Origin of the sequence: Microbacterium arborescens (assembly GCF_030369635.1) — a bacterium.
Taxonomy (GTDB): domain Bacteria; phylum Actinomycetota; class Actinomycetes; order Actinomycetales; family Microbacteriaceae; genus Microbacterium.
Genome location: NZ_CP128474.1, coordinates 113326 through 344011, shown reverse-complemented (window position 1 = coordinate 344011; position 230686 = coordinate 113326). Strand labels below are relative to the sequence as shown.

Sequence of the window (230686 nt, the reverse complement as noted above, 5' to 3'; positions counted from 1 at the left end):
TCGTCGTGCCCAGGTCGATACCCACTGCACGTGCCATGAGTTGTCTCCTTACTTGCGGTTCTGATGGATCTGAAGTCTGCGGCGGCCCAACCTGAGCCGCGATGACTCAACTGTACTCGCGCACCGAAACCATGTCAAGAGAAGTTGAGTCAGGTCGTATCAAGTTCATTGCCGGATGGCGAGGTGCATGACGTCCACCTGAGCCAATTCTGAGCAACCCTGAGGCACGATCATCGGATCCTCTCAGCGGCGCGCTATATGTTGAGTCCACTCATGACAAGAAGCGTGAACCCGAACTCGCCTCTCGTCGACTCCGAGCCCGTGATGGGCGGTCGTCGAGCGTTCCCGCGTGCCCGGAGGCACCCGTGACGCGCAGCGCCGTCGTCATCGAGGATGACGACGACCTCCGCAGCCTGCTCAGCCAGACCCTCGAGCAGCACGGCTTCGCCGTCCACGCCTTCCCCGACGGCCCCGCCGGAGTCGACGCCGTCCGCCACCTGCGTCCGGACCTGACGACCGTCGACGTCAAGCTCGACGGCATCGACGGTTTCGAGGCGGTTCGCCGCATCCGGGCCTTCCACGACGGATACGTGCTCATCATCAGCGCCGTCGACGACGAGACCGCGACGGTCGAGGGCTTCCGCAGCGGAGCCGACGACTACGTCATCAAGCCCTGGCGCCCCTACGAGCTGCGCGCCCGCATCGACGCCCTGATGCGGCGCCCCCGCACCCTCCAGTCACCCGAGAACGTGTCGGGTGGCTGGCTCGAAGCAGGTGGTTTGCGGCTGAGCCCCGGATCGCGCCGCGTCGAACTCGACGGCCGCGCCCTCGATCTGACCCGTTCCGAGTTCGACGTCCTGCAGGCGCTGATGCAGCGCCCCGGTGACGTCGTCGAGAAGGCGTGGATCGCGCTCATGCTGCGCCGTCAGAGCGGTGTCCATGGCGAACACGTCAGCCCCCACGACCTCCACGCGGTCGAGGTGCACCTGATGAACCTGCGCCGCAAGCTCGGCGACGACGGACGCACCGGCCGCTGGATCGAGACAGTGCGCGGCATCGGCTACCGGTTCGCGCGTCGCGACTGAAAAGCGCCCCACCCCGTTCGGCTGCGGATACGCTGACCCCGTCGCGAAGATGCGACGCGCCGCCGACGGGCGGCACCGAGTGTTCACGGAGAGGTCGTAGCGTGCCCGGCATGTCACCCGAGACCGATCCGCCCGGCGGAGGCCGCAGCCCGAAGGCATCCGCGCCGGGGGTTCCCACGCCCCCCACCGCCGCCGACACGCAGGCCCTCGGGCGCATCGCCGCCATGCAGACCCGCGATGTCGACGAGCAGCCCGTCCCCCGGAAGACCGTTGTGTCGTGGGCACTGTGGGACTGGGCGACGCAGCCGTTCAACTCCGTCATCCTCACCTTCGTCTTCGCGTCGCTGTTCCTCGTCTCCGATTCGTTCCTGCCCGCCGACATCGCCGCGCTGCCCGACTCCGACCCGATCAAGGAAGCAGCCCTCGCCGAGCTGGCGAGCGGGTACGGCGTCGCCTCGACAGCTGCCGGCATCCTGATCCTGCTCCTCGCGCCGGTGCTGGGGCAGACCGCCGACCGATCGGGCCGGAAGAAGCGGTGGCTCGGCGTGTTCACCGTCGTCCTCGCGCTGCTGCAGTTCGCGCTGTTCTTCACCTTCGCCGACCCGGCGTACTTCTGGTACGGCGCGATCGTCCTCTCGCTCGGCGCCGTCGTCTCCGAAATCGCGGGCGTCAACTACAACGCCATGCTCGTCGAGGTGTCGACGCCTCGCACGATCGGCCGGGTCAGCGGCCTGGGCTGGGGCCTCGGGTACATCGGCGGCATCGTCGCGCTCACCCTCGTGGTCGTGCTCACCTTGGCCGACTGGTTCGGGATGGACACGAGCAACGGTCTGGCCTACCGGCTCATCGCCGTGGGATGCGGGGTCTGGACGATCGTCTTCGCCATCCCGCTGATGCTGAACGTCCCCGAGCGCTCCGCACCGCACAGCACGGAGAAGGTCGGCTTCTTCGCGGCGTACGCCCACCTGGTCGCCGACATCGCTCGCCTGTATCGCACCGAGCGCCCCACGTTCTGGTTCCTTCTGGCGAGCGCGGTCTATCGCGACGGCCTCGCGGGCGTCTTCGCCTTCGGCGGGGTGCTGGCTGCCCGCGCGTTCGGATTCTCGCCGACGGAGGTCATGGTCTTCGGCATCGCCGCGAACCTCGTCGCCGGCGCGTCCACCATCATCGCGGGACGCTTCGACGACCGTTTCGGAGCGCGAGCCGTGATCATCGCGACCCTCTCGGGGCTCATCGCGGTCGCCGTGCTGCTGTTCGTGCTGCAGGACGCCGGATCGATCGTGTTCTGGATCGCCGGGCTCATCCTCTCGGGATGCGTGGGACCCGCACAGGCGGCGAGCCGCTCACTGCTCGCGCGCGTCACGCCTCCGGGCATGCAGGGTGAGATCTTCGGCCTCTACGCCACGACGGGGCGCGTCGCGAGCTTCCTCTCCCCCGCCATGTGGGCGCTGTTCATCGCCTGGTTCGGCAGCATCATCTGGGGCGTGCTGGGCATCGCCGTGGTGCTGCTTCTCGGGCTCGTGCTGCTGCTCTTCGTGCGCCTGCCGAAGCAGGCCGGCATCCGCTGACCGGCTTCAGGCGGAACGCCGCATGGGGACGTGCGGGATGTCGTCCTCCGAGAACTCCGGCCCGCTGATCGCGAATCCGAACCGCCCGTACCAGTCGGCGAGGTGCTTCTGCGCGTCGAGGTCGATCGCCGCGCCGGGCCACCGCTCGCCGGCGCGCTCGACCGCCGCGCGCATGAGCTGGGCCGACAGGCCACGGCCGCGGGCCTCCGCGGCGGTGGCGACGCGTCCGATGCGGGCGTTGCCCGAGGCATCGCGCAGCAGCCGGAGCGTCGCCAGAACCCGTCCGTCGTCTTCGATCCAGAAGAGCTCGGTGGCGGGCTCGAGGTCTCGGCCGTCGAGCTCGGGGTAGGCCGCGGCCTGCTCGACGACGAAGACGCTGACGCGCAGCCAGAGCAGACGGTAGAGGGTCTCGGCGGGAACATCGGTCAGACGGGCGGAGGACACCGGAGGCATCCGCCCAGCGTACGACGAAGGCGCCGGGCGGTCGGGCCCGGCGCCTTCGCGGCGATCGACGATGTCCGCGTCAGCCGCGCCTGCCGACGATCCACGGGAAGCGCACTCCCCGCTCGTTCGGCTCCTCGACCTCGAGGCCGTAGTGGTCGCCGATGCGTTCGATGAACTGGGCCCGCTCCGCACGGGCGTACGCGCGGCGCTCGCGTTGGAAGGCCAGCACCGTCGACCAGCACATCAGGAGCATGACGATCGAGAAGGGCAGCGCGATGAGAATCGCCGCGGTCTGCAGCGCCTGCAGGCCTCCGGCGAGCAGGAGTGCGCTCGCGAGGGCGGCGGTGATGACGACGAAGAACACACGCACCCAGCGCGGCGGCTCGGGGTTGCCGCCCGTGGCGATCATGCCCATGACGAGGGCGCCCGAGTCAGCCGAGGTGATGAAGAACACGGCGATCAGGACGATGGCGCCGATCGTCAGCACGCCACCGGCCGGCAGCCCCTCGAGAAGCTGGAACAGCGCCCCCTGCAGGTTCACCGAACCATCGGCGGCGAGCATCGACCCGGGCTGTTCGAGCTCTCGGTACAGCGCCGAGCCGCCGAGGACGGCGAACCACAGGATGCCGATCAGGGTCGGCACCAGCAGCACGCCCGCGACGAACTGGCGAACCGTGCGCCCCTTGCTGACGCGCGCGATGAAGATGCCGACGAAGGGCGCCCACGAGATCCACCAGCCCCAGTAGAACGACGTCCACTGCGCCTGCCAGGCCTCGCCCGCCGCCCCCTGGAGAGCGCTGACGGTGAAGGAGAGGCCGATGAAGTCCTGGATGTACGCACCGATCGACTGCACCCACTCTCGCAGGAGGAACTGCGTCGGCCCGGCGAAGAGGAGGAAAAGAAGCAGCAGGCCGGCGACGATGAGGTTGAAGTTGGAGAGCCACTTCATCCCCTTCGTCACTCCCGACAGCACCGAGAACAGGACGAAGACGGAGACGATCGCGATGAGCCCGATGAGCATCGCGTCGTTCATGGGAGGGAGGCCGATGAACTCGAGGCCCGAGCCCATCTGCATGACTCCGAGTCCGAGCGAGGTTGCGACACCGAACAGGGTGCCGACGAGAGCGACCGCGTCGATCACGTTGCCCGCGGCCCCACGCACACGATTGCCCAGCAGCGGCTCGAGCGCCCAGCGGATCGAGATCGGCCGGCGACGGCGGTGGATCGCGTACGCGAGCGCGAGCCCGACGACCACGTACATCGCCCAGGCGTGCACACCCCAGTGCAGGTACGTCTGCGTCAGCGCTCCCTGAGCCAGCTGCTGCTCGGTGCCGGTCACCCCGGGTCGCGGGTCGACGAAGTGGCTGAGCGGCTCGCTCACGCCGTAGAAGACGAGTCCGATACCCATGCCCGCCGCGAAGAGGAGCGAGAACCACGAGCCGGTCGAGAACTCGGGCTCGTCGTCGTCGCGTCCGAGCTTGATGTCACCGAAACGACTGAAGCCGACGAAGATCGCGAAGCCGACGAAGAAGGCCGCGATGAGGACGTAGTACCAGTTGAACGAGTCGACGATCGACGTCTGGATGGCGCCGAAGAACGACTCGGCCGTGGTGGGGAAGATGATCGCGAAGGCGCTGAAGCCGACGATCACGACCGCGGCGGGCCAGAACACCCAACGGGCGATCGTGCCCGGGGTGGACACCGCGGCTATGCGTTCTGCGGGAGAGGGCTGATTCTCGGTGCTCACCGAACCAGGGTGGCAGGATACCGGCGCGACGCAAAGTGGAGAAGCCCAGTTGCCTGCATCCGCGACAGCGGGTATGGCTCAGCCGCGCGGCCAGGCGTCGGCGAGTTTGGTGAGCAGTCGGGCCAGTTCGGCGCGCTCGTCGTCGGTGAATCCGTCCAGCGCGCTGCCCAGGGCCGCGCGACGTTCACCCCGCACGCTGCGCGCGAATCCACGCCCCTCGTCGGTCAGTGCGATGCGGGTGCGGCGGGCGTCGTCGGGGTCGGCCTCGCGACGCACCAGGTCGAGCTCGACGGCCTGCTGCACCAGCCGGGAGGCCCGCGGCTGGTCGACACCGATCGCCTCACCGATCTCGCTGACGCTGAGCGGGTGGGATGCCGCGGCGAGCGCCTCGAGCATGCGCAGGCGCGCGAGGCCCGCCATCCTCCCGCGTCCGTCGGCGAACGGACCCCCGCGATGTCCGTGCGGGCCGTGCCCGGCGTGGCTGCCGAACGGCCCCTGCGCGTGCGCTGCGTGCTGCGGACCGGGCCCTGGACGCCGCAGCCCGCGCAGACGCCCCAACGCGTCGGCGATGGCATCGATCTGCGGGTCGTCGGCAGCCGTCATGGTTCGAGAATACATGCGACTTGACATGGACCGGACTGCATGTCATAGTGCATATACATGACACATGACATACATAACGGGTCGGATGCGCCGGCCCGCGAAGGGAACATCATGAACAACCACGACAACACCCCCGAGGCACCCGAGACCCGATCGCGGTCGCTGGCCTTCTGGATGCGCGCCGCCGGAGCGGCACTCGCCACCGAGATGAATCGGACGCTGGCCGCCGAGGGGCTCGACCGCCGAGACTGGGCCGTACTCGATGTCCTCGCGGGCGAGCGCGACATCCCCGGCCTCGCCGAGCGCGTTCAGCGCGGCGGGAAGCGCGTCCGGTCGCTTGCGGCTCGCGGCTGGGCCGCCGAGCGCGACGGCGCCTGGACCATCACCGAGGAGGGCCGTCGCGAGCGCGACCGCATCCATGGGCTCGTCACGGGCGTCCGCAATCGCGTGCGGGGCGCCGTGTCGGATGACGACTACGCCACGACGGTCGCTTCGCTCGAGGCGATCGCTCGCGAGCTGGGTTGGGACGAGAGCGGACCACGCCGATTCGGCCCCCGGGGCCACCGCGGCTTCGGTCACCGCTTCGGCCACGACCACCGCGTCGGCCACGGCCGGGGCCCTCGCTGCGGCGAGCAGCCCCACCACGGCGAGCACGCGTTCGAGCGCGGCTTCACCGCCGGCTTCGCGGCCGGGCGCGACGCCGCCTGACCCGCGGCAGCTCGGATGAGGCCCCCGAGGTTCGACGCCTCGGGGCCCCCATCCGTCCCGGAACCGCGTCAGGCGCCGCGCGATCCGGCGTCGATCGTGCCCACGTCGGTCCGGTGGAAGTTCTGGAACGAGCGCGACGCGGTCGGGCCGCGCTGCCCCTGATAGCGGTTGCCGTACGGGCCGGATCCGTAGGAGTTCTCACTCGGCGAGCTGAGCTGGAAGAAGCAGAGCTGCCCGATCTTCATCCCCGGCCAGAGCTTGATCGGCAGAGTGGCGACATTGGCGAGTTCGAGCGTCACGTGACCCGAGAACCCGGGGTCGATGAAGCCGGCCGTCGAGTGGGTGATCAGGCCCAGCCGCCCGAGAGACGACTTGCCCTCCAGGCGCGCGGCGACGTCGTCGCCGAGGCGCACCTGCTCGTACGTCGATCCGAGCGCGAACTCGCCGGGATGCAGGATGAACGGCTGGTCCGGCTCGACCTCGATCAGACGGGTCAGCTCGGGCTGATCCTGCGCCGGGTCGATGAAGGGGTACTTGTGGTTGTCGAACAGGCGGAAGTACCGGTCGAGGCGCACGTCGACGCTCGAGGGCTGCACCATCGAGGCATCCCAGGGGTCGAGACCGATACGGCCCTGATCGATTCCGGCACGGATGTCGCGATCACTCAGCAGCACGGACACAGCCTAGAGCGCGAGGCCGGGCGAGGACGTCATCCGGCCCGATACCGAGCGGGCGGCGCGGTGGTCTGCCGGGCCACCAGCTTCGTCGGAAGCCGCAGATGCGTGGCCGGCAGCGTCTCGCCGCGCATGAGGGCCAGCAGCATCTGCACCGCGGCCGCCCCCAGGCGCCCCATCGGCTGTCGCACCGTCGTCAGGGGGACGGGAAGCCTCGTCGCCTCGGGGATGTCGTCGAATCCGACGATCGACAGGTCGCGGGGAACCTCGAGCCCGAGCTCGGCGGCCACCTGCAGGATGGCGATCGCCGACACGTCGTTCGCCGCGAAGACAGCGGTGGGCCGATTGGCCGCCGAGAGCATGTCGATCGCGACCTCGCGCACCGTCGCCTCGCGATAGCGCCCCGCCCCGACGTACGTCGCGTCGAACGGGATGCCGGCGTCGGCGAGCGCGCGACGATATCCGGCGTCGCGTGCGATCGACGACCGCAGGTCGGCGCGTCCCGCGATGTAGCCGATGCGCGTGTGCCCCATGCCGATGAGGTAGGCCGTCGCCTCACGGGCGCCGCCGTAGCTGTCGCTCTCGACGATGGGCACGTCGGCGGGGCCGGTGTGCGGGTCGATCGCGACGAGCGGGACGTCGGCACTCGCTTTGACCACCGTGGGTGTGACCATGATCGCGCCGTCGATCAGCGTTCCGCTCAGGCGCGACAGCGACCGCCGCTCCCACCCCTCCTCGTCGCCCCGCGACCCTGAGTAGGCGAGCAGGTCGTAACTGGTGTCACGAAGCGCCTCGCCCACACCCTTGAGGATCTCAGCGCTGAACGGCTCGAAATCGGCGACGAGGACGCCGATCACACCCGTCGAGCGCGAGCGCATGCTGCTGGCGATGAGGCTCGACTCGTAACCGAGCTCCGCAACGGCCGCCATCACGGCATCCACGGTGGCTGTCGCCACGCCGTAGCGCCCATTGACGGCCTTCGACACCGTCGACACCGAGACGCCGGCGCGCTCGGCGACGTCGTGGATGGTGGGGCGGCGACGGTCCATGCACGCATGCTAGCCCGAAGTGGAAACCGTTTTCGAAAACGTTTGACACCTCTTTGTTGCCCGCGCAAACTTTCGGTGTCCGACAGCACCAGCGAATGTCCGACGACACCCGAGCATCGCCGCTCGGCGGTTCGAGCAGCCCAGCCCGGGCCCGGCCGCGGCGCGCTCACCGGCAGATGTCCACTCAACGAAGAGAGAAGGAATCACATGGCACGCTCCATCACGGCTCGCCGCAAGGCAGCCGTCACGGCAGCCGTCTTGGCGGTGGGGGCACTGGCCCTCACCTCCTGCAGCGCCAACGGCGACGGCGGCAGCGCCGACGGCACCGTCGAGATGACGCTCTGGCAGAACTCGACGACCGGCCCCGGACAGGAGTTCTGGAAGGACGCGATCGCCGCGTTCGAGGCGGAGAACGAGAACGTGAAGATCTCGATGCAGTCCGTTCAGAACGAGGACATGGACGGCAAGCTCCAGACCGCACTCAACGCGGGAGACCCGCCCGACATCTTCCTGCAGCGCGGCGGCGGCAAGATGGCCGCCATGGTCCAGGCCGGACAGCTGATGGACCTCACCGACCTCATCGGCGACACCGCCAAGGAAGAGATCTCGGAGGGCTCGTTCAAGGCCGAGACCTACCAGGACAAGGTGTGGGCGATGCCGCTCGCCGTGCTGCCCAGCGGCTTCTGGTACAGCTCCGACCTGTTCACCGACGCCGGAATCACCGAGACCCCCACGACGGTCGACGACCTCAAGACCGTCGTCGGGCAGCTCAAGGATTCCGGTATCGCCCCGATCGCCCTCGGCGCGAAGGACGCCTGGCCCGCCGCGCACTGGTTCTACAACTTCGCGCTGCGCGAGTGCAGCCCGGAGACGATCGAGAAGACCGGCGACTCGAAGGACTTCAGCGACGAATGCTGGCTCAAGTCCGCCGAGGACCTCGCCGACTTCGCCGAGCTCCAGCCGTTCAACGAGGGCTACCTCACCACCTCGGCGCAGCAGGGCGCGGGCAGCAGCGCGGGCCTCATCGCGAACCACCAGGCGGGCATGGAGCTCATGGGCGCCTGGAACCCCGGCGTCATCGCCTCGCTCACGCCCGACGAGCAGCCTCTGCCCGACCTGGCGTGGTTCCCCTTCCCCGAGCTGTCGGGCGGAGCGGGTGAGCCCGGCTCGATCATGGGCGGTGTCGACGGGTACTCGTGCTCGGCCAAGGCCCCCAAGGAGTGCGCCGACTTCCTGAACTTCCTCGCCAGCGCCGAGCAGCAGGAGGCCTACTACAAGGCGTTCAACGCTCCGCCGGTCAACTCGGTCGCGCAGGGCGCCGTCGAGGAGGAGTACCTCCAGGAGGTCCTCGCCGCATACAACAAGGCACCCTTCGTGTCGCAGTGGCTCGACACCGTCCTCGGCCAGAACGTCGGCAACGCGCTCAACGTCGCCGTCGTCGACCTGCTCGCGGGCAAGAGCACGCCCGAGCAGATGATCCAGTCGGTCTCCGACGCGGCGAAGAAGGGCTGATCCGCATCATGTCGCTCAGCGAGACAGCCGTGGCGGGCAACGCCGACGGCGTGGATCTCGCGGCCCGGGGCGAGGGCGTCACCACGACGCCCTCGCCCTCCCGGCGCCGCCGAGGCCTCGGCTGGTCGGGTCGCCTCGAGATCGCGGTGCTCGTCGGACCCGCCCTGGTGATGTTCGTCGGGTTCGTCATCTTCCCCGTCGTGATGGCCGCGTACTACGGCTTCTTCCGCTGGCAGGGCTACGGACCGCCTACCGAGTTCGTCGGCCTGCAGAACTACATCACGATCCTCACCGACCCGACCTTCGTCGAGGCCCTCAGCCACAACGCGATCATCGTCGTGGCATCCCTCGTGCTCCAGGGACCGGTCGCGGTCCTCCTCGCCCTGCTGCTCAACCGCCGCATGCGCGGGCAGTCGCTCATCCGCGTGCTGATCTTCGTGCCGTACGTCATCGCCGAGGTCGTCGTCGGCACCGGCTTCGGGCTCATGCTGCAGACCCAGGGCGCCCTCAACGGCGCACTCGAGCAGCTCGGCCTCGGGGCGTTCACGCGCGACTGGATCGCCGATCCCTCGATCGCCATCTGGACACTCATGGGCATCCTCACGTGGAAGTACGTCGGCTTCGCCGTCATCCTCTTCCTCGCCGGCCTCCAGGGCATCCCCGAGGAACTGTACGAAGCCGCCGCCCTCGACGGCGCCGGCTACTGGCAGATGCACTGGCGGATCACGCTGCCGCTGCTCGCCCCCACCCTGCGCATCTGGGCGTTCCTCTCGATCATCGGTGCGCTGCAGCTGTTCGACCTCGTGTACATCATCTGGGGTCAGTACGTCGCCTCGACGGCCGGCACCTCGACGATGGCCACCTACATGGTCGTCAACGGCCGCAACGCGGGCAGCTACGGCTTCGGAAACGCCGTCGCCGTCGTGATCTTCCTCATCTCCCTCGTCGTCGCGATCGTGTACCAGCGCTATGTGCTGCGACGCGACACCGCCGGGGCCATCACCGAAGGGAAGCAGGAGCGATGACCGCCCTCACCTCTTCCGCCACTCGCGCGGTCGTCACCCCCGCCCCCACCGGTCGTCGCGGGCGCCGCAGAGAGCGCCTGCCCTGGGGCAGCCCCGTGGTGTATTTCGTCGCCCTCGTCGTGATCGCGCTCATGCTGACGCCGGTGCTCTACATCATCATCGGCGGCTTCCGCAGCAACGCCCAGATCACGGTGGACCCCGCCGGATGGCCGTCGCCCTGGAACATCGAGAACTACCTCACGGTGCTCACCGGGTCGCAGTTCTGGCAGCAGGTGCTCAACTCCACGATCGCCGCCGGCGCCACGACGATCGGCGCCGTGCTGCTGGGGCTCATGGCGAGCTACATCATCGCCCGCTACCAGTTCCGCGGTCGCGGAGTGCTGTACGCCGTCTTCGCCTCGGGCCTGATGTTCCCCATCACCGTCGCGATCACCCCGCTGTACATCGTCATCCGCGACCTCGGCCTGATGAACTCGCTCGCGGGCATCATCCTGCCGCAGATCGCCTTCGCACTGCCGATGACGATCATCATCCTGGTGCCGTTCCTGCGGGCGATCCCCGACGAGATCCAGGAGGCCGCGTTCATCGACGGATGCGGGCGCCTGTCGTTCTTCTGGCGGATGGTGCTGCCCCTGTCGGTGCCCGGCGTCATCACGGTCGGCATCCTCGCCTTCATCGGCAGCTGGAACAGCTATCTGCTGCCGCTGTTCATCCTCAACAACGAGGCGACCTTCACCCTGCCGCTCGGCGTGCAGGCGTTCTCGTCGCAGTACTCGGTCGACACGGCGAAGGTGCTCGCCTTCACCTCCCTGTCGATGCTTCCCGCCCTGGCGTTCTTCAGCCTGTTCGAGCGCCGCATCGTCGGCGGTCTGACCGGCGCCGTCAAGGGCTGATCCCCCGTAGAGAAAGCACGAACTGTGACCCTCACCGATATCTCCGTCTCGACGCGCGTCGCCGACCTGATCGCGCGCATGACCCTCGACGAGAAGCTGGCCCAGCTGGTCGGCTTCTGGGTGGACCAGGGCGATGAGGTCGTCGCCCCGATGGCCGGCGAGATGGCGTCGTCGACCGCGTACGCCGACGCCACCGTCCACGGCCTCGGCCAGCTCACCCGCGTCTACGGCACACGGCCGGTCGACCCGATCGAGCGGGCGGCGTGGTTGTGGGACGAGCAGCGCCGGCTCGTCCGCGAGACGCGGCTGGGCATCCCCGCACTCGTTCACGAGGAATGCCTGACGGGCCTGGCGGCATGGCAGGCGGCGACCTTCCCCACACCCCTCGCGTGGGGAGCGGCGTTCGACCCGGAGCTCGTCGAGGAGATGGGGGCGCTCATCGGCGAGTCGATGCGCGAGCTCGGCATCCACCAGGGGCTGGCCCCGGTGCTCGACGTCATCCGCGACCCCCGCTGGGGCCGCGTCGACGAGTGCATCGCCGAAGACCCGTACGTCGTCGGCGTCATCGGCACCGCGTACGTGCGAGGCCTGCAGAGCACGGGGGTGCACGCGACGCTGAAGCACTTCGTGGGCTACTCGGGCTCGCAGGCGGGCCGCAACCACGCACCGGTCCACGCCGGACCGCGCGAGATCGCCGACGTCTTCCTTCCGCCGTTCGAGATGGCCGTGCGCGACGGCGGCGTGCGGTCGGTCATGAACTCGTACGCCGAGATCGACGGGGTGCCGGTCGCCGCGACCCCCGCCTACCTCACCGACCTCCTGCGCGACACATGGGGCTTCGACGGCACCGTCGTGTCGGACTACTTCTCCGTCGCCTTCCTCCAGACGATGCACGCCGTCGCGCGAGACCGCGGCGAGGCCGCGCAGCTCGCCCTCGAGGCCGGCATCGATGTCGAGCTGCCTACCGGCGACGCCTACGTCGGGCCGCTCGCCGAGCGCGTGCGCGCGGGACTGGTCGACGAGGCGCTCATCGACCGCGCCGTCCGCCGCGTGCTGATCCAGAAGGAGGAGCTGGGGCTGCTCGACGAGACGTTCGAGACGCCGCCGACCAGCGTCGACCTCGACTCGCCCGCCCACCGCGCCCTCGCTCGCCGCCTGGCTGAGGAATCGGTCGTGCTGCTGAGCAACGACGGCACCCTTCCCCTGGCGTCGCCTCGCCGCGTCGCCGTGATCGGACCGAACGGCGACAGCTCGGAAGCCCTCATGGGCTGCTACTCGTTCGCCAATCACGTGCTCGCGCACCACCCGGGCGTACCCCTGGGATTCGAGATCCCCACCCTTGCGGCATCCGTCGCCGAAGCCCTTGCCGACGCTGAGGTCACCGTCGTGCGCGGCTGCGACGCCGAGGGCGACGACCGGTCGGGCTTCGCCGAGGCGGAGGATGACGCACGCGCGGCGGATGTCGCGATCGTCGCCGTCGGCGACCGGGCGGGTCTGTTCGGGCGCGGCACCGTCGGCGAAGGAAACGACGCCGACTCGCTCGAGCTTCCGGGCGTGCAGCGCGAGCTCGTCGAGCGTCTCGTCGCGACGGGGACGCCGGTCGTGCTCGTCATCCTGTCGGGGCGGCCGTACGCGATCGACTGGGCGCTCTCGGGCGAGGGGGCCGTCGCGGCGGCGCTGCAGACGTTCTTCCCGGGCGAAGAGGGCGGACCGGCGATCGCTGCGGTCCTGAGCGGGGAGGTCTCGCCCTCGGGTCACCTGCCCGTCTCGCTCCCCCGCTCGTCGGGCTCGCAGCCCTACAGCTACCTGCACCCGATCCTCGGCGGGCCGAACGAGATCACGAGCGCCGACAGCACCCCCGCGCTCCCCTTCGGGCACGGCTTGAGCTACACGACGTTCGAACGCACCGATCTGTCGGTGACGGCGTCGGTGCCCGCGGGCGACGCCTTCACGGCGACCGTGCGGGTGCGGAACACGGGTGGGCGCGCCGGCACCGATCTCGTGCAGCTCTATGCCCGCGACCTCCACGGGAGCATCACCCGCCCCGTCGCGCAGCTGCTCGGCTTCGCCCGGGTGCAGCTGGATGCCGGCGCCGAGGCGACCGTCTCGTTCGATGTGCCGACAGCGCGGCTGGCGTTCACCGGACGCGAGGGCGTGCGCATCGTCGAACCCGGCGACATCGAGCTGTGGGTCGGCCCGTCGTGCGCGGAGCGCGAGACCGAGGCGGCGACCGAGATCGTCGGCGACGTGCACCGCGTGACGGCATCCGACCGGCGCATCGTAGAGGTCTCGATCGAGCGCTGATCAGGGGTCGTGTACGACGGGCTCGAGCGATAGTGTGCGGGCCATGTACAACGACTACGCAGGACCCGCAGCGGCCTTCGGCATCGGCTTCATCGTGCTCGGCATCGCGATCTACCTCGGGACGATCGCGCTCATCCTCTGGGTGAGCTACCTGCTGATGCGGACGGCGGTGAAGAACGGGATGCTGCTCGCCATGCGCGAGAGCGGCGGACAGTTCCCAGGCGGTGGGGGTGCGGTTGGTGGCGGTGGTTATGCTGCCGGTCCGCGTCCGGCAGCACCGCCGTACCCGCAGGCTCCGCCCGCGCCGGGCGGTCACGGCCCGGCTGGCCCCGCGGCGCCGGGCGGCCCGGCTGGGTCGGGAGGTCCTGCTGGGCCGGGCGGCCTGGGTGGCCCTGCTGGGTCCGGAGGACCGGCTGGGCCTGCAGCTCCGGGTGGGCCTGCGGCTCCGAATGGGCCGTCTGCTCCTGGCGGCCCTGGCGGCCCTGCTTCGGGCGGTCCGAGCCCCGTGGGGTAAGCTGACCGAGCACCTTCGGGTGCGTGGGGCTGTAGTTCAATGGCAGAACATCTGCTTCCCAAGCAGATAGCGCGGGTTCGATTCCCGTCAGCCCCTCCACAGGATTATCCCCAGGTCAGAATAGATTTCGTCGCCAGTGCGTTCGCCTCCATTGACCCCATGTAGGCGCGCTCGTGCCCTCCTCGTGCCCTTAGCCTTCACACGGTGCGCTCGCTGACGCGTCAGATACGTCTCACCGCTTCGTAGAATCTGAGGCATGCACATCCTGTTCGTGGACGAGAGCGGAACCGCGCCGCCGCCCGATAAGGCGTCCGCCACCCCACTCTTCGTTCTAGGCGGGCTGGTAGTCCCAGAGGAGGTTTGGCCGAAACTGAAGGCAGACCTCGAAGCCGCCAAGCGCCGCCACAAGGTAACGGGCGAAATCAAGTGGCGGTACTTCGCACCCCCGAAGGGCGGAAAGACACACTCCCTCTCCCACCTCGAACGTGACGAGCGCGACGCGCTACGCGAGGAGTTGCTGGACGCGGTGGCACGGTACAAAGCCATCCGGATCATCGCAGCAGTCGTGGACACAGTAGCGACATACCAGCGCCGGGGAATCGAGGATGCGGACGACCTCTACCAGTTCGCGTTCAAGCAGTTGAGCGAACGCTTCCAGTACTTTCTTCAGGACTTGGAGCGTGAATCGGGCTCCCCGATGCGCGGAATGATCGTGTGCGACAACCGCAACAACGACCAGGACAACCGGCTGAAGGAGTTCCATCAGACTCTGCTCCAGGGCGGAGCATTCACGAGCAACTACGGGAATCTCATCGAGGGCCTGTTCATTGCCGCGTCACACCACAGCCCCGGCACGCAGTTCGCGGACCTCGTGGCGGGATGCGTGTATCGCAAGGAGAGTGCGGGCGACACGCGGTTCTTCGACCGGATTGCGGATCGGGTTCGACGCAGTAGGACCGGCGCAATGGCGGGCTACGGGCTCATCTACATCCCGAAAAAGTAAGACGCCGTGTCTGGGTTTCCCCAAAACCTGCGATAGCGGCGCAGTCACGGCGTGCACCCACTGTAACACCCCCGTGGTCTGAGTCGCCGCAATTCACAGGCCTGGCATCTCGACGCGGATCACCGCCTGCAAGCCCGTGGACTGCATAGTCGCGCGCGGTTCCAGGGCCGCGCCAGCAAGGGCGTCAAGGGTCGCCGCGATTGCGACGTTCCGCTCCTCCGCCGCGTGCTGGTAGATGAGCGCCGCGCGCGCTGTGGAGTGCCCGGCGCGCGCCATAAGTTCCCGCGTCGTGGCTCCGCCCTGCGCCGCCATCGTCAGCCCCGCATGCCGCACGTCATGCACGTGGAACTGCCCGAGCCCGATGCTTCGCGCGGCCTTGCGCCACGCCTGACCGAGCGCGTTCCCCGTAATCGCCTCTCCATCGGCGCGAGGGAACAGCGGCGACTTGCCGAACCCGGTGGTCCCGGCCAGGTGCGCCTCGACCTCAGCGGCGATCCGAGGCGGGAGCGCGACCGACCGCGAGTTGCCGGTCTTCGTGGCCGTGGTGATGAACTCGCCTCGCACACGGATCGTCTGACGCTCCACCCTCAGCACCCCATCGGCGTAGTCGCCGCGCTGGAGGGCGACGAGTTCACCGACGCGCAGGTGCGCGCCGAACATCACACGGATCGGGAGCGTCCACTGCTCCGGCATGGCGTTGACGATGGCGGCGAGCGCCTCCGGCGTCATGTACGGTCGCTCGGGGTGGGCGACGGACCCGGCACCGACGATCTGGCACGGGTTCGAGCCGATCAGCCCGTCACGGACGGCGGTCTGGAGGATGGAGCGCAGGAGGGTGTACGCCTGCCGGAGCCGCGACTCGCCGGTGGGGATGGGTGGAGCCTCCGGGGGCTCGATGCCGCGCCGCTTCGCCGTCTCCAGCACCTTGCGCCGCGCCTCCTCCGCACGCAGTTTCAGCGTGGCGGCGAGGTCCTTGCGCGCCCGGCTGTACCAGGACCGGACGATGGCGGGGGTGATCGTGTTCAGCGGGTAGTCGTGAAGCGGGGCGAGCAGACCGGCGAGGAGGTCTTCGTTGTTCGCGCGCGTCTTGGGCGCGAGTCTGCCCCGTGAACCGCCGTTCTCGATCCAGTCGGCGGCATAGGGGCCGAACGCCTCGGACCCGGCCCGGTGGTCGCGGAACTGACCGCGCATCTTGTCGGCGCGCACCCCGGCGAGCCAGTCGAGCGCCTCACGCTTCGTCACGAACGTGGTCGGGGCTGTGACGCGCTGGCCGTTCGCCTCCGGGTAGCGGGCCTGGTAGCGACCCGAGGGCAGTTTGCGGACGGTCCCGAAGGATGCCCGGTTCGTCTTGCGCGCGCTCATCGCGTGCTCCTCTCTGCGCGGCGCGTCCATCGCCGCCATTGGCTCTCGCTGACCTTGTGTGTGCCGAGGGCGTCGAACGCCACGAGCATCGCCGGGGTTGGGTTCGACCGTGCGGCGCTCTCGGCGTCGAAATCGGCGGTCGGTCGGAAGCCGAACGCCTCCTCCATCTCGGCCACGGCGCGCCGGAGGGCCTTCGCACCGAACGTCTCGATGCGCCGCCGCAGGGCCGGGGTGTCGGCCACGCGCCGCCGCACCACGTCGATCAAGTGCGCGTAGCGCTCCCATGCGTGGCGCACGTCCGCGAGGGCGTCGGCGGCCTCCTCGAACCGGGCCCACGCCTCGACCTCGGGCATAGCCTCCTCCCCGGCCACGATGGCGTCGGTGCGGAGGGTCTGCTCGCCGCCGAGGCTGACCGGCTCGGTGGTGCTCATGAGGTCGGCCACGGTGCATTCGAGCACCCACGCCACGGCCACGAGGTCGGCGGCGGCTACGGCCTTCTCGCCGCGCTCCACCTGCCATGCGACCTGGCGTGACCACCCGACGCCAACGAGGGCGCGGACCTCTCGTGCGAAGTGGGCCTGGCTCATGCCCCGCTTCGCGCGGACCTCCGCGATGCGTGCGCCGATGTACTGATCGAGATGTGTAGCGGTTTTCATAACACCTGTCCTCCACAGGCAACGCTACCTCACATGATGGACATGCAGCCAGACACAACGAGAACGGGGCAAAGAGATGACCACCACCCAGCAGAACGACCAGCCGACGCTCACCCTCGCGGACCTTCGCGACGGGACGCGCGCCACGGTCACTGTCCCTGAGGCATCCAGCGTTCTCGGGCTCAGCCCGTGGGTTGGATACCAGGCCGCACAGCGTGGCGAGATTCCGACGCTTCGCATCGGTCGCCGCCTCGTCGTCCCGGTCCCGGCGCTCCTCCGCATGCTCGACGGCGCGCAGGTAGACGAACCCACCGCGCTCGCGCGCCCGAAGCGCTGAGCCGTCCGGAGGGTGACCCTGATGGACACGACACAGCAGACCTCGGAGCCGTTCGTCTCGATGCTCGCCGCGCTCGACCGCTTCGACGCGCACCTGGCCGAGTTCGCGCTCGCCGAAGTTGCGGAGGGTGAGCGATGACGGTGGGCTGGGTGCGGGCTCCTCACTGGGTGACGCGCGAGGCCGTACCCGCGTTCGGGCTCACCCCGCCGCAGATCGCCGTGTACGCCGTTCTGCGCGACCGCGCCGATGAGCACGGCGTGACGTTCCCAGGTCAGGACCTCATCGCGCGAGAGTCGGGCCAGTCGCCGCGAGCGGTGCGTGCCGCGCTGAAGCGCCTCATCGAGGTCGGGCTCGTGGAGGTGGTGAGCCGTGGCACGAAGCAGGGCAACCGATACCGCGTGGGGATGCGCCCGCCGCTGTCGATTCCGGCATCTCCTGCCGCATTCACGTCAGCACCCACGGACACGATTCCGGCACCTCCTGCCTCCGATTCCGGCACCTCGTGCCTGTCGATTGAGGCACCAGATGCCTACGAAGTAGACCCAGGGAAGAAGACCCAAGAAGTAGACCCACTTCTAAAGCCGCCCTCGCGAGGTCGGCGGCTCGATGACCTCCCGGCATCTCCTCGGCAACTGGCATTCATCGGTGACCTCACCCGAGCCCTCGACTACGAGTTCCCCAGCGTCGAATCACGCGAGCACGCGAACGACCTCATCACCGAGTACTGGCACGAGATGGAGCGCCGCCGCGCCGAAGGTGAACCGCTCGACGGCTCGATAACAGACCTATCCCCAGCCGGTCAGCGCTATGCGCGCCGTCACGGCCTCACGTTCACGGACAGAGAGGAGGGCGCTCGATGAGCACCCCACAGCACGACCCGACCACTGCCGACCTCGCCGCGGAATACCTCCTCGGCGACCGGCCCGCCCCGAAGGGCGTTCCCGCCCGCGTCGCCCGCGCGACCCGCAAGGCGAAGGCGCTCCAGATGCGCCGTGCGGGCATCTCCGTCGAGGCCATCGCCGCACACCTGAAGGTGCACCCCCGCACCGTCTACACGTGGCTGAGGGATGCCCTCGCGGCGATCCCGCGTGAGGAGGCGAACGAACTGCGCCTGCTCGAACTCGACCGGCTCGATGCGATCTTCCGCGGACTGTTCCCTGACGCAGTTGCGGGCGACGTGCGAGCCGCGGAGGGATGCCTGAAGGTGATGGAGCGCCGCGCGCGTCTCCTCAACCTCGACGCGGCGCACACGGCGGGCCTGGAGCAGGTGGGGAGCCTGCTCGACCGGCTCGTCAACGGGGAGGGCTGACCCGTGGTGCACAGCACCCCCCGACCGAGCGACGTAGACCTCGCCCGCGCTCGCGCCAAGGCCGCGTTCCTGCCGTACCGGAGCATCCTCGTCACCCTCCCCGAGCCAGTGCGCTCGACCATTACCGCGTACACGGGTGCGCTCAGCGCGGAGGCCGCGGCTCAGCGTCACCGAGCACAGCGAGCAGAGGCGCGCCTGGAGGCACGCCGAGCGGAGAGGGGACTCCAATGACCGCCCGCACCTACGAGGGCGTGCACCACGAACTGCGTCGCCGCCGCGGGTCCGCCGTGGGCCTCCCCTGCGCCCACCCGGATTGCGACACCCCCGCCATCGGCTGGGGCCTCCTCGGTCACCCGACGAACATCGGCTACAGCGAACGCGGCACGGTCGTGAAGTGGTCCACGAACTACGAGGACTACGTGCCGATGTGCCGCTCTCACAACGGCCAGCGCGACGGGGGCGGCAACTGGACGCTCTGCCCGCGGGGTCACGCCCGCATAGCGTTCGGCACCACCCCCAGCGGTGCTTGCCGTGGATGCCGACGCGAGTGGGACCGCGAGGCCCGCGCCCGCCGCAAGACCTCCCGTCAGACGGCGGGGACCATCGCCCAGCAGGGCACCGACACCAACACAGAACGGAGGCCGTCGTGACCATCGACAGCGCCACCCTCATCACCCTCATCACTACCGCGCGCCGCGACCTCCTCGCAACGGCACGCACCACCGATCCGCACCTGACACCGGAGGGCCTCCGGGCTCGCCAGCGTGCCGAGGTCGAAGCGATCCGGGCTCGACTCCTCGACGCGATGCCCGCCGAGCCCGCGGCGACCCCTGACCGTCAGCCGGTCCTCGACGCGCTCGCCCCGGCCACCGCCGACGACATCGCCCGTGTCCAGCACGAGCAGGCGAAGGTGAGCGCCCTGCTCACCGCGGGCCGTCTCCTCCCGGAGGTCATCGCGACCGCCAGCCGTGACCGGCTCGCCGCGATCCTCGACAGCGCCGAGACAAGCCCCGAGGTCCTGGAGGCACGCGACCCGGCATCCGTGCTCGGCGCGCTCCACGAGATGATCTGGGATCGGCTCGTGCAGGTGGATGAGACGGCGCAGGCCGTCGTCGCCGCCGAGGAGGCCACGATCCCGGCGCGTGCGTGGCGCTCGATCCTGGAGGGCGTCGCGACGGCGGGCTCGATCCCGTTCGAGGGCCGCGTGCTCCTCAACCGTGCCGACCCTGCCGTGCTGGGCCTCCTGGACGACGGCGACGCCGAAGCGGTGCCCGGCCCGTCCGGGAACCTCATCGAGTCGATGATGGACGGGCTCGACCGCGTGCCGGTGGACGCCTGACCACCGATCAGCGCCGAGGAGCGGGCTGGCCTACCCGGCTGGTCCGCCCCTCGCGCCGTGTGCGCCCGCCTGAGCGACTTTCACACCGTCCAGGCCCTCTCACCCCACCCTGCGCTCGTTCGTCACTCTGTGCGGCTCTCACGGCTCCTGGTGGCGCTCCAGCCTCGAATCTCTCTCCACAGCCCGGAGTGGTCCATGATGCAACAGCCTGGCATCGCCAATGCCTCGCGTGGGGGCCTCCGGCCGTGCCCTATTCGTGCCCTTAGGGGCCATCACGTGCCCTAACTCGACCTCACCAGACCACACGACCGGGGCCCAGAAACCTAGGATCACGCGGAACTCCGGGGGCCTGCTCACTGCTTCCCAAGCAGATAGCGCGGGTTCGATTCCCGTCAGCCCCTCAGATGCGAAAGGGACGCGGCCATCGGTCGCGTCCCTTTCGCATTCGTGCGGTTGCCGTCGTAATCGACCCGCCCCAGTCGCGCCGATTCGCGATGCAAGGGACCACACCCGACACGCCGCGATGCGGCATCCTCCACCCGGGTGTCGGTCGGGAACACTTGTATCCCCGCACGTGAACCAAGCCCCGCCCCGGCCCCGCCCCTGCACCGCTCAGCCCGCCGCGATGCAAGTGATTGCCGACGACACCCCGGCGCCGGGGCATCCCACCCGGGTGTCGGGCACGATCCCTTGCATCCCGGCACCCACGAACGGATGCCGACCACCCCGGCTCAGCCCCCGATGACGACCTCGTCGCCGACCCGAACCACACCGCCGCCGGCGGCGGGGAGGAGGAGGATGCCGAGGGTCGGCTCGGCCTGATCGAATTCGGTCGTCAGCACCCGCAGCAGCCGCGCGTCGCGTTCGCCCGTGTCGGGGTTGGCCATGATCGCGGCGCAGCGGCCGATGGGGCGCTGCACGTCGAAGGCGACGTCGCCGATGCGGATGCGGCCGCTCCAGCCGAGCTCGTCCCACGCCCCGGCACCCGAAACGACGATGTTCGAGCGGAACCGCCGGCTGTCGACGGGCGCGGCCACCGCGGCATCCACCTCCGCGACCGAGGCGGCGCCGTGCAGCGAGACGTAGCCGCGCGCCCGATCCTGGAATCGCGAGATGACGCCGTCGCCGATGAGACGCAGAGGCAGCACGCCCTCGCGCTCGAGGCGTCGCGCGTCGCCCGGCGCGAGCACGAAGGCGGTCACAGCCTCCTCGAGCTCGCGCCGACCGGCGTCGTCGAGCCTCACCTCGGCAAGCACGACACCGCCGGCGCTCAGCCGCAGCCGCTGCGCCTCGGCCTCGAACGCGAGCGTCACCTGCGCGAGCGCCGGGAAGTCCATGAGCGCGAGGCCGCGGCTCTTCGGCCACGACTCCAGGCCGTCGGCGTCCTCGGGCTCCACCGCGTCGGCGAAGCGGAACGCGAGCACCCGGTCACCGGCGATCCGGCCGTCGGGCTGGACGACGAGCTCGTCGCGCGCTTCGGGCGTGAACCCCTTGAGGGGATAGCGGTACAGGGCGGAGACGACGGGCACACCGCTACTCTGCACCACCCCGCCGAATCGCCACCAGAGCCGGCGATCTCACAACCGCCGACGGCCCGAAGAGAGAAAGAGGTAACGGAACGGACGATCAGCGAGACCGCCGAGGAAACACCCCGCCCCTAGCGTCGAGCACCATACCCACCGGCTCTCGACCGAAGGAGGACGCGATGTCCTACGTCAAGCCCACCGAGCTCGTTCAGACCGTCATCGACGCGGGTGCGTCGAAGGTCATGCTCTCGACCCGCGACACGCTCATCCGCTCCATCATGGGCGGCGCCGTCCTCACGATCGCCGCCGCCTTCGCCGTGACGATCACCGTGACGACGGGGATGCCGCTGCTCGGCGCCGTCCTCTTTCCGATCGGCTTCATCATGCTGTACCTGCTCGGCTACGACCTGCTGACCGGCGTCTTCGTGCTCGCGCCGCTCGCCTGGCTCGACCGGCGTCCGGGGGTGACGCTCGGCGGCATCCTGCGCAACTGGGGCCTGGTGTTCCTCGGCAACTTCATCGGCGCCTTCACCGTCGCCGTCCTCATGGCGATCGTCGTCACCTACGGGTTCTCGACCCCGCCGAACGAGGTGGGCCAGGCGATCGGCCACATCGGCGAGGGCCGCACCGTCGGCTACGCCGAGCACGGCGCAGCGGGCATGCTCACGCTCTTCGTCCGCGGCGTCCTGTGCAACTGGATGGTCGCGACGGGCGTCGTGCTGGCGATGATCTCGAAGGATGTCATCGGAAAGATCTTCGCGATGTGGATGCCGATCATGCTCTTCTTCTTCATGGGCTTCGAGCACTCGATCGTGAACATGTTCCTGTTCCCCTCGGGGCTCCTCCTCGGCGGTGACTTCACGATCATGGACTACCTGATCTGGAACGAGATCCCCACCGTGCTCGGAAACCTCGTCGGTGGCCTCGTCTTCGTCGCGATCCCGCTCTACTTCACCTACGGCCGGCCGACCTCGCCGCGTCGCGCGCGCACGCCCAAGCGCACCCGTGCGACCGGGGCCGTCGCGCCGGCCACCGTCGAACCCGCCGTCGAGCCCGCCGCCGAGCCCGCAGCCGCCGAGCCCGAGACCGCCCGGGTCTGACTCATGGCGCGCACCGTAAGCAGCCGGAAACACGCCGCTGACGACCCGGCAACCTCGCCCGCGTACGGTCGCGGCATGAGCTCCACCGGCCCCACCCGACACATCGTCGTGGTGGGCGCCGGAATGGTCGCCCACCGTTTCGTCGAGAGCCTGCTGAGCCGCGCCGACGACACCTGGCGCGTGACGGTCGTCGGCGACGAGCCGCGACACCCCTACGACCGGGTCGGCCTGACATCGTTCTTCGCCGGCGCCTCCACCGAAGACCTCGAGCTCGACCGCTCGCCGTTCGACGACGAGCGCGTGCGGTTCCTCCGCGGGCGCACCGTCACCCGCATCGACCGCGACGCCGCCGAGGTGCTCGTCGACACCGGCGAGCGCATCGGCTACGACCGGCTCGTGCTCGCGACCGGCTCGTACGCGGCCCGGCTGGCGGTGGACGGATACGACCACGAGGGCTGCTTCGTCTACCGCACCCTCGACGACGTCGAAGCGCTCGAGGCGTTCGTGCAGCGACGCTCGGCTGAGCTCGGCCGACGGCTGACCGGAACCGTCATCGGCGGCGGCCTGCTCGGCCTCGAAGCGGCGGGCGCGCTGCAGGGGCTCGACGTCGACTGCACCGTGGTGCAGTCCTCCGACAGGCTGATGTCGGCTCAGCTCGACCTTCCGGCCGGAGATGCCCTGCGCCGCCTGATCACGGCACGGGGAATCGGGGTGCGCACCTCGGCGCTGACCACCCGGCTCGACGCCGATCGCACCGGCCAGGTGGTCGGGCTCGAGTTCCGCGACGGCACGTGGGAGCGCACCGACGTCGTGGTCTTCACCGTCGGTGTCCGCCCCCGCGACGAGCTCGCGCGCGATACCGGCCTCGCCGTCGACCCGCGCGGCGGCGTCGTGATCGACGAGGGATGCGACACCTCGGATGCCCGCATCCTGGCGATCGGCGAGGTCGCCAGCTTCGGCGGTCAGTGCGTCGGGCTCGTTGCTCCCGGCTACGCGATGGCCGAGGTCGCCGCGACGCGCCTGCTCGGGCTCGACGCCACCTTCGGCGGCTTCGACGTGTCGACGAAGCTGAAGCTGTCGGGCGTGGATGTCGCGAGCTTCGGCGACGCGTTCGCCGAGACGCCCGGCGCCCTCGACGTCGTCTACGCCGACCCCGTGGCGGGTGTCTACAAGAAGCTCGTGCTCTCGGATGACGCCAAGACCCTGCTCGGCGGCATCCTCGTCGGCGATGCCTCGGCGTACGGTTCGCTGCGCCCGCTCGTGGGCGGCGCGCTCGGCGGCGACCCGGTCGCCTACCTGATGCCGGACGGCGGCGTCGCGGCCCCGACCGGCGAGCTGCCCGATGCGGCCCTCGTCTGCTCGTGCAACAGCGTGACGGCGGGCGGCATCCGTTCGGCCGTCCACGACGAGGGATGCACGGATGTCGCCGCCGTCAAGGCCTGCACGAAGGCGGGAGCCGCGTGCGGCTCGTGCGTCCCGATGATCAAGAAGCTGGTCGGCGCCGAGCTCGCGAAGTCGGGGGCGACCGTCAGCAACGCCCTCTGCGAGCACTTCGACCTGTCGCGCCGGCAGCTCTTCGACGCAGTGCGGGTGTCGGGTCTGACGACGTTCAGCGCCGTGATCGAGCGCTTCGGCGCGGGGCGCGGATGCGACATCTGCAAGCCCGCGCTCGCCAGCATCCTGTCGACCCTCACCGGCCGTCACGTGCTCGACGGCGAGAACGCAACGCTGCAGGACACGAACGATCACGTCATGGCGAACATGCAGAAGGACGGCAGCTACTCCGTCGTCCCCCGCATCCCGGGCGGCGAGATCACCCCGGCGAAGCTGCTCGTGATCGCGCAGGTCGCCCAGGACTTCAACTTGTACACGAAGATCACCGGCGGCCAGCGGATCGACCTCTTCGGGGCCCGGCTGGAACAGCTGCCGGCGATCTGGGGGCGACTCGTCGAGGCCGGCTTCGAGTCGGGTCACGCGTACGGCAAGTCGCTGCGCACCGTGAAGTCGTGCGTGGGGTCGACCTGGTGCCGGTACGGGGTGCAGGACTCCGTCGGCATGGCGGTGCGCCTCGAACTGCGGTATCGCGGACTGCGCGCTCCCCACAAGTTCAAGCTCGGGGTCTCGGGATGCGCCCGCGAATGCGCCGAGGCCCGCGGGAAGGACGTGGGGGTGATCGCGACCGAGACCGGGTGGAACGTCTATGTCGGCGGAAACGGCGGGTTCACTCCGCGTCACGCGGTGCTGCTGGCCGAGAACCTCGACGACGACGCCCTCCTGACGACGATTGACCGCTTCCTGATGTACTACATCTCGACGGCCGACCGGCTGCAGCGCACCGCTCCGTGGTTCGAAGACCTCGAGGGCGGGATCGACGGTCTGCGCGCCGTCATCTTCGACGACGCGCTCGGGATCTGCGCCGATCTGGATGCCGCGATGGCGCGCCACATCGACGCCTACGAGGACGAGTGGGCGGCGACCCTCGCCGACCCCGACAAGCTGCGGCGTTTCGCGTCGTTCGTCAACGCGCCGACGACGCCGGACCCCTCGCTGGCGTACACCGTCGAGCGAGGTCAGCCGCGGCCCGCGACCGCCGACGAACGCACGGAAGACCGCGTGCTCATCGCCGGCACGACCCTGGAGGTGCGGCGATGACCCTGGTGGACGACACGGTGAGCGAGATCGACAGCGCGCTGCGCGCGCAGAGCCGCAGCTCGGCGTGGACGGCGGTGTGCCGGCTCGACGACCTCGAGGTCGAGCGTGGCCGTGCGGCGCTGCTCGGAGACCGGCAGATCGCCCTGTTCCTCCTGCACGACGGTCGTGTTCACGCGACGGCCAACCTCGACCCGTACAGCGGCGCGAACGTCATGTCGCGCGGGATCGTCGGCACCCGCGGCGACGCGCCCACGGTCGCGTCGCCGATGTACAAGCAGGTCTTCGACCTGCGGACGGGCGCATGCCTCGACACCCAGGGCAAGGAGCAGCGGATGCTGCCGGTCTGGCCGGTGGCCGTAAATGGCGAAGGCACCATCTTCATCCGCGACGGAGGTGCGGCATGACCACGATGCTCGGGCTCTCGCTCACCGGCCGTCGCGTCGTCTTCGTCGGCGGCGGGGCTGTCGCCGCCCGGCGGATCGGCCGGTTCCTCGACGAAGGAGCGGACGTCCGGGTCGTCTCCCCCGCCCTCGGCGACGCCATGCGGGATGTCGTGACCGCGCACGGCCTCACCTGGCTGCCGCGCGACGTGCGGCGGGACGATATCGCCGACGCGTGGCTCGTGCACACGGCTACCGGCATCCCCCAGGTGGATGCCGCGGTCGCGGCGTGGTGCGAATCGGACCGCGTCTTCTGCGTGAACACCTCCGACGGGGCGCACGGCTCGGCGCGGCTGGCGGCCGAGACCCGCAGTGGCGACGTCATAGTGGGGGTCGCCTCGGACGCGGGCGTCGACCCGCGACGCGCGGTGCGCCTGCGCGACGCGATCGCCGCCGCGCTGCGTGCCGGGATGCTGCCGCTGCGCCGACGCCGCCGCGGCGGTGGCCGGGTCGATCTCGTCGGCGGCGGCCCGGGTCCGGCCGACCTCATGACCGTGCGGGGCCGGCGCCTCCTCGCCGAAGCGGATGTCGTCGTGGCCGACCGGCTCGGCCCCGTCGACGTCCTTCACGAGCTCGAGCCCGGTGTCGAGGTCATCGACGTCGGCAAGCAGCCCGGCCACCACCCGGTGACGCAGGACGAGATCAACGTCCTGCTGGTCGCTCATGCCCGCGCCGGCAAACGCGTCGTGCGCCTCAAGGGCGGCGATCCGTTCGTCTTCGGCCGCGGTGGCGAGGAGGTCGCGGCCTGCCACGCGGCCGGCATCCCGGTCGAGGTCGTCCCCGGCCTCACGAGCATCGTCTCGGTGCCGCAAGCCGCCGGCATCCCGGTCACCCACCGCGGCGTCTCGGGCGGGCTCCACGTCGCCAACGGCCAGGGGCCGATCACGCCGTCGACACGGGCGGCGCTCGGCGACGACGCGATCACGACCGTCTTCCTGATGGGCGTCGCCGCGCTGCCGCGCATCGTCGAGGCCGCGCGGGCCGCGGGCGCTCCTGCCGAGCGTCCGGTCGCCATCGTCGAGCGGGGGCACACGCCGCAGCAGCGCACGACCCGATCGACGCTCGCGACGGTGCTCGCGGATGCCGCAGCCGCCGGTGTCGCGAATCCCGCGGTCATCGTGATCGGCGAGGTCGCCCGACCGGGCCTGCTGCTCGCGCACGCTGGAGAACGGGAGCGCGTCACCCGGTGAATCAGTCCGTCCGTCCCGCACTCTCGGCCGCTCTCGGTGGTTGCACGATCGTCATCGCCGTCGATCGGCGCTCGAACGAGCTCGCGACGGCGCTCGAGCGGCACGGGGCGAGCGTGCGACACGCGCCGGCGCTGAGCATCGTGCCGCACATCGACGACGAGGCGCTCATCTCGGCGACGCACTCGCTGATCGCAGATCCGCCGGATGTCGTCGTCGTGACGACAGGCGTGGGATTCCGGGGGTGGATGGAGGCCGCCGACGAAGCAGGGCTCCTCGACGATCTGCACGACGCCTTCGCCGGCGCCCAGATCGTCGCCCGCGGGCCCAAAGCGCGCGGTGCGATCCAGCAAGCGGGCCTCCTGGCCGACTGGGTCGCCGAGTCGGAGACCTCGGGCGAGCTCGGCGAGTTCCTGCTCGCCGAAGGCGTGCGCGGTCGCCGCGTCGCGGTGCAGCATCACGGCTCGGGAGCCGACGGCCTCGACGAGCTGTTCACCGGTGCGGGCGCAGACGTCGTCAGCCTCACGGTGTACCGGTGGGGGCCGCCGCCCGACCCGGCGGCCGTCGCGCGCTCGGTCGTCGCGACCGCACAGGGCGAGGTCGACGCCGTGCTCTTCACCTCCGCGCCGGGCGCGGCGGAATGGATCGCAACCGCCCGCCGGGAAGGCGTCCTCGACGACATCGTCCAGCGGGCGCACGGCCGGAGGCTGCTTCTCGCGGCCGTCGGGCCGATCACCGCAGCCCCCCTCCGCGGCGCCGGAGCGGAACCTCTGATCGCCGAACGCGGGCGGTTGGGCTCGCTCGTCCGCGCCGTCGTCACCCATTTCGGCGGCGGCCACGCGCCCTCGCTTCTCACCCCGGCCGGACGACTGGAGCTGCGCAGCTCGGCCGCCGTCCTCGACGGGCGCGTGATCCCGCTCTCACCGACCTCAGCCCTCATCCTCGAAGCACTCTTCGCCGCGGCGGGTGGCGTCGTGAGCCGCACCGATCTGCAGCGGTCGCTGCCGCGTTCGAGCGCCGGCGACCACGCCCTCGACGTCGCGATCGCCCGCACGCGCGAAGCGCTCGGGTGCCCCGGCCTCATCCGGACGGTCGTCAAACGCGGGTATCGACTCGACCTCACGACGACGGGAACGACGCCATGACCCCGGTCCTCATCGCCTGCTCCCACGGCACGAGCTCCCTCGAGGGCCGGGCCGCGATCGCCGGGGTCGTCTCGCGGGTGCGCGAGATGCTCCCCGGGGTGCAGGTCGAGGAGGCGTTCGTCGACGTGCAGGAGCCCGAGATCGACACCGTCGTCGCGGGCGTGCCCCCGGGGGCGGCATCCGTCGTCGTGCCACTGCTGCTCTCCACCGGCTTCCACACGCGGGTCGACATCGCACGCGCGGTCGCGGCGGCCCCCGGCCCGTGCGTCGCGACCCCCGCCCTGGGACCGCACGACCTGCTGGCTGGTCTGCTCGCCGAGCGGCTGCGCGCCGCCGGCCTGGCCGCGGGCGACGCCGCCCCCGGCGACGAAGCAGTCGTGCTCGCGGCGGCGGGATCGTCCGACCCGGCGGCCGAGGTCGACGTCATGGCGATGGCGGAGCTGCTGACCGCCCATCTGGGTATGCCGGTGTCGGTGGGCTTCGCCGCGGGCGCCGGCATCCGCATCGGCGTGGCGGTCGAGGCCGCGCGCGCGACAGGTGCGACGCGCGTCTTCGCCGCGAGCTACGTCCTCGCCCCCGGACACTTCGCGGGCGTGATCGCGAACGCCGGAGCAGACATCGTGACCGAGCCGCTCGCCCCCGACGACGCGGTCGCGGCGGTCGTCGTCGAGAGGTATCGCGCCGCGCTTCGCTGACGCGTCCGATCCACGGGTTCCCGGATCAGCTGCTCGCGACCGCCCAGGCCGCCAGAGCGGCGACGAGCGTGCGGTGCCCCGAGGCCTCGAAGGCGCGAGCGTCGTGACCAAGCACGTCGACCGCGATGCGGCCGCCACCGTACTCCCGGACCCACGCCGCGGCCTCCTTCGCGCCATCGCCCTCGTGCCACGCCACGACGGTCCGGTGCCCGAGCCGCTGCAGCGCGCAGTAGCGCTCGTCGTGGGTGTGGAAGGTGGTGGGAACCTCGACGGGCACGGCATCCGGCTCGACCTGGACCGTCATCTCACCCGCCTCGGGGTGGAACGAGAGCTCGGGCAGCCAGATGGCGCCCAGCGCGGGTGCCCACTCCGGATAGTCGCGCAGCGACGACACCGCCGAATGCACCGCCAGCACGCCGATGCCGCGCTCGAGCGCCGCGGCGAAGCCCGCGACCGAGGACGGCGGGGCGCCCCGCGTCAGGCTGCTTCCGCCGCGCCACGGATCGCCCGCGCAGACCGCGACGAGGTCGTAGCCGTCGAGGTTCGCCATGCCCTGATCGACGTCGTCCGACACGGCGACTTCCCAATCACGGTGACGGAGGATGTCGGCGACCTGCGCACCGACCTCGGCGAACGGATGCCACGGGTCGGCGTACCGCCCCGATCCGGTCAGGACGAGTGCTCGATGTGCCATGGCTGTGCTCCCTCGCTCGCGTGATCCCACCGTAGGGGCCATGCGCTTCCCGCGCCGACGGGTTGAGAATCGCCGCCCCCTGTGAAAGCGGTCCCGGTCACCGCGCCACGAGGTCTCCCGCGCGCAGCCCGAGCAGCGCCTCGACCGCCGTCGACATCAGGCGGATGCGCGAGTCGGCGTCGCGCCACGACACGAGAGCGTGGGCGTTGAGCCCGTCGATCATCCCGAGCACTTGGGCCGCGACGGCCGCGGGGTCGTCGACCCGGAACGTGCCGGTGCGCACGCCGTCGCGGATGATGCCTTCGAGGAAGGCCGTCCAGGCGTCCATCTGCGTGCGCACCCGCTCGGCGAGCGCTTCGTTGCGACGGCCGAGCGCCCACGACTGCACCCACACGAGCGTGACGTCGGAGCGGCTGCCGTCGAGGAGCGTGCGCAGCAGCTCGCGTACCAGCACCACGGAATCGGGGTTGCCCGCGCGGAGGTGTTCGAGGTCGCGCAACTCGGCGGCGACGATCGTCTCGAAGGCTGCGGCGACGACGTCGTCCATGCTCGGCGCATGGTGGGCGACCAGCGCCGACCCGACTCCCACCGACGCCGCGACCGCGCGCAGGGTCACCGCGCTGAGCCCCTGCTCGCGCGCGATGCTCTCGGCGGCGGCGGCGATCTGCGCGCGGCGCTGCTCTCCGCTCAGTCGCGCTCGCCCCGCGGAATCCTTTGACGCCATGCCCGCCAGTCTGTACGCTTCCGAGAAATTGATCAACTGATCAACTAGACCTCGGAGGACCGCGATGCCCTGGAGGATGCCGGCCGAGTCCGCGCCGCACGAGCGCACCTGGATGGCGTTCCCGCGCGTCGGGCTCACCCTGGGAGAGACTGACGCCGACCGCGCGGAGGGGTACGCCGCCTGGACCGCCGTCGCCCGCGCCGTCGCCGAGTTCGAGCCGGTCTCGATGCTCGTCGATCCGACCGAGACCGCACGGGCGCGCGATCTGCTCGGCAGCGGGATCGAGCAGCACGAGACGCCGGTCGACGAGTTCTGGATGCGCGACCACGGCCCCACCTTCGTGCTCGATGACGAGCGGCCGGGCGTCCTCGGCGCGGTCGACTGGATCTTCAACGGCTGGGGCGCCCCCGACTGGGCGGATTGGCGACTCTCCGCCGAGCACGCCCGCATCATCGCGGCTCACGTCGGAGCGGAGCTCGTCAGCTCGATGCTCGTCAACGAGGGCGGCGGCATCCACGTCGACGGCGCCGGCACGGTGCTGCTGACCGATACCGTCCAGCTCGACCCGCGCCGCAACCCCTTCGCCGATCGCGCCCGCGTGGAGGCAGAGATGCTCCGCACGATCGGCGCCGACACGGCCATCTGGCTGCCACGTGGGCTGACGCGCGACTACGACGAGTTCGGCACCAACGGCCACGTCGACATCGTCGCGACGTTCGCGGCCCCCGGCCGGGTGCTGCTGCACGCGCAGTCCGACCCTGCGCACCCCGACCACGCCGTCATGCCCGAGATCCGCGCCGCCCTCGAGGCCGCGACGGATGCCGCGGGCCGGGGCCTCGAGATCGTCGACCTGCCCGGACCCGCCCAGCTGCGCGACGACGAGGGCTTCGTCGACTTCAGCTACGTCAACCACCTCGTCGTCAACGGCGGGGTCGTCGCGTGCGGGTTCGGCGACCCGGCGGCGGACGACCGGGCCCGCGGCATCCTCGCCGATGCCTACCCCGGCCGCCGCGTCGTGACGGTCGACGTCCGCCCGCTTTTCGCCCGCGGCGGCGGCATCCACTGCATCACGCAGCAGCAGCCCGCTCTCCCCGCACCCTCCCCCGTCGACTCGCATACAGGGACCGACCGGTGATCGAGGTCAGCGAGGCCACGATCGCCGGGCTCGGGGCGGCGCTCGCGAGCGGCGAGACCACCGCGGTCGAGCTCGTCGAGGCCTACCTCGCCCGCATCGACGCCTACGACGGCCCCGACACCGCCACGGCGCTCAACGCAGTCGTCGTCAGCAACCCCGACGCCCTCACCGAAGCCCGCGCATCCGATGACCGTCGTGCCCGCGGTCAGAGCCGCGGCCCGCTCGACGGCATCCCCTACACCGCGAAGGACAGCTACCTGGTCCGCGGCCTGACTGCCGCCGCCGGAAGCCCCGCCTTCGCCGACCTCGTCGCGCAGCGCGACGCGTTCACGATCGAGCGGCTGCGGGATGCCGGGGCCATCTGCCTCGGCCTGACCAACATGCCCCCGATGGCCAACGGCGGCATGCAGCGCGGTCTTTACGGGCGGGCCGAGAGCCCGTACAACGCCGACTATCTGACCGCCCCGTTCGCGTCGGGGTCGTCGAACGGATCGGGCACGGCCACCGCCGCGAGCTTCGCCGCCTTCGGACTCGGCGAGGAGACGTGGTCGAGCGGGCGCGGGCCGGCCTCGTACAACGCCCTGTGCGCCTACACGCCCTCGCGCGGGGTGATCTCGGTGCGCGGCAACTGGCCCCTCGTCCCGACGATGGATGTCGTCGTGCCGCACACCCGCACGATGGCCGATCTGCTCGCCGTGCTCGACGTGATCGTCGCCGACGATTCCGACCGCCGCGGCGACTTCTGGCGGATGCAGCCCTGGGTCGCGATCCCCGCTGCCTCGGCCGTCCGCCCGCCCAGCTACCGCGACCTCGCCGTCGCGAACCCCGCCGCTGCCCGCGAAACCCTGGCCGGGCGGCGCATCGGCGTCCCGCGGATGTACATCGGCGCCGATCCGGATGCCGGCACCGCGGCCGAACCCGGCATCGGCGGGCCCACGGGGCGGCGCATCGAGACGCGGCCGGGGGTGATCGCACTGTGGCACGCACTGCGCGACGACCTCGAAGCTGCCGGAGCCGAGGTCGTCGAGACAGACTTCCCCGTCGTGTCGCGCTACGAGAACGACCGGCCGGGCGCGGGCTCCATCGCGACGAACGGCCGCGTGAGTGCCGAGTATCTGCGCCGCGAGATCGTCGATCTGTCGGCGTGGGCGTGGGACGACTTCCTCCGCGCCAATGGCGACCCCGCTCTCCCGGGGCTCGCAGGTGTCGACGGCACGCGGATCTTCCCGCAGCCCGACGGCGCGCTGCCCGACCGGTACGACGGGTTCGACGACGACATCGCCGAGTACCCCGACTGGATCCGGTCCCACCCCGACACGGCGCTCAACGACATCCCGCAGCTCGAGGCCGGTCTCCGCGGCCTCGAGGAGACCCGGCGCGTCGACCTCGAGGAATGGATGGATGCCGCCGGCCTCGACGCCGTCGCCTTTCCCGCCGTCGCCGACGTCGCTCGCGCGGACATGGACGTGAACCCCGCCTCCGCCGACCTCGGCTGGCGCAACGGCACCTGGATCGCCAACGGCAACCTCGCCGTCCGCCACCTCGGCATCCCGACCGTGACGGTTCCGATGGGGATCCTCCCCGACATCGGGATGCCGGTCGGTTTGACGATCGCCGGGCGCGCGTACGACGACAACGCGCTGCTCCGCCTCGGCGCGGCCGTCGAAGCGCTCGCTCCCCGCCGGGTCGCGCCGCCGCGCACGCCGCCGCTTCGCTGACCCCGTCGGGGCACCAGCCTGTCCCGAACCGCCCCGACAGAACTACCCTCGACGCAAGGAGGACCCATGACCGAGCGCTTCCCCGCCCGTATGCACGACGTCACCGACGAGACCCGCGCGATCGTCGATCTCGTGCTGGAGTACTCGCGCGGCCGGCTCCTCGCCGAGGACACGCCGCTCGACAAGCCCCTGCCGCCGTCCGAGCTGCGCCGACTGGCCGGCCGCACGATCGACGCCGAGGGCATCGGCGCCCGCAAGGCCATCGGGGTCTTCGAGCACATCCTCGCCCCGTCGTGCATCTCGACCGACGACCCGCGCTACCTCTCGTTCATCCCCAGCGCGCCCTCGAAGGCCGCCGCCGCGTTCGACCTCGTCGTCTCGGCGAGCGCACTCTACGGCGGATCCTGGCTCGAGGGCGCCGGCGCGGTTCACGCCGAGAACGAGGTGCTGCGCTGGCTCGCCGATGAATTCGGGCTGCCCGCGAGCGCGGGGGGCGTCTTCGTGCAGGGCGGCACGCTCGGCAACCTCTCGGCGCTCGTCGCGGCACGCGAGACCGCACGCGCCCGCGGCATCCGTCCCGACCGCTGGCGCGTGGTGTGCAGCGCAGAGGCGCATTCGTCGATCGCGTCGGCCGCGCGGGTCATGGATGTCGAGGTCGTGGCGGTCCCCGTCGCCGAAGACGGAGTGCTGCGGGGCGAGGCGGTGCGCGCCGCGCTCGCGGAGCACGGCGAGAGCGTCTTCGCCGTCGTCGCGACCGCCGGGTCGACCAATTTCGGCATCGTCGACGACATCGCATCGGTCTCGGCGGTCACGCGCGAACACGGCGTCTGGCTGCACGTCGACGGCGCGTACGGTCTCGCGGCGATGCTCTCACCGGTCGCGCGCCATCGATTCGCCGGTGTCGAGAACGCCGACTCCGTGATCGTCGACCCCCATAAGTGGCTCTTCGCCCCGTTCGACGCGTGCGCGCTCATCTACCGCGACCCCGAACTCGGGCGGCGCGCCCACACGCAGCACGCCGAGTATCTCGACACGCTCACCGAGACCTCCGACTGGAGCCCGTCCGACTACGCCGTGCACCTCACGCGCCGGCCGCGCGGTCTTCCCCTGTGGTTCTCGCTCGCGACCTACGGCACCGATGTGTACCGCGACGCGATCACCCGGTCGATCGAGCTCGCGGAGCGCATCGCCGCTGAGATCGAACGCCGCCCCGAACTGACGCTCGTCCGCCGGCCGCAGCTCGGCGTCGTCGTCTTCGAGCGGGTCGGGTGGGAGCGGTCCGATTACGCCCGCTGGTCGTCGGACCTGCTCGAGCGCCAGCACGCCTTCGTCACCCCGAGCAGCCACGCGGGACGGACGAACGCACGCTTCGCGATCCTCAACCCGCGTACGACGTACGACGACCTCACCGGCATCCTCGACACGATGGCCTGATCACGCCGCGCAGGACGACGTGAGACCGACCGCGACGGAGAGGAAGCCGATCGTCGCGGTGTTCGTGGCGGCACGCTCCCAGCCGCCGGGGCCGACCGCGTAGAGGGTGAACACCGAGGAACCGACCTCGACGAGGCTGGGCGAGAGCGACACCGAGGTCGCCGTGGCCGGCAGGGTTCCCGAGCGGTTCGCCGCTCCCACGAGCGTCCACCGGTATCCGGCGATGTTCCCTCCCGTCGGTGCGGCGTTCCACCCGACGACCGCGGGCACGAGCAGCCCGGATTGCACGCACCGGACCGCCCCGGGCGAGGTCACCGTGATCGCCGAGAGCGTCGCCGAGGAGGCCACCTCGGCGTCGACCCAAGCCGCATCGGTCGTGATCGGGGCGAGCAACCCCGCGGCCGCACACCCCGCGAGCATGAGTCCGGCGGCGACGAACCGGCCACGGCCACGGGTGCGGCGCGGTCTCACGTTCGACCCCTCCGCGCGGATGCGGGCCGCCGCCGAGGTCTTCCGCGGCCCCGCCTGGGCCAGAAGACCGCCACGACGAGCACCGTCGCCGCCACGGTCACCCCGACCATGACGGGCGGCGTCGCACCGGCGGCGATCAGAGGTGCGGCCCCCGGGATGGAGAACATCACGATGCGAACGCGTTCCACGTCGTAGGGGAACGGGTCCTCGACCGCGTTCGCATCACCGCGCATCGTGATCCGGCGCGCCTCGGGATCACCCTCCGGCACCCCGGCGACGCTCGTGACGCGGTGCGTGATCGGCAGCTTGCCCGCGCGTTCGACGGTCACGACATCACCTACGCGAACCTCCGAAGCCGGGATGCCGCGGGCGACGGCGGCCGCGCCGGCGGGGATCGTCGGCGACATCGAGCCGGTGCTGAACAGCGTCACACGCACGTCGAAGACGGCCGCCGCGATGGCCAGCACGATGCAGAGCGCTCCCGCCGCCGCCGCCACGACGAGGGCGATGTCACCGACCCGCGAGAGGCGGCCACGCCGCGGGGCGGCGACTCGTGCCGTCCGCGCCTCGGCACGGGTCGCCGCCCGCGTGGACGGTGGGAGGGTCGAGGAACTCATCTCACGCCCGCTCTCAGCTCGCCGACGTCCCCGTGAAGGTCCACGTCACCGTGCCGGATGTGCCCTGGAAGGTGTTGGCGGCGCCGGGCTGGATGCGCACCTCGACGCAGAAGCCGAGCTGAGCTCCCGCTGCGTCGATCGGGTTCGCGACGACGCTGCTCGGAACGGTGGTGACCGGGATGTAGGTCGACGCCCCGCCGGCGATGAAGACCGGCGTTCCCGAGGTGAAGGCGGCCGCGTTGCACGTGGCCGTCGGAACGGCGGCGCTCAGGCGCACTGCGCGGTACTCGAGCGCCGACGCCAGCCCGCCGGTCGCGGTCGCGGCCGTCAACGAGACCGTGCCTCCGACAGTCGAGGTGGGAGACGTGCGCACGTTGATCCAGGCCTGCGCCAGTGCGCCCGGCGAGAGCGCGCCGCCCGAGAAGGTCAGGGTCGCCGCGTTCGCGGTGGTCGCGTGGCTGGCGTAGGTCGGCGATCCGGCCGTCTGCGACTGCGTGTCGAACACGCTCGCGACGAACGCCCCGGTGGCCACCTCGCTGTCGGTCCAGGCCGCGATCGTCGAGGCCGCGCCGACCCCGAGCACGGTCCCCGCCGCGAGAACCGCCAGCACGCGCCGGCGCCGCCACCGACGCCGCGCGTCGCGTCTCGTCTGCATCCGCGGAATCAGGGCAGCGGGTCGCCCGACGTGCCCGCGAACTCCCATGTGATCGTTCCGGCCTCGCCTTGCCCGATTGCACCGGCCGTCACGACGAAGCAGAGGTTCACCGGGGCCCCTGCGGCAGTGAGGTCGAAGACGTCGACGGTTCCGGTCACGTCGGCGGCGCGATCGGCGACGACCTCCGCACCGGTGGGCGGGGCGGCTGCCGAACACGTCGTGCCGAAGTCGTCCTCGACGAACAGCGAGTAGGTGAGGTCGTCGCCGATGGCTCCGCCGATGACGTTCTCGACGGTGACGGCCGCCTCGTTCGTCGACGTGTCTGAGAGCTGCACGGCGAACGGCGCGTAGACGACATCGTCGGGGGCGAGAGTGTCGGCGTCGATCGTGAAGGTCAGGGTCTTCCCGGGCGCTGCGGCATCGCTCGTGAACGTCGTCCCGTCGGTGCTGCCCTGCAGGTCGAACGAGCCTGCGCCGAAGGTGCCCGTGGCGAACTCCGAGTCGTTCCAGACGGCGAGGGTGACGATCGCACCGACGCCGAGCACCAGGCCGCCCGCCGCGAGCGCCAGGGCCATCCGCCGACGGCGGTGCGGCTCGGCGGGTCCGTCCATCCGGGATCGTTCTGCTGATGGGGGTGCGGATGTCATGGGGGGCTCCTCGGGCGCGACGCGGACGGTTCAGGTCCTGAGGACTGTAGCCGCGGGATGCACGCGTGCGAGAGGCTCGTGAGCAGAACCCGTATGCGGGGATTCGCGCTCAGCGTTCCCTCAGTAGTCGGGTCCGCCGACTACTGGGGAGACGCCCGAGGAGCGCCGGAATCAGCCGATGACGGCGACGCGCTGCTCGTCGCCCGCGGGCGAGACGAGCACGATCTCGCCGGGGCGCGCATCGTCTGATACACCCTCGACCGTGAGCACGCTCAGCCGGGGCGCGTAGTCCATCGTGCACACCTGGTCGGCGGCTGCAGCCGCCTCGGTGGCGCGCACCGCGTCGCCGTCGAGGGCCACGGACTCGAACACGGGCGGGCAGCTCGACGAACCCCAGGTCAGTAGCACGAGACCCGCGTCGTCGAACCAGCCGGCGCTCGGCATCATCTCGTCGTTCACGTCACCCGTCGGTGCTTCGAGGCCCGCGACCCCGTCGAGGTCGGCGTCGCCGGTGTACCCACCGGTCACGACGATCTCGAGGTCCTGCGCGGGGTCGATGCCCGCCGGCAGCCCGACGTACGACGCCCGCGGCACGTAGTCACGCGTGCACGCCGCACCCTCGGGGTCGCTCAGCTCGACCGTGACCGTCTGCCCGGAGGCCGAGACCTCGCCGACGACCGGCTGGCACGACGAGCTGCCGTAGGTCACGAGGCCGACGGCACGCCCGCCGTCGAGCCACGCAGCCTCGACGTCGGCCTCCTGCGAGGGCGCGGGCGAGCCGGCATCCGACCCGCTGGATGGCGCGCCGCCGGGGGCGGCCCCACCGGGAGTCGTGGCGCAGCCTGCGAGAGCGAGTGCTGCGAGGAGCAGCAGAGCGGATGCCGCGGTCGTGCGTGTCGTCGTCATGATCTCATCCTTCCGTCATCCCGAGAGTGTCGCGTCACCGCGCATCGTCTCAGAACGGATCACTGCAGGGCGGAGGTCAGACGCGCGAGGTTGTCGAGCACCGTCGATCGGAGCGGCTGCTTCATCCATTCCTCGAGGGTGAGCTCGCGCGAGAGCGATCGGTACTGGTCCTCGACCTGACGCAGCTGAGCGATGAACTCCTCGCCGCGCACGAGCATGGAAATCTCGAGGTTCAGACCGAACGACCTCATATCCATGTTGCTCGAGCCGATGATGGCGACGTCGTCGTCGATCGTCAGGCTCTTCGTGTGCAGGATGTACGGCCTGCGGTACATCCAGATCTTCACGCCGGCTCGCAGCAGCGCCTCGTAGTAGCTGCGCTGCGCGTGGTAGACCATCGCCTGATCGCCCTCTTCCGAGACGAACAGCTCGACCTGCAGGCCGCGCTGGCACGCCGTCTGCACCGCGAGCAGCAGTCCTTCGTCGGGCACGAAGTACGGGCTGACGATGATCACGCGCTTCTGCGCGGCGAACAGGAGCGCGGTGAAGAGCTTGAGGTTGTTCTGGAACTCGAATCCCGGCCCGGACGGGACGATCTGGCAGTCCAGGTCTCCCGGCCCGCTCTCGAGCTCGAACAGGCCGACGTCCTCCGAGGGGGCCGAGCCGGTCTCGCTGTACCAGTCCGAGAGGAACACCGCGTCGATGCTGGCCACCACGGGACCCTGCACCCTCACCATCAGGTCGACCCAGTGCAGGCCTCGCTTGATGTTCTTCTTCAGGTTGTACGTCGAGTCGGTCATGTTCTGCGACCCGGTGAACGCCACCTGCCCGTCGATGACGATCAGCTTGCGGTGGTTGCGCAGGTCGGGTCGCTGATACTTGCCCCGCAGCGGCTGCACCGGGAGCATGTGATGCCAGTCGGCTCCCATGGCCGTGAGCCGCTTGACGGTGGCGCGATAGTTCGGCTTGCCTCGGTTGGCCCAGTAGTCCAAGAGCACTCGAACGGTCACCCCGCGGGCGGCGACCTCCTCGAGCGCCGCGAAGAAGACGTCGGTCGTCTTGTCGGACTGGAGGATGTAGAACTCCACGTGCACGTACCGCTCGGCCTTGCGCACCTCTTCCGCCATCCGGCGGATGCTCTCCTCGTAGTCGGAGATGATCTCCGCGCCGTTGTCGCCCGCGAGTGGCATCGCGCCGAGGTTGCGGTTGAGCGTGACGACGGAGGTGAACCAGGCCGGAGCATCGGGGCGCAGGGTCCCGAAGTCGAGCCCCTCGCTGGTCTCGCGGATGTACTGGTTGATCTCGCGCTGCATCCGGCGCCGTTTGCGCGGGAGGCGCGGATTGCCGATCAGCAGGAAGAGGAAGACGCCGACGAACGGGATGAAGTAGATCGCCAGAAGCCACGCCATGGCGGCGGTGGGCCGCCGGTTTCGCGGGACGACGATGATCGCGGTGATGCGGATGATCAGGTCGGCGATGAAGACCAGGACGAGCCACCAACCGGGGAACTCGAACGCGGTGAACTCGATCGTCACGCCGCCCCTCCGATCTGCTCGGAATCAGCGTATCGGGCGCGACCGCTCATCCCACGGGGTCAGGGGGTCGAGCTATCGGGCGTCGGCGCGGCGAGCCCGCGGGCCGCACGCTCCTGCGCCTCGATCTTCGCGTACGCCCGGCGCTCGGTGCGATCCATGCGCAGGATGCCGCGGAGGACGAAGACGAAGAGCACCGAGACCACCAGGGTCGGCAGCAGCGACCAGATGACCGCGCTCACGTATTCGTCCATGCCCCCTATCGTACGTGTCCCCGCTGATGAAAGGCCCAGTCGGGGAGGTGACCGATCTGCGCGAACGACAGCAGGATCTCTGCGAGCCCGTGATCGGGGTCGATCTCCAGGGCGCGCTCGGCGTACGACGCGGCGTGCGTGGAGCGCCCGAGCGCCCAGGCGAGCCACGCGCACAGCGCGAGCGGCCCGGGCCGCAATCGGCGCGGAGCCAGCGCGGCGACCTCGCGCATCACCGCGAGCGCGGCCAGCAGCCGGTCGGGATCGGGCCGGTCGCCGTCACCCCACATGATCCGGCCGAGCCGCTCGGGATACTCCTCGCCTTCCTCCCACCGGCGCTGCGCATCGAGGGCGTCGTCGCCGCGGCCGGCATCCGTCGCCCACTGCACGAGGGCCACGTCACGCAGTGAGGGACGCGAGAGGCACCACACCAGCAGCGCCACGACGAGGGGGTCGAGGTCGGCAGGATCGCCCTCGAGCACCCGCTCGAACAGTCGCGGCGGATCGTCGAGCTCGCACGCGGCCTCGAGCGCCGCCTGGTCGACGCTGCCCGCGCCGTCCGTCTCACCGCGCGGCCGCCGACGACCACCGCCCACCCGCGGTATGCCGCACAGCACCGCGAGCGCCGCTTCGAGCGAGCGCAGTGCGCCGCCCACCACGCGGCGTTCCGCGGCGCTGCGTCGCGGCAGGTCCGCGCCGGCAGCGTGGTCGCGATCGATCGCCGTGCCGGGGCCCGGATCACCGTGGCGTGCAGCGGCCCGTTCGATCTCGCTCAGCGGCCTCCCACCCGCCGGGCACGACGCGTCGAGGTGCGACCCCCAGCCGTCCGTCGCGACGGTCAGCAGATCGACGACCCGCACGCCGCAGACGTCGGCCGCCCGGCTGACCGCCGCCAATACGGGGACCCCCGGCAGCCCGTCACCCGCGGACTCGGGAGCGTACGCGATCGCCGTCAGGGCATCGGCATCCGGGATGCGGCACACCATTCCGACGATCGTCGCGGCTGCGCTGTCGAGGTCGCCGAGCGCGCCGGTCGGCAAGTCGACCCGCATCGCACCGAGGCTCCGGGAACCGGCGAACGGCACCACCACGAGGCTGCGGCTCGGGGCGAAGCCGAGCAGATGAGGAACGAGGGAGAGGAAGTGCGCGGCATCCGCGGCGCGAACAGTCGTGGTCATGCAGACCAGGCTGGCGCCGGGCGCGAGGGTGCGGAGACCGTCCGGAGCAGGATGTGGAAACCCCGCCCGGTGCTTTCCCCTCGCAGGAACCGCGGCTACTTGACCAGCGGGAAGAGGATCGTCTCGCGGATGCCGAGGCCCGTGATCGCCATCAGCAGGCGGTCGATGCCCATGCCCATGCCGCCAGTGGGCGGCATCCCGTGCTCGAGCGCGCGCAGGAACTCCTCGTCGACGTGCATCGCCTCGTCGTCGCCGCGGGCGCCGAGCTTGGCCTGCTCGACGAAACGCTCCCGCTGGATGACCGGATCGACGAGCTCGGAGTACCCGGTCGCCAGCTCGAACCCGCGCACGTACAGGTCCCACTTCTCCACGACTCCCGCGATCGTGCGGTGCTCGCGGACGAGCGGTGACGTGTCGACGGGGAAGTCCATGACGAAGGTGGGCCGCTCGAGCCCGCCCTTGACGAAGTGCTCCCAGAGCTCTTCGACGAGCTTGCCGTGCGTCGCCACCTTCTCGGGCACGACGACGCCCACCTCCGCCGCGAGCGCCTGCAGCTCGTCGAGCGAGGTGGCAGGGGTGATGTCGCGCCCCGCGGCGGCCGAGAGCGAGTCGTACATCGAGATGCGGTCCCAGTCGCCGCCGAGATCGAACTCGGTGCCGTCGGCCCACGTGACGGTCGTCGACCCCGCGACGGCCACGGCCGCGTTCTGGATGAGCTCCTGCGTCAGATCGGCGATGCCGTTGTAGTCGCTGTACGCCTGGTAGGCCTCGAGCATCGCGAACTCGGGGCTGTGGGTCGAGTCGGCACCCTCGTTGCGGAAGTTGCGGTTGATCTCGAACACGCGGTCGATGCCGCCCACGACGGCGCGCTTGAGGAACAACTCGGGCGCGATGCGCAGGAACAGCTCGGTGTCGAAGGCGTTCGAGTGGGTGATGAACGGGCGCGCGGCCGCGCCACCGTGCTGCACCTGCAGCATCGGGGTCTCGACCTCGAGGAAGCCATGCGCCTCGAAGGTGCGGCGCAGTGAAGCGTTGACCTTCGCCCGGGCCACGACGGTCTCGCGCGCGGTGTCGCGCACGATGAGGTCGAGGAAGCGCGAACGCACGCGGCTCTCCTCGCTGAGCTCGGAGTGGAGGTTCGGCAGCGGCAAGAGGGCCTTCGACGCGATCTGCCAGCTGCTCACCATGATCGACAGCTCGCCGCGGCGGCTGGAGATGACCTGGCCGGTGACCGAGACGTGGTCGCCCAGGTCGACGAGCTCCTTCCACGCCTGCAGCGACTCCTCGCCGACCTCGGCGAGCGAGACCATGGCCTGGATGCGGCTGCCGTCGCCGGCCTGCAGCGACGCGAAGCACAGCTTGCCGGTGTTGCGACTGAACACGACGCGCCCCGCGACCGATGCGACCACGCCGGTCTCGGCGCCCGCCTCGAGGTCGGCGTAGCGCTCGCGCAGCGAGGGGATCGTGTCGGTGACGGCCACGGCGACGGGATAGGCGCCGCCCGCGGCATCCGCTCGCTCGCTCAGCAGCCGCTCGCGCTTGGCGAGGCGCACGGCCTTCTGCTCGATGACGTCGTCGGCGTCGTCGACGGGGGGCACGGGCGCGTCGCTCATGGCAGAAAAACTCCTCGGGATTCGACGTGCCAGTCTACCGAGCGCGTCACGCGTGCTTGGCGATACACCCGTCGGACCGGCCCCCTACGCGATCGCCCCGCGGGCAACTCGCAGTCCGATGTCGTCGTGAGCGCTGTCGGGACGAGCCCCGCGGCGCGTGCCGGCCCGGACGGTCGTCGCGGCGTCGGCGAACCCGCCCCCGCGGAACACGCGGTCGCGCGACCCCGTGTCGGGGGCGAAAAGGTCCCAGCACCACTCCGAGACGTTGCCGAGCATGTCGAACAGGCCGAAGAGGTTCGGATGCCGCCCGCCCACGTTCTGCGGCGACGAGAGGTTGTCGGCAGCGGTCCAGGCGATCTCGGCGAGCGGTCCGTACTGCGCGGCCCGCGAGCCCGCGCGGCAGGCGTACTCCCATTCGCGCTCGGTCGGCAGCCGGTACCCGTCGGAGTCGTCGTACCAGCGCACCTCGTCGCCGTCGACCGCGTAGGCGGGATCCAGTCCCTCCCACTCCGACAGCGCGTTGCAGAACCGCACCGCGCGCAGCCACGACAGCTGCACCGCCGGACGCCGTGGGTACCCGGCCGTCACCCCGAGCACCTCGCCGAGCTGTTCCTCGGTCACGGGGTACACGCCGATCTCGAAGGACTCGACCCACGGCGCGCGGCCGGCGCCGGCGACCGGCAGCTGACCGGCGGGGATGCGGGTGAGCTCGAGGTCGCTCACAGGAGCTCGTCGTCGGGGCTCGCGCCCCGCCCCGCGGCGGTCAGCGCACGTTCGACGGTCGAGTGCACGAGGGTCGAGAGGAAGCGGCCCGGGTTGGGCACGCCGGCATCCTCGAGCAGGGAGGCCGACTGCTGCACGATCGAGGCGGCGAACTGGGTCGCGGTCGCGATCGCCTCGCCGTAGGCGGGCCGGTCGGCATCGGCGACGACGACGGGCTCGCAGCCCAGCTCGACGGCGAGAGCCTGTCCGATCGGCAGGACGGCGGCCGGCGCTGTCACCGCGGCGTACGCACCCGCGAGCTGGCGCAGGTCGAGGGTCGATCCGGTGAAGGCGATGGCGGGATGCACGGCGAGTGGGATGGCTCCTCGCGCGGCGGCCGGCGCGAGCACGTCGAGACCGTGCCCGGGGTCGGTGTGCAGCACGAGCTGCCCCACCTGCCAGGCTCCGAGCTCGGCGAGACCGCTCACGAGCGGGCCCAGCTCGTCGTGGGGCACCGCGATGACGACGAGCTCGCTGCGGCGCACGACCTCGTCGGCGTCGAGAACCGGGACCCCGGGGATCACCGCGTCCACGCGCTCGCGGTCGGATCCCGCGGTGACACCGGTCAGCGCGTGGCCGGCGCCCGCGAGCGCGGCACCGATCACGGGTCCGACCCGGCCGGCTCCGATGATGCCGACGCCGAGGCGCGAGCTCGCGCTCATCGGCCCTCCCCCGCGGTGTCGTCCGCGCGCGGCGGCACGTACGGCGGCGGGGGCACGGCGCCCGGCGGAAGCTCGGTCGCGCCGACCGGCGGGGGCAACGGCACCGACGTTCCGGGCACGGCGAATCTCGCCTGCTCCGGGCTCGGCGAGGAGAGCACCGGCTCAGCGGCATCCGTCGTCTCGGCCCAGCGGTGCGAGCGGTCCGATGCGGCGGCCGAGACCGCCAGCTCGGCGACCCGCTCGAATGCCGCGATCACGTCGTCGCGGTCGATGCCCGCGACCGCGGTGAGCACCGGGCCCGACACCGTGTGAGCGCGCAGAGACGCGACCCGCAGCGCGCGTGAGACCGGCCCCTGGTGCAGCGCGACCGACTGCAGCCGCGCGAGCGGCAGCACCGCGAGCATGCGCCAGATCAGCCCGCGCCGCAGCATCAGCAGGTCGCCCGTGATCGCGAGGCCGTTGCGCCGCCACGACAGCGGACGCACGATGCGTGCTCGTCGCGGCGTCGTCACGTATCCCCCGGCGGACGAGCCGCCGAGCACACCGTCGCGGACGATCGCCGCGCGCTCCTCCTCGGCGACCGACGGCAGGATGAGGCCGAGCACCCGCTCGACGTCGGCGAGCGTGCCGACGGGGAGGACGGTGGTGAACTGATCGGTCGTCGTGTCGGACGCGCTGCGGCCGGTCATGCGGTTGATCCGCACCGTCCACCATCCGAACCCGCGCCAGAGGATGGACTGCGTGATCTCGACCGCGTGGATGCGCCCGGGAGGCAGGATCTCCGACACGGTCGTGAGCAGACCGAACGTCACGCGGACACCGTCGCGCGTCGGCGCGATGGAGTACCGCAGCGACCGCACGATCGTCCGCACCCAGTAGGCGCCGAATCCGAGCAGCGCCGGGAAGTAGGCGAACAGCACCCAGAACACACCCTGCGACAGCGCGATCGCGAGCGCGGTCGCGCCCGCGAGGATCACGACGGTGCCCCAGCTGGCGAATTGCGACCCGATCAGGCGGCCAGCCGGGATGCGCACGACGGACTCGGGCTCGGCGGCATCCGCGTCGTCACCCTCGATCAGACCGGTGAGGCCGCGAGCGACGGTGTCGGCGACCGCGATGCGCGCTCCACCGGCGGCTGCCGCGGCTGCTCGCTGTTCGGCGAGGCGCTGCCCCGAGGCCAGCCGCAGGATGTCGGCGCGAATCGTCTCGGCGTTGCCGGTCGAGAGGTATTCGAGCTTGACGTTCGCGTCGGCACCCGCGCCGACGATCTCGAGCTTCGCGGCTCCGAGAAGTCGCGCGACCGCGGGCCGGGTGAGGTTGACGCCCTGCACGCGGTCGAGCGGCGCGCGGCGCTGGGTGCGCGAGAGGATGCCGCTGCGCACCTCGACGTCGTCCTCGGTGATGCGGAACGTGTGGAACCGCCACGACAGGTAGAACGCCCCGATGATGACGGCGAGCACGCCGACGGTGACGAGCAGGGCGATGAGGACGAGGTTGTTGGCCAGCACCCACCCGATCGGATCGCCGGCCGCCTCGTACTCCTCCCACTCGTCGATCGGAACGTCGGGGGCGAAGGCCGGCACGAAGATGCTGATGAGCCGGTCGCGCATGTTCGCGACGACGATGCCGAGCACGACGAGCAGCGCGAGGCCGCCGCGCAGCAGCGGTGTGAGCGGATGCAGCCGGTGCCACTCGCCGTCGCTGAGAGGCGACCGGACGAGCGCGGCGGGCGGGGCGGATACCCCGGCGTCGGCCGTAGGCGGGTTCGGGACGGGGTCGGTCACAGCCCGGTCCGCCGCGATTCCGCCACCGACATCAGGTGGTCGCGCAGCGCCTCGGCGGCCTGCTGCGTGAGGCCCGGGATCACGACCCCCGTCGCTGCGGCGGCCGTCACGAACTTCAGCTGCGCGATCCCGAAGCCGCGGTCGAGCGGCCCGTGCGTGATGTCGACGAGCTGCATGCGGCCGTACGGCACGGCGACCATGCGCTGCCACAGGATGCCGCGGCGGAAGACGAGGTCGTCCTCGCGCAGCTGATAGCCGATCGAGCGCACCTGGCGTGGCAGGATCGCCATGCCCGCGAGGGTCAGCACGATCAGGATGATGCCGGGGATGAGCGCCCACCGCTGGTCGGCGACCAGGAGCAGCACGAGCATCACGGCGACGATGATCGCCAGGACGAAACCGTTGCTGATCAGCTGAACGGCGAGGTACTTGCGTGAGATCTGGTGCCACACGCCCTGCTCGAGAGCGAGACGTCCGGCCCCGCGGGGCTCGCGGATGCGGTCATAGGTGCCGGCATCGAGGGTCGCGTCGATCGTGCCGGACTCCGCAGCGTCAGTGGTGGGAGGGAGTGGCGTCGGGCTCGGGTGGTCCGGGCTGGTCGTCATCGTCGTCCTTCCGAATGGTGCAGAGCTGTTCTGCGATCACGCCGGCCGCCACGAGCACCACGGCTCCGACGATCGCGGCGACGACCGCTCCCGTTGAGCCTACTGACGGCGGGACGGGCCGTGTGAGAAGGAAGAGCAGGAGACCGACGCCGATGCCGCCGACGAGCGCTCCGACGATGCTCGACGCCTTCGCCAGCATCGCGACGCGAACCGCCCGGAACGGGTCGACCCGCGGAGCCTGGCCCCGGGTCGCCCGGCGGATCGGGAGGGCGAGGGCGATGACCGAGACGCCCAGCAGCACGAAGAGCACGGGGAGCATGACCGACGGAGTGAACGTCGCGCGGCCCGCGCCGGTGAGCAGCTGGTCGATGACGAACCCCGCGGCGATGCCCAGCACTGCCGCGACGACGAGGGTCGCGGGAGATGTGCGTCTCACGATGCACTCCCGGTCAGACCCGCCAGCAGCGCGTCGACCCGGCCGCGGCCGGGAAGCACGGCCTCGGGGTCGACGGCCAGCCACGGCCGGAGCACGAAATCGCGCTCGTGCGCGCGCGGGTGCGGCAGCACGAGCGTCGGGGTGTCGCAGACGACGTCGCCGTGTGCGATGAGGTCGAGGTCGAGCGTGCGATCCTGCCACCGGGCCTGATCGGCCGTCCGCGGGGCGCGACCATGGCGCTCCTCGATCGCATGCAGATAGCCCAGCAGCACGCTGGGGGCCAGTCTCGTGTCGATGAGGGCGACCGTGTTGAGATATGCAGGGGCCGCGGCATCCGGACCGTCGAGGGTCAGCGCGACCGTCTCGATCGGATCGGCGGCTCGCGCGACCCGGGTCAGGGGCAGCCGGTCGAGGTCGGCGATCGCGTGCTCGACCGTGGCCGCCCGGTCGCCGAGGTTCGCGCCGATCGCGACGACGGCTCGCCGCGTCAGCGCGCTCTCGGTGGGGCGGGGCTCGGGCGATTCCTGGGCGAGACGGCGGCTCATCGGTTCTCCCGTCGGCGGGTGAGGGTCACACTGACATCACCGAAAGGCACCGCGATGGGCGCCTGCGGCTTGTGCACGGTAACGGCGACGGCATCCACGCGGTCGAACGCGAAGGCCGCGCGCGCAATGCGGTCGGCGACGGTCTCGATGAGGTCGGCCGGCTCGCCCGACAGGATCGCGGCGACTCTCTCGGCCAGCTCTCCGTAGTGCACCGTATCGGCCACGTCGTCGCTCGCCGCGGCGTCGGCCAGCGACAGTTCGAGCTCGACGTCGGCGACGAACTCCTGCCCCTCGCGCCGTTCGTGCTCGTAGACCCCGTGATACCCGACGGCCCGGATGCCGCGCAGCGTGATGCGGTCGCTCATGGGGCCTCCCGCCACCGAGAGCGCACCGCCAGCGCGTCGCGTGTCGACTCGACGTCGTGCACGCGCACTCCCCACGCTCCCACGTCGGCCGCGAGCACGCTCGTGACGGCGGTCGCGAGGTCGCGCCGCGCCATGTCGGACGCATCCGCTGCGTCGGCCCCGGCATCCCCGCTGTCCAGGACGTCTCCGATGGCCTCGCGCAGGAATCCCTTGCGGCTCGTGCCGACGAGCACGCGCTTGCCGAGCCCGACGACACGGTCGAGGTGGTGCAGCACCGCCCAGTTCTGGTCGCCCCGCTTGCCGAAACCGATGCCGGGGTCGAGCACGATGCGTGAGGGGGCGATACCTGCCGCGATCGCAGCGCCCACGCGCTCCTGGAGCTCGGCGATCACTTCTCCGACGACGTCCTCGTACCGGGCGGCGGCGTACATGTCGGTCGAGTGTCCGCGCCAGTGCCCGATGACGACATCCGCGTCGGATGTCGCGACCGCGGCGAACATCTCGGGGTCGGCGAGCCCACCCGAGACGTCGTTGATGATCCGGGCCCCCGCCGCGACCGCGGCCGACGCGGTGCCGGCGTTCATCGTGTCCACGCTCACCACGATGCCCCGCGCCGCGAGCGCCTCGATCACCGGGACGACGCGCCCGCGCTCGACGTCGGGCTCGACGCGCTCGGCGCCCGGCCGGGTCGACTCGCCGCCGACGTCGACGATGTGCGCGCCGGCGCGTCGCAGAGCCTCGGCGTGACCGATCGCGACGTCGAGGTCGAGGTACCGACCGCCGTCGCTGAACGAGTCGGGCGTGATGTTGAGGATGCCCATGATCAGCGTCATGCTGCGCCGCCCGAGATCAGCGCGATCAGCTCGGCCCGCTCGGCCGGCTCGGTGTAGACGCCGCGGGCGGCGACCGTCACGGTCGAGGCATCCGTCTGTCGTCCGCCGCGCATCGTGACGCATTCGTGGGCGGCATCCAGCACGACCAGCACGCCGCGCGCATCGAGCGCACCCGCGATCGTGTCGGCGATCTGCTCGCCCAGGCGCTCCTGAACCTGCGGTCGCGCCGCGAGCGTGTCGACCACCCGCGGCAGCGCGCCGAGCCCGACCACCTGCTCACCCGGCAGGTACGCGATGTGGGCGTGTCCGGCGAAGGGCAGCAGGTGGTGCTCGCAGAACGAACGGAACCGGATGCCGCGCACCATGACAGCGCCCGACGGCAGCGTGTCGGGAGCGGGGCCCCGCGCGACCGAGATCGTGTGCGCGAGCGGTTCGGCAGCGTCGGCGCCCACTCCCGAGAAGAACTCGGCATACGCGTCGGCGACCCGCTGCGGGGTCTGCTTCAGCCCGGGACGGTCGGGGTCCTCCCCGATCGCCTCGAGCAGGTCGCGCACGAGGGCGGCGACGCGTTCGCGATCGACGGCCACGCCCCGAGCCTACGCGGTCGCGGGTCGCGCCTGCCCCGAGGGGCGACGGTGCGGGGCACGCTCGGCGGCGGTCTCGGTCTCCGTCTCGGCGACGGCGGATGCCGCCAGCCCGGCCTCTTCGCGACGCTTGGGAACGTCGATCGGGGGCAGGGTCGACACCGGACGATCCTGGCTCGAGAGCCACTGCGGGCGCGGCGGGAGCTTCTTGATGTCCTTGAAGATCTCGGCGAGCTGCAGGTGGTCGAGGGTCTCCTCTTCGAGGAGGGCGAGAGCGAGCTTGTCGAGGACGTCGCGATTGGCGTTGATGACCTCGTACGCCTCGTTGTGCGCCTGCTCGATCAACAGCCGCACCTCGGCGTCGACCCGCTCGGCGATGCGCTCGGAGAAGTCGCGGCCATGACCCATGTCGCGGCCCATGAACACCTCACCCGACGACGACCCGAGCTTGACGGGGCCGACCTCGGTCGTCATCCCGTACTCGGTGACCATCTTGCGGGCGATGCCCGTCGCCTTCTCGATGTCGTTCGAGGCCCCCGTCGTGGGGTCGTGGAACACGACCTCCTCGGCGACGCGCCCGCCCATCGCGTAGGTGAGCTGATCCTGGAGCTCGTTGCGGGTCACGGAGTACTTGTCTTCGAGCGGCAGCACCATCGTGTAGCCGAGCGCCTTGCCGCGCGGGAGGATCGTGACCTTCGTGACCGGGTCGGAGTGGTTCATCGCCGCCGCAGCGAGGGCGTGACCGCCCTCGTGATAGGCCGTGATGAGCTTCTCCTTGTCCTTCATGACGCGCGTGCGACGCTGCGGACCGGCGATGACGCGGTCGATCGCCTCGTCGAGGGCGCGCATGTCGATCAGCTGCGCGTTCGAGCGCGCGGTCAGGAGCGCCGCCTCGTTCAGCACGTTCGCGAGGTCGGCACCGGTGAAGCCCGGGGTCTTGCGAGCGATGACGGCCAGGTCGACCGAGGGAGACAGCGGCTTGCCGCGGCCGTGCACCTCGAGGATCTTCTGACGGCCCTTGAGGTCGGGGGCGTCGACGCCGATCTGACGGTCGAAGCGACCCGGACGCAGCAGCGCGGGGTCGAGGATGTCGGGACGGTTGGTCGCCGCGATGACGAGCACCGAGACCTTCGGGTCGAAGCCGTCCATCTCGACGAGCATCTGGTTGAGCGTCTGCTCGCGCTCGTCGTGACCGCCGCCCATGCCGGCGCCGCGGTGGCGACCGACGGCGTCGATCTCGTCGATGAAGATGATGGCGGGTGAGTTCTCCTTCGCCTCCTTGAAGAGGTCGCGAACGCGGCTCGCGCCGACACCGACGAACATCTCCACGAAGTCCGAACCCGAGATCGAGTAGAACGGCACACCGGCCTCGCCCGCGACGGCGCGTGCGAGGAGCGTCTTACCGGTTCCGGGAGGGCCGTACAGCAGCACACCCTTCGGGATGCGGGCGCCGACGGCCTGGAACTTCGTCGGGTCCTTCAGGAAGTCCTTGATCTCCTGCATCTCCTCGATGGCCTCGTCGGAGCCGGCCACATCGCCGAAGGTGACCGTCGGGGTCTCCTTCGTGACGAGCTTCGCCTTCGACTTGCCGAACTGCATGACGCGGCTGCCGCCGCCTTGCGCGCTCGACATCAGGAACCAGAAGAGCAGGCCCAGCAGCACCAGCGGCAGCATGAGCGAGAGGAATCCGTCGAACCACGTGGCCCGCGGCACGACGTCGTTGTACCCGTCGGCGGGGTTCGCCGCGTCGACGGCCGAGACGACCTCGTCGGCGCGCGCGGAGGTGTAGTAGAACTGCACCTGCTTCGAGCCCTCGAAGTCGTCGGAGAGCGTCAGATCGACGCGCTGATCGCCGTCCGTGGTCTGCACCTTCGTGACGGTGTCGCCCTTGAGCAGCTCGAAGCCCTGCTGGGTCGTGATCTGCTTCGCGCCGGTGAGGCTGGAGATCAGCATGAAGCCGATCAGCAGCAGCGCGCCGATGAGCAACACGTACATCAGCGGGTTGCGCGTGACTTTCTTGACGTCCATGGTGCGATCAGGCTACCCCGCGCCGACTATGCGGGCTCTGTGCGTTCGTTTTGGGCGTACCGGGAGCCGCCACGCGAAGCCCGCTCAGCTGTATACGTGCGGCGCGAGGACCGCGACATCCCGCAGGTTTCGGTACTTCTCGGCGTAGTCGAGGCCGTAGCCCACGACGAAGTCGTTCGGGATGTCGAAGCCGACATAGCGGCAGTCGATCTCGACCTTCGCGGCTTCGGGCTTGCGCAGGAGCGCCAGCACCTCGAGCGACTCGGCGCCGCGCGACTGAAAGTTCTCGAGCAGCCAGCTGAGGGTGAGGCCCGAGTCGATGATGTCCTCGACGATCAGCACGTGCTTGCCGTGCAGGTCGGCGTCGAGGTCCTTGCGGATCTGCACGACACCGCTCGACTTCGTGCTCGCGCCGTACGACGACACCGCCATCCAGTCCATCGTGATGTCGCGCTTGAGCGCGCGGGCGAAGTCGGCCATGACCATCACGGCGCCCTTGAGGACCCCGACGAGGATGAGCTCCTTACCCTCGTAGTCGGCCTCGACCCGGGCGGCGAGCTCGGCGAGCTTGGCCTGGATCTCCTCCTCCGTGACGAGGACGTCGGTGAGCTGGTCGGCGATCTCGGCAGCACGCATGCGACGAGTTTAGGCGCCGCTCCCGCCCGCCGAGAACTCGATGAGCCGGCCGACGCGGCGGGCGCGGCATCCGGGAACGTCGATCGGTCCCTGACCGGAGTAGTCGGTGACGAGCCGGGCGACCTCGAGGGTCTGGCTGCGCGTGAGGCTCTCGTGGAACTCGCTCTGCACGACGAGCCGGATGATGCGGTGGCGCAGCGCCGGAGGATTGGCGGCGAGCGCGGCGACCGAGATCGCGATGCCCGCCTCGGCCGGCTCGACGATGTCTTCGATCGTCTCGGCGATCATGTCGTCGAACGCCTGCGCGTCCTCACGCAGCTGCTCGGCCGTGCGGGCCAGCGCCTCGGCCACGCCCGGGCCGAGCTCTGCTTCGAGAAGCGGCAGCACCCGCTCGCGGACCCGCACCCGCCGGAAGCGGTCGTCGTAGTTGTGAGGGTCGAGCCACGGGTCGAGCCCGGCCGCCGCGCATGCGGCGAGCGTGGTCTCGCGGCGCACCCCCAGCAGCGGCCGAAGCCAGCGCACGCCGGAATCGTCGTCGGCGCGGTCGGGCGCCATGCCCGCGAGACTCGTCGCCCCGGCGCCGCGCGCCAGCCCGAGCAGCACCGTCTCGGCCTGATCATCGAGGGTGTGACCGAGCAGCACGGCGGCGGCGTTCGCGTCGCGCGCGGCATCCCGCAGCACGCCGTAGCGCGCCTCGCGGGCCGCGGCCTCCGGGCCTCCCGCGGTGCCGACCTCGACGCGCACGACCAGCGGATCGAGTCCGAGGCCCGCGGCGGCGCGCGCGGCCGTGAGAGCCACCTCGTCGGAGCCGGGCTGCAACCCGTGGTCGACCGTGAGCGAGGCGGCGCGCAAACTGAGCTTCGGGGCCTCGAAGGCTGTTGCTGCGGCGAGGGCCAGCGAGTCGGGCCCGCCCGACAGCGCGACGATGACGGTGCTCCCGGAAGGCAATGCCGACAGTGACGCCCGCACGGCACGACGGACCTCGGCGATGGCGGGGCTCAGCGACGGCACGCCCCTACGGTAGCCGGGCTCGTGCCGATGGCGGGCTCGGGCGGGGGTCGGGGTCGTGCCGGGGTCGTGCCGGGGTCGGGGTCGTGCCGTCAACAGGCTGAGCACGTTGCGCGGCCCGCCCGGCAGCCTCAACCCGTCGCTGAGCCTGCGGACGGCGCGGCCGGCGGCACGGGCCCGGCCTCGGGGCGGTGGCGGGCTCGTGCGAGGGCCGAGGTCGTGCGAGGCCGGGGTCGGGGTCGTGCCGTCAACAGGCTGAGCACGTTGCGCGGCCCGCCCGGCAGCCTCAACCCGTCGCTAAGCCTGCGGACAGCGCAGCGAGCGTGGGGTGCGGGCACCGGCCGGACACTGACCGTCATCCGCTGGGCTCGTGCCGTCGACAGGCTGAGAGCCTGCGGCAACGCCGCCGCAGGCGCAAAATCCGGGCTGAGCCTGTATACGGCACGGCGGGCGCCGCGAAGTAGGCTGGACGGCGGCATCCCACCGTCATATCGAAGGAGCACACGTATGGGCGCGTACGACGCCGTCATCGAGATCCCCCGCGGCAGCCGCGTGAAGTACGAAGTCGACCACGGCACCGGCCGGGTCTTCCTCGACCGCGTGCTGTTCACGCCGATGGGATACCCCAGCAACTACGGCTTCTTCGAGAACACCCTCGGCGAAGACGGCGACCCGCTCGACGTGCTCGTGCTGCTCGACCGCGACATCTACCCCGGCGTGCTGGCGAAGGTCCGCCCCGTCGCCGTGCTGAAGATGAGCGACGAGGCCGGCGGCGACGACAAGGTCGTGGCCGTGCTGGCGAAAGACCCGCGGTGGGCCCACATCCAGGATGTCGGCGACATCGACGACTGGACCAAGAACGAGATCGGCCACTTCTTCGAGCACTACAAGGACCTCGAGCCCAACAAGTGGGTCAAGGTCGACGAGTGGGCCGGCGCCGCCGAGGCCGAGCGTCTCGTCTCCGAGGCGTTCGAGCGCTTCGAGGAGCACGAGGGCCAGACCAAGACGCAGGGTGAGGGCGAAGCGCCCAACTCGCTCTGAGTCTCAGACGAACGGAAGGAGGGGCGGATGCTGCAGCATCCGCCCCTCCTTCGTTGTTCCGGGCTCGTGAGCGCTGAAGCTCAGACCGAGATGCCGCGATCGCGAAGGAACGGCGCGGGATCGATGCGCTCACCGTTGCGGTAGATCTCGAAGTGCAGGTGGCAGCCCTGCGAGATGCCGGTGTTGCCGGCGTAGGCGATGACCTGTCCGGCCGAGACGCGCTGTCCGTATCCGACGTTGAAGCCGCCGTTCTGGATGTGCGCGTAACCGGAGATGATGCCGCCGCCGTGGTCGACCTTGATGTAGTTGCCCCAGCTGTTCGTGTAGGCCGCGAAGACGACGGTTCCGGATGCCGCGGCATAGATCGGGGCGCTGCATCCGCCGGCGAAGTCGATGCCGCGGTGCCCGCTGGTGCACACACCGCCGGAGCAGATGGTGCCGCGGTTGCCGTACCAGGAGCTGATGTAGCCGGGACCGGGGCGTACCCAGCCGGAGGGCTGAACCTGCCCGGCGCCGCCCCCACCGCCGCCGCCGCCGCCCCCACCGCCGCCACCGCCACTGTTGCCAGCGGCGGCTGCCGCGGCTGCGGCTTCCTGACGACGACGCTCTTCCTCGGCGGCACGACGGGCCGCCTCTTCGCGCTCACGGCGACGACGCTCCTCGTCGCGACGGCGCTGCTCTTCGACTCCGGCCTGGTAACCCGCGACAGTCGTGGCCGTCTCGTCCTTGAGGGCGGCGAGCTGCGCCTCGAGGGTCGCCATGTTCGCGGTCTGCTCTTCGAGGGCCGCCTGAGCGGCCGTCGCGGCTTCCTGCGCCGCGATCATCTTCTGCTCGGCTTCGACCTTCAGACGGTCGCGCTCGTCGCGGGCCACACCAGCCTGATCGCTCAGGCTCTGGGCGGTCTCGCGGGCGGTGACGGCATCCGTGTAGACGCCGCGGTTAGCCTGCAGCAGCTTGTCCATCGTGCCGAGACGAGCCAGCAGGTCGTCGGCGCTCGCAGCGGAATCGGAGAAGAAGAGCTTCAGGCTCGTGTCATCGCCGCCGTTGCGGTACAGCTGAGCGGCGAGCTTGCCGGCGCGGCGTGCGGCCTCGAGAGCCGCGGCGGACTGCGCGTCGGCCTGATCCTGCAGCGAGGTGGCGCGGGCGCTAGCGTCTTCGAACGCTGCCTGGGCCTGCGCGTACTCTTCGCCCAGACGAGCCGCCTCGGCCTGCTTGTACGCGACATCCGCGGCCAGGTCGGCGATCAGCTTCTCGATGCGCGAGATCTCCGCGGCCTTCGCGGCCTCGTTGCCCTTCGCGCGCTGCACGTCGTCCCACGACGGGTAGCCCTCGATACCGAAAGCGGACGGGATGCCGGGAGCGAGGAACGCCGTCGCTGCGACGAAGCCGACGGCGCCGAGGCCGAGGGCGCCGCGGCGCGAGATCAGCTGGGAGAGCTTCTTGCTCTCTGCGGGCGTCGGGGCGCAGCCGCAGTCTTCAGGGGAGTCGAGGCTCTCGTATCGCACGCGGGTGATCCTCCATATCGCGTGAGCAACTTCGTTCACAGTAGCAACACACGTCACATCACCGGAAGCATCGTCGACGACGTCCGGGGCGTGCGAACCCCGCCATTGTGACCCGGAGACACGCCCGGGCGGCGGACGCCACGCCTCCGATTCGCACATCGGCGTCGGATCGCATATGCTTGTCCCTCGGTAAGCGTGAACGTTTGACTCCCGGGTCTGGGTTCGCTCGGCCCCATCGTTTAGCGGCCTAGGACGCCGCCCTTTCACGGCGGTAGCACGGGTTCGAATCCCGTTGGGGTCACTCCCACAACTTAATAAGCATGGCCCTGTAGCGCAGTTGGTTAGCGTGCCGCCCTGTCACGGCGGAGGTCGCGGGTTCAAGTCCCGTCAGGGTCGCTCTAAAGCGACGGGCCCTTTGGTTTCCAGAGGGCCTTTCGTCTAGGACATGGCATCTCTGACGCCATGCGGCTCTGTAGCTCAGTTGGTAGAGCGCACGACTGAAAATCGTGAGGTCACGGGATCGACGCCCGTCGGAGCCACACGGACCGTCGTTACAACGGTCCCAGAAACCCTCGCCTAGCTTCTACATGGCGGGGGTTTTGCTTTGCCCCGACACCGACGCGCTCCGCTGATCGGCCGTGCGGGGCCCTATGGTCTAGGCATGAACGCGTCTCCGCGACCGCAGAGCCCCCGCACGAAGCGGCTGCGCCGGTGGGCGGTGGCATTGGCGGCATTCAGCGCAGCAGCGTTCATCGCGTCGATCGTCTTCGCGGGTCTGCTACCGGATGCCCCGGCACTGGTCTACCCGGCATTGCACTTCGTCGGGCTCGCGACCGCACTCGCCGGATACCTCCTGTGGCAGCGGTCGGACCCCGCGTACGACTTCAGTCACGAGCCGACACCCGACGAGTGACGCCGCCGGACCCGCGCCGACGAGGTCCCGCTCCCCTCAACTCGCCCCAACGGGGCGAACGACAGCCGTCGAGTCGGCGTTGACGGCACGCCCATCCGAGTCCACCGGCCTCATTTCTGCGAGCACATGCCCGTCCGCATCGACGAGGACTGAGCGCGGCTCGCCATCCTCGAACACGTGACGCTCGCCCCACTGCCGGAGCGCGACGATCACCGTGAAGAAGTCGCGCCCCGCTTCGGTGAGGACGTAGTGCTGGCGGCGACCGGATGCCGCAGCCTCACGCCTCAACAGCCCGCGATCGACGAGGCGCCGCAGCCTCTCCGTGAGGATGTTGCGCGCAACGCCGGTGCGCTGCTGGAAGTCGGTGAACGACCGGGCGCCGTCCATCGCGTCGCGGATGATCAGCAGGCTCCACCGGTCGCCGACAAGGTCGATCGTCCGAGCGACCGGGCACGTCGAGTCGGTCCAGGTCACGTCCTCGATATCTCCGACCATTCGCTCGACCCCTCCCATTGAGTTGCGAACTGCAACCATTCTGCCATACTGCGATGAGTTGCAAATGACTACCATTGGAGAGGGCTCGTGAGCGGGATTCGTACGGCGAGGATGCTGCTCGCGACGGTGTGCGCGGTCGCTGTGTCGACGATCTACGCCGCCCAGCCGATGCTCGCGCACATCGGCCGAGACGTCGGCATCGCGACATCCGAGTGGGGATGGGTGATCGCTGCCGGGCAGGTCGGCTACCTCATCGGGCTGATCGGCCTCGTGCCCCTCGGTGACGTGATCGATCGGCGGCGGCTCATCGCGCTCCACCTCGTTCTCTGCGCCGCCGGCACCCTGGTCACGGCGTCGGCCACCGGAGCCGCGCTCCTGGTCGCCGGCCTCGCCGCGACAGGACTCTTCGCCGTCGTCGTGCAGACAGCCGTCGCCTTCGCCGCGGATCTCTCCGCTCCCGCCGAACGCGGCCGGTCGCTCGGTGTCGTCACCTCCGGGGTGGTGGTGGGAATTCTCGGCGCCCGCGTCGTGGCCGGGGTCCTGACCGATCTCTGGGGCTGGCGGGCCGTCTACCTCGCGCTCGCAGCGATGCTCGTCGCGCTCGCGGTCGCCGTCCTCACCCGGTTACCGGCGGAAGCGCGAATGAGTCGCAGAACCTACGGTGCCGTGATCGGCTCGCTCGTCCGCATGTTCGCTGTACCGTTCTTCGTCTCACGTGGTGTGATCGCGTTCTTCCTCTTCGCGTCGTTCGGCACGCTCTGGAGCGGACTCGCCCTGCCCCTGGAGGCCGGACCCTGGCATCTGGACGCCACGCAGGTCGGGCTGTTCGGCATCGCCGGGCTGGCCGGCGCGCTCGGGGCAGCCCGGGCCGGCTGGTGGGCGGACAACGGCCGAGCGAGCCGCGTTACCGGGGCGGCGCTTGTCGTCCTGGCACTGTCGTGGATCGCGGCCGGTCAGGCCACATGGTCGATCTGGCTCGTGATCATCGGCGTCATCTTTCTGGACTTCGCCGTCCAGGCGGTTCACGTCAGCAACCAGTCGCTACTCACCGAGGCCTTCCCCGAACGGACCAGCAGCGCGATCGGTGGCTACATGGTTTTCTACTCGCTCGGATCCGTCCTGGGCGCGACCGCTACGACCGCCGTCTATGCGGCGGCGGGCTGGGCGGGATGTGCGGTACTCGGCGCAAGCTTCGCGCTCTGCGGGCTGCTCACCTGGGCGCTCAGCCGGCCCATGGCGGAGCGGCCGGCGAAGCTCGATGCGCTACCCGCAACCTGACGACGAGCGCTCGATGCCCTCACGAAGGACCGGCTAGGCCACCGGGTCGAGCAGCGTCGGGTCGGCGGGATCGACCGTGCGGGAGTTGCTGACCTTGCGGTCGACGACGTGCTCGCGGATCGTCGAGGCGACCTGAGCGGACGTGTGCTCGAGCATCGCCAGCGTCTCCGCCTTGCGGTCACCGGTGAGCTTCTCGGGCGTCAGCCAGGCATCCCAGGTGTCGGGCGTCAGGAAAGCCGGCATCCGGTCGTGCACCTGTCCGCTCGAATCCCGCGCCTCGCGGGTGATGACGACGAAGCACCGCGTTCTCTCGCCGGTCGGCAGTTCCATCGACCACGTGAGCCCGGCCGCCGAGAGCAAGCCCTCACCGTGGAGGAAGTGCGGGGTCTTCGGCGTCTTGTCGCCGGTCCACTCGAAGTAGCCCCGCATCGGAACGATGCAGCGAGCTGCGCTGAACGCCGGCGCCCAGAATCCTTGAGCCAGCTTCTCCATCCGCGCGTTGATGATCGGACCGCCCCGCGGGCGATTCGCCGGCTTCTGCCAGTCCCAGCGGACGAGTTCCAGCACCCGCCCCTCGCCCCGGTCGCGGACGATCGGCGCGTCCTCGGTCGGCGCGATCGAGTAGGCGCCGGCCCAGGACTTCGCCCAGTCCTCGGGGTCGCCGCCCTCGGCGACGTACTCCCGGATCAGCTCGTCCGTCTTGGCGTCGTTCGCGAATCGCCCGCACATGTGAGTGACCCTACGGCGCGGGGTGACCGGCGTCGAGCAGATGCCTCCTCACCCGGGACGCTGAGGCGCCCGGGCTCAGGCCGGCTCGGTGACCCGAACGAGTCCGCAGTTCAGGCACGACCACGCCACGAGGAACGCTTCGTCGTCGAGGATCTCGAAGCGCAGCGGATCGCCGCAGGTCGGGCAGACCCACGGAGCCGGCTGCACGCTCACGCAGCATCCCGATCGGTCACCCGCCGAGCCTAAACGCCGCATCGCACCCGCGGGCGAAAGGGTCAGGTTCGGCCGAGCGTCTTCTCGAGCTTGCGCCTACGCCGGTGAAGCCGACCGAAGGCGAGCCCATGCTTCAGCTGCATCCTCCCCAGGTCTTGCAGCGACGGGAGGCCGCGGCTTGCGAGGGCGTCGTCGATGACCGACGGATCTTGACCGTCAAGCTGCTCGATCAGGGAATTCGCCTGCCGCACTTCCTCTGAGGACAGCGGGTGGTCGGCAATACCGCGAAGGACCTGGTCGAGCTCTCGCTCACGCTCGGCACGGGTCTTGCGGAACATCCGGTCACTCTAATTCACCGAAATGAGCGCGGTGATCTCGTACGTCAGCCACGCATGAACGCGGCATCGACCCGCTGCGCGAGCGCGACGGCGTCGTGCGGCGCCCTCCCCCGCGCGTCGTTGTCGAAGTACACCCACACGTCGCGCGGACGGCCGTCGGATGCCGCCGAGCCGTCTACCCATCCGCAGATGCGGTCCGCCCACTCGTCGAGCTCCGCGTCGGAGTACCCGCTCGCGTAGAGGTCGGTCGCGCCGTGCAGCCGGACGTACACGTGCCCGGCAGTCGTGACCTCCTCGAACCGGGGAAAGCGTCCAGCGGTGTCGGCCACGACGAGGGCGGTGTCGTGCGCACGCAGCAGCGCGAGCGCGGCATCCGAACCGAAACCGGCCGACCGGGGCTCGAGGGCGTGACGGATCGGACGGTCCTCCTCGATCTCGAGCCACGCCCGCCCGTCGAGGCGTTCGTCGTGCCGCTCGGCGAGCGCGAGCGCCTCGCCCGTCGTCCGCGGCAGAAGGGCGAGGAACTCCTCGAGCACGGCGGCGTCGAACTCCTCCCGCTCGGGCAGCTGCCAGAGCACCGGGCCGAGTTGCCGCCCGAGCGCGAGCACACCCGACGCGAAGAAGTTCGCCAGCGCCGTCTCGACTCCGCGCAGGCGCAGCATGTGCGTGACATAGCGCGAGCCCTTCACGGCGAAGACGAACGATTCGGGCACCTCGCTCCGCCACCGGTGATAGCTCGACGGGCGCTGCAGCGAATAGAAGGATCCGTTCAGCTCGGCCGTCGACATCCGCTCCCCCACGTACGCGAGCTCGCGCCGCTGGGCGAGTCCCGTGGGGTAGAAGTCGCCGCGCCATCCGGCGTACCGCCACCCGGAGATGCCGACGCGAACGCGGCCCGGATCCGCAGGGGCTGCAGCGCGTTCATGGTTCGGCAGTCTCCGCGCGTCAACGCAAGCGTGAAAGGGGGTTGCCCTCGCCGCGGCATCCGGAACATCGGCGCGTATCCGCACAGCCGCGCACCCTAGGATTCGACGGACGCACCGGGCACCACAGGGGGAGTAACGATGGCCGCAACGCGACGTTCGAACGCGCGGCGACAGCGCAAACGCCGGGTGATCGGTATCAGCGCGGCTCTCACCGGAGTCCTGCTCGTCGCCGCGGCCGGCGGCTGGTTCGCGGTCGACGCGATGCAGCGCGCGAGCATGCTCCCCGAGCCGGCGGTATCCGCGGGCACCCCCACCCCCGAAGCCGACACCCCGACGCCCGAACCGCTGACGCCGGCGGAACAGCTCATCGCCGATGCGAACGACCCGAACGCATGCGCCGTCTCGTTCACCGGCGACGCGATCGATATCGCCCCGGAGCTCGAGACGCAGGGGAAGCCCTACGCCTCGCTGCCGATCCCCGCGCGCGAGGGCATGGTGTTCGCCGGCTGGTACGACACAGCCGAGGATGCCGCGGCGCTGGCGATCCCGGGTCGGCTCAACGGCGCGGATGCCGTCACCTGCGACGGCCAGCAGCGCACGGTGCACGCCGCGTGGATGAGCGCGGCCGACAACGCCGCCGCGAAGACGCGCATCCCGATCCTGATGTACCACCAGTTCACGACGAAGCCGGAGGGCGAGTCGGGCTGGCTCCGCGGCAACTACGCCTATGTCGGCGACTGGGAATCACACCTGAAGTACATCTCCGAGCAGCAGTTCTACCTGCCCACCTGGCCGGAGCTGAGCGCGTTCATCGACGGCGAGCTCTTCCTCCCCGATCACTCGGTCATCATCACCGACGACGACGCCGACCCGTCGTGGCTCGAGCTCGCCGTGCCACTGGTGGAGAAGTACCGCGTGATGACGACATCCTTCGTCATCACGATCAACGGCGCCGGACCCGACCTGCCGCCGTACGTGCTCAAGCGCTCGCACACGCACGACATGCACTCCGCGGGAGCCGACGGGCGCGGACGCATCGTGAACTGGACGCACGACGAGATCGTCACCGATCTGGAGACCTCCGCGAGCGTGCTCGGCGGCACGAAAGAGGTGATCGCGTACCCGTTCGGCCACTACAACGACGCCGCGAAGCAGGCGGTCGCCGACGCGGGCTTCGAGATGGCACGCACGATCGAGCCCGGCTACGTCTCGATCGGAAGCGACAAGCTGGCCCTGCCCGTCGTCCGCGTCAACTACGGCATGACCGTGGGTGACATCAAGAAGTCCATCGGGTGAATCTCAGGAGATATCCAAAGGGTCAACCACTTGTACGCATATGAATCCTCAGTACTGTGTGAATTCCCCCGTCCGTTTTCACTTGCGAGCGTTCCATGGATCTGACGATCGTCGTCCCGACCTTCAACGAAGGCCCGAACGTGGTGGAGCTGCTCCGACGGATCGGTGACGCGGTCGACGACCGGATGATCGAGGTCGTCTTCGTCGACGACTCCACGGACGACACCCCCGCCATCATCGAGCGGGCGGCGAGAGCGGCCGACTTCCCGGTGCGACTGATCCACCGCGACGAGCCGGTCGCGGGACTCGGCGGGGCCGTGGTCGAAGGCATACGCGCCGCGAACTCGTCGTGGTGTCTCGTGATGGACGGCGATCTGCAGCATCCACCCGAGGACATCCCCCGGCTGCTCGCACGCGCCGACCGCGGAGACGTGGATGTCGTCGTCGCCTCGCGCTACATCGCCGGCGGCGACTCGAAGGGGCTGGCCGATGCGACGCGCACGACCGTCTCACGCGCGTCGACGCTGCTCACCAAGGCGATGTTCCCCCGCAAGCTCGGCGAATGCAGCGACCCGATGACCGGATTCTTCCTGGTCAACCGCGACACGATCGACGTCGACGCTCTGCGGCCGCGCGGTTTCAAGATCCTGCTCGAGATCCTGGCGCGCCGTCACATGCGGGTCGCCGAGGTGCCGTTCGCCTTCGCACCGCGTTACGCCGGTTCGTCGAAGGCGACCTTCACACAGGGCATCCGGTTCCTCACCCAGCTGCTGATGCTCCGCTTCGGACGGATGTCGGCGTTCGCCCTGGTCGGCGGCGTCGGCGCCATCGCGAACCTGGTGATCATGTGGGGTCTGATCCGGCTCGGAATGGACTACCTGCCGGCATCCATCATCGCGAGCGAGATCACGATCATCGGCAACTTCCTGTTGCTCGAATACCTCGTCTTCTCCGACATGCGGTCGGAATCCGGAAGCATGACGCAACGGTTCGTGAAATCGTTCGCGTTCAACAACGCCGAGGCCATCATCCGGATCCCGGTGCTCTGGATGCTCGTCGAGAACGCACACATCCCGAGCGTCATCGCTGCCGGCCTGACGCTCATCGCGGCGTTCGTGGTGCGCTTCGTCTTCCACGCGCTCGTCGTCTACGCACCCAAGAAGCAGCGCGTCGCAGCGGTGCTCGACGCGGCTCCCGAGCGCGCCCGAGCCGCCGAGTACTGAGGCGCGGGCTTCCGCGCCGAGAGCGCACCGCCTCGTCGAGAGTGCTCGGGAGGCGGTGCGTTTTCGCGTGATCGGTACGCACTGGGCGGGATCGGGGTCGGGCCCGGTCCTCCGTCGCGGACGTACGCTGGAGGTATGACCGCTTCCACCGACACGATCACGATGTTCGGCGCCGACTGGTGCCGCGACTGCCGCCGCACGAAGGCGCAGCTCGACGAGCTCGGCGTCGACTACACCTACATCGACCTCGAGGCGGAGCCGGCTGCAGCCGACGTCGCGCGCGAGATCTCGGGTCGCACCCAGATCCCCGTCGTGGTCTACCCCGACGCGACACACCACGTCGAGCCGAGCAACGACGACGTGGCAACGAAGCTGCGCGAGCTCTCGCTCATCTGACCTGGGCGCGTGCCGCGCGCGTGCTGCGTGGGCGGATGCAAGGGATCCGGGCCGACACCCCGTGACGGATGCCGCACCGGCGGCGTGTCGCAGCCGACCCCTTGCATCGCCGTGCGAACGACCGGGCACTGACCCCTGCGGAACGGGAACCTGTTTGGTGAGGTTCTGCTGGCACGAGACATCCGCCCCACCCCGCCCGCCCCGCGGGCACCCACGTACGCGGATGCAAGGGATCCGGGCCGACACCCCGTCACTGATGCCGTACCGGCGGGGTGTCGCAGCCGAACCCTTGCATCGCGGCTCCGGGCCAACGGCATCCGAGGGCTCGGAGACGTCGGGGAGGTTCCGAGCCTCCGACGCCGGGCAGCCTCGGGGCCGTGCGCGGATGCAAGGGATCCGGGCCGACACCCCGTCACTGATGCCGTACCGGCGGGGTGTCGAGGCTGAACCCTTGCATCGCGGCTCCAGCGGGCACGCGGTCGCCGCGAGGGGGCCGAACCGACCGCCGGGCCTGCACTGGTAGACTGGTAGAACTTGTGGCGCGCTCGCGCCGCACGCGTCGTAGAACGCCTTCCGCCCACCGGGTCACGACCGGCATCCCGCGGACTCTTTCGTACGGCGACCCCGCATGCGCACCCGCATCCGGGCCACCGATCAGGGCGCCGACGTGCGCCCGGAGACACACTCCCTCATGACTGACACCACTTTCCGCACGCTCGGCGTGCCCGCTCCCCTCGTCGAAGCCCTCGCGAAGGACGGCAAGACCACCGCCTTCCCGATCCAGGTCGACACCCTGCCCGACACCCTCGCCGGGCGCGACGTGCTCGGCCGCGGCAAGACCGGCTCGGGCAAGACCCTCGCCTTCTCGATCCCGATGGCCGCGCGCCTCGGCGGCGAGCTGGCCGGCGGCAGCCGCCGCGCCGCCCGCATCCTGGGCCTCGTCCTCGCCCCGACCCGGGAACTGGCGACGCAGATCAACGCGACCCTGGAGCCCCTCGCGGCTGCCTACGGCATGAAGACGACCACCATCTTCGGAGGCGTCAACCAGAACCGTCAGGTTCAGGCCCTCAACGCTGGCGTCGACATCGTCGTCGCCTGCCCCGGTCGCCTCGAAGACCTGCTGCAGCAGCGCCACCTGACCCTCGACTCCGTCGAGATCACCGTCATCGACGAGGCCGACCATATGGCCGACCTCGGCTTCCTCCCCGCTGTCACGCGCATCCTCGACAAGACGCCGCGCGACGGGCAGCGGATGCTGTTCAGCGCGACCCTCGACAACGGCGTGGACAAGCTCGTCAAGCGCTTCCTGCAGAACGAGGTGCTGCACTCGGTCGACGAGGCGCACTCCCCGGTCGCGGCGATGACGCACCACGTGTTCCACCTCGCCGGCGCCGAGGAGAAGAAGGATGTCGTCAAGGCGCTCGCCTCGGGCATGGGCCGCCGCATCCTCTTCACCCGCACCAAGCACGCGGCGAAGAAGCTCGCCAAGCAGCTGACCTCGCAGGGCATCCCCTCGGTGGACCTGCACGGCAACCTCTCGCAGCCGCAGCGCGACCGCAACCTGGCCGCGTTCTCGTCGGGCACCGCGAAGGTTCTCGTCGCGACGGATGTCGCCGCCCGCGGCGTACACGTCGACGACGTCGAGCTCGTCGTGCACGTCGACCCGCCCATGGAGCACAAGGCGTACCTGCACCGCTCAGGCCGCACCGCGCGCGCGGGCGCCGAGGGCGCCGTCGTCACTCTCGTGATGCCGGGCCAGGAGCGCGACGTCAAGGATCTGCTCCGCAAGGCCGCCATCGCCGTCACCCCGACCTCGGTCACCGCAGAGTCGCCCGAGGTCACCGCTCTCGTCGGCAAGGTCGCGCCCTACGTGACCCCCGCGCCGGTCGAGGTCGCGCCCCGTGGCACGAGCCAGGGCGCCAACGCCCAGCGCAAGCGCGCTGCACGCGATGCCCGCGAAGGCGGGTCGTCGAACGGCGGCGGTCGCTCCGGCGGTGGCAACGGCCGTGGCCGCGGCGGGCGCGGCCAGGGTCAGGGCCAGGGCGCTGCCGGTGGCCGCGACGGCCAGGGCGCACGCTCGGGCGGTCAGCGCGACGCGCAGCAGAGCCGCGGCGGGCAGCAGTCCGCGCGCGGCGGTCAGACCGCCGACCGCGCACCCCGCGAGACGCGCGACGCCGCCCCCGCGGGCAACCCGCGCCGCACCGGCCGTCGCGCGTCGTCGAACGGCGGTGCCGCGGGCGGCAAGCTCATGGTCGGCTCGGTCGTGCGCCAGAACAGCGCCGGCCGCCGCAGCGGTCGCTGACCCGCAGCATCCGCCTCGCCCCGGCATCCGCGAACGACTGAGCCGCCGCTGCTCGCTGGGGCCCACCGCCGAGAACGCACGCTCGCCGCGAAAACGCACCCTCACCCGTGCGTTCTCGCGGCGACGGCGCGTGCTCGGCGCGCGCAGGGTGCGAACTCGGCGTCGAGCGCGTCAATCTCGCGGTGACCTCGGCAAGGCGACAGGCCGCACCGCCCGGCGCGGGCCATCCCACCGAGAACGCACGCTCGCCGCGAGAACGCACCTTCAAACGTGCGTTCTCGCGGCGACGGTGCGTTCTCGGCGGGCGCGGCGGGCGCGGCGGGCGCGGCGCCCCAGCGGGCGTCAGACCGAGAGCGCGAACTCGGCGTCGAGAGCGTCGATCTCGCGGGTGACCTCGGCGACGCGACGGGCCCGATCCTCGGCGGGCAGCCACGACGCCTCGAACGATGAGATCGCCATCCGGCGGACCTGCTCGCGCGACGCACCGATCTGCTCCGTGACGATGCCGTACTCGGCGGCGAGGGTCGTGGGGAACATCCCGGGGTCGTCGGAGCACGGGATGACGTTGAGCCCGGCCTCGAGCATCGCGCCGATCGATGCGCGACGCCAGGGCCGCCACGAGCGGCGTGACGTGGTCGAGGCGACGGTGAACGCGACCTGCTCCTCGCGCATCCGCTCGACGACCGCGTCGTCCTCGAGCACGTAGTACCCGTGGTCGATGCGGTCGCAGCCGAGCAGATCGAGGCAGGTGATCGTGTTGACGGCGGTCGGGGCGTGCTCCGACGAATGCGCGGTGCGTCCGAGACCCGCCTCACCGGCCAGGCGGTACGCGTCGACGAAGCGCTCGGGCGGACCGGCGGTCTCGAGGTTGTCGAGGCCGATGCCCGCGACGTACGGGTGCGGGTTGTCGACGACCCGGCGGACGACCGCGAGGGCCTCCTCGCCACTGCGGCTGCGATCGATCCCCTGGATCATCAGCCCCGTCATGCCGAAATCCCTCTCAGCCATCCGGATGCCGTCGGCGTACGCCTCGACGGCGCCGAGATACCCGAGCGACTCGAGGTGCGGCGGCAGCGCATCGAAGAAGAGCTCGAGGTGGCGCGTACCGCTGCGGCGGTGGGCGTCCTCGAAGGCCTCGTAGACGATGCGGGTGAGGTCGTCGGCATCCCGGAGCACCTCGACCACCCAGTTCGACACCTGGAAGAGCGAGTACGACACCTCCGGCTCATCTGCACCGCGCTGCTGCGGAACGGGGATGCGCGTGTTCCGGTAGAGGGCCGGGTCGGGCGGCAGCGAGTTGATGTCGGCGAAGATGCGCTCGGGGTCGGCGGGCAGTTCGAGCGACTCGCGGTGCGCCAGCTCGGCGAACGTCGACGCGCGGACCGTGCCGATGAGGTGGCAGTGCAGGTCGGCCTTCGGCAGACGCTGCAGGTAGTCGACGGGGAGGGATGCTGCGGAAGTCATGGTGCCGTTCGTACTCGTGGAGCGGTGCGGTCGTGAAACCGCGAGAAGAGGCCCGGCCGCCGAGGATGGGGGGATGCTCGGCGGCCGGGCGGTCTGGATCAGCGCGAGGCGACCTCGCGCGCGAACCGCTCGACCCACTGCGCGCGGTTCGGGACGATCTCGGCGGGGTCGAGCGTCGCGTAGCCCGCGGCGATCGGGTCGGCGGCGATGTCACCGACCACCGCGGTGATCTCGGCGGGGATCGTCGCGTCGAGGGCGACGGGGAGGTCGCCGACGATCTCGGCCGATGCCGTCTGCGCCTCGACGGAGAGCAGGTAGTCGATGAACGCGTACGCGCCCTCGAGGTTCTTCGCTCCGCTGGGGATCATGGCACGGTTGGTCGCCATGTAGCGACCCTCGGCGGGCGCGGTCCACGCGACGGGCTCACCGGAGGCGATGAGCGTGGTCGCGAAGCCGCTCAGCGCATCGGCGGCGACGATCTCGCCCTGCGTGAGCAGGTTGGTGACCTCGGTCGACGACGAGTAGAACTGCAGGATGTTCGGGGCCCATCCGCCGATCGTCATGTAGGCGGTGTCGATGTCGTAGGGGCCGTCACCGAACGTCGACGCGACCCCCGAGACGGCGAGCTGCCCGGCCGTCACCGCGATGTCGGGGAAGGCGAGGCGTCCGCTGTAGGCGGAGTCGGCGTAGAGCGACCAGTCGGCGGCCTGCGCGGCATCCAGTTCGTCGGTGTTGTAGAGCGTGCCGTTGAGCTGGTAGCTGTAGGCGGGTCCGTCATAACCGTCCTCGACCGCGAAGTCGGCGATCTTCGCCAGGTTCGGGACGTCGGACTCGTCGAAGTCCTGGAACAGCCCCTGCTCCTGGCCGGATGCCGCGAAGGTGTCGGAGATCAGCATCACGTCGATCCCGGCGTCGCCACCGGCGAGCTGGAGCTGCGAGAGCCGGTCGGCGTTCGACCCGGTCTCGATCTCGACCGTGATGCCGGTCTTCTCGGTGAAGGGGTCGACGATCGCCTCCTGGAACTGCTCGACGCCGAACGGGAAGGCGCTGACGACGATCGAGTCGCTCGATCCCCCGTCGCCGGACTCTGCCGAACCGCCGGAGCAGCCGGTGACGACGAGAGCCGTGGCGGCGACGGCGGCGGATGCCGCGAGGACGCGGCTGGTGCGGGTGCGGATCATGCGGGTTCCTCTCGGAGGTCTGCGGGCGGGGCGCAGAGGTGCGGGGCTGGTGCTGGGGTGGGTGCGGGTGCTGGTGCGGGGTGGAGGCGTCGGGCCGCTCAGGAGGCGAGGCGGATGAGGCGGGCGGTCGGGGCCGTGACGGTGACCCGATCGCCGGGGCGGGCGGTCACGGCCTCGTCGCGGACATCGGCGATGAGGCGCACGGCCGCGCCCGTGGCGTCGGCGGTCTCGACGGTCACGAGACGGTCGACTCCGCGGTAGGCGACGTCGAGCACGACTCCGTCGAGCGCGAGCCCGGTCCCGTCCGCGGGGCGCCCGAGAGCGAGGTGCTCGGGACGCACGGTCGTCAGCGTCCCGTCCGCCGCGGCGAGGAAGTTCTCGTAGCCGAGGAACTCCGCGACGAAACGGTTGGCCGGAGCGGTGAAGACGTCGGACGGGGCGCCTTCCTGCATGATGCGGCCGTCGCGCATGAGCACCATGCGGTCGGACATCTCCAGCGCCTCGTCCTGATCGTGCGTGACGAGCACGACCGTCAGACCGGTCTCGGACTGGATGCGGCGGATCTCGGCGCGCATCTGCACGCGCAGGCGCGCGTCGAGGTTCGACAGCGGCTCGTCGAGGAGGAGCAGCGTCGGCCGGATCGCAATGGCGCGGGCGAGGGCCACGCGCTGCTGCTGTCCGCCCGAGAGCTTCTTCGGCCGGCTCGCCGCGAGGTGTCCGAGGCCGACGAGGTCGAGCGACTCCTCGACGCGACGCCGACGCTCGGCCGCCGCGACCTTGCGCAGCTTCAGGCCGTAACCGACGTTCTCGGCCACGGTCATGTGCGGGAACAGGGCGTACGACTGGAACACCATCCCGAGTCCACGTCGCTCGGGTGGCGTGCGGGTGGCGTCCGTGCCCGCGATCATGATGCGGCCCGACGTCGGCTGGGTGTAGCCCGCGAGCATGCGCAGCGAGGTGGTCTTGCCGCATCCGCTCGGTCCGAGCAACGTCGTGAGCTGCCCCGACGGGATGGCGAGGTCGATGTCGTCGACGGCGGTGAAGTCGCCGAAGCGCTGGGTCACCCCGACGAACTCTGCTGCGGTGGTCATCGGTTGATCCCTCCGAAGATGCGGGCGAAGCCGACGGTGCGCTCGGCGATGACGGCGATGACGATGGTGCCCGCGAGGATGATGGTGCTCGTGGCCGCGACCATCGGGTCGTAGCTCTGCTGGACGTAGTCGAGCATGGTGACGGGGAGCGTGCGGAAGTCGCGGCTCTGCAGCAGCAGCGACAGCGGCACGTTGTTGAACGAGGTGACGAAGCTCAGCAGCCCCGCCGAGAAGATGCCGGGGCGCAGCAGGGGCAGCGTGACGGAGAAGAACGCGCGTAGCGGCGACGCGCCGAGCCCGCGGGCGGCCTCTTCGATGCCGGGATCGGCGAGCGCCAGCGACGCGCCCGTGACCCGCACCGCGTAGGGCAGCATCAGCACGGTGTGGCCGACGAGCAGCACCGGGAAGTTGTCGAGGCGCAGGCCGATCATCAGCTGCTGGTAGAGCGCGAGGCCGACGACGAGCTCGGGGACGATGAGGGGCGAGAGGAAGAGCCCCTCGACGAGTCCCTTGCCCGGCAGCTTGCCGCGGTGGATCGCCAGCGTCACGGGAACACCGATCAGAAGTGCGAGCACCGTGGCGATGAGGGCGAGCTGGAGGCTCGACAGCAGGGCGCTGATGAACGGGTCGTAGTTCAGCGCCGCCTCGAACCACTGCAGCGAGAAGCCCTCCGGCGGGAAGCGCAGGGTGCGTCCGCCCGTGAACGCCGTGGCGACCACGAAGAGGATCGGCACGATCATGATGATGTAGCCGGCGACGGCGAGGGATGCCGCGACGGGACGACTGGTCTTCACGCGGTGGCCCCCCGTCGTCCGACGACGGCGGACAGGCCCGACACGGCGAAGACGAGGACCGTCATGATGATGGCCGTCGCGCTCGCCGCCGCCCAGTCGATCGTGACGCTCGAGTACGAGTAGAGCTGGGTCGACAGCATCCGCTGGCTCGATCCGCCCAGCAGGTACGGAGTCGTGTAGGCGGTGACGCTGCCGGCGAAGACGAGCGTCGAGGCGACGACCATGCCCGGTGCCGAGAGCGGCACGACGATGCCCCAGAACGTCCGGGTGCGGCTCGCGCCGAGACCGCGGGCGGCGTCGTCGAGCCCAGGATCGACCTGGGCGACGGCGGAGTAGCACGAGATGATGGCGAGCGGCAGGAAGAGCTGGGTCAGGCCCAGCACGATCGCCAGCTCGGTGTAGAGCAGCTGCGGAGCCCGGTCGACGAGGCCGAGCCCGGTGAGCAGCTGCCCGATCGCGCCGTTCGAGCCCAGCAGCACGAGCCAGCCGAACGTGCGCACGACGTTGCTCAGCAGAAGCGGGAAGATCGCGAGGGCGAGCAGCACGCCCGACCAGCGCGAGGTCGAGCGGGCGAGCAGATAGGCGATCGGGAACCCCAGCACGATGCAGATCACGGTGACGATGAGGCCGAGCCCGACCGTGCGCCCGATGATCGCGAGATCGAACGGGTCGGTCAGCATCCGACCGAGACGCTCGAGGATGTCGACCAGGCTGACGCCGGGAGGGGCGAACAGCATCGCGATCGACGGGATGAGGAACCCCGCCAGCAGGAGCGCGAGCCCGGGGAGGGCCAGCAGTCCGGTGCGGCGTGAAACCACGAGCGAACTCCGTTCGTGCGAGGGGAGGATGCGGGTGCAACCGGTTGCGCAACCGGTTGCTCCTACCGTAGAGCCCGCGCGAGGGGCGATGCGACCATTCGTGTTAACACCGTGTAAAACTGCCGTCAGACGCCGGCGCAACCGGTTGCTTCGGCTCAGTAGGATGAGCGGACCGTCGCGGCATGCGGCGGCGGGATGAAGGGGGCACGGTGACGACACTCGCCGATGTCGCCGCGCATGCGGGTGTATCGAAGTCGACGGCATCCCGTGCTCTCAGCCGCCCCGATCTCGTCGCCCCCGAGACGGTCGTGCGCGTGCGCGCCGCTGCCGCGGCGCTCGGCTTCATCCCCAACCGCGCCGCGAGCCACCTCGCCCGGGGACGTAGCGGCATCGTCGCGCTCGTCGTGCCCACCCTCGACAACGCGTTCTTCACCCCGATCATCGCGGGCGCCCAGGAGCGCGCCCGCGAGTCCGACCTGCAGCTCACCGTCGCGGTGCACCGGCTCGACGACGCCGACGGCCTCGACGAGCTCGAGCGCCTCGCCCGGCAGGTCGACGGCTGCATCCTCGTCGCCCCGCGCGGTCCCGACGACATCGTCCGCGCCGCCGGCGCCTTCGGGCCCACGGTCCTCGTCGACCGGGAGATCGAGGGCATGACCTCGATCGTGGCCGACACCGCGAGCGCCTTCGCGGAGCTCGCGACGCGCCTGGCCGAGGCCGGTCATCGGGGGATCGTGTACCTCGGCGGCCCGGAGGGGTCATGGCAGGACCGGCAGCGCTCCGCCGCGATCGACGCCGCCGTCGGCGATCGCGTCGAGCTGACCGCGCTCGGCCCGTTCCCGGCGACCTTCGCGGCGGGCGTCGCGACCGCCGACGCGGTCATCGACTCGGGCGCGACGGCGGTCGTGCCCTATGCGACATCCATCGGCCTCGGTCTCGTCTTCGCCCTCCGCGCTCGCGGCGTCGCCTCGCCCGGCGAGATCGTCGTCAGCGCGGAACGCCTGGTGGCCGAGGCGATCGGGGCCGACGACGTGCCCGCGATCGACGTCGACGGTGACGAGCTGGGCCGCGAGGCCATGGCCGCGCTCCTCCCGATGCTCGTCGCCCCGCCATCCGCTCCCACCCGCCGCCGCCTCGACGTGTCGGTGCACTGGCCCGCGGCGCAAGCCGCCGAGAACGCACTCTCTTCGCGATAACGCACCATCCGCGGTGCGTTATCGCGGCGACGGTGCGTTCTCGGCGCCGCCGCGCCGGCGCGGGCGCGGGTCAGCGGGCGAAACGGTCGGTCGCGGCGACGAGGGCGGCGGCGATGCCGGGCTCACCGGCCGAGTGGCCGGCGTCATCGACCATGACGAACTCGGCCTCGGGCCAGGCCCGGTGGAGGTCCCACGCCGTCATGGGCGGCGTGCAGGCGTCGTAGCGGCCCTGAACGATGACACCCGGGATGCCGCGGAGCCGGCCCGACGCGGCGTCCTCGATCAGCTGCCCCTCACGCAGCCATCCGCCGTTGAGGAAGTAGTGGTTCTCGATGCGCGCGAACGCCGTCGCCGCCTCGGCCGCGGTCATGGCCGTCACCAGTTCGGGATCGGGCCGCAACGTCACGGTCGACGCCTCCCAGCGGGTCCAGGCCTGCGCCGCGGGAACGTGCACCGCCGGATCGGGGTCGGTGAGCAGACGGTGGTACGCCTCGATCAGCCGGCTCCGCTCGATGACCGGCACCGGCGCGAGGTAGTCCTCCCACAGGTCGGGGAACAGCGCGGCCGCGCCGCCCTCGTAGAACCACTCGAGCTCGTGGCGCCGCAACGTGAAGATTCCGCGCAGCACCAGCTCCGAGACGGCATCCGGGTGCGACTGGGCGTAGGCGAGTGCGAGCGTCGACCCCCACGAGCCGCCGAACACCTGCCACCGATCGATGCCGAGGTTGCGTCGCAGCAGTTCGATGTCGGCGACGAGGTGCCATGTGGTGTTGTAGCGGAGATCGGCCGCCGGATCGCTCGCATGGGGCGTCGACTTCCCACAGCCGCGCTGGTCGAACAGGATGATGCGGTACGCCTTGGGGTCGAAGAACCGACGGTGCCAGGCCGAGGTGCCGCCGCCGGGGCCGCCGTGCAGGAACACGACCGGCTTGCCCTCGGGATTGCCCGACTGCTCCCAATAGATGCGCTGGCCGTCGCCGGCGAGCAGGAAGCCCGTCTCGTAGGGCTCGATCTCGGGATACAGGATGCCGGCCAGGGCGGCCGACACGCTCATCGTGCGGCTCCGCGGTCGCGTTCGTTCATGCGCTTTACCGTACCTGCGAGGCGTCTCTCGCCGTGTCGCCGCACGGCGACGAGCCGGGATCCGCCGCGAGTCCGGTCGCCTGCGCCGCGATGCAAGGGATTGGCCGCGACACCCCGGCCCTGCGGCATCCGTCACGGGGTGTCGTCCCGGATCCCTTGCATCCGCGCATGCGTCGCACGCCGCCCAGCGAGCCGAGCGGCGGCAGGAATAGGCTCGGCTCATGGACGCCACCACCGTCACCGTCACCGGCGCGGCCGGTCAGATCGGATACGCCCTGCTGTTCCGCATCGCCTCCGGCGAGATGCTCGGCCCCGACCGGCCCGTGAATCTCCGCCTGCTCGAGATCCCCGACGGCATCCGCGGCGCGGAGGGGACCGCGCTCGAACTGCAGGACTGCGCGTTCCCCTTGCTGCGATCGATCGAGGTCACCGATGACGCGCGCACCGGATTCGCGGGCGCCAACATCGCGATGCTCGTGGGGGCCCGGCCCCGATCGGCCGGCATGGAGCGCGGAGACCTTCTCGCCGCCAACGCGGGCATCTTCGGCCCGCAGGGCGCGGCGATCGCGGCATCCGCGGCATCCGATGTCCGTGTGCTCGTCGTGGGCAACCCCGCGAACACGAACGCGCTGATCGCGGCGTCGGCGGCCGAGGGCGTGCCGGCTGAGCGCTTCAGCGCGATGACCCGACTCGATCACGAGCGCGCGGTCGCGCAGCTCGCCGCCCGCCTGGACGTCGCGGTCACCGACATCGACGGGGTCACCATCTGGGGCAACCACTCCGCGACGCAGTTCCCCGACGTCGCCTTCGCGACCATCGCCGGCCGGCCCGCGACCGACGTGCTCGCCGACCGGCTGGGTGGGACGGATGCCGCCCGGGCCTGGCTCGACGACGAGTTCGTGCCCCGCGTGGCGAAGCGCGGCGCCGAGATCATCGCCGTGCGCGGTGCGTCGTCGGCGGCGTCGGCAGCCAACGCCGCCCTGCGACACGTGCGCGACGACGTGCTCGGCACCGACGGTCGTCGTACCTCCGCCGCGGTCGTCTCGCGGGGCGAGTACGGCGTGCCCGAAGGCCTGGTCTGCTCCTTCCCCGTGACGAGCGACGGCTCGGGCTATCGCGTCGTCTCGGGTCTCGACCTCGATGAGCGCGGCCGGTCGCGGCTCGACGCGTCGGTCGCGGAGCTCGTCGACGAACGCGACGCCGTCCGGGCTCTCGGCATCCTCTGACGGGCGCCCGGACGCGTGGAACTGCTGCCCGGACTCATCCTCGGAGTCGTCGCGATCGCGCTCTCGACCTCGCTGTCGAAACGCCTGGGGGTCGCCGGCCCGCTGATCCTCGTCGCGGTGGGCCTGGCCGCGTCCTGGCTGCCGATCCTCGACGACTTCGAGGTCGACCCCGAGCTGATCCTCGTCGGAGTGCTCCCGCCCCTGCTCTACGCGGCAGCCGTCCGACTGCCGGCGGTGGAGTTCCGACGCGATCTGCCGTCGATCTCGGGGCTCGCCGTCGCCCTCGTCGTCGTCAGTGCGCTCGCCGTCGGAGGATTTCTCACCCTCGTGCTCCCGCAGCTCGGGTTCCCGCTGGCCGTCGCGCTCGGGGCGGTGCTGAGCCCGAGCGATGCCGTCGCGACCTCCATCGTCAAACGACTCGGTATATCGCCGCGCGTCGTGACGATCCTCGAGGGCGAGAGCCTCATCAACGACGCCACCGCACTCGTGCTGCTGCGCAGCGCGATCGCCGCGGTGGCCGGCGGGTTCGCCTTCGCCGACACGGTCGGCACGTTCGTCTGGGGCATCGTCGCCGCCGTGATCGTCGGCGTCGTCGTCGGCGGCGTGAATCTGCGCGTCCGCGCCCGCATGAACACCGTCGCCGCCACGGCCCTCGGGTTCATCGTGCCCTTCGTGGCCTACCTGCCCACCGAGCACCTCGGCGGCTCGGGCCTCGTCGCTGCGGTGGCGGCGGGCATCACCACGGGCCAGGGCGCCGCGCGCCGGTTCACCGCCGAGCAGCGGGTCTCGGACGAGATCAACTGGCGCACGGTCGAGCTGGTGCTCGAGGGCGGCGTCTTCCTGGTCATGGGGCTCGAACTGCGCGGCATCCTCGACGACAACTTCCAGCAGCAGAGCGGACCCGGGAAGGCGATCCTCCTCGCCCTGGGCTCGCTCGCGATCCTTCTTTTCATCCGCGCCGTCTACGTCGCCGGGCTCATCTTCGTCCAGGGCAGACGCGCGCGACTGCGCCAGCGCGACCGTCTCGAGCAGATCTCGGAGCACCTCGACAACCTGTCGCCCGACGTGGCGAGACGCGGACGGAACCCGGGGGCGGCGCGTCGGCGTTTGGAGAGCATGCGCAGCCGGGTGACCCGAGCGTTCAACGACCTCGACTACTACGAGGCCTCGCCGCTCGGCTGGAAGCACGGCACGATCATCGTGTGGGCCGGGATGCGCGGCGTCGTGACGCTCGCGGCGGCGCAGACGCTTCCCCGCGACACCCCGGAGCGCGAACTCCTCATCCTCACCGCGTTCCTGGTCGCGGTCATCAGCCTGCTCCTCCAGGGCCTCACGCTGCCGGGCCTGGTGCGGGCGCTGCGCATCCCGAGCACCGTCGCCGACAGCTCGCTGCTGCGTGAGGAGGAGCAGGCGCTCGACGCCGAGCTGCGCACCGCGGCGATCGACCGGCTGGCCGACCCGACGCTCGCCGTCGAGGAAGGTGGCCGATGGGATGCCCGCACCCTGACGATCGCGCGCCGCCGACTGGAGCATGCGGCCGACGAGGATGCCGGTGCCCTCGCGCGCGAGCTGCAGCTGCTGCTGATCGGCGCGATGCGCTCGCGCCTTCTCGAGCTGTCGCGCGAGGGCGCGTTCTCGTCCGAGGTGCTGCGCGAGTCCCAACGCCGCCTCGATTCGCAGCAGGTGAGCCTGGAGATGCGCCAGAACGATCTCTGACGCGAACTCGCGGTGAAAACCGTTCTCGCGTCGGCGACAATGAGAGGGTGAGCACCCCGACGGACGACGACCGGACCACGCGCCCCGCGGCGGACTACGCCGAGACGCGTACGATCGCGCTGCCCGACTCCCCCGTCGACGAACTGCCCGACAGCTTCGCCGCCCTGCAGCCGAGCCCGGAATGGTGGGCCGCCCGCCCCGCCGGTGCCCGCCTTGTCGGCCTCGTCGTCTCGCGCGACGACATGCCGAGCATCGTGGCTCAGCGCGACGCGCTGGCACAGTTCGGCGTTCCGATCGAGGGCTTCCGCCACCCCGCTCCCGAGACCGGCGAGAGCTGGCAGGAACGCCTGTCGCGCCTGTTCGGTCATCTGACGGCGGGAGACGTCGTCGTGGTCTCCGACGTGCACGCGCTCGGCCGCGACGCCGACGAGGAGACCAGGACGATCGCCGAACTGCGCCGACGGTCCGTCATCGTGAAGGTGCTCGGCTCGCGCCAGGCGTGAGGCTCGTCGGGGCCGTCTCCCGCTGAGCAGCGGCATCCGCCCCGTTCTCGCTCTCGGTGTCAAGACCCTGGCCCGCGGGCGGCTGGGCTCTACGGTGGAGCCTGGCCGCTCCGACCCGGGGACGCGGCCGCAGGGAGACGACATGGCGACGAACGAACCTCCGCCCACGGAGGCGATGCTCGACGGCCGGTACCGACTGGGCGAATGCGTGGGCCAGGGCGGGATGGCCCGGGTCTATCGCGCCGAAGACGAGTTGCTCGGGCGCACCGTGGCGATCAAACTCCTGCGCCCCGAGATGGAAGGCGCGACGACATCCGCACGCGCGCGCAGCGAGATGACCGTGCTCGCGTCGCTGAACCATCCTGCCCTCGTCACGCTCTACGACGCTCAGCTGGCGCCGGGCCGCGCGGAGTATCTGGTCATGGAGTTCGTCGACGGCCCGACCCTCGCGGCACGCATCGCCGAGGGGCCGCTGCCCGCCGAGCAGGCGGCCGTCCTCGTCTCCGATCTCGCCGAGGCTCTCCACATCGTTCACGACGCCGGCATCGTGCACCGCGACATCAAGCCCTCCAACGTCCTCCTGGCGCCGGTGCCTCCGCTCGGCAACCGGTCGGGAGCGAAGCTCGCCGATTTCGGGATCTCGGTGCTGGTGGATGCCGCCCGGGTCACGCAGCCGGGAACGGTCATCGGAACAGCCGCGTACCTCTCACCCGAACAGCTCACCGGGGCGCCGCCTGCTCCACCGGCCGACATCTACGCGCTCGGCCTGGTCGCTCTCGAGGTCCTCACCGGCCAGCGCGGCTTCCCTCGCGCCGAGGGGGTCGGCGAGGCGCTCGCACGGCTCACCCTCGCACCCGACATCCCCGACTCGCTCGACCCCGCGTGGGCGTCTCTGCTGGGCCGCATGACGGCCAGGCGCCCCGAAGACCGGCCGAGCGCCGCCGAGGTGTTCGCCGCGGCATCCGATCTCGCACGCCGACCGGCGACACCCGCGCTTCCCGCTGTGCCTGCAGCGGTCGCGGCGGCCGTACCCTCCGTGACCACACTCACCACCGAAGCGATCCCCCCGACGGCGACCAGCATCCTTCCTGCGGCGGCCGCGGGGGTCTCGCGGGAGACGACCGGGCGCCGTCAGCGCTCGCGTGCGCGCATCGGACTCGTCGGCGGCCTGACAGCCGCGGCGCTCGCAGCCACCGCGCTCGGCGGGATGTGGCTCGGCGCCGCGACCGGAGAGAACGCACCGGCCACACCCGCCGACACCGAGCAGTCGGCGGCTCCCGAGCCGGCCCCCACCGAGGCGTCCGAGCCCGCGACCATCGTGAACGACCAATCCGACCAGCCCGAGCAGACGGAACAGCCCGTTCAGCAACCTGCCGAGCCCGCCGAGAACACGACCGAGCAGAAGGGGCCGGGGGAAGACCGCAAGGCGGCCGACGACGCGGCGAAGAAGGCCGAGCAAGAGGCGAAGAAGCGAGCCGACGAACAGCGGAAGGCCGAGGAGCGAGACAGCCGACGAGACGAGGACAAGCCCGGGGGCTGACGTCCAGGCGTCAGGGCGTGCAGCCGCGAACCGCGTCCCCCGCGCCGCCGTTCGAACGCACGAGCTGGACCTCGATGCACGTCCGACCCGAGGGGTCGGCGGGCACGGTGACGGTCTCGTCCTCGACACGCTGCGGTGCACTGGTTCCCTCGAGGGTGACGGGATACCAGAGGTACGAATCGCCCTCGACCGGATTCGGATTCGTCCACGTGAACGTCACCTCGGTGCCCGCCGGCGCACCCGCGAGGTCACCGACGCGCGGGACGAAACCAGCGAGCGGGTCCTGCGGGGCGCTGGAGGGGGATCCGCTCGCCTGGGGTTCGGCGGGCGTGGTCGGCTGGAGCATGCTCGCCACCACCACGACGGCCACGACGAGCGCTGCGGCGACCCCGCCCAGGGTGATCCACAGCCACGGACGCGAGCGGCCGGACGCAGCGGGCGCGGGCGTACCGGCATCGGAGTGCTCGACGTCGTGAATGGCGTCCGAGTGGGACACGGCTGCGGCGGCATCCGCCGCGGCCGCGCCTCGCTGCACCGTCTGATCCGCGATCGGCTCGACCGTGCGGGGGCGGCGGACCGTGGCCTCCTGCCCGGCGCGGGCCGACGGACGCAGCACGGTCTCGTCGGGGGCCGCCGGTGCGAACGGCGTGCCCGGGGCACCCGGCGCGAAGGGCGACGACGCCTCCGGCCCGCCCTTGCGGCGCGTCGATCCCGCGGGCGGCGCGGTCGTCGGTTCGATGCTCACGATGCCGCGGACGCGGGTCAACTCGCCGTCGGCGTCGTCTTCCTGCTCGGCGTCGGGCGAATCGTCGAGGATGTCGATCGGAGTGACCGAATGGGCGAGCTCGATCTGAACGCGCTGCAGGGCGCGGGCGAATGCCACGGCGCTGTCGAAGCGTGCTCCGGGGCTCTTCGCCATGGCACGCGCGAGAGCCTGCTGCAGCGACGGCGGGACATCGGCGCGGTCGAGAGGCTGGAGAGGTGCGGTCTCGATGCGCTGGATGAGGTCGGCGGCGCTGTTGCGGCCACCCGGCTGCTCGAAAGGCGAACGGCCCGCGAGCAACGTGTAGATCGTGGCGCCGAGGGCGTAGACGTCCGAGCGCACACCCGAATCGGGTCCCTCACCGAACGCCTCGGGCGGCGACCAGGGAATCGACATACCGGCGGTCTCGTCAGCGCCATCAGTCGTCGTGGCGATGCCGAAATCGGTCAGCGCGGGCCGGTTGTACTCGGTCACGAGGATGTTGGCCGGCTTGATGTCGCGATGCAGGATGCCGGCACGGTGAGCGGTCTCGACGGCCGCCGCGACCTGGATGCCGACGCGCAGCGCCTCCGCGACCGAGAACGCCGCGGCGCGATAGCGCACCTGGAGGTTCGGCCGCGGGCAGTTCTCCATCACCAGGTAGGGCCGCTGGTCGTCGGCGAGACCGGCCTGGTAGATCGTCACGATCGCGGGGTGGGTCGAGAGCATCGCCATGACGTTCGCCTCGGCCGTGAACTGCTCGACCGACCCGCCCGCCATCCGCTCGGGCAGCAGCACCTTGACCGCGACCTTGCGTCGAGGCAGATGCTGCTCGTACAGGTAGACGTCGGCGAAGCCGCCGGACCCCAGCAGCTCGAGGTAGGTGAAGCCGGGCAGCTCGGGCGGCGGCGCCGGGGGCCGCTTCGCGCTCACGGCAGATCCTCGAACGCCAGCGTGACACCGTCGCCGATGTCGAGCACGTCGCCCGAGACGACCATCGTCGGCTCGTTCGGGTGCAACCGCACCGGGTCGTTGCCGCCGCGCAGCAGCACCGAGCCGTTCGTCGTATCGAGGTCGACGACGAGGACGTGCTCGCCCTCGGCGCGGATCTCGACGTGGTTGCGCGAGATGTCCTGCTCGGGGCTCTCGACCGCGACGAGCGTGGGCAGCGTGTCACCGCTCGATCGCGATGATCGGGGGCGCCGTCCGACGATGACGGTGTTGTCGAGCTCGACGATCTGCCCGTCCGAGACGCGAATCCGTCCGCGTGCGAGGCGCCGAGCGGGCACGATCTCCGTCGACTCGTAGACGGCCGGCTCGCCGCGACGTGCACTGCGGATGTCGGCGACCGCGATCGTCTCGCCGTCGTGATCGCCCGCCGGTGCCGGCGGGGCCGAGACGACGGTGGCGTCGTCGTCGGGGGTGGCGGTCGCGGCTGGGTCGAGCTGCTCGGCGGGAAGGGTCGGCCGCACGACCGTCTCGCCCCAGATCATCGCGTGCTCATCGGCAGCCGCGGTGTCGCCGAGCGGAACGAACGTCTGCGCGCCGGGCGACTCGTCGAACGAGATGTCGTTCTCGCCCAGCACCGGTGCGGCGGCGGGCTCGGGTGCGGCGGCGGGCTCGGGCGTCGCAGCGGGTTCGGGTACGGCGGGCGGCTCGGGTGCGGGCGCGGGGTCGGGCGTGGCACTCTCCGCCGGCGCGGGCTTCGCGGACGCGGGAGCCGCAGGCGCGGGCTTCGCGGGCGCGGGAGCCGCTGGCGCGGGAGCCGCAGCGACGAAGGGGCTCGCGGGACGGGCGCCCGGTCGGGCACCCGTCAGGTCGACGGTGACGGAGTCTGCCGCGACGACCCCCTCGACGAAGGGCAGCGACGAGGTCTCGTCCGCCGCATCGACGAAGAGCGCCGACGCGCGATGCACGCCCGGGATATGACGCTCGACCCAGGTCGAGACGCCCTGGCCCGAGACCGAGAGCGGACCGGAATCGGTCTCGACGACCAACTCGACCGGTCCACGCACCGCGACGCGCAGCCCGTCGCCTTCGACGATCGCCAGGATGAAGTCGGGGATGGCCGCGAGCGACGTGCCGAACGCGCCCGTGAGCGCCTCGATGACCGCACCGATGCCCCGCTCCTCCAAGCGCCGCCAGACGGCCTCGACCGTCGGGATCGACACGTTCGCCGGCAGCGCGACGGCCGCGGCGGGCGCCAGGGCGACGCGCCAGTGCTCCGCGCCTACCGCCGGCACATAGCGGACCTCGACCATCAGGTGCTCCCCCCTGCGGCCGCTGCGCGCGGCCGGGTGTCTATGTCTGCGTCATCCGATTGCACGGACGGCACGGTGTCGTACACGTCGTCACCGCCGTCCCCGAGCGCATCAACGACGATGACCGTGACGTTGTCACGTCCACCGTGCAGCAGTGCTTCATGCACGAGCCGCTGCGCGGCATCCTGCGGCTCGGTCTCCTCGTCGAGGATACGGGCGATCCGCTCGTCGTCGAGCTCGGTCGACAGTCCGTCCGAACAGACCAGGATGCGGTCGCCGCTCTCGGCGGGCAGCATCCAGAAGTCCGCCTGGCCGACGCTGCCGGCTCCGAGGGCACGGGTGATCTCGTTGCGCCGCGAGTGGCGGGCGGCGGTCTCGGCGTCCATCTGTCCGGAGTCGACGAGCTCTTGCACGACGGAGTGGTCGACGCTGATCTGCTCGAGACGGCCACGGGCCCAGCGGTACGTGCGCGAATCGCCGATGTTCAGGGCCAGCCAATAGCCGGCGTCTCCCACGCGGGTCAGCACGACTCCGGTGAGCGTCGTGCCCGCGGCGCGCTGGCCCGTGGCAAGGGCGTCGATGTTCGAGCGCGCTCGCTCGATCGCGGCCCGCACATCCTGGTTCGTCACCCGGGCGATGCCGACCAGCGGCTGGAACTCGGCGACCGCGGCGGCGCTCGCGCGGGCCCCTGCCTCGTGTCCGCCCATCCCGTCCGCCACGACGAACACAGGCGCGTCCGCGAGGTAGGAGTCTTCGTTCGCCCGGCCGCGCAAGCCGGCGTGCGTCGCCGCCCCATGCCCGACCCGCACCGACATCGGTGTCACCGCACGACCTCGATGACGAGCCACCGATCGCCGAGGTCGAGCCGGTCGCCACTGCGGAGCACGGTCTGCATGCCCGGCACGACGGGAACACCGTCGCTCCCACGCGTCACGACGACGCCGTTCGTCGATGCACGATCGACGACCGCGAGGCCGACGGGATCGAGCGGAACGAGCTCGAAGTGCGTTCGCGACAGCGTCAGCGTCTCGTCGCGCAGCACGATCGCATCGGCACCGCTGGTGCGATGCGGGTCGCGCCCGAAGACGGTACGACCGTAGACGGCCGTGCGGGTGCCGTCATCCCACATCAGCAGCGCACGGGCGCCGCTACGGATGTCGGGAACGCCCGTGAGCGGTTCCGTGTCGAAGATCATCGCGCTCATGCGTCGCCTCCCCGAGTACGTCGGGTGCGGCCGCGCAGGAGCGAGCGCAGACTCAGACGTGCGCGCAGACGACGCCAGACCGACACCCGCCCGCTCATTCCGACGACGATCGCGTCGACCTCACGCCAGAAGGCGTCGACGTCCTCCGGCGTCGGCTCACCCGGACCGAAGACACGGGCATCGGCCGACGTGGCGAGTGAGGTCACGTCGGGCTGCTCCATCGTGGCAGCGACCACCTGAGCGCTCTCGGTACGCGTCGCACCCGAGGCGACGGGGGCGTTGAGGTCGACCGCGCGGTCGATCAACTCGTCCCATCCCCCGCTGATGCGGTCGGCGGGTTTGTCGGCGTTGCGCCGTTTCGTGCGCCGCGCGGTCTTGACCGCACCCATGATCACGAACGGGGCGAAGATGATCGCGAGGACGCCGATGCCGATGCCGACCGGCGCGAGGATGGCGCCGATCCAATCGAAACCGGGGTCGTCTTCCTCCTCCTGATCGCGGTCGTTCGCGATCGCGGGCGGCAGCTCGGCCGGCTCTTGAGCGGGCGGCGGCGGCTGCAGCACCTGCGGCTTGGGATTGGCCCGCGGGGTCGTGGTCTGCTCGTTCGGCTCGTTGTCCTCGTCGGGTGTCGGATCGAACGGAATCCACCCGTACCCCTCGAACGCCACTTCGACCCACGCGTGGACGTTGTCGCCCGTCGCGGTGAACTCCCCCGCGGTGTCGCCCTCGTCGGGGTGCCATCCCATGACGACGCGCGCCGGGATGCCCAGCTGCGCCGACAGCAGCGCCATCGCGACGGCGTACTGCTCGTCGTCGCCGATGATCTCGTCGCCGCCGAAGAAGCTCGTGATGCGGGCCGCGCCGTGACCGGACGGCGAGTACGGGTCGTCCTCGAGACCGTGGCTGAAGTAGCCGTCCGTCGACAGCCAGTTCGCCAACGCCTGGACCTGCTTGATGGGGGTCTCGGCGTCGCCGACGGCATCCGTGGCGATCTGCGACAGACCGTCGGGGATCCCCTCCTGCTTCGGCATCTTCACCGGCGCGAAGGGGACGTCGGCGAGCGCCTGGTCGCTGGGCAGCACGGGGAACACCGTATCGACCGTGTACGTCGTCCCGGGGGCGAGTCCCGCGGTGACGGCAGCGGTCCCCGTGGCGTCGTTGTAGTGGGCGGTGCGGCGCAGTTCGTCGGCGCGTTCGCCCTCGAACTCGATCGACCGGACGGCCCCGGCGTCGGGAAGCCACACGCCCCGCAGCTCGTCGATCTCGAACTGCAGCTGACCGGGAACGCCTTCGGCGTCGGGCGACATGTTGGACCGGAGGGGCGTGAACGAGCTCGACGAGCCGGCTCCCTCGTCCGACACGTTGAAGACGATGCCGTTGTACGCGTCCATCGTCGCCAGGCGGATGCGTCCACCGTCCGGAAGGCCCTGCACGGTGAACAGCGGCGTCTCCGCGTCATCCCGCACGAGGCCCCGGAATCCCTGCAGTGGGCTGGGGTACTGCTTCACGTCGAAAGGCGGGATCACGATGTCGCGCAGCACGTACCGCGTCGACGGGGGGCTCGCCACCGCGGCGGTCGCGACACCGGCGCCCACGGCCACGGCCACGACCGCCGTCCCCGAGATCAGCCGACGCAGGCGCGTGTGCCGGAGGGTCGCGGCATCCGAGGTCGCCGACGGCTCGATGCGCACGGCGGCGTTGTCGGGGTCCCAGGCCTGTCGCAGCGCGAGCCACACCGACGCGACGACGGCGAAGACGACGCCCTGCAGGACGGGGATCGCGGGCTCGGTCATCCCGAGCAGGATCTGCGTGACCAGGAACGCCGTCACGGGGATCAGGGCCCATGCGGCCTGACGCAGGCGCAGGGCGAGCGAGGCCGTGAGCACGGAGGCGACGAGGGTCAGCAGGAACGGCACGATCAGGTGGCCGTCGTAGGGCGCGACCGGGGCGACCGTCGTGAGCAGGCGCTTCCACGACTGCACCGAGCCGAGAGCGAGCTGGGTCCAGGTCTCGAGCGTCGGGATGACGCCGAAAAGCGCGGTCTGGGGAAGCGCGAGCGCGCCGCCGAAGATGAAGTACGCGGCCACGGTCAGGCCGGCTGCGGGCAGCACACCCCAGCGGCGGCGGGCGCACAGCCAAGCGATGCCGACGCCGATGACGAGCGCGCCGAACCCCGCGATGAGGTAGGCGCCGCCATCGAACGTCGGTCCGAAGCCGACGATCGCGACGGCGAGCAGCAGCGCGATGGCGACAAGGTCGAGCACGAGCCGGCGGCGCTGCGGCGACATCATGAGAGCACCTTCCGCATCGCGGGAGCGAGCTGGTCGAGCGCGCTGATGGAGATGACGTCGGCATCGCCGACACGGCGCAGCAGCGGCACCTCGGCCGAGCGGTCGGCGACCACGGCGAGCACACGCACCCCCAGGGGCAGTCGCGAACAGGCGAGCTTGAGCTCGGCCGAGTCGGCACCCGAACCGCAGAACAGCACGACGATCGCGATGCCGTGCGAGTTGATCGCGATCGTCCCCGCGAGGGCCACGACCCCTCCGTCGCGCTGGCGCGAGTGCTCGAGAACAGACAGGTTGTCGAGCAGGCGACGCGGCCCCTGCGTGCGCAACGGGCCGCGCTGCGTGCGCGCCTCGAGCATCCGCGAGTCGCGCAGAGCGCGCAGACCGATCGAACCGGCGGCCGAGATCGCGAGCTCGAACTCGTCGGGGTCGGCGTAGTCCCCGGCGTACGTCGAGAGCCCGAGCACGAAGTGCGATCGGCGGGTCTCCTCGTACTGACGCATCATGAGGTTGCCGACGCGGGCCGTGGACTTCCAGTGCACGTGACGCAGGTCGTCTCCGGGCTGGTACTCCCGCAACGCGTGGAACGACACGTCGTCGCTGGCCAGCTGCGTCGAGGGCAGCCCCTCGAGGTCGCGCAGACGCCCGAGCGAGAGCCCCTCGAGGGGGACGGTCCGCGGGTGGACGTAGAGGTCGACGGCCTGACGGCGGTCGCTGCTGCGCTCGAAGAGTCCGAGCGGATCGCCGCGCAGCACGCTGACCGGTCCGACCGCCAGCACCCCGCGCGCCGTGGTGGGAATGGCGAACAGCTCCTCGTGGGCGGCCTGCGGCGCGAGTCGCGGCACATCGAACTCGCCGCGACCGGAACCGACCGGCAGCACGACCCGCGACGGCAGGATCGGCCGCGACGTCCCGTTCACGAGGGTCAGCCCGCCGATCGCACGCTCGCCGACGACGACGTGGGTGCGCGTGAGGTCGAGGTCGACGTCGTAGGCCGTGCCGCCGAAGAGGAAGGGCACGCTCAAGACGACGATGGCGGTGAGGATGACGGCTGCGATGACCATCTCCTGCCATCCGAAGCTGAGCGCGACGAACCAGAGCAGCAGGGTCGCGAACAGCAGCACCCAGCCGAGCGGACGGATCGTCCGGGTGACCAGTCGGATGCCGCGGCGTGCCACCGCCCACCACGACTCGAGCCGCTCCCGCCAGACGACGAGCCGCGACGGCGCCTCGGCATTGACCGGTGCGGCGTCGGCCGACAGTGTCGTCGCCCCGACCTGGACGGTCGCGTCGGCGTCGCGCGTCGTGTCGCCGACGGTGCGTGCGTCGGCGGTGCTCCCCGCCGCAGCGGCAGCGTCACCGCCGGCAGCACCGCGGCCCCGGCGCGGACGACGCGTCGGGGTCGGGGCGGCAGGGGGTGTGTCCATCAAGCGTCCGCCCGCGCGAGCGGCGCCTCGACGTCGGCGAGGGCGTTGTTCATGACCGTCTCGGGGGTCGTGCCGGTGAACTCGGCCTCGGGGTCGAGCACGAGGCGGTGAGCCCACACCGGAAGGGCGAGCAGCTTGATGTCGTCGGGCACGACGTAGTGGCGTCCCTGCGCCGCGGCGTAGACCTTCGCGATGCGGATCATCGCGATCGCCCCGCGCACCGAGACGCCGAGACGCGTCGCCGATGCCTCACGCGTGGCCTCGACGATCTGCGCGGCGTATCGGGCGACGACCGGATCGATGTGGACGGTCGCGGCCAGGTCGGCCATCTCACCGACGGCACGCGTGGTGATCACGGGCTTGAGGCTCGCAGAGGGGTTGCGGTCGACGGCGCCGACGAGGATGCGCTCCGAGACGGCGAGGGTCGGATAGCCGATCGAGGTCTTGATCATGAAGCGGTCGAGCTGGGCCTCGGGCAGCTTGTACGTACCGGCCTGCTCGATCGGGTTCTGGGTCGCGATGACGAGGAACGGGCGGCCCACCTCGTGCGCGACGCCGTCGACCGTGACACGCGACTCCTCCATGACCTCCAGCAGCGCCGACTGCGTCTTGGGCGACGCGCGGTTGATCTCGTCGGCGAGAACGATCGAGGCGAACACAGGCCCCCGGTGGAACTCGAAGCGCTTGTTCGCCTGGTCGTAGATCGTGACGCCGGTGACGTCGGAGGGCAGCAGGTCGGGCGTGAACTGGATGCGGGTCGACGTGCCCTGCACGCTCGCCGCGATCGCCTTCGCGAGGCTCGTCTTGCCCGTGCCCGGCGCATCCTCCAGCAGCACGTGCCCCTCGGCGATCATCGCCGACAGGACGAGGGCCACGACCTCGCGCTTGCCGAGCAGGGCGGCGTCGACGTTGTCGATCAGGCGCGTGAAGGTGTCGCGGAACCACGCTGCCTGCTCGGGTGTCATGCTCATTCGTTCGTTCTCGTTCCTCGTGGTGAATGGATGCCGGGGGCGGATGCGGGGGCTACCAGCGCGTCGTACCGGTTCGGCCCCAGCCGATGATCTCGGCGGAGATGTCGCGCCCGTCGGCGCCGATCCAGCAGTCGAGCTGGATCGAGCCGTCGGCCGGGACGTCGTACGACGACGGGTAGGTGTTGAACTTCCGGTTACCGTCGTAGCAGTCGATGCGGTAGTTGCCCGCGGGGAAGTCCTGCGTGTTCACCTTCAGATGGAAGCAGCCGTTCACGCAGCCGCCGACCGGGGACCCCTTCTCGACCGTGGCGCGAGGCTGCGGCGGCGGGGGCGGGTTCGGCGTCGTCACGCTCGCGGAGGCCTCGCGTGCCTCGCTACCAGCGGCGCTCACGCGCACCCGAATCGACTGCGTGCTGCTGTAGCCCACATCGCCGCGCGGGCTGGATCCGCTCGCGTCGACGCGCTGCCACCCGCCGCCGTTGATACTGATCTCGGTGGTGATGTCGCGACCGTTCCGGGACGGCGACGACCACGACAGCGTGACGCGGTTTCCGTCGCGCGTGGCGCTGGCGGACGGGTTGCCGATCTGGCCGTAGGGCGCGACCTGGTTCGACGCCGCCGACGACTCGCCCTCGTAGCGCGATCCGTCGGCCGTGGCGACGGCACGCACGCGCACCGTGTAGGTGCCGTTGTTGTTCACCTGGCCGTTGCCGATCGTGCCCGACCCGCCGTTGCCGCCGCCGATCCAGTCGCTGCGCCAGCCGCCGTTGTTCACGGAGTACTGGTAGCTGACCTCGCCGGGGTTCGCGCCGTTGAGCGGCCCGGCCGTCCACGAGACGGTGACGCGGTTGTCGCCTTCGCTCGCGCTGATTCCGGTCGGGGCGCCGGGAGGCGTGAAGGCGCGTCGAGGTGCGGATGCCGCACTCCACTCGCCCCAGCCCGCCTTGTTCTGGGCACGGACGACGAACGTGTAGTCGGTCGTCGAGGTGTCGACGGTGACGGCCTGGCTCGTCTGGCCGGCGGGCACGCTGATGGTGTCGACGGTCGCGCCGCCGCGGCGGACCTGCAGCTGGTACCCCGCGATCGCATCGCCGTTGTTCGCCGGCTGGTTCCAGCTCACCTGCATCTGCGAGCGGTTGCCCACCGGGTTGAGGCGCTGCGTCGACGGTGCGCCGGGAGCGTCCGGCTTGCCGGCGGGCACCATCGCCTGAGACCAGACGCTCCAGCTCGACGGCTCGGGAGCGCGGTTGTGGGCACGCACGCGCACCTGGTACTGCACACCGTTCTGCAGGCCGTCCCACGTGATGGGGCTGCCGGTCACGCCGGTCTTCTCGGCCACACCGGAGGGCGGTGCCGGCGAGATCTGCAGGCTGTAGCTCTCGACGGGCGAGCCCTCCGTGCGCGGAGCCGTCCAGGTGACGTCGACGCTGCGGTCGCCGAACGCGAGCGTCGGCGGGTTGGGGGTGTCGGGCCGCTGGTCGGGACGCGCGGTCTCGGACGGCAGCGAGGGGTCGGACTCGCCGACGCGGTTGGTCGCGGTGACCACGAAGTTGTACTCGACGTTGTTCGTCAGCCCGTCGAGCGTGCAGGTCGTCGAGCGGCACTCGCGGCTGTAAGAACCCGACGTCGAGCGCACCGTGTAGCCGGTGATCGACGCGCCGTTGTCGACGGGCGGCGACCACGACATCACGACGGTGCGGCTCTCGACGCTGGTGACCGTCGGCTTGCCGGGCGCGTCGGGACGCCCCTGCACCGTGATGCGGATCTGACCCTCGACCTCGCGATCGGGGTCGCCCGTCGCATCCTGGATCCGGTAGCGGACGACGAGCGTTCCCACGAAGTCCGCACGGCTGGTGACCTCCACGCGATCGCCGGCGACGGTGGCGGAGGCGCCCGATGTCTCGGTGAACGCTCCGACGACCTTCAGCGGCGTCTCCGGGAACGGATTCACATCGTTGTCGAGCACGGAGACCGGAATCGTCGCACCCTGGTCGGCCTGCTCGATGACGTCGGCGTTCGCCGTCGCGAGGGGCCGCGTCGAAGCGGTGACCGTGACCGTGATCGTCGCCGTCACCGGGTCGGACTCGCCGTCGGTGACGCTCACCTGGACCGGCAGCGACGTCCCCTTGGCGACGTCGGTGCTCGCCTGCACCGACAGCACCGAGCCGTCGACGCGCGCCGTGAGCCCGTCGGGCGCTCCGCCGACGATGGCGAACCGGAGGTTTCCGGCGTCGTCGGGGTCGGGGTCGGTCGCGAGGGCGGCGAGGTCGAGGGTTCGCGCGTCCTCGCCCTGCGCGACATCCATCTGCGCACCGATCATGCTCGGCGGCCGGTTGTCGGGTGGCGTGACGGTGATGGGGATCATCAGGGTCGCCTTGCGCCCCTCGGGGTCGTCGGGACCGGAGCCGTCGGTGACCTCGAAGGTGAGTGCGTCCTGACCGAAGTAGTCGGCGGCGGAGGTGTAGACGAGCGTCCGCTCGTCCTTGACGAGGGATGCCCCGTCGGAGTGCGCCGCAGTGACCTTCTCGGCCTCGGTGACGACGACGTCGCGTCCGCCCGAGGCACGCACATACTCCGACAGCGGCAGTTCGACGGTCTCGCCGCTCTGCACGACCAGCGCCTCGGTCGAGATCAGGCTCGGCGGCAGCTCTGCGAGAGAGGGCACGTGGATGAAGGCGGCCGCGGTGAGCTCGTCCTCGTCGGTGATGAAGTAGGTGATGAGCTGTCGCTCGTCGGTCAGCTGCACCGAGACCGTGCCGTTGGGCCGCACGGTCGCGTTCTCGCCGCCGGCACCGAGCGTGACGCGCAGCGCGCTGCGTGTGCCGTCGGGGTCGTCGTCGTTGTCGAGCACCGCGACCTCGGCCACGCCGTTCTCGTCGACGTCCTCGGCGCGCACGCGATCGTCACGGGCGATGGGGCGCTGCAGCGGCACGTCGGGGTCGACGGTGATCTGCACGGGAGCCGTGGCCTTCAGCCCGCGCGCGTCCTCGATCGTGTACTGGATGCTGGTGTTCATCGGCACGTCGGGGGCGGTGATGATGACCTGCTCGCCCGACACCTCGGCCGCGAGCCCGTCGACGTCCGGCACCTCGAGTGCGTCGGCGGCGAAGCCGAACAGATCGCCGTCGGGGTCGGAGTCGTTCAGGAGCACCGAGACCGCCACCTGGCGTCCCGGCCGCATGATGACCGCGTCCTTCACCGCGTATGGCGCCTGGTTGGTCGTCTCCGGCGGCGCGACGCCGACCTGGATACGCGCGGTGCCCTCCTTGCCGAGGCGGTCGCGCACCCGGTAGGTGAACGAGTCCGAGCCGACGCTGGTGTCGAAGGCCTCGTAGACGAAGGTGTTCGACCCGGTCTCGACGATACGGCCCTTGCTCGGCGAGCTCGCGATGCCGATCAGCTCGACGGAGTCGCCGTCCTCGTCGATGCCGTCGAGGGGCACGGGGATCGTCACCTTCGAACCGCTCAGGGTGCGCGCGGTGAGGTCGCGCGGGCGCGGCGCCGCGTTGGCGTCGTCCTGCCGGGGCAGGATCTGGATCGTCACATAGGCGCCGGCGCGCTGACCCGAGCTGTCGACCGCCTCGTAGGTGGCGTTGACGGTCTTGGGCTCGTCGCCGGCGCGGAACCGGAGCTTGTCCTCCGAGACGAACACCTGGCCGTCGACCTCGTCGATGAGCGGCGGCACGAGCTCGGGTGAGACGTGCAGCGTGTCGCCGTTGGGGTGCGTGTCGTTCGCGAGCACGTCGATCGTCACGACGTCGCCCACGCGCACGACCGCCGTGTCGTTGTTCGCGACCGGGGGCCGCAGCTTGTCGGGCGCGGGGATCGGGATCACGACGATCTCGCCGGTGGCCGATTGATCGCCGTTGGAGATGGTGTACGACACCCGGGTCTGTTCGCTGAGCGAGCCCTGGTCGGTGATGCGGACGGTCTCGTGGCCGAGCACGGCCGCGGTGACGCCGCCGTCCGGGTCGGCCGTCACCGACTGGACGACGAGGATGCCGCCGGCGGGGTCGGTGTCGTTGCCCAGGACGTTCACCAGCACATCGCCGCCGGTCGGCAGCAACGCGACATCGCGCACCGCGACGGGCGGGAGGTTGGTGTCGGCGGCCGGCAGGACGTCGACACGAACGAGGCCGGGCACGCTGTTCGGGCCCGCCGACACGAGGTAGTCGACGTAGTAGGTGTTCACGACGTCGGAGGTGAACGTGAAGGTCTGCTCGGCGAAGTCGGGCTGGATCGTCGCGCCCTCCACCTCGTCGACGCGCGTCAGACGCAACGGCTCGCGCCCCGCGCTCGTGTCGTTGGTGAGAGGAGAGACGGTGACGGACTGCCCCACCCGGGTCACGACGTGGTCGGCGTTGGTCACGGGCACCGTCGTGCCGGGAGGGCGGACGTCGATGCGGAGGACACCGGCGCCGTCGTCGGTTCCGTCCGACACGATGATGGGGACGTCCTTGCGGCCCTGCACGGCGCCGATCGCGCGATACGTGATCTGGCCGTCGGAGGTGAAGTCGGCCTCGTCGCCGCCGTCGGGCTGGACCGACTTCAGGAAGATGTCGTCGCCGTCCGGGTCGATCCACTCGCTGAGGACGTTGTACGACGTCGTGCCGCCGGCCTCGACGGTCACCGGGGTGACGCGCTGCTGGACCGGCGGGGAGTTCTCGTCGTCTCCTCGCACCGACAGCCGGACGGTGGCCGACGCTTCGCCGCCCCGGCCGTCGTCGGCCTTGTAGGTGAACGACGTCGACCCCGACGCGTCGTCGGGCACCGCGATCTGGAGGGCGCCGCCGTTCTGGATCGGCGAGATCTGGCCGAACGCAGGATCGCTCGTCGCTTCGGCGACGAGCACGTCACCGTCGGCGTCGGTGTCGTTGAAGAGGACGGGGAGCACGGTCGTACGACCCGGACGAACACCGAACGAGTCGTCCACGGCGATCGGCGGCGTGTTCTCCTCCGTGCGCTCGGGCAGGGCGGTCTCGACCGTCTCTTCGGTCGTCTCCTGCTCCTCGTCACCCGTGCCCTCGGGCGGGGTGATGTCGGTCCAGTTGTCGACGCGCTGCATGTTCTCGCTCGCGAGCCACGCCGCACCGCCGAACACGTCGTTGAGCACGACGACGTCGCGGTTCACGCGGAACTCGAGCTTGGCCGCCGGATCGATGCCCTCGATCTTCTGCACGATGTCGTCGGCGTCGTCGGCGCAGTCGCGGACGAAGACACCCGAACCCGACCACGCCCCATAGGCGCAGCCGCCCACGTAAACGGGCTCGGCAGGTGTGCCCTCGGCGCCGGCCTCGATCGTGGTCGTCTGACCCCCCGGCTGCACCCGCAGCAAGGCGCTGCCGGTACTCACCGTGAGCGTCTCGGCCGAGTTCGACGGGCGCTGCAGGAGCGCGTCCGCGGGAAGGTTCGTCTGCGAGCCGTCTCCTCCGTACAGAAGATTGGTGTCACGGTCGAGCACGAACGGCGTCTGCCCGAGCGATGTGATCGCGAGCTCGTGGTCCTCGGCAATGCCCTCAAGGCGTCGTTCCGCCGTCTGGGCGACGGTGCCGTCGCCGATCGGTGCGTAGGCGTAGAGCGACGCACCCGCCGCGGACGCGGCGTAGATCGTGCCGTCGGTGCCGACCGTCGCGGTCGCGTTCTCGCCGAGTTCGGCGATCGGCTCGTTGCCCTCGAAGCTGAAGCCGTTCACGCCGGCGAATTGGACGGTGCGCAGGTCGCCGGCAGCGTCGAGCACGGAGACGGTGTCGGAACCGAGGGCGATCTGCGCGCCGGGCTGCACCTCGGCCGTGCCCGACAGCACCACCTTCGCCGGATCGACCGCCGACATCGCCGAGCCGTCGGAGTCGACCACGACCACGCGAGGACCCGACTGGAGGACGTCGTACTCAGCGGACGTCGTACGCAGGCTTCCGTCGAGCACACGCGACTCGTTGTTGTAGTGCCCCACGAGCAGGCTCGACTGCTTCGTCACCCAGACGCCGCCGTCGTGGAGGTCGACCTCGGTCGTGGGTTCGCCCTCGTACGCGACGGCGAGCGTGCCGATGGTGAGCGCTGCGACGGTCACGATGCCGGCGGAGATGAGCGTTCGCGGGCGTGCCCGCAGCCACGAGGTCGACTTCATTGGGCTCGGCTCCCCCCGGGGCGACGATCATCGGCCCGGCTTCCGGGCTCGCGCTGGTTGAACTGCGGAACCACCCTATGTCAAGAGGGGTGCCGGATTCGGCGGTTGACATGGGGAGTTCTCCCCATGTCAACCCTGGCGGACGTGTGCATCACCGCTCCGGCGCCGCGCTCGTCGCGACGTAGCGCCGCAGATGCTGCGCGGTGAGTGTGTCGGCGGCCGCCACGAGGTCGGCCGGCGACCCCTCGAACACGACCTGCCCGCCGTCACGCCCGGCACCGGGACCGATGTCGATGATGTGATCGGCGTGCGCCATGACCGCCTGATGGTGCTCGATGACGATGACGGAGTTGCCGGCGCCGACGAGCCGGTCGAGCAGGGCGAGGAGGTTGTCGACGTCGGCGAGATGCAGGCCCGTCGTCGGCTCGTCGAGGATGTACACCGAACCCGACGTGGCCATCGAGATCGCGAGCTTCAGCCGCTGTCGTTCCCCGCCGGAGAGTGTGCTGAGCGCCTGGCCGAGCGTGATGTAACCGAGGCCGACATCGATCAGACGCGAGAGGATGCCGCCCGCCACACGTGCGGGCAGCGCCTCGGCCGCCTCGGCTGCGCTCAGCGCGAGCACGTCTGCGATGGTTCGCCCGTCGAGGGTGTACTGGAGGACCTCGGGACTGAACCCCGACCCCTGGCACACGTCGCACTCGGTCTCGACGGATGCGGTGATGCCGAGCTTCGTGACGATGACCCCCAGCCCCTTGCACGCCGGGCACGCCCCCTGCGAGTTGGCACTGAAGAGAGCCGGCTTGACCCCGTTGGCCTTCGCGAACGCCGACCGGATCGGATCGAGCAGGCCCGTGTACGTCGCCGGGCTGCTGCGACGATTGCCTCGGATGGGCGACTGGTCGACGACGACGACTCCCTCCCGCCCCGCGAGGCTGCCGTGGATGAGCGACGACTTCCCCGAGCCGGCGACCCCGGTGACGACCGTGAGGGTGCCGAGCGGGACGTCGACGTCGACCGACTTGAGGTTGTTGGCGGTCGCTCCACGGATCTCGATGACGCCGGTCGACGCCCGCACCGTCGGCTTGAGCTGAGCCCGGTGGTCGAGGTGCCGCCCCGTCAGGGTGCCGGATGCCCGCAACTCGGCGACGGATCCGGTGAACTGGATCCGCCCGCCATGGCGTCCCGCCCCGGGACCGAGGTCGATGACGTGATCGGCGACTTCGATGACTTCGGGCTTGTGCTCGACGACGAGCACGGTGTTGCCCTTGTCTCGGAGCCCCCGCAGCAGCTCGTTCATGCGCTGGACGTCGTGCGGATGAAGACCCGCGGTCGGTTCGTCGAAGACGTAGGTGACATCCGTCAGGCTCGACCCGAGATGCCGGATCATCTTCGTCCGCTGAGCTTCGCCGCCCGACAGCGTTCCCGATGAGCGGTCGAGCGAGAGATAGCCGAGGCCGATGTCGATGAAGGACTGCACGGTGGCTCGCAGGCCGGCCAGCAACGGCTCGACGGCGGGGGCGTCGATCGCCCCGAGCCAGTCGGCCAGATCGGTGATCTGCATCGCCGCGGCGTCCGCGATGCTCGCGCCGGCGATCTTCGCCGAGCGCGCGCCCGCGTTGAGTCTCGTTCCGCCGCATGCCGAGCACGGCATGAACTTCACCGCACGCTCGACGAAAGCCCGGACGTGGGGCTGCAACGCGTCGCGATCCTTCTGCAGCATCGATTTCGTGATCCGGGGCACGAGCCCCTCGTAGGTCATGTTGATGCTCTGGATCTTGACCTTCGTGGGCTCTTTGTAGAGGAAGTCCGCGAGCTCGGCATCCGAGTACTCGGCGATCGGCTTGTCGGGATCGAGCAGACCCGACTCGCTGTACCCGCGCACCATCCAGCCGTCGGCGTTGTAGCCCGGAACCTGGATGGCCCCCTCGTTGAGAGACTTCGACCGATCGACGAGTTCATCGATGTCCACGTCGCTCACTTCGCCGAGACCTTCGCAGTCGGGGCACATGCCACCCGTCACCTGGAACGACCGTCGCTGCTCGCGGCCCGCATCGCCGCCCACGGCGATGGTGATCTCGCCGGCGCCGGACACCGAGGGCACGTTGAACGAGAACGCCTGCGGCGACCCTACGAACGGTTCGCCGATGCGGCTGAACAGCACGCGCAGCATCGCGTGGACATCGGTCGCCGTGCCCACGGTCGAGCGCGCGTTCGCGCCCATCCGCTCCTGGTCGACGATGATCGCGGGGCTGATGTTCTCGAGCGAGTCGACGTCGGGCCGCCCGATCTGCGCCATGAACTGCTGCACGAAGGTGGGATAGGTCTCGTTGATGAGACGCCGCGACTCGGCGGCGATCGTGCCGAACACGAGCGAGGACTTGCCCGAGCCGCTCACCCCGGTGAACACCGTGAGACGTCGCTTCGGGACGTCGACGTCGACATCGTCGAGGTTGTTCTCGCGCGCGCCTCGGACGCGGATGACCTCGTGCGAATCGGCGACGATCTCAGCGGATGCGGCGGCCATCGGACATCCTCTCGGTGCGGACCTCCCCATTGTGGGGCTTCGCGACGTCGAGGGCGAGGGTTCGGTGGCATCCCTCGACGTGGTCGTCGACCATGCCGGTCGATTGCATGAGCGCGTACATCGTCGTCGGACCGACGAATCGGAAGCCACGGCGGCGCAGTGCCTTGCTCATCGCCTCGGACTCCGTCGTCACCGGCGGCACGTCGGCCAGTGTCGCGGGGCGAGGCCGGCCCGCCTCAGGAGCGAACGACCACATGAGCTCGTCGAACTCGCCGTCGGCGACGTCGAGCAGCAGCCGCGCGTTCGAGATGGTGGCCTCGATCTTCGCCCGGTTGCGGATGATGCCGGCGTCCGCCATGAGAGCCGCGATCTCCGTCGCACCGAATGCCGCCACACGCACCGGCTCGAAGCCGGCGAAGACCTCGCGGAAGCGCGGGCGCTTGCGCAGGATCGTGATCCAGCTGAGCCCCGCTTGGAACCCTTCGAGGCTCAGCTTCTCGAACAGCGCACGGTCGCCGTGAAGCGGGCGACCCCACTCTTCGTCGTGGTAGCGGCGGTACTCGGCGTCGTCACCCACCCAGCCGCAGCGGTCCAGGCCGTCGGGTCCGGTGATGAGGTCGAGCGCCATTCCGCCAGGCTAGCGAGGGCGTCCGACACGGAAGGACCCGATGGCCGGGCCGCGCCTCAGGAGCCCCGCTTTCCCGACTTCGCGAGCGTCTTCTCCGAGACGGGCGCGTTGCCCGACGCGGCGAGGTCGGCGAAGTACTCGTGCGCCTCGCGCTGCCGCTCCGCCTCCGCGCCGGACGCGATGGGAGCGCGGACGTGCTCGGGTGCGAAACCGAAGGCATCGACAAGATCTTGGGCGTGCGGGCGCAGGCGCGCGCAGAGCCGGTCGATGTAGCTCGTGACGGCGGCTGCCCGCTGAGTCGAGAGGCGACCGTTGATCAGGTACCAGGCGAGGTGCCGCTCGATGAGGGTCAGACCGAAGAGGTCGCGCAGCCACACGAGCACCTGGCGGGTGCCCTCGTCGCCGACGCGCTCGACACCCTGCGCGAACGCCTCCCACTGCAGCAGCTCACCGTGGGCGCGTGCGGCCTCGATCAGTTCCGACTGGTGCTGGTTGAAGACGGCGGCGGCATCCTGCTGCGACATCTTCGACGCGGGACGGAGAGCGGCGGCGATGTCGGCGATCATCTGCTCGACGCGGCCCGTCAGCAGTTCGTGCTGCTGCTCGGCCCGGAGCCCGAGCTCGACCGACCGCGCCATCTGCCCGAAGTCGGCTACCGACTGACCGAGGCGGCGAAGACCGGCACCGTGGAACACGCGCTCGGCCGTCGAGACGGCGGCGAACTTCGCGAGGGACCTGGCGTCGGCGCCCTTGAACTGCTTGGCGTAGTCGCTGAGGAGCCTCTTGCCGACCAGCTGCAGGAGCACGTTGTTGTCGCCCTCGAAAGTGGCGAAGACATCGAGGTCGTGGTGCAGGTCGACCATGCGGTTCTCGGCGAGGAAGCCCTGACCCCCGCATGCCTCGCGGCACTCCTGGATCGTGTCGAGCGCGTTCCACGTCGACAGCGGCTTGAGGGCGGCGGCGAGAGTCTCGAGGTTCTCGCGCCCCTCCGGGGTGTCGGTGCGGCCCGAGAACACGCCGTCGAACGCCTGCAGCAGCTCGTCGTGCGAGAAGAACTGCGCGTAGGTCTGCGCGATCCGCGGCAGCAGACGGCGCTGGTGCCGACCGTAGTCGAGCAGGGTGACCTCTTCGGTGCCGGCGCCGGAGTCGAACTGGCGGCGCTGGTTGGCGTAGGTCACGGCGATGTACTCCGCGAGCGCTGAAGCCGTCGTGGCGGAGCCGTCGAGCGACACGCGCCCCTGCACGAGTGCGCCGAGCATCGTGAAGAACCGGCGGCCCGGGCTGGCGATGTCGGAGCTGTAGGTGCCGTCGGGCGCGACGTCGCCGTAGCGGTTGAGCAGATTCGTGCGCGGGATGCGGACGTGATCGAAGTGGAGACGACCGTTGTCGATGCCGTTGAGCCCGCCCTTGACCCCGTCGTCCTCTCCGCCGACGCCGGGCAGGAAGTTGCCCTCGTCATCGCGGAGCGGCACGAAGAAGCAGTGGACGCCGTAGTTCACGCCGCCCGTGATGAGCTGAGCGAAGAGGGTGGCCGCCTTGCCGTGCACCGCCGCGTTGCCCAGGTAGTCCTTCCACGCACCGCGGAACGGCGTATGGATGACGAACTCCTCGGTCTCGGGGTCGTACGTGGCGGTCGTGCCGATGGCAGCGACATCCGATCCGTGCCCGGTCTCGGTCATCGCGAACGCACCCGGCAGGCGCATCTCCATCGCGTCGCGCAGCCACGCGTCGTGGTGGGGCTTCGTGCCGAGCTGGTGGATGGCCGAGCCGAAGAGGCCCCACTGCACGCCGGACTTGATCTGCAGGCTGGGGTCGGCGAGCACGAGCTCCTGGAAGCCGGCCAGGTTCGCGCCGTTGTCGCCGTCGCCGCCGTACTCCTTCGGATAGCCGCGCCCCGAGGCGCCGCGCTCGACGAGCAGGTGGAGCTGCTTGAGTACGCGTTCGCGGTGCTCAGCCATCGGCTCGCCCGGGATCTGCCAGAACACGGGGTCCTTGATCATCTCGCGCGCCTCGCGACGCGTCGCCGCCCAGGTTCCGAGCAGCATGTCGGTGACCGCGTCGATGTCGATGCGCGCCTCGTGCGCCTCCTCCGCGGTATGGGGCGCGGTCGGAGCTCCCCCGGCGGGGGTGCGGTTCTCGGTTGCGGGCTTGTGGGGACGAACAGCGGCGTCGGTCATCGCGTGCCTTTCGACGTCGGAAGGATCGGAGTCGATAATCACGGTAGAACTTCCACAACACCTCGCCAAGCGGGTTGGACGATGGGTACAACGGGATGCCGGTACGTCGGCGACCCGCATTGTGCGACCGCGACATCCGGTCGGTCAGTGCGACGCGACGACGGCCAGCACGGCGTCGCCGTAGGCCTCGCGTTTCTTGGCGCCGATGCCCGTGATTCCCTCGAGGTCGGCCGAGGTGCGGGGCCGACGATCGGCGAGGGCGCGCAAGGTCGCGTCGCCGAAGACGATGTAGGCGGGCACCCCCTGCTCGCGCGCCTGCTCGGCACGCCACGCGCGCAGCGCCTCGAAGAGGTCGCGGTCGCCCTCGGCCACCTGCTCGGCCGCAGCAGCCTTGCGCACCCGCGAGCCGCCGCTGTTCTGCCCTCGTCCGAGCACGTCGCGTCGCAGCGGAACGCCGGTCTCGCCCTTGAGCACGGGGGCTCCGGCATCGCCGACCGCGAGCACACCGTACTCGCCGCGGGCGACGAGGATGCCGCGAGCGAGGAGCTGCCGGATGACGCTGCGCCAGTCCTGGTCGGACAGATCGGAGCCGAGGCCGTACGTCGCCAGCTCGTCGTGGCGCTGCTGACGGATGCGCTCCGTCGACGCGCCGCGCAGGATGTCGACGAGATGGCCGGCGCCGAACGACTGATTGCGTTCGCGCTGAAGCCGGATGATCGTCGACAGCAGCTTCTGGGCGGGGATCAGACCATCCCAGGTGTCGGGCGGCGTGAGGCACGTGTCGCAGTTGCCGCAGGGCTCGGAGTCCTGACCGAAGTAGCCGAGCAGATTCTGTCGGCGGCACGCGACTGTTTCACACAGGGCGAGCATCGCGTCGAGGTGTTGCCCCATGCGCATCTTGAAGGTGCGGTCGCCGGGGCTCTGGTCGATGAGGCGCCGCTGCTGCACGACGTCCCCCAGGCCATAGGCCATCCAGGCGATCGACGCTTCGCCGTCGCGCCCGGCTCGGCCCGTCTCCTGGTAGTACCCCTCGACGGACTTCGGGAGGTCGATGTGGGCCACGAACCGGACGTCGGGCTTGTCGATGCCCATCCCGAACGCGATCGTCGCGACCATGACGACGCCGTCTTCGCGGAGGAACCGCGACTGGTGGGCAGCACGCATCTCGGCCGGCAGCCCCGCGTGGTACGGCAACGCGTCGAGCCCCTGTGCGGCGAGATAGTCGGCCGTCTGCTCGACCGACTTGCGGCTGAGCGCGTAGACGATGCCGGCCGAGCCCTCGGGCATCGAGCGGATGAACGTGACGAGCTGTCGCCGCGGATCGACCTTGGGTTCGATGCGGTACTGGATGTTGGGCCGGTCGAAGCTCGCGACGAAGTGACGCGCCTGCGGCAGCCGAAGCCGCTCGGTCAGCTCCTGGTGCGTTGCGCGGGTGGCAGTCGCGGTGAGGGCCATACGCGGCACCCCGGGGAACCGCTCGTCGAGGTCGCCGAGGGAAAGGTAGTCGGGCCGGAAGTCGTGGCCCCACTGCGAGACGCAGTGCGCCTCGTCGATCGCGATGACGCTCAGGGCTCCGCGCTGCAGCAGCTGCGTCGTCTGCGGCACGCTCAAGCGCTCGGGCGCCACGTAGAGCAGGTCGAGCTCGCCCGCGAGGTAGGCCTGCTCGACGCCCGCGCGTTCGCCCGGAGACTGCGTGGAGTTCAGATAGGCGGCGCGCACGCCGTTGGCGATCAGAGCGTCGACCTGATCGTGCATGAGCGCGATGAGCGGACTGACGACGAGGCCGGTGCCCGGGCGCACGAGCGCGGGCACCTGGTAGGTGATCGACTTGCCTCCGCCGGTGGGCATGAGGACGACGGCATCCCCGCCACCGATGACATGCGAGACGATGTCGCCCTGGTCGCCGCGGAAGTCGTCGTAGCCGAAGACCTCTTTGAGCACCGCGCGCGGGTCGGTCCCGACGAAGTCGCGACGGGCGAGGGAGAGGACGGCGGCGGGAGCTGCGGTCGCGCCCGGGTGTGCGGTGCGGGCCGGGGCTGCGGCCCGGCGGGCTGGGGCGCTCGACTCAGGGGCTGCAGCGCGGTCGCGAGTGGCGCGGGCGACAGCGGCGCCGTACCCGTCGAACTCGGGCGGCGGCGGTGCGTCGAAGTCTTCGGGTGGCGCGAACTCGTCGGGGTTCCAGTCGAGGTCGGCGTAGGGATCGACATCCCGGGGCTGCTGCTCTCGACTCACTCGATTCACGATAGCCGCGGCATCCGACATCCTGCTGGGCGCGTCCCCAGACGCAGGGGCGTCGCACGCCCCCGTCAGCACCACCGTTCGGCGAGGGTCGTGACGACGCCGAGGTTGCGGTTGGTCGCGACACCGAGGAGCTTCGCCGCGCCCAACGGGTCGACGGTGCCGTCGCGGTACCCGGGTTCGAGGAGCGCATGGACCGCGCGACCCCGCACGAGCATGCGCCCGGAGGGAGCGGCGAGGGCTTCGACCCGGTCGACGGTGTCGGCATCGAGCTCGTCCTTGAGCAGGTAGACGTAGTGACGGGCCAGGCCCGGGTTCGCGTCGCTCACCGCGAGCGCCTCAGCGGCGAGCGCGGCGAACTCATCGGCCCGGAACGTGATCGTCGGAACGTCGAACCCCCGGTCGACCGCGTACGCCCGCTCGAGGGTCCGCTCGATCTTCGCCCGGGAGCGCATCCGCGTCTCGAATCGGATGTTGCCGGTGTTGATGTGCGTGGCGACGTCATCGAAGCCGACGCCCTCGGTCACGCGGCGGATGTCGCCCTTCGGGAACACGCGCGTCGCGCCGAGGTTGATCGCCCGCAGGAACCCGAGATGTGTGGCCACAGCCTCATCATGCCCCGGGCCCGCGACATCCGCGGCTGCGCAGCCCGCACCGGGGCAGTCAGCCTGTCGGCGGTCGCGCGACCCAGCGGCCCCGCCCCGACGCGTCCCGTGAACAGGTTGGCTCACCCGAAGTCGCGCCCGCGACACCGCAAACCGGCGCGCAGCCTGTCGCCGGCACCGTTGCCCGGTGTACTCCTCCCCGCCGTCCGGCCTGGCCACCCGCCCCGGGCCGGTCGCCGCACCCGACCGGCTCCACCCTCGGCCGGCACCGCCCTCCCGGCTCGCCGGCTCGGCGCCCGGCCGGCCCCGCCCTACCGACCCGCCGGCTCCACGCACTACCGGCCCGCCCTACCGACCCGCCGGCTGGGCGCGTCCCGCCAACAGGCTCAGCCGCGGTATCCGGGCCCCAACCGGGCCAAGCTCCACGCTCAGCCTGTCGACGGCACGGCGCGCCCGCCGAACCGGAGGCGAGACCGAGCGGGGGCAGACGGCCGCGGACCACTCCCGCCCGTCTTCGCGGACCGCCGACCACGTCCCGCCAACAGGCTCAGCAGCTGTACTCGAGCCTCAACCGGGCCCAGCTCCGCGCTCAGCCTGACGACGGCACACGCCCGCGCGGCAAGACACAGCAGAGCGCGGCAAGACACAGCAGAGCGCGGCAAGACACAGCCGGCAACCGGCAGCCCCGGCAGGGCACCGCCGTCCCCGCCGGAGTCAGAGGCGGACGACCTCGGTGACCCGGACCACCGCCGTGCCGGCCTCGACGGACTGCTCGAGGTCGACCTCGGCACGGATGCGCCAGTCGTGGTCTCCGGCGGGGTCGTCGATGATCTGCTCGACGCGCCAGAGGCCGTCACGGGCCGCGGACTCGTCGATGACGCAGAGCGACGGCGAGCGCGCCGCCCCGCCGGTGAGGACCTCGTCGTGGTCGTCGTAATAGCGGTCGAGCACCTCGGGCCAGTCGACGTCGGGGTCGAGGGCTTCGAGGGCTTCGTCGTCCTGCAGGGCCGCCAGCTGAACGCGGCGGAACAGTTCGTTGCGCACGAGCACCGTGAACGCGCGCCGGTTCGTCAGCACGGAGGGCGGCGCGGGCGGTACCACCGGGGCGTCGGGGTCGCCGGTCGGGTTCGCGAGCGACTCCCACTCGTCGACGAGGCTCGAGTCGACCTGGCGCACGAGCTCGCCGAGCCATTCGATGAGGTCCATCAGGTCGTCGGTGCGCGCCTCGGCCGGCACGGTCTGGCGGATCGCGCGGTAGGCGTCGCTGAGGTACCGCAGCACCAACCCCTCACTGCGCCCGAGTTGATAGAACGAGACGAACTCGCCGAACGACATGGCCCTCTCGAACATGTCACGCACGACCGACTTCGGCGACAGCTCGAAGTCGCGGACCCACGGCTGGCTCGATGCGAAGGTCTCGAACGCCTGAGAGAGCAGGTCGGCGAGGGGCTTGGGCCAGGTGATCTCCTCGAGCAGCGCCATCCGCTCGTCGTACTCGATGCCGTCCCGCTTCATCGCGCCGACCGCCTCGCCGCGAGCCTTGTACTCCTGCTGCGACAGGATGGCGCGCGGGTCGTCGAGCGTCGCCTCGATGACGCTCACCACATCGAGCGCGTAGTGCCCGGTACCTGTCTCGGCATCATCGGGCGACAGCAGCTCGATCGCGGCGAGCGCGAACGGCGACAGCGGCTGGTTGAGGGCGAAGTTCGGCTGCAGATCGACGGTGAGCCTGATCGTCGAGTCGCCAGAGAATGCGGATGCCGCACCCGCCACATCCGCACTCTTTGGCGAGTCGACGGCAGGCGCCGGCGCGGGCGCGGGGCGCGTCACCTCGACGATGCCGGCGGCGACCAGGGTGCGGAAGATCGCGAGGGCGCGGCGGGCGAGGGCATACTGGCGGGCGCGGGGCTCGTGGTTGTCGAAGACGAGCGAGCGGACGTTGCCGAACACGTCGCCGCCGCGACCGATGACGTTGAGCAGCATCGCGGCGGTCAACTGCATCTGCGGCGTCAGGGGCTCGGGCTGCGCATCGACGAGACGCTCGAACGACCCTTCGCCCCAGTTGACGACCCCGGTCGGCGCCTTCTTGCGCACGATCTTCTTCCGCTTGGCGGGGTCGTCGCCGGCCTTGGCGAGGGCGACGGCGTTCTCGATCTCCCACTCCGGCGCCATGACCACGACGTTGCCGTGCGGGTCGAATCCGGCGCGGCCCGCACGGCCCGCGACCTGGTGGAACTCACGGGCGGTGAGCTGCCGCATCCGGGTCCCGTCGTACTTCGACAGCGCGGTGATGACGACCGTGCGGATCGGGACGTTGATGCCCACCCCGAGCGTGTCGGTGCCGCAGATGACCTTGAGCAGCCCGCGCTGGGCGAGCGTCTCGACGAGGCGCCGGTAGCGCGGCAGCATGCCGGCGTGGTGCACCCCGATGCCGGCGCGCACGAGTCGCGAGAGGGTCTTGCCGAAGCCGGTCGTGAAGCGGAATCCGCCGATCGCCTCGGCGATGGCATCCCGCTGCTCGCGGGTCGTGATCTTCACGCTCGACAGGGCCTGCGCCCGCTCGAGCGCGGCGGCCTGCGAGAAATGCACGATGTAGACCGGGGTTTCGCGCTCCTCGAGCAACCGCTCGAGGACGTCGTGGACCGGACGCCGCTCGTACGAGAAGTGCAGCGGCACGGGACGCTCGACCCCGGTGACCAGAGCCGTCCGCCGGCCCGTGCGGCGCGAGAGGTCGTCGGCGAGGTCGGTGACGTCGCCGAGCGTGGCCGACATCAGCAGGAACTGCGCGCGCGGCAGCGTCAGCAGCGGCACCTGCCAGGCCCAGCCGCGGTCGGGGTCGCCGTAGAAGTGGAACTCGTCCATGACGACCTGGTCGACGTCGGCGTCGGGTCCCTCGCGCAGCGCCAGGTTCGCGAGGATCTCGGCCGTGCAGCAGATGATCGGCGCCTCGGGGTTGACCGACGAGTCGCCCGTCACCATGCCGACTCTCTCGGCGCCGAAGATCTCGACGAGCGCGAAGAACTTCTCGCTCACGAGCGCCTTGATCGGGGCGGTGTAGTACGTGCGCCCACCGCGGGCGACGGATGTCGCGTGCGCCGCGACCGCGACGAGCGACTTGCCCGTGCCGGTCGGCGTGGCCAGCACCACGTTCGCACCCGAGACGAGTTCGATGACCGCTTCGTCCTGCGCCGGGTAGAGGGTGAGGCCCCGCCCTTCCGCCCAGGTCGTGAAGGCGTCGTAGATCGCGTCGTCGGAGGGATCCGGGCCGATGAGGTCGAGCAGCGGCACGGAGATCATCCCTCGAGTCTGCCCTACGCCTGCGGAACGGCGGCCTCGTCGAGCTGCCGCACCGACGCGCGGACACGCAGCGGCATGGGCAGCAGCGCCGGGGCCACCGGCGCCTCGCCCCCACCCGTGCCACCCTTCGATGCCTCGACCCGGTCGATGAGCAGCTCGACGGCCTTTTTGCCCATCGCCCGGTGCGGCAGGGCGAAGGTCGTGAGTCCTGGCCGCAGCCACTGGGCGAACGAGACGTCATCGAACGACACGACCGACACGTCGTCGGGCACCGCGAGTCCCCGCTCACCGAGCGCCTGGTACGCACCCATCGCCAGACGGTCGTTGAAGCAGATCAGTGCCTGCGGCACGACTCCCCCGTCGAGCAGCTGCGACGTCAGGCGGAACCCCTCGGGCGGCAGCCACTGGACCACAGGGCTTCCCGAGGCCGGCTCGAGTCCGGCATCCCGCAGGGCATCGAGGATGCCGTGCAGCCGCTGCTGCGCACCGAGCGAGAACGGCGGCACGTCGTCTTCCGTGGGGCCGGCGCCGATGAGGTGGATGTCGCGGTGGCCGCGCTCGAGCAGGTGCCCGACGGCCTGGCGCCCGGCGGCGTACTCGTCGGGAAGCACCCGGGGAACATCCGTCGCCCCGTCGACCTCGAGGTTCAGCAGCACGGCGGGGCTGCGGGTCGCCTCGGGTGGCAGCGCCCGGCGGTGCGTGATCATCGAGGCCAGGACGAGGCCGTCGACCTGCCGGTCGAACATGGCGTTGAGCAGCTGCCGTTCGAGCTGGACGTCGCCGCCGGTCTCGCCGACGAAGACGAGGAAGCCCCGGGCCCGGGCGGCGTCGATGGCGCCCTTGATCATCTCGCCGGCCAGTCGCGACGAGGCGACCGAGTCGGAGATGAACGCGAGGGTGCGCGTGCTGCCCGTGCGCAGTCCGACCGAGACGGCGTTGGGACGATAGCCGAGCCGCTCGGCGGCGGCGCGCACCCGGTCCTGCAGGGCCTGCGACAGGCGCACCTCGCTGCCGCGACCGGCGAGGACGAGGGATGCGGTCGAGGCCGCTACCCCGGCCTCCGCGGCGACCTGTGCCAGCGTCACGCGTTTGCGGTTCATCTCTCCCCCTTTCGCTCCGGTGCAGCTTCAGTATGCCGCGATTGCGGAGAAGCGCCATCGGCTAGTACGTTTTAGCCCAGGTGCTATTTCGTGTTAGCAGCACCTGCCCCTCCACCACCCACAGAAGGTAGACGATGATGTCGACACGAATGCGACGACGTGTTCTCACCACCGCGGCGACCGGCTTCGCCGTCGCGGTCACCCTTTCGGCCTGCGCTCCGCCCAGCGCCGCGCCCGCCGGCGAAGGCGCAGCATCCGGCGGTCCGATCCAGACGACGTGCGGAACGGATGACGTCACCCTCGACGCCTACGTCGAGACGGGCTTCCCGGTCTTCAGCGACCTGGCCACCGAGTTCGAGAAGCAGTTCCCGAACGTCACGGTGAACCTGCGCGAAGACCAGTTCGCCGTCATCACCCAGAACGCACCCCGCGTGCTGGTCGACTCGCCGCCCGACATCATGCGCCTCCCCACGATCGTCGATCTGGTCGACAGCGACCTCCTCTACGACCTCGATCCCTACGCCGAGGCCTACGGCTGGGACCAGTGGCCGTCGTCGCAGCTCGAGCAGCTGCGGGTCGACGAGAACGGACAGCGCGGCGACGGCCCGCTCTACGGCATGGGCATCAACTACTCCGTCACCGGGGTGTTCTACAACAAGACCCTGGCCGCGCAGGCGGGCATGACCGAGCCGCCCGCGACTCTCGCCGAGCTCGACGGCTACCTGCAGGCCGCGAAGGATGCCGGGCTCACGCCCGTCGCGCAGTTCAATGGCGGCGCAACCGGAGGCCTCGCCTTCCCACTGCAGGCCCTCATGGCCTCGTACGGCGAGCCCAGCAAGATCAACGACTGGATCTTCCTCAAGGACGACGCCACGATCGACACCCCTGAGAACCTCGAGGCGGCGGAGCACCTGAAGGGCTGGATCGATGCCGGCTTCTTCGCCCCCGACATCAACTCGATGGACTACTCGCAGATGATGAGCCGCTTCATCGGCGGCGAGAGCGTCTTCATCTTCAACGGCGACTGGGAGTCGGGCAACCTCGACGCGCAGATGCCCGACAACGTCGGCTTCTTCCTCATGCCCCCGGTCGAGACCGGCGGCCAGGTCGGCGCGATGTCGGCGCCGACGACGTACGGCGTCTCGGCCTACGCGGACGAGCCCGACTGCGCGGCGTTCTTCTTCAACTGGGTCGCCACCGACGAGACGGCGCGCACCATCGCCGTCGAATCCGGCGGTTCGCACCCCATGGGCCCGGCCGACGCCTTCATGCCCGAGATCGCGGAGGGCAGCGTGACGGCCGAGACCCTCGCGGCGGGCGCCGAGCTCTCGGCCAACAACGGCTCGATGGACTTCATCGCCAACGCGACCGGGTCGATCTACGCCAAGACGCTGACCCCGAACCTCCAGGAGCTGTTCGCCGGCAAGCAGACCGCCGACGGCCTGCTGACCAAGGTGCAGTCCGACTACCTCAGCCAGAAGAAGGAGTAGGCCGCTCCGATGACCGTCACCGGACAGCTCGGCGACCGCCGGGCATCCCGGGACTCATCGGCCTCTCGGCCGCGCAGGCGCCGCGTCTCCCCGCGGCGCCTGCGCGAGAGGTCGATCGGTCTCGCCCTGATCGCCCCCGCGCTCATCGCGTATGCGATGTTCGTGCTCATCCCGCTCAGCTCGACCGTCCAGTACTCGTTCTACGACTGGGACGGCATCACCACCGCCACGTGGGCGGGCTTCGACAACTACATCCGGATCTTCACCGACTCGACGCTGCTGGTCCCGATCCTCAACGCTCTGAAGCTCATCCTGTACTTCTCGATCGTGCCGGTGATCCTCGGGCTGGTCTCGGCGGCCCTGATCCGCAAGCTCGGCGGCAGCCGTCTGGCCGGTGTCTCGCGCACCGTGCTGTTCCTCCCGCAGGTGATTCCCCTGGTCGCGGCGGGCATCATGTGGACGTGGCTGCTCGCCGCCGACGGTCTGGTCAACCAGGCGCTGCGCCTGGTGGGCCTCGGCGGCGTCACCCGCGCCTGGCTCGGCGACTTCGACACCGCCCTTCCCGCCGTGGGCGTCATCGGGGCCTGGGTCTCCCTCGGCCTGTGCATGCTGCTCATGCTCTCGGGCATGACCAAGATCGATCCGGCCCTGTACGAGGCCGTCCGCATCGACGGCGCGGGACCGATCCGCGAGTTCTTCACGGTGACACTGCCCGCGGTGCGCCAGGAGCTCGGCGTCGCGATCCTCATCACCGTGATCAACGCGCTCCGCAGCTTCGACATCATCTACATCTCCACGCAGGGCGGGCCCGGCGGCTCGACCACGGTGCCCGGTCTCGAGATCTACTACCTCGCGTTCTTCCAGCGCGAGGTCGGCCAGGCCTCCGCGCTCGCCGTCGTGCTGACGGTGCTCGTCCTGGTGATCGTCCTGCCCCTGAACCGCATCACGCGCGGAAACGAGAAAGACGCATGAGAACCTCCGCCGTCGAGGCCTGGACGGGCCGCATCGTCCTGATCGTGGTGATGGCGTTCACGATCATCCCGTTCATCACGCTCTTCGTCACCGCGCTCCACGAGCCCGGCACGTACCCGAAGGGCCTGTCATGGCCCGAGACCCCGCACTGGGACAACTTCGCCCTCGCGTTCCAGTCGGCCGACATGCTCAAGATGCTCGGCTCGAGCGCTCTCATCGAGCTCGGCGTCGTGCCGATCTCGCTCGTCATCGCGACGCTCGCCGGCTTCGCGCTGGGCCACCTGCGCGTGCCGTTCGCCCGTGCGATCTTCGTGCTGTTCGTCCTCGGCCTGACGCTGCCCTTCGAGGGCATCATCGTGCCGATCTACTACCAGATGAAGGGCTACGGCCTCCTCAACACCCAGCTGGCGATCGTCCTGCCGCTGATCGGTCTGTTCATGCCGTTCGCGGTGATGTGGATGCGGGCGCACTTCGTCAACATGCCGCACGAGCTGACCGAGGCCGCGCGCATCGACGGCGCGACGACGTGGCAGTTGTTCTGGCGCATCCACGTGCCGCTGTCGGGCCCCGCGATCTCATCGCTCGCGATCCTGCTGTTCCTGTGGACCTGGAACCAGTTCCTGCTGGCGATCGTCCTCGTCGACGACCCCACCAAACGGACGATGGCCGGCGCGCTCGGCGCGTTCCAGGGGCAGTGGGGCACCGACATCCCGTTGCTGTGCGCCGGATCGATCCTGATCCTGCTGCCGACGCTCCTGGTGTTCCTGATCTTCCAGCGTCAGTTCGTGGCGGCACTGCTGCAGGGGGCGGTGAAGGGATGACGGATGTCGCACGACCTCCCTTCGACGACGCCGTCGCCCGCGCTCTCGTCGAGTTCGACGACCTCGTGGTCGTATCGATGAGCAGCGACGAGATCCCGCGCGTGCGCCAGTCCGGGGTCGCGGCACCGTTGGTCGAGCTCACCGCCCACGGCGCGTTCGAGCGCGAGGAGCTGCTCGTGCCCGGATGGAATGACGACGACCCGGCGGTCGGCGTCGTGGTCTACACGCCCGTCGTCGTCCGGCGACCGGTCCCCGTCATCCTGCACCTGCACGGAGGCGGGCTGATCGCGGGCACCGCCGACTCGGACATGCCGGCCACGGCGGCGCTCGCCGAGCGCACCGGGTGCGCCGTCGTCTCGGTGGAGTACCGGCTCGCGCCCGAGCACCCGTATCCCGCGGCTCTCGAAGACGCCGCGGCGGCCCTGCGCTGGTTGGCCGGGCCCGAGGCGCCCGACGCGCTGGACGGCGACCGCATCATCGTCGCGGGGGTCAGCGCCGGGGGCGGTCTCGCCGCGGCCACGGCCCTGTTCGCTCGCGATCGCGGAGGCCCGCGCATAGCGGGGCTCGTGCTGCTCTGCCCGATGCTCGACCATCGCTCCGACTCGGAGTCGGCGCGGCAGATGGCCGGCCACGGCTCGTGGGATCGCGACGCGAACGCGACCGCCTGGGCCGCGTACCTCTCCGGCGTCGAGGGCGAGGTGCCGCCGTACGCGTCGCCCGCCGTGGCCGGCTCGCTCGCGGGGCTGCCCCCGACCTTCATCGACGTCGGCTCCGCCGAGACGTTCCGCGACGAATGCGTCGCCTTCGCCCGCCGGATGTGGGCCGACGGCGGCGACGCCGAACTGCACGTCTGGCCCGGCGGGGCGCATGCCTTCGACTTCCTCGCGCCGTGGACCGTACTCGCCCGCGATGCGCGACGCGCCCGCGAAGAGTGGCTGCGCCGCCTCCTCCACCGCATCTGACCCCGCTCGGAAGAACCCCACGAACCATGAACCCCGATTCCCCCCAGCTCATCACCTACGTCGACCGCCTCGGCGGCACCGTCACCGCCATCCGCGAGCTGCTCGCCACACGCCTGTCGGGCGTCTTCGGCGGCGTCCATCTGCTGCCCTACTTCACCCCGTTCGACGGCGCGGATGCCGGCTTCGACCCGGTCGACCACGCCTCGATCGACCCGCGGCTGGGAACGTGGGACGACGTCCGCCTGCTGAGCGAGACCCACACGGTCATGAGCGACCTCATCGTCAACCATGTCTCCGCCGACTCCGCTGCCTTCGCCGACGTCCGCCGCCGCGGCGACGCCTCGCCCTTCGCACCGATGTTCCTCACGCTCGACTCCGTGTTCCCCGACGGCGTCACCGAGGCCGACCTCACCCGCATCTACCGCCCGCGCCCGGGCCTCCCCTTCACCGCCATGGTCCTCGGCGACCGGCTGCGGCTGGTGTGGACCACGTTCACGTCCGAGCAGATCGACATCGACCTGCGCACCGACGCCGCATGGGAGTACCTGACCGCGGTCATCGACGCTCTCGTCGCGGGCGGCACGACGATGCTCCGGCTCGACGCCGTCGGGTACACGGGCAAGGAAGCCGGCACCAGCTGCTTCATGACGGAGGCGACCGAGCGCTACACGCAGCGCATCCTCGAGCTCGCGCATGATCGGGGCGCCCAGGTGCTGCTCGAGATCCACGGGCATCACACTCAGCAGATCGCGATCGCTCAGACCGTCGACTACGTCTACGACTTCGCGCTCCCGCCCCTCGTGCTGCACGCACTGCACGCGCTCGACACGCGGCCCCTCGCGCGCTGGCTCGAGATCCGCCCCGCCAACTCCATCACGGTCCTCGACACCCACGACGGCATCGGGATCATCGACGTCGGCGTGAGCGACCTCGCGCCCGGCGAACCGGGACTGCTCGAACCCGAGCAGATCGACGCCCTCGTCGAGGCGATCCACGACGCCAGCGGCGGCACCAGCCGCCAGGCGACCGGGGCCGCGGCATCCAACCTCGACCTCTACCAGGTCAACTGCACGTTCTACGACGCGCTCGGCCGCGACGACCGGCGATACGCGCTGGCCCGGCTGCTGCAGATCATGACGCCGGGCATCCCGCAGGTCTACTACGTCGGACTGCTCGCCGGCGAGAACGACATGGAGCTGCTGCGGTCCACCGGCGTCGGCCGCGACGTCAACCGGCACCACTACACGCCCGACGAGATCGACGCCGCGCTGGCGCGACCGGTCGTCGGACTGCAGCTCGACGCGCTCCGGCTGCGCGCCACCCACCCCGCCTTCACCGGCACGTTCTCGCACGATCTGCGGGGCGCTCGCGGTGAGCTGCGGTGGGATGCCGCCGGCGCGTCGGTCACGCTCGGCTTCGACCTCGACGACGCCTCGTTCCAGCTGACGGCGACCGACGGCTCGGCGACGAGCACCTGGTCGCACGCGCGTCTCACCGGGGACTGAGCCGAGGCGGGTGGGGCAGTGCGCGCTGCCCCACCCGCAGCATCAGCCGGCCGTGCCGGCATCCTTCGCGGCGAGCACCCGGCCGCACGACTCGTCGACGCGCTCGGCGAACCCCGGGTCGGACTGCGCCCGCGCGAGGACCGCGTCGTACATCGCGGGAAGCACCGTCGGGTCGGCGGACGCCAGCACGATGTCCACCCCCGCCGACAGCGCCTCGACGGCCCGGTCGCCCGGGGCGACGATCTCCGCGGCGGCCGCGGCCGAGAGGTCGTCGGTGATGACGACGCCGTCGAAGCCGACGCGATCGCGCAGCAGGTCGAGCACCGCCGAAGAGAACGCAGCCGGGGTGTCGGGATCGATGTTCTGATACCGCGCGGTGCCGACCATGACGAGCGACGGACCGGATTCCGTCAGCTCGCGGTAGACGTCGACGTCGGGCGAGTCCGCCGAGACCACGGTGTCGAGCACCTCGGCGGTGTAGTCGGTGTTCGCGTCGACCCGGCCGAGCCCCGGGAAGTGCTTGAACGTCGGCAGCACACCGGCGCCGCGCATCCCGTCGGCGAACGCCCCGGCACCCGCGGCGACGGTCTGCTCGTCGTACCCGTACTGCCGGCCGAGGGCGCCGATGGGCGGGTTGTCGAGGCGGGTCTCGGAGCTCGTGACGATGTCTGCCACCGGGGCGAGGTTGACGTCGATGCCCGCCGCAGCCAGCTGCCCACCCCACGTGGCCGCAGCGGTGCGGAGCGCGTCGGGACCGAGGTCGGCCTGCCGGATGGCGTAGGGCATCTCGTCGAACCCGGGCCCGCTCAGCACCTGCACCTCGCCACCCTCCTGGTCGGTGGCGCCCCAGAGCCTCGGGTCGCCCTCGGGGGCGAGGTCGCGGAACTGCGCGACGAGCGCCGCCGTGGCATCGACCCCCGAGCTCGAACGGCCGTGGAGGAACAACCCACCCACGCCGCGGTCGCGGATCGCCGCAGCGGCATCGGGCGAGACCGTGTCGACCGGGGTGCCGACCATGAGCACCTGGCCGACGCAACCCGCGAGCCCGAGCGCCGCGGCGGGGTCGGACGGGGTGGCGGGGGGCTCGGTCGCGGCGGTCGACCCGGTCGGGCTCGGGGCAGACGTCGTCGGGGTAGCCGGGCCGGGCTCGGGAGCGCACCCGGCGGCGAACGCGAGCACCCCGGCCAGGGCGGCGGCGAGCGCGGAACGGCCGGCGCGCGAGGAGGAGGGGGTTCGGGTCACTCCTCCATCGTCACTCGGTCAGCAGCAGCGCGCACCCGGGTTGCGGTCCTGGTCGTCCATGCGCTCGCGCCAGAACTGCCGCTCGGTGAGGGGCGGGGTGCCGGGGTGCGTCCGGCGCTGGTGCGCGAGGTACGTCGCGTAGGCGTTGTCTCCCATGAGCGAGGTGACGTACCAGTGCACGGCGCGGGCGGCCCGGCGAACAGCCCGACCGGCGCGCGCACACAACTCCTTCGATCCGGTGCGCTGCGGCGCGGAAACCGCGGTTGCCAGGCCGAGAGGCGCCGATTCTGAGGAGTTGTGCGCGAGCGCCATCGGTCAATGCCCCCGGCGGGCGGTCTCGGCCCGCTCTTCGGCGAGCAGCGGCTCCCACTCCTTCTCGAGCTCGCGCTCGGGGCCGGTGGGGATGAAGCCGGCCGGCGCGAAGCGGCGGGACGGCGCCGCGGGGTCTTCGGTCTCCTCGCCCCCGCCCCGCACGATCGCGCGCACGGCCACCACGACGGCCGAGACGATGACGATGATCGCGAGGACGACGAAGATGATCGACAGCGTGCCCTGCACCCCGGTGTTGCGGATGACCGCCTCGACCGTCGCGACGGGCCCCAGACTCTCGTCGCCCGACGCGAGGGCGTCACGGTAGCGGAAGTGGTTCGCCCAGTAGCCGATGGCGGGCACCGGCGAGAAGATCTTGTACGCCGACGCGGTGATCGTCACGACGGCGGTGAAGGCCAGCGGCACCGCGATGATCCAAATCCACTTCACGTACGACCGTCCGCGCTTGGCGACGATCGCCAGCACGACGGCGAGCGCGATCGCGGCCAGCAGCTGGTTCGCGATGCCGAACAGCGGGAAGAAGGTGTTGATGCCGCCGAGCGGGTCGGTGACGCCGAGGATGAGGATGGCGCCCCAGCCGGCGACCATGATCGCCGTCGTGATCCACACGCCCGGACGCCACGACACGTCACGGAACTTCGGGATCCAGGCGCCGATGGAGTCCTGCAGCATGAAGCGGGCGACGCGGGTTCCGGCATCCACGGCGGTGAGGATGAACAGGGCCTCGAACATGATCGCGAAGTGGTACCAGAACGACATCATCGCCTGTCCGCCGAGCGCCTGCTGCATGATGTGCGCGAGCCCGAGCGCGAGGGTCGGCGCGCCGCCGGTGCGCGAGACGATCGACTCCTCCCCGACGTCGGCTGCGGTCGAGATCAGCAGATCGGGGGTGATCTCGACCCCGGCGAGGCCGAGCGAGTTGACGAAGGCGACCGCGCCCTCGACGGTGCCGCCGGTCGCCGCCGACGGAGCATTCATAGCGAAGTAGATGCCCTGGTCGATCGAGATCGCGGCGACGAGGGCCATGATCGCGACGAACGACTCCATGAGCATGCCGCCGTATCCGATGAAGCGCGTCTGGCGCTCCTTCTCGACGAGCTTCGGCGTCGTCCCCGAAGCGATCAGCGCGTGGAATCCCGACAGCGCACCGCAGGCGATCGTGACGAAGAGGAACGGGAAGAGGGGCCCTGCGAACACGGGGCCGAGGCCGTTCTCGCCGAAGATCGTCACCGCCGGCACCGAGATCTCGGGGCGGACGAGCACGATCGCACCGGCGAGCATCACGATGACGCCGATCTTCATGAACGTCGACAGGTAATCGCGCGGGGCGAGCAGCAGCCAGACGGGCAGCACCGCGGCGATGAAGCCGTAGATGATGATGCCCCACGCGATGACGGTGCGGTCGAGGTGGAAGATCTCTTGGCCCCACGCGGTGTCGGCGACCCAGCCGCCGGCGATGATCGCGCCCATCAGCAGCACGAATCCGATGATCGACACCTCGGTGACCTTGCCGGGCCGCAGGTAGCGCAGGTAGACGCCCATGAAGAGGGCGATCGGGATCGTCATCGATACCGAGAAGACTCCCCACGGGCTCTCGCCGAGCGCGTTCACGACGACGAGAGCGAGGATCGCGACGATGATCAGCATGATGAGCAGGGATGCCACGATCGCGGCGGTTCCGCCGATGCGGCCGAGCTCCTGGCGTGCCATCTGGCCGATCGTCCGGCCGCCGCGTCGCATCGAGAAGAAGAGCACGGTGTAGTCCTGCACGGCGCCCGCGACGACGACGCCGACGATGATCCAGATCGTGCCGGGGAGGAACCCCATCTGCGCCGCGAGCACCGGGCCGACGAGCGGACCGGCGCCGGCGATGGCGGCGAAGTGGTGGCCGTAGAGCACGCGGCGGTCGGTCGGCACGTAGTCCTTGCCGTCTTGCTTGACCTCGGCCGGGGTCGCGCGCCGGTCGTCGGGGCGCAGCAGGTAGCGCTCGATGACCTTCGAATAGAAGCGGTAGCCGATGAGGTAGGTGCAGACGGCGGCGAAGACGAACCAGATGGCGTTGACCGTCTCGCCGCGGACGACGGCGAGCATGACCCAGGCGAGGCCGCCGAGCAGGGCGATCGCGATCCAGATCACGACCTTCAGCGGCGTCCACCGCGCGGCGGCGCGGAGCTGGTCGTCGGAGACGGCGACCGGCGGCAGTTTCGGGTCGGTGACGATGTCGGACGAGGATCGAGGCATCGGTTCTCCTGGGGGAAGGCGCTTCATTGCGTTTTCCCAGCTTAGGCGGACGCTCCGAACCGTTGCCGGAATTTGGTCGTAATGGTCTCGTGCGGCTCTACCGTGGAGGGGACCGATGAGGAGACCCCATGACCGACGAGACCATCACCGTCACCCGTGACGATGCAAACGACCGATACGACCTGACGGTCGGCGGCGCGGCGGCGGGATACGCCGCGTTCCGCCGCGACGACGAGGGCCGACTGGTGTTCGACCACACCGTGGTCGAGAAGGAGTTCGGCGGACGCGGCCTCGGCAAGACGCTGGCACGTGATGCCCTCGCCGATGTCGCGCGGCGCGGCGAGACCGTCGTTCCCGAATGCCCGTTCATCGTGAAGTTCCTGCGCGAGAACGAGGTCGCCGGTCTGCAGGTCGACTGGCGCGACGAGGATGCCGCGGGCGCCGCTGCCCCGGCGGAACCGTCGGCGTGACCCGCTTCGACGCCGAGACGGCGCCCGTCGACGAAGACCCGGGGACAGGCTCCCCCGGTCCACGACGGGCGCTGCTCGAGGCACGCGAGGTGCCGCTCGGCGGCGTGCGCGCGATGTCGGTGCATCGCTTCCTGCCGCAGCGCGATCTGCCGCTCGTCGGCGCCTGGTGCTTCCTCGACCGTTTCGGCCCGCAGCGCACGCGGATGCGTGTCGAGCCGCATCCGCACATCGGGCTGCAGACCGTCACGTGGCCGCTCGCCGGCGAGGTGCATCACCGCGACACGCTCGGAAGCGACGTCGTCATCGAGCGCGGTGCGCTGAACATCATGACCAGCGGCGCCGGTATCGCCCACTCCGAGTACTCCGTCGGCGACGAGCCGATCCCGCTCGATGCCCTGCAGCTGTGGGTGGCCCTCCCCGAGGAACGCCGCCATGGGGCGCCCGAGTTCGAACGGCACGCCGACCTGCCCGAGCTCGACCTCGGCGGCGGGGCTGTGGCGACCGTCGTCGTCGGCGAGCTCGCCGGGGCCGTCTCTCCCGCGACGATGCACACGCCCATCGTCGGAGCCGAGCTGCGGCTGCCCGCCGGGACGGTCGTCGAGCTGCCCCTCGAGACCGCGTGGGAGTACGCCGTCGTGCCGGTGTTCGGCTCGGTTCGGGTCGACGGCGAGGATGCCGCGGCACCGGATGCTGTCGCGCCCGGCGCCCTGCTGTACCTCGGTGACGGCCGTGACGGCATCCGCCTGACCGCCGGCGACGAGGAGGCGACGGTGTTCCTCCTGGGAGGTGAGCCGTTCGGCGACGAGATCGTCATGTGGTGGAACTTCGTCGGACGCAGCCACGACGAGATCGAGGTCGCCCGCGAGGAGTGGGAGGCGGCATCCGATCGGTTCGGTCACGTCGTCGGCCACGGCGACGAGCGCATCCCGGCCCCACCGCTGCCGCACGTGCGGCTCACCCCGCGGCGGCGACGGCTCTGACCCACGCGTCGCGTGCTTTCGAGCCCTGCGTGGCTCGTGCGATGGACGTCAATGACGGCTGTTGTCAGTGGACCTCATGAGAAGAACGCTCAGCATCCAAGCGTGGCGCGCACTGTTCGGTACCGTCCCGCGCGCGCTCACAGTGATCGGCATCCTGGCCGCATATTTCCTCGTGGCCACGGTCATCGAGCCATTCGTGCCGTGGTGGTCGACCACGCTCGTCGGCCTACTCGTCATCGCCTTCTTCGCCTATCTGGGGTCCAGATGGTTGGATCGCGACCTCATGCGTAGAGGCGAGATATCCGACCGCGAACGCGAGTGAGGTTTCGCGCTGACGGCCAGGGTGTGTCCGGCGAAGCGCTGATCACGGCGACACGGGCCCCAGGGAATCAGCCTCGCTCGTCACCCCGCCCGCGGAACATCGCGATGGGAGCGACCTGAGACCATCCGAGGCTCTCGTAGAGCTTGCGTCCACTGGCGCTCGCCACGAGGATTCCCGTCGTTGCTTGACGCTCGGCAGCCCAGGCTGTGAGGCCGGTCATGACCAGTCTCCCGAGACCTCGGCGTTGGAATGCCGAGGTCGTCCTGATGCGATCGAACACGGCGTCGCCGGCATCCACAGCGACCTGCCCGCGGGCTGCGAGCTCCCCGTCCACGTGAATTCGGGCGTACGCAACCGCACCGTCCTGCTCGATCGCGACCTCGGTCGGCACGATGCCCGGTTGGATATACGCGCTCATCATGCACTCGCTCGTGTTCGCGGGATCGAGAACAGCGACAGCGTCACGCATCGACGCGTCGAGTTCACCGACGAGAGTCAGCCACACATCGGGTGCGCTCGTCGCTGCGACCAGGCGGTCGACTTCTGTCAGCGACGCCGTCGACACGATGCGTTCCTGGGAACGGTCGTCTGCCCCGACCTCGACGAGCCAGCTGTCGCCGTCGCGGCATCGTTGCATCTGCCGCGAAATGCACCACCCCGTGACCCATCGGTCTACCCAGGCACTCGTCATGATCGTCCTCACTGGCCGCCTCACCGGCCGGCCGCTCGCCGTCGAGGCACTGACATGAATCTGCCTCTCAGCGCAGGCTACCCACCTCGATACTTCACCCCGGGCTCACTCCTCGGACAACCGACGAACGGCAGCCAGGACGACCTGCTCCTCGCGCGACGTCAGTCCGGAGCGCCGAGGACGGTCGATTCCCCGTGAGATCTCGTCCGTCAGCACGCGGGTCAGGGTGTCTGCGAGGGGTCGCGATCGGCCTCCCGCCGCGGCGAAGGCGCTTCCGTCTCGCTGAGCGAAGCCCGCGGCCTCGAGCGGCAGCCACAACGGAAGAGACCGGGGGCCGGCCCAGTAGTGCACGTCGAGATCGAGGAGCTCGTCGTCGTCGACCGCGATGAGTTCACCGTCGAACCCGGCGACCCACCGCGCGGCACGAAAGAAGTCATCCATGGTGTGAGCCTCACCGACGGCGTTGAATTCTCCGGTGAGGCCAGCCTCTCCCGCGCGGACGATCCAGTCGGCGAGGTCTTCGACATCGATGAATTGCACGAATCGCTGACTCATCGTCGGAGCCAGCACGCTGCCGCCGCGGTGCAGCCGAGCCGGCCAGTAGCCAAGGCGGTCGCTCGGATCACCCGCACCCGCGATCAGGCCGGGCCGGGCGATGAGCAGGCGGTCTCCAAGCTTGGCCGCGGAGGCGCGCTCGGCGACCACCTTCGCGTCGGGATACTCGGCGAGGTTCTGCGGTTCGACCAGCTGCGCCGTCTCGTCGGCGCCGGGCGTGCTGTTGTCCGCATAGACCGACACGGTCGAGACGAGAGTCCAGTGCGCCGCGTGGGTCGCGAGCGCGTCGAGAGCCGACTCGACGAGCTGCGGCTCAGAGGCGAGTTCGACCACCTCATCCCACTCACCCCCGAGACCGTCGTAAGCCCCGGCGCGCGATCGGTCCGCGCGCACGAGTCGCGCACCGTCCGGCGCTGACCCCGACTCGCCACGCGCCAGGCACACCACCTCCGCTCCGCTGTCGCGCGCCCGTCGCGCGATCTCGCGACCCAGCCATCCGGTTCCGCCCAGCACGAGGATCCGTCTCATGCCCGCCAGTCAACAGCCATCGCCTCGCGCGGACGAGTCGCCTTCGCTGTCGGCGCAAACACCGTCGGATGCGCCGGCGTGAACCCCGGTTGTTGAATGGTCGGATGAGCGCTCTCACCGACTACATCGCAGCCTGGAAGACGAACGACACGGAGCGGATCGTCGAGACCGTCACGGAGGATGTCGTGATCACCGAGAGCTTCGGGCCGGTGTACTACGGCCGAGAACGCGTGCGGGAGTGGTGCGAGAAGTGGAACGAACAAGGCTCGCGCGTTCTCGACTGGACGATCTCGAACGAGTTCCAGAACGGAGACCAGCTCGTGGCCGAGTGGCGGTTCGAATACCACCAGGACGGCGCGGACCACTCATTTCTGGGGGCGACGATCGCGACCCAGCGCGACGGCAGAATCGCCGAGCTTCGCGAGTATGCCGTCACCGACGACCTCTACACCTGGGAAGGCGAGTGGAAGTAGACGTCATCCGCGAGGCTGATGTCGCTCATCCGTCGGGGCGACGACGGAGGCGGCGGTGGTTCGTAGCGTCGATGACATGACGAAGACCCGCCTTCCCCGCGACCTCCCGCCCGGCGCCGCCGCCCTCGGCATGGCCGCCATCCTGCTGACGCTGTCGGGCTGCGCTGCCATCGAAACCGTCGCCTACGGGAGCGTCGAGAGCACCTATGAAACCGCGAAGGAGCTGGCGCAGGCGCGCGGCGAGGCTCCCGCGTGGCTGCCCGCCGATGCACGCGAGCTCACGCGCGTCGTCTCGACCCGCGCCGAAGCCGAATCGATCGTGTTCTCGAGCGACACGGGCCTCGCGGCGGACTGCGCCGAGGTCGAGCGACTCTCGGCCCCCACCATGGAGATCACGTCGGGCCTCGATGTCTACGCGATCGACCGCGTCGCCGTCTGCGGCGAGTGGGCAGTGGCGGAGAACGACGGCACCTACTACGCCTGGACTCCCGCCACAGAGGCCGAGTAACCCTGATCCGGTCGGTCCATAGACTCGACGCGATGGACGTCACCCTCCGCCCCGCTGTCCCGGCCGACATCGAGTGGCTCGTCGAGCTGCGCGCCGACGTGCTGCGTGCCGACCTCGAGCGCCTCGGCCGCTTCGACGAGCACCGGGTGCGCGAGCGCATGCGCGCGGGCTTCCGCCCCGAGTGGACCCGCATCATCGTCGTCGAGGGGACGGATGCCGGTTGCATCACGACCCGCCCAGACGACACCACCCGCTGGATCGAGCACTTCTACGTGGCCGCGTCCCAGCAAGGGCGAGGCATCGGCAGCATCGTTCTGCGGTCGGTGATCGCCGAGCCGCACGACGGACCGACGCGCCTCAACGTCCTGCAGGGCAGCGCCGCGCGGCGCTTGTACGAGCGGCACGGCTTCGCCCTCGACAGCGAGGACGACGTCGACGTGTGGCTGACCCTGCGCACGCCGGCCTGACGCCGAACGTCGGTATCGTCGCCGTGTGCAGCGATTCGTCCGATTCCAGAGCGCAATTCCCAACCGGAACGGGCGCTTCCCCGGCGTCTTCGCCCTCGCAAACGGGCTGGCGCGCGACGAGGTGCTTCTCCCCGAGGACGAAGCCTGGTGGCGGGCGGCGAACGATCGCGCCAACAGCCTCTACGATGCTCCGAACGAGGCCTATGGTCCGGATGCGCCTCCCGGCGGGCGGTCGTGGTTCAAAACCGAAGCGCACGACCTCCTCGCACTGACGGCGGGATACCTCCACCTGCTCGACCGCTACGACGTTCCCTGGCACGAGGTACGGACCGCTGGGCCCGGAACGATCCTGTACGAGGACCCCGTGCAGGTGGTCGCTCTCCCCTTCACGCACGCGGAGAATTGGCCGTTCACCAGACAGAGCTCGTGACGACTACCCGTCATCGGCCGCCGGTCGTTGCCGAGGGCACGGCGTACTTGAACCCGACGTGCGAGTCGACGAAGCCGAGCCTGCGGTAGAACCGGTGCGCATCGACGCGCGCGGCATCCGATGTGAGCTGCACGAGGGAAACGCCGAGCTCGACTGCCGCGGCATCCACCACCCACCGCATGAGTGCGGTGCCGATGCCGGATGAGCGTTCGGCACTCGCGACGCGGACGGCCTCGACAAGCAGGCGGGTGCTCCCCCGCCGCGCCATTCCCGGGATGAGGGTCAGCTGCAGGGTCGCCACGACCCGACCGGCATCATCGGCGGCGACCAGCAGCTCGTTCGCCGGATTCGCGATGATCCGCTCGAGCGCGTCAGCGTACGCGCCGCGGTCCTCATCGCGCGCGACGTCGCCCCGGCCCGCGCTGATCGGGTCGTCCGACAGCAGCCGCACGATCGGGTCGAGATCGTCCGGCGTCGCACGCCGGACGACGACATCCGCCGCGCGTGCGGAAAGGGATGCCGGGAGGTTCAGGCCGTCGATCACGGTCTCTATTCTCCGACCTGCTCCGGTGCGCGCTCAGCGGCGTGCGAGGTTGCCGTCGGCCCATTCGCCGAGCTGGCTGAGGATCGGCACGAGGCGCGACCCGGCGTCCGTGAGCGCGTAGGTGACCGCGACAGGTGGGCCCGACTCGACGCGTCGGACGACCAGCCCGACATCCGAGAGCTCGGTGAGCCGATCGGAGAGCACCGCGTCGCTGATGCCGGCGACGGCGCGACGCAGGCCGACGAACGAGAGCTCACCCTGCCCGAGCACGTCGACGATCATGCCGTTCCACCGCTTGCCGAGCACCGAGAACGCGTGCGACACCGCAGCATCGCACTGTCGCGCATCGTGGGGCTCGGCCATCCCCCTATCGTACGTGTGCTAGCGTTCCCGAAGTCGCTTTGTTTTTCATAGCCCCTCTGATCGGAGAAGCGCATGACCCTCTTCCGCCTGGATGCCAGCATCCTCCCCGCCACCTCAGCCAGCCGCGAGCTGGGCGACCTCGTCGAGGCCGAATGGCTCGCCGCTCACCCTTCGAGCAACGTCGTGCGCCGCGACATCGCCGCCGATCCGGTCCCGGCGACCGCCTGGCGGGATGCCGTGACCGCCGGCTTCACACCCGCCGAGCAGCTCACCGACGGACAACGCGAGGCGATCGCCCTGCGCGAGCAGCTGGCGGACGAGCTCATCGGCGCCGACGCCCTGCTCTTCACCGTGCCGCTGTACAACTACGGCGTCTCGCAGCACGTGAAGACCTGGTTCGACCTGGCATACACCGACCCGCGCATCGACCCACAGGGCACGGCGCTGCGCGGCAAGCCCGCGACCCTCGTCACCGTCTTGGGTGGCAACTACGAGCCCGGCAGCCCGAAGGAGGGCTGGGACCACTCGACCGGATGGCTTCGGCGCGTCTTCGCAGACGTCTGGGGCCTCGACCTCACGGTGGTCCACCGTCCCTTCACCCTCGTGGGAGTGAACCCCGCGCTCGACGCCTTCACAGAGGCGGCGGCCGAGTTGCGCGCGAACGCCGAACGGGATGCCGTCACGGCCGGCCGTACCCTCGCGGCATCCCGCCCCGCCTGACCGACCGCCACACCCGGCTCTCGCGTTCGAGGGGCGGGGCGCCTCGCCGGCGCTCCGCCCCTCGAATGCTCACCTCACGACATCGGGGTGCCGTTGCGGAGGTACTCCACCGCCTCGGCGGCGTTGTCGCCGTTGGCGAGCGAGCCGTGGCCCGCGTCGTCGAGGATGGTCAGGTTCCCACCGAGGAGCGCATGCGCGAGCGTGCCCCACGGCGCGGGGGTCACCGTCTCGGAGGCGTGAGCCACGATCTGCAGCTTGTCTCCCGCGTCACCGGAGGTCAGGACAAGCGGATGCGCCTCGATCGGCCATCCCGCGCAGGCGGACGTGCCCGCGAGGCCTCCGCTCAACGGGTGCTGCGTGCGAACCTGCGGATCGCTGCCGATCGCTTCGCTTCGGGCGAGGTGAGCAGACCAGACGGCCTCGGGGTCGGTCGCGCCGGTGTACGCGTTGCAGGTCAGGGCCGTTCGCGTCGTGAGATTGAAGGGCACGTAGCTGTCGGGCGATGACAGGCCGTCTACCACGACGTCGTCGGCGACACCGGCTTCGTCATCGCTGCCGTACGCGACGTCGGCTGCGACCAGATCGTCCAGGCTCATCGCTGCGTCGTGCCTGAGGTCGACCATGCTGTCCAGCAGCATGTGACGTACGCGGTCGGGATACTGGGCGAGATAGGCGGCGCCGAGCTCCGTTCCCCACGACACACCGACGTAGTCGACCTGGTCAGCGCCGATCGCCGCACGGACGCGGTCCATGTCGCGAGCCGCGTTAGCCGTGGTCAGCTGAGCGAAATACGCGGGGTCTTGCTCGACGCATGCCTCGTTCGCAGCCGCGACCGCGACCGAATAGTCCACCGCCACCCGCTCGTCCACGGTTCCCTCGGGCAGCGGGACGTCGAGCGAACCGTCGCAATTGATGCTCGTCGAGCCGCCCGTGCCACGAATGTCGATGCCGATGAGCGTGTGATCCGTTGCCAGATCCCCCATGCCGGAGGCTGCGAGCAGGGCGGGCGTCGTTCTCCCCTCGAGGCCCGGCCCACCGGGGTTGGTCAGGATCGTGCCGGCGCTTCGCCCCTCCGGCACCATTCGACTGACGGCGATGGTGATCTGCCGCCCGTCGGGATCGTCGTAGTCGAGGGGAACCGAGACGTTCGCGCACTGCATCCGATCGCCCCACCCGTCGAGCGGCGAGGGAGTCTCCATGACGTCATAGAGCGCGGCGACCTGCGAGACCAGACCGTCGCACGATTGCCACGCGATCGCGTCCGCCTGAGGGGACGTCGGTGCCGAGGGGGCGACGCTGCAGGCGCTGAGCAGTCCGCCGAGGGCGAGCAGAGTCGCGGGAAGGAGAATCGAGGAACGAGGTGAGTGATGCATGACGCCAGCCAAACAGCCCGGGGGATCGGCCGCGTCAGCCGGAGGACGCTTCCGCGGCATCCTCGCGAACGATGTCGGGGCCTACTCCAGCCGTACGCGACGGGGCGCCCGGACCGTCGTCCGAGCGCCCCGCTCATCCGCGCCGCAGCGCGTCAGCCGGTCATCACCACAGCACGAGGAAGCCGCTGAGCCCCAGCGATCCCTCGACCGTGTCGCTGCCGTTGTAGGTGGCGACGACGACCTTCAGTCCGCGCGACTGCCGAGGCAGCTCGACGCGCGCCGTGCCGTCGACGACATCCGCGCTGTAGCGGGTCGAGTTCACCCAGATGTCGACGGTGCCCGTAGCCGGGGCGCCCCCGGTCGGGGTGACCTTCACCGAAACGACGTACGGCTGCGAAGCCGTCCCGACGTACCGGTTGAGCGACACCGTCGTCGCCGAGGCGAACTTCACGAACACCTCGTTCGACACCGCGGTTCCGACCTGCGGGTTGCCCTCCGCCGTCGCGGTCACCCGCACCGACAGAGCCGTGCCGACATCGGCGCGCGTCACCTTGTACGACGCCGAGGTGGCGCCCTCGATGGGCTCACCGCCGCGAAGCCACTGATAGGCGACGCTCACCTCGGCGGGGTCCCACTCGCCGGCTGTGGCCGTCAGCGTCGCCCCGACCTTCGCCGAGCCGGTGACCTCGGGCGCGACGACCGCGACCGGGGCTCCCTGGCCTGACTCGACGTCGACGATCGTCCGGATCGACGAGTCGCCGTAGCGCACCACGCCCACGTACGACGTCTCGGGCTCGAGCCCGGCCCACGACAGGGTGTAGGTCGCGCTCTCTCCCTGCACCGTCGGCAGCGGGTCAGGTGTCGCGGTGAACTCGCCGCCCGACACCCCCGCCGCGACGACCGCGGTGGTGAGGTCGTAGGTGAACGGCTCGCTGAACGAGTACCGGTTGACCTTGACCAGGTAGGTGCCCGCGGTGGGAGCCGTGAGCGAGACCGCCTCGTTGGCCGACGCCGTCGCCGACGACCACTGCTCGTAGTAGCGCAGGTCGTCGGGACTCACGACGCGGTACACCGTCATGTCGAGGTCGGTCGTCTCGGTCGCCTCGGTCTCGACAGCGAAGCGCGCGAACTCGGTGCCCTCCGGAACGTCGACGATCTCGTACGTGTTGAAGCCGGCCTCGCCCTCGTCGTAGAACGAGTCCTGGTCACCGGAGTGTCCGGGCACCTCGGGGAAGTCCGGGTTCACGCGCAACTCCTGCGGAACGAGACCCGACAGACCGAGGTCGATCTCACCCGTCAGCGAGGGCGCGACGGTGACGTCGACCGAGCCCGTGACGCCCGTTCCCGAGACCGACGCCGGAGCGTCGACCGGCACCGGGAAAACGGCGATCGGCGAGCGCACATCGTTTGCTCCGCCCGTCCAGGTGAGGAAGCCGGTGGCCCACTCGCCCATCGGTGCGTCGACGCGCGACAGCGTGATCTCGACCGTGGCCGACTCGCCCGCCGCGAGCGTCACCGACGACGGCGACACCTGCACGTCGACGCCGGGGACGGATGCCTGCGCCTGGTACGTCCCGGCTTCGGTGGCCGTGATCGTGCGGGTCACCGTCTGCGGCGCGCCGAGCGCGCCGACCCCGATGGAAGGCAGGTTCAGGTCGCTCGGATCGATCGGGTCGACGCCGAAGTCACGCAGTCCCAGCCCCTGCAGGTACGCGGCCCAGTCGGCCGGACCGTTCAGGTAGAGCAGGCCCGGCTCGAAGTACTTCGTCGGGTCGGTCTGTCCGGCCCCCTGCGTGAACGGGTCGGTGACCGCGTCTCCGGCGGCGTCCACCGTGTCGTAAGCGGTGGTCATCATCGCCGACTTCACCTCGGCGGGAGTCGCGAGAGGGCGCTCACCGAGGTAGAGCGCGGCGAGGCCGGCGACGTGCGGCGACGACATCGAGGTGCCCGAGAGGATGCCGAACGTCGGGTCCTCGTCGATTCCGTTCTCGGTGGCCGCGAGGATCGCGACGCCGGGAGCGGTGATGTCGGGCTTGATGACATCGCTGCCGTCGGCGAGCATCGGCCCGCGGCTCGAGAAGCCCGCCACCTGCGGGACCGGGGTCTCGCTGCCGGTGACGTTCTCGCCGATCAGGGTGACGACGCGGTCGGTGCCGCCCTGCACGTACTCGAGCACGGCCGGTCGGGCGGTGTCGGCGACGTGCACGGTGGGAACCGAGTGGAAGTCGTTGTCGAGCGACGCGGGCGTGACGTTGGTCAGGATCATCCCGATACCGCCGGCCTCTTCGACCGCCTGCGACTTCTCGACACGGGCGTTCGACCCGCGGTCGCAGACGACGATCTTGCCGGTGACCTTGGCCGGATCGAGCGAGCCGAGCAGGCAGAGCTCGGGGGTCGCGGCACCGGCCAGACCGGCGTCGCCGGCGAAGACCGAGGGACCCGAGGTCGTGTCGCCGAAGCCGACCGAGACGGACGCACCCGCGAACTGGGCGGCCGAGGCGTCGCCCTCCTCACCGAGGCGGACGGTGCCCTCCCAGGTCGGGATGGTGGATGCCGCGACCGTGGCGTACCAGGGCGAGGCGTGATCGGCCGTGACCGGGTCGGGGCCGGAGTTGCCGGCGCTGGTTGCGACGAAGACACCCGCCGCCGCCGCATTGAAGAACGAGATGTCCTCCGGTGCGAGCACGGTCGTGGCCGAGCCGCCGCCGATCGAATAGTTGATGACGTCCACGCCGTCGGCGACGGCCTGGTCGATCGCGGCCAGCAGGTCGCTGAGCGCACAGATGTCATCCGTCGTGACGAGCGGGTCGGGCCCGACGTAGCAGGCCTTGTACGACGCGACCTTCGCGGCCGGCGCGACTCCCGAGATCGAGCCGAAGTCGACCCCCTCGACCGTCGCGTCGACACCGTTATTACCCGCGGCGGTGCTCGCCGTGTGCGAGCCGTGTCCGTCGCCGTCACGCGGCGAGAGGTGGTCGTCGGCGAACGAGAACCCGTTGGCGGCGGCACCCTCGCTGAAGTAGTGCGCCGCGATGAGCTTGGTGTTCAGGAGCGACGGGTCCCAGGCATCCTTCGTCCCGGCATCCTGATCGACGACCGTGCTGCGGAACTCGCCGCCGTCGGCCTTCGTGAACACGACCTCGTCGCCGTCGCGGTAGGGCTGAGCGCCCGCCGAGCCGCCGAGCGCGTCGCCGGCGAATGCCGGGTTCTCCGGCGCGATGCCGGTGTCGACGACGCCCACGACGACGCCTTCACCGGCAGCATCGATGCCGCCGACCTTCTCCCAGACGCCGCCGGCGCCCTCGAGGCCGAGGAACTCGGTCGAGGGAACGGCGTCGACGTGACGGATCTCGTCGGGGAAGACGCCGAGCACGCCCTTCTTGGCCGCGAGCTTGCCCGCCTGATCGGCGGTCAGCTGAGCCGCGAACCCGTTGAGAGTGGTCTGGTAGGTCGCGTCGGGGGTCGCGCCGACCTCGCTCGCGACCTCTTCTTGACGCTGTTCGAGGAAGCCGGAGTAGTCGGTCACGGCGCGCGACTGGACGTCGAGACGCTCGCCCTCGTCGGGCTTGGTCGGCGCGAGACCGGCCTCGCCGCCCTCGTAGGTCGCGACGGGAGCCTCATCGAGCAGGACGATGTAGCGCCCGCTCTCGCTCTCGATCGGAACCGGGATGTTCACCCCCTCTCCCGTTGCAGCAAAGGATGCCGTTGCGGCAGAGCTCGTGAACAGTGCAGCCAGGGATACAGCCGCGACTGTTCGCAGGGTGGTGCGAACCATGTGCGCTCCAGTGGGGGGATGGATGAGCAGTCCGCGCGGCGTCGTCGGCGCGCGGTGAAGTCAACCTAGCTCACAGTTCCGACACAAGGAACCCTCGGCTTTCATTCAGGTCACGGGAGCGTTGAGGTGACCGAGCCATTTCTCACGGCCGGGAGGGGAGCCCCGCGCCACCCGTCCCATAGGCTGGGCAGGTGGCCACGGCATCCCGCCTTTCGACGCGCGTCCTGCTCGTCTGCGCTGCCATCGGGGTCGCCACCGGCCTGCTCGGCGGCATCGAGGGATGGCTCGCGGTTCCCGTCATCACGGGCCTGCCGATCGTCTACGGCTTCCTCCTCGGCATCCACGTACTGCCCGGAATCGTGGCGCAGGAGACGCTGCGCCTGCCCTGGGTCGCGCTCATCACGCACCTGATCGCGGCGCTCGCATCCGCTGCCGTCGCGCCGCCCTACACGTTCCAGTTCCTCGGGACCGCCGTGCTGTTCGGCGGTCTGCAGGAGGGCGTCGCCGCTCTCGTCCGCTACCGCTCGTGGGCGCCGTGGCGGTTCTTCGTCTCGGGTCTCGTGATCGGCGTCGTCGTCGCCCTCGCGGTGTTCTTCGCCGCTCACCTCAGCGCCCTCCCGCTGTGGGCCCAGATCACGTACCTGGCTCTCGCCGTGCTCGGCCCCGTCGTCTGGACCGCGATCGGGCTGTGGATCGGCGTCGGCCTGCGCCGCGCCGGCGTCGCCCGGCGCTGAGCGCTCGGCCGCCCTTTCGACCCCAAGTTAGGGTCGGCTAAGCTAAGCGCAACCGATCCGATCCGAGGACGCCCGTGACATCCGCCGCATCCGGTGCCGCCACGGCGGGAACGCCGGTCGCCGCGACCGCATCCGCGCCGCTGCTCGCCGTGCGCGATCTCGCCGTGACCTACGAGGGGTCGGATGCCGCGGCGACGCGCGGCGCGTCGTTCACCGTCACCCCCGGCGAGGTCGTGCTGCTGCTCGGACCGAGCGGTTCGGGCAAGTCGACCGTCGCGCTGACGCTCAACGGGCTCATCCCCCAGTCGATCCCGGCGACGACCGAGGGCACGGTGCTCGTGTCGGGCGAGGATGCCGCGACCACCCCGATTCCGCGCCTGAGCACGCGCGTCGGCATGGTGTTCCAGGACCCCGACGCGCAGCTGGTCACCGGCACCCTGCTCGACGAGGTCGCCTTCGGCCCCGAGAACCTGCGGCTTCCCGTCGACGACGTCCTCGATCGCAGCGAGCAGGCACTGCGGCGGATGGGCCTCTGGGAGCGACGGCACGAGAACCCCGACCGCCTCTCCGGCGGGGGACGTCAGCGCCTCGCGATCGCGTGCGCGCTCGCGATGGACTCGCCCCTGCTCGTGCTCGACGAGCCCACCGCGAACCTCGACCCCGAGGGCATCGAAGACGTCTACGCCGCTCTGGGCGAGATCGCCGCCGCCGGCGACCGGGCGATCCTGCTCGTCGAGCACAATCTCGACGCGGCGATCGGCTTCACCGACCGCGTCGTCGTCCTCGATCACGGCGGCCGCACGATCGCCGACGGGCCGATCGACACGGTGCTGCGCGAACGGGCGGCCGAGCTGCACGAGATCGGGGTGTGGCTGCCGGTCTCGACCCTCGCGGCGCTGCGGCTGCGCGAGGCGGGCTATCCGCTCGACCCGCTCCCCCTGACGCCCGAAGAGCTGCGCGCGGGGCTCGAGGCAGCGGCATCCGGTGACGAGAATCGGACGATCACGCCACCGTCGGCGGCGACCTCCGATTCGGTCCGAGTTCCGCGTGATTCTCCGACGCACACGCAGACGCCGGTGGTCTCGGTGCGCGGCCTGACGCTCCGCCGAGGCCGGGCGACCGTGCTCCACGACGTCGATCTCGAGGTCGCAGCCGGCGAGTTCGTCGCGATCGTCGGCGCCAACGGGGCCGGCAAGACGAGCCTCATCCAGGCGATCGCGGGGGTCGTCCGCGGCCCGCGCGGGCGCATCGACCTCGGCGGCCTCGATCCGAACCGGGCCGACCCCCGCACGGTCGCCGAGCGCGTCGGCTTCGTCTTCCAGAACCCCGAGCATCAGTTCGTCGCGCATACGGTCTTCGACGAGCTCGCCCACGGTCTGCGCCGCCAGCGGATCGCCGACGACGAGGTGCGCGAGCGCGTCGACGGGATGCTGCGCCGCTTCGGCCTCGAAGCGCACGCCCACCGGCATCCGTTCCTGCTTTCCGGCGGTCAGAAGCGCCGCCTCTCGGTCGGCACGGCCCTGATCGCCGGCGCCCCGGTACTGGCTCTCGACGAGCCGACGTTCGGCCAGGACCGAGCCCGCGCCGACGAGCTGCTGCACGTGCTGCGCGACCTCAACCGCGACGGCACGACCATCCTCGTCGTCACCCACGACATGCAGCTGGTGAGCGAGTACGCCGAGCGCTGCGTCGTCGTCGGCGACGGCCGCATCGTCGCCGACGGACCGACCGCAGACATCCTCGGCGCCGACGAGCTGCTGCGTTCTGCGGCGCTTCGGATGCCGCCGCTGCGGCGCGCCCTGCACGGACTCGACGCGTTCCCGGAGCTGGCGGGCGTCGCGCGTCTCCGCGATCTGCCGCGAGGCCGGCGATGAGCGCGACGACCGACACCGCGCTCGATCCCTACGCGGCAGCGCCGGCATCGCGTCGGCTGCTGTTCGGGCTCAATCCGCTGGCGAAGCTCGCGGCGCCCGTCCCCGCGATGGTCGCACTCATCTTCACGCGCGACCTGGTGACGCCGCTCGCGCTGCTCGCGCTCGCGTATGCGGTGCTGCTCGGGGCGCGCTGGACCGTGCGCACCGTTCTCCTACTCGCGGTCGCCGTGCCCATCGGCATCCTGATGGTGGGAGCGGGGATGTCACTGTGGGTCGACGCTGCGCGGGTGGCCGATACCCCGGTGCTGCTCCAGCTCGGCGCGTGGAGCCTGCACGCCGGGGCGCTGCAGATCGGGATGGCGACCGGGTTGCGGCTCGGAGCGATCGCCGCGCTGGCGTTCATCGCCGGACTCACCACGACGGGACCGGACCTCGTGCGGGCGACCGTCCAGCAGCTGCGGGTACCGTATCGCGTCGGTTACACGGCGCTCGCGGCGTTCCGGTTCGTGCCGCGGTTCGGCTACGAGCTCGAGCTCATCCGGCAGGCCCACCGCGTGCGCGGCGCCGATGGCGGTCGAGGCCCGTTCGCCGCGATCGCGCGGTGGGGCGGTTACGTCGTCCCACTGCTCGCCGGAGCCATCCGGCACGCCGAGCGGGTCGCCCTCGCGATGGACTCGCGCGCCTTCGGCGCCCACCGCGACCGCACCGAGAGGCACCTCGTGCCCTTCCGACCACGTGACGTCGTCTTCGTCGCAGGTTTCTGGCTCGTCTCGGCGGCGATCCTCATCGCCCTCTTCCCCTGGACCGCGTGATGCCGGCCACACCCCGTCGACTCGCCACGTATCGCGGATGCGGGAGCGCCGGCATCCGCATGTGTCGGCGAGTCGACGGGTTGCGGCGGGCCTGGAAAGGATGCTGCGCATGACCCGCAACCTCGTCAAGCCCCTGACGCCCGGACTGGTACGTCTGGAGGTGCTACGCGCCGAGCGCCTCGCTCCGCACTGGATGCGGGTGACGCTGGGCCGCGGCGACATCGACCGATTCGTGCCGCTGGGCTACGACCAGTGGTTCCGTCTCTTCCTGCCGCTCGGCGGCGATGAGGCCCTCGACCGCATCCCGGCCAAGGCCAACAAGCTGTTCGGTTACCTGAAGTACCTCCGCATCCCCGAGGGCGAACGGCCGGTCATGCGCAACTACTCGGTGCGGGCGTACCGGCCGGCGGGGCCGTCGGGCGGTGCGGAGATCGACGTCGACTTCGTGCTGCACGGCTCGGGGCCGACCGCCGGACCCGCCTCCCGCTGGGCTTCACAGGCCCATGCGGGAGAGAGCGTCGTCATCATCGACGAGGGGCTGCGCTTCAACCCCGAGCGAGGCGTCGATCATGTGCTCCTCGTCGCCGACGAGACGGGGGCGCCGGCCGTCGCCTCCATCTGCGCGTCGCTTCCGGAAACGGCATCCGGAACCGCATTCATCGAAGCCCCGTCGAGCGACGACATGCTCGAGATCGAGGCGCCTCCAGGGGTCGAGGTCCGCTGGCTCGTCCGGGCGCCCGACGCGAAGCCGGGGTCAGCCGCCCTCGCGGCGCTGAGCGCGTTGGCGCCGGGCGCGTCGTCCGCGCAGCCCCTCCATGCGTTCATCGTCGGCGAGCAGTCGCTGCCGACCACCGCCCGGCGGATGCTCGTCGCCGACCACGGCATCCCGAAGGAACAGATCAGCTTCGTCGGGTACTGGCGCGAGGGCGCGAGCTCGCCGACCCCGAAGCCCCAGGCGGCATCCGAGCACGCGCCGGATGATGAACGCCGAGCCACGACGGAGCGGGAGACGCGAGCATGACCGCGGCACCCCGATCGCGCGCCGCGCGTGTCTCGACGGCATACCTGTTGACGTGCGCAGCGATCGGCGTCGCGGCGAGCGCCTTGCTCGCACCTGCGTGGGTCGCGTCGACGACCCTGTTCCTCACGGTGCCGTTCGCGACGGTGGCGATTGCCGGGCTGTGGGTTCTGCCCGCTGTCATCGCCCTCAGGCTGCTGCAACGCCCGGGAGCGGGGCTGCTCGTGGGGCTGATCTCGGGACTCGTGCTTGCACCGTTCTTCACGATCGGATCGGTCGCGACGATGCTCTACTGGTCGTTCTTCCCCGAGCTGCCGTTCCTCGCGACGCTCTACCGGCGCTGGAACACCTGGCTGCACTACGCGGGCGCCGCGATCATCGGCGCGACGTATCCCGTGTTCGCAGCGCAGTCGTTCGATCTGTGGAGCATGACCGCGCCCGTGCTCATCGGGTTCGTCGCACTGTGCATCGCCAGCTGCGTCGGAGCGACGTGGCTCGGCATCCTGATCGGCGACCGCCTGCGCGCCGCGGGCGTCGCGACCCTGGCCCGCCGCCGCGCCTGACCCCGCCTGCTCCCCCCTCTCCGTCGACTCGCCAGAGAGTGCGGATGCGGGGGCGCGGCATCCGCAGAACCTGGCGAGTCGACGGGCGGGCGCGGGCGCCGGGCCGGGTCAGTCGGCGTAGGTCGGTGCCGGAGGCATCCCGAAGAAGTCTTCGAGGGTGCGGTAGCCGCCCTCGGCGTAGAGCGCGGCGAGCTCGGGGCCGATGTACCGCAGGTGCCAGGGCTCGTACTCGTAGCCCGTGGTGTCGGTGAGCCCGTCGGGGTAGCGGATGATGAACCCGAAGCGGTGGGCGTTCGCGGCGACCCAATCGGATTGCGCGGTGCCGCCGAACTGCTCGATGGCTCCGCACCCGCCGTCGCAGGCGACGACGTCGACGGCGAGGCCGGTCTGATGCTCGCTGTGACCGGGGCGAGCGCTGGTGAGGTCGGCGTTGCTCTGGCCGAGCTGACCGACGTAGTTGCGGTACGTCGACACCTGGAAGTCGTACGAGCGGAACCCGCTGTTGACCCCGATCGTGCCCGCGCCCTCGTCTCGGGCAGCGGCCACGAGCTGCGCGAGCGCCAGCGCCACGTCCGCCCGCATGTGCCCGCCGCTCGTCCGCTCCACACCCTCGGCCCGCGCTTGCGGCTCAGGCCAGTAGTCGATCGGATCGAGCGCGTTCAGCTTGTTGACGACGACCCAGGTGCGTCCCGCCTCGTGCAGGTCGACGCAGGGGGCGGCACCGGCCGCGACGGCAGCACGGAAAGACTCCGCGCCGCCCGCAGCGGCGAAGACCTCCGCGTCGGATCCCGATGCCAGAGCCTGCGTGAAGGCCTGCGCGGAGCAGATGTCGGCCGTGCCGGCGGCATCCTTCGTCGCGTCGTCGACGGCCTGGTCCCCGGCAGCGTCGCCGGACTGCGCGGGCGCGGGAATCGACGACGCGTTGGGCGCGACGGCTGCGCGGTCGCCGAGAAGAGCGGCGACCGGGTCGGCGGGAGCGCCATTCGATCCGCTGAGCGCCGACGTGATGCCGGCGGCGCCGGCGACGACGAGTCCGACGAAAGCGAGCGCGGCAACGGCCGCGACAGCGCGGCGGCGGACGTAGACGGATGCCGGCAGGCGCACGGATGCCGTCAGGGCATCGGCCTCGGCCGATTCGAGCCCAGGTGATCGGCTGTGCGGTGATCGACCTGCCGGCGCCGGTGCGTGGTCGTCGCGCGGACGGGTGGTCGCAGACCCCGAAGCGGCGGCCCGCTCACGCAGCTCGCGCCGCGAGGGAAGGGGTCGCGCCTCCGTCGACCGCTCGCGTCGCGAGCGACGCGTCTCGGAGTCGGTCGGGTGCACCACGACCCCCATCCTGCCCTACGCGTTCGGTGCGGTTCCGATCGCAGCGCGGTTCATCCGTGAGCCGAGGTGCTCCAGTAGGCGGAGACGGTATCCGGGTCGAGCCGAGGGATGAGCGTGCGCCGAACGTCCTGGAGGATCACTCCCACCGCTGCCATGAGCGCCGTGTCGGTGACGAGGTCTCGCGCCCCATCCTCGACCCGCAGCGCACCCGGCACCATCGTCAGCGCAGCCTCGATAGCGCAGCTCTCGCCGAAGCGGTCAGAAACATGTTCGCCAGGATGCGCTGATGCAACGGCGACCTGTTCGCAGAGCACGATCACCGCGGCGCGAAGCTTGCCGTAGCCGGGTCGCGAGACGAAGGCAGAGAGGTTGTCGTCAACGAGCTGCTGCACAGCACCGGCAAACGCACCCCAGGCACTCGCCGGGGGGCGTATGTCCCACCGGACCACGCCGCGCCGCGGCTTGGCGTAGAGCATGGGCTGGGGGCGACTCCAGTGCATCGCGGGCAAGAGCCGCAGACCCGTCATCGGCTGATGCCGCCACCAGGCCCTCGGCGCCTGAGACACACCACGAAACACGGTGGCACGGCGCAGACCTTGCGAGGCGTTGCCGATGAGGCTCTCGCCCACGTCGTGCTCGACCAAGTTCGGATTGCTGACGAAATGCTTGAGACCGCGCGTGTGAGCGAACTCGAACAGAGCGTGATCGTCGGGGACCTCGAACGAAAGGCCACGAAGCCAGTCGGCGAACTCTTGCGCGAGGCCCGCCTTCATCAGCGCGGCCTGAGTGCCCAGGTAGGTGTCGACCTGCGGGATCCAGGCCGCCCCTATGAATGCGCCGACGCGAATCGCGTGTGAGGTGAACGAGCCCCATTCGCTGAAGAAGCTGAGCACGGCGTCCGGCTGAGCGGCCACCGCATCGATAACCTGCGGCTCGAACTGCGGATGGAGGAACACGTCATCCTGAATCACCAGGTGATGGGTGGCGGTGTGATCGAAGGGCTTCCACGCCTCCCTCGCCGTGCGGACGGTGCTCGGCCGTCCGGCCGGGTCGGGGTCGGTCACGACGCGCACGGCGAACTCTTCGAATGCGCTCGCCAGAGCTTCCGCGTGCGCTGCCCGGCGCGGATGCGTCATCACCGAGACGGAGATAACGGGTCGCGGGAACAAGCTATCGGAGGGCTCGCTGAGTGGGATCGTTGCGCTCACGCTCGCGCTTGTCATTCCGTGGAAGCCGAGGCGAGCAACTCGCGCGCGATCACCTTCACGGAGGGGAACGCGTCGAGCTCGTCGATCTCGATGCTCGAGAACCAGCCCGCGTCGTGAACCTCTCCGACCGCGGGCGTCAGGGCGCCGCGCTCCGACGTGTGCAGCACGAAGGCCATGTCCATATGGATGTGCGCGGGTTCGCCGGGGCGCTCAGGGATGAGCTGATAGCTCATGCTGATCGGGAGGTCGAGCTGAGCTTCGGTACGACCGTCCGCGGAGAGGTCGACGCCCGTGTGCGGGCGCAGCACGGCTGCCACGCCGGTCTCCTCGAACACCTCTCTGACGACCGCCGCCTGGGGCGTCTCGTCCTCGTCGACATGACCCCCCGGCGGAAGCCACTTCGCGAGCTTCTTGTGATGGATGAGGAGTATCCGGTCCTCTGTGGGATTGAGCACGTAGCCACTGACGGTGAACTGTTTTGCGTACGACGCGGTTCGATCGATGATCGTCATCGTGCGGCACCGTTCACGCTGGCGCTCACCGCGCCGACAATCAACTCCAGATCAGTCGAAGTCAACCCTTCGTGAGTCGGAACGGTCACGATCTCCCGGAACACGCGTTCCGCTGCGGAGCACGCGGCCGTCCTGTAAGCCGCGAAGGCTGGTAGGTCGTAAAGCATGGTTCCCCCGAATCGATGCAGGTCCGAGATCACGCCGCGCTCAGCGAGGCGTCGTCCGACCTCTTTCATGTCGAGCTCCGTCGAGTCACGGCGGAGGACGAGAGAGTAGTAGTTGGGGATGCCGAGTGCTCGCGCCTCCCATTCGTGCAGCGGAACGCCGAGTCGTGCAAGTTCATCCGTGATGAAGCGAGCATTCCGAGTGCGCTCCTCGATCTTCGCGTCGAGCCGATTGAGTTGTGGGATTCCAAGCGCCGCACCCAGCGCCGATATACGAAAGTTCAGCCCGAAATCGTGCCCGTATGATCCCGCCGTGCCAGGCTGGCCCGGCGCGTCTTGCTGCAGCTTTCCAAAGTCCCGCACCGCACGGAGCCCCGCGATCAGATGCGGCTGCTCGGTCAGGATGAAGCCCCCCTCGCCGGTCGCGATGAGCTTCCGCTCCTGAGTACTGAAAAAGGCGGCGTGCCCGATCGTTCCCATCCGCGCGCCCGCTTCGACTGATCCGTGGCAGTGAGATACATCCTCGATGAAGAAGACGCCGGCATCATCCGCCAGCTGACGCAGCCGGGAACTATTCGCTGGGTACCCCCACATGGGGACGGTCACGACCGCTTTAGTACGGGGAGATAGAACGGCGGAGACAGCCAGAGGGTCGAGACCGAAGGTCGACGCTTCGATGTCGGCGAACACCGGCACCGCGCCCACCGCGATGACGGGCAGAAGACTCATCACGGGGGCGGTTGGGGGAAGAATGACCTCGTCACCCGAACTGATGCCCGCGGTTATCAGGAGGGCATGCAACGCAGACGTGCCGCTGGACACCGCGATCGCGGTGCGGCCGAAGTAACTGCCAAGCGCTGCCTCGTACTCGGCCACGCTCGCCGCGGTGCCGGCGAGTTGCCGGGTCTCAAGCGCCGCCAGCACCGCCTGGCGCTCAGCATCTCCGACGTTGACGTAACGGTTCTCATGCAACGGGCGCTCCGATCCTGGTGTGCTGGTGCTCGACACGGTCCATCACCTCGTACATGTGGAGCGCGTTCTCGATAGTGTGCTCTGCCAAGGCGCCGTCGATGGCGCCGATGAACTCCGTGAACTGCCGCTCGTAGCCCGTCCGACGATAGCCGCTTGACATGGGACTCGGCCGCCACGTACTCCGCCACCACTTGGGGGACGCAGTGTAGAGGTGGTCCTGGTCGTGACTGTAGACCTCGACCTCCAGCAACGAGTTGACGACGATCGAGTTGCCGCGATCTGAGACCGCTTGAAGCGACCAGTCGAAGTAGGGCGAGCTCGACGAGGCGACCAGTTCCGCGGTGAAGGGCGTCAGCGTCCCGTGTCGCGTCATCTGTTTCCGGAGCGTGACGAGGTAGCCGGCGTCCGACTCATAGGTATCGATGCTCTCATCGTCATCGAGCGGTTGACCGAAGTCGAAGACCACTCCGAGCGCATGAATGACCTGAGAGAGCAGGAACGACCGGAGGCGTCGTCCCGTGGTCCACAGGTCATCGTCCGGCTTGTTGTTCATGTGAGCGACACGGAGGTAGCTGAGCCTTCCGAACGACTCCTCGGCCAGCGCCGCTCGAACGAACTGCAGCGGCTCGCTGTAGCCGAAGTTCAGACCAACTGACGTGATCGTGCGGTGGATTTCATTCATTTGGACGAGATCGCGCAGGGCAGTCGTGCTCAGCGTGGGCGGCTTCTCGATGAACGTCGGCATGCGAGATGGGATGGTTCGCCGTAGAACGGCTTCGTGAACCTCCGGATGGCTCGCTACGACGACGGCATCCAATTGCTCCAGATCCAGCATGGAATTGAAATCAACGTACGCAGCCGCTCCGTACGTGCGCGCGGCCCTGTCGAGGCGGGTTCGATCGGCGTCGCAGACAGCGACCAAGTCGACGTGGTCGACGAGCCCGAGTGCGGGAAGGAGGTTGTTCCACCCCTGCTCACCCACTCCAATGAATCCCACTCTCTTTGCAGCTGACGTCGATGTCACAGCACACTCCCCAATCCACCACGGTGTCGTTGATTCCAGTTTGGTGACTTCCATCCCACCCACCGGCACCAGAGCGTACGAGCATACGTGCGATGGAAAGTGAGTAGCATTGGCCACTCATCGTCACAGAAATCAGGAAACTTCATGGCGCGCGTACTCCTGGTCCCATGGGGCAGCGGCAACGGCCACATCATGCGAATGCTCGCTCTAGCCCGCGCCGGCCGGGAAAGCGCGCACGAATTCACCATCGCGACGGACACGCCCAGCCAGCAAGACCTCGTCACTCGGGAGGGATTCGAGGCGGTCACACTTGGCGACCCCTGGGCAGCTCGCGTCGGCTCCTGGGGTGGTTGGCACATCGAGGAGCGGGTCGCCGAGGGCGTGAGGTCAGACTTGCGTCTCCTCGATCAGACGCAGCCGACAGTGGTCATCCACGATGGCAGACCGACGCTCGCGATCGCGTGCTGGCGCCGAGGGGTCCGTTGCACCGCCGTACTGCAGAGCATTCACCTTCCACAGCACCGCTACGCGGGGCGCGGCGTGGAGGAAATCTGGACCAGCGGCAACGCCACATTCCATGCCGTTCTCGCGCGGATGGGCTCGTCGTACCGGATGAGCGACCTGCGGGAGCTCATCAGTGGGCCCCCGACGTTCATACCGAGCTTCCCGCCCTTTGACGCACTCGGCGCGGAGGTCGACGGCTCCCGATACATCGGCCCTTTGACAGGCGTCTCGTCCCCACTGCCCGCGCGGCGCGCAGGCCCCGAACCCGATCGGGACGTGGTGCTCTACCGCATGGTCGGCACGCCTCAGCTGCTGCGCTCTGCCGAACGAGCGTTCGGCGAACTGGCAGAGCGAGTGCATATCGTCACGGGTAGCGCCGCCGAGACCGCTGCGCTCAGAAACGCGTCGGCGGGGGCGTTCGCTATATCCACACTGCTGCCCGCCGACACGCTGAGTCATGCACGTGTCGCCTTCACGCATGGCGGTCATGGCATAACGCTCACCATGCTCCAGCTCGGGGTCCCATCGGTGGTCGCTCCCGGCGGGAGCCCCGAGCGAGCTGAGAACGGCGACCGACTCGAACACCTCGGCGCCGGAGTCGTCCTCAGAGGCACGGCGCCGATCCACTCATGGGCGGCGCACGACGCTCGAGAGGCGACCTTCGATTGGAGAACCGTCCGCGACGCCGTCCACGTCGTCGCGGAGGAGGAGGCATACCGCGCCGCGGCTCGGTCGCTCTCAACCGCACTGGCTCGATACGACCTCGCCACGGAATACCGACGGCTCTTCATGTCGGCGTCCGTGCCAGAGCTCTGAACGCCGATGAGAGCTGCATCCCGCTTTCGCGCGCACCGAAGCGCCTACACGGTCGTCGCCGCCACCGCGCTGGCGAACGGAGTGACATCCGTCGGCATTCCGTTGCTGCTGGCCTCCGCGGGCCTCGACTCGGTCCAGATCGCTGCGTTCTTCATCTTCAACGCCGCCGTGGCGGTCCTGCTGAACACCGTGGCCCTCCGAGCGATAACGCGCCGCCAATACCCTCCCCAGGCTCTTCGGCTCACGACGGCCCTCTCAGCCCTCGGCATCGCGATCATCGCGTTCAACCCCACCGAACCGGCCCTGCTCTACACAGGTGGAGCACTCATGCTCTTGACCACGATGACCTTGCCGCAGATCATGGGCAGGACCTCCCGACAGGCACCCCCTGCCGACCGCGACGCGATCGTCATTGATCTGCGACAGATTCTGGTAGCCGGCTACATCAGCGGCCTCCTTTTTCTATCGCTCGCGAGCCTCGGCGGCCCCCTCGCCCTCCTCGCCGGCGCGGCGTTCACAGCAGTGGGCGCAGTGGCGAGTTGGTCGCCCCGTCTCGCCCAGACGCTCGAACCGGAGCCGACCCGCCCAGTGGCGTCTCACCGGGGCGCGCGGTCGGTCGCCATTGCCGCACTTATCGTCGCGATCGGGTTGGTGGGGACCATGAAGGCCGTCGACGCTCTGCGGGGAATCTACCTACCCGTCTATATCGTCGAGTCGGGGCTACCTGCCTCACTGGCCGCGGCTCTCTTCGCCGCCACCGCGATCGTCGAACTCGCCGTTCTCCCCCTCTTAGCGATCGTGACCGCACGCATCGGCCCCGCGCGCTGCCTTGCGTTCGTCGCCGCCTCCGGCACCGTTGCTTTCCTCGTTCCCTTGCTGACCCCCGGCGTCCCGGGACTCGTCGCCTCGCAGGTCATCTATGCAGTGTTCGCCGCAGGCTTCCAGGGGGTGGGGCTCGTCTTGCTTTCGCGCGTCGCGAGCCGGGATGCCGGCCTGGGCGCCGGGCTGTACGTCGCGGTGATCCAGATCGGCACGGTGATCGGAGCAGTGTCCCCGCTTGCTGCGTCGACAACGCAGCAGGGCATCTTCGTAGCGGCGATCGCGATGTGCGGCGTCTGTGTCGCTTTAGCCATCGCTCTGGCGGCGATGAGGAAGCCGACCGAGGACGAGCGCGGTTGACAACCCTTCGAATATCTGTTCGAATCTTCTCATGCGATGGCAAGGGCAGCAGATGGGCGTGGCGGATTCCGCTGCGTTGCCCGGCCTCGAGACGCTCAACGGCCTCGTGCGGTCGGTGACGACGCCGGACTTCGCGGGCGTGACCTTTCACGAGGTCATGTCGCGTTCGGCGCTCAACCGGGTTCCGGGCCCGTCGGCGATGCCGTTCGACTGGACGGTCAACCCGTACCGGGGTTGCACGCACGCGTGCGTCTACTGCTTCGCGCGCGGCACGCACGAGTACCTCGACCTGGATGCGGGTGCCGACTTCGACTCGCAGATCGTCGTCAAGCTCAACGTCGCCGACGTGCTGCGCCGCGAGCTCTCGAAACCCAGCTGGGCGCGCGAACAGGTCGCTCTCGGCACGAACACCGATCCCTATCAGCGTGCGGAGGGCCGCTACCGGCTCATGCCCGGCATCATCACCGCCCTCGCCGACAGCGGAACACCCTTCTCGGTGCTGACCAAGGGCACGCTGCTGCGCCGTGACCTGCCGCTGCTGGCCGACGCGGCGCGTTCCGCGCCGGTCGATCTCGCGATGTCGATCGCGGTGCTCGACGAGCCGCTGCGGCAGGTGCTCGAGCCCGGTGCACCGACGTTCGCCGCGCGCCTCGACACGGTGCGAGCCGCCAGCGCCGCGGGATTCCGGGTGACGGTCTTCCTCATGCCGATCGTGCCGCACCTCACCGACTCGGTGGATGTGCTCGATGACGCACTGAGCCGCATCGCGGACGCCGGTGCCGCGCGCGTCGTCTACGGCGCGATGCACCTGCGGCCGGGCGTCAAACCCTGGTTCCAGCAGTGGCTCGCGCGTGAACGCCCCGACCTCGTGCCGGTGTACCGCGGCCTGTACCCCGGGGCCTCGGTGCAGGCACCGCAGGGCTACCGGCGCATGCTCGCGGCGCGCGTCCGGCCTCTGCTTGCGCGGCACCGCCTTCGGGGCGGGCTCGAGGAGGAAGAGGCGCAGCCGAGCACCCGACGGTTCCGACCGGGACCGGTGGTTACGACCTCACGAGGCCGAGCCGCTGCCGCGGCATCCGCTCCGACCCTGTTCTGAGCCCGTTCCGACCCCCGGGCGCCGCTCCGAGCCCGCGGGCGCCACGGAGCCGTGCCCGCGCGCGGGGTCGGCGCAGCCCCATCTCGTGCCGCCGTCAGGCTCAGCGCACAATCCGAGACCGCCAGGCGGCGCGAACCTCTGCTCAGCCTGCAGACGGGACGGGTCGCCCGGCACGGGTCGGACCGCGCAGGCACAACGTACGGGCGAATCCGCCGGGCCTAGGCACACGGCCGCGGGCAGAGCGCGGGCCGGCCAGACCGGACCGCCAACAGGCTCAGACTCGATCCAGGGCCGATTCCGCGGTCCAGACGGCCTTGCAGCCTGTTGACGGCACACCCGCGACGCCACACCCGCGACGCCACACCCAACGGAAACGCCCCGCCGACCGCCACGACCGTCGGATCACAGCGCTCGACGGGGCGTCGACGGGGCGTCAGCTCAGGCGTCGACGTTCGCGAGCTGGCGGCCCGAGACCTCTTCGAGGATGTCGTCGCCGGGGCGCACATCGTCGAACGGGGCGTCGATCTCGGCACGCTCGAGCATCTCAGTCATGCGACGGCGACGCTGACGCGTGATCAGGGTGACGACCGCGCCCGCCCGACCGGCACGGCCGGTGCGTCCCGCACGGTGCAGATACGTCTTGTACTCGTCGGGCGCGTCGGCCTGGATGACCAGATCGATGTCGTCGACGTGGATGCCGCGGGCTGCGACATCCGTCGCGACGAGCACCCGCACCTTGCCGTCGGTCAGACGCTGCAGGTTGCGCGTCCGCTTGCCCTGGTTGAGGTCACCGTGGAGCGCGACTGCCGCGATTCCGGCATCCTCGAACTGCTCGGCGAGCATCTCCGTATAGGCACGGGTGCGCGCGAAGACGAGGGTCTTGCCATCCCGGTCGACGAGCGAGTTGAGGATCTCGGCCTTGTCGCGGTGGTCGAGGACGAGCACGCGGTGGTCGATCGTCGACGTGTCCTGGCTCTCGCCCGCGACCTCGTAGACGGCGGGCTCGACGAGGAACTCGTCGACCAGAGCGGCGACCTCGCGGTCGAGAGTGGCCGAGAACAGCAGCTTCTGCGCGCCGTCCTGCACGAGACGGAGGATGCGCTGCATCGGCTCGAGGAAGCCGAGCTCGCTCATGTGGTCCGCCTCGTCGAGGACGACGATCCCGACCTCCGAGAGGTCGAGCTTGCCCTGGTTCTGCAGGTCTTCGATGCGTCCGGGGGTGCCGATGATGATGTCGACGCCCTTCTTGAGCGCACCGACCTGACGGGCCTGCGGAACTCCGCCGTAGATCTGCGTCGTGAACAGACCGACGCTGCGCGCGATCGCCTGGACGGTGCGGTCGATCTGCAGCGCGAGCTCACGCGTCGGCGCGAGGATCAGAGCCTTCGGCGAACGTCCGAACTCGCGACGCTTGCCGGCCTGGCTGCGCAGGATCGACTCGACGAGCGGAGCGCCGAACGCGATCGTCTTGCCCGAGCCGGTGCGACCACGAGCGAGAACATCCTTGCCCTCGAGGATCGGCGGAATGGTCGCCGCCTGAATCGGGAACGGGGATGCCGCGCCGAGCGCGTCGAGCTGACGGACGATGTTCTCGCCGAGGCCGAGATCGGCGAACGACGACTGAGCGACGGATGCCGCATCCACGGCCTCCGCCTGCAGGCGCTCGTGGACGGTGTCGACGTGATCCTGGTGTGCCTTCGACTTCGTCTCGGCGTTCCAGTCCGACCGGTTCGGCCGGTCGCCGGCGTCGCGGCGGGGACGGTCGCTGACGTCGCGGCGGGGGCGGTCGTCGAACGAACGAGCCGGACGGTCATCGCGGCGGGGACGGTCATCACGGTTCGGGCGGTCCGAGAAGTCACGACGCGGACGATCATCGAACGAACGAGCCGGACGGTCGCCGAAGTCACGACGGGGACGGTCATCACGGTTCGGGCGGTCCGAGAAGTCACGACGCGGACGATCATCGAACGAACGAGCCGGACGGTCGCCGAAGTCACGACGGGGACGGTCATCACGGTTCGGGCGGTCCGAGAAGTCACGACGCGGACGATCATCGAACGAACGAGCCGGACGGTCGCCGAAGTCACGACGGGGACGGTCATCACGGTTCGGGCGGTCCGAGAAGTCACGACGCGGACGATCGCCGAACGAACGAGCCGGACGGTCGCCGAAGTCACGACGGGGACGGTCATCACGATTCGGGCGGTCCGAGAAGTCACGACGCGGACGGTCGCCGAACGAACGAGCCGGGCGGTCGCCGGAGTCACGACGCGGACGGTCATCACGATTCGGGCGGTCACTGAAATCACGAGGCGGCCGGTCATCGAACGAACGAGCCGGGCGGTCGTCACGACGGGGACGGTCATCACGGAAGGAGGGCCGCGCGTCGCCGAAGGTGCGGCGATCGTCGCGCGGCTGCGCCTCATAGGGGCGGCGGCCACCGGCATCCGATCGACGATCGTTTCCGTAGCCGCGCTGCTCCCGCGGTGCGCGGTCATCGCGACCGCCGCGGTCATCGCGGAAAGAACGCTCGCCGCGTCCGCCGCGGTCATCGCGCGCCTGCGAGCGGATGCTGCGGGCTTCGTCACGACCCGCACGGTCCTGCGAGGACCAGCGGTTCTTGCGACCGGTGTCTTCGCTCTCGGCACGGTAGCCGCGGTGACCGGGGCTCTTGCTGCCGGGGGTTCCCGCCGACGACTGTCCGGGGCGACGCTTCGCGTCCTGGTACGAGGTCTTCTTGCCGTAACGGGGCTCGAAGTTCTGAGCGCGGCCGCCGGCCGGCTTCTTGTTCTTGGGCATGGGTGTGTCCTTCTGGGTTCTCTGCACGAGAACAGCGCCCGCGCGCACGCGAGCAAACCCGGACATCCGTCGGCCGGGGGCCATTCACATGATGGTCATGCGCGCCGATCGGCGCTCACCATCGGCCCCATGGACTCACAAAACCTGTCGCGATCACGCGCTGCCCAGAGCCGACCCGCCCACGATACGGCATCCGCCTGAGAATCCGCCCGCCGGGTTACCCGGTGCCGATGCCCGGACTCGATGGGTGCCGCGACGCAAGGCTTCCGGCACGACACCCCGACTCGTCACCACCGGCCACGGCGCGCCGCGCGCGATCCATTGCATCGCGGCGAGTCGACAGCCCCGACAGAGGACGCCGATCGCCCGTCGGGCCGAGCGCACGAGGCCCGATTCCCGCGGTGCGGCGGCGTCGACGCGAGCCCGAGACGTGCCGCAATCAGGCCAGACGACGGCGACGGGGTCCGCGAGAGGGCCCGGGGATGCGCTGAGCCTGACGACGGGACGGCCCAGCCCCCGGCACATCCGATTCCACAGCGCGACCGGCACTGGTATCGGCGTCGGCCCCGGCGTGGTCGTCAGCCGCGACGGGGATGACGAGATGCGTCGGCGCGTCGGTCGAGCCGTCCACCGGCACGACGAGGTGGGTGGGCTCGGCCGTCGCGGCCTCGGCGAGGCGCCGCTGGCGACGAGTCATCGGGGCCGTACCAGCCGCACCGGCGCCGGCAGCCAAACCAGCACCATCACCAGCCCCGGCCCCCGCAGCACCCGCACCCACCGCACCATCCGCACCCGCGTCCCCGCGGCGCCGCGCCTCACGGCGCTCGCGTGCGCCCTCGACGAGGTTGTACAGGGTCGGCAGCACGAGCAGGGTCAGCAGCGTCGACGAGATGAGCCCGCCGATGACGACGATCGCCAGCGGCTGCGAGATGAACCCGCCGTGCCCGGTGATCCCGAGGCCCATGGGCGTCAGGGCGAAGATCGTCGCGAGCGCGGTCATGAGGATCGGTCGCAGACGACGCGATCCTCCGGCCATGGTCGCGTCGTGGGCCGACAGCCCCTTCTCGCGGTACTGGTTGACCAGGTCGATGAGCACGATCGCGTTGGTCACGACGATGCCGATGAGCATCAGCACGCCGATGAGCGACGCGACGCCCAGCGGCACCCCCGTCGCGATCTGCAGCAGGATCGCGCCGGTCGCCGCGAACGGCACCGAGATCAGCAGCAGCAGGGGCTGTCGCAGCGACTTGAAAGTCGCGACCATCACGATGTAGACGATGAGGATGGCGGCGAGCGCGGCGAGTCCGAGCTGCCCGAAGGCATCCTGCTGCTGCGTCAGCACACCGCCGATCTCGGCATCCGCGCCCTGCGGCAGCTCGACGGCGTCGAGCGCGTCGGAGACCACAGCGGATGCCGCGTTGAGGTCGTCGCCCGCGGGGGTGACGGTGACCGTGGCGGTGCGCTGACCACGCTGGGTCGTGATCGAGGTCGGCCCCTCGCTCTGCTCGACGGTGGCGACGTCCTGCAGCGGGATGGGCCCGCCGGCGGTCGGGATCGTGAGCTGCCGCAGCTCGTCGATCGACGCGGGCGCTTGCGACGCCGCGAGGTAGACCGTGAGCGAGGTGTCGTCGATCTCGACGGTGCCGATCGACTGCGGTTGCATCGTGCCCGAGACGATGCCTCCCACCGCGACCTCCGACAGGCCGCGGGATGCCGCCGCGTCGCGGTCGACGGTCACGGCGATGTAGGGCAACGAGGCCGAGAGGTTGGACGTGACCTGGCTGACGCCGTCGGCATCCTGCAGCGACGCGACGACGGCGTCGGTCGCTTCGCTCAGCGCTGTCTGGTCGGGCGCGGTCACGTCGATCTCGATGTCGCTCGAGCCGAATCCGCCGCCACCCGCGGCGATCTGGATGTCGCCGACGCCCTCGAGGTCGGCCACGGCACGCTGCACGCGATCGCGCACGTCGAGCTGGTCGGCCGAGCTGTCGGTTGTGATCGAGTAGGTCACTCCGCCGCCCCCGCCAGAGAAGGCGTCGCGCAGCTGTGATCCGGACGAGCCGATCGACACCTGCACGGCGTCGATGCCCTCGAGCCCGGTGATCGCGTCTTCGACGCGCTGCGCGGCGGCGTCCTCGGCCTCGAGGGATGCCGCCGGCCCGAGCGTCTGCGTCATGGTGAAGGTGTTCTGACCCGAGTCGCCGAGGAAGTTCGTCTTCATCAGCGGCACAGCGGCCAGGGTGCCGCCCAGCACGAGGACGGCCAGCACGAGCGTGACGGCCGAGTGGCGGAGGGTCCAGCGGAGGATCGGGAGGTAGGCCTTCTGCAGCCGCGACGGCGGCGCCTCGGGGTCTTCGGGGTCGATGCGGCGGCCGTCGGGCGTGGTGACGGGCTTGCCCGGACGGAGGAACCAGTACGCGAGCACCGGCACGATCGTCAACGAGACGAACAGCGACGCCGACATCGCGATGGTCACGGTCAGGGCGAACGGGCGGAACAGCTCGCCGGTCAGGTCGCCGACGAAGGCGATCGGCAGGAACACGGCGACGGTGGTGATCGTCGACGCCGTGATGGCGGCGGCCACCTCTCGGACGGCCAGGGTGATGGCGGCGAGCTTGTCGGCGCCCTCGACGTAGTGCCGTTTGATGTTCTCGATGACGACGATCGAGTCGTCGACGACGCGGCCGATGGCGATCGTGAGCGCACCGAGGGTCAGGATGTTGAGCGAGTAGCCGAACGCCTGGATGCCGACGAAGGTGATGAGCACGCTCGTGGGGATCGAGATCGCGGTCACGATCGTCGAGCGCACCGACAGCAGGAAGACGAGGATCACGAGCACCGCGAACACGAGGCCGAGCAGGCCTTCCTGCGCGAGAGCCTCGATCGACTGCTCGATGAACGGAGCCTGGTCGAAGACGACGGTGAACTGGGCGTCGCCGCCGAGGTCGTCCTCGAGCGCGGGGAGGGCGTCGAGCACGCCGCGCGACACGTCGACGGTGTTGGCGGCGGGCAGCTTGGTGACCGCGATGGTCAGCGCCGGCTCGCCGTCGACACGCGAGATGGAGGTGACCGGTGACGGTTCCTGCGCGACGGTGGCGACGTCGCCGATCGTGGTCGTGCCCCCGGCGAGCTGCGCGGCATCCGTCGGCACGAGCGGCAGCGCCGACAGCTCGTCGACCGAGGCGATCTTCGCGCCGGTCTGCACGGTCAGCGACTGGTCGCCCTCGGTGATCTCGCCACCGGGGAAGAGCACCCCGTTCTGGTCGAGCGCGTCACGGATGGCCTGCTGCGTGAAGCCGGCCTCGGCGAGCGCGGTCTGGTCGGGGGTGATCGTGATGCGCTCGACACGGCCGCCGACGACCTGTGCGGCGTTGACGCCGTCGACGTCTTCGAGGTCGGGGATGACCGTGCTCTCGAGGCGGGCCTGCACCGATTCGGCGTCGTCGTAGCCGGTGACCGCCAGCTGGATCACGGGCAGGTCGTCGAGCGAGAAGCTCAGCACGTTCGGGGTGACCCCGTCGGGCAGCTGGCTGTCGATGCGGTTGATGGCCTGCAGGATCTTCTGCTCGGCGGTCGCCAGGTCGGTGCCGTAGGTGAACGACGCCTGGATGATCGAGGCGTTCGTCGAGCTGGTCGCCGTCGTCGACTCGAGCCCGGGAACACCCTGGATCGCGGTCTCGATGGGGGTCGAGACATCGGTGTTGACGACTTCGGGCGAGGCGCCGGGGTAGGTCGTGACCACGGAGAGCTGGGGCAGCTCGATCGAGGGGATGAGCTCTTGCTTGAGGTTCGTGAGTGCGAGCCCGCCGAACACCGCGGCGACGATCGTGATGAGCGCGATCAGAGCGCGGTTCTTCAGGCTGAGGACGGCGAGTTTCGACACGGGTTCCCTCGGGCGCACCGGACCGGCGCAGGTAGGTGTGATGCAGGCGAACGCGACGCGCTCGTCGATACATGGATGTATCGACTTCAGTATCCCACGCGGTCGCGGGCGGAGCGTGGGCTCAGCCTGGGAGCAATCCCCCGATGACGATGCCGATCGCCGCAGCGATGACGGCCATCGCGAAGGTGCCGACCAGGTTCACGACCGCCCAGTCGCGCCGCCCACGCCGCATCAGCTGGATCGTCTCGACCGACACCGTGCTGAACGTCGTGTATCCGCCCAGCAGGCCGATGCCGAGAACGGCCAGCCAGTCGGGCGCGACGAGCGTGCCGAGTCCGGTCAGGAGCCCGAGCAGCCCGGACCCCGTGACGTTGATCACCAGGATGCCGACGGGGAAGGCGTCGCGCCGCCCCCGCATGAGCACGACGTCGAGGACGTAGCGGATGCCGGCCCCCAGGCCGCCTGCGACGATGAGGCCCACGAGCATCCCGGCGCTCACCCCGTTCATGCGGCATCCGTTTCGGGGCGGGTGCCGAGGGCGAGTCCGAGTGCCGCGGCGACGAGACCCCCGACGAGGCTGACCGCGATGAGGGCGAGTCCGACGATCGGCGCGGCGGTGGCGACCTGGATCGATTGCACGGCGAAGGCGCTGTAGGTGGTGAAACCGCCGAGCACGCCGGTGCCGGCGAACGCGCGGAGCCGTGGCCGGGTGGCAGCCCACCGGCCCGCGACGATGCCGAGCAGGAACGATCCGAGCAGATTGCAGCCGAGCGTGACCGCGGGCACCGCGAGCGGGTGCGCCCATCCCGTGAACGGAAGGGTGAACGCGGCGCGCACGGCGACGCCGACCGCACCGCCGATCACGACGAGGATCAGCGTGAGCGGCGAGATGCGCGCCCGCTCGACCACGTCGCCACCGTAGACCCGGCGGCCGATCGGCGGATGCCGCCACTCCGGGTCGCACCTCGGCTCATTTCCTATAGGATCGACGAAAGGTTCGCTCCCCCATCGCAGAGGAGAACGCAATGACGCGTCTGTTCAACGACCCCGACGAGTTCGTCGAGGATTCCGTCGCCGGTTTCGTCGCGGCATCCGCCCGGTGGGTCCGCCCCGTCACGGGAGGCGTCGTCCGCTCGACCCGCGGCGCAGAGCCGACGGTCGCTGTCGTCGTGGGGGGCGGCAGCGGCCACTACCCCGCGTTCGCCGGGCTCGTCGGTCCGGGCCTCGCGCACGGCGCGGTGATGGGCAACGTGTTCGCGTCGCCCTCGGCGCACCAGGTGCGCTCCGTCGCGAAGGCCGCCCACGAGGGCCGCGGCGTGCTGCTCAGCTACGGCAACTACGCCGGCGACGTCCTGCACTTCACGCAGGCCCAAGACCGCCTTCGCGATTCCGGCGTCGACTGCCGCACCGTGACGGTCACCGACGACATCTCCAGCGCGCCGGCGCACGAGCGCGAGAAGCGGCGCGGCATCGCCGGCGACCTCGTCGTCTTCAAGATCGCCGGCGCAGCCGCGGAGGAGGGCCTCGATCTCGACGACGTCGAGCGCCTCGCGCGGCTGGCCAACGACCGCACCCGCTCGCTCGGCGTCGCGTTCGGCGGCTGCACCCTGCCCGGCGCGACCGAGCCGCTCTTCACGGTGCCGGAGGGCCGCATGGCGGTCGGCCTCGGCATCCACGGCGAGCCCGGCATCGACGAGGTCGACATCCCCACCGCCGCCGAGCTCGCGCAGCTGCTGGTCGAGCGACTCCTCGCGGAGCGGCCCGACGACGCGACGGCGAACCGCGTGGTGCCGATCCTGAACGGACTCGGCTCGGTGAAGTACGAAGAGCTCTACGTCGTGTACGCGGCGGTCGACCGCCTGCTCACCGAAGCGGGGGTCGAGGTCGTCTCCCCCGAGGTCGGCGAGTTCTGCACGAGCTTCGACATGGCGGGCGTCTCGCTCACTCTGCTGTGGCTCGACGACGAGCTCGACCGGCTGTGGCACGCCTCGTGCGACACCCCCGCGTTCCGTCGCGGCTCGGTGGACGGCCGGGTCGCGGTGACGGCCGTCGCCGACGACGAGGCCGATGAAACCGAGGCGATCGGGCCGGCGTCAGAGGAGTCGCGCCGCGCGGCCGCCGTCGTCGCCCGCGCCCTCGAGGCCATCGCGGCGATGCTCGACGACCAGGCCGATGAGCTCGGACGCATCGACCGCATCGCGGGCGACGGCGACCACGGCATCGGGATGCAGCGCGGCAGCCGCGCCGCCGCGCACGCGGCATCCCGGGCCATCGCCGCCGGTGCGGGCGCGCGGACGGCATTGCAGCACGCCGGCGACGCGTGGGCCGACAAGGGCGGCGGCACGTCGGGCGCGATCTGGGGCGAGATGCTCCTCGACCTCGGCGCGGCCCTCGGCGACGACGACGCGGTCGATGCCGAGATCCTGTCGGCCGGCGTCGGACGCATGAAGGATGCCGTGATGTCGTTCGGCAAGGCCACGGTGGGCGACAAGACGATGATCGACGCGATCGTGCCGTTCGCCGACACGCTCCGCGACCGGCTCGCCCAGGGCGATGCCCTGCTCGACGCCTGGGAGACAGCCGCCGACGCCGCACAGGCCGCCGCTCAGGCGACCGCCCAGCTCACCGCCCGGCTCGGTCGAGCCCGTACCCACGGCGACCGGAGCCTCGGCACCCCCGACCCCGGTGCGATCTCTTTCGCACTGGTCACCCGCACGGTTCTCGATGTCCTGAAGGAGGACGCCTGACATGGCACTGCGACTGATCGTCGGCTCGGATGACGCCGGCTTCGAGTACAAGGAACGCATCAAGGCCGACCTGGAGGCGAACCCCCTGGTCGCCGAAGTGATCGATGTCGGCGTGGACGCCGACAGCCACACCAACTACCCCGCGGTCGCCACCGCGGCCGCCGAGCGGGTGCGCGACGGCGAGGCCGATCGCGCGATCCTCATCTGCGGCACCGGGCTCGGTGTCGCGATCGCCGCGAACAAGGTCACCGGCATCCGCGCGGTCACGGCGCACGACTCCTACTCGGTCGAGCGGTCGATCCTCTCGAACGACGCGCAGGTGCTGTGCATGGGCCAGCGCGTCGTCGGGATCGAGCTGGCGCGACGTCTGGCTGCGGAATGGCTGACCTACACCTTCGACACCTCGAGCGCCTCGGCCGAGAAGGTGCGCGAGATCTGCGCGTACGAAGAGGGGTGAGGACCGCCCGATGATCATCGGTGCGAGCCTCAAGACCTATTTCTCGCACGCCCGCACGCTGACCTGGGTGTCGGCGGTCGCGGCGATCCTCGACGACCATCCCGCCCGTGACCGGGTCACCGCCTTCGTCGCACCTCAATTCCCCTCGATCCCCGGCGCGCTCGAGCTCGCAGGACGTCTGGCGGTCGGGGCGCAGGACATCGCCGTTCACGATGTCGGCGCCTACACCGGCGAGGTCTCGGGAGCGGTGCTCGCCGAGCTCGGATGCCGCTACGCCGAGGTCGGCCATGCCGAACGTCGCCGGATGTTCGGCGAGACCGAGACCGTGGTGTCGGCCAAGACCCACGCAGCTCTCCGGAACGGCCTCATCCCGGTCGTCTGCGTCGGCGAGGACGACGAGGCGGGGATCGACGCCGCGATCGCCACGTGCGCCGACCAGGTGCGCAGCGCCCTCGCGGACGCCGACGATGCGGGCGTGCGCGGGGCGGTCGTCGTCGCCTACGAGCCGCTGTGGGCGATCGGCGCTCCGGCACCTGCGACGCCCGACCACATCCGCGCGGTCTGCTCGGGCCTGCGAGCCCAGTCCGGCATTGTCGATCGCGAGGTCTCGATCATCTACGGCGGCAGCGCAGGACCAGGACTGCTCTCGCAGATCTCCGACGACGTCGACGGCCTCTTCCTCGGCCGGTTCGCGCACGACCCGCGCGCAGTTCGTGACATCCTCGATGAGGTGGACGCCCTCTCGGGGTGAGGCGCGCGCCGTGCGAACCGGAAGAGGGACGATGACCGCATCACGGGACGGCAACCTGCGGGGACTCGATGCGACGATCGAGCGTCGAGGACTGCGCGACCACGTCTACGAGCGCATTCTCCAGCTGCTGCTGAGCGGCGAGGCGGTCCCGGGCCGCCGGCTGTCGATCGACACGATCGCGCGTCAGCTCGACGTGTCGCAGACCCCGGTGCGCGAAGCGCTCGTCCAGCTCGAGCGCACCGGTCTGGTCACGCGTGAGGCGCTGCGCGGTTACCGCGTCGCCCCGCCCCTCGGACTCGATCAGCTGCGCGAGCTCTTCGACGCCCGGATCATGCTCGAGACCCACGCCACGCGTCTCGCGACACCCGCCTCGGACGAGATGCTCGACGAGCTCCGTGCCGCGGAGGAGGAGCATCGCAGCATCGGCAAGCGTGTCATCGAGGCCCTGAGCGCGGGCACCCCCGACCTCGAGCTGACCGCGGCCTACTTCGTCGCCGACGCGGCGTTTCACCGCGTCGTGTTCGATCACTGCGGCAATCGATACCTGACGGAGATGTCCGAGACCCTCGGAGCCCAGCTGCACCGGATGCGGCAGTCGGTCCGGCATGGCGTGACGGACGTGCGCGAGGCGATCGCCGAGCATGAGGCGCTCGTCGACGCCTTCGCCACCGACGACCCCGACGCCCCGGAGCGGTCGATGCTGCACCACCTCGAGCAGGTGCGCCAGCGATCGCTCGGGCTCGAACAAGCCTGACGTCGTCGCCCGGAATTCGCTCTTGCAGCGTTCTCTATTTCCTATAGGATCTACGGGAGTCCTCGACCGGACCCGCTCGCCAATGGAGTCGTCATGAATGCACCGTCGCACCCGTCCGCCCCTACGCCCGGCCCGATCGCCGTCTGCATGCACGGTTTCGCACCGGTCGCCGCAGACGGGACGCGTCTGCACGACGCCGACGCCGAGACCTGGAACGACGTGTTCTCGCAGGTCGAACGGCTCGGCTTCACCGCGGTCGAGATCGCGGACAGCCACATCCGCCCGTCCGAACTGACCGCATCCCGCCGCGCGGAGCTGAAGTCGATCGCGACGAGCCACGGCGTCGAGCTCGTCTCGGTGCACGTGCAGCGACAGAGCGTCATCCAGCCGGGCAAGGGTGAAGAGAATCTCGCATACGCGCACCGCGCCATCGATGCGGCCGCCGAGCTCGGCATGAGCGTGTTCTCGACGGGACTCCACCAGCCCTTCAGCGACGCGCAGCGCGCCGCGCTGTGGTTCTGGACGGCCCCGGGCCCCGTCGACCCGGACGACGCCGACACCCGCGCGCTCGCGGTCCGGCGCCTGCGCGAACTGGGCGAGCACGCGGCATCCGTCGGCCTGCCGATGTCGCTCGAGATGTACGAGGACACCTATCTCGGCACCGCCGACAGCGCCGTGCGCCTCATCGAGGAGATCGGGCTCGACAACGTCGGCCTCAACCCCGACATCGGCAACCTCGTGCGCCTGCACCGCCCCATCGAGGACTGGCGCGAGATGCACGAGAAGACCCTGCCGTACGCCAACTACTGGCACATGAAGAACTACGCACGCGACGAGTCCGCCGACGGCAGCTGGCAGACCTCGACGCCGACGAGCATGGAGCTCGGCCTCATCAACTACCGGGCGATGGTCGCCCGCGCGCTCGAACTCGGGTTCCGCGGCCCCTTCCTCATGGAGCAGTACGGCGGCGACAGCCTCGGCGTCTGCGCCCGCAACCGCGACTACCTGACCTCCCTGCTTCCGGCGACCGCCGGAGCCTGACCGACACCGACGAGGAGAACGTCATGACCGAGAACGAACGCCCCGTGTACGCGGTGGTGGGAAGCGGCTACATGGGCGGCGGCATCGCGCAGTCGCTCGCCCTGTCCGGCGCCGACGTGCGCATCGCCGACGTCGACATCGACGTCGCCCGAGGCAACCGCGACCGCCTCATCGCCGAGGCCGCGCAGTTCGCCGCCGACGGGCTCTTCCCCGCCGACGCCGACGCTGTCATCGCCGACCGCGTCACCGCCATGACGATCGAGGATGCCGTCGCCGGCGCGTCCTTCATCGAAGAGGCCGTGCCCGAAAAGATCGAGATCAAGCACGCGACCCTCCGCCGCATCTCGGCGGCGGCAGCGCCCGACGCGATCATCGGCAGCAACACCTCGACGATCCTCATCGGGCGTCTCGCCGAGGCCGCGACGAACCCCGGCCGGTTCCTCGGCGTGCACTTCTCCAACCCCGCCCCCTTCATCCCGGGCGTCGAGCTGATCCCCCACGCCGGCACGGACGAGGCCGCGCTCCCCGTCGTCGAGGCCATCGTCGCCGCGACGGGCAAGGAGACCGCGCGGGTCAAGGATGCCACCGGGTTCGTGCTCAACCGCCTGCAGTACGCGCTCTTCCACGAGGCGACCCAACTGGTGGAGGAGGGCGTGGCCACTCCCGAGGACATCGACACCATCGTCCGCACGACCTTCGGCTTCCGCCTGCCGTTCTTCGGACCCTTCGCGATCGCCGACATGGCCGGACTCGACGTGTACGCGTTCTGCTACGCGTCGCTGCAGACCGAGTTCCCCGAGCGGTTCGCGACGCCGCCCATCCTCGATCAGCTCGTGTCGGCCGGCAAGCTCGGCACGAAGTCGGGCGCCGGCTTCCTCGACGTGCCCGCCGAGCGCACGCCGGAGCTCATCGCTTACCGCAACAAGGCGTACGTCGCGATGAAGAAGCTCATCGACGAGCTCGGCCCCGCCCCGATCCACCCCGCACAGGACTGAGAGAACCCGCCATGGCATCCGCCTTCCCCGCTGAACGCACCGTCATCCTGACCGGCGCCGCGAGCCCCCGGGGCATCGGCCGCACGACCGCCTTCCACCTGGCCGAGCGCGGCTGGCACATCGGCATCGTCGACGTCGACGCGCAGGCCGCCGAGCGGACCGCCGCCGAGGTTGCCGAGGCCCACGGCGTTCGGGCCGTCGGCGTCGGGGCGAACGTGGCCGACCGCGAGCAGGCCGTCGCCGCGATCGACGCGCTCGAGGCGTCGCTGCCGCAGATCGTCGCCCTCGTGAACTTCGCGGGCGTCTCATCACCCGTGCCGTACCTCGAAGTCACCCCCGAGGAATGGCACCGCGTCGAATCGATCAACCTCGACGGCGTGCACTGGGTCACCCAGCGCGTTGCACGCACCCTCGTCACGAACGGCGTCGGCCGCCTGGTGGGCATCTCGTCCGTCTCGGCGCAGCGCGGCGGCGGCACCTTCTCGAAGACGCCCTACTCGGCGGCGAAGGCGGGGGTGATCGGTCTGATGCGCTCCGTCGCACGCGAGCTCGGACCGCTCGGCATCACGGCGAACGTCATCTCGCCGGGCCCGATCGACACCGACATCATGGGCGGCACGCTGACGGAGGAGCGCAAGACGGCGATGGCCGCCGACGGCGTCCTGCCTCGCATCGGCACGCCCACCGACATCGCCGCGGCCGTGGCGTATCTGATCAGCGAGGACGCGGGATTCGTGACGGGCCAGACCCTGAACGTCGACGGCGGCCTCTACATGCACTGAGGCTCCCGTGAACCGCAACTGGACGCGCGGACGCCTCGGGTTCCTGGCCATCGGGGTGATCTGCGTGGTCGTCGGCCTCGTCCTGATCATCCCCTCACTCGGCGGCTGAGCCGCCACCTCGTCACACCTCACACGAACTCGAAGGAGAGTCACTGTGTCCTCATCGGACTACGGTCCCGCGACGCGGGCCAACGTCACGGTCGCGAATGAGCTGCTGAGCAGCCCGCACCTGGCGAGCGGCATCAAGAAGGCCACCTACCGGCTCATGCCGATGCTCATCATCCTGTACTTCGTCGCGTTCCTCGACCGCACGAACGTCGGGTTCGCTGAATCCGCTCTCGAAGTCGACCGGGGCATCTCTGCGGGCGCGTACGCCCTCGGAGCCGGCATCTTCTTCATCGGATACGCGCTCTTCGAGATCCCCTCGAACCTGCTGCTCGACAAGTTCGGGGCGCGCTTCTGGCTCGCCCGTATCGCGGTGACGTGGGGAATCGTCGCCTCGCTGTTCGCCTTCGTCAACGGCGAGACCATGTTCATCGTGCTGCGCTTCCTGTTGGGCGTCACGGAGGCCGGTCTGTTCCCCGGCGTCATCATGTTCCTCGCGCAGTGGTTCCCCAACAAGCGCCGCGTGCAGATGTTCGCGCTGTTCTACCTGGCGCAGCCGTTCTCGCAGATGCTCGGCGCTCCCCTCTCGGGCGGCCTGATCAGCATCGGCGACCAGGTCACCCCGTGGGCCGGGTGGCAGGTGATGTTCTTCGTCGAGGGCATGATGGCCGTCGTCGCCGGTATCGCCGCGCTGTTCTTCCTCGTCGATTCGCCGCAGAAGGCGAAGTTCCTCGACGACGAGGAGAAGGCCGCGCTGAAGGCGGTGATGGAGCACGAAGACAGCGTGAAGGAGTCGGATGGTCCCCGCGGCATCGGCGCGGCGCTCATCAACTGGAAGGTCTGGTACTTCACCGTCATCTACTTCTGCCTGCAGATCGCGGTGTACGGCACGACGTTCTACCTGCCGCAGCAGGTGTCGAACCTGATCGGCCAGTCGGTCGGCTGGCAGGTCGGTCTGGTGTCGGCCATCCCGTGGGCGGTCGGCCTGTTCGCCTGCTACTACGTCGGCAAGCACGCCGACACCGTGCGCCGCCGTCGCGTCTGGGGTGCGCTGTTCTTCCTCGTGACGGGATCGGCCATCCTCGTGTCGGCGTGGGCCGGGGCCAACGGCCAGGGCCTGCTCGGCATCATCGCGATCACCGTCGCGGTCGCGGCGTTCCTGTCGACGGGCCCCATCACGTGGTCGTTCCCGACCTCGTTCCTCACCGGCGCCGCGGCCGCGGCCGGCATCGGCCTCATCAACTCCCTCGGCAACCTCGGCGGCTTCGTCGCCCCGATCATGCGCACGGGGATCAACGAGGCCGTCCCGACCGAGAGCGGAGCATGGGGCGTGGTGTCGCTCGGACTGTTCGCGTTCCTCGCCGCCGTCATGATGTGGGCGACCCGGTTCTTCAGCTCGAAGGCCGACGCGCTCCTGACCTCGGGAGAGACCACGCGCCGCTGACGCGTCGCGCTCTCTCGAACGGCCCGGCGTCGCCTCGTGCGACCCGGGCCGTTTCGGCGTTGCGCCGAGGCTGTACGGTCAGCCGAGGACGAGCGAACGGATGGCGGACTCGGGCGAGACCGTCGTGTCGAGCAGCATCCCCGACCGGTAGCGCTCGAACACGCGGGGGTCGATGTACGAGCTGCGGGCAACAGCGGGAGTGTTCCCCAGCGCCGTCGCGGCGGCGCGCACCGCTTCGACTTCAGCCTGATGGACAGCGCGAGCGGTCTCGGCGATGCCCATGCGAGCGAGAGCCTCCGCCGCGACGACGGTGCCGCGGAGGGTGCGGAAGTCCTTCGCGGTGAAAGGACCGCCCGTCAGCGCACGCACATACGCGTTGACGTCGTTCGGGGTGAGCGGCACCCGCCGCCGCTGCCGCTGCCATGCCAGCAGCGGCGACGACGGCCGCCCCTCGATCAGGAGCATGATCGCCGTGGCGAGATCGGGGTCGGGGATCTCGAGCGCCTGCCGCTGCCCGCTCTTGCCCGAGAAGGCCAGGCTGACGACGGCGTCGGCCACCGAAGCGTCGCGACGTCGAAGCGTCGTCAGTCCGCGGCTGCCGTGCTGAAGGAGGTAGCGCTGCGACCCGATCCGAAGCGCCGAGCGGTCGAGCAGTCGGAACGCCGCCGCCAGGACGCGCTCGCGGTCGAGGTCGGACCGCCGCAACGACGCGGTCGCCCGCGACCGGGCGCGCGGCAGCGACTCCGCGAGCTGGAGCGCTCGAGCGTACTTGCCCTTGTCGCGGCTGCGTGTCCAGTCCGGGTGGTAGATGTACTGACGGCGTCCCGCGTCGTCGGTGCCGACGACCTGGATGTGGCCCTGCGGATCCGCGCAGATCCACACGTCCTGCCAGGCCGGCGGGATGACGATCGTCCGGATGCGGGCGAGGTCGCGCCGGCCGATGGCCGCGCCCGCGGCATCCGTGTATCGGAACCCCTTGCCCGCGCGGATGCGGCGGATGCCGGCATCGACGTCGGGCCGGACCCGGACGAGCCGCGCCACCTCAGTGGTTGCGCAGCATCGAGATGATCTGCGCCTTCTTCTTGCCGGAGTAGCCCGAGATGCCGAGTTCCTTGGCGCGCTTCTTCAGATCGTCGACGGTCCAGTCCTCGTAGTCGCCGGACTGACCGCCCCGACTGCCGACCTTCTTGCGGCCGTCTCGGGCTGCGGCGTTCGAGATGCGCGCGGCCTTCTCTTTCGAGGCGCCGTCTTCGCGCAGCTCCTCGTACAGTTCGGGGTCTTTGAGACTGTTCGATCCGCGTCCTTGTGGCATGGCGGTCTCCCCTCTTCGTCAGGCCGAGATTACGACCGCCGCGAAGCTCCTCGCACGTGCTTGACAGGGGTTCGCGCGAGGGCGTAGCCGGTCCCCAAGCGCGAGCCGACGCGAATGGCACCACACCCGGCGCTGAAACGACCATTCGCGTCGGGTCAGCGGGCGGGCAGGGGTGCAGACGCGGATACCACCGGGGCGGATGCTGCGTCAAGGCCTCGGCGCTCACGCTCGGCATTCTCTAACGTTGCCTTCAGCCCTTCACGGGGCCGGAACGTCTCGCAGTGGGACGGACATTGGGAGACAGACAAGGAGCCCCCATGAACATCTTCCTCATCATCATCATCGTCGTTGCGATCGTGCTCGCGATCGTCAGTGGCCTGAACAGCGCCCTGAGCTGGCTGCTCTGGGTTGCCCTGATCGTCGGTGTGATCGCGCTCATCGCGTTCCTCTTCCGAGTGATCAGCGGCAACAAGCGCGTCTGACCGCCGCGCTGCGCGAACGCCTCCACCTGCGGGTGGGGGCGTTCTGCTTTTCCCGGGGAGGCGCCCGCCCTCCCTGCGAGAAGCCCCCGAACCCTCCGACGCGGCTCGGCACCCCTGGACGAATCGCGATATATCGTGTTATCTTCGCCACACGCGATATATCGCGAACCATTCGCGGCAACCGTCGCCTGACAAGAGGGAACGCCATGACACTGCAGAAATGGATCGTCCACCCCGACGAGACGCGGGTGATCGACATCGACGACATCCGCAAGCTCAAGGTGAGCATGGTCGGCGGGCAGATCGACATCGTCGCCCACGACGAACCCGGCGTCCGCATCGAGGTGCACGCCGTCACCGGCAAGGATCTGCGCATCGAGGCGACGGGCGACGTCGTCGAGATCGACCACCCGCAGCTGCGGTGGGACAACTTCACGCAGGTGTTCCGCAACTTCGGATCGTCCGGGCCGAAGGCCGAGATCAGCGTCGCCGTCCCCCGCGGCACCGACCTCACGCTCGGCGTCGTCAGTGCGAGCGCGCTCGTTTCCGGGCTCGAGGCCGACGCCCGCATCAACACCGTCTCCGGCGACATCATCGTCGACGGCATCACCGGCGACGTGAACGCCAACGCGGTCTCGGGCGACGTGCAGATCCGCGAGCTGACCGGAGCACTGACCGCGAAATCGGTGTCGGGCGACGTCGCAGCGATCGGCGCCCTTCGGGCCGCGGACGTCGACACCGTGTCCGGTGCCATGCTCGTCGACTCATCGGGACCGATCCAGTCGATCACGCTTCACACCGTCGGCGGCGACGCGACCGTGCGTCTCGACGAGAGCCTGCCCGCGAACTACCAGGTGCGGAGCGTCAGCGGGCGCGTGCTCATCGACGGGGTCGTGCGCTCGGGCCAGGGCGCCGGTCCGCTCACGAGCTTCACCGGTTCGACCGGCGAGCTCAGCGGTTCGTTCGTCGATGTCCGGACCAACTCGGTCTCCGGCGACCTGACGGTCCTGCGTCGGTCCGCCGCCGCGCCCGCCGATGTCACCTCAACGACCGCACCGGCGGTTTCGGGCGAAACGGATACCGCGACGCCGGCAGACTCCGCGCCGCCGACGGCCGTCGCCGCCCCGGTGACCGAAGACGACGTGCAGCGCCACGAGGAGCGCTGACCATGCCGCCCGTCTTCTCCCACGGCGACCTGCGCCTCTACCTGCTGTCGCTGCTCGACGAGTCGCCGAGGCACGGCTACGACCTCATGCAGGCTCTCACCGAACGCACCGGCGGCACCTACTCTCCGAGCGCCGGCACGATCTACCCCCGCCTCGCGAAGCTCGAAGACGAGGGACTCGTGACCAAGACCGTCGACGGCCGCAAGACCGTCTACGAGATCACGGACGCCGGCCGCGACGAGCTCTCAGCCCGGCGGCACGATCTGGACGGCATCCAGGCAGGCCTGGCCGACAGCATCCGTCTCATCGCCGACGAAGTGCGCGGCAGCGTCCGCGCCGCCATGAAGAGCCTGCAAGCCGACCTCGCCGCCGCGGCGAACGTCGACCACGAGACGGCCACGCGTCCCTCGGCGCCCGAGAACCCGCGCGCCGAGGCCCGGGCCCAAGCGCAGCGCGCGGATGCCGCGATCGCCGAGTTCCGGGCGAACGTGAAAGCCGACCTGCGGTCGCACGTCGCGCGAGAGGGCGACGTCGCAGCATCCGTCGTCGACGATCTCATCGACACGCTGACCCGCGCTCGCACGGACCTGCTGCAGGCTCTGCGAGGTTGACCCGCGCAGCGCCACCCCGCGACGAGGACCTCTGCCCGCCCGCCTCAGGGCTCGGGCCAGAGGTCTTCGTCGTCTGCGGCGGTCTGCCCCTGCGGCACCACGAGGATCGGGCGCTGCTGACGATGCGCGAGCCGCGCAGCCACCGATCCGGTGAAGAACTCACGGATCGACTCGCCGATGCCGCGGCGACGCGTCCCGACCACGAGCAGCTTCGCGTCGAGGCGGTCGGCGAGGTGCTTGATCGCGAGCGCCGGGTCGCCGACGAGCTGATGCACCGTCCACTCGACCGACGACGATGCCAGCGCTTCCGCCGCCGAGGCGCGGATCTGCTCGAGCTGCGCCGCGCTGGAAACCACCCCGAGATCGATGGGTGCGGTGTGGACGTAACCGTCGGGGTCTTCGTAGGTCACGAACCGCGTGACGTCGACGTGGACCACGATGAGTCCGACCCCGAGCATCGACGCGTATCGAGCGGCCTCGATGATGACGCGAGGCGACTGCCCGGGGATGACCCCCACGATGACCGGCGTAGGCGGAAGGCGGCTCTCGTCGCCCGCGGAGTGCTGATCGGCCATGGTCGCCCCCTGTCTGAGCGGCGGCACCGGCGATGGCGCGGGGCCCCCGTGTTAGTCTTAATGCTACTCTTCCCCGGCACATCGCCGGATCGTGAAATGCTCCGGGCACCGCTGAACAGCCCGTGACTCAGAAATGAGGGGGTCTCGCATGGGGCGTGGCCGTCAAAAGGCGAAGCACACCAAGATCGCACGTGAGCTGAAGTACGACACCTACAATGTCAACTTCTCCTCGCTCGAGAAGGAGCTCGCTCATTCCGACGACGATCAGTACGTCGACAAGTGGGCTGACCAGTACTCCGACGAGTACGAGGACGAGAAGGCCTGACCGGGCTCATCACCATGCGCCGTGGCGCTGCTCCCACTCGTCCTCGATCGTGTGGGGACGTGTGACGACGATCCCCGCAGGGATCGCCGCGAGCATCAGCACACCGACCATGATGAGCGGGGCCGTCCAGTCGCCCGTCGCTTCGTGCAGCAGCGCGAACGAGATGGGGAACACGGCGGCCACGGCATAGCCGACGCTCTGGGCGAATCCGCTGAGGGCGACCGTGCCCTCGTGGGTCCTCGTCTTGCGCTGGATGAACACCAGCGCCGCCGGAAACAGCATCTGAGGCGTGCCCAGCAGCACGACCCACAGCACGACGGCTGACCCCGGAGCGATGAGCAGTCCTGCGACGGCGACGAGCCCGGCCGACGCCGCGATCGCGTAGATCGCGCCGAGCCGCTGCCAGCGCGTGATGACCAGCGGCACGAGGATCGACCACGGCAGCCCCATGGCGCCGAAGAGCGCGAGGAGCGACCCGGCGGCGGCGTGCGACACACCCGCGAGGTCGACGAGGATGATCGGCAGCCACGCGAACGACGCGTAGACGCTGGATGCCGACACCGCGAACGTGATCGCGATCGCCCACGCCATCGGCAGCCGCACCAGCCGGCCGAGCACGTTCGGAGACGGAGGGGGAGGCACCGCGGCATCCGCGGCCGCTGCGGCGATGCGCGACCGGCGGAGCGTCACGAGCCAGGGAACGACCGCCAGCACGGCGAAGACCGACCACAGGCCGAGCGAGAACCGCCAACCCGCCGTGTCGGCGATCGGCACCGCGACGAGCGGGGGCACGAACGCGGCGACGGCGAGCATCGTCGAGTAGACCGCCGTCATGGTCCCGACGCGGTCGGGGAAGTACGTCTTGATCAGCGGCGGCAGCACGACGTTTCCGGTGCTGATGGCGGCGAACAGGACGGTCGTGGCGACCAACAGGGTGCCGGCATCCGGTGCCAGCGCACGGCCGAGGAGGGCCGCCGCGGCGACGACCATCGCCGCGACCGCGAGCCGCTGCAGGCCGAACCGACGCTCGAGAATAGGGGTGACGACGCCGAACACCGCGAAACACACCGGCGGCGCCGCCCCGATGAGCCCGGCCACCCACGACGGCACGCCCAGATCGGCGTCGATCTCGGTGAGGATCGGCGACAGTGACGCGACGGCAGAGCGCAGCGAGAAGGCGACGAGGATGACGCCGAGGAAAGCGAGGACGCGTCCGCGCCAGAGTGACGTCACGACTGCTGGGTGCCCTCGACCCAGTTCAGATACTCGTCGCTCACAGTTCCGGTGACGTAGCGGCCGTCGAAGCAGCTCATGTCGAGGTCGACGATGTCCGTGCCCTCGACGATCGCTGCCTTGAGGTCGTCGATCTCCTGGTACACAAGGTAATCGCAGCCGAGTTCCTCGGCGATCTCGGGGATCGTCCGGTCGTGCGCGATCAGCTCATGACGCGAGGGCATGTTGATGCCGTACACGTGCGGGTAGCGCACCGGCGGCGCGGCCGACGCGAACGTCACGCTCTTGGCCCCGGCATCCCGAGCCATCTGGATGATCTCCTTCGACGTCGTGCCACGCACGATCGAGTCGTCGATGAGGAGCACGTTCTTGCCCTTGAACTCGCTCGACATCGCGTTGAGCTTCTGGCGCACGCTCTTCTTGCGCACAGCCTGGCCGGGCATGATGAACGTGCGGCCGACGTAGCGGTTCTTGTAGAAGCCCTCGCGGTACTCGATGCCGAGCTTGCGCGCGACCTGCATGGCCGCCGGACGCGACGAGTCGGGGATCGGCATCACGACGTCGATCGCACCCTGGGGCGTGTACTTGGCGATCGTGTCGGCGAGACGCTCACCCATGCGCAGACGAGCCTCGTACACCGAGATGCCGTTCATGATCGAGTCGGGACGAGCGAGGTACACGTACTCGAACGAGCACGGCGCGAGCTGCGTCTGCTGCGCGCACTGGCGCGTGTGCAGGGTGCCGTCGGCGTCGATGAAGACGGCTTCGCCGGGCTCGACGTCGCGCACGACCTCGAAGCCGCCGTTCTCGAGCACGAGCGACTCGGAGGCGACCGTCCACTCGTCGCGGCCGTTCTCAGCCCGGCGCGTACCGAGGATGAGGGGACGGATGCCGAACGGGTCGCGGAAAGCGAGCAGGCCGTGACCGGCGATCAGCGCGATGGCGGCGTACGAGCCCTCGACGCGCTCGTGCACGCGCTCGACGGCCTGGAACACCTGATCGGGGTCGAGATCGAGACCCGAGATCGTGGTCTGCAGCTCGTTGGCGAGCACGTTGACCAGCAGCTCGGTGTCGGAGCTGGTGTTGAGGTGGCGGCGGTCCTTGCTGAACAGCTCGTCGGTCAGCTCGCGGGTGTTCGTCAGGTTGCCGTTGTGCACGAGCACGATGCCATACGGTGCGTTGACGTAGAAGGGCTGAGCCTCTTCTTCGCTCGACGCGGTGCCCTTCGTGGCGTAGCGCACGTGACCGAGCCCGATGTTGCCGAGCAGCGAACGCATGTCGCGCGTACGGACCGCCTCGCGGACCTGGCCGTTGGCCTTGAAGATGTGGAAGACGCCGCTGTCCTCAGCGGTCGCGATTCCCGTCGAGTCCTGGCCGCGGTGCTGCAGCAGCAGGAGGGCGTCGTAGATCTCCTGGTTCGCCGGCGACTGCCCGACGATTCCGACGATTCCGCACATAGGGGGTCAGTTCGCTCCTGATTCGCGGTAACCGCCGACGAGACGCACGGCTCCGCCGTCGACGCCCTTGGCGCCCTGTTCGTAATCGCCCGCCGGTCGTGGACCGGTCGAGACGACACCGACCTGCCAGCTGTCGATGCCGTCCGCGCGAAGCGCCGCGATGGCGGCATCCGCTGCGGCCGGCGACACGACGGCGAAGAAGCCGATGCCGAGGTTCCAGGTGCCCTCGGTGCGCTCGATCTCGAGACCGCCGAGGTCGGCGAGCACACGGAAGACCGGAGAAGGCGACCAGGTGGCGCGATCGACGTCGACCCAGGTGTCCTTCGGCAGGACGCGCGCGAGGTTCGCCGCGATGCCACCGCCTGTGACGTGGCTGAGGGAGTGGATGCCGTCGCCGAGCTCGGCGATCAGGCGCAGCAGCGGCGATGTGTACAGGCGCGTGGGCTCGAGCAGCTGCTCGCCCCACGTGCGACCGAAGTCGGCGGCCTGGTCGCCGTAGCCGATCCCCGCGCCCGTGATGATGTGGCGGATGAGCGAGTAGCCGTTGGAATGCGGACCGCTCGAGGCGAGGGCGAGCACGACGTCGCCGTCCCGGACCCGGTCGGCGCCCAGCACCTGCGCCGACTCGACGACACCGGTCGCGGCACCCGCGACGTCGTAGTCGTTCACGCCCAGCAGGCCGGGGTGCTCGGCCGTCTCGCCGCCGACGAGCGCCGTGCCCGTCGCGGAGCAGCCGTCGGCGATGCCGCGCACGATGTCGGCGATGCGCTCGGGCACGACCTTGCCGCACGCGATGTAGTCGGTCATGAACAGCGGCTTCGCGCCGACCACGACGATGTCGTCGACGACCATGCCGACCAGGTCCTGCCCGATCGTGTCGTGCTTGTCGATGGCCTGCGCGATCGCGACCTTCGTGCCGACGCCGTCGGTCGAGGTCGCCAGCAGCGGCTTCGTGTAGCCGAGCAGCGCGCTCGCATCGAAGAGGCCGGCGAAGCCGCCGACACCCCCGAGGACTTCGTCGCCGTGGGTTCGCCGGACCGCCGACTTCATCAGTTCGACGGCGAGGTCTCCCGCCGCGGTGTCGACGCCGGCTTGGGTATAGGGATCAGTGGGACTCGAGGCCACGGCATCCAGAGTACCGGCCCGCGGAGCGCCCGAGCGCCGGGCGTGTCTCGCGAGGCCCGATTCAGCCGGTACGCGGTCGCGGCGGACGGGCCGCGCGGTGGGGCGGGGCGGGCCGCGGGGCGGGTGGGGCGGGGTGGGGCGGACGGGCCGCGCGGTGGGGCGGGGCGCGGGGGAGCCCGCGGACCGTGCCGTAAACAGGCTCAGCTGGATCAACGGTCGCCAGCAAGGCGCGGCGACACAGCCCAGCCTGTTCGCGGAACAGCGAGCGGGCCGGACCAGGGGTTATACCGAACCACACGCCAGCGGCCCACCGACGCCTCTCCCCCGCCGCCCGTCCCGCGTCCAGGCGTGCCGCAAACAGGCTCAGCCGCGTCGAACCCCACCTGGAGGGCGGGGTCGCACCGCCCAGCCTGTTCGCGGCACAAGAGCGCTCCTACCGGCGGGGCGCGGGTCGACAGAGACCCCGGGTCAGATGCCCTGCCAGGTGGGCTTGTTCGCCCACGCGTGGCGGTAGTACCGCGTCTGGGCGAGCGCGCTCGCGGCGGCCTCGTCGACGACGACCGTGACATGCGGATGCAGCTGCACGGCCGAGCCCGGCGCCGAGGTGCTGACCGGCCCCTCGACGGCGGCGGCGACGGCATCCGCCTTCGCTTCACCGAAGGCCAGCAGCACGAGGTGGCGGGCGCGCAGGATGGTGCCGATGCCCTGGGTGATGCAGTGCATCGGGACGTCATCGGGCGAGTCGAAGAAGCGGGCGTTGTCGGCCCGCGTCTCCTCGGTGAGGGTCTTGACGCGCGTCAGCGAGGCGAGCGAGCTGCCCGGCTCGTTGAACCCGATGTGCCCGGTGCGGCCGATGCCGAGGATCTGCAGATCGACCCCGCCCGCCGCGCGGATCGCGGCCTCGTACTGCTCACCGGCCGTCTCGATGCCGTCGAGGTCGCCGTGCGGCACCTCGATGCGCGCCGGGTCGAAGCCGACCGGCTCGACGACCTCGCGCTCGATGACGCTTCGGTAGCTCTCCGGGTGACCGGCGGGCAGTCCGACGTACTCGTCGAGGGCGAATCCGCGCACGCTCGACACGTCGATGTTCTCACCGCGCACGCGTGCGGCGAGATGCTTGTAGACCGCGAGCGGGGTTGACCCGGTCGCCAGCCCGAGCACGGCGTCGGGACGGTGACGGATGAGGTCCACGATCGCGTCACCGACGAGTCGGCCCGCCTCCTGCTCGCTCGGGACGATGACGACTTCGGCCATGGCTCTTCCTTCTTTCGAGTGCGGTCTGGCTTTCGAGTGTGGTCTGGCTTTCGAGTGTGGCCTGGACGACGGATGACGCGGCGTGGATCAGGTGAGGCCCAGGGTCTCCGACAGCACGAGGGCCGCCGCTCCCCGTAGCCGGAGGTCGCCGTGGGTCTCGGCGAGGCGCACGGTCAGATCGTCGAAGAGGATCGGCAGCACGCGGACCGCGATGGCTTCGCGCGCCGCCTCGATGAGCTCTCCCTCGATCAGCTCGGCCGGCCCGCTCAGCACGACATCCGTCAGTCCGAGCGTCGCGACCAGCGGTGACAGCGCGATGCCCAGGCATCGTCCCGCCTCGCGGCGAATGTCAGACGCGGCGCTCTCGTCGGGCGCTCCGGCGAGCCGCGCCTCGAGCTTCGGCACAGACAGCCAGGCCTCGAGGCATCCGGTACGCCCGCACGCGCAGACGGGGCCCTCGCCCGCGGTCACGACGACGTGGCCGATCTCGCCCGCCGCCCAGTTGCGACCGTGGACGACCGCGCCGTTGATGATGACCGCGGCTCCGACGCCCGCGCCGATCCGCACCAGCAGCAGATCGTGGTCGACCTTTCCGAAGCTCAGCTCTCCCATACCGGCGGCGTTGAGGCCGTTGGTGACCGAGACCGGCACACCGGTGCGGTCGAACAGGATGCCGCGGAGGGCGACGTCGTGCCAGTCGAGGTGCGACGACTCGCGCACCACGCCGGCGCCGTCGACGACGCCCGGCGTCGAGACGCCGATTCCGAGGATCGGAGCCGCCGCGGAGCGCACGAGCCGATCGATGAGGTCGCCGAGCACCTCGAGCGCCTCCGGCCCGGTCGCCCCACCCCGCTCGACGACCTCGCGGGCGATCACGGCACCACCGAGGTCGACGACGGCGCCCTCGATCGTGTCGCCGCTCGATATCGACACGGCGACGACGTTGCGCGACGACCGTGACAGCGCGAGAGCCCGAGAGGGCGCGCCCGGACCCGACCGATGGCCAGGGCCGCTCTCGACGACGAGCTGCTCGTCCACCAGCTCACCGACCAGATCGGAGATCGTCACGCGCGACAGTCCGGTGGCGCGTGCGATGTCGGCGCGCGACAGACCGTCCTCACGATGGAGCGCCTGCAGGACGAGGCGGCGGTTGTTGCTGCGCGCATCTTCGGGACGGATGCGGCGTCCGCGCGTCCTCCGCGAGGCAGCGCCTTCCGTTGACGTCGTAGTCATGCGTTCCCCGATCGAGTACAGTTCCCGAGAAATAATTCGGAAACGTTCTTAACCAATACTGACAGAACCCCGTCCCCTCGCGCACATCGGAGTGACCCGTGAAATTCTTCCAACGACTCGGCCGGTCGATCATGCTGCCGGTCGCCGTGCTTCCCGTCGCCGCCATCCTCATGGGCATCGGCAACTGGATCGCCGCCGCCGCCGGCGAGAACATCGCCTCGACGTTCCTCCTCGCAGCGGGCGGTGCGGTCCTCGACAACATGGCGCTTCTCTTCGCCATCGGCATCTCGATCGGCATGGCCAACAAGTCCGACGGCACCTCGGCCCTCGCCGGCCTCGTTTCGTGGCTCACCGTCACGACCCTCCTCGCGCCCGCCACCGTCGCTCAGTTCTTCGGCATCGAGGATGTCGCCGAGGTCGATCCCGCGTTCACCAACATCAAGAACGTCTTCGTCGGGATCATCTGCGGCCTCATCGGCGCCTGGGCGTACAACCGCTTCAAGGACGTCAAGCTGCCGGACGCCCTCTCGTTCTTCTCCGGCAAGCGCTCCGTCGCGATCGTCACGGCAGGCATCTCCCTCGTCGTCGCCGTCGTGCTGCTGTTCGTCTGGCCCTTCGTGTACGGCGGCCTGGTGACCTTCGGTGAGTGGATCGCCACCCTCGGCCCCGTCGGCGCCGGCCTTTACGGGTTCCTCAACCGCCTGCTCATCCCGTTCGGGCTCCATCACGCCCTCAACTCGGTGTTCTGGTTCGATGTCGCCGGCATCAACGACCTCAACAACTTCCTCGGCGGCGCGAACGGCGACGGCGTCTACGGGGTGACCGGCCAGTACATGACCGGATTCTTCCCGATCATGATGTTCGGCCTGCCGGGCGCCGCCCTGGCGATGTACGTGACCGCGAAGGACAAGCGCAAGAAGGTCGTCGCCGGCATCCTGCTCTCGTCGGCCGTCGCCGCGTTCTTCGTCGGGATCACCGAGCCGCTCGAGTTCTCCTTCATGTTCCTGGCGCCGTGGCTCTACCTCGTCCACGCCGTCTTCACCGGCATCTCGGTCTTCATCGCAGCTCTCCTCCCCACCCGCATGGGCTTCGGGTTCTCGGCGGGCTTCATCGATCTCGTCTTGGGGTGGTTCAACCCGCTGGCGCAGAACCCCTGGATGATCCCCGTGATGGGCGTGTTCTGGTTCGTGATCTACTTCGTCGTGTTCCGCTTCCTCATCCTGAAGTTCCGCCTCAAGACGCCGGGGCGCGAAGACGACGACGCGCTCGACGCGGATGCCGCGACCTCGGGCCGCGACGCAGGCTACGGCCCGACCGCGGAGAAGATGATCGCGGGCCTCGGCGGCAAGGACAACATCGTCCAGCTCGACAACTGCGCCACCCGCCTGCGGCTCGAGGTCGCCGACACGTCGCGCGTCGACAGCGATGCGCTCAAGCGCGCCGGCGCCGCCGGAACCATGATCTCCGGAGCCAAGTCGGTACAGGTGGTCTACGGGCTGAACGTGCAGTTCGTGAAGGACGCGATGGACGACGTGCTCGCCGGCCGCGAGGTCGAGCCGCCCGCGGCATCCTCGGCACCCCAGGGCGCGGGCACGGTGACGACCAGCGCCCCCGCGGTCGTGCGGCTGCGCCAGCCCATCGCCGGCAGGGTCGTGCCGCTCGCGGAGGTTCCCGACCCGATGTTCTCGCAGGGGACGATGGGGCCTGGCCTGGCGATCGACCCGACCGGAGACACCGTCGTCGCGCCCGCCGACGGCACCGTGACCACGGTGTTCCCGACCGGTCACGCCGTGGGAATGACGCTCGACGACGGCACCGAGCTGCTGATCCACGTGGGCATCGACACCGTCGACCTCAAGGGCCGCGGCTTCCAGGCGCTCGTGCAGCAGGGCGAAGGAGTACACGCGGGACACCCGCTGCTGCGCATCGACACCGGCGTGATCCGCGGGGCGGGCTACTCCCCCATCACCCCGGTCATCGTGCTGAACAACGAGCACGCGTCGGTCGAGTTCGAGTGACGCCTCGGCCGGTGCCGGGGGTCGTCGCCTCGGCACCGGCCGCACCCGGCCACCCCCGCTCTAAACTGGCGCCATGAGTGCGGCCAAGACTCCCGAGTGGGTGGTGCGGGAGGATGCTGCGCCCTCGGTCGTCGTCGCGCTGTACCTGCGTCAGGTGCTCGGCATCCGCACCCCCGACGAGCTGCCGCACCTGCGCGGTGTCGAGGCAGCCCCGATCGAACGCGACCCTGAGACGCAAGCCGAGCTCGAACGGCAGTGGCGGGCGTACTGGGAGATGACGGTCGAGCCGCTCGCGCACACGTCGCCCGTGCCGCTCGACCTGGTCGACGGGTTCGACACGCTCGTCGCGTTGCCCACGGAGGGATTCGAGCGGCTCGAGCTCGAGATGCGCCCGCACGCCGCCGAGGCGGTCGCGTTCGCGCGAGACGTGCACGCGCGGTACACGGCGCGTTCGTCAGGTGCCGGCGCCGTGGCCTACCGCGCCTACGCCGGGGCGCTCGCCCAGCACGAGCGCCGCATCGGCCGGCGGGCGCACTCGTTCGAGCTGAACGTGCAGGTGCTTCCCCTGAGCCAGCGTGGCGTGTGGTGGATCGGCGCACTGACGATCGCGGTCACCGACGGGCTGCGCAGCGACGTGGTGGCCTTCGACGCGGCGATCGCCCCGATCATCGCCGAGATCGCCTGACCCGCGGCATCCCCCGCCGCCCGCCGCGCCCGCGCCGGCGCGTGAGGCGCACTTGCATGGATGAGGCGCAGTTCGAACTGCGGCCGAAGCGCGAAAGTGCGCCCGAAGCCCGAACACCGGGCGGGCCGAGCCGAGGTCAGGCGTCGTCGAGGGTGCGCACGCGCTCGTGCAGGATGCGCACCTCGCGCGTGCGGCGACGCGCAGCGCGGTCGAGCACGAGGGCGATGACGCCCGCGATCGCCATGCAGATCGGGATGGCGCCGAGCGCGATGAACCCGAAGACCTGACCCGCGGAGTACTGCAGGCCGGTGTTGGTGCTGACTCCCTCATCGGGGATGCCGAACGTCAGAGCCAGCGCGACGATGATGCCCGCAGCGACGCCGAGCAGGAGGAACACGCTGTACTTGGGCACCCGACGCACGTGCGCCGACTCGACCCGTTCGGTGATCTCCTCAGCCATGAGTCCATTGTCGCACCGCCCGAGCCATGCCCGGGCGGTGCGACGAGAGGGCTCAGGGCATCGTCAGAGCGCGCTGCGACGGCGACGCGTGAACGACACGGCGAGCGCGCCGATCAGCAGCATCCCGGCACCCAGCCACAGGGTGTCGACGGGAGCCTGTCCACCGGTCGCGGCGAGGGTCGCGTCGGTCGAGGCGTCGCACGGCACCTCGGCCCCGAGCGGGAACGTGATGTTCACGGAATCGAGTGCTTCGCCGGCCGAGTAGAAGCCCGCGAAGGCCTCGGCCCCGGCAGCCGTCAGCGTGGCCGATGCACCCGTCCAGCTGATCCGATTCGCCGTCGTCGTGGCGGCGGGAAGCGAGAGCGTCGCGAAGACGACGCCGTTCGCGTTCACGTCGGGCGAGCCGTTGTAGCCCTTCGACTGCACGTTCACGATCAGCGAGGCCGTGTTCGCGCCGGTGATCTGCACCCGCGGGTTCGAGAGGGTCATGTCGAGCAGGCCGTTGTGCCCGGTGTAGTGCACCGATCCGCCGAAGCTGACGCGACCGCGGTCGTTCTCGGGGCTGTACGCACCCGAACCGCTGCCCCAGCCGCCCGAGATCTCGCCCTTGGCGATCGGGCCGGTGATGTACGAGCGGTACGACTCCTTCACACCCCACTCGATCGTCGCGCCCGAGACCGACCGGGCGACGCACGACGGTTCGGCGGGCGACTCGACGGCTGCGGCGACGGCGGCAGCCGTGACACGGAAGGGCGCGGATGCCGCGACGGCGCCGCCGACGCTGAGCTCGAGCGTGTGGTCGCCCGTCGCGAATCCGGCCGGGACCGCCCACGAGAACGACACGCGTCCGCCGGCATCCGCCGTCGCCGTGCCGATCATGACCGGCTCGGAGTGCGCGACGGCCGTGACGACGTCACCGGGCGCGAAGCCGCCGCCGGCGAATTCGAGCACTCCACCCTGGGCGACCGTCGCCGAGCCTGCGAACGCGACGAACGGGGCCGTCGGCTGAGCGACGGTGACGTCGGCGAAGGTGTCGAGCGTCCGGTCGGTGATCGACAGCGCGTGCGCTGCGGAGGTCGCGACGTGGTAGCTCTTCGTCGGGTCGAGCGAGCCCGCGGGCACCGTCAGCTCGACGGTGAACGCGCCGCCCACGATCGAGCCCGGGCGCACCCAGGCCAGCTGCACCCAGCCCTCAGCGGGCAGCGGTCCCGCGCCTGCCCAGAGCGACTTCTCGCCGAAGACGACGTACGCGCCGTTGGCGGCGCTGTCGCCGACGAAACCGGTGCCCGAGACCGTGAGCGTGTTGGACACGGCCGGGTCGAGGTCCGCGTTCGGGGTCACCGTGATTCTCGGGCTCTTCGTCGGCTCGGGCTGGGGTGCGACCTCGGCCCACGTCACGGGGACGAAGATCTCGTTGTCGGGCTGCAGGCCCTGCGACACCTTGTTGCCGAAGGTGAACACGCCGAGTCGGTAGTCATCGCCGGGGCGCTTGTCGTTCGCGGACTTCTGGTCGACCTCGACACTCCACGAGAAGTCGACCGTGCCGTCGGCGTTCTCGCTCCACTGGAGGTTGGTACCGCCGGTCGGCGCGTCGGAGACCCGGACGTACGAGATCGACGGACGCGCCGCATCCGCTGCCCCGTCGGTGGGCTTCCACGTCTCGGCGACCCAGCCGAAGCGCAGCGCGAATCCGGCACCGACCTCACTCTGGCGGTAGTTGCGTCCCTCGACGGTCAGCGTGGCACCGCTCGGGTCGACATCCGTGTTCGGGGTGACCGTGAGCGTCGGCGCGGGGAGCGGCTCGGCCGGGGCGGTCGCGAACGACACCACCGCCTTCGCGTCCTGCGATCGGTTGGTCATGCCGGTGTGGTCGGCGATCGTGTAGACCGCCGTGGTGTCGCCCTTCGGCGCGACCCGCAGCGTCGTCTCGAACGAGCCGTCGGCCGCGAACTTCACCATCGTGTCGGTGCGAGGCGTCGAGGTGACGAGCTTGGCGCCGGCGGTGCAGCCCGCCGAGATGAAGGCGAAGTCGACCTCCGAGAGCGGCCGGTCGGTGCACGTCGTGAGGTAGATCGGCTGGGCGGGGTCGTAGCCCGTACCCGTGACGGTGATCTCCTCGCCTGCGGGGTCGAGCCCCGTCGACGTCGACAGCGTGAGGGTGGGGACCCGCACCGGGGTCTCGGGCTCGGTCGCCGTCGCGGTGACTGCGTAGCTCAGCGCCGGTGCCGTCGAGGCGGAGTAGGCCGTAGCGTCGGCCGGGGTGAACGCGGCCGCGATGCTGTGCGTGCCGACGGCCAGCGACGAGGCGACGATGCTCGCGACGCCGCCGTCGACCGGAGCCGAACCGAGCGATGCGTCGCCGGCCGTGAACGAGACCGACCCGGATGCCGCGGGCGAGACGGTCGCCGTCAGCGTGACGTCCGCGCCTTCGACGGCCGTGCCCTCGGGCGAGGCCGACAGGTTCATCGTGGTCGCTTCGGCGACGGCGGGGAACAGCGCGGCCCAGTCGATCGAGACGTCGGCGCGAGCGAGGAGGTTCGCCTCGGTGGGGAACGAGCGCGACGGCCACGAGATGATCTCGTAAGCCTTCGTGCGGTCGAGTTCCGCTGCGACCTGCTCGAGGCTTCCGCTGATCTCGCCCGCGGCGGAGACGTCGAGCGAGGCGTTGGGCGTGCTCGACTGGTCGACCGTCAGGTCGCCCTTCTCGACGAGCGCGACGTAGGCGTGCCGGCTCGGCTGGCCGGGGTACTGCGGGGCGACCTCGAAGCCGGTGCCGGCGATGGAGACCGTGATCCTCTCGTTCGCCACGACGGTGGTCGACGTCGTCAGGGTGGGCCCGGCGGCGGATGCCGGGGCGGCGACGCCGACGACGGCGGCCATGGCTATGAGCGCGCCGGTCAGCACGCTTGCGAGCGGACGCTGCAGCGCCGCCCTCCTGGTTCTCATCATGGGAACCCTCCGAATCTCGATGCGGGTGAAGCTCGCGCGCCGGGCACGCGACGCGAGTTAGCTTAGCCTTACCTAATCAGCTTTTGTGAAGATGCTGACAGTCAGAGGTCGGCGTGACGGCGCGGGAGGATGACCGGACGTCCGGTGTCAGGGTCGTCGAGCACCCGGACCGGCGTGCCGTAAACCGTCGCGACCCGCTCGGCGGTCAGCACGGCGCGGGCATCACCGCGGGCGACGAGCCGGCCGCCGTCGATCATCGCGACCTCATCGGCGTAGGCCGCGGCGAGCGACAGGTCGTGCAGCACGACGACCACGGCTCGCCCCTCGCGAGCCAGCCCGCGTGCGACACGGAGGACGTCCTCCTGGTGCCGGAGATCCAGGGCCGCGGTCGGCTCGTCGAGCAGCACGACGGGGGTGTCCTGTGCGAGAACCCGAGCGAGCGACACGCGCGCCTTCTCACCGCCGGAGAGCGACGGGTAGGCGCGATGGACCAGGTGCGCGACGTCCGCGCGGTCCACCGCTTCGGCGATGCGCGCGTCATCGTCGTCCGCGTGCTGCGTGCCGATCCAGGGGGTCCGCCCCATCGCGACGACCTGGCCCGCCGAGAACGAGAAGGCGACCTGGTTCGACTGCAGCAGCACCGAGCGCCGCCGCGACAGCTCACGTGCGGACCAGTCGCCCACCGGACGCCCGTCGAGACGCACGGCGCCCGTGGACGGCGCACGGTCGCCCGTCAGCAGCGACAGCAGGCTCGACTTGCCGGCGCCGTTGGGCCCGACGAGCGCGAGCAGCCGGCCGTAGCCGACATCCATCGTCACATCGTCGAGGATCGTCGCATCTCCCAGCCGCAGGCTCGCGTGCTGCACCTCGACCGCGACGCCCGTCACGACCAACCCCCGGCGGTGCGCCGCGTGCGGCGGATGAGCCAGAAGAAGAACGGGCCGCCCACGAGCGACGTCAGGATGCCGATCGGCAGGTCGGCCGAGACCACCACCGTCCGCGCCAGGAGGTCGGCGAAGACGAGCACAACCGCGCCGCCAAGGGCCGAGAGAACGATGAGCGGGCGATGGGCGGGCCCGAGCAGCATGCGGACGATGTGGGGAACCACGAGTCCGACGAAGGCGATGATGCCGACGAACGCGACGGCGACCCCCGTGAGCAGGGCGACGAGGACGATCGACCCGATCCGAAGCGCCTCGACGCGCACGCCGAGATGTGCGGCCGTGCGATCACCGAGCGCCAAGAGGTCGTAGCGACGCGCGAGAGCCAGGGATGCCGCCGTGCCGAGTGCCCCGACGAGCGCGACCACAGCGACCTCGGTCCAGCGCGAGCCGTTCATCGAGCCGAGCTGCCAGAAGACGATCTGCTCGCGAGAGGCCGTGTCGCCGACGAACATCAGCAGCGCCAGCCCGGCTCCCGCGAACGCGTTGACAGCGATGCCCGTGAGGATGAGCGTGATCGACTCGGTGCGGCCCTGGGCGCGCGCGGCGGCGTAGACGACCAGGGTGGCGATGAGTCCGCCCGTGAAGGCGCAGACGGCGATCGACCAGGGACCGAGGAACGACAAGCCGAGCGTGATGGCGGCGGCGGCCCCCACGGCTGCGCCCGACGAGACGCCGACGACGCCCGGCTCGGCGAGCGGGTTGGCGAAGATCGCCTGCATGACGGCGCCGGCGACCGCGAGCAGGGCACCGACCAGCAACGACATCGCGACGCGCGGGAACCGGATCTGCCACAGCGTCTGCTCGATCAGCGGCTCGGTCGGTGCCCACGGAAGGGGGACGCCGACCGACCGCAGCAGGGAGCCGATGACCTCGGCGGGTCCGATGGGCAGCTGGCCGAGCCCTGCGGAGAGCACGACACCCACCGCCAGCAGGGTCACGGTCACGCCGGCGACGATGACGACACGGCGCCTCGCGGCAACCGAGGTCATGAGGCCGGAGCCGGGGCGTAGACGGCCCGCGCCAGCGCGTCGAGCACCCCCGCGCTGCGCGGCCCGAACGACAGGATCTGCCCGTCGGCCATGTCGACGAAGCGGCGGTGCTGACCGGCCGCGGTGAGCGCGATCGCGGGCTTGTCGGCGAGCAGGCCGTCGACGCCCCCGACCGATTCCAGGCCGCCGGTCATCACGAGGATGAGGTCGGGGTCGGCGGCCACCATCGCTTCGTCCGTGAGGGGCTGCATCCCGCTCCAGCCGAGCTCACCGGCGACGTCGACCCCACCGAGCGCGGTGATGAGCTGGTCGGCACCAGACTCCGACCCGAACAGGTAGTAGACCCCCGCCGACCCGCGCAGGTAGAGGAAGACCATGCGCAGACGGTCGTCGGCTGCCTCCGGCGCGAGCGCGGCGATCTGCGCCCGCGTCGCATCGACGTCATCCGCGATGCGCTGAGCCAGCCGATCCCCCGCCTCGACGACACCGAGCACCTCACCCACCGATCGCGCGAGATCGGCGGCGCCCTCGAACGACGCGGAGCGCTCGACGAAGACCACCGTGATGCCGACGTCCCGCAGCTGCTGCACGACGTCGACCGGCCCGATGCTGCCGTCGGTGATGACGAGGGTCGGCGCGAGGCCGATGATCGACTCGGCGTTGACCGTGTGGCCGCTGCCGGTGACCACCGGAAGGTCGGCCGCGCCGGGAAAGGTCGTCGAGACGTCGCGGCCGACGAGGTCGCCACCGAGCCCCAGGCCCCACACGGTCGCCGCCAGCGACCCGGAGAGGTCCATCGCGATGATGCGCGAGGCGTCCGTCACCGTCACCTCGACGTCGCCCGTGAGGTCGTGCGAGGTCACGGTGACCGGCAGGCTCTGCACGGGATCCGCGCCGACGGGGTCGACCTCGGCGTCGGCGAGGACGGCTGTCGACGGCCCCTCGAGCGAGCGCGGATCACTCACCGGCGTGAGCTCGCTCAGCGGGGGCCGGTCGATCGCGACCTCGACACCAGCCTCGGCACCTGAGGTCGCCGCCGGCATGCAGGCGGTCAGCGAGAGGGCGGCCGCGGCGAGCGCTGCGACAGCGAGCCGTCGCATCCTCACGCGGCGGACCCGTCGTCGGCGCCATCGGCAGGCGCCTCACGGCGCCTGCGGCGCGAGGCGACGACCGCGGCGGTCGTCCCGCCGATCGTCGCGACGAGCGCGCCACCGATGGCGGCGAAGAGCGCGACGGGGAGCGCGCCGCCCGATCCGCTCTCGTCATCGCCGGATTCTGCGGCATCCGCGGCGGGTGACGCCTCGACGGCGGGCGCGGGCTCTACCGTCGGCGTCGGGGCCGCGCACACCCCGCTGGCGGTGAACGAGAGCGGGTCGAAGGCGGTTCCGGTCTCGTAGTTGCCGAAGGCGGCGTACCCCTCCTCGGTGATCGCGGTGGCGGCATCGGTCGCGGCGAGAGTGAGGACATCGCCCGCCACCGTGCTCTCGAGACCCGCGAGGTCGACGGTCACGAGCGGCACCTGAGGGGTGGTGACGACGGTGTCGTCTCCGGCCAGCGCGCTCTCCATCGACACCCCGGCGAGGTCGACGACGACCCGGCCCGATGCCGGCGCGAGGTCGAGCACGGCGTTCTGCACCGTCGAATCGAGGAGTCCGCCATGGCCGGTGAAGCGGATGCCGCCGGGGAACGAGATCGTGCCGGCGCCGGCCTCGGGGTCGTAACTGCCCGTGCCGCCGCTCCACGTGAACGCGGGCGTCTCGTAGCCGACGCCGCCGAACGGCTCCCAGGCGCCCTTGGCGATGGAACCGGAGATGTACGACCGGAACGACTCCTTGAAGCCCCACGTGACGGTCGCGTCGGTGATGGTGCAGCCGGATGGCGAGGCGGATGCGGCGGGGCGCTCGGAGCGCATGGACGTGACATCGCCGATCGCGAAGGCGGGTGCGGCGGCGCCGAGGACGATCGACGCGGCGGCGAGCGTCCCCAGGGACGCCCCAGTCAGAAGGAAAGAGCGCACAGCAGACTCCAGAAGTAAGGTCAGGCTTGCCTAACCTTATCGGAGTCGACGTCAGGGCCGAAGCGGAAGCAGCGCGTCGAGATCGGCGCGCGTGCCCGAGGCGCGCAGTCGACCCGCGGCCGCGGCATCCGCCCACGCCAGCTCGCCCAGCGCCAGCGCGATCCAGGTGGCCGCGTCGGTCTCGACGACGTTGGGCGGCGTGCCGCGGGTATGACGCGGACCCTCGACGACCTGAACGGCGCCGAACGGCGGAACGCGCATCTCGACGGAGTTGCCGGGCGCCTTCTCGACGAGCAGCTGCAGCAGGTAGCGCACAGCCGTCGCCAGGTCGGGGCGAGCGGGCTTCTCGCCCGCGGAGTCGGCGGCCGCGACCGCGGCGAGCGCGGCACGGCCATCGGCGGTGAGGATGCTGCGGGCCATGGGTTCCACGCTAGCCCGGTCGGTAGGCTGGCCGGGTGAAGATCCTGGTCCTCGGCTCGGGCGCGCGCGAGCACGCCATCATCCTCGCTCTCGCCGCGGAGGGCGCCGGCCACGAACTGCTCGCGGCCCCCGGCAACGCCGGCATCGCCCGCGATGCCCAGATCATCGCGGGCCTCGATCAGAACGACCCGGTCGCGGTGACCGAGTTCGCGGGCAGCGCGAACGTCGACCTCGTCGTCGTCGGCCCCGAGGCGCCGCTCATCGCCGGCGTCGCCGACGCGCTGCGCGAGCGCGGCATCCCGGTCTTCGGCCCCGGCAAGGTCGCTGCCCAGCTCGAAGGGTCGAAGGCCTTCGCCAAGCGGGTCATGGACGAGGCCGGGGTGCCGACCGGTCGCGCGGTTCGGGCACGCAGCCGAGCCGAGGTCGAGTCCGCGCTCGACGAGCTCGGCGCACCCCACGTGGTCAAGGCCGACGGCCTGGCAGCCGGTAAGGGCGTCATCGTCACCGACGACCGCGAGGCAGCGCTCGCCCACGCCGACACGTATCTGCCCGGCGGCCCGGTGCTGATCGAGGAGTTCCTCGCCGGCCCCGAGGTCTCGCTCTTCTTCGTCTCGGACGGCGACACCGTGCGCGCCCTCAGCCCCGCGCAGGACTACAAGCGCGCCTACGACGGCGACGCCGGCCCGAACACCGGCGGCATGGGCGCCTACTCGCCGCTGCCGTGGCTCGCCGACCGGTTCGGCAGCGAGGCGGAGTTCGTCGCCGAGGTCACGCGCGACGTGGCCGAGCCCGTCATCCGCCACCTCGACGCCGAGGGCACCCCCTTCATCGGCCTCCTCTACGCGGGCCTCATCCTCACCGACGCGGGAATCAAGGTCATCGAGTTCAACGCGCGCTTCGGTGACCCCGAGACGCAGGTCGTGCTCGCCCGGCTGACGTCATCGCTGTCGGAGCTGCTGATGGCCGCCGCGAGCGGCCGACTCGAGTCCGAGCCCGACCCGACGTTCTCGAGCGACGCCGCCGTCACCGTCGTGCTCGCGAGCGAGGGCTACCCCGAGCAGCCCGTCACCGGGCGGCCTCTCGCGGGGCTCGACGCCGCAGCATCCGTCGAGGGCGTGCACCTCGCTCACGCTGCGACCGCCGAGACGATCGACGGGCTCGTCGCCACCGGCGGGCGGGTGCTGAACGTCGTCGCGGTCGGCACCGACTTCGCCGAGGCCCGAGACCGCGCCTACCGCGCACTGTCCGAGATCACGCTCGAGGGCTCGCACCACCGCACCGACATCGCCGCCCGCGTCGCGGACTAGCCCGCAGCGGGGCGCGGCCCGCCGCAACTCCTCGATTTCGGGCCGTCTCCAGCCTGACGTCGGCTGCGACGTCCGAGCTGGACGTGTTCTTGAGGAGTTACGGCAGGCCGCGGGTCAACCAGCTCAGCGCTGCGCGAGGTGCGCGGGACGCTTCAGGAAGATCACGACGATCACGGCGACCCCGATGACGACGGCCGGCAGCACCATCGCCTGAGCCATCGCGGCCGAGAACCCCTCGGCGATCGCGGGAGGCATCGAGCCGCCGCCACCGCCGAAGTCGCCGCCCGCGGCATCCCCCGCACCGGGGAGGTTCGCGGTGAGCCGCGACTGCATGTACGCCGCGATCGCCGCCGAGCCGATCACCGAGCCGACCGTTCGGGTCGTGTTGTAGATGCCCGAGCCCGCGCCGGCCTGGCGCGGCGGCAGGTTGCGGGTCGCCGTCGTGGCGAGGGGTCCCCACATGCCGGCGTTGGCGACACCGATGATGGCGGCGGGGATGAGGAGCAGCAGCACCGGCGCCTCGGTGTTCATCAGCAGCGCGTAGCCGACCAGGCCCACCACCATCAGCGTCAGACCGGGGACGAGCAGCAGACGCGGGTCGACCCGATCGAGGATGCGGCCGGCCAGCGGCGCGAGCGCACCCGAGAGGATCGCCATCGGCACCAGCAGCAGCGCCGACTGCGTCGGCGTGAGGCCGCGCGCGAGCTGCGTGAAGAAAGCCATCGGCAGAGCCATGCTCGTCACGGTGAACCCGACGGCCGCGATCGCGATGTTGGAGATCGCGAAGTTGCGGTCGCGGAAGAGCTCGAGCGGCACGAGCGGCTCGCTCTTGGTGCGTCCCTGTGTCCAGACGAAGACCGCCATGACGACGACGCCCGCGGCGATCATCGCCCAGATGCCGGCGGCCCAGTCATAGTGCTCGCCCTCCTGCAGGCCGAAGACGATGAGGAAGAGTCCGATCGCGCTCAGCACGACGCCCACGACATCGAAGCGGTGGGGGTGCGTCTCGAGCTGGGGCACGAGGCGCCACGCCAGCACGAACGCCACGACGCCGACGGGGATGTTGACGAAGAAGATCCACTCCCAGCCGAAACCGTCGACGAGCAGGCCGCCCGCGAGGGGGCCGACGAGGGTGGCGACACCGGCGGTGGCGCCCCACAGGCCCATGGCGGCGCCTCGGCGTTCGGCGGGGAAGGTGCGGGTGATGACCGCCATCGTCTGCGGAGTCATGAGGGCTGCGCCGAGGCCCTGCACGGCGCGGGCGACGATGAGAACGGCGAGGGAGCCCGACAGCCCGCAAGCGAGGGAGGCGACCGTGAAGATCGCGAGCCCGATCAGGTAGATGTTCTTCGGCCCGAACCGGTCGCCGAGACGGCCCGTGACCAGCAGCGGCACGGCGTACGCGAGCAGGTACGACGACGTGACCCACACGACGTTGTCGAGGTTGCCCGTCGACGGGTCGAGCGCGGCCTTGATCGCAGGATTCGCGACCGAGACGATCGTCGTGTCGACGAGGATCATGAAGAATCCGATGACCATCGCCCACAGGGCGGGCCACGGGTTGACGGCGGATGGGGCGCCTCCGGGGGCGCGGACGGTGTCGGTCTTCTCGCTCATGCGCGTGCGGCTTCTCTCTGTGCCAGATAGCGGTCGGTCGGTGCGAGGTCGGTGACCCCCCACACGGTGTCGGGGCGACGGATGTACTCGACCGCTTCGTCGAGCCAGGCGACATCCGCCGACAGCAGAGCCGTCTCGCGATGCACCTCGATCCAGAACTGGGGGTAGGAGCCGCGTTCGATCGCGTGGTCGCGCGCCTGGCGGTGCGCGTCGAGGGATGCCGCCAGGGCGTCGCGTCGCTCGCTGAGGAGCGCCACCACTTCGGCGCGGTCGAGGTTATGCGACTCGGCCAGCGCGACGCGAAAACGCTCGGGCCGGTCGACGGCGGGGAGCTCGCGCCGCACCCACGCGATCAGCATGTCGGCGCCGGCCCCGGTCAGCGTGTACGTCGTCCGCTCCGGACGGTTGCCGTCACGATCGGTGCCGACCTCGGCGATGAGTCCCTGCCGCTCAAGGCGTGCGACCGTGTGATAGATCGTGCCGTGCGTCAGGGCGACGAGGCGGTCGGCCTTGCGCTCGCGCAGCAGACGGACCATCTCGTAGGCGTGCATGTCGTCCTCGTGCAGCAGCGCGAGCAGCATCAGCCCCAGCGGGGTGAGTCGGTCGACGGCATCCGGCATGGCACCCCCTCTCGATTAGTCCATGTGGACTATACGCCTTTTTTCACGGGTGATCGCAACCGGTCCCGCTCCGGGATAATGGCCGGGTGAGCGCCCTCGATCTGCCCGGCTGGAAGCACGTGTACTCCGGCAAGGTCCGCGACCTGTACCGCCCCGACGACGGAGCGCACGGTCGGATGCTGGTCGTTGCCAGCGACCGCGTGAGCGCGTTCGACCAGGTGCTCGATCCCGGCATCCCCGGCAAGGGCGAGCTGCTCACTCGACTGAGCCTGTGGTGGTTCGCCCAGCTCGCCGGCCGTGACGGCGGCCGGCCGATCCCCAACCATGTGCTCGGGCTTCAGCCCCCGGCAGTCGTCGCCGCGCGCGCCATGATCGTCCGCGAACTCGACATGCAGCCGATCGAGTGCATCGTGCGCGGGTACCTGACCGGCACGGGCTGGGCCGAGTACTCCGAGAACGGCACGGTGTGCGGCATCCCGCTGCCCGCCGGCCTCGAGAACGGCGACCGCCTGCCCGAGCCGATCTACACACCGGCCTACAAGGCCCCGCTCGGCGAGCACGATGAGAACATCTCGTTCGAGCGCACCGTCGAGCTCGTCGGAGCCGAGACCGCCGCCGCGCTGCGCGACGCGTCGCTCGAGATCTATCGACGGGCCGCCGCCCTCGCCGAGAGCAAGGGGCTCATCCTCGCCGACACGAAGTTCGAGTTCGGGCTCGATGCCGACGGCGTGCTGACCCTCGCCGACGAGGTGCTCACGAGCGACTCGTCGCGCTACTGGGATGCCGAGGCCTGGCGCACCGGCACGACGCCCGCCGAGCGCATGGCGAGCTACGACAAGCAGATCGTGCGCGACTGGCTGGGCGCCAATTGGGACAAGACCGGCACTCCCCCGGCGCTGCCTGCCGAGATCGTCGAGCGCACCGCGGCGAAGTACCGCGAGCTGCTCGAGACGCTCGCCGGCTGACCCCGCGACGCGTCGGGACGACCGGTTGCCCGCGCGTTCCGCGGAGCGCCAACCGGGCATCCAGGGATCTCACAGGTAGGGTAGGGCCGCTCTCGCGCTCCATCCCGAATCCCTCATCCTTCCGAGGAGTCCCATGCCCATCTGGTCCCTCCACGGCGACGGTCGCACCGTCGCGCGCGGCGCCGTCGTCAAGCCCGGCGAGCGCCTGAACTGGCCCGGCACGATCGCCATCGGCGCGCAGCACGTCGTCGCGATGTTCGGTGCGACGTTCCTCGTGCCGATCATCACCGGCTTCCCCGTGTCGACGACCCTGCTCTTCTCCGGTCTCGGCACCCTCGTCTTCCTGCTGATCACGCGCAACAAGCTGCCCAGCTACCTGGGCTCGTCGTTCGCCTTCATCGCGCCCATCACGGCGCTCAACGGCGGGAACCGCCTCGAGACCGGCGAGCAGATCACGCAGGCGCTCCTCGGCGTCGTCGTCGCGGGCCTCCTGCTCGCGGCGGTCGGCTTCATCGTGCAGGCCTTCGGCACGGGCTGGATCGAAAAGCTCATGCCGCCCGTGGTCGCCGGCGCGATCGTCGCGCTGATCGGCTTCAACCTCGCGCCCGCGGCGTGGAACAACTTCCAGCTCCAGCCAGAGATCGCCACGGTCACCCTGTGCGCCGTCATCCTGTTCAGCGTGCTGTTCCGCGGTTTCCTCGGCCGGATCTCGATCTTCCTCGGCGTGATCGTCGGCTACATCGTGGCCGCCGTCACCGGTCAGGTGAAGTTCGAGGCCGTCGAGGCCGCCGACTGGTTCGGCCTTCCCGACTTCCACCTCGTGGCCATCGGGGATGCCGCGGCCTGGTCGATCGTGCCGATGTTCCTGCCGGTCGTGCTCGTCCTGATCGCCGAGAACGTCGGCCACGTGCGCGGTGTCGCCACCATGACCGACGACCCGTCGATCAACAAGCACACCGGCCGCGCGCTCATCGCCGACGGCGTCGCGACGACCCTCGCCGGCGGCTTCGGCGGCTCGGGCACCACGACCTACGGCGAGAACATCGGCGTCATGGCCGCGACCCGCGTCTACTCCACGGCCGCGTACTGGGTGGCGGGCATCGTCGCGATCCTGCTCGCGTTCTCGCCCAAGGTCGGGGCCGTGTTCAACACGATCCCGGCGGGAGTGCTCGGCGGCGTCACCACCGCCCTCTACGGCCTCATCGGCGTGATCGGCATCAAGATCTGGGTCGACAACCGCGTCGACTTCTCCCGCCCCGTCAACCAATACACCGTCGCGGTGTCGTTCGTCATCGCGATCGCCGGCTTCGCGATGAACCTCGGCTCGCTGCAGTTCGGCGCGATCGTGCTCGGCACCATCGCCGCCCTCGTCATCTACCACGCGGGCAACGCGATCGCGCGCTGGCGCAAGACCGGCGCCGACGACGGTGGGCCCATCCCCGCGGTGGGCCCCCTGGGCGGCGACCCCCAGTAATCCGTAACGCCGAGTGCACGGCATCCCGTCGACTGTCCGACTTTCAGACGCGAGGATGTCGTGCACTCGGCGTTGTGTCGTGCACTCGCGGCCACGCGGCGGGGGGAATGACATTGGGGGGGCGGGGGTTGTGTATGCGTATGAATGAGAAGCTCGCAGATGCCACGACGATGGGCGCCGTCACCCTGCTGGTCGGCAACCTCGACGGCATGACGCGCTACTACCGTGACGTCGTGACCCTGCAGGTCCTCGCCGCCGACGGCGACACCGTCACGCTCGGGCGCGCCCGCCGGCCGGTCGTGATCCTGCGCCACGAGCCCGCGCTCCGCCACGCGGCCGCCGGATCGGCGGGCCTCTTCCACACCGCCATCCTCTTCGAGACGCAGTCGGCCCTCGCCGCGGCGCTCTACAGCGTCGCCCGACACGCCCCGACGACCTTCACCGGCAGCGCCGACCACCTCGTCAGCCAGGCGTTCTACTTCACCGACCCCGAGGGCAACGGCATCGAGCTCTACTGGGACCGCGATCGCAGCACCTGGTCGTGGACCCATGGGCAGGTCGAGATGGACACGCTCTACCTCGACCCCAACGCCTTCCTGCGCGAGCACCTCGACCCCGCGGCGCTCGACGGCGCGGGCAGCGCCGGCTCCGCACCGTCCGATCCTGCCCGCGTCGGGCACGTGCACCTCTCCGTCGGCGACGTGGCGACGGCCCGGGCGTTCTACATCGGCGCCCTCGGCTTCGACACGACCGCGGCGCTCGGCGATCAGGCCCTCTTCGTCAGCGCCGGCGGCTACCACCACCACATGGCGATGAATGTCTGGAACTCTCGGGGCGCAGGGCCCCGCATGCCGGCGCTCGGCCTCGGCCGCGTCGATCTCGCCCTGCCGACGCCCGACGACCTCGGCGCTCTCGCCGAACGCCTCCGCCACCACGGCGTCGCCGTTCGCGACGACGGCCGCACGGTCGCGTTCGACGACCCGTGGAACAACACGCTCTACGCCGCCGTAGCCTGAGCGCAGCGCGCGTCAGGCCGAGCCGCGCACGATGAGCTCCGTGTCGAGGATCGTCACTTCGGGCGGCGACATCCCCGCGAGCCGGGCGAGCAGGACATCGGCCATGCACTCGCCCTGCGTGAACGAGGGCTGCCGCATCGTCGTCAGCTGCGGCTCGGTGGTCAGCGCTACCGGCGAATCGTCGAAGCCCATGACGGCGACCTCGTCGGGGATGCGGATGCCCTCGGCCGCGAGCACCTGCATGGCGCCGCGCGCCATGAGATCGCTCGCGACGAAGAGCCCGTCCAGCGGCTCGCCCGCCGCGAGGATGGCACGCATCGCCGCGGCGCCGGACTCGGTCGTGAAGTCGCCCTGCACGACGGGAGCGGACGTGAGGCCCGACTCGGCAAGGGCGACACGGTACCCCTCGGCGCGGTCGACGCCAGCGGGCATCGACGGCGGACCGGTGATGGCGCCGATGTGACGGCAGCCCCGCCCGATGAGGTAGGCGGTGGCGTCGCGTGCGCCGGCGACGTTGTCGACGTCGATGTAGTAGTCGCCCCCACGGGACCGCACCGGGCGGCCGCCGTAGACGACGGGGACCGCGGCGGCGATGCGTTCGATGAAGGTGTCGCTCGTGTGGTGAGACACGATGATCGCACCGTCGACGGCGCCGCTGCGCACGTACTGGGCGGTCTTGTCGCCGGGGTCGGCGCTGGCCATGATCAGGTTCAGCACATAGTCGCTGCGGCTGATGCGCGAGTTGATGCCCGACACGACCGAAGCGAAGAAGGGGTCGCCGAACACCCGGTTGGTGTCTTCGGGCACGACGAGCGCGATCGCCAGCGTCGATCGGCTGGCGAGCGAACGCGCCGCACGGTTGGGGACGTAATTGAGCTCGGCTATCGCGCGTCGCACCGACTCGAGAGCGGCGGGGCTGACGGCGGTCGAGCCGTTGACGACGCGCGAGACGGTGGAGCGCGACACACCGGCGACGGCCGCGACCTCTTCGATGGTCGCGGCCGTCCGGGTCTGATCGGAGATCACAGGTGGGCTACCTCGGGACGGCGGTCCGGGCGGCGTCCGCCGCAGCGGGAACGTCGATCGCACGATCTGCGATGACCCGACGATACTCCTTCGCGCTGTCCTTCAACGTCCGCTCCTGAGTGTGGTAATCCACGTGCACGATGCCGAAACGCTTCTCGTACCCCCAGGCCCATTCGAAGTTGTCGAGCAGCGACCAGTAGAAGTAGCCGCGGACGTCGACACCGGCATCCTGCGCGTCGAGGATCGCGCCCAGGTGCACCCGCAGGAACTCGGCGCGCTCGGTGTCGGGCACCGTCTTCTCGCCGTCGACCTCGACGAGCTCGTCGTCGTACGCGGCGCCGTTCTCGGTGACGTAGAGGATCGTGCCCACGGGCTGCGCGTACTCGGTCCACACGCGCTCGAGCAGCTGCGTCAGCCCCGCGGGCTGCACCTCCCAGTGCATCGACGTGCGGGGCAGGCCCCGCTCGTGCCAGTAGATGTCGTGACCGGCGGGCCACGGCGAGCCGGTCTCGCGATCGGTCGGCGCGTCGCCCGGGGCCGGCGGGTTCGGGTCGGGACGACCGCCCACGAACTCGCCGTGGTAGTAGTTCACCCCGAGAGCATCGAGGGGCTGCGCGATGATCGCCGCGTCGCCCGGGCGCACGGCGTCGCGCCAGCGCTCGACCGCCGCGGCATCCACTCTCTCGATGTCGGCGACGATGTCGCCGGGGTACGCGGCCCGGAAGATCGGGTCGAGGAACCAGCGGTTGAACTGTCCGTCGATCCGTCGCGCCGCGTCGACGTCGGCGGCGTCGGTCGGGTCGGCGGGCTCGGCGACCGTCAGGTTCAGCGTGATGCCGAGCGACAGCGACGCGTCGCGCTCCCGCAGCGCGGCGACGGTCTGGCCGTGGCCGAGCAGCAGGTGGTGGGCGGCGAGCATGCCGTCGCCGATGTCGAACCGCCCCGGCGCGTGGATGCCGGCGGTGTAGCTGAGGAACGACGAGCACCACGGCTCGTTGAGCGTCGTCCAGTGGTGGACGCGGTCGCCGAGGGCGTCGTGCATGTCGAGGGCGTACTCGGTGAAGCGATCGGCCGTCTCGCGAAGGGTCCAGCCACCCCGCTCCTCGATGGCCTGCGGCAGATCCCAGTGGTAGAGCGTCAGCCACGGGATGATGCCGGCGCCGAGCAGCTCGTCGACGAGACGCTCGTAGAAGTCGACGCCCTGCGGGTTGAGCGGTCCGCCGTCGGGACGCACGCGCGACCACGACGTCGAGAACCGGTAGGTGTCGAGACCGAGTTCCTTCATGAGCGCGACGTCGTCGCGGTAGCGGTGGTAGTGGTCGCACGCGACGTCACCGTTGTCGGCGTTGATGACGGCACCGGGCACACGGGCGAACGCATCCCAGATCGACGCGGTGCGTCCGTCTTCGAAGGCCGCGCCCTCGATCTGGTACGCCGCGGTGGCCGCTCCGAAGAGGAAGCCGGTGGGAAAGCTGCGCGAAGCGTTCATGTTCTCCTGCTGAATGCGGTCGAGGTTCAGGGTCATCCCTTCACCGCCCCGGCCATGATGCCACTGACGAGCTGCTTGCCCGCGAAGATGAACAGCAGCAGCAGCGGGATGGTCGCGAGGATGACGCCGGCGAGCACGATGGAGTAGTCGACGAAGTAGTTCGACTGCAGCAGCGACAGCGCCACGGGGAGCGTCGGGTTCTGCCGGTCGAGCACGATGAACGGCCAGAAGAAGTTGTTCCAGGCTCCGACGAAGGTGAAGAGGAACAGCATCGCCGCCGCGGGACGCGCCGCGGTCATGCCGACCGTCCAGAACGTGCGGATCATCGAGGCGCCGTCGACGCGCGCGGCCTCGATCAGCTCGTCGGGCACCGCCTGACGCAGGTACTGCGTCATCCAGAACACCCCGAACGCGCTCGTGAGCGCCGGGATGATGATGGCACCGATCTGCCCCGTCCACCCGAGCTCGGAGAACAGGATGTACAGCGGCACGACGCCGAGCTGCTGCGGCACGGCCATGGTCGCCACGACGAAGATCAGCAGCCCGGGCCCGCCGTGGAAGCGCAGCTTCGCGAAGGCCCAGCCCGCGAGCGTCGAGGTGATCACGACGGCGGCGGCGATGAGGAACGAGCTGTAGATGGAGTTCCACAGCGCCGGCCAGAAGTTGACGGCCGGGTTGGAGATGACCGAGAGGGCGTTCTCGATGAAGTTGCCTCCGGGGATCCATGGGAAATCGCCGCGCAGTGTGGAGGAGTCACCCGAGCCGATCACGAACGACCAGTACAGGGGGAACACCGCCGAGAGGAAGACCGCGCCGAGGATGCCGTAGGTCCAGAAGCCGGGGCGGCTGCCTCGGATGCGGCGGGCGCGCGCACCGCGACGCTGCTTGTCCGCGGTCGGGATGCCCTCTTCCACCGTGGCGAGGGGGACGGGAGTGCCGATGGTGCTCATGCCTGGTTCTCCTTCAGCGCGCGCTGCGCCTGCTTGGCCTGCTTCTTCTGCTCCCGTTTGCTGAGCTCCCGGCGCAGCCCCTCGTCTCGGACGAGGGTGCGGGTCACCACGAGGTTCACCAGACCGATCAGCACGATGATGATGAACAGGATCCACGCCATCGCCGCGGCGCGGCCGAAGTTCCACTGGCCCCAGCCGACGTCGTAGAGGTAGAGCGTGATGGTCAGCCACTGCTGAGCGGATCCACCGCGGCCGAACTGGTCGAACACGCGCGGCTCGTCGAAGATCTGCAGGCCGCCGATCGTGGCCGTGATGATGACGAAGATGAGGGTCGGCTTCAGCGACGGCAGCGTGATCGAGAAGAACTGCCGTACGGGACCGGCGCCATCGACGGTGGCGGCCTCGTAGAAGTCGCGGTTCACGGCCTGCATGGCCGCGAGCAGGATGAGGGTGTTGTAGCCCATCCAGCGGTAGTTCACCATCGTCGCGATCGCGACGTGGCTCCAGAACGGCTCGACGTGCCAGGGGATGGCTCCGATGCCGATCGCCTGCAGGATGCCGTTGATGAAGCCCGACTGGTCGGCGAACATCGCGTTGAAGATGAGGCCGACGGCGATGGGCGCGACGACGTAGGGAACGAGAACCGCCATGCGCCAGAAGGTCTTGGCGCGGATGTTCCGGTCGAGCACGGCGGCGATGAAGATCGCGAGCACGAGCTGCGGAACGCTCGAGAGCAGGAAGATGCTGAAGGTGTTGCGCAGCGCCGTCCAGAAGTGAGGCTGCGACAGGATCCAGATGTACTGGTCGAATCCGATGAACTCACCCTCGCCGCGGATGAGGTCCCAGTCCATGAACGAGATCACCGCGGTGTACGCGATGGGGAAGAGCCCCACGATCGCGAACATGATGAAGAAGGGCGAGATGTAGAGGTAGGGCGAGAAGCGGATGTCCCACTTGCTGAGCTTCTGCGAGAAAGAGATGACTCGCGGAGGACGACCGCCGTCGTCGTTTCGGGGGGAGCGCGTCGCCGGGCGCTGCTGAGTCGTGGTCACGATCGTCCTTCGGGTGCGAGAGGGGGAGCGCCGGGGCGCACCGGTGGTGGGGTGCGCCCCGACAGGGCGGGTCAGAAGCTTCCGACCTCGGTCTCCCAGGTCTTCCAGGAGGTCTCCTTGTCCTCGATGCCGTCGAAGACGCGCGTGATCGCGTTGCCGAGGGCGTCGTGGAACTGGAAGTACTTCGGACCCTTGAAGGTCGTGACGGTGATCGCGTTGGCGCGGTCGATGCCGATCTGACCCGAAGGAGCGTTGTTGAAGTATTCGTTGACGAACCCGGTCAGGTCGGGGCTCGACTGCGCCTCGGGCTGGCTCGGGAAGGTGCCGGCGTTGTTGAAGGCCTTGATCTGCGTCTCAGGCGACGTCAGCCAGTCGGCGAGCTTCTGCGCGTTGGTGAGGTTCTTGCCGTTCGCGGGGACCACGAGGTACGAACCGCCCCAGTTGCCGCCGCCCTCGGGGAACGCGTTGGCGATGTCCCAGCCGGCGATGTCGGGTGCTTCGCCCTCGATGATGCCGTGCATCCACGGCGGGCACAGCATCGCGGCGAACTTACCGCTCGCCATCGAGGCGTACCAGTCGTCGGACCACTGGCCGGCGTAGGCCGAGATCGGGATCGCCTTGTCGACGACGGTGTCGTAGGCCTCGCGGATGTCGGGGTTCTCGGTCGCGATGACCGTGCCGTCCGGCTCCTCGTAAGCGACCTCGAGCTGGTTCACGACGCCCTGGAGGACGGAGTTCGCCGAGTCGATGAAGGGCTCACCCGTCTTGGCGACGTAGTCGCTGCCGACCTGGAAGAACGCGTCCCACGTCGGGAAGAGCTGAGCGACCTCTTCACGGTCGGTGGGCAGTCCGGCGGCCTCGAAGAGGTCGGCACGGTAGCAGATGGCCTGGGGTCCGACGTCGGTGCCGTACGCGACGAGGTTGCCCTCGGCGTCGGTCGCAGCCTTCTCCTTCCAGTCGAGCCAGCGGCCCGCGAGCTCGTCGGGCACCGGCGCGACGAGGTCGGAGTACTGCATCATCTCGGGGAACCAGTCGACCTCGACGCCCTCGACGTCGGCGAGTCCGGTCTTGCCGAGCTTCTGGAAGAAGTTGGTGCGGGCGTCGTTCGAGGTCGCCGCCTTGGTGTGGACGACCTTGATGCCGGTCTCCTCGGTGAACTCCGCGAGCAGTTCGTCGGTGTAGCCGAAGTCGTTGAACGTCGCGAGGGTGACGGTGTCGGAGTCGCCACCGGATGCGGCCTGGTCACCTCCGCCCGAACATCCGGCGAGGACGATGGCCGAGGTGGTTGCGACGCCGGCCACGAGGCCGATCCGCCGCAGTGCGCGTGAATTCACGTGTCACTCCTTCGTGATTGCGGGTATCTGGTGCGCGGTGCTGCGCACCCGACTGTGGGAGCGCTCTCACCGATTGACCATGACCATACGGGAGCGCTCCCAGGATCACAAGGGAGCGCTCCCAAAGACGATGGTCACGATCCGGTCACGAGGCCGGCCAGATGCGGCAACGGGGCGCGGCATCCCACCCGTAGACTGGTCGCGCACCCATCCCGCGACCTCCGGAGCGAGCAATGCCCACCATCGTCGTCGACGTCATGCCCAAGGCCGAGCTGCTGGATCCGCAGGGCAAGGCGGTATCGGGCGCCCTGACCCGCCTCGGCGTGGCCGGCTTCTCCGACGTCCGCATCGGCAAGCGCTTCGAGCTCACGGTCGACCGCGCCGACGAGGCGACTCTCGAGACCGCTCGCCGCATCGCCGACGAGATCCTGTCGAACTCGGTCATCGAGGACGTCGTGAACATCGAGGTCGTGGAGTGACCGCGCGCATCGGGGTCATCACCTTCCCGGGCTCGCTCGACGACCGCGACGCTCAGCGCGCCGTCCGTCTCGCCGGCGCCGAGCCCGTCGCGCTCTGGCACGGCTCGCACGACCTCGACGGCGTCGACGCACTCGTGCTGCCCGGCGGCTTCAGCTACGGCGACTACCTCCGCGCCGGTGCGATCGCTGCGCTCGCGCCGATCATGGCCGAGGTGAAGGATGCCGCAGGCAAGGGCATGCCCATCCTCGGCATCTGCAACGGCTTCCAGATGCTCGTCGAGGCGCACCTGCTGCCCGGCGGCCTGATCCGCAACGCCCACCAGCAGTTCATCCGCCGCGACCAGCGCCTCGTCGTCGAGAACGCCGACACCGCCTGGACGAGCGGATTCGACGCGGGCCAAGAGATCGTCATCCCGCTGAAGAACGCCGACGGCGGCTTCACCTGCTCGGCCGAGACGCTGAAGCGCATCGAGGGCGACGGCCTCGTCGCGTTCCGTTACCGCGGCGTGAACCCCAATGGCTCGCTCGACGACATCGCCGGGCTCACGAACGAGCGCGGCAACGTCGTCGGGCTCATGCCCCACCCCGAGCACGCGGTCGAGCCCGGCTTCGGCCCGAACACCACCGACGCGATGCGCTCGGGCACCGACGGGCTCACCTTCTTCACGTCGGCCGTCGCCGCCGTCCTCGCACGCGTCTGACGCCGGCGCGGGCCGAGGCGTCGTTCCGGGTCGGTAGCGTGGGGGCATGAGCGAATCCCCCCGCAGCGTCGTCGTCAGCGTTCCCACCGATGAGCTGGCAGCCGACATCGGGGCCGTTCCCGACGGTGTCGAGCTGGTCGTCTGGGACCTCCGCTCCCCCGCGCCCCGCGACGCGTTCGACATGGTGGTCCCGCCCTATATGTCGGGCAAGCGACTGCTCAGCGCACTCGGCGGCGTGAAGGTCGGGCTTCTCCAGAGCCAGTCCATCGGCTACGAGGGCATGGGCGCGTATCTGCCCGAGGGCACGAGGCTCGCGAACGCGTCGAGCGTTCACGAGACCGCGACGGCCGAGATCGCCGTCGGCCTCGCCATCGCCGCGCAGCGCGACCTCGCCGACTACGTCCGCAATCAGGAGTCGTCGCGGTGGGCGCCGCAGTTCGGCCGGAGCGTCGCCGACCGCACGGTGCTGGTGCTCGGCTATGGCGGCGTGGGCAAGGCCGTGGCATCCCGCCTGCTGCCCTTCGAGACGACGATCGTGCCGGTCGCATCCCGCGCACGCGACGAGGACGGGGTGCACATCCACGGCATCGACGAGCTCGACGAGCTGCTGCCGAGCACCGACATCCTCATGATCACGCTGCCGGGCGGCGAGCCGACGAAGGGCCTGATCGGCGCGCGCGAGCTCGCGCTCCTCCCCGACGGCGCGCTCGTCGTCAACGTCGGTCGCGGCACCGTGCTCGACACCGACGCACTGGTGGCCGAGCTGCAGTCCGAGCGACTGCGCGCCGCCCTCGACGTCGTCGACCCCGAGCCGCTGCCCGAGGATCACCCGCTCTGGCGCGCGCCCGGCGCCCTCGTCGTGCCCCACGTGGGTGGCGCCGCCGACGCCATGCGCCCGCGCATCGCGAAGCTCGTCCGCACGCAGATCGAGCGCCTCGCCGCCGGCGAGGAGTCGATCAACATCGTCGAGGGTTAAGCCGCCGCTGCCGGGCCCGTGCCGGGCCCGTGCCGGTCTCGGGCACGGCTCGGCCCGCGGTCCCGGGTGCCGTACGCAGGCTGAAAGCCGTCGGACGGCACCGTCGCCCCGCTCACGGCACGCTCAGCCTGAAGCCGGCCTGCTTAAGAGCCTGTTCACGCGACCCCGGCGGCCCGGATTCGACACCGAGCTGCGTCTCGCGCTCGGCCATCACACCGGGTCGGGCTCGGGGCTTGCGCGTCCCGTCTACAGGATGAACGTCCCGGACCCGCCGCGAGGAGCCTCCGCGCGACACTCAACCTGCGCACGGCACAGGTGCACGGGACCGGACCGGATCAGACGCGGAAGATCGTGTGGACCGGGCCGCAGACGTCCTGGCCGCCGAGGTCGGTGAGCTCCATGAGCACGGCGGTCCCGACGGTCCGGTGCCCGAGACCCTCGAGCAGGCGCTGGGCCGCACGCAGGGTTCCGCCCGTGGCCAGCACATCGTCAACGAGCAGCACGCGGGTGCCGCGGGGCAGGTCGTCCGCCATCTCGATGGTCGCCTGACCGTACTCGAGGTCGTACGAGACGGATGCCGCCGGGCGCGGCAGCTTGCCCACCTTGCGGATCGGCACCATGCCGACACCGCTCGCCGCCGCGACGGCTCCGGCGATGAGGAAGCCGCGTGCCTCGACGCCGGCGACGACGTCGAACTCGCGCGCGAACGGGGCGATGATGGCGTCGATGACGGTGCGCAATGCGGTCGCGTCGGCGAGCAGCGGCGAGATGTCGCGGAAGAGGATGCCCGGCTCGGGAAAGTCCGGGATGAGCGCGATGAGCGACTCGGCGTGCTCGAGGGGGTCTGAAGTCACCGAACCACCCTAGGCCCGTTTCGAGGGGCCGCCGACGGCGGAACCGCGACTGCAAGCGCTTGCACTAGAGTGAGCGCCATGACCTCCTCCTCCGTGGACACGGCGGCATCCACCCTCGCCCCGATCGGGATCTCCCGGCCCGGCGCCGAGTGGTGGCGCACCGCCGTCATCTATCAGATCTACCCCCGCTCGTTCGCCGACGCCTCGGGAGACGGCATCGGCGACCTCGCCGGCATCACGTCGCGTCTGGGCGACCTCGCCGAGCTCGGCGTCGACGCCGTGTGGCTGAGCCCCTTCTTCCGTTCGCCGCAGAAGGATGCCGGTTACGACGTCTCCGACTACTGCGACGTCGACCCGCTGTTCGGCACCCTCGCCGACTTCGACGCCATGCTCGACGAAGCGCACGACCGCGGCATCCGGGTCATCGTCGACCTCGTCCCCAACCACTCATCCGACCAGCACGCCTGGTTCCAGGATGCTCTCGCCGCCGAGCCCGGCAGCCCCGAGCGCGCGCGCTACATCTTCCGCGACGGCAAGGGCGCTAACGGCGACGAAGCGCCCAACAACTGGGAGTCGGTCTTCGGCGGCCCCGCGTGGACCCGCACCACGAACCCCGACGGCACACCGGGCCAGTGGTACCTGCACCTGTTCGACTCGACGCAGCCCGACTTCGACTGGGCCAACCCCGAGGTGGGCGACGAGTTCGAGCGCATCCTCCGGTTCTGGCTCGACCGCGGCGTCGACGGGTTCCGTGTCGACGTCGCCCACGGCCTCGTCAAGTCCGACGGCCTGCCCGACTTCGTGCCGGCCGAGGACGCCGGATCGATGGGCGGCGACAGCCTCGACGTCCCCTACTGGGGCCAGGAGGGCGTGCACGACATCTACCGCCGCTGGAACCGCATCCTCGCCGAGTACGAGGGCGACCGCGCCCTGTGCGCCGAAGCGTGGCTGCCGACCGTCGACGAGACCGCCCTGTGGGTCCGCCAGGACGAGATGCACCAGGCGTTCAACTTCCCCTACCTGCAGACCGAGTGGGACGCCGATCACCTCACCGAGGTGATCTCCGAGTCGCTGCGCGCGTTCCCCGCCGTCGGCGCGCCCGCCACCTGGGTACTCTCCAACCACGACGTCGTCCGACACGCCTCGCGCCTGGCTCTCACGGCGGAGAACCCCCAGGGCCACGGGCTCGGACCCGACTCCCCCGGCCAGCCGGATGCCGTCGTGGGACTCGCCCGCGCCCGCGCCGCGACGACGCTCATGCTCGCCCTCCCCGGCTCGGCCTACCTCTACCAGGGCGAGGAGCTCGGGCTTCCCGAGGTCGTGCACCTGCCCGACGACGCCCGTCAGGACCCGACCTGGTTCCGTACCGACGGCGAGCGCTACGGCCGTGACGGATGCCGCGTGCCGATCCCGTGGGAGGCCGACGCCCCCGGTTACGGGTTCAGCCCGACGGGCGCCTCGTGGCTGCCGCAGCCCGAGGAATGGCACGACCTCGCGCGTTCGGTCCAGGACGGCGACCCCGCCTCGACCCTGACCCTCTACCGCGAACTGCTCGCCGCTCGTCGCCAGCACGACCTCGGCGCCGGCACGCTCGAGTGGGTCGACCTGCAGCTCGGCGACGACGTCGTGGCGTTCCGCAACGGCGACGTGCTCGTCGTCGCCAACACCGGCACGAGCGCGGTGACGCTCCCCGCCGGTGAGATCCTGGTCTCGAGCGTCGCGGGGCTCACCGGGACGACCTCGGGAAGCTCCGAGCTGCCCGTCGACGCGGCGGTCTGGATCCGCACGAGCTGACGGAAGGAGCGGGAGATGGTCGGCATCGACGACGTCGCGCGACGCGCGGAGGTCTCGACGGCGACCGTCTCCCGCACCCTCAGCGGCCGGGGCCCGGTGTCACCCACGACGCGCGAGCGCGTGCTGCGAGCGGCATCCGACCTGGGCTACGTCGTCTCGTCGGCGGCGTCGAGTCTCGCATCCGGGCGCACCCGCAACATCGGCGTACTCGTGCCGATGCTCGACCGGTGGTTCTTCTCGCGCGTGCTCACAGGCATTGCCGCGACCCTCCAGCGTGACGACTACGACGTCGCGCTGTACGCCCTGACCGCCGAGGCCGACGAGCGCCGCCGGGTGTTCGCCACCTCGCTGCGACGCCAGCGGGTCGACGGGGTCATCGTGGTGTCGATGGCCCTCGCCCGCGACGAGATCGCGCAGCTGGGCGACCTGGGCCTGCCGGTGATCGCCATGGGCGGGCAGCTCGCCGGCCTGCGCTCGCTCACCGTCGATGAGATCGAGGTCGCCCGGACGGCGACCGAGCATCTCCTCGACCTCGGGCACCGCGACATCGCCCACATCGGCCTGCATCCGCAGTTCGAGGGCGACTTCCACATCCCGTCGCAGCGGCGACGCGGGTTCGAGGCCGCACTGGCCGAGGCCGGCCTGCCCGCGCGTGGCGACCGGTTCGCGGCTGCCGATTTCACGATGGCCGGCGGCCACGAGGCCGCGACGCGGCTGCTCCGTGGCGCCGAGACCCGCCCGACCGCGATCTTCGCGGCCTCGGACGAGATGGCGATCGGCGCGATGCTCGCCGCGCGCGAGCTCGGGCTGCGCGTTCCGGAGGACCTGTCGGTGATCGGGGTCGACGGCCACGACCTCGGCGGGTTCTTCGGCCTCACCACGGTCGATCAGTTTCCGGGACGACAGGGCGAGCGCGTGGCCTCGGCGATGATCGCGGGGCTGCGCGGGGCAGCATCCGAACCCCCCGCCGACCTCGACTTCGCGCTCGTGGAGCGGTCGAGCACCGCACCGCCCGCCTGAAACCGCCGTGGCATCCCGGGCAGCGCGCAGGTGCGCTCCCGTAGGCTCGATGTATGGCTTTGGACCTCGACGCCCTGTACACGGACCTGCACCGGCACCCGGAACTGTCGTTCCAGGAGACGCGGACGGCCGCTGTCATCGCGGCCCGGTTGAGCGAGCTCGGCCTCGAGTACGAGGAAGGCATCGGTCGCACCGGTGTCGCCACCGCCATCCGCAACGGCGACGGCCCGGTCGTCTGGCTGCGCGCCGACATGGATGGCCTCCCGGTGCCCGAGCAGACCGGCCTCGAGTACGCCTCGACGGCACGCGGCGTCGACCCCGCCGGCAACGACGTGCCCGTCATGCACGCGTGCGGCCACGACATGCACGTCACCGCGCTCCTCGGCGCCCTCGAACAGCTCATCGCCACGCAGAACGAGTGGTCGGGCACCGTCGTCGCGGTCTTCCAGCCCGCCGAAGAGTACGGTGCCGGCTCGCAGGCGATGATCTCCGACGGCGTGCTCGAGCGCTTCCCGAAGCCCGACATCGTGCTGGGCCAGCACGTCACGCCCCTCCCCGCGGGTGTCATCGGTGTGCGACCCGGCACGCAGATGGCGGCATCCGACGGCCTCAGTGTCGTGCTCCACGGCCGCGGCGGACACGGCTCGCGCCCGCACTCGACAATCGATCCCGTCGTCATGGCGGCAGCGACCGTCATGCGCCTGCAGACGATCGTCTCGCGCGAGGTCGACCCTCGCGATGTGGCCGTCGTGACGGTCGGCTCGATCCACGCCGGCCTGAAGAACAACATCATCCCGGCCGAGGCGAAGCTCGAGCTCAGCCTGCGCTACCCCGACGACGCCGCGCGCGAGCGCGTCATGGCGAAGGTCGAACGCATCGTGCGGGCCGAAGCGGCGGCGTCGGGCGCGGAGACCGAGCCCACCATCACCGTCGACCACACCCTGCCCCCGACGATCAACGACCACACGGCGACAGCCCGCCTGAGCGCCGCGTTCGAGCGCGCCTTCGGCGAGGGGAGCGTCGTCGACCCGGGCATGTTCACCGGCAGCGAGGACGTCTCGTGGTTCGCGCGCGAGGCCGGCGTTCCCCTCGTGTTCTGGTTCTGGGGCGGCGTCGACCCGCAGAAGTTCGCGGATGCCGTCGCGGCGGGGACCGTCGAGCGCGACATCCCCACAAACCACTCCCCGTTCTTCGCGCCGGTCATGCACCCCACGATCGAGCGCGGTGTCGAGAACCTCGTCGTGGCAGCCAAGGAGTTCCTCGCATGAGCGACCCCAACGACCCGTTCGCCGATTTCGAGCCGTACGAGCCCCCGGAAAAGCCCGGGCGCGCGAAGCGCGAGAAGACGCCGCGCGAGCCTCGTGAGAAGGCGCCTCGCGAGCAGCGCGAGCCTCGCGAGAAGAAGCCCCGCGCGTCGCGTGAGCCCGGACCCAAGCGCGAGAAGGCGTCGGGGATGCCGCCGGTCATGGCGGGCTGGCCCGACGAGCCCCTCGCGCCGCGTCTGGCCGATCAGAACGACGACGGAGGCGGCGGCGACCGCCGTCTGCTCGTCATCCTCTCGAGCATCGCGGGGCTGCTGGTCGTCGCGGTCGTCGTGGTCTTCGTGATCTACCTGACGCAGCAGTCGCAGCGCCAGGAGCCCGCGGCCGATCCGGTGCCGACCGCTCCGGCGACGCAGTCGATTCCGCAGCCGTCGGACACCCCGGTGCCATCGGAGAGCCCGAGCGCCCCCGCGGCGACGTCGGGCGTCGCGGTGACCGCCGACGGGTTCACGATCGCCGACGCGAGCGGTTCGACCGTCTTCACCCACGCATGGGCGGATGACGCGGCTCCCGCCGTGGCTGCCCTCACCGAGCTCTTCGGTGCCGCGCCGACCGAGGACTTCCAGAACGGCGACGCCGAGAACTACGCGTACAAGATCTACGCCTGGGAGGGCTTCCGCCTGCACGACGTCTTCCTGAGCGAGGGCAACCGTCCGCGTGCCGAGGTTCCCGCACCGACGTTCATCTCGTACGACTCCGACATCGACGTCCCGGTGACCGACGACTTCGGCGTCGAGCTCGACATGTCGGCCGACGAGGTCGCCGCGCTCGGTCCCGACTCCGGGCAGGGCGGGTCGTTCGTGTTCGGCTCGGACCGCAACACGTTCTACCAGGACGGTCAGCGCCGCTTCGGGGCAGCCGTCACGGTCGAGGGCAGCAAGGTCACCGTCACCTACACCTTCCGCGCCGGTCGCTGATCCGGAGCCCCGGTGCCGGGTGCCGGGGACGCCGATGCAAGGGTCCGTCACCGACACGCCGCGGCGCGGCATCCGCACGCGGCGCGTTGTGACCGATTCGTTGCATCCGCGTACCGCCCCGGGATGCCGCCGGCGGTGACTGCCCTGCCAGGATGGCGAGTATGACCACAGCGACATCGCGGCGGCCCCTCATCGTGCTCTCGATCGTGGCGGGGGTGCTGCTGGTCGTGGCGGCGGTGGTCGTGTTCCTGCTCACGCAGCGCGATAGCGCGCCCGCGGCGGCGCCGTCGTCACCGGCTCCGACCAGCGCGACACCGGCGCCTACCCCAACACCCACGCCGACAACGACGCCGACAGATGCCGCTCCCCTCGCGGCCGAGATCGTCATGGCGGCGACAGGTTTCACGATCGTCGCCGACGACGGGTCGACGCTGCTCGAGTTCCGCTGGCGCGATGAGGTCGGGCCCGCCGTCGCCGCTCTGACCGAGGCGTTCGGAATGGAGCCCGGGCTCGGCGTTTACCCGGGTGATGGGAATCACTTTCCCGACTACACGATCTACGACTGGGCCGGATTCACCCTGTACGACATGGTGGTGGCCCCAGGCGACAAGCCGCGGGACGAGTACGGCATCCCGACTCGAGCGGCGATCACCGCCAATGCGGTCGGCGGTGTCGCCCTCACGCCAGAGTTCGGTCTTGCGATCGGGATGGACCTCGAGGCTGTACGTGCGGCCGGTCCGGATGAGGAGTCGGAGTTCAGGGACGGCGGGCTGAGGTTCTCCTTTGAGATCGAGCGCACCGGCCGCTGGCCGGAAGAGGGGTCGACCGACGACCTCACCTACAGCGTCTTCGTTGACTCAGACCCTGACACGACCCATGTGACCGCCATCGACTACGCCCCGTTCTCGCGGCTCTAGAGAATCGAAAAGGGGCGGTTCGGCAACACTCTGGTGACGCTCGGCGCGGCGAGATTGCGCAGGATGCCGCGCCAGGCGTAATGTCGCCCGCCGTGACCACTGACAGTCGCGAGCCGGGCGAGGATTCGACGCCCATCGCCAAGCGCATCCTCATCGGCGATCCGCTCGACTCCGAGAAGCTCGACGAGCAGCTCCTGCCCAAGCGCCGGGCGCTGCCGATCTTCGCCTCAGACGCCCTGTCGTCGGTCGCCTACGCGCCGCAGGAACTGCTGATGATCCTGGCGATCGGCGGCACGGCGATGCTCGCTTTCAGCCCGTGGGTCGCGCTCGCGGTCGTGGCCCTGCTCGTCGTCGTCGTCCTCAGCTACCGGCAGCTGATCAAGGCCTACCCCTCGGGCGGCGGCGACTACGAGGTCGCACGCACGAACCTCGGCGAGAAGGCGGGCGTCGTCGTCGCGGCCGCGCTGCTGGTCGACTACATCCTGACGGTGGCGGTGTCAGTAGCCTCCGGTGTCGACAACATCATCTCGGCGCTGCCCGGGCTTGCGCCGTGGCGGGTCGAGTTGGCGGTCGGCTTCGTCGTCCTCATCATCATCGTCAACCTCCGCGGCGTGCGTGAGGCCTCGTCGGCGTTCGCCGTGCCGACCTACATCTTCATCGGTTCGGTCGGCGTCATGGTGGCGACGGGACTCATCCGCACGTTCCTCGGCGATGCGCCCGTGGCGTCGAGCGCGCAGTTCGCGATGGAAGCCGAGAGCCTCAGCCAGGTCGCGCTCATCCTGCTGATCCTGCGGGCGTTCTCGAGCGGCTGCTCCGCGCTGACCGGCGTCGAAGCGGTGTCGAACGGCGTGCCGGCCTTCCGCGCCCCGAAGGTCGAGAACGCGCAGAAGACCCTCGTCATGATGGGCACGATCGCCATCCTGCTGTTCTCGGGGCTGACGGCACTCGGCCTCATCACCGGCGTGCACTACGCCGAGGATCCGTGCGCCCTCGTCGGCTTCGATTGCGTCAACCAGCCGCAGCCGAGTCTCATGGCGCAGATCGCCGCCGCGACGTTCGGCATGGGCTCGATCCCGTTCTTCATCATCCAGGCGGCGACCGCGTGCGTGCTGCTGCTGGCCGCGAACACCGCGTTCAACGGGTTCCCGCTGCTGGGGGCGGTGCTGGCCCGCGACGGATACGCGCCGAAGTCGCTCAACACCCGCGGCGACCGTCTCGTCTTCTCCAACGGCATGATCATCCTGGGGCTCGCCGCGATCCTCGTGCTCGTGGTCTTCCAGGCCGACCTGACGACGCTCATCCAGCTGTACATCATCGGCGTGTTCGTCTCGTTCTCGCTGGGCCAGGTCGGCATGGTCAAGCACTGGAGGCGCGAGCTGCGGCTGCTGCATCCGACTGCCACCGCCGACCGCGCGGAGGCCCGACGCGGTCTCGTGATCAACGGAATCGGAGCGACCTTCACCGTGGCGGTCCTCCTGATCGTCACGGTGACGAAGTTCACCCACGGCGCGTGGCTCGTGTTCATCGCCATCCCGATCCTGGCTTTCCTCATGGTCGGCGTGAGCCGCTACTACCGCGACGTCGAGCACGAGATCGCGATGGACGACGACGTGCACTTCGGGTCGACGGGGGACGTCGCCCTCGTCCTGGTGAACCGCCTGCAGAAGCCGGTCGCGAAGGCCATCGATTACGCCCTGTCGGCCAAGCACGATAAGACGATCGCCGTGCACGTGGCGGTGTCGAAGGAGTCCGCGCAGGACGTGCAGACCGAGTGGGAGGTGCACGGAGTGCCGGTCCCGCTCGTCATCATCGAGTCGCCGTACCGCCAGTACGCGGCTCCGCTCGCCGCCTTCATCCGCAAATACCGTGAGAAGCACGGCTCGGCGGTCGTGACGGTCTACCTGCCGCAGTACATCGTCGGCCACTGGTGGGAGACCTTCCTGCACAACCGACGCGCACGCCGCATCGCGCAGCAGCTGATGATGGTGCACGGCGTGCAGATCACCCTTGTGCCCTGGTTGCTCGATTCGTCGGAGATCGTCTACGGTCGGCGCTCGCGCCCCATGCCCGGCGATGACCGCGCGGGCCGCGCCTCCGCGACCTACGGCCTCGTGGCCCACACTGATTCGCCCGACGAGCGCTGAGCCCGCGCCCGCGCCCGCGCCGGGCGTCGCGGGCCGGGTCGATGCGAGAACGTACCCTCGCCGCGACACCGCACCCTCCACGGTGCCCTCTCGCGCGAACGGTAGGCTCTCGCGCACTGCGTGCCCGGTGCCGGGCGTCCGTCAGGCGTCGAGAAGGAGACGTTCGCGGTGGGCGAGGAGGGCGGCGGTGCGCGTCTCGACGGCATCCGCCCGCTGGACGAGGTAGTCGCCGAGGCCATCGAGACGCAGGCGAAGATCGGATGCCGCGGCCTGCGCGTCGGCGATGCGCTGGCGCACCATGAAGTCCGCGATCACGTTGTCGAACAGCACGTCGAAGACGGCGAGCGAATCCGAGATCTGCACGCCCGCGAGGGGCGGCGCGTCGATGTCGGCGAGTTCGGTCGCCAGAGTCTCGAGCGCCCGGTTCACGACCGTGAAGGCGCGGGCGGACCGTCCGACGCGGTCGTGCTTCATCCAGTCGGCGACCATGCCGCCGCCGAAAAAGGTGTCATAGGTCGACCAGCCTCCCGCGGAGTCGAGGGCCTGCTGTGCAGCGCCGAGAGCCTCCTGGGCCCGCTCGAGCGCCGACCGCGCCTCGGCGATCTCCCGTGCCTCGGCGCTGAGCACGCCGGCCTCGGAGTCGAGCCGCGTGAGCTCGGCCGCGGCATCCGGATCGGCGGCCCGCAGTTCGTGCTCGCGCCGGGCGAGGGCGGCCGCGTAGGCGGCATCCACGTCGCCGAGCGCGGCGATCTCGTCCTCGATCCGGGCCAGGTCGACCCGGGCGTGCGCGAGCCGCTCGGTCGCGCCGTCGACGGCATGCTCGGCCGCCTGCTGCTCCGCCCGCTCGACCGCAAGCTTGTCGTCGATGTCGCCGCGGAGGAGACCCCACACCTGCGCCGGCGAGAAGCGCTCGAGACGGCGCACGTCGGCGGTCTCGACCCGCAGCTTCTGCTGCAGCTCGGCGAGGTCGCGCTCGCGCTGCGCGACGAGGCCGCGGGCGGCGTCGGCGTGCGCGGTCAGCTGGTCGCGCCGCGCGCGGTCACGCGCCGCATCGTGCAGGTCACCGGAAGTCGTGTCACTCATACCCCTCATCGTGCCAGCGCGCCGCGCTCGTCCGCAGCGAGCGCGTACCGGTGCCGCGAGCGCGTACCCCACACGGTGCGTTCTCGCGGCGGGGGTACGTTCTCGCCGATCCAGCTCGACCCGGCCCGAGCTCGCGTCGGCGGGCGGGCGTAGCCTAGAGGGGTGAGCTCTCCCGCCGTTCCCGCCGCTTCGCCCCGCGTCAGCCCGCTCGACGCGGTGTCGTTGCGCGCCGACTTCCCGATCCTGTCGGAGCACGTCAACGGGCACCGGCTCGTGTACCTCGACTCCGCCGCGACGAGTCAGAAGCCCACCGCGGTCCTCGATGCCGAACGCGACTTCCTCACGCACGCCAACTCCGCCGTCCACCGCGGCGCCCACACTCTCGCGGCCGAAGCGACCGATCTGTTCGAAGATGCCCGCGCCACGGTCGCCGGCTTCGTCGGGGCGCAGCCCGAGCAGCTCGTCTGGACCAGCGGCGCGACGGCGGGCCTCAACCTCGTCGCCTACGCGATCGGCAACGCCACGCTCGGCCGGGGCGCACCCGCATCAGCGCCCTACGCGCTCTCCCCGGGCGACGAGATCGTCACGACGGCGATCGAGCACCACGCCAACCTCATCCCCTGGCAGGAGCTCGCCGCCCGCACGGGAGCCGTGCTGCGCCACATCCCCGCACGGGCCGACGGCACGCTCGACCTGGATGCCGCGGCAGCCATCATCGGCGAACGCACCCGGATCGTCGCCTTCACGCACGTCTCGAACGTGCTCGGCATCGTCAACCCGGTCGCCGAGATCGTCGCGCTCGCCCAAGCGGTCGGCGCGACGACGGTGCTCGACGCCTGCCAGTCGGCGCCGCACCTGCCGCTCGACCTCCCCGCGCTCGGCGTCGACCTCGCCGTCTTCAGCGGCCACAAGATGCTCGGCCCCTACGCGATCGGCGGGCTGTACGGCCGCGCCGAGGTGCTCGACGCACTGCCGCCGTTCCTCACCGGCGGGTCGATGATCACCACCGTCACGCTCGACCACGCCGAGTACCTGCCGGCTCCGCAGAAGTTCGAGGCCGGAACGCAGGCCGTCGGACCCGCCATCGGCCTCGCCGCCGCCGTCCGCTACCTGCAGGATGTCGGGCCCGCGAACATCCACGCGCACGAGGTCGCGCTGGCCGAGCGCATGGGCGCGGGGCTGCGCGAGATCCCCGGCATCCGCCTGCTCGGCGATGCGCCGGGCACCGACCGCGTCGGCCTGTGGTCGTTCGACGTCGCCGGTGTGCACGCGCACGACGCGGGACAGTTCCTCGACGCCCAGGGCATCGCCGTGCGGGTCGGACACCACTGCGCCGCGCCGCTGCACCGGCAGTTCGGGATGACGGCATCCGTCCGCGCCTCGACGGCGCTGTACAACACCGAGGACGACGTCGACCTGTTCCTCGACGCGGTGCGCGGCATCCGCGGCTTCTTCGGCGTCACCGACGAGGCCGAAGGGGCACACGCATGACCGGGCTCGACTCGCTGTACCAGGAGCTCATCCTCGATCACTCGAAGCACCCGGTCGGCAACCCGCTTCACGACGTCGGCGACGCGGCGCATGCCGACTCGCACCAGAAGAACCCCGTCTGCGGCGACGAGATCACGCTGCGCGTCGCCGTCGACGGCGACCGCATCACCGAGGTCTCGTGGGAGGGCACCGGCTGCTCGATCTCGCAGGCCTCGGCCTCGATGCTGGCCTCGCTGGTCGAAGAGGAGATCGAAGGCGACGGGATGACGCGGGCCGACGCGGTCGCGCTCATCGAGCGCTTCCGCGAGGCGCTGCGCTCGCGCGGCACCATTCCCCTCGACGAGGAGACCTTCGGCGACGCCGCGGCGCTGTCGGGCGTCTCGAAGTTCTCGGCTCGCGTCAAGTGCGCGATGCTCGCCTGGGTCGCGCTCGAAGACGGACTCGGCCGCGCCTGAACCGCGTCGCGGCCGGTCAGGCCGACGGCCAGGCACCGTTCAGGCCGACGGCCAGCCGACGGATGCCGCGGGCCAGTCCGACCGCTGCAGCTCGGCGAGCGTCTCGCGCTGGCGCTGCACCGACTCGAGCGAGTCCGTGCGGAACGCCGTGGCGACGACGACCTCGCGCCAGTACTCGTCGCGATCGCGGTACGTGGTGAAGGCCCGGCTCGCCAACGGCTCGAGCAGTGACCACGCCTCGTCGGCCGTCAGGTAGCCGGCGACGTACGCGTAGCGGACACCGCCGATCGCGCGCTCGATGTCGGCGGCGAGCAGCAGTCGCGGCGGGCGAGCGTCGTCGCCACGGGCGAGGTCGTGGATGTCGAAGACCGGCAGATCGGTGAGGGCCGCGATGCGCGACATCATGTGCTCCGCGGCATCGCTCTGCGCGACTTCGGCGAACCGTGTCGAGAGCACGCCCCGCGCGAGCGTGTCAGCCACCAGCAGCTCGGCGTCGGAGCGCGAGACGATCTTGAACTGCTCGTCGAGTGCTGCACGAAGCTGCTGCATGCCCGGCAGCGGAAGCGCGAACCACGGTGATCCGTCGGCGCCGTCGCGGTGCTTCGAGCGCAGATCCTGCGGCAGCTCGGCGAAGGTCGGCGTGAACGCGAGCGACGAGTTCCAGCCGCGCATCGCGAAGTCGCTTGCGGCGTCGAGGGCGAGGATCTGCTGCTGTCGCGGCGTGAGCGGGCTCCGCGCCGCGAGGGCGAGGTACTGCCGCTGCGCATCTCGCGGAGCGCGGGCGTCGCGCGCGGCGAGGACGATCGACGCCACGAGCAGGCCCGCGCACATCCCCAGGAAGAGACCGAACAGGTTGTTCCCGAAATCCTCGCTGCCCACCAACACGTAGGACAGCACCAAGCCCAGGATGCCGATCGGCACCGCGATCGCCGTCACGGGCAGGGCTCGCTTGCCCATGGCTTTGGGGTCGGCCTTGCGCCGCGCGTCCAGCATCCGCGTGTACCGCCGCCGGGGGCGGACGGGGAACTCCACGTCGCCGGGATGATTCTGCAGGGCGATCACGGGTTCGGTCACCCCATCATTTTGTCAGTACCTCCGTCTCGAGACGGGCGTACGAGTCCTCCATGCCGTCGGCCATGCCGGTAGCGAGAATCATGTCGCGCGTCTCCTTGTCGGGGTACTCGACGAGGAGCGTGAGGAGGGTGGCGCCGTCTTCTTCGTACAGCTGCAGATCGTTGATCGTGCCGGGGCCGTCGGCTCCCGACATCCGCTCGGTCGTGACCTCGCGCCGGGGCGCGTCGAGCTGCAGCAGTTCGCCCTCGAATCCGAACGCCGTCTCGGGAGCGTCGTCCTGCTCCCACGCGTAGCGGTAGGTGCTGCCGACATCCGTGGCGGGTTCGGCGACCGTCATGGTCCAGCCGTCGGGACCCAGCATCCACTTCTTCAGCAGCTCGGTCTCGTGATGCGCACGCCACACGAGCTCGCGCGGACCGTCGATGAAGCGCGTGATGCGCACGTGGGTGTCGTCGAGCAGCTCGACGCGGGTGCCCTGGCCCTGCGCGAAAGCGCGGAGGTCTTGCACGACAGCGTCGAGCTGTCCCATCGCGAGGCGCGAGCCCTCGATCGCGCCCATGGCGATGACCTGCTCGAGGCCCTCGGCCGAGGTGAAGTAGGTGACGTTCGTCAGCCGCGAGCCCGTGTCGGTCGCATCGAAGGAGAACACCATCCGCATCGCCGGGAACTGCTCCATCGGCTCGCCGTTCTCATCGGCGAAGGCGTCGAGGACCTCGAAGCTGCGGCCCTCGTCGATGGCGATGAACTCCCAGGTGCCCCGAGACTTCTCGCCCTGTGGGCTCGACATGGCGTACTGCGCGCGTCCGCCCGGGGTGAAGTCGAACCGCGTGAACGTCGCGGGCCAGCCGGGAGGGCCCCAGAAGCGCTCGAGCTGCGCGGGCTGCGTGAACGCGCGCCAGAGGCGGTCGACGGGCGCGGCGACATCCGCCACGAGCGTCATCGTGAGGTTGTCGGCATCGGTGGTGATGTCGGTGACGGGCATCGGATTCTCCTTCGAACAGATGGTGCGCGTGCGGTGTGGTGCGGTTCTGTGGGTTTGCGGGGGTCAGTCTTCGGGCTCGGCGAGCAGCGCGTCGAGGCGGTCGACGCGGGCCCGCCAGAGGTCTTCGTAGCGGGCGAGGAGCGCACGGGCGCGGGCGATCATGGCGGGGTCGGCGCGCACGAGCCGCTCGCGCCCCTCGGCTCGCTTGACGATGAGGCCGGCGGTCTCGAGCACGCCGACGTGCTTCTGCACCGCGGCGAACGACATGTCGTAGTCGGCTGCGAGCGCCGACACCGACTGCTCGTGCTCGATCGTCCGGCGGAGGATGTCGCGACGCGTCGCCGTCGCGAGCGCGTGGAAGAGGCGGTCGATGTCGTCATCGCTCAGCTCGCTCCGCTCGCTCGGCCGGGGTTCGTTTCGTGCAACCATTTGGTTGTACGTTAGGGGTGCGGGTGGCGGGTGTCAATGCCCTGGCCGATCGAACTTCGGAGATCGGCGCGAAAGTCGGACCGATCCGCCGCATCCGTCCGAATCTCACGTGATTCTCCGAAGTTCAACGCGGACGCGGGCGGCGCGGGCACCTACCCGCGTGGGTCAGCGCGAAGCGCACGCGACGCACATCGTCGCGTGCGGGCGCACCTCGAGGCGCTCGACCGGGATGTCGCGGCCGCAGCTCGCGCACACCCCGTATGTTCCGGCGGCGACGCGGGCGAGCGAGGCTTCGACCTCGGCGAGCTCGGCCCGCGCCGCGCGGCGCAGGGCCTCGACCCGCTGCCACTCCCCCGACAGCGTCGAGCCCTCGGGGTCGTGCTCGTCATCGGCTGTCGCGTCGGCACGGTCGTGACGGAGGCTGTCGTCGTCGGCATCCAGCCGGTCGAGCTGCACGGTGAGCTCGCGCTCGCGCTCGTGCAGTCGCGCTTCCGGGTCCATCCCGCGACCCTACGTCAAGCCGGTGACATCGACGGCCGGATCGGCGCACGCTGAGGGTGGAAGGGAGTACGACATGACCGATCACCACGACAACGAGGCCGAGCACGCCGACGAGGGCGCCCAGCACGCACCCGACGAGACGCCCTCGACGGAGGAGCTCGAAGAGCCCAGCGTCGCGAAAGAGCCGGGCGAAGAGCCCAAGGCTCCCGAGAAGAAGGACGAGGAGCCGAGCCACCACGCCGTCGGCATCGGGGTCATCGACGACGAATCCTCGCCGCTCGCGCCCTGACCCCGCCCCCTGATCCGACCGGAGGCCCGGGCCTGGCGATACATCTGCAGGACCGGTGGTGCTGGTGACGCGTCGAACCCCGTTCCAGGCGACACCAGCTCCGGCCGTCCGACGGATGTATCGCCAGAGACCGTGAGGGCGGCGTGAGGAGCGGGCGCGAGGCCGTATGAATTCCGTGAGGACGACGGATGCGGCGTCCGACGGGGTGTTGCATCTGATCTCGTGCTCGACCTCATCTATCTCGCCGCGATCCTCGCGCTCTTCGCCGTCGCCGGCCTCATCGCCCGGGGGGTCGAGAAGCTGTGATGGTCTTCTCGCTCCTCGCGGCGGTGCTGGCCGTCGCCGCCATCGTCTACCTCGTCGTCGCCCTCGTGCGGCCCGAACGGTTCTGACGTGGATGCCGCGCAGATCGGGTTCGCGTCGCTGCAGATCGCGACCCTCGTCCTCATCCTCGTCCTGCTGTACCGGCCCGTCGGCGACTACATCGCCCGCGTCTACACATCGCCGCGCGACCTCGCCGTCGAACGGGGCGTCTACCGCCTGATCGGCGTCGACCCGCGCACCGAGCAAACCTGGCAGGCCTACGCCCGCGGCGTGCTGCTGTTCTCCCTGGTCGGCGTCGTGGTCGTCTACGGGCTACAGCGGATCCAGCCGCTTCTGCCGTTCAGCCTCGGCCTGCCCGCACCGAGCGAGCACCTCGCGTTCAACACCGCCATCTCGTTCGTGACCAACACCAACTGGCAGTCGTACTCGCCCGAGGCGACGCTCGGCTACACCGTGCAGTTCGCGGGTCTCGCCGTGCAGAACTTCGTCTCGGCGGCGGTCGGGATCGCCGTCGCCATCGCCCTCGTCCGTGGCTTCGCCTACCGCCGCTCCGGCACGATCGGCAACTTCTGGGTCGACCTCGTGCGCGGGCTCGGCCGCATCCTCCTCCCGATGGCGATCGTCGCGGCCGTCGTGCTGCTCGCGGGCGGCGTCATCCAGAACTTCGCCGGATTCACCGACGCGCAGACCGTCGCCGGCGGGGCGCAGTCGATCCCGGGCGGGCCGGTCGCGAGCCAGGAGGCCATCAAGCTGCTCGGCACGAACGGCGGCGGGTTCTTCAACGCGAACTCCGCGCACCCGTTCGAGAACCCGACGCCGTGGACCAACCTGTTCGAGATCCTGCTGCTCCTCGTCATCCCGTTCGCCATGCCGCGCGCCTTCGGCCGCATCGTCGGCGACGATCGCCAGGGCTACACGATCGTCGCGGTCATGGGCGGGATCTTCCTCACCTCGATCGCCCTCGGCTCGTGGGCCGAGGCGTCCGGCGGCGGCGCGGCGACGCAGCTCGCGGGCGCCGCGATGGAGGGCAAGGAGACGCGGTTCGGCGTCGCCGCGTCGGCCCTGTTCGGCGGCGCTTCCACGCTCACGTCGACGGGCGCGGTCAACGCGATGCACGACAGCTTCACGCCACTCGGAGGCATGATGCCGATGCTCAACATGATGCTCGGCGAGATCGCGCCCGGCGGCGTCGGTTCGGGGCTGTACGGGATGCTGGTGCTCGCGATCCTCGCGGTGTTCGTCGGCGGCCTGCTGATCGGACGCACGCCCGAATACCTCGGCAAGAAGATCGGGCCCCGCGAGATCAAGCTCGCGAGTCTGTACATCCTCGTGACGCCGACGCTCGTGCTCGCCGGCACCGCGCTGAGCTTCGCCATCCCGGCCGTCCGCGCCGACGTCGAGGGCACCTCGATCTGGAACCCGGGCGTCCACGGCCTGAGCGAGATCCTCTACGCGTTCACCTCTGCGGCGAACAACAACGGGTCTGCCTTCGCCGGCCTCACCGCCAACACCCCGTGGCTCAACACGGCGCTCGGCGTCGCGATGCTGCTCGGCCGGTTCATCCCGATCGTGCTCGTGCTCGCCCTCGCCGGATCGCTCGCCGCTCAAGACACCGTGCCGTCGAGCGCCGGCACCCTGCCGACGCACCGTCCGCAGTTCGCGGGCCTGCTCGCCGGCGTCGTCGTCATCATCACCGCGCTCACCTACTTCCCGGTCCTCACCCTGGGCCCCCTCGCCGAAGGACTCTCCTGATGTCTGCCCCTCTGACCGAAACCCGGCCCTCATCCGGCCCGTCGTCTGCGGACCCGGACGCCAGTCCGGCACCGCGCCGGCGCAGCGCCTTCAGCCTCGAGCAGGTCGGCGCCGCCCTCCCCGGCGCCCTCCGCAAGCTCAACCCCGCCGCGCAATGGCGGAACCCCGTGATGTTCCTCGTCTGGATCGGCGCGGCCCTCACCACGGCGATCGCGATCGCGGAGCCGTTCCTGGGCGGCCCCGAGACCTCGGGCGGCACGGACGTGCCGACCGGGTTCACGTGGGGCATCGCGGTCTGGCTGTGGCTCACGGTGTTCTTCGCGAACGTGGCGGAGTCGGTCGCCGAGGGCCGCGGCAAGGCGCAGGCAGAGGCGCTGCGCAAGACGCGGACGACCACGACCGCGCGCCGGGTCGTCTCGTACGACGAGCGGACGGATGCCGCAGCCCGCGGCGCCGCGACCGAGGAAGTGCCCTCGGCCGACCTCCGGCTCGGAGATGTCGTCCTCGTCGAAGCGGGCGAGCTCATCCCGGGCGACGGAGACATCGTCGACGGGATCGCAACGGTCGACGAATCGGCGATCACGGGCGAGTCTGCTCCCGTCGTCCGGGAGTCCGGCGGCGACCGCAGCGCCGTCACGGGCGGCACCCGGGTGCTCTCCGACCGCATCGTCGTGAGGATCACGTCGAAGCCCGGCGAGACGTTCGTCGACCGCATGATCGCCCTCGTCGAGGGCGCTGCGCGGCAGCGCACACCAAACGAGATCGCCCTCAACATCCTGCTCGCGAGCCTGTCGATCGTCTTCGTCGTGGTCGTGCTGGCGATGAATCCGATCGCGTCGTACAGCGCCTCCCCCGTCAGCATTCCGGTGCTCGTCGCACTGCTGGTCTGCCTGATCCCCACCACGATCGGCGCGCTGCTGTCGGCCATCGGCATCGCGGGCATGGACCGCCTCGTGCAGCGGAACGTCCTGGCGATGTCGGGTCGTGCCGTCGAGGCGGCCGGCGATGTGACGACCCTGCTGCTCGACAAGACCGGCACGATCACCTACGGCAACCGGCGCGCGTCGGAGTTCGTCGCGATGACCGGCATCGACGCGACCGACCTCGCCCGCGCGGCATCCCTCTCGTCGCTATCCGACCCGACGCCCGAGGGCACCTCGGTCGTCGAGCTCGCGGCCTCGCAGCATGTCGTCGCCGAGCTCCCTCGCGACGCCGTCGCGGTGGCCTTCACGGCGCAGACGCGCATGAGCGGCGTCGACCTGCCCGACGGCACGCAGGTGCGCAAGGGCGCGTCGGGGTCGGTGCTCGCCTGGCTCGACGCGTCGGCGCGACCGGTCTCAACCGAGGCCCGCGCAGAGCTGCTGCACCACGCCGACGCGATCGCGCAGTCCGGCGGCACACCGCTGGCCGTCGCGACCCTCGACGCGTCGGGAACCGGAACCCTGCTCGGCGTCATCCACCTGAAGGATGTCGTCAAGGACGGGCTGCGCGACCGCTTCGAGGAGCTGCGCTCGATGGGCATCCGCACCGTCATGATCACGGGCGACAACCCGCTGACCGCTGCCGCGATCGCGAGAGAGGCGGGTGTCGACGACTTCCTCGCCGAGGCGACACCCGAAGACAAGCTCGCCCTGATCCGCAAGGAGCAGGAGGGCGGCCACCTCGTCGCGATGACCGGTGACGGCACGAACGACGCTCCGGCTCTGGCGCAGGCCGACGTCGGCGTGGCGATGAACACGGGCACGTCGGCGGCGAAGGAGGCCGGCAACATGGTCGACCTCGACTCGGATCCGACCAAGCTCATCGACATCGTCCGCATCGGAAAGCAGCTGCTCATCACGCGCGGGGCGCTCACGACGTTCTCGCTCGCGAACGACATCGCCAAGTACTTCGCGATCATCCCGGCGATGTTCATGGGCGTGTTCCCGGGGCTCGCCGCGCTCAACATCATGCAGCTGTCGTCGCCGGCATCCGCCGTCACGAGCGCGATCGTGTTCAACGCGATCGTCATCATCGTGCTCATCCCGCTCGCGCTGCGGGGAGTGGCCTACCGCGCGGCGAGCGCCTCGTCGATCCTGAGCCGCAATCTCGTCGTGTACGGGCTCGGCGGCGTCATCGCACCGTTCGTCGGCATCAAGCTGATCGACCTCGTCGTCAGCCTCATCCCGGGCTTCTGAGCCCCGTCTGGAGACCTGTCATGTCCACCGCTCGCGCCTCGCTGCGCACCTCCGCCGTCGCCGTCCGCGCGATGATCGTTCTCACCCTCGTGCTCGGAGTCGGGTACACCCTGCTCATCTCGCTGATCGGTCTCGCGCTGCCGGCGCAGGCGAACGGGTCGCTGCTGCGCGACGCCGAGGGCCAGGTCGTCGGCTCGTCGCTCATCGGCCAGTCGTTCGCGGATGCCGACGGCGAGGCGCTGCCGCAGTACTTCCAGCCACGCCCCTCGGCGGCCGGCGACGGCTACGACGCCGCGGCGTCGAGCGGATCGAACCTCGGCCCGAACAACGCCGACCTCGTCGCCGCGGTCGAGGAGCGGCGGGCGACGATCGCCGACCGCGAGGGCGTCGACGTCGCCGACGTCCCCGCGGATGCCGTCACCGCGTCAGCCTCGGGCCTCGACCCGCACATCTCGCCGGCATACGCCGAGCTGCAGGTCGCACGGGTCGCGGCCGAGCGCGGGCTCTCGGCGGCGGAGGTGCGCGACCTCGTCGCCGCGCACACGACGGCCCGCGACCTGGGGTTTCTGGGCGAGCCGCGAGTGAATGTCGTCGAACTGAACCTGGCGCTGGACGGTGTCGCACGGTGACGGCATCCGATCCCGAGGGCGGGCGGGCGCGGATGCAAGGGATGCGGGGCGCCGCGCCGAGGCGGGATGCCGTTCGACGGGGTGTCGCGCCCGATCCCTTGCATCGCGGCTCGAGGGTGCGAGGGCGCCGGGCGATCCGGACCCGGGAGAACTAGGGTGATGCCGTGAAGCGGGGACGACTGCGGGTGCTGCTGGGCGCGGCGCCGGGCGTCGGCAAGACCTACGAGATGCTCGAGGAAGGTCGCCGGCTGCAGGATGCCGGAGTCGACGTCGTCGTCGCGATCGTCGAGACCCACGGCCGGGCCGCGACAGCGGCGATGGCCGCGGGCCTGCCGATCGTTCCGCGGCGGCGCCTCGAGCACCGCGGCGTCACCCTCGACGAGATGGACCTCGAGGCCGTCCTCGCCCGAGCTCCGCGCGTCGCGCTCGTCGACGAGCTCGCCCACACCAACGTCGGCGGGTCGCGCAACGAGAAGCGCTGGCAGGATGTCGAGGAGCTGCGGGATGCCGGCATCGACGTCATCACGACCGTCAACGTCCAGCACATCGAGTCGCTGGGCGACGTCGTCGAGCAGATCACCGGCGTCGCGCAGCGCGAGACGGTGCCGGATGCCGTCGTGCGCTCGGCCGACCCGATCGAGCTCGTCGACCTCGCGCCGCCGTCACTGCGCGACCGACTGGCCGCCGGCCTCGTCTACCCCGCCGAGCGGATCGACGCCGCCCTGTCGAACTACTTCCGGCTGGGGAACCTCACCGCCCTGCGCGAGCTCGCGCTGCTGTGGCTGGCCGACGAGGTCGACAGCGCCCTGCAGGACTACCGCGCCGAGCACGGCATCCGGGGCACCTGGCAGGCGCGCGAGCGCGTCGTCGTGGCGCTCACCGGCGGCCCCGAGGGTGAGACGCTCATCCGGCGCGGCGCGCGTATCGTCGACCGCTCGGCCGGCGGCGAGCTGCTGGCCGTCCACGTGTCGGGCCAAGACGGGCTGCGCACCGCCGACCCGGCCGCCCTCGCCGCTCAGCGGGCCCTCGTCGAATCGCTCGGCGGCAGCTACCACCAGGTGGTCGGTGACGACATCCCCGCCGCCCTCGTCGAGTTCGCCCGGTCGGTCAACGCGTCGCAGCTCGTCGTCGGCGTGAGCCGTCGCGGCCGGCTCGCGGCGGCCCTCAGCGGCCCGGGCATCGGTGCCACCGTGATCCGCGAATCGGGCGACATCGACGTGCACGTCGTGACCCACGCCGCCGCCGGCGGTCGCTTCACGCTGCCCCGCGTGGCCGGTGGCGCGCTGAGTGTGCGCCGCCGGATGCTCGGATTCGTGGTGGCGCTGACCGGCGGCCCGCTGCTGACCTGGCTGCTCGTCGCACTGCGGAGTCCCGAGTCGATCACGAGCGACGTGCTGGCGTATCAGCTGCTGGTCGTGGTGGTCGCGCTCGTGGGGGGCCTGTGGCCCGCGGTCTTCGCGGCGGTGATGTCGGGGGTGACGCTCGACTTCTTCTTCGTCGCACCCCTCTACACGGTGACGGTCGCCGACCCTCTGCACACCTGGGCGCTCGCGCTCTACGTCGTGATCGCCCTGCTCGTGAGCGTGATCGTCGACCGGGCTGCCCGGGGCACCCGCGCCGCACGACGCGCCGCCGCCGAGGCCGAGCTGCTCGCCGCGGTCGCGGGCAGCGTCCTGCGCGGCGACGGCTCGATCCCCGCGCTCGTCGCCCGGGCGCGCGAGGCGTTCGGGATGTCGGGAGCCCGCCTGATCGCCGCGGACGGAACCGTGATCGCCGCCGACGGCGAGCCCGTGCGTGACGACCGCCACCTGCGCGTCAACGTCGGACGCGAGGCCGTGCTCGAGCTGCACGGCAGCGAGTCGGAGCAGCTCGACGGCTCGGAACGCCGGCTGCTGGATGTCGTCGTCGCGCAGCTCGCCGCCGCCCTCGAGCAGGCCGACCTGCAGCGGGCCGCGAGCTCGGCCTCGGTGCTGGCGGAGACCGACCGGGTGCGCAGCGCCCTCCTCTCGGCGGCGAGCCACGACCTGAGGCGTCCCCTCGCCGCCGCCGTCGCGGCCCTCGGCGGGCTCCGGGCGGCGGGCCCGGCGCTCGACGAATCCGACCGCTACGAGCTCCTCGCCACCGCCGACGAGAGCCTGGGCACCCTGACCTCGCTCGTCACCGATCTGCTCGACGTCAGCCGCATCGAGGCCGGTGCCCTCGCGGTCGCGCTGCAGCCGGTCGACACCGCCGACGCCGTGCTCGCCGCCGTCGACGAACTCGGCCTGGGCCCGGCTGCCGTCGAGCTGGCCCTCGACGAGGCGATCGATCCCGTACTCGCCGATCCGGTGCTGTTGCAGCGGGTGATCGTGAACGTGCTGGCGAACGCGCACCGTCACTCACCGGCAGACACGCCGGTGCGCATCAGCACGAGCTCGCTGGGCGGGCGGGCGCAGATCCGCGTGATCGACCACGGTCCCGGCATCCCGCTCGAACGTCACGGCGATGTGTTCGCTCCCTTCCAGCGACTCGGCGACACCGACAACACGACCGGGCTCGGGCTGGGGCTCGCGCTGTCGCGGGGTTTCACCGAGGGGATGCAGGGTCAGCTGATGCCCGAGCAGACTCCCGGGGGCGGCCTGACAATGGTGATCGAGCTGCCGCTGGCGTCGTCGGCCGCGCAAGAGGGCAGGATCGAGGCGTGAAGGTCCTCCTCGCCGACGACGACCCGCAGCTCGTGCGGGCGCTGCGCATCACGCTCGCCGCGCACGGGTACGACGTCGTCTCGGCCGGCGACGGAGCCGGCGCGATCGCCGCCGCGGCATCCGAGCACCCCGACGTGGTCGTGCTCGATCTCGGGATGCCGCGCCTCGACGGCGTCGCCGTGATCGAGGCCGTGCGGGGGTGGAGCGCCGTGCCCATCATCGTCGTGTCGGGGCGCACGGGGTCGGCCGACAAGGTCGCGGCGCTCGACGCGGGGGCCGACGACTACGTCACCAAGCCCTTCCAGATCGACGAGCTGCTCGCGAGACTGCGCGCGCTGACCCGGCGGGCCGGCGGTGCCGCATCCGTCGCCGTCGTGCGGTTCGCGGATGTCGAGATCGACCGCGCAGCGAAGACCGTCACCCGCGGCGGCGAGCGCGTGCACCTCACTCCGACCGAGTGGCGGATGCTCGACTTCCTCGCGCGCAGCCCAGGAGCGCTCGTGACCCGGCAGGATCTGCTGAAGGAGCTGTGGGGCACCGAGCAGGTCAACGACACCGGCTACCTGCGGCTCTACGTCTCGCAGCTGCGCAAGAAGCTCGAGGCCGACCCGGCCCGCCCCGAGCACCTCATCACGGAGTCGGGCATGGGCTACCGGCTCATCGTCGACTGAATGCTGCTGGGTACGATCGGGCCGTGCCCCTCGACATCCGCCCGCCCAGACCTGACGAGCTGAGCCTCCTCGAGCGGATCGAGAACGATGCCGACGCGCTGCTGCGCGACCTGCTCGACCCGCCGACCTGGTGGCCCGCCCCGACCGGTGCGGAGCGCGCCGCGGAACCGGGCTTCCTGCTCGTCGCGGACGTGTCTGGCCCCGAAGGCGTCGACCACGGCGTGATCGCCGGATTCGTCCATGTGCTCGAGCTCGATGGTCATGCCCACCTCGAACAATTGTCGATGTCGCCCGCGCACGGCCGCCGCGGGTACGGCCGCAAGCTCGTCGAGGCGGCGATGGGGTACGCCCGCGACTGCGGGCACGACCGGATGTCGCTGCGCACGTTCGCCGACGTGCCCTGGAATGCCCCGTTCTACGCGCGCCTCGGCTTCGCCGTCACCGAGCCTCGTTCGGGCTTCGAGCTGATGCTCGTCGAGACCGAGAAGCGCATGGGACTCGACGCCCTCGGCCCTCGCGTGCAGATGACTGCGGAGCTGTAAGCGGCCGCGTCAGTCGGAGCCTGAGCGGTCAGCGCCGACGGCAGGTTCGAGAAAGCGGTTGGACCACGCGAAGGCGATGAGCTCGCTCCGCGACGCCAGTCCGAGCTTCTTCAGGATGCTGCCGACATGCGACTTCACCGTCGCCTCGCTGATGAAGGCGTTGGCAGCTACCTCCGCATTGGACCGGCCCCGGGCGACGAGATCGAACACCTCGCGCTCACGGTGCGAGAGCGGGAGGGACGCCGTCGCAGCTTCGTCGGCCGGGCGCTTCGCAGTGGGGCGGCGGTCCGCAGGCGTCAGGCGCGGCCGCCCCAGACGCCACCCGAGCCACGCGCCCATAACGCTGAGCGTCGTACAGAGCGCGATGGCGTCGAGACCTCCGGCGAGGTCCTTGCCACTGACGGTGCCCCACCGGCCGGAGATCGAGAGCGCGGGAACGGTCAACAACGCACCGACAGCGACCGCGCATACGAGGACCCACGCCAGCACGAGGCGACGGCGCTCGGGAGGGGTGCTCCGCGAGAGGAATGCGGGCAGCGGCAGCAGCAGCGCATAGCCGACCCAGCTCACCTGACTGAAGCGGGCCGGCCAGAACAACAGCTGCACGATGAGCAGGGTAACCAGCAGCACCGCGGACCAGGTCGGACGAACGCCGGCCAGCGCCATGGCGGCAGCGAAGCCGACCATGACCGCGAGGCCGTAAACGGATGTCGCGAAGGTGTCGTCGCGCACGAGTACGACGTCGAGGCGATCCAGCCCCGCCACCGCGAGCCAGAGCGCGAGCGCGAGGAGCCCGGTGATCGGCGCGAGGAACCGCGAAACGAGGGGTGTCATGGGGCGAGGCTATGCCACCGGCGCGGCTCGCTCGCAGCGGATTCGCCCGCTCCGGCACGAGATCATCCGAAGGTCGGACGCTCCTCCCGAAGTCGCACCCGCCTCCGTCAGAAGTCTCGCGTCTCGTCGAACCAGCTCAGCGCGTCCTCCGCGGTGACGCCCAGCGCGATGGGACGCGCCTGGGTCTGCAGCTGCAGCACCGCGTCGCCGACGTCCTCGCGTTCGGTCGTCTCGATGCCGGGCACACTGTTGAAGCGTTCGACGAAGGCGACGATCGCGGCGCGAGCCTCGCCGAGGTCCTGCGACGCGGCGAGCGACGCGAGCGCGGCGTCGTAGGCGGCATTGGCGATCTTCGCTCGTCGGGCGTCCCAGCCCGCGAACGGGCGGCCGTACTCCTGCTGCCACCACTCGGGCTTTCGCAGCTTCACGACCGATGCGTAGTCGTCCCACGGTCGCGTCTTCGCGCGCGCACGCATCTGCGAGCGGAGGACCTTTCCGCCCGCCTCGTCGACGTTGAATGCGATGAACCGCTCGAGCGACGGCCACGTGTCGAGCGACGGCATCCCGTCGAGGTTCGGCACGAAGCGGATCTCGAGACCGCGGAGCGCGTCGAGCTCGCCCAGCGCTTCCCAGTCGGTGAAGCTCCCGTGCAGCGACAGGCTCTCGATCCGGGTGAACTGCCGGAGCGCCGTCAGCGAGATCGGACGACCGAGCGGAGCGCCCGACAGCGTCACCGACTCGACGTCTCGTAACGGACCCAGGTCGGGGACGACGACCGGCTCCCCCGTCGCGCGGCCGAGCGCCGGCAGCAGCGAGAGCGATCGCGGAAGCGCCCCGTCCGTCCGCAGCCGGGCGAGGTCGCCCGCGACGCTGAGGTGGTAGACCGCCGGCATCGTCAGACGCAACGATCCGCGCAGCTCGCCCAGACGGAGGAACAGGCTGTGGATGTCGGAACCCGCGGCATCCACGTCGCGGTCGTCGGCGAACTCGGGCGTCCACGAGAAGTTCTCGATCGGGCGCCGCCGTGCCCAGGCGAAGAAGCCGGCGTCGTTACCGCGATAGACGATGTGTCTGGGCCACGGAGAACCTGCAGGTGTCGCGAAGGGATCGAACGCCGACCAGTCGATCGCGTCGTCCGGCCCGATCTGCAGGTCGACCGGCTTCCCGTCGGCGGGCCCGAGCGAGAGGTCTCCTCGTCCGGGTTGGATCGTGAGGACATGACTGTCGGGACCGGTGAGGTCGAGCCGATACGACCCCCAATCGCTGACGGAACCAGCCGGCTGATCGGTCACATCTCTCGGGCCGGTCATGGGACACCTTTCACACCGGGGACGGTCGGACACTCCCGCCGCAGCATAGCCACCGCCGGAGAAGGATGCCGAGCTGCTGCACGAGACTGGGAGCCATGGCAGGTTTCCATCATGTCGAGCTCTGGGTCAGCGACATCGAGTCCGCCCGCCGGGAATGGGGCTGGTTGCTTCGGCGGGTCGGCTTCGACCTCGAGAGCACGTGGCCGCAGGGCGAGTCGTGGGCCGCGGGCGGGGCGTACCTGACGCTCACCACCTCCCCGAACACGGCCGGCACCGAGCACGACCGTCGGCGCCCGGGCCTGAACCACCTGGCCTTCCGCGGCGGCTCCCCCGCCGAGGTCGACGCGATCATGGCCGACGCCCCGTCCGCAGGTTGGATGCCGCTGTACCAGGAGCGTTACCCGCACGCCGGCGGCCCCCAGCACTACGCCGGCTGGCTCGAGAACGCGGCGGGCTTCAAGGTCGAGGTCGTCGCGGCGGACGAATCACCCCTGCCTGATCGTCGCGCGGGCAGCTGACACCGCACCGCCGATAATGGGCGGATGGAACCGTGGGAGATGCACGCCTGGTACGCCGAGTACCTCGAGGCCTGCAACCGCCACGACCTCGACGCCATCCGCTCCTTCATCGACCCAGAGGTCCGGCGAGCGCACCTGCCGGCCGGCGCCGACGCGTGGATGGCCGACGTCGTCGAGGTGCTCGACGCCTTCCCTGACTGGCAGGTGCGCCGCATCCAGCTCGTCGTCGAGGACGACCGCATCGCCGCGCACGTGCGCGCGAGCGGCACGCACACCGGCCCGTTCCGCGGCATCCGACCCACCCGCCGCCACGTCAATGTGGCGGAGTTCGGGTTCCTGCGGGTGGCGGGAGGGCGCATCGTCGAGCTCGCCGGCACGACCGATCACGCCGCGCTGCTGGCCCAGCTGCGCGACTGACCCGAGAGGAACCCCATGACCGACATCGCCTGGTCCGCCGGATCGTGGACCAACGAGCCCGCCGCCGCGACGCTCGACGGCCACGACCTGCTCGTCACGGCGCACGAGGGAAGCGATGCCTGGCGCGTGACGTCGTACGGGTTCGTGCACGACGACGAGCACGCCCTGCTCGCGCCGATGGCACAGGGCACCGCGGTCGAGGTCGCGTTCGTGCTCGACTTCTCGGCGCAGTTCGATCAGGCGGGCGTCTTCCTGCGCGTCGACGACGAGACGTGGATCAAAGCCGGCGTCGAGCACAGCGACGGCACCGACAGCTTGGGCGCGGTCGTGACCCGCGGGATGTCTGACTGGTCGCTCTCCCCCGTCGCCGACTGGGCGGGCCGAGTCGTCACGGTGCGCGCGAGCCGGTCGGGCGACGCCGTCACGATCAGAGCCCGCGTCGACGACGAGGACTGGCGCCTCGTCCGGGTGGCGCCGCTCGACCCGGCGGCGGAGGTCGCTGCCGGACCGTTCTGCTGCGCGCCGACGCGCGCCGGGCTCACGGTTCGATTCGTGTCGTGGCGGAGCGTGGCTGCCGACCCGTCGCTGCATCCCGACCACTGAGCCGCCGGCGCACCCACCAGTCGATGCCGGCCGCGCCCCACGCCGCGGCGAGCCCGCCGACGATCACGATGCCCTGCATCGCCAACGCGTAGCCGCCGCTCGTGACGTTCGCCTCGACCAACCGCGGACCGACGATCGGCGGCACCAGCGCGACGACCATGACGACCCATGACAACGGATGCCGCCCCCGCGCGACCACCCAGCCGCCCACGCCGGCGAGCAGCGCGATGAACCCCTGGTTGAGCACGACCGCCCACAGCGGGTCGAGGTGCGCGAGGTGACCGGCTCCGCGCAGCAGCCCGAACGTCGCCCACAGGAAGAGGGCGACGCAGGCGAGCGTCACCCCGCCGACGCGACGCATCGGCGAGGTGGGCAGCAGCGCGAACGCGGCGACGAGGGTCGCGACGACGAGAACGAACTGGAACGTGTCGACGTACGGCATGTCGTTCGTGATGGTGCCGGCGTACATCTCGGCCTGCACGATCGCCGAGAAGTCCGACGCGACGGCGAGGTACGTCGCGAACGTCGCCGCGACGATCGCCGCCCCGTAGCGGGCACCCCGATCGAAACGCAGGCCGTCATCCATGGGTGTGAGAGTAGCCTGATCGCCGAGCGCCGAGCGAGGGGAGCAGCGTGACCGACGCCGATCGCAACGAGACCGACGCCTCTTGGGCGAGCCGCCGACCGTCGCGTCGCGACTTCCTCCGCCGTGCGGGCCTCGGGGCTGCGGGCCTTGCGGTCGGGGGCTCGGCCGGTGCCGCGGTGACGGCGGCGATGACCGCCCATCCGCCCGAGTTCGCGCCCCTCGCCGCGCGGAACGTCGCCGGCTTCGACCACGTCGTGGTGCTCATGTTCGAGAACCGCAGCTTCGACAACCTCCTCGGCCACCTCTACACGGCCGACGAGAAGAGTGCGGCCGACTTCGACGGCATCCTGCAGGGCGACTACGCCAACACCGCTCCCGACGGCACGGTCGTGCCCGCGCACGTCTACACGGGCGCGACCGACCACATCATGCAGCAGCCGCAGCCCGACCCGGGCGAGACCTACCCGCACGTCAACACGCAGCTGTTCGGGACGATCGATCCGCCCGCCAACGCCGACATCGCCCGCAATGGGCTGCAGCCGCCGTACAACGCGCCCGCCGCGGGGAGCGCGCCGCGCAACGACGGGTTCGTGCACGACTACATCGTCAACTACCGCCTCGCGAAGAAGCGCGAGCCCACCGTCGACGAGTACACGACGGCCATGGGCGGCTTCTCGCCCGAGATGCTGCCGGTGATCTCGACGCTCGCCCGCGAGTTCGCCGTCTACGACCGCTGGTTCGCCGGGGTGCCGTCGCAGACCTTCTGCAACCGCAGCTTCTTCCATGCCTCCACCTCGCACGGCTACGTCGTCAACCACACCGGCGACAACTACGACAAGTGGATCGACGCGCCCGCGGCGCCGACGATCTTCAACCGCCTCGAAGACGCCGGCCTGTCGTGGCGTGTCTACTACGACGCGACGCAGCTCGTGTCGCTGACCGGCATGCTCCACGCGCCCGTGCTCGAGCGGTACTGGAAGACCAATTTCCGCGTCATGGAGCAGTTCTACGAGGATGCCGCGAACGGCGAGCTGCCCGACTACGCCTTCATCGAGCCGCGCATGGTGTTCAACCACAACGACATGCACCCGCCGTGGGGCGCGACCCGCGAGGGCGAGCTCGAGCTGCCCGACGGCAGCCGCATCCGCATCACCAACAGCGCCGACAGCGACGTGCGCGCCGGCGACAAGCTCGCGCAGGACGTGTACGACGCGATCCGCACGAGCGCGTCGGCATCCGGTTCGAACGCGATGAACACCGCGCTCGTCATCACCTTCGACGAGCACGGCGGCACCTTCGACCACGTCGCCCCACCGGCCGCGCCACCGCCCGACGCGAGCGGCCCCGGCGAGATGGGGTTCGCCTTCGACCGCCTCGGTCTGCGGGTGCCGGCCATCGTGGTGAGCGCGTACACCGCGGCCGGAACCGTGATCCACGACGAGATGCACCACGGCTCGGTGATCAACACGCTGTGTCGTCTGCACGGGCTGCGGCCGCTCAACGTCCGCGACGAGACCGCGAACCCGATCTTCAACGCGGTCAACCTCACGACGCCGCGTCAGCCCTACACCTGGCCGCAGCCGCAGTCGCTCTATGCCCCGCCGAACCCCGAGAAGGGGGCGGCGAAGGCCCCCGACGAGAAGCACCACAAGCGGCCGCTCACCCCGCCGGCGCGAGGACTGCTCGGGCTGCTGACGTCGCGCTTCGACCCCGGCAGCACCCTGCCCGCGACGTACGGCGAGGCATACGACGCGCTCGTCGAGCACGGCACGGGCCTCTTCGGCGCGTACAACACCCCCTGACACACCGGCCCGAGCCGTCGAGTCGCCGCAAAGCGCGGATGCCGGACCTCCCGCATCCGCGTTTTCTGGCGACTCGACGGTTCTGCGCGCCAACTAGACTGATCGCGTCCGGCATCCCGAGTCCTGGAGTCCAGCCGCGTGAGCACCCCTGTCGCAGATACCGTCGAGAACGCCACCGCTACTCCGGAGCGTGAGCAGCCCTACGGAGCCCTGGGCCTCAAGCCCGACGAGTACGCCAAGATCCGCGAGATCCTCGGCCGCCGCCCCACCTCGGGTGAGCTGGCGATGTACTCGGTCATGTGGAGCGAGCACTGCTCCTACAAGTCGAGCAAGAACTACCTGCGCCGCTTCGGCCAGAAGGTCTCCGACGAGATGAAGACCCGCCTCATGGTGGGCATGGGCCAGAACGCGGGCGTCGTCGACGTCGGCGAGGGCTGGGCGGTGACCTTCAAGGTCGAGTCGCACAACCACCCGAGCTACATCGAGCCGTTCCAGGGCGCCGCGACCGGCGTCGGCGGCATCGTCCGCGACATCATCTCGATGGGCGCGCGGCCCGTCGCCGTCATGGACCAGCTGCGCTTCGGCGCCATCGACCACCCCGACACCGCGCGCGTGGTGCACGGCGTCGTCAGCGGCATCTCGTTCTACGGCAACTGCCTGGGCCTGCCGAACATCGGCGGCGAGACGGTCTTCGACTCGGTCTACCAGGGCAACCCGCTCGTGAACGCCCTCGCGGTGGGCGTCATGCGCCACGAGGACATCAAGCTCGCCAACGCCACCGGCGCGGGCAACAAGGTCGTGCTGTTCGGCGCCCGCACGGGCGGCGACGGCATCGGCGGCGCATCGATCCTCGCCTCCGACACCTTCGCCGACGGCGGGCCGACCAAGCGCCCCGCGGTGCAGGTCGGCGACCCGTTCGCCGAGAAGGTGCTCATCGAGTGCTGCCTCGAGCTGTACGCGGGCGAGCTCGTCGAGGCCATCCAAGACCTCGGCGCCGCCGGCATCTCGTGCGCCACGAGCGAGCTCGCCGCCAACGGCGGATCGGGCATGCGGGTCGACCTCGAGAACGTGCTGCTGCGCGACCCCTCGCTCACGCCCGAGGAGATCCTCATGAGCGAGAGCCAGGAGCGGATGATGGCGATCGTCGCTCCCGAGAAGCTCGACGCCTTCCTCGCCGTGGTCGGCAAGTGGGATGTCGAGACGAGCGTGCTCGGCGAGGTGACCGGCGACGGCCGCCTGCAGATCTTCTGGCACGGCGAGCAGATCGTCGACGTCGACCCCTCGACCGTCGCGGTCGACGGCCCGGTCTACGACCGGCCGGTCGCCTACCCGACCTGGATCGACGGGCTGCAGGCCGACTCGGCGGCATCCCTCCCCCGCGCCACCGACGGCGACACGCTGCGCGACGAGTTCCTGCAGCTCGTCGCGAGCCCGAACCTCGCCGACACCTCGTGGATCACGAACCAGTACGACTACTACGTGCTCGGCAACACCGCGCTCAGCTTCCCCGACGACGCCGGAATGATCCGCGTCGACGAGGAGTCGGGCCTGGGCTTCGCGATCGCGACCGACTGCAACGGGCGCTACTGCCAGCTCGACCCGTACGCGGGCGCTCAGCTGGCCCTCGCCGAGGCGTACCGCAACGTCGCTGTCACGGGCGCCACCCCGACCGCGGTGACCGACTGCCTCAACTTCGGCAGCCCCGAGAACCCAGAGGTCATGTGGCAGTTCGGCCAAGCCGTCGACGGACTCTCCGACGCCTGCCTCGAGCTCGGCGTGCCGGTCACCGGCGGCAACGTGTCGTTCTATAACCAGACCGGCGACCAGCCGATCTTCCCGACTCCCGTCGTGGGTGTGCTCGGCATCGTCGACGACGTCGCCCGCCGCATCCCGTCGGGCTGGCAGGATGCCGGCGAGAACATCTACCTGCTCGGCACGACCGCCGAGGAGCTCGACGGCTCGGCCTGGGCCGACACGATCCACGGCCACCTCGGCGGGCGTCCCCCGAGAGTCGACCTCGCCGCCGAGAAGCGTCTGGCCGGCCTCATCCAGGCCGCGTCGCAGCAGGGCCTCGTCTCGTCCGCGCACGATCTGTCGACGGGCGGCCTCGGCCAGGCCCTCGCCGAGGCCACGACCCGGTTCGGCGTGGGAGCGCGCGTCTGGCTCAGCGAGATCGTCGAGCGCGATGGCGTCGACGTGGCGACGGCGCTGTTCAGCGAGTCGACCGGTCGCGTCATCGTCTCGGTCCCGCGCGAGGAGGACGTGAAGTTCCGCGGCCTCTGCGAGGGCCGCAACTACCCCGTCATCCGTATCGGCGTGACGGATGCCGCCGAGGGTGTCGAGTCCGTGCTCGACATCCAGGGTCTGTTCTCGGTGCCCGTGGCTGAGATCCGTGCCACGTCGCGCGCGACCCTGCCGGCCGCCTTCGGCGAGATCGTCGACGAGGTGCCGACGTCGTGAGCGTGTCATGAGCGGGCGTGACCTGACGCCGCAGGGCGAAGACGACGAGTACGCCGGGTTCGCCCGGGGGCGCTCGCGTCGCATGCGCGTGACCGCGTGGGTCGCGATCATCTCGCTGATCGTCGTGGGCGGCGGCTCGACCGTCTTCGCACTGCTCTTCGGCTGATACAGCTCAGGGGCGCGCAGAGCGGGTATGCGCGAAGACGCGGGTGCGGCGAGGTGCGTAGGCTGAAGGAGTGGATCCGATCCTCGCGCTCGCGGCCGAGTGGTGGTGGATCGCGCCGGCGGGAGCCAGCGCGGGCGCCCTCGGCTGGGCTGGCCTGCGCCGCAGACGCCCTTCGCAGCGCCGTCTCGAGCTCGATGCCGCGCAGCTCGACCTCCGCCGCGCACAGCAGGGCGTCACGCACGCCCGCGCGCAGCTCAAGGTTGCCCGCGCCGAGCTGATGCGCGCACAGGCCGAGAAGGCGACCCCTCGCGCGACGGCGGGCGCGGTTCCGGAAGCACGACGTCGGCTGCAGGTCGCGGAGCGTCAGGCGCGCGCCGCCGTCGCGGAGCTGAAGGCGCGCCGCGCGGGCGTGCAGGCGGCGCGCGCGATGATGCCGGCATCGCGCAAGGAGATCGACCGGATGCCGCTGGCCCGGCTGATGGCCGAGCACGACGCGCTCCTGGCTCGCTGGATGGACTACGAGACCGATGCTGCGAAGGCGATCGGGTTCCCGATGATGCTCGATGCGCGCTGGCCTCCGATGGATCTCTTCCTCCGCGAGCACCAGCAGGCATCGTGGCTGCGTCCGGCCTCACGCGATGCGCGCATGGCGCCGGCCGATTACAGCGCGTACCGCGAGGCGGTCCGTCGGGCGACCCACGCCTTCGATGCCGCTGAGCGCGCCGCCCGGCAGGGCACGCCGCGCGAGCTTCCCGAGCCCGACGACCGTTCACCCGACTGGGCGGAGGTCGCGCAAGACCTCCTCGACAATGCGCAGCGCGCGATCACGCGCTCGACCGAGATGTGGAACCGGATGCGGCGCGACCGGCCCTCTCGTCCCGACCGGTCCGACCGGTCCGACCGGCCCGACTGACGCCACCGCGCAGGGCTAGCATGGCGGGGTGGATGGATTCTGGCCCGGGCTGTGGGAGTTCGCCGGCAGCTACTGGTGGCTGATCTTCATCATCGGACCCGCCGCCGGCGGCGCGGCGAAGGCTCTCGAGCAGTCTGCGCGTCGACGGCATAAGCGCCGTCTCGAGATCATCCGAGCGAAGGCCGAAGCGAAGAGCATCATGCGATCGGGCGCGGTCCGCGCCGGCGACGGGATGCCGGTCGCCGCGGACGACGAACAACTGAGCACCGGCGCTCGCCTGCAACAGCTTTTCGACGCCCATGACGACCTGACGCACCGCTGGCTCGAGTACGAACTCGACGTCGCGAAGCTCATCGCCTTCCCGGCCATGAGCGACGGGCGACAGCCGCTCACCGCCGCCTTCCTGCGTGCGAAGAAGGTCGCCGACGGCCTACGACCGCCGACGACGTCAGTCCGCATCGGTGCCGCCGACCTGACGGCCTACCGCGATGCGCTCACCGACGCCGAGGTCGCGTTCGACGTCGCGGAACGCGATGCCCGCCGTCAGCGCGATCGAGCTTTCAGCGAGCCGGAGCGCCGTCGACTCGACACGGCCAAGCGTCTGCTCAACGTCGCGGTGGACGAAGCTGCCACGCCCGCCGAGCGCCGGACGGCGTACGAGCGCGTTCGAGCCGAGCTCGACGGGCTCATCGCGGTGTCGGATGCCGCGATGGAGCGCCTAGCCGAGAAGGCCGCGCTGCAGCTCCCCCCGACGGCGTCCTGACGCACGAAACCCCCGGGATGGCTCCCGGGGGTTTCGTCTCCGTCAGGGGGTCAGCTGGTCTGCAGGCCGTCGACCTGGCTGCCGTACTCCTCGAGCCAAGCGGTGATCGCCTCGGCTTCCTTGCCCTCGCCGTACTGGTTGACGACCATGTCCTCGAGCGCGGCGTACTGCTCGTCGTCCAGCTTGATCTTGCCGATCAGCTCGGCCGCCTCGGGGTGTTCGTCGGCGAAGCCGGACGTCGCGAGGAAGTGCAGTGCCTCGGTGTCGCCCATCGCGCCGCGCGGGTCTTCGAGGTCCTTGAGGCCGTAGCGCTCGTTGGCCCAGAACGGACGCCACGACGTCACGACGATGTCGCGCTGCGCGGCGATCGCCGTGTCGAGCTCGGTGAGCATCGCGGCGGTCGACGAGGTGACGAGCTCGTACGTGCCGTCGAGGCCGTACTCGGGGATCATCGACTCCTGCGTCTGCTTCGTGAGGCCTGCGCCCGGCTCGATGCCGTAGATCTGGCCGCCGAAGCGGTCGGCGTTGGCGGCGAGGTCTTCGATCGAGGTGATGTCGACGTACTCGGGCACCGCGATCGTGAGCTTGGCGTTGTCGTAGTAGGCGCCGAGGTCGTCGATCTGGTCGCCGTAGCGCTCCATGTACGAGGCGTGGGTCAGTTCGGGCCATGCCGACGGGTAGATGTCGACGTCACCCTGCGCGAGACCGGCGTAGAGCGGCCCCGCCTCGGTGAGCTCCTGCATCTCGACGGTGTAGCCGAGCTGCTCGAGCTGGTTCTCGAGCAGGTATGCGGTGCTGAGGCCGTCGGTCCACGAGGGCAGGTAGCCCAGCGTGATGGTGCCCTTGCTGTCGCCGTTCTCGCCAGAGCCGCCTTCGGCCTGGTTACCGCTCGCGCATCCGGCGAGGGCGAGGGATGCCGCGGCGCCGAGCGCCACGATCCCGGTGAGGTGTCGCTTGTTCATCGTGTGCCTTCCGTATGGATTCATTCGTTCCGTATGGGTGGTGCAGGGGGATACGTTCGGGATGCCGCGGCTCAGGCGGCCGGGGCGAGCTCGCGCTTCTCCGCGGCGGTCGCGGCGGCTGCCGCCGTGCGACGACGACCGATCGCGCCGAGGACCGACCCCTTCTGGCCCTTCATGTCGCCGAGAGCGGACGTGAGGCGATCGAGGTAGATCGCGAGGATGACGACGCTGAGCCCCGCTTCGACACCGGTGCCGATGTTGACGGTCGACATCGCCTGGACGATCTCCTTGCCGAGGCCGGGGGCGCCGGCGATTCCGGCGATGACGGCCATCGAGAGCGCGAGCATGATCACCTGGTTGACGCCGGTCATGATCGTCGGCATCGCGAGGGGCAGCTGGACGCCGCGCAGGATCTGGCCCGGCGTCGCGCCGAACGCGTGCCCGGCCTCGACGGTCTCGGAGTCGACGCTGCGGATGCCGAGCTCGGTCAGACGCACGCCCGGGGGCAGCGCGAAGATCACGGTGGCGACCAGACCCGGCACGAAGCCGATGCTGAAGAACACGATCGCGGGGATCAGGTACACGAACCCCGGCATCGCCTGCATCAGGTCGAGCACGGGCTTGATGACCGCGCTGAAGCGGTCGCTGCGGGCGGCGAGGATGCCGAGGGGCACGGCGATGACGACGGCGATGATCGTCGCGATGAGCACGAGCGCGAGCGTCTGCATCGCCGTGACCCACTGCCCCACGCCGAGGATGATCGCGAACGAGATAGCCGTGCCGATCGCGAACTTCCACGACCGCAGGAACCAGCCGAGCAGCGCGGCGACGACGATGACGACGACGATCGGGGCGCTCAGCAGCAGGTCGGCGAGCGAGCCGACGAGCCAGCCGACGGCGGTGGAGATCGCGCCGAGCAGCCACGAGACGTTGTCGCGGATCCAGTCGACCGCGACCTCGGCCCACTGGCCGAGCGGAATACGGAAACCATCCATCAGCGCACCTCCCCGTTCTGGAGGGCGGCACCGTCGACGGCGGTCGCCTCCGCGAGCACTTCGTCGATCGCGGCCTGCGGCATCGGCTGCAGGGGGATCGTGATCTCCTCCGTCGCGCCGGGGCCGGGGCCGAGGGCGGCGAGGAGGGTGATGCGCGGGATGACGCCGACGAGGCGTCCGTCTGCATCGGTGACGGCGAGCGGCAGCGGCGACTCGACGGCCGGGACGAAGAGGTTCATGAGCACCTCGTCCTGGCTGACGGTCTGCGGGGCCGGCTTGATGACCGATGAGAGCGCCGACTCGCCGCGACGGACCAGCTTGACCGCGTCGCGATCGGTGACGACACCGAGGAGTTTGCGGTCGCGGCCGACGACGTAGGCCGCCGACATGAAGGCATCCCGCATCTGCTTGAGGGCAACGCGGGGTCCTGCCGATTCGGCGACGACGGGCCGCGGGCGCTCCATGACGTTCGCGGCCGTGAGGACGCGGGCACGGTCGACGTCCTGGACGAACTGCTCGACGTAGTCGTTCGCCGGGTCGGTCAGGATGTCTTCGGGCGTGCCGATCTGCACGATGCGGCCGTCGCGCATGACGGCGATGCGGTCGCCGAGGAACATCGCCTCGTTGAGGTCGTGCGTGATGAAGATGATGGTCTTCTGCAGCTTCTGCTGCAGTTCGAGCAGCTGCTCCTGCATCTCGCGTCGGATGAGCGGGTCGAGCGCGCTGAAGGCCTCGTCCATGAGCAGGATGTCGCTGTCGGCGGCGAGCGCGCGGGCGATGCCGACACGCTGCTGCATTCCGCCGGAGAGGGCCGAGGGCAGCTTGTCGCCCCAGCCTTCGAGGCCGACGAGCGCGAGGATCTCCTCGGCCTTGGCCAGGCGCTCGGCCTTGCCGACACCCCGCAGCTCGAGCGGGTAGGCCACGTTCGCGGCGACGGTGCGGTGCGGCAGCAGGGCGAAGTGCTGGAAGACCATCGCGATGCGCTCGCGACGGATGCTGCGCAACCGGGCGGGCGCGACATCGGTGATCGAGTCGCCCTTCACGGTGATCGTTCCGGCGGTGGCGTCGTGCAGGCCGTTGAGCATGCGGATGAGCGTCGACTTGCCCGAGCCGGAGAGGCCCATGATGACGAAGATCTCACCCGGCTGCACGGTGAACGAGGCGTCG

General features: G+C 70.4%; 211 protein-coding genes and 4 tRNA genes (2 of these 215 running past the window's edge). 104 read left to right on the top strand and 111 right to left on the bottom strand.

What is annotated here, in order from left to right:
* Window positions 1-37, bottom strand: partial view of a molecular chaperone DnaK gene (gene dnaK, locus QUC20_RS01650; protein ID WP_120263657.1) — the beginning only. The gene continues 1832 nt to the left of window position 1, outside the view; the window shows 37 of its 1869 coding nt (coding positions 1-37); the start codon lies at window positions 35-37; the stop codon falls past the left edge of the window.
* Between the two features lie 328 nt (window positions 38-365).
* Between dnaK and QUC20_RS01645 the strand changes: the two genes are divergently transcribed.
* Entirely contained in the window at window positions 366-1085 is a 720-nt protein-coding gene (locus QUC20_RS01645; RefSeq protein WP_120263658.1) for a response regulator transcription factor, read from the top strand.
* Between the two features lie 110 nt (window positions 1086-1195).
* Complete coding sequence (locus tag QUC20_RS01640; RefSeq protein WP_289330738.1) at window positions 1196-2653, top strand: MFS transporter; 1458 nt, start codon at window positions 1196-1198, stop codon at window positions 2651-2653.
* A gap of 6 nt (window positions 2654-2659) precedes the next feature.
* Here QUC20_RS01640 and QUC20_RS01635 read toward each other — a convergent pair whose 3' ends face one another.
* The 3 genes from QUC20_RS01635 to QUC20_RS01625 all read right to left on the bottom strand — a co-directional run bounded on the left by QUC20_RS01635 (window position 2660) and on the right by QUC20_RS01625 (window position 5447).
* Complete coding sequence (locus QUC20_RS01635) at window positions 2660-3106, bottom strand: GNAT family N-acetyltransferase (RefSeq protein WP_289330737.1); 447 nt, start codon at window positions 3104-3106, stop codon at window positions 2660-2662.
* Window positions 3107-3176: 70 nt separating this feature from the next.
* Window positions 3177-4844: a BCCT family transporter gene (locus QUC20_RS01630; RefSeq protein ID WP_120263660.1), complete on the bottom strand. Its 1668-nt coding sequence runs from the start codon at window positions 4842-4844 to the stop codon at window positions 3177-3179.
* A 78-nt stretch (window positions 4845-4922) separates the two neighbouring features.
* The gene (locus tag QUC20_RS01625) at window positions 4923-5447 is read right to left on the bottom strand and encodes a MarR family winged helix-turn-helix transcriptional regulator (protein ID WP_289330736.1); all 525 of its coding nucleotides are present in this window, start codon (window positions 5445-5447) and stop codon (window positions 4923-4925) included.
* A gap of 111 nt (window positions 5448-5558) precedes the next feature.
* Between QUC20_RS01625 and QUC20_RS01620 the strand changes: the two genes are divergently transcribed.
* Window positions 5559-6155 (top strand): MarR family winged helix-turn-helix transcriptional regulator, encoded by a 597-nt coding sequence (locus tag QUC20_RS01620; protein ID WP_289330735.1) that lies wholly within the window; start codon window positions 5559-5561, stop codon window positions 6153-6155.
* A 68-nt stretch (window positions 6156-6223) separates the two neighbouring features.
* Here QUC20_RS01620 and dcd read toward each other — a convergent pair whose 3' ends face one another.
* Window positions 6224-6829: a dCTP deaminase gene (dcd, locus tag QUC20_RS01615; protein ID WP_120264439.1), complete on the bottom strand. Its 606-nt coding sequence runs from the start codon at window positions 6827-6829 to the stop codon at window positions 6224-6226.
* A gap of 35 nt (window positions 6830-6864) precedes the next feature.
* Complete coding sequence (locus QUC20_RS01610; RefSeq protein ID WP_120263662.1) at window positions 6865-7878, bottom strand: LacI family DNA-binding transcriptional regulator; 1014 nt, start codon at window positions 7876-7878, stop codon at window positions 6865-6867.
* Between the two features lie 207 nt (window positions 7879-8085).
* Between QUC20_RS01610 and QUC20_RS01605 the strand changes: the two genes are divergently transcribed.
* The 6 genes from QUC20_RS01605 to QUC20_RS01580 all read left to right on the top strand — a co-directional run bounded on the left by QUC20_RS01605 (window position 8086) and on the right by QUC20_RS01580 (window position 15129).
* On the top strand, window positions 8086-9390 hold the full coding sequence (locus tag QUC20_RS01605; RefSeq protein ID WP_289330734.1) for an ABC transporter substrate-binding protein: 1305 nt from the start codon (window positions 8086-8088) through the stop codon (window positions 9388-9390).
* An 8-nt stretch (window positions 9391-9398) separates the two neighbouring features.
* On the top strand, window positions 9399-10415 hold the full coding sequence (locus QUC20_RS01600) for a carbohydrate ABC transporter permease (RefSeq protein WP_120263664.1): 1017 nt from the start codon (window positions 9399-9401) through the stop codon (window positions 10413-10415).
* Window positions 10412-11308, top strand: coding sequence for a carbohydrate ABC transporter permease (locus QUC20_RS01595; RefSeq protein WP_289330733.1), 897 nt, complete (start codon window positions 10412-10414; stop codon window positions 11306-11308). Before QUC20_RS01600 ends, QUC20_RS01595 begins: the two co-directional genes overlap by 4 nt.
* A gap of 24 nt (window positions 11309-11332) precedes the next feature.
* Window positions 11333-13612 (top strand): beta-xylosidase/alpha-l-arabinosidase, encoded by a 2280-nt coding sequence (locus QUC20_RS01590; protein WP_491714050.1) that lies wholly within the window; start codon window positions 11333-11335, stop codon window positions 13610-13612.
* A 539-nt stretch (window positions 13613-14151) separates the two neighbouring features.
* Window positions 14152-14225 (top strand) — tRNA-Gly (locus QUC20_RS01585).
* A 157-nt stretch (window positions 14226-14382) separates the two neighbouring features.
* Entirely contained in the window at window positions 14383-15129 is a 747-nt protein-coding gene (locus tag QUC20_RS01580) for a DUF3800 domain-containing protein (protein ID WP_289330732.1), read from the top strand.
* A gap of 93 nt (window positions 15130-15222) precedes the next feature.
* Here QUC20_RS01580 and QUC20_RS01575 read toward each other — a convergent pair whose 3' ends face one another.
* Window positions 15223-16491: a tyrosine-type recombinase/integrase gene (locus QUC20_RS01575; protein WP_289330731.1), complete on the bottom strand. Its 1269-nt coding sequence runs from the start codon at window positions 16489-16491 to the stop codon at window positions 15223-15225.
* Window positions 16488-17147: a helix-turn-helix domain-containing protein gene (locus QUC20_RS01570; protein ID WP_289330730.1), complete on the bottom strand. Its 660-nt coding sequence runs from the start codon at window positions 17145-17147 to the stop codon at window positions 16488-16490. The genes QUC20_RS01575 and QUC20_RS01570 overlap by 4 nt, the downstream gene beginning before the upstream one ends.
* Before the next feature lie 76 nt (window positions 17148-17223).
* On the opposite strand from QUC20_RS01570, the gene QUC20_RS01565 reads away from it, so the two are divergent.
* The 5 genes from QUC20_RS01565 to QUC20_RS01545 all read left to right on the top strand — a co-directional run bounded on the left by QUC20_RS01565 (window position 17224) and on the right by QUC20_RS01545 (window position 20132).
* Entirely contained in the window at window positions 17224-17484 is a 261-nt protein-coding gene (locus QUC20_RS01565; RefSeq protein WP_289330729.1) for a MerR family transcriptional regulator, read from the top strand.
* A gap of 134 nt (window positions 17485-17618) precedes the next feature.
* The gene (locus QUC20_RS01560; RefSeq protein ID WP_289330728.1) at window positions 17619-18344 is read left to right on the top strand and encodes a helix-turn-helix domain-containing protein; all 726 of its coding nucleotides are present in this window, start codon (window positions 17619-17621) and stop codon (window positions 18342-18344) included.
* Complete coding sequence (locus QUC20_RS01555; RefSeq protein ID WP_289330727.1) at window positions 18341-18793, top strand: helix-turn-helix domain-containing protein; 453 nt, start codon at window positions 18341-18343, stop codon at window positions 18791-18793. Before QUC20_RS01560 ends, QUC20_RS01555 begins: the two co-directional genes overlap by 4 nt.
* A gap of 227 nt (window positions 18794-19020) precedes the next feature.
* Window positions 19021-19443 carry a hypothetical protein gene (locus QUC20_RS01550; protein ID WP_289330726.1) on the top strand — a complete coding sequence of 141 codons (423 nt, stop codon included), beginning with the start codon at window positions 19021-19023 and terminating at the stop codon, window positions 19441-19443.
* On the top strand, window positions 19440-20132 hold the full coding sequence (locus QUC20_RS01545; protein ID WP_289330725.1) for a hypothetical protein: 693 nt from the start codon (window positions 19440-19442) through the stop codon (window positions 20130-20132). Before QUC20_RS01550 ends, QUC20_RS01545 begins: the two co-directional genes overlap by 4 nt.
* Before the next feature lie 731 nt (window positions 20133-20863).
* On the opposite strand, the gene QUC20_RS01540 is transcribed toward QUC20_RS01545, so the two are convergent.
* Complete coding sequence (locus tag QUC20_RS01540; RefSeq protein WP_289330724.1) at window positions 20864-21661, bottom strand: MOSC domain-containing protein; 798 nt, start codon at window positions 21659-21661, stop codon at window positions 20864-20866.
* A 176-nt stretch (window positions 21662-21837) separates the two neighbouring features.
* Here QUC20_RS01540 and QUC20_RS01535 point away from each other — a divergent pair, with 176 nt between their 5' ends.
* The 6 genes from QUC20_RS01535 (at window position 21838) to QUC20_RS01510 (ending at window position 28877) form a co-directional block, all read left to right on the top strand.
* Window positions 21838-22758, top strand: a complete 921-nt coding sequence (locus QUC20_RS01535; protein WP_289330723.1) for a formate/nitrite transporter family protein — start codon at window positions 21838-21840, stop codon at window positions 22756-22758.
* A gap of 75 nt (window positions 22759-22833) precedes the next feature.
* Window positions 22834-25410: a nitrite reductase large subunit NirB gene (nirB, locus tag QUC20_RS01530; protein WP_289330722.1), complete on the top strand. Its 2577-nt coding sequence runs from the start codon at window positions 22834-22836 to the stop codon at window positions 25408-25410.
* On the top strand, window positions 25407-25814 hold the full coding sequence (nirD, locus tag QUC20_RS01525; protein ID WP_289330721.1) for a nitrite reductase small subunit NirD: 408 nt from the start codon (window positions 25407-25409) through the stop codon (window positions 25812-25814). The genes nirB and nirD overlap by 4 nt, the downstream gene beginning before the upstream one ends.
* Entirely contained in the window at window positions 25811-27040 is a 1230-nt protein-coding gene (cobA, locus tag QUC20_RS01520; protein ID WP_289330720.1) for a uroporphyrinogen-III C-methyltransferase, read from the top strand. The genes nirD and cobA overlap by 4 nt, the downstream gene beginning before the upstream one ends.
* Entirely contained in the window at window positions 27037-28182 is a 1146-nt protein-coding gene (locus QUC20_RS01515) for a uroporphyrinogen-III synthase (RefSeq protein ID WP_289330719.1), read from the top strand. The genes cobA and QUC20_RS01515 overlap by 4 nt, the downstream gene beginning before the upstream one ends.
* Window positions 28179-28877: a sirohydrochlorin chelatase gene (locus QUC20_RS01510; protein WP_120263675.1), complete on the top strand. Its 699-nt coding sequence runs from the start codon at window positions 28179-28181 to the stop codon at window positions 28875-28877. The genes QUC20_RS01515 and QUC20_RS01510 overlap by 4 nt, the downstream gene beginning before the upstream one ends.
* Window positions 28878-28902: 25 nt before the next feature.
* Here the strand turns inward: QUC20_RS01510 and QUC20_RS01505 are convergent, their stop codons facing one another.
* Together QUC20_RS01505 and QUC20_RS01500 are read right to left on the bottom strand one after the other, a co-directional pair.
* Complete coding sequence (locus QUC20_RS01505) at window positions 28903-29571, bottom strand: ThuA domain-containing protein (RefSeq protein WP_289330718.1); 669 nt, start codon at window positions 29569-29571, stop codon at window positions 28903-28905.
* Window positions 29572-29668: 97 nt separating this feature from the next.
* Window positions 29669-30295, bottom strand: coding sequence for a TetR/AcrR family transcriptional regulator (locus QUC20_RS01500; protein WP_289330717.1), 627 nt, complete (start codon window positions 30293-30295; stop codon window positions 29669-29671).
* A gap of 64 nt (window positions 30296-30359) precedes the next feature.
* Between QUC20_RS01500 and QUC20_RS01495 the strand changes: the two genes are divergently transcribed.
* From QUC20_RS01495 to QUC20_RS01485, 3 genes are all read left to right on the top strand, one after another.
* Window positions 30360-31430 carry an agmatine deiminase family protein gene (locus tag QUC20_RS01495; RefSeq protein WP_289330716.1) on the top strand — a complete coding sequence of 357 codons (1071 nt, stop codon included), beginning with the start codon at window positions 30360-30362 and terminating at the stop codon, window positions 31428-31430.
* The gene (locus QUC20_RS01490; protein ID WP_289330715.1) at window positions 31427-33148 is read left to right on the top strand and encodes an amidase; all 1722 of its coding nucleotides are present in this window, start codon (window positions 31427-31429) and stop codon (window positions 33146-33148) included. Before QUC20_RS01495 ends, QUC20_RS01490 begins: the two co-directional genes overlap by 4 nt.
* Before the next feature lie 66 nt (window positions 33149-33214).
* Complete coding sequence (locus QUC20_RS01485; RefSeq protein WP_289330714.1) at window positions 33215-34582, top strand: pyridoxal phosphate-dependent decarboxylase family protein; 1368 nt, start codon at window positions 33215-33217, stop codon at window positions 34580-34582.
* Here the strand turns inward: QUC20_RS01485 and QUC20_RS01480 are convergent, their stop codons facing one another.
* The 21 genes from QUC20_RS01480 to tilS form a co-directional block, all read right to left on the bottom strand.
* Window positions 34583-35053 carry a hypothetical protein gene (locus QUC20_RS01480; RefSeq protein WP_289330713.1) on the bottom strand — a complete coding sequence of 157 codons (471 nt, stop codon included), beginning with the start codon at window positions 35051-35053 and terminating at the stop codon, window positions 34583-34585.
* On the bottom strand, window positions 35050-35670 hold the full coding sequence (locus QUC20_RS01475; protein ID WP_289330712.1) for a S24/S26 family peptidase: 621 nt from the start codon (window positions 35668-35670) through the stop codon (window positions 35050-35052). Before QUC20_RS01475 ends, QUC20_RS01480 begins: the two co-directional genes overlap by 4 nt.
* A gap of 13 nt (window positions 35671-35683) precedes the next feature.
* Window positions 35684-36325: a SipW-dependent-type signal peptide-containing protein gene (locus QUC20_RS01470; RefSeq protein WP_120263681.1), complete on the bottom strand. Its 642-nt coding sequence runs from the start codon at window positions 36323-36325 to the stop codon at window positions 35684-35686.
* A gap of 8 nt (window positions 36326-36333) precedes the next feature.
* Window positions 36334-36936, bottom strand: coding sequence for a SipW-dependent-type signal peptide-containing protein (locus tag QUC20_RS01465; protein WP_289330711.1), 603 nt, complete (start codon window positions 36934-36936; stop codon window positions 36334-36336).
* 207 nt (window positions 36937-37143) lie between these two features.
* Complete coding sequence (locus QUC20_RS01460; protein ID WP_289330710.1) at window positions 37144-37878, bottom strand: hypothetical protein; 735 nt, start codon at window positions 37876-37878, stop codon at window positions 37144-37146.
* A gap of 59 nt (window positions 37879-37937) precedes the next feature.
* Window positions 37938-39407 (bottom strand): cardiolipin synthase, encoded by a 1470-nt coding sequence (cls, locus tag QUC20_RS01455; RefSeq protein WP_259455348.1) that lies wholly within the window; start codon window positions 39405-39407, stop codon window positions 37938-37940.
* Window positions 39408-39472: 65 nt separating this feature from the next.
* Entirely contained in the window at window positions 39473-39664 is a 192-nt protein-coding gene (locus QUC20_RS01450) for a hypothetical protein (RefSeq protein WP_120263685.1), read from the bottom strand.
* Between the two features lie 5 nt (window positions 39665-39669).
* Complete coding sequence (locus tag QUC20_RS01445; protein WP_289330709.1) at window positions 39670-40839, bottom strand: DUF4192 family protein; 1170 nt, start codon at window positions 40837-40839, stop codon at window positions 39670-39672.
* Window positions 40840-40934: 95 nt separating this feature from the next.
* Window positions 40935-42452, bottom strand: a complete 1518-nt coding sequence (lysS, locus tag QUC20_RS01440) for a lysine--tRNA ligase (RefSeq protein WP_289330708.1) — start codon at window positions 42450-42452, stop codon at window positions 40935-40937.
* Between the two features lie 84 nt (window positions 42453-42536).
* Complete coding sequence (locus QUC20_RS01435; protein WP_120263688.1) at window positions 42537-43175, bottom strand: formylglycine-generating enzyme family protein; 639 nt, start codon at window positions 43173-43175, stop codon at window positions 42537-42539.
* A complete protein-coding gene (locus tag QUC20_RS01430) occupies window positions 43172-43876 on the bottom strand; it encodes a DUF2520 domain-containing protein (RefSeq protein ID WP_289330707.1) in 705 nt (234 codons plus the stop codon). Before QUC20_RS01430 ends, QUC20_RS01435 begins: the two co-directional genes overlap by 4 nt.
* Window positions 43873-45660 (bottom strand): PH domain-containing protein, encoded by a 1788-nt coding sequence (locus QUC20_RS01425; protein WP_220700905.1) that lies wholly within the window; start codon window positions 45658-45660, stop codon window positions 43873-43875. The genes QUC20_RS01430 and QUC20_RS01425 overlap by 4 nt, the downstream gene beginning before the upstream one ends.
* Window positions 45657-46265, bottom strand: coding sequence for a PH domain-containing protein (locus QUC20_RS01420; protein ID WP_120263690.1), 609 nt, complete (start codon window positions 46263-46265; stop codon window positions 45657-45659). The genes QUC20_RS01425 and QUC20_RS01420 overlap by 4 nt, the downstream gene beginning before the upstream one ends.
* Window positions 46213-46701, bottom strand: coding sequence for a DUF3180 domain-containing protein (locus QUC20_RS01415; RefSeq protein WP_120263691.1), 489 nt, complete (start codon window positions 46699-46701; stop codon window positions 46213-46215). The genes QUC20_RS01420 and QUC20_RS01415 overlap by 53 nt, the downstream gene beginning before the upstream one ends.
* Window positions 46698-47246 carry a 2-amino-4-hydroxy-6-hydroxymethyldihydropteridine diphosphokinase gene (folK, locus tag QUC20_RS01410; protein ID WP_120263692.1) on the bottom strand — a complete coding sequence of 183 codons (549 nt, stop codon included), beginning with the start codon at window positions 47244-47246 and terminating at the stop codon, window positions 46698-46700. Before folK ends, QUC20_RS01415 begins: the two co-directional genes overlap by 4 nt.
* Window positions 47243-47611, bottom strand: a complete 369-nt coding sequence (gene folB, locus QUC20_RS01405; RefSeq protein ID WP_120264443.1) for a dihydroneopterin aldolase — start codon at window positions 47609-47611, stop codon at window positions 47243-47245. Before folB ends, folK begins: the two co-directional genes overlap by 4 nt.
* Window positions 47608-48444, bottom strand: coding sequence for a dihydropteroate synthase (gene folP, locus QUC20_RS01400; RefSeq protein ID WP_289330706.1), 837 nt, complete (start codon window positions 48442-48444; stop codon window positions 47608-47610). The genes folB and folP overlap by 4 nt, the downstream gene beginning before the upstream one ends.
* Window positions 48441-49031 (bottom strand): GTP cyclohydrolase I, encoded by a 591-nt coding sequence (folE, locus tag QUC20_RS01395; RefSeq protein WP_023952933.1) that lies wholly within the window; start codon window positions 49029-49031, stop codon window positions 48441-48443. Before folE ends, folP begins: the two co-directional genes overlap by 4 nt.
* A 9-nt stretch (window positions 49032-49040) precedes the next feature.
* Window positions 49041-51056: an ATP-dependent zinc metalloprotease FtsH gene (ftsH, locus tag QUC20_RS01390; protein ID WP_120263694.1), complete on the bottom strand. Its 2016-nt coding sequence runs from the start codon at window positions 51054-51056 to the stop codon at window positions 49041-49043.
* Between the two features lie 84 nt (window positions 51057-51140).
* A complete protein-coding gene (hpt, locus tag QUC20_RS01385) occupies window positions 51141-51692 on the bottom strand; it encodes a hypoxanthine phosphoribosyltransferase (protein WP_120263695.1) in 552 nt (183 codons plus the stop codon).
* A 9-nt stretch (window positions 51693-51701) separates the two neighbouring features.
* Window positions 51702-52703 carry a tRNA lysidine(34) synthetase TilS gene (tilS, locus tag QUC20_RS01380; RefSeq protein WP_289330705.1) on the bottom strand — a complete coding sequence of 334 codons (1002 nt, stop codon included), beginning with the start codon at window positions 52701-52703 and terminating at the stop codon, window positions 51702-51704.
* 504 nt (window positions 52704-53207) lie between these two features.
* Between tilS and QUC20_RS01375 the strand changes: the two genes are divergently transcribed.
* Window positions 53208-53741 carry an inorganic diphosphatase gene (locus QUC20_RS01375; protein ID WP_120263697.1) on the top strand — a complete coding sequence of 178 codons (534 nt, stop codon included), beginning with the start codon at window positions 53208-53210 and terminating at the stop codon, window positions 53739-53741.
* 80 nt (window positions 53742-53821) lie between these two features.
* On the opposite strand, the gene QUC20_RS01370 is transcribed toward QUC20_RS01375, so the two are convergent.
* The gene (locus QUC20_RS01370) at window positions 53822-55246 is read right to left on the bottom strand and encodes a M23 family metallopeptidase (protein ID WP_289330704.1); all 1425 of its coding nucleotides are present in this window, start codon (window positions 55244-55246) and stop codon (window positions 53822-53824) included.
* A 228-nt stretch (window positions 55247-55474) separates the two neighbouring features.
* On the opposite strand from QUC20_RS01370, the gene QUC20_RS01365 reads away from it, so the two are divergent.
* The 4 genes from QUC20_RS01365 (at window position 55475) to QUC20_RS01350 (ending at window position 56159) form a co-directional block, all read left to right on the top strand.
* Window positions 55475-55547 (top strand) — tRNA-Glu (locus tag QUC20_RS01365).
* A 21-nt stretch (window positions 55548-55568) separates the two neighbouring features.
* Window positions 55569-55642 (top strand) — tRNA-Asp (locus tag QUC20_RS01360).
* 70 nt (window positions 55643-55712) lie between these two features.
* Window positions 55713-55785: transfer RNA gene (locus tag QUC20_RS01355), tRNA-Phe, on the top strand.
* Window positions 55786-55907: 122 nt separating this feature from the next.
* Window positions 55908-56159 carry a hypothetical protein gene (locus tag QUC20_RS01350; protein WP_120263699.1) on the top strand — a complete coding sequence of 84 codons (252 nt, stop codon included), beginning with the start codon at window positions 55908-55910 and terminating at the stop codon, window positions 56157-56159.
* A 36-nt stretch (window positions 56160-56195) separates the two neighbouring features.
* On the opposite strand, the gene QUC20_RS01345 is transcribed toward QUC20_RS01350, so the two are convergent.
* On the bottom strand, window positions 56196-56654 hold the full coding sequence (locus QUC20_RS01345) for a winged helix-turn-helix transcriptional regulator (protein ID WP_289330703.1): 459 nt from the start codon (window positions 56652-56654) through the stop codon (window positions 56196-56198).
* 87 nt (window positions 56655-56741) lie between these two features.
* Here QUC20_RS01345 and QUC20_RS01340 point away from each other — a divergent pair, with 87 nt between their 5' ends.
* Window positions 56742-57932 carry an MFS transporter gene (locus tag QUC20_RS01340; RefSeq protein ID WP_289330702.1) on the top strand — a complete coding sequence of 397 codons (1191 nt, stop codon included), beginning with the start codon at window positions 56742-56744 and terminating at the stop codon, window positions 57930-57932.
* Window positions 57933-57965: 33 nt separating this feature from the next.
* Here QUC20_RS01340 and QUC20_RS01335 read toward each other — a convergent pair whose 3' ends face one another.
* The 4 genes from QUC20_RS01335 to QUC20_RS01320 form a co-directional block, all read right to left on the bottom strand.
* The gene (locus QUC20_RS01335) at window positions 57966-58661 is read right to left on the bottom strand and encodes an SOS response-associated peptidase (RefSeq protein WP_289330701.1); all 696 of its coding nucleotides are present in this window, start codon (window positions 58659-58661) and stop codon (window positions 57966-57968) included.
* Window positions 58662-58736: 75 nt separating this feature from the next.
* Window positions 58737-58874 carry a hypothetical protein gene (locus QUC20_RS01330; RefSeq protein WP_259455277.1) on the bottom strand — a complete coding sequence of 46 codons (138 nt, stop codon included), beginning with the start codon at window positions 58872-58874 and terminating at the stop codon, window positions 58737-58739.
* Between the two features lie 62 nt (window positions 58875-58936).
* Window positions 58937-59212, bottom strand: coding sequence for a hypothetical protein (locus tag QUC20_RS01325; RefSeq protein WP_120263704.1), 276 nt, complete (start codon window positions 59210-59212; stop codon window positions 58937-58939).
* A gap of 44 nt (window positions 59213-59256) precedes the next feature.
* Complete coding sequence (locus QUC20_RS01320; protein ID WP_491714051.1) at window positions 59257-60147, bottom strand: DUF72 domain-containing protein; 891 nt, start codon at window positions 60145-60147, stop codon at window positions 59257-59259.
* A 129-nt stretch (window positions 60148-60276) separates the two neighbouring features.
* Between QUC20_RS01320 and QUC20_RS01315 the strand changes: the two genes are divergently transcribed.
* From QUC20_RS01315 to QUC20_RS01300, 4 genes are all read left to right on the top strand, one after another.
* Window positions 60277-61434: a polysaccharide deacetylase family protein gene (locus QUC20_RS01315; RefSeq protein ID WP_289330699.1), complete on the top strand. Its 1158-nt coding sequence runs from the start codon at window positions 60277-60279 to the stop codon at window positions 61432-61434.
* A gap of 95 nt (window positions 61435-61529) precedes the next feature.
* Window positions 61530-62657, top strand: coding sequence for a glycosyltransferase (locus QUC20_RS01310; protein WP_120263707.1), 1128 nt, complete (start codon window positions 61530-61532; stop codon window positions 62655-62657).
* A gap of 135 nt (window positions 62658-62792) precedes the next feature.
* The gene (locus QUC20_RS01305) at window positions 62793-63053 is read left to right on the top strand and encodes a glutaredoxin family protein (RefSeq protein ID WP_120263708.1); all 261 of its coding nucleotides are present in this window, start codon (window positions 62793-62795) and stop codon (window positions 63051-63053) included.
* Between the two features lie 691 nt (window positions 63054-63744).
* Window positions 63745-65355 carry a DEAD/DEAH box helicase gene (locus tag QUC20_RS01300; RefSeq protein WP_289330698.1) on the top strand — a complete coding sequence of 537 codons (1611 nt, stop codon included), beginning with the start codon at window positions 63745-63747 and terminating at the stop codon, window positions 65353-65355.
* A 342-nt stretch (window positions 65356-65697) separates the two neighbouring features.
* Here QUC20_RS01300 and QUC20_RS01295 read toward each other — a convergent pair whose 3' ends face one another.
* The 5 genes from QUC20_RS01295 to QUC20_RS01275 all read right to left on the bottom strand — a co-directional run bounded on the left by QUC20_RS01295 (window position 65698) and on the right by QUC20_RS01275 (window position 70703).
* Window positions 65698-66819, bottom strand: coding sequence for an adenosine deaminase family protein (locus tag QUC20_RS01295; protein WP_289330697.1), 1122 nt, complete (start codon window positions 66817-66819; stop codon window positions 65698-65700).
* Between the two features lie 98 nt (window positions 66820-66917).
* The gene (locus QUC20_RS01290; protein ID WP_120263709.1) at window positions 66918-68000 is read right to left on the bottom strand and encodes an extracellular solute-binding protein; all 1083 of its coding nucleotides are present in this window, start codon (window positions 67998-68000) and stop codon (window positions 66918-66920) included.
* 98 nt (window positions 68001-68098) lie between these two features.
* Complete coding sequence (locus QUC20_RS01285) at window positions 68099-69091, bottom strand: ABC transporter ATP-binding protein (protein ID WP_120263710.1); 993 nt, start codon at window positions 69089-69091, stop codon at window positions 68099-68101.
* On the bottom strand, window positions 69088-69885 hold the full coding sequence (locus QUC20_RS01280) for an ABC transporter permease (protein ID WP_289330696.1): 798 nt from the start codon (window positions 69883-69885) through the stop codon (window positions 69088-69090). The genes QUC20_RS01285 and QUC20_RS01280 overlap by 4 nt, the downstream gene beginning before the upstream one ends.
* Window positions 69882-70703, bottom strand: a complete 822-nt coding sequence (locus QUC20_RS01275) for an ABC transporter permease (RefSeq protein ID WP_112615945.1) — start codon at window positions 70701-70703, stop codon at window positions 69882-69884. The genes QUC20_RS01280 and QUC20_RS01275 overlap by 4 nt, the downstream gene beginning before the upstream one ends.
* 209 nt (window positions 70704-70912) lie before the next feature.
* Here QUC20_RS01275 and QUC20_RS01270 point away from each other — a divergent pair, with 209 nt between their 5' ends.
* The gene (locus tag QUC20_RS01270; protein ID WP_289330695.1) at window positions 70913-71899 is read left to right on the top strand and encodes a LacI family DNA-binding transcriptional regulator; all 987 of its coding nucleotides are present in this window, start codon (window positions 70913-70915) and stop codon (window positions 71897-71899) included.
* 70 nt (window positions 71900-71969) lie between these two features.
* Here QUC20_RS01270 and pip read toward each other — a convergent pair whose 3' ends face one another.
* Entirely contained in the window at window positions 71970-72953 is a 984-nt protein-coding gene (gene pip, locus QUC20_RS01265; RefSeq protein ID WP_289330694.1) for a prolyl aminopeptidase, read from the bottom strand.
* Window positions 72954-73203: 250 nt separating this feature from the next.
* Here pip and QUC20_RS01260 point away from each other — a divergent pair, with 250 nt between their 5' ends.
* The 4 genes from QUC20_RS01260 (at window position 73204) to QUC20_RS01245 (ending at window position 77967) form a co-directional block, all read left to right on the top strand.
* Entirely contained in the window at window positions 73204-74208 is a 1005-nt protein-coding gene (locus QUC20_RS01260) for a malate dehydrogenase (protein WP_289330693.1), read from the top strand.
* A gap of 15 nt (window positions 74209-74223) precedes the next feature.
* Window positions 74224-75924: a cation:proton antiporter gene (locus tag QUC20_RS01255; RefSeq protein ID WP_289330692.1), complete on the top strand. Its 1701-nt coding sequence runs from the start codon at window positions 74224-74226 to the stop codon at window positions 75922-75924.
* A 47-nt stretch (window positions 75925-75971) separates the two neighbouring features.
* Complete coding sequence (locus QUC20_RS01250; protein WP_023952973.1) at window positions 75972-76427, top strand: recombinase family protein; 456 nt, start codon at window positions 75972-75974, stop codon at window positions 76425-76427.
* A 142-nt stretch (window positions 76428-76569) separates the two neighbouring features.
* A complete protein-coding gene (locus QUC20_RS01245; protein ID WP_289330691.1) occupies window positions 76570-77967 on the top strand; it encodes a serine/threonine-protein kinase in 1398 nt (465 codons plus the stop codon).
* A 10-nt stretch (window positions 77968-77977) separates the two neighbouring features.
* On the opposite strand, the gene QUC20_RS01240 is transcribed toward QUC20_RS01245, so the two are convergent.
* The 15 genes from QUC20_RS01240 to QUC20_RS01170 form a co-directional block, all read right to left on the bottom strand.
* On the bottom strand, window positions 77978-79642 hold the full coding sequence (locus QUC20_RS01240) for a serine/threonine-protein kinase (RefSeq protein WP_289330690.1): 1665 nt from the start codon (window positions 79640-79642) through the stop codon (window positions 77978-77980).
* Entirely contained in the window at window positions 79639-80970 is a 1332-nt protein-coding gene (locus QUC20_RS01235) for an FHA domain-containing protein (RefSeq protein ID WP_289330689.1), read from the bottom strand. Before QUC20_RS01235 ends, QUC20_RS01240 begins: the two co-directional genes overlap by 4 nt.
* Window positions 80970-81785, bottom strand: a complete 816-nt coding sequence (locus QUC20_RS01230; protein WP_120263729.1) for a PP2C family protein-serine/threonine phosphatase — start codon at window positions 81783-81785, stop codon at window positions 80970-80972. Before QUC20_RS01230 ends, QUC20_RS01235 begins: the two co-directional genes overlap by 1 nt.
* Window positions 81786-81790: 5 nt before the next feature.
* A complete protein-coding gene (locus tag QUC20_RS01225) occupies window positions 81791-82174 on the bottom strand; it encodes an FHA domain-containing protein (RefSeq protein WP_120263730.1) in 384 nt (127 codons plus the stop codon).
* Window positions 82171-84465, bottom strand: coding sequence for a transglutaminase-like domain-containing protein (locus QUC20_RS01220; RefSeq protein WP_289330688.1), 2295 nt, complete (start codon window positions 84463-84465; stop codon window positions 82171-82173). The genes QUC20_RS01225 and QUC20_RS01220 overlap by 4 nt, the downstream gene beginning before the upstream one ends.
* Window positions 84462-85889, bottom strand: a complete 1428-nt coding sequence (locus tag QUC20_RS01215) for a DUF58 domain-containing protein (protein WP_289330687.1) — start codon at window positions 85887-85889, stop codon at window positions 84462-84464. Before QUC20_RS01215 ends, QUC20_RS01220 begins: the two co-directional genes overlap by 4 nt.
* Window positions 85889-86860 carry an AAA family ATPase gene (locus QUC20_RS01210; protein ID WP_120263733.1) on the bottom strand — a complete coding sequence of 324 codons (972 nt, stop codon included), beginning with the start codon at window positions 86858-86860 and terminating at the stop codon, window positions 85889-85891. The genes QUC20_RS01215 and QUC20_RS01210 overlap by 1 nt, the downstream gene beginning before the upstream one ends.
* 52 nt (window positions 86861-86912) lie before the next feature.
* A complete protein-coding gene (locus QUC20_RS01205; RefSeq protein ID WP_289330686.1) occupies window positions 86913-92984 on the bottom strand; it encodes an Ig-like domain-containing protein in 6072 nt (2023 codons plus the stop codon).
* A 151-nt stretch (window positions 92985-93135) separates the two neighbouring features.
* The gene (locus tag QUC20_RS01200) at window positions 93136-95511 is read right to left on the bottom strand and encodes an excinuclease ABC subunit UvrA (RefSeq protein WP_289330685.1); all 2376 of its coding nucleotides are present in this window, start codon (window positions 95509-95511) and stop codon (window positions 93136-93138) included.
* Window positions 95492-96139: a DNA-3-methyladenine glycosylase I gene (locus QUC20_RS01195; RefSeq protein WP_289330684.1), complete on the bottom strand. Its 648-nt coding sequence runs from the start codon at window positions 96137-96139 to the stop codon at window positions 95492-95494. Before QUC20_RS01195 ends, QUC20_RS01200 begins: the two co-directional genes overlap by 20 nt.
* A 56-nt stretch (window positions 96140-96195) precedes the next feature.
* Entirely contained in the window at window positions 96196-98316 is a 2121-nt protein-coding gene (locus QUC20_RS01190) for an acyl-CoA dehydrogenase family protein (protein ID WP_289330683.1), read from the bottom strand.
* A 144-nt stretch (window positions 98317-98460) separates the two neighbouring features.
* The gene (recQ, locus tag QUC20_RS01185; protein WP_289330682.1) at window positions 98461-100548 is read right to left on the bottom strand and encodes a DNA helicase RecQ; all 2088 of its coding nucleotides are present in this window, start codon (window positions 100546-100548) and stop codon (window positions 98461-98463) included.
* Between the two features lie 74 nt (window positions 100549-100622).
* Window positions 100623-101159 (bottom strand): DUF1697 domain-containing protein, encoded by a 537-nt coding sequence (locus QUC20_RS01180; RefSeq protein ID WP_289330681.1) that lies wholly within the window; start codon window positions 101157-101159, stop codon window positions 100623-100625.
* A gap of 714 nt (window positions 101160-101873) precedes the next feature.
* On the bottom strand, window positions 101874-104456 hold the full coding sequence (locus QUC20_RS01175; RefSeq protein ID WP_289330680.1) for a DEAD/DEAH box helicase: 2583 nt from the start codon (window positions 104454-104456) through the stop codon (window positions 101874-101876).
* A 14-nt stretch (window positions 104457-104470) separates the two neighbouring features.
* On the bottom strand, window positions 104471-105556 hold the full coding sequence (locus tag QUC20_RS01170; protein ID WP_289330679.1) for a LacI family DNA-binding transcriptional regulator: 1086 nt from the start codon (window positions 105554-105556) through the stop codon (window positions 104471-104473).
* 134 nt (window positions 105557-105690) lie between these two features.
* Here QUC20_RS01170 and QUC20_RS01165 point away from each other — a divergent pair, with 134 nt between their 5' ends.
* From QUC20_RS01165 to gtfA, 5 genes are read left to right on the top strand one after another with little or no spacing between them, the layout of a single operon-like run.
* Window positions 105691-107046, top strand: a complete 1356-nt coding sequence (locus tag QUC20_RS01165; RefSeq protein WP_289330678.1) for an ABC transporter substrate-binding protein — start codon at window positions 105691-105693, stop codon at window positions 107044-107046.
* A gap of 9 nt (window positions 107047-107055) precedes the next feature.
* Window positions 107056-108018, top strand: coding sequence for a carbohydrate ABC transporter permease (locus QUC20_RS01160; RefSeq protein WP_289330677.1), 963 nt, complete (start codon window positions 107056-107058; stop codon window positions 108016-108018).
* Window positions 108015-108839 carry a carbohydrate ABC transporter permease gene (locus QUC20_RS01155; protein ID WP_064955134.1) on the top strand — a complete coding sequence of 275 codons (825 nt, stop codon included), beginning with the start codon at window positions 108015-108017 and terminating at the stop codon, window positions 108837-108839. Before QUC20_RS01160 ends, QUC20_RS01155 begins: the two co-directional genes overlap by 4 nt.
* A complete protein-coding gene (locus QUC20_RS01150; protein WP_289330676.1) occupies window positions 108836-109801 on the top strand; it encodes an alpha/beta hydrolase fold domain-containing protein in 966 nt (321 codons plus the stop codon). The genes QUC20_RS01155 and QUC20_RS01150 overlap by 4 nt, the downstream gene beginning before the upstream one ends.
* A 26-nt stretch (window positions 109802-109827) precedes the next feature.
* Window positions 109828-111306, top strand: coding sequence for a sucrose phosphorylase (gene gtfA, locus QUC20_RS01145; RefSeq protein ID WP_289330675.1), 1479 nt, complete (start codon window positions 109828-109830; stop codon window positions 111304-111306).
* 42 nt (window positions 111307-111348) lie between these two features.
* On the opposite strand, the gene QUC20_RS01140 is transcribed toward gtfA, so the two are convergent.
* From QUC20_RS01140 to QUC20_RS01130, 3 genes are all read right to left on the bottom strand, one after another.
* On the bottom strand, window positions 111349-112548 hold the full coding sequence (locus tag QUC20_RS01140) for a glycoside hydrolase family 3 N-terminal domain-containing protein (RefSeq protein WP_289330674.1): 1200 nt from the start codon (window positions 112546-112548) through the stop codon (window positions 111349-111351).
* Window positions 112549-112566: 18 nt separating this feature from the next.
* On the bottom strand, window positions 112567-112728 hold the full coding sequence (locus QUC20_RS01135; RefSeq protein ID WP_353105713.1) for a YbdD/YjiX family protein: 162 nt from the start codon (window positions 112726-112728) through the stop codon (window positions 112567-112569).
* Between the two features lie 135 nt (window positions 112729-112863).
* Window positions 112864-115119 carry a carbon starvation CstA family protein gene (locus tag QUC20_RS01130; protein WP_120263747.1) on the bottom strand — a complete coding sequence of 752 codons (2256 nt, stop codon included), beginning with the start codon at window positions 115117-115119 and terminating at the stop codon, window positions 112864-112866.
* Between the two features lie 128 nt (window positions 115120-115247).
* On the opposite strand from QUC20_RS01130, the gene QUC20_RS01125 reads away from it, so the two are divergent.
* The 3 genes from QUC20_RS01125 to QUC20_RS01115 all read left to right on the top strand — a co-directional run bounded on the left by QUC20_RS01125 (window position 115248) and on the right by QUC20_RS01115 (window position 116891).
* Entirely contained in the window at window positions 115248-115589 is a 342-nt protein-coding gene (locus QUC20_RS01125) for a GNAT family N-acetyltransferase (protein ID WP_120263748.1), read from the top strand.
* Window positions 115586-116569: a pirin family protein gene (locus QUC20_RS01120; protein WP_289330673.1), complete on the top strand. Its 984-nt coding sequence runs from the start codon at window positions 115586-115588 to the stop codon at window positions 116567-116569. Before QUC20_RS01125 ends, QUC20_RS01120 begins: the two co-directional genes overlap by 4 nt.
* A gap of 76 nt (window positions 116570-116645) precedes the next feature.
* Window positions 116646-116891, top strand: a complete 246-nt coding sequence (locus tag QUC20_RS01115) for a hypothetical protein (RefSeq protein ID WP_147374374.1) — start codon at window positions 116646-116648, stop codon at window positions 116889-116891.
* Between the two features lie 67 nt (window positions 116892-116958).
* On the opposite strand, the gene QUC20_RS01110 is transcribed toward QUC20_RS01115, so the two are convergent.
* On the bottom strand, window positions 116959-117582 hold the full coding sequence (locus QUC20_RS01110; protein ID WP_289330672.1) for a GNAT family N-acetyltransferase: 624 nt from the start codon (window positions 117580-117582) through the stop codon (window positions 116959-116961).
* Window positions 117583-117687: 105 nt separating this feature from the next.
* Window positions 117688-118665 (bottom strand): NAD-dependent epimerase/dehydratase family protein, encoded by a 978-nt coding sequence (locus tag QUC20_RS01105; RefSeq protein ID WP_289330671.1) that lies wholly within the window; start codon window positions 118663-118665, stop codon window positions 117688-117690.
* A gap of 104 nt (window positions 118666-118769) precedes the next feature.
* Between QUC20_RS01105 and QUC20_RS01100 the strand changes: the two genes are divergently transcribed.
* From QUC20_RS01100 to QUC20_RS01085, 4 genes are all read left to right on the top strand, one after another.
* On the top strand, window positions 118770-119138 hold the full coding sequence (locus QUC20_RS01100; protein WP_183045322.1) for a nuclear transport factor 2 family protein: 369 nt from the start codon (window positions 118770-118772) through the stop codon (window positions 119136-119138).
* Between the two features lie 76 nt (window positions 119139-119214).
* On the top strand, window positions 119215-119646 hold the full coding sequence (locus QUC20_RS01095) for a hypothetical protein (protein ID WP_289330670.1): 432 nt from the start codon (window positions 119215-119217) through the stop codon (window positions 119644-119646).
* Window positions 119647-119678: 32 nt separating this feature from the next.
* The gene (locus QUC20_RS01090) at window positions 119679-120113 is read left to right on the top strand and encodes a GNAT family N-acetyltransferase (protein ID WP_289330669.1); all 435 of its coding nucleotides are present in this window, start codon (window positions 119679-119681) and stop codon (window positions 120111-120113) included.
* A gap of 25 nt (window positions 120114-120138) precedes the next feature.
* A complete protein-coding gene (locus tag QUC20_RS01085) occupies window positions 120139-120543 on the top strand; it encodes a hypothetical protein (protein WP_289330668.1) in 405 nt (134 codons plus the stop codon).
* A 10-nt stretch (window positions 120544-120553) separates the two neighbouring features.
* On the opposite strand, the gene QUC20_RS01080 is transcribed toward QUC20_RS01085, so the two are convergent.
* Together QUC20_RS01080 and QUC20_RS01075 are read right to left on the bottom strand one after the other, a co-directional pair.
* Complete coding sequence (locus tag QUC20_RS01080) at window positions 120554-121087, bottom strand: GNAT family N-acetyltransferase (protein ID WP_289330667.1); 534 nt, start codon at window positions 121085-121087, stop codon at window positions 120554-120556.
* 33 nt (window positions 121088-121120) lie between these two features.
* Window positions 121121-121450 carry a winged helix-turn-helix transcriptional regulator gene (locus tag QUC20_RS01075; protein WP_120263758.1) on the bottom strand — a complete coding sequence of 110 codons (330 nt, stop codon included), beginning with the start codon at window positions 121448-121450 and terminating at the stop codon, window positions 121121-121123.
* 72 nt (window positions 121451-121522) lie between these two features.
* Here QUC20_RS01075 and QUC20_RS01070 point away from each other — a divergent pair, with 72 nt between their 5' ends.
* On the top strand, window positions 121523-122170 hold the full coding sequence (locus QUC20_RS01070; protein WP_120263759.1) for an FMN-dependent NADH-azoreductase: 648 nt from the start codon (window positions 121523-121525) through the stop codon (window positions 122168-122170).
* Window positions 122171-122244: 74 nt separating this feature from the next.
* Here the strand turns inward: QUC20_RS01070 and QUC20_RS01065 are convergent, their stop codons facing one another.
* Together QUC20_RS01065 and QUC20_RS01060 are read right to left on the bottom strand one after the other, a co-directional pair.
* Window positions 122245-123543 carry an alpha/beta fold hydrolase gene (locus QUC20_RS01065; protein WP_289330666.1) on the bottom strand — a complete coding sequence of 433 codons (1299 nt, stop codon included), beginning with the start codon at window positions 123541-123543 and terminating at the stop codon, window positions 122245-122247.
* A 163-nt stretch (window positions 123544-123706) separates the two neighbouring features.
* Complete coding sequence (locus QUC20_RS01060; protein WP_289330665.1) at window positions 123707-127318, bottom strand: S8 family serine peptidase; 3612 nt, start codon at window positions 127316-127318, stop codon at window positions 123707-123709.
* Window positions 127319-127509: 191 nt separating this feature from the next.
* On the opposite strand from QUC20_RS01060, the gene QUC20_RS01055 reads away from it, so the two are divergent.
* The 5 genes from QUC20_RS01055 to QUC20_RS01035 all read left to right on the top strand — a co-directional run bounded on the left by QUC20_RS01055 (window position 127510) and on the right by QUC20_RS01035 (window position 132319).
* Entirely contained in the window at window positions 127510-128052 is a 543-nt protein-coding gene (locus QUC20_RS01055; RefSeq protein ID WP_289330664.1) for an ECF transporter S component, read from the top strand.
* A gap of 74 nt (window positions 128053-128126) precedes the next feature.
* Window positions 128127-129926: an ABC transporter ATP-binding protein gene (locus tag QUC20_RS01050; RefSeq protein WP_289330663.1), complete on the top strand. Its 1800-nt coding sequence runs from the start codon at window positions 128127-128129 to the stop codon at window positions 129924-129926.
* The gene (locus tag QUC20_RS01045) at window positions 129923-130738 is read left to right on the top strand and encodes an energy-coupling factor transporter transmembrane component T (protein WP_289330662.1); all 816 of its coding nucleotides are present in this window, start codon (window positions 129923-129925) and stop codon (window positions 130736-130738) included. Before QUC20_RS01050 ends, QUC20_RS01045 begins: the two co-directional genes overlap by 4 nt.
* Before the next feature lie 109 nt (window positions 130739-130847).
* Window positions 130848-131759: a siderophore-interacting protein gene (locus tag QUC20_RS01040; protein ID WP_289330661.1), complete on the top strand. Its 912-nt coding sequence runs from the start codon at window positions 130848-130850 to the stop codon at window positions 131757-131759.
* Complete coding sequence (locus tag QUC20_RS01035) at window positions 131756-132319, top strand: ECF transporter S component (RefSeq protein WP_289330660.1); 564 nt, start codon at window positions 131756-131758, stop codon at window positions 132317-132319. Before QUC20_RS01040 ends, QUC20_RS01035 begins: the two co-directional genes overlap by 4 nt.
* Window positions 132320-132427: 108 nt before the next feature.
* Here QUC20_RS01035 and QUC20_RS01030 read toward each other — a convergent pair whose 3' ends face one another.
* Genes QUC20_RS01030 through QUC20_RS01010 form a run of 5 tightly spaced genes read right to left on the bottom strand, consistent with a single transcriptional unit; the run spans window position 132428 to window position 137525 of the window.
* A complete protein-coding gene (locus QUC20_RS01030; protein WP_289330659.1) occupies window positions 132428-133645 on the bottom strand; it encodes a M15 family metallopeptidase in 1218 nt (405 codons plus the stop codon).
* A gap of 50 nt (window positions 133646-133695) precedes the next feature.
* Entirely contained in the window at window positions 133696-134853 is a 1158-nt protein-coding gene (locus QUC20_RS01025) for a hypothetical protein (RefSeq protein WP_289330658.1), read from the bottom strand.
* 11 nt (window positions 134854-134864) lie between these two features.
* Window positions 134865-135365 carry an NUDIX hydrolase gene (locus QUC20_RS01020; protein ID WP_289330657.1) on the bottom strand — a complete coding sequence of 167 codons (501 nt, stop codon included), beginning with the start codon at window positions 135363-135365 and terminating at the stop codon, window positions 134865-134867.
* Window positions 135362-136537 carry a DegT/DnrJ/EryC1/StrS family aminotransferase gene (locus QUC20_RS01015; RefSeq protein ID WP_289330656.1) on the bottom strand — a complete coding sequence of 392 codons (1176 nt, stop codon included), beginning with the start codon at window positions 136535-136537 and terminating at the stop codon, window positions 135362-135364. The genes QUC20_RS01020 and QUC20_RS01015 overlap by 4 nt, the downstream gene beginning before the upstream one ends.
* Window positions 136494-137525, bottom strand: coding sequence for a Gfo/Idh/MocA family protein (locus QUC20_RS01010; protein ID WP_282501861.1), 1032 nt, complete (start codon window positions 137523-137525; stop codon window positions 136494-136496). Before QUC20_RS01010 ends, QUC20_RS01015 begins: the two co-directional genes overlap by 44 nt.
* Window positions 137526-137669: 144 nt before the next feature.
* Here QUC20_RS01010 and QUC20_RS01005 point away from each other — a divergent pair, with 144 nt between their 5' ends.
* From QUC20_RS01005 to QUC20_RS00995, 3 genes are all read left to right on the top strand, one after another.
* Window positions 137670-138845 (top strand): glycosyltransferase, encoded by a 1176-nt coding sequence (locus QUC20_RS01005; RefSeq protein ID WP_289330655.1) that lies wholly within the window; start codon window positions 137670-137672, stop codon window positions 138843-138845.
* 81 nt (window positions 138846-138926) lie between these two features.
* Entirely contained in the window at window positions 138927-140024 is a 1098-nt protein-coding gene (locus tag QUC20_RS01000; protein WP_289330654.1) for an MFS transporter, read from the top strand.
* Window positions 140025-140055: 31 nt separating this feature from the next.
* Window positions 140056-141120, top strand: a complete 1065-nt coding sequence (locus QUC20_RS00995; RefSeq protein ID WP_289330653.1) for an Rv2578c family radical SAM protein — start codon at window positions 140056-140058, stop codon at window positions 141118-141120.
* 438 nt (window positions 141121-141558) lie between these two features.
* Here the strand turns inward: QUC20_RS00995 and QUC20_RS00990 are convergent, their stop codons facing one another.
* The 4 genes from QUC20_RS00990 to QUC20_RS00975 form a co-directional block, all read right to left on the bottom strand.
* Entirely contained in the window at window positions 141559-143919 is a 2361-nt protein-coding gene (locus QUC20_RS00990; RefSeq protein WP_289330652.1) for a DEAD/DEAH box helicase, read from the bottom strand.
* A 439-nt stretch (window positions 143920-144358) separates the two neighbouring features.
* The gene (locus QUC20_RS00985; RefSeq protein WP_289330651.1) at window positions 144359-147802 is read right to left on the bottom strand and encodes an efflux RND transporter permease subunit; all 3444 of its coding nucleotides are present in this window, start codon (window positions 147800-147802) and stop codon (window positions 144359-144361) included.
* 121 nt (window positions 147803-147923) lie between these two features.
* Window positions 147924-148310 carry a fluoride efflux transporter FluC gene (locus tag QUC20_RS00980; protein ID WP_259455282.1) on the bottom strand — a complete coding sequence of 129 codons (387 nt, stop codon included), beginning with the start codon at window positions 148308-148310 and terminating at the stop codon, window positions 147924-147926.
* The gene (locus QUC20_RS00975) at window positions 148307-148711 is read right to left on the bottom strand and encodes a fluoride efflux transporter FluC (protein WP_259455283.1); all 405 of its coding nucleotides are present in this window, start codon (window positions 148709-148711) and stop codon (window positions 148307-148309) included. The genes QUC20_RS00980 and QUC20_RS00975 overlap by 4 nt, the downstream gene beginning before the upstream one ends.
* A 116-nt stretch (window positions 148712-148827) precedes the next feature.
* Between QUC20_RS00975 and QUC20_RS00970 the strand changes: the two genes are divergently transcribed.
* From QUC20_RS00970 to QUC20_RS00935, 8 genes are all read left to right on the top strand, one after another.
* A complete protein-coding gene (locus tag QUC20_RS00970; RefSeq protein WP_289330650.1) occupies window positions 148828-150549 on the top strand; it encodes a dihydroxyacetone kinase family protein in 1722 nt (573 codons plus the stop codon).
* Between the two features lies 1 nt (window position 150550).
* The gene (locus tag QUC20_RS00965) at window positions 150551-151006 is read left to right on the top strand and encodes a ribose-5-phosphate isomerase (protein ID WP_120263772.1); all 456 of its coding nucleotides are present in this window, start codon (window positions 150551-150553) and stop codon (window positions 151004-151006) included.
* 10 nt (window positions 151007-151016) lie between these two features.
* Entirely contained in the window at window positions 151017-151757 is a 741-nt protein-coding gene (locus QUC20_RS00960) for a triose-phosphate isomerase family protein (protein WP_289330649.1), read from the top strand.
* Window positions 151758-151788: 31 nt separating this feature from the next.
* Entirely contained in the window at window positions 151789-152511 is a 723-nt protein-coding gene (locus QUC20_RS00955) for a GntR family transcriptional regulator (protein WP_120263774.1), read from the top strand.
* A 93-nt stretch (window positions 152512-152604) separates the two neighbouring features.
* Window positions 152605-153552 carry a sugar phosphate isomerase/epimerase family protein gene (locus QUC20_RS00950; protein ID WP_120263775.1) on the top strand — a complete coding sequence of 316 codons (948 nt, stop codon included), beginning with the start codon at window positions 152605-152607 and terminating at the stop codon, window positions 153550-153552.
* A gap of 23 nt (window positions 153553-153575) precedes the next feature.
* Window positions 153576-154547, top strand: coding sequence for a 3-hydroxyacyl-CoA dehydrogenase family protein (locus QUC20_RS00945; protein ID WP_289330648.1), 972 nt, complete (start codon window positions 153576-153578; stop codon window positions 154545-154547).
* Between the two features lie 11 nt (window positions 154548-154558).
* Window positions 154559-155329, top strand: coding sequence for an SDR family NAD(P)-dependent oxidoreductase (locus QUC20_RS00940; RefSeq protein ID WP_120263777.1), 771 nt, complete (start codon window positions 154559-154561; stop codon window positions 155327-155329).
* 154 nt (window positions 155330-155483) lie between these two features.
* Window positions 155484-156878 carry an MFS transporter gene (locus QUC20_RS00935; RefSeq protein ID WP_289330647.1) on the top strand — a complete coding sequence of 465 codons (1395 nt, stop codon included), beginning with the start codon at window positions 155484-155486 and terminating at the stop codon, window positions 156876-156878.
* Between the two features lie 78 nt (window positions 156879-156956).
* Here QUC20_RS00935 and QUC20_RS00930 read toward each other — a convergent pair whose 3' ends face one another.
* Both QUC20_RS00930 and QUC20_RS00925 read right to left on the bottom strand, forming a co-directional pair.
* A complete protein-coding gene (locus tag QUC20_RS00930) occupies window positions 156957-157919 on the bottom strand; it encodes a DNA topoisomerase IB (protein WP_289330646.1) in 963 nt (320 codons plus the stop codon).
* A gap of 1 nt (window position 157920) precedes the next feature.
* Window positions 157921-158190 (bottom strand): DUF7218 family protein, encoded by a 270-nt coding sequence (locus QUC20_RS00925; RefSeq protein WP_120263779.1) that lies wholly within the window; start codon window positions 158188-158190, stop codon window positions 157921-157923.
* A 317-nt stretch (window positions 158191-158507) separates the two neighbouring features.
* Between QUC20_RS00925 and QUC20_RS00920 the strand changes: the two genes are divergently transcribed.
* The 3 genes from QUC20_RS00920 to QUC20_RS00910 all read left to right on the top strand — a co-directional run bounded on the left by QUC20_RS00920 (window position 158508) and on the right by QUC20_RS00910 (window position 160449).
* Window positions 158508-158672 (top strand): hypothetical protein, encoded by a 165-nt coding sequence (locus QUC20_RS00920; RefSeq protein ID WP_023953086.1) that lies wholly within the window; start codon window positions 158508-158510, stop codon window positions 158670-158672.
* Window positions 158673-158878: 206 nt separating this feature from the next.
* A complete protein-coding gene (locus QUC20_RS00915) occupies window positions 158879-159838 on the top strand; it encodes a DUF4097 family beta strand repeat-containing protein (protein ID WP_289330645.1) in 960 nt (319 codons plus the stop codon).
* A gap of 2 nt (window positions 159839-159840) precedes the next feature.
* Window positions 159841-160449 carry a PadR family transcriptional regulator gene (locus tag QUC20_RS00910; RefSeq protein ID WP_120263781.1) on the top strand — a complete coding sequence of 203 codons (609 nt, stop codon included), beginning with the start codon at window positions 159841-159843 and terminating at the stop codon, window positions 160447-160449.
* 44 nt (window positions 160450-160493) lie between these two features.
* On the opposite strand, the gene QUC20_RS00905 is transcribed toward QUC20_RS00910, so the two are convergent.
* The gene (locus QUC20_RS00905; protein ID WP_120263782.1) at window positions 160494-161024 is read right to left on the bottom strand and encodes a universal stress protein; all 531 of its coding nucleotides are present in this window, start codon (window positions 161022-161024) and stop codon (window positions 160494-160496) included.
* Window positions 161025-161172: 148 nt separating this feature from the next.
* Here QUC20_RS00905 and QUC20_RS00900 point away from each other — a divergent pair, with 148 nt between their 5' ends.
* Entirely contained in the window at window positions 161173-161349 is a 177-nt protein-coding gene (locus tag QUC20_RS00900) for a DUF3073 family protein (protein WP_023953093.1), read from the top strand.
* Window positions 161350-161358: 9 nt separating this feature from the next.
* On the opposite strand, the gene QUC20_RS00895 is transcribed toward QUC20_RS00900, so the two are convergent.
* From QUC20_RS00895 to QUC20_RS00875, 5 genes are all read right to left on the bottom strand, one after another.
* Window positions 161359-162582 carry an MFS transporter gene (locus tag QUC20_RS00895; RefSeq protein WP_289330644.1) on the bottom strand — a complete coding sequence of 408 codons (1224 nt, stop codon included), beginning with the start codon at window positions 162580-162582 and terminating at the stop codon, window positions 161359-161361.
* Entirely contained in the window at window positions 162579-164039 is a 1461-nt protein-coding gene (gene purF / locus QUC20_RS00890) for an amidophosphoribosyltransferase (RefSeq protein WP_289330643.1), read from the bottom strand. The genes QUC20_RS00895 and purF overlap by 4 nt, the downstream gene beginning before the upstream one ends.
* Window positions 164040-164045: 6 nt before the next feature.
* Window positions 164046-165164 carry a phosphoribosylformylglycinamidine cyclo-ligase gene (gene purM, locus QUC20_RS00885; RefSeq protein ID WP_120263785.1) on the bottom strand — a complete coding sequence of 373 codons (1119 nt, stop codon included), beginning with the start codon at window positions 165162-165164 and terminating at the stop codon, window positions 164046-164048.
* 468 nt (window positions 165165-165632) lie between these two features.
* Window positions 165633-166418 (bottom strand): glucosamine-6-phosphate deaminase, encoded by a 786-nt coding sequence (gene nagB / locus QUC20_RS00880; RefSeq protein WP_289330642.1) that lies wholly within the window; start codon window positions 166416-166418, stop codon window positions 165633-165635.
* A gap of 87 nt (window positions 166419-166505) precedes the next feature.
* On the bottom strand, window positions 166506-167651 hold the full coding sequence (locus QUC20_RS00875; RefSeq protein ID WP_289330641.1) for an ROK family transcriptional regulator: 1146 nt from the start codon (window positions 167649-167651) through the stop codon (window positions 166506-166508).
* Window positions 167652-167749: 98 nt separating this feature from the next.
* Here QUC20_RS00875 and nagE point away from each other — a divergent pair, with 98 nt between their 5' ends.
* Window positions 167750-169669 (top strand): N-acetylglucosamine-specific PTS transporter subunit IIBC, encoded by a 1920-nt coding sequence (nagE, locus tag QUC20_RS00870; RefSeq protein WP_289330640.1) that lies wholly within the window; start codon window positions 167750-167752, stop codon window positions 169667-169669.
* Window positions 169670-169742: 73 nt separating this feature from the next.
* Window positions 169743-170354: a zinc-binding alcohol dehydrogenase gene (locus QUC20_RS00865; protein ID WP_289330639.1), complete on the top strand. Its 612-nt coding sequence runs from the start codon at window positions 169743-169745 to the stop codon at window positions 170352-170354.
* Between the two features lie 136 nt (window positions 170355-170490).
* Here the strand turns inward: QUC20_RS00865 and QUC20_RS00860 are convergent, their stop codons facing one another.
* The 7 genes from QUC20_RS00860 to QUC20_RS00830 form a co-directional block, all read right to left on the bottom strand.
* Window positions 170491-170814, bottom strand: coding sequence for a potassium transporter Trk (locus QUC20_RS00860; RefSeq protein ID WP_289330638.1), 324 nt, complete (start codon window positions 170812-170814; stop codon window positions 170491-170493).
* A gap of 63 nt (window positions 170815-170877) precedes the next feature.
* Window positions 170878-173760 carry an HtaA domain-containing protein gene (locus QUC20_RS00855; RefSeq protein ID WP_289330637.1) on the bottom strand — a complete coding sequence of 961 codons (2883 nt, stop codon included), beginning with the start codon at window positions 173758-173760 and terminating at the stop codon, window positions 170878-170880.
* A 104-nt stretch (window positions 173761-173864) separates the two neighbouring features.
* Entirely contained in the window at window positions 173865-174650 is a 786-nt protein-coding gene (locus QUC20_RS00850) for a heme ABC transporter ATP-binding protein (RefSeq protein ID WP_289330636.1), read from the bottom strand.
* On the bottom strand, window positions 174647-175696 hold the full coding sequence (locus QUC20_RS00845) for a FecCD family ABC transporter permease (protein WP_289330635.1): 1050 nt from the start codon (window positions 175694-175696) through the stop codon (window positions 174647-174649). Before QUC20_RS00845 ends, QUC20_RS00850 begins: the two co-directional genes overlap by 4 nt.
* Window positions 175693-176796 carry a heme/hemin ABC transporter substrate-binding protein gene (locus QUC20_RS00840; protein WP_259455350.1) on the bottom strand — a complete coding sequence of 368 codons (1104 nt, stop codon included), beginning with the start codon at window positions 176794-176796 and terminating at the stop codon, window positions 175693-175695. Before QUC20_RS00840 ends, QUC20_RS00845 begins: the two co-directional genes overlap by 4 nt.
* Before the next feature lie 2 nt (window positions 176797-176798).
* Entirely contained in the window at window positions 176799-177713 is a 915-nt protein-coding gene (locus QUC20_RS00835; protein ID WP_289330634.1) for an HtaA domain-containing protein, read from the bottom strand.
* 51 nt (window positions 177714-177764) lie between these two features.
* A complete protein-coding gene (locus QUC20_RS00830; RefSeq protein WP_120263795.1) occupies window positions 177765-178133 on the bottom strand; it encodes a sterol carrier family protein in 369 nt (122 codons plus the stop codon).
* 35 nt (window positions 178134-178168) lie between these two features.
* Here QUC20_RS00830 and purD point away from each other — a divergent pair, with 35 nt between their 5' ends.
* Window positions 178169-179440 (top strand): phosphoribosylamine--glycine ligase, encoded by a 1272-nt coding sequence (purD, locus tag QUC20_RS00825; protein ID WP_289330633.1) that lies wholly within the window; start codon window positions 178169-178171, stop codon window positions 179438-179440.
* A gap of 123 nt (window positions 179441-179563) precedes the next feature.
* Here purD and QUC20_RS00820 read toward each other — a convergent pair whose 3' ends face one another.
* The gene (locus tag QUC20_RS00820) at window positions 179564-181057 is read right to left on the bottom strand and encodes a DHA2 family efflux MFS transporter permease subunit (protein ID WP_289330632.1); all 1494 of its coding nucleotides are present in this window, start codon (window positions 181055-181057) and stop codon (window positions 179564-179566) included.
* The gene (locus QUC20_RS00815) at window positions 181054-181677 is read right to left on the bottom strand and encodes a PadR family transcriptional regulator (protein WP_289330631.1); all 624 of its coding nucleotides are present in this window, start codon (window positions 181675-181677) and stop codon (window positions 181054-181056) included. Before QUC20_RS00815 ends, QUC20_RS00820 begins: the two co-directional genes overlap by 4 nt.
* Window positions 181678-181763: 86 nt before the next feature.
* On the opposite strand from QUC20_RS00815, the gene QUC20_RS00810 reads away from it, so the two are divergent.
* The 3 genes from QUC20_RS00810 (at window position 181764) to QUC20_RS00800 (ending at window position 185132) form a co-directional block, all read left to right on the top strand.
* Window positions 181764-182642, top strand: coding sequence for a phosphoribosylaminoimidazolesuccinocarboxamide synthase (locus QUC20_RS00810; protein WP_289330630.1), 879 nt, complete (start codon window positions 181764-181766; stop codon window positions 182640-182642).
* Window positions 182643-182775: 133 nt separating this feature from the next.
* Window positions 182776-184116 carry a uracil-xanthine permease family protein gene (locus QUC20_RS00805; protein WP_289330629.1) on the top strand — a complete coding sequence of 447 codons (1341 nt, stop codon included), beginning with the start codon at window positions 182776-182778 and terminating at the stop codon, window positions 184114-184116.
* Window positions 184117-184256: 140 nt separating this feature from the next.
* Complete coding sequence (locus tag QUC20_RS00800; RefSeq protein ID WP_289330628.1) at window positions 184257-185132, top strand: VOC family protein; 876 nt, start codon at window positions 184257-184259, stop codon at window positions 185130-185132.
* Between the two features lie 12 nt (window positions 185133-185144).
* On the opposite strand, the gene QUC20_RS00795 is transcribed toward QUC20_RS00800, so the two are convergent.
* The 5 genes from QUC20_RS00795 to QUC20_RS00775 form a co-directional block, all read right to left on the bottom strand.
* Entirely contained in the window at window positions 185145-186158 is a 1014-nt protein-coding gene (locus QUC20_RS00795; protein ID WP_289330627.1) for a LacI family DNA-binding transcriptional regulator, read from the bottom strand.
* A 7-nt stretch (window positions 186159-186165) separates the two neighbouring features.
* Complete coding sequence (locus QUC20_RS00790) at window positions 186166-187683, bottom strand: GH1 family beta-glucosidase (protein WP_259455285.1); 1518 nt, start codon at window positions 187681-187683, stop codon at window positions 186166-186168.
* On the bottom strand, window positions 187680-188597 hold the full coding sequence (locus tag QUC20_RS00785) for a carbohydrate ABC transporter permease (protein ID WP_120263803.1): 918 nt from the start codon (window positions 188595-188597) through the stop codon (window positions 187680-187682). The genes QUC20_RS00790 and QUC20_RS00785 overlap by 4 nt, the downstream gene beginning before the upstream one ends.
* Complete coding sequence (locus tag QUC20_RS00780; protein WP_396652157.1) at window positions 188594-189649, bottom strand: carbohydrate ABC transporter permease; 1056 nt, start codon at window positions 189647-189649, stop codon at window positions 188594-188596. The genes QUC20_RS00785 and QUC20_RS00780 overlap by 4 nt, the downstream gene beginning before the upstream one ends.
* Before the next feature lie 71 nt (window positions 189650-189720).
* Entirely contained in the window at window positions 189721-190983 is a 1263-nt protein-coding gene (locus tag QUC20_RS00775) for an ABC transporter substrate-binding protein (protein ID WP_120263804.1), read from the bottom strand.
* A gap of 233 nt (window positions 190984-191216) precedes the next feature.
* Here QUC20_RS00775 and purS point away from each other — a divergent pair, with 233 nt between their 5' ends.
* From purS to QUC20_RS00760, 3 genes are read left to right on the top strand one after another with little or no spacing between them, the layout of a single operon-like run.
* The gene (gene purS / locus QUC20_RS00770; RefSeq protein ID WP_120263805.1) at window positions 191217-191462 is read left to right on the top strand and encodes a phosphoribosylformylglycinamidine synthase subunit PurS; all 246 of its coding nucleotides are present in this window, start codon (window positions 191217-191219) and stop codon (window positions 191460-191462) included.
* On the top strand, window positions 191459-192163 hold the full coding sequence (purQ, locus tag QUC20_RS00765) for a phosphoribosylformylglycinamidine synthase subunit PurQ (RefSeq protein ID WP_289330626.1): 705 nt from the start codon (window positions 191459-191461) through the stop codon (window positions 192161-192163). Before purS ends, purQ begins: the two co-directional genes overlap by 4 nt.
* A gap of 46 nt (window positions 192164-192209) precedes the next feature.
* A complete protein-coding gene (locus tag QUC20_RS00760; protein ID WP_289330625.1) occupies window positions 192210-193139 on the top strand; it encodes a 2-hydroxyacid dehydrogenase in 930 nt (309 codons plus the stop codon).
* Between the two features lie 335 nt (window positions 193140-193474).
* Here the strand turns inward: QUC20_RS00760 and QUC20_RS00755 are convergent, their stop codons facing one another.
* Entirely contained in the window at window positions 193475-193993 is a 519-nt protein-coding gene (locus tag QUC20_RS00755) for an adenine phosphoribosyltransferase (protein ID WP_289330624.1), read from the bottom strand.
* 78 nt (window positions 193994-194071) lie between these two features.
* On the opposite strand from QUC20_RS00755, the gene QUC20_RS00750 reads away from it, so the two are divergent.
* The 6 genes from QUC20_RS00750 to QUC20_RS00725 all read left to right on the top strand — a co-directional run bounded on the left by QUC20_RS00750 (window position 194072) and on the right by QUC20_RS00725 (window position 202107).
* Window positions 194072-195787, top strand: a complete 1716-nt coding sequence (locus QUC20_RS00750) for a glycoside hydrolase family 13 protein (protein ID WP_289330623.1) — start codon at window positions 194072-194074, stop codon at window positions 195785-195787.
* A gap of 15 nt (window positions 195788-195802) precedes the next feature.
* Window positions 195803-196807, top strand: coding sequence for a LacI family DNA-binding transcriptional regulator (locus QUC20_RS00745; RefSeq protein WP_289330622.1), 1005 nt, complete (start codon window positions 195803-195805; stop codon window positions 196805-196807).
* A 53-nt stretch (window positions 196808-196860) separates the two neighbouring features.
* Window positions 196861-198075 (top strand): amidohydrolase, encoded by a 1215-nt coding sequence (locus tag QUC20_RS00740; RefSeq protein ID WP_289330621.1) that lies wholly within the window; start codon window positions 196861-196863, stop codon window positions 198073-198075.
* On the top strand, window positions 198072-199046 hold the full coding sequence (locus QUC20_RS00735) for a hypothetical protein (protein WP_289330620.1): 975 nt from the start codon (window positions 198072-198074) through the stop codon (window positions 199044-199046). Before QUC20_RS00740 ends, QUC20_RS00735 begins: the two co-directional genes overlap by 4 nt.
* A 161-nt stretch (window positions 199047-199207) precedes the next feature.
* Window positions 199208-199963, top strand: a complete 756-nt coding sequence (locus QUC20_RS00730) for a hypothetical protein (RefSeq protein WP_289330619.1) — start codon at window positions 199208-199210, stop codon at window positions 199961-199963.
* Between the two features lie 80 nt (window positions 199964-200043).
* Window positions 200044-202107 (top strand): APC family permease, encoded by a 2064-nt coding sequence (locus tag QUC20_RS00725; RefSeq protein ID WP_120263813.1) that lies wholly within the window; start codon window positions 200044-200046, stop codon window positions 202105-202107.
* A gap of 141 nt (window positions 202108-202248) precedes the next feature.
* Here QUC20_RS00725 and QUC20_RS00720 read toward each other — a convergent pair whose 3' ends face one another.
* Window positions 202249-203190, bottom strand: coding sequence for a hypothetical protein (locus tag QUC20_RS00720; RefSeq protein WP_289330618.1), 942 nt, complete (start codon window positions 203188-203190; stop codon window positions 202249-202251).
* A gap of 162 nt (window positions 203191-203352) precedes the next feature.
* Here QUC20_RS00720 and QUC20_RS00715 point away from each other — a divergent pair, with 162 nt between their 5' ends.
* Together QUC20_RS00715 and sufU are read left to right on the top strand one after the other, a co-directional pair.
* Complete coding sequence (locus tag QUC20_RS00715; protein WP_289330617.1) at window positions 203353-204681, top strand: aminotransferase class V-fold PLP-dependent enzyme; 1329 nt, start codon at window positions 203353-203355, stop codon at window positions 204679-204681.
* On the top strand, window positions 204678-205136 hold the full coding sequence (gene sufU / locus QUC20_RS00710) for a Fe-S cluster assembly sulfur transfer protein SufU (protein WP_120263816.1): 459 nt from the start codon (window positions 204678-204680) through the stop codon (window positions 205134-205136). The genes QUC20_RS00715 and sufU overlap by 4 nt, the downstream gene beginning before the upstream one ends.
* 39 nt (window positions 205137-205175) lie before the next feature.
* On the opposite strand, the gene QUC20_RS00705 is transcribed toward sufU, so the two are convergent.
* The 4 genes from QUC20_RS00705 to QUC20_RS00690 all read right to left on the bottom strand — a co-directional run bounded on the left by QUC20_RS00705 (window position 205176) and on the right by QUC20_RS00690 (window position 208122).
* Window positions 205176-206210, bottom strand: a complete 1035-nt coding sequence (locus QUC20_RS00705) for a DUF1266 domain-containing protein (protein ID WP_289330616.1) — start codon at window positions 206208-206210, stop codon at window positions 205176-205178.
* Between the two features lie 4 nt (window positions 206211-206214).
* Window positions 206215-207192: an SRPBCC family protein gene (locus QUC20_RS00700; protein WP_289330615.1), complete on the bottom strand. Its 978-nt coding sequence runs from the start codon at window positions 207190-207192 to the stop codon at window positions 206215-206217.
* Window positions 207193-207255: 63 nt separating this feature from the next.
* On the bottom strand, window positions 207256-207621 hold the full coding sequence (locus QUC20_RS00695; protein ID WP_120263818.1) for an ArsR/SmtB family transcription factor: 366 nt from the start codon (window positions 207619-207621) through the stop codon (window positions 207256-207258).
* Between the two features lie 165 nt (window positions 207622-207786).
* Window positions 207787-208122, bottom strand: coding sequence for a TraR/DksA family transcriptional regulator (locus QUC20_RS00690; protein WP_289330614.1), 336 nt, complete (start codon window positions 208120-208122; stop codon window positions 207787-207789).
* Window positions 208123-208195: 73 nt separating this feature from the next.
* On the opposite strand from QUC20_RS00690, the gene QUC20_RS00685 reads away from it, so the two are divergent.
* The 8 genes from QUC20_RS00685 to QUC20_RS00650 all read left to right on the top strand — a co-directional run bounded on the left by QUC20_RS00685 (window position 208196) and on the right by QUC20_RS00650 (window position 217190).
* Entirely contained in the window at window positions 208196-208411 is a 216-nt protein-coding gene (locus QUC20_RS00685) for a hypothetical protein (protein WP_289330613.1), read from the top strand.
* A gap of 305 nt (window positions 208412-208716) precedes the next feature.
* On the top strand, window positions 208717-208803 hold the full coding sequence (gene kdpF / locus QUC20_RS00680; RefSeq protein WP_064955215.1) for a K(+)-transporting ATPase subunit F: 87 nt from the start codon (window positions 208717-208719) through the stop codon (window positions 208801-208803).
* Between the two features lies 1 nt (window position 208804).
* Entirely contained in the window at window positions 208805-210487 is a 1683-nt protein-coding gene (gene kdpA, locus QUC20_RS00675) for a potassium-transporting ATPase subunit KdpA (protein WP_289330612.1), read from the top strand.
* Window positions 210487-212664: a potassium-transporting ATPase subunit KdpB gene (gene kdpB / locus QUC20_RS00670; RefSeq protein WP_289330611.1), complete on the top strand. Its 2178-nt coding sequence runs from the start codon at window positions 210487-210489 to the stop codon at window positions 212662-212664. Before kdpA ends, kdpB begins: the two co-directional genes overlap by 1 nt.
* 20 nt (window positions 212665-212684) lie before the next feature.
* Complete coding sequence (kdpC, locus tag QUC20_RS00665) at window positions 212685-213293, top strand: potassium-transporting ATPase subunit KdpC (protein ID WP_289330610.1); 609 nt, start codon at window positions 212685-212687, stop codon at window positions 213291-213293.
* A gap of 164 nt (window positions 213294-213457) precedes the next feature.
* Entirely contained in the window at window positions 213458-215977 is a 2520-nt protein-coding gene (locus tag QUC20_RS00660) for a sensor histidine kinase (RefSeq protein WP_289330609.1), read from the top strand.
* Window positions 215974-216648, top strand: a complete 675-nt coding sequence (locus QUC20_RS00655; protein ID WP_289330608.1) for a response regulator — start codon at window positions 215974-215976, stop codon at window positions 216646-216648. The genes QUC20_RS00660 and QUC20_RS00655 overlap by 4 nt, the downstream gene beginning before the upstream one ends.
* Before the next feature lie 23 nt (window positions 216649-216671).
* Window positions 216672-217190 carry a GNAT family N-acetyltransferase gene (locus tag QUC20_RS00650; RefSeq protein WP_289330607.1) on the top strand — a complete coding sequence of 173 codons (519 nt, stop codon included), beginning with the start codon at window positions 216672-216674 and terminating at the stop codon, window positions 217188-217190.
* A 9-nt stretch (window positions 217191-217199) separates the two neighbouring features.
* Here QUC20_RS00650 and QUC20_RS00645 read toward each other — a convergent pair whose 3' ends face one another.
* Window positions 217200-218024: a helix-turn-helix transcriptional regulator gene (locus tag QUC20_RS00645; protein ID WP_289330606.1), complete on the bottom strand. Its 825-nt coding sequence runs from the start codon at window positions 218022-218024 to the stop codon at window positions 217200-217202.
* Window positions 218025-218131: 107 nt separating this feature from the next.
* Window positions 218132-219334 (bottom strand): hypothetical protein, encoded by a 1203-nt coding sequence (locus QUC20_RS00640; RefSeq protein ID WP_289330605.1) that lies wholly within the window; start codon window positions 219332-219334, stop codon window positions 218132-218134.
* A 95-nt stretch (window positions 219335-219429) separates the two neighbouring features.
* Between QUC20_RS00640 and QUC20_RS00635 the strand changes: the two genes are divergently transcribed.
* The 3 genes from QUC20_RS00635 to QUC20_RS00625 are packed head-to-tail and all read left to right on the top strand — an operon-like array spanning window position 219430 to window position 220872.
* Entirely contained in the window at window positions 219430-219852 is a 423-nt protein-coding gene (locus QUC20_RS00635; protein ID WP_289330604.1) for a VOC family protein, read from the top strand.
* 24 nt (window positions 219853-219876) lie between these two features.
* A complete protein-coding gene (locus QUC20_RS00630; protein ID WP_120263828.1) occupies window positions 219877-220269 on the top strand; it encodes an ester cyclase in 393 nt (130 codons plus the stop codon).
* 15 nt (window positions 220270-220284) lie between these two features.
* Window positions 220285-220872, top strand: a complete 588-nt coding sequence (locus tag QUC20_RS00625) for a DUF1349 domain-containing protein (RefSeq protein ID WP_289330603.1) — start codon at window positions 220285-220287, stop codon at window positions 220870-220872.
* On the opposite strand, the gene QUC20_RS00620 is transcribed toward QUC20_RS00625, so the two are convergent.
* On the bottom strand, window positions 220808-221458 hold the full coding sequence (locus QUC20_RS00620; RefSeq protein ID WP_289330602.1) for a hypothetical protein: 651 nt from the start codon (window positions 221456-221458) through the stop codon (window positions 220808-220810). The two genes, QUC20_RS00625 and QUC20_RS00620, sit on opposite strands and share 65 nt — an antisense overlap.
* A 47-nt stretch (window positions 221459-221505) precedes the next feature.
* Between QUC20_RS00620 and QUC20_RS00615 the strand changes: the two genes are divergently transcribed.
* The 5 genes from QUC20_RS00615 (at window position 221506) to QUC20_RS00595 (ending at window position 227562) form a co-directional block, all read left to right on the top strand.
* Window positions 221506-223260: an alkaline phosphatase family protein gene (locus tag QUC20_RS00615; RefSeq protein WP_259455288.1), complete on the top strand. Its 1755-nt coding sequence runs from the start codon at window positions 221506-221508 to the stop codon at window positions 223258-223260.
* A gap of 138 nt (window positions 223261-223398) precedes the next feature.
* On the top strand, window positions 223399-225720 hold the full coding sequence (gene purL / locus QUC20_RS00610) for a phosphoribosylformylglycinamidine synthase subunit PurL (protein WP_289330601.1): 2322 nt from the start codon (window positions 223399-223401) through the stop codon (window positions 225718-225720).
* A gap of 7 nt (window positions 225721-225727) precedes the next feature.
* Window positions 225728-225886: a hypothetical protein gene (locus QUC20_RS00605; protein ID WP_183045387.1), complete on the top strand. Its 159-nt coding sequence runs from the start codon at window positions 225728-225730 to the stop codon at window positions 225884-225886.
* A gap of 70 nt (window positions 225887-225956) precedes the next feature.
* Entirely contained in the window at window positions 225957-226799 is an 843-nt protein-coding gene (locus tag QUC20_RS00600; RefSeq protein ID WP_289330600.1) for an efflux RND transporter periplasmic adaptor subunit, read from the top strand.
* Between the two features lie 28 nt (window positions 226800-226827).
* Window positions 226828-227562: a hypothetical protein gene (locus QUC20_RS00595; RefSeq protein WP_289330599.1), complete on the top strand. Its 735-nt coding sequence runs from the start codon at window positions 226828-226830 to the stop codon at window positions 227560-227562.
* Window positions 227563-227612: 50 nt separating this feature from the next.
* Here QUC20_RS00595 and QUC20_RS00590 read toward each other — a convergent pair whose 3' ends face one another.
* The 3 genes from QUC20_RS00590 to QUC20_RS00580 all read right to left on the bottom strand — a co-directional run.
* Complete coding sequence (locus QUC20_RS00590; RefSeq protein WP_120263833.1) at window positions 227613-228524, bottom strand: glycine betaine ABC transporter substrate-binding protein; 912 nt, start codon at window positions 228522-228524, stop codon at window positions 227613-227615.
* Window positions 228525-228595: 71 nt separating this feature from the next.
* Window positions 228596-229519, bottom strand: a complete 924-nt coding sequence (locus QUC20_RS00585; protein ID WP_120263834.1) for an ABC transporter permease — start codon at window positions 229517-229519, stop codon at window positions 228596-228598.
* Window positions 229519-230686: the 3' portion of a quaternary amine ABC transporter ATP-binding protein gene (locus QUC20_RS00580; RefSeq protein ID WP_120263835.1), read on the bottom strand. The gene runs 131 nt beyond the window's last position; only the last 1168 of its 1299 coding nucleotides appear in the window; the start codon falls outside the window, past its right edge — the gene reads right to left on this strand; its stop codon occupies window positions 229519-229521. Before QUC20_RS00580 ends, QUC20_RS00585 begins: the two co-directional genes overlap by 1 nt.

Bases quoted from the DNA above. Each gene is read 5' to 3' on its own strand.
- QUC20_RS01640 (WP_289330738.1), top strand. From the start codon at position 1,196: ATGTCACCCGAGACCGATCCGCCCGGCGGAGGCCGCAGCCCGAAGGCA.
- QUC20_RS01635 (WP_289330737.1), bottom strand. From the start codon at position 3,106: ATGCCTCCGGTGTCCTCCGCCCGTCTGACCGATGTTCCCGCCGAGACC.
- QUC20_RS01625 (WP_289330736.1), bottom strand. From the start codon at position 5,447: ATGACGGCTGCCGACGACCCGCAGATCGATGCCATCGCCGACGCGTTG.
- QUC20_RS01620 (WP_289330735.1), top strand. From the start codon at position 5,559: ATGAACAACCACGACAACACCCCCGAGGCACCCGAGACCCGATCGCGG.
- QUC20_RS01610 (WP_120263662.1), bottom strand. From the start codon at position 7,878: ATGGACCGTCGCCGCCCCACCATCCACGACGTCGCCGAGCGCGCCGGC.
- QUC20_RS01605 (WP_289330734.1), top strand. From the start codon at position 8,086: ATGGCACGCTCCATCACGGCTCGCCGCAAGGCAGCCGTCACGGCAGCC.
- QUC20_RS01600 (WP_120263664.1), top strand. From the start codon at position 9,399: ATGTCGCTCAGCGAGACAGCCGTGGCGGGCAACGCCGACGGCGTGGAT.
- QUC20_RS01595 (WP_289330733.1), top strand. From the start codon at position 10,412: ATGACCGCCCTCACCTCTTCCGCCACTCGCGCGGTCGTCACCCCCGCC.
- QUC20_RS01580 (WP_289330732.1), top strand. From the start codon at position 14,383: ATGCACATCCTGTTCGTGGACGAGAGCGGAACCGCGCCGCCGCCCGAT.
- QUC20_RS01575 (WP_289330731.1), bottom strand. From the start codon at position 16,491: ATGAGCGCGCGCAAGACGAACCGGGCATCCTTCGGGACCGTCCGCAAA.
- QUC20_RS01570 (WP_289330730.1), bottom strand. From the start codon at position 17,147: ATGAAAACCGCTACACATCTCGATCAGTACATCGGCGCACGCATCGCG.
- QUC20_RS01565 (WP_289330729.1), top strand. From the start codon at position 17,224: ATGACCACCACCCAGCAGAACGACCAGCCGACGCTCACCCTCGCGGAC.
- QUC20_RS01560 (WP_289330728.1), top strand. From the start codon at position 17,619: ATGACGGTGGGCTGGGTGCGGGCTCCTCACTGGGTGACGCGCGAGGCC.
- QUC20_RS01555 (WP_289330727.1), top strand. From the start codon at position 18,341: ATGAGCACCCCACAGCACGACCCGACCACTGCCGACCTCGCCGCGGAA.
- QUC20_RS01550 (WP_289330726.1), top strand. From the start codon at position 19,021: ATGACCGCCCGCACCTACGAGGGCGTGCACCACGAACTGCGTCGCCGC.
- QUC20_RS01535 (WP_289330723.1), top strand. From the start codon at position 21,838: ATGTCCTACGTCAAGCCCACCGAGCTCGTTCAGACCGTCATCGACGCG.
- nirB (WP_289330722.1), top strand. From the start codon at position 22,834: ATGAGCTCCACCGGCCCCACCCGACACATCGTCGTGGTGGGCGCCGGA.
- nirD (WP_289330721.1), top strand. From the start codon at position 25,407: ATGACCCTGGTGGACGACACGGTGAGCGAGATCGACAGCGCGCTGCGC.
- cobA (WP_289330720.1), top strand. From the start codon at position 25,811: ATGACCACGATGCTCGGGCTCTCGCTCACCGGCCGTCGCGTCGTCTTC.
- QUC20_RS01510 (WP_120263675.1), top strand. From the start codon at position 28,179: ATGACCCCGGTCCTCATCGCCTGCTCCCACGGCACGAGCTCCCTCGAG.
- QUC20_RS01505 (WP_289330718.1), bottom strand. From the start codon at position 29,571: ATGGCACATCGAGCACTCGTCCTGACCGGATCGGGGCGGTACGCCGAC.
- QUC20_RS01500 (WP_289330717.1), bottom strand. From the start codon at position 30,295: ATGGCGTCAAAGGATTCCGCGGGGCGAGCGCGACTGAGCGGAGAGCAG.
- QUC20_RS01495 (WP_289330716.1), top strand. From the start codon at position 30,360: ATGCCCTGGAGGATGCCGGCCGAGTCCGCGCCGCACGAGCGCACCTGG.
- QUC20_RS01485 (WP_289330714.1), top strand. From the start codon at position 33,215: ATGACCGAGCGCTTCCCCGCCCGTATGCACGACGTCACCGACGAGACC.
- QUC20_RS01475 (WP_289330712.1), bottom strand. From the start codon at position 35,670: ATGAGTTCCTCGACCCTCCCACCGTCCACGCGGGCGGCGACCCGTGCC.
- QUC20_RS01470 (WP_120263681.1), bottom strand. From the start codon at position 36,325: ATGCAGACGAGACGCGACGCGCGGCGTCGGTGGCGGCGCCGGCGCGTG.
- QUC20_RS01465 (WP_289330711.1), bottom strand. From the start codon at position 36,936: ATGGACGGACCCGCCGAGCCGCACCGCCGTCGGCGGATGGCCCTGGCG.
- QUC20_RS01460 (WP_289330710.1), bottom strand. From the start codon at position 37,878: ATGACGACGACACGCACGACCGCGGCATCCGCTCTGCTGCTCCTCGCA.
- QUC20_RS01450 (WP_120263685.1), bottom strand. From the start codon at position 39,664: ATGGACGAATACGTGAGCGCGGTCATCTGGTCGCTGCTGCCGACCCTG.
- QUC20_RS01445 (WP_289330709.1), bottom strand. From the start codon at position 40,839: ATGACCACGACTGTTCGCGCCGCGGATGCCGCGCACTTCCTCTCCCTC.
- lysS (WP_289330708.1), bottom strand. From the start codon at position 42,452: ATGAGCGACGCGCCCGTGCCCCCCGTCGACGACGCCGACGACGTCATC.
- QUC20_RS01430 (WP_289330707.1), bottom strand. From the start codon at position 43,876: ATGAGCGCGAGCTCGCGCCTCGGCGTCGGCATCATCGGAGCCGGCCGG.
- QUC20_RS01420 (WP_120263690.1), bottom strand. From the start codon at position 46,265: ATGACGACCAGCCCGGACCACCCGAGCCCGACGCCACTCCCTCCCACC.
- folK (WP_120263692.1), bottom strand. From the start codon at position 47,246: ATGAGCCGCCGTCTCGCCCAGGAATCGCCCGAGCCCCGCCCCACCGAG.
- folB (WP_120264443.1), bottom strand. From the start codon at position 47,611: ATGAGCGACCGCATCACGCTGCGCGGCATCCGGGCCGTCGGGTATCAC.
- folP (WP_289330706.1), bottom strand. From the start codon at position 48,444: ATGACGCTGATCATGGGCATCCTCAACATCACGCCCGACTCGTTCAGC.
- ftsH (WP_120263694.1), bottom strand. From the start codon at position 51,056: ATGGACGTCAAGAAAGTCACGCGCAACCCGCTGATGTACGTGTTGCTC.
- hpt (WP_120263695.1), bottom strand. From the start codon at position 51,692: ATGCGTGCTGCCGAGATCGCCGACCAGCTCACCGACGTCCTCGTCACG.
- QUC20_RS01375 (WP_120263697.1), top strand. From the start codon at position 53,208: ATGGGCGCGTACGACGCCGTCATCGAGATCCCCCGCGGCAGCCGCGTG.
- QUC20_RS01350 (WP_120263699.1), top strand. From the start codon at position 55,908: ATGAACGCGTCTCCGCGACCGCAGAGCCCCCGCACGAAGCGGCTGCGC.
- QUC20_RS01345 (WP_289330703.1), bottom strand. From the start codon at position 56,654: ATGGTCGGAGATATCGAGGACGTGACCTGGACCGACTCGACGTGCCCG.
- QUC20_RS01335 (WP_289330701.1), bottom strand. From the start codon at position 58,661: ATGTGCGGGCGATTCGCGAACGACGCCAAGACGGACGAGCTGATCCGG.
- QUC20_RS01325 (WP_120263704.1), bottom strand. From the start codon at position 59,212: ATGTTCCGCAAGACCCGTGCCGAGCGTGAGCGAGAGCTCGACCAGGTC.
- QUC20_RS01315 (WP_289330699.1), top strand. From the start codon at position 60,277: ATGGCCGCAACGCGACGTTCGAACGCGCGGCGACAGCGCAAACGCCGG.
- QUC20_RS01310 (WP_120263707.1), top strand. From the start codon at position 61,530: ATGGATCTGACGATCGTCGTCCCGACCTTCAACGAAGGCCCGAACGTG.
- QUC20_RS01305 (WP_120263708.1), top strand. From the start codon at position 62,793: ATGACCGCTTCCACCGACACGATCACGATGTTCGGCGCCGACTGGTGC.
- QUC20_RS01300 (WP_289330698.1), top strand. From the start codon at position 63,745: ATGACTGACACCACTTTCCGCACGCTCGGCGTGCCCGCTCCCCTCGTC.
- QUC20_RS01295 (WP_289330697.1), bottom strand. From the start codon at position 66,819: ATGACTTCCGCAGCATCCCTCCCCGTCGACTACCTGCAGCGTCTGCCG.
- QUC20_RS01290 (WP_120263709.1), bottom strand. From the start codon at position 68,000: ATGATCCGCACCCGCACCAGCCGCGTCCTCGCGGCATCCGCCGCCGTC.
- QUC20_RS01285 (WP_120263710.1), bottom strand. From the start codon at position 69,091: ATGACCACCGCAGCAGAGTTCGTCGGGGTGACCCAGCGCTTCGGCGAC.
- pip (WP_289330694.1), bottom strand. From the start codon at position 72,953: ATGAGCGTGTCGGCCGCCCTGGCCGGCATCCTGTATCCCGAGATCGAG.
- QUC20_RS01260 (WP_289330693.1), top strand. From the start codon at position 73,204: ATGGACGCCACCACCGTCACCGTCACCGGCGCGGCCGGTCAGATCGGA.
- QUC20_RS01245 (WP_289330691.1), top strand. From the start codon at position 76,570: ATGGCGACGAACGAACCTCCGCCCACGGAGGCGATGCTCGACGGCCGG.
- QUC20_RS01235 (WP_289330689.1), bottom strand. From the start codon at position 80,970: ATGGTCGAGGTCCGCTATGTGCCGGCGGTAGGCGCGGAGCACTGGCGC.
- QUC20_RS01230 (WP_120263729.1), bottom strand. From the start codon at position 81,785: ATGTCGGTGCGGGTCGGGCATGGGGCGGCGACGCACGCCGGCTTGCGC.
- QUC20_RS01225 (WP_120263730.1), bottom strand. From the start codon at position 82,174: ATGAGCGCGATGATCTTCGACACGGAACCGCTCACGGGCGTTCCCGAC.
- QUC20_RS01220 (WP_289330688.1), bottom strand. From the start codon at position 84,465: ATGATGTCGCCGCAGCGCCGCCGGCTCGTGCTCGACCTTGTCGCCATC.
- QUC20_RS01215 (WP_289330687.1), bottom strand. From the start codon at position 85,889: ATGGACACACCCCCTGCCGCCCCGACCCCGACGCGTCGTCCGCGCCGG.
- QUC20_RS01210 (WP_120263733.1), bottom strand. From the start codon at position 86,860: ATGAGCATGACACCCGAGCAGGCAGCGTGGTTCCGCGACACCTTCACG.
- QUC20_RS01205 (WP_289330686.1), bottom strand. From the start codon at position 92,984: ATGAAGTCGACCTCGTGGCTGCGGGCACGCCCGCGAACGCTCATCTCC.
- QUC20_RS01200 (WP_289330685.1), bottom strand. From the start codon at position 95,511: ATGGCCGCCGCATCCGCTGAGATCGTCGCCGATTCGCACGAGGTCATC.
- QUC20_RS01195 (WP_289330684.1), bottom strand. From the start codon at position 96,139: ATGGCGCTCGACCTCATCACCGGACCCGACGGCCTGGACCGCTGCGGC.
- QUC20_RS01190 (WP_289330683.1), bottom strand. From the start codon at position 98,316: ATGACCGACGCCGCTGTTCGTCCCCACAAGCCCGCAACCGAGAACCGC.
- QUC20_RS01175 (WP_289330680.1), bottom strand. From the start codon at position 104,456: ATGATCTCCGTGCCGCTGCTCGACCTCATCGGCCCGGATCCCTCCGAC.
- QUC20_RS01170 (WP_289330679.1), bottom strand. From the start codon at position 105,556: ATGAACCGCAAACGCGTGACGCTGGCACAGGTCGCCGCGGAGGCCGGG.
- QUC20_RS01165 (WP_289330678.1), top strand. From the start codon at position 105,691: ATGATGTCGACACGAATGCGACGACGTGTTCTCACCACCGCGGCGACC.
- QUC20_RS01160 (WP_289330677.1), top strand. From the start codon at position 107,056: ATGACCGTCACCGGACAGCTCGGCGACCGCCGGGCATCCCGGGACTCA.
- QUC20_RS01155 (WP_064955134.1), top strand. From the start codon at position 108,015: ATGAGAACCTCCGCCGTCGAGGCCTGGACGGGCCGCATCGTCCTGATC.
- QUC20_RS01150 (WP_289330676.1), top strand. From the start codon at position 108,836: ATGACGGATGTCGCACGACCTCCCTTCGACGACGCCGTCGCCCGCGCT.
- gtfA (WP_289330675.1), top strand. From the start codon at position 109,828: ATGAACCCCGATTCCCCCCAGCTCATCACCTACGTCGACCGCCTCGGC.
- QUC20_RS01130 (WP_120263747.1), bottom strand. From the start codon at position 115,119: ATGCCTCGATCCTCGTCCGACATCGTCACCGACCCGAAACTGCCGCCG.
- QUC20_RS01125 (WP_120263748.1), top strand. From the start codon at position 115,248: ATGACCGACGAGACCATCACCGTCACCCGTGACGATGCAAACGACCGA.
- QUC20_RS01115 (WP_147374374.1), top strand. From the start codon at position 116,646: ATGAGAAGAACGCTCAGCATCCAAGCGTGGCGCGCACTGTTCGGTACC.
- QUC20_RS01110 (WP_289330672.1), bottom strand. From the start codon at position 117,582: ATGACGAGTGCCTGGGTAGACCGATGGGTCACGGGGTGGTGCATTTCG.
- QUC20_RS01105 (WP_289330671.1), bottom strand. From the start codon at position 118,665: ATGAGACGGATCCTCGTGCTGGGCGGAACCGGATGGCTGGGTCGCGAG.
- QUC20_RS01100 (WP_183045322.1), top strand. From the start codon at position 118,770: ATGAGCGCTCTCACCGACTACATCGCAGCCTGGAAGACGAACGACACG.
- QUC20_RS01095 (WP_289330670.1), top strand. From the start codon at position 119,215: ATGACGAAGACCCGCCTTCCCCGCGACCTCCCGCCCGGCGCCGCCGCC.
- QUC20_RS01090 (WP_289330669.1), top strand. From the start codon at position 119,679: ATGGACGTCACCCTCCGCCCCGCTGTCCCGGCCGACATCGAGTGGCTC.
- QUC20_RS01075 (WP_120263758.1), bottom strand. From the start codon at position 121,450: ATGGCCGAGCCCCACGATGCGCGACAGTGCGATGCTGCGGTGTCGCAC.
- QUC20_RS01070 (WP_120263759.1), top strand. From the start codon at position 121,523: ATGACCCTCTTCCGCCTGGATGCCAGCATCCTCCCCGCCACCTCAGCC.
- QUC20_RS01065 (WP_289330666.1), bottom strand. From the start codon at position 123,543: ATGCATCACTCACCTCGTTCCTCGATTCTCCTTCCCGCGACTCTGCTC.
- QUC20_RS01060 (WP_289330665.1), bottom strand. From the start codon at position 127,318: ATGGTTCGCACCACCCTGCGAACAGTCGCGGCTGTATCCCTGGCTGCA.
- QUC20_RS01045 (WP_289330662.1), top strand. From the start codon at position 129,923: ATGAGCGCGACGACCGACACCGCGCTCGATCCCTACGCGGCAGCGCCG.
- QUC20_RS01040 (WP_289330661.1), top strand. From the start codon at position 130,848: ATGACCCGCAACCTCGTCAAGCCCCTGACGCCCGGACTGGTACGTCTG.
- QUC20_RS01035 (WP_289330660.1), top strand. From the start codon at position 131,756: ATGACCGCGGCACCCCGATCGCGCGCCGCGCGTGTCTCGACGGCATAC.
- QUC20_RS01020 (WP_289330657.1), bottom strand. From the start codon at position 135,365: ATGACGATCATCGATCGAACCGCGTCGTACGCAAAACAGTTCACCGTC.
- QUC20_RS01005 (WP_289330655.1), top strand. From the start codon at position 137,670: ATGGCGCGCGTACTCCTGGTCCCATGGGGCAGCGGCAACGGCCACATC.
- QUC20_RS00995 (WP_289330653.1), top strand. From the start codon at position 140,056: ATGCGATGGCAAGGGCAGCAGATGGGCGTGGCGGATTCCGCTGCGTTG.
- QUC20_RS00990 (WP_289330652.1), bottom strand. From the start codon at position 143,919: ATGCCCAAGAACAAGAAGCCGGCCGGCGGCCGCGCTCAGAACTTCGAG.
- QUC20_RS00980 (WP_259455282.1), bottom strand. From the start codon at position 148,310: ATGAACGGGGTGAGCGCCGGGATGCTCGTGGGCCTCATCGTCGCAGGC.
- QUC20_RS00970 (WP_289330650.1), top strand. From the start codon at position 148,828: ATGACGCGTCTGTTCAACGACCCCGACGAGTTCGTCGAGGATTCCGTC.
- QUC20_RS00965 (WP_120263772.1), top strand. From the start codon at position 150,551: ATGGCACTGCGACTGATCGTCGGCTCGGATGACGCCGGCTTCGAGTAC.
- QUC20_RS00960 (WP_289330649.1), top strand. From the start codon at position 151,017: ATGATCATCGGTGCGAGCCTCAAGACCTATTTCTCGCACGCCCGCACG.
- QUC20_RS00955 (WP_120263774.1), top strand. From the start codon at position 151,789: ATGACCGCATCACGGGACGGCAACCTGCGGGGACTCGATGCGACGATC.
- QUC20_RS00950 (WP_120263775.1), top strand. From the start codon at position 152,605: ATGAATGCACCGTCGCACCCGTCCGCCCCTACGCCCGGCCCGATCGCC.
- QUC20_RS00945 (WP_289330648.1), top strand. From the start codon at position 153,576: ATGACCGAGAACGAACGCCCCGTGTACGCGGTGGTGGGAAGCGGCTAC.
- QUC20_RS00940 (WP_120263777.1), top strand. From the start codon at position 154,559: ATGGCATCCGCCTTCCCCGCTGAACGCACCGTCATCCTGACCGGCGCC.
- QUC20_RS00925 (WP_120263779.1), bottom strand. From the start codon at position 158,190: ATGCCACAAGGACGCGGATCGAACAGTCTCAAAGACCCCGAACTGTAC.
- QUC20_RS00920 (WP_023953086.1), top strand. From the start codon at position 158,508: ATGAACATCTTCCTCATCATCATCATCGTCGTTGCGATCGTGCTCGCG.
- QUC20_RS00915 (WP_289330645.1), top strand. From the start codon at position 158,879: ATGACACTGCAGAAATGGATCGTCCACCCCGACGAGACGCGGGTGATC.
- QUC20_RS00910 (WP_120263781.1), top strand. From the start codon at position 159,841: ATGCCGCCCGTCTTCTCCCACGGCGACCTGCGCCTCTACCTGCTGTCG.
- QUC20_RS00905 (WP_120263782.1), bottom strand. From the start codon at position 161,024: ATGGCCGATCAGCACTCCGCGGGCGACGAGAGCCGCCTTCCGCCTACG.
- QUC20_RS00900 (WP_023953093.1), top strand. From the start codon at position 161,173: ATGGGGCGTGGCCGTCAAAAGGCGAAGCACACCAAGATCGCACGTGAG.
- purF (WP_289330643.1), bottom strand. From the start codon at position 164,039: ATGTGCGGAATCGTCGGAATCGTCGGGCAGTCGCCGGCGAACCAGGAG.
- nagB (WP_289330642.1), bottom strand. From the start codon at position 166,418: ATGGCCGAAGTCGTCATCGTCCCGAGCGAGCAGGAGGCGGGCCGACTC.
- QUC20_RS00875 (WP_289330641.1), bottom strand. From the start codon at position 167,651: ATGACTACGACGTCAACGGAAGGCGCTGCCTCGCGGAGGACGCGCGGA.
- QUC20_RS00865 (WP_289330639.1), top strand. From the start codon at position 169,743: ATGAGTGCGGCCAAGACTCCCGAGTGGGTGGTGCGGGAGGATGCTGCG.
- QUC20_RS00860 (WP_289330638.1), bottom strand. From the start codon at position 170,814: ATGGCTGAGGAGATCACCGAACGGGTCGAGTCGGCGCACGTGCGTCGG.
- QUC20_RS00855 (WP_289330637.1), bottom strand. From the start codon at position 173,760: ATGAGAACCAGGAGGGCGGCGCTGCAGCGTCCGCTCGCAAGCGTGCTG.
- QUC20_RS00845 (WP_289330635.1), bottom strand. From the start codon at position 175,696: ATGACCTCGGTTGCCGCGAGGCGCCGTGTCGTCATCGTCGCCGGCGTG.
- QUC20_RS00840 (WP_259455350.1), bottom strand. From the start codon at position 176,796: ATGCGACGGCTCGCTGTCGCAGCGCTCGCCGCGGCCGCCCTCTCGCTG.
- QUC20_RS00830 (WP_120263795.1), bottom strand. From the start codon at position 178,133: ATGGCCCGCAGCATCCTCACCGCCGATGGCCGTGCCGCGCTCGCCGCG.
- QUC20_RS00820 (WP_289330632.1), bottom strand. From the start codon at position 181,057: ATGAGCGAGAAGACCGACACCGTCCGCGCCCCCGGAGGCGCCCCATCC.
- QUC20_RS00815 (WP_289330631.1), bottom strand. From the start codon at position 181,677: ATGCCGGATGCCGTCGACCGACTCACCCCGCTGGGGCTGATGCTGCTC.
- QUC20_RS00805 (WP_289330629.1), top strand. From the start codon at position 182,776: ATGCCCATCTGGTCCCTCCACGGCGACGGTCGCACCGTCGCGCGCGGC.
- QUC20_RS00800 (WP_289330628.1), top strand. From the start codon at position 184,257: ATGAATGAGAAGCTCGCAGATGCCACGACGATGGGCGCCGTCACCCTG.
- QUC20_RS00790 (WP_259455285.1), bottom strand. From the start codon at position 187,683: ATGACCCTGAACCTCGACCGCATTCAGCAGGAGAACATGAACGCTTCG.
- QUC20_RS00785 (WP_120263803.1), bottom strand. From the start codon at position 188,597: ATGAGCACCATCGGCACTCCCGTCCCCCTCGCCACGGTGGAAGAGGGC.
- purS (WP_120263805.1), top strand. From the start codon at position 191,217: ATGCCCACCATCGTCGTCGACGTCATGCCCAAGGCCGAGCTGCTGGAT.
- QUC20_RS00760 (WP_289330625.1), top strand. From the start codon at position 192,210: ATGAGCGAATCCCCCCGCAGCGTCGTCGTCAGCGTTCCCACCGATGAG.
- QUC20_RS00750 (WP_289330623.1), top strand. From the start codon at position 194,072: ATGACCTCCTCCTCCGTGGACACGGCGGCATCCACCCTCGCCCCGATC.
- QUC20_RS00745 (WP_289330622.1), top strand. From the start codon at position 195,803: ATGGTCGGCATCGACGACGTCGCGCGACGCGCGGAGGTCTCGACGGCG.
- QUC20_RS00740 (WP_289330621.1), top strand. From the start codon at position 196,861: ATGGCTTTGGACCTCGACGCCCTGTACACGGACCTGCACCGGCACCCG.
- QUC20_RS00735 (WP_289330620.1), top strand. From the start codon at position 198,072: ATGAGCGACCCCAACGACCCGTTCGCCGATTTCGAGCCGTACGAGCCC.
- QUC20_RS00730 (WP_289330619.1), top strand. From the start codon at position 199,208: ATGACCACAGCGACATCGCGGCGGCCCCTCATCGTGCTCTCGATCGTG.
- QUC20_RS00725 (WP_120263813.1), top strand. From the start codon at position 200,044: ATGTCGCCCGCCGTGACCACTGACAGTCGCGAGCCGGGCGAGGATTCG.
- QUC20_RS00720 (WP_289330618.1), bottom strand. From the start codon at position 203,190: ATGAGTGACACGACTTCCGGTGACCTGCACGATGCGGCGCGTGACCGC.
- sufU (WP_120263816.1), top strand. From the start codon at position 204,678: ATGACCGGGCTCGACTCGCTGTACCAGGAGCTCATCCTCGATCACTCG.
- QUC20_RS00700 (WP_289330615.1), bottom strand. From the start codon at position 207,192: ATGCCCGTCACCGACATCACCACCGATGCCGACAACCTCACGATGACG.
- QUC20_RS00695 (WP_120263818.1), bottom strand. From the start codon at position 207,621: ATGGTTGCACGAAACGAACCCCGGCCGAGCGAGCGGAGCGAGCTGAGC.
- QUC20_RS00690 (WP_289330614.1), bottom strand. From the start codon at position 208,122: ATGGACCCGGAAGCGCGACTGCACGAGCGCGAGCGCGAGCTCACCGTG.
- QUC20_RS00685 (WP_289330613.1), top strand. From the start codon at position 208,196: ATGACCGATCACCACGACAACGAGGCCGAGCACGCCGACGAGGGCGCC.
- kdpF (WP_064955215.1), top strand. From the start codon at position 208,717: ATGGTCTTCTCGCTCCTCGCGGCGGTGCTGGCCGTCGCCGCCATCGTC.
- kdpB (WP_289330611.1), top strand. From the start codon at position 210,487: ATGTCTGCCCCTCTGACCGAAACCCGGCCCTCATCCGGCCCGTCGTCT.
- kdpC (WP_289330610.1), top strand. From the start codon at position 212,685: ATGTCCACCGCTCGCGCCTCGCTGCGCACCTCCGCCGTCGCCGTCCGC.
- QUC20_RS00645 (WP_289330606.1), bottom strand. From the start codon at position 218,024: ATGACACCCCTCGTTTCGCGGTTCCTCGCGCCGATCACCGGGCTCCTC.
- QUC20_RS00640 (WP_289330605.1), bottom strand. From the start codon at position 219,334: ATGACCGGCCCGAGAGATGTGACCGATCAGCCGGCTGGTTCCGTCAGC.
- QUC20_RS00635 (WP_289330604.1), top strand. From the start codon at position 219,430: ATGGCAGGTTTCCATCATGTCGAGCTCTGGGTCAGCGACATCGAGTCC.
- QUC20_RS00630 (WP_120263828.1), top strand. From the start codon at position 219,877: ATGGAACCGTGGGAGATGCACGCCTGGTACGCCGAGTACCTCGAGGCC.
- QUC20_RS00625 (WP_289330603.1), top strand. From the start codon at position 220,285: ATGACCGACATCGCCTGGTCCGCCGGATCGTGGACCAACGAGCCCGCC.
- QUC20_RS00620 (WP_289330602.1), bottom strand. From the start codon at position 221,458: ATGGATGACGGCCTGCGTTTCGATCGGGGTGCCCGCTACGGGGCGGCG.
- QUC20_RS00605 (WP_183045387.1), top strand. From the start codon at position 225,728: ATGAGCGGGCGTGACCTGACGCCGCAGGGCGAAGACGACGAGTACGCC.
- QUC20_RS00590 (WP_120263833.1), bottom strand. From the start codon at position 228,524: ATGAACAAGCGACACCTCACCGGGATCGTGGCGCTCGGCGCCGCGGCA.
- QUC20_RS00585 (WP_120263834.1), bottom strand. From the start codon at position 229,519: ATGGATGGTTTCCGTATTCCGCTCGGCCAGTGGGCCGAGGTCGCGGTC.